General features: G+C 63.4%; 195 protein-coding genes, 3 tRNA genes, 1 other RNA gene and 3 pseudogenes. 102 read left to right on the top strand and 100 right to left on the bottom strand.

All coding sequences use genetic code 11. The features are described from left to right. Positions 1 to 911: 911 nt before the first annotated feature. From rpsT to mutM, 3 genes are all read right to left on the bottom strand, one after another. A complete protein-coding gene (gene rpsT / locus SJ05684_RS17725; RefSeq protein WP_034853715.1) occupies positions 912 to 1,178 on the bottom strand; it encodes a 30S ribosomal protein S20 in 267 nt (88 codons plus the stop codon). Between the two features lie 176 nt (positions 1,179 to 1,354). Then, positions 1,355 to 2,128, bottom strand: coding sequence for an enoyl-CoA hydratase (locus tag SJ05684_RS17720; protein WP_034853714.1), 774 nt, complete (start codon positions 2,126 to 2,128; stop codon positions 1,355 to 1,357). A 32-nt stretch (positions 2,129 to 2,160) separates the two neighbouring features. Then, positions 2,161 to 3,051, bottom strand: a complete 891-nt coding sequence (gene mutM, locus SJ05684_RS17715) for a bifunctional DNA-formamidopyrimidine glycosylase/DNA-(apurinic or apyrimidinic site) lyase (protein ID WP_034853713.1) — start codon at positions 3,049 to 3,051, stop codon at positions 2,161 to 2,163. 170 nt (positions 3,052 to 3,221) lie between these two features. On the opposite strand from mutM, the gene ubiE reads away from it, so the two are divergent. The 4 genes from ubiE (at position 3,222) to coaBC (ending at position 7,559) form a co-directional block, all read left to right on the top strand. Next, a complete protein-coding gene (gene ubiE / locus SJ05684_RS17710) occupies positions 3,222 to 3,998 on the top strand; it encodes a bifunctional demethylmenaquinone methyltransferase/2-methoxy-6-polyprenyl-1,4-benzoquinol methylase UbiE (protein ID WP_034853712.1) in 777 nt (258 codons plus the stop codon). A gap of 4 nt (positions 3,999 to 4,002) precedes the next feature. After that, the gene (ubiB, locus tag SJ05684_RS17705) at positions 4,003 to 5,577 is read left to right on the top strand and encodes a 2-polyprenylphenol 6-hydroxylase (protein ID WP_034853710.1); all 1,575 of its coding nucleotides are present in this window, start codon (positions 4,003 to 4,005) and stop codon (positions 5,575 to 5,577) included. A gap of 359 nt (positions 5,578 to 5,936) precedes the next feature. Further along, entirely contained in the window at positions 5,937 to 6,179 is a 243-nt protein-coding gene (locus SJ05684_RS17700; RefSeq protein ID WP_244426619.1) for a GNAT family N-acetyltransferase, read from the top strand. Between the two features lie 171 nt (positions 6,180 to 6,350). Continuing rightward, positions 6,351 to 7,559 carry a bifunctional phosphopantothenoylcysteine decarboxylase/phosphopantothenate--cysteine ligase CoaBC gene (gene coaBC, locus SJ05684_RS17695; RefSeq protein WP_034853737.1) on the top strand — a complete coding sequence of 403 codons (1,209 nt, stop codon included), beginning with the start codon at positions 6,351 to 6,353 and terminating at the stop codon, positions 7,557 to 7,559. Positions 7,560 to 7,566: 7 nt separating this feature from the next. On the opposite strand, the gene SJ05684_RS17690 is transcribed toward coaBC, so the two are convergent. Beyond that, positions 7,567 to 8,412, bottom strand: coding sequence for a class II glutamine amidotransferase (locus tag SJ05684_RS17690; RefSeq protein WP_034853708.1), 846 nt, complete (start codon positions 8,410 to 8,412; stop codon positions 7,567 to 7,569). Between the two features lie 221 nt (positions 8,413 to 8,633). Between SJ05684_RS17690 and SJ05684_RS17685 the strand changes: the two genes are divergently transcribed. From SJ05684_RS17685 to SJ05684_RS17655, 7 genes are all read left to right on the top strand, one after another. Next, the gene (locus SJ05684_RS17685) at positions 8,634 to 9,764 is read left to right on the top strand and encodes a Gfo/Idh/MocA family protein (protein ID WP_034853706.1); all 1,131 of its coding nucleotides are present in this window, start codon (positions 8,634 to 8,636) and stop codon (positions 9,762 to 9,764) included. Between the two features lie 219 nt (positions 9,765 to 9,983). Continuing rightward, positions 9,984 to 10,844: a MurR/RpiR family transcriptional regulator gene (locus tag SJ05684_RS17680; RefSeq protein ID WP_034853705.1), complete on the top strand. Its 861-nt coding sequence runs from the start codon at positions 9,984 to 9,986 to the stop codon at positions 10,842 to 10,844. Between the two features lie 112 nt (positions 10,845 to 10,956). Further along, positions 10,957 to 12,909: a bifunctional 5-dehydro-2-deoxygluconokinase/5-dehydro-2-deoxyphosphogluconate aldolase gene (locus SJ05684_RS17675; RefSeq protein ID WP_050979966.1), complete on the top strand. Its 1,953-nt coding sequence runs from the start codon at positions 10,957 to 10,959 to the stop codon at positions 12,907 to 12,909. A 122-nt stretch (positions 12,910 to 13,031) separates the two neighbouring features. Beyond that, the gene (iolD, locus tag SJ05684_RS17670) at positions 13,032 to 14,885 is read left to right on the top strand and encodes a 3D-(3,5/4)-trihydroxycyclohexane-1,2-dione acylhydrolase (decyclizing) (protein WP_034853703.1); all 1,854 of its coding nucleotides are present in this window, start codon (positions 13,032 to 13,034) and stop codon (positions 14,883 to 14,885) included. 193 nt (positions 14,886 to 15,078) lie between these two features. Continuing rightward, positions 15,079 to 15,978 carry a myo-inosose-2 dehydratase gene (gene iolE, locus SJ05684_RS17665; RefSeq protein ID WP_034853734.1) on the top strand — a complete coding sequence of 300 codons (900 nt, stop codon included), beginning with the start codon at positions 15,079 to 15,081 and terminating at the stop codon, positions 15,976 to 15,978. Positions 15,979 to 16,198: 220 nt separating this feature from the next. Next, positions 16,199 to 16,999 (top strand): 5-deoxy-glucuronate isomerase, encoded by an 801-nt coding sequence (iolB, locus tag SJ05684_RS17660; RefSeq protein WP_034853701.1) that lies wholly within the window; start codon positions 16,199 to 16,201, stop codon positions 16,997 to 16,999. A 158-nt stretch (positions 17,000 to 17,157) separates the two neighbouring features. Continuing rightward, positions 17,158 to 17,559, top strand: a complete 402-nt coding sequence (locus SJ05684_RS17655; RefSeq protein WP_034853700.1) for a GFA family protein — start codon at positions 17,158 to 17,160, stop codon at positions 17,557 to 17,559. A gap of 46 nt (positions 17,560 to 17,605) precedes the next feature. Here the strand turns inward: SJ05684_RS17655 and SJ05684_RS17650 are convergent, their stop codons facing one another. Together SJ05684_RS17650 and SJ05684_RS17645 are read right to left on the bottom strand one after the other, a co-directional pair. Further along, positions 17,606 to 18,589 (bottom strand): NAD-dependent epimerase/dehydratase family protein, encoded by a 984-nt coding sequence (locus SJ05684_RS17650; RefSeq protein WP_034853698.1) that lies wholly within the window; start codon positions 18,587 to 18,589, stop codon positions 17,606 to 17,608. A 73-nt stretch (positions 18,590 to 18,662) separates the two neighbouring features. Then, complete coding sequence (locus tag SJ05684_RS17645) at positions 18,663 to 19,187, bottom strand: helix-turn-helix domain-containing protein (RefSeq protein ID WP_034853696.1); 525 nt, start codon at positions 19,185 to 19,187, stop codon at positions 18,663 to 18,665. Between the two features lie 118 nt (positions 19,188 to 19,305). Between SJ05684_RS17645 and SJ05684_RS17640 the strand changes: the two genes are divergently transcribed. From SJ05684_RS17640 to SJ05684_RS17630, 3 genes are read left to right on the top strand one after another with little or no spacing between them, the layout of a single operon-like run. Continuing rightward, a complete protein-coding gene (locus SJ05684_RS17640) occupies positions 19,306 to 20,148 on the top strand; it encodes an AraC family transcriptional regulator (protein ID WP_050979967.1) in 843 nt (280 codons plus the stop codon). A gap of 39 nt (positions 20,149 to 20,187) precedes the next feature. Further along, a complete protein-coding gene (locus SJ05684_RS17635; protein WP_034853694.1) occupies positions 20,188 to 21,117 on the top strand; it encodes a DMT family transporter in 930 nt (309 codons plus the stop codon). 11 nt (positions 21,118 to 21,128) lie between these two features. Then, positions 21,129 to 21,821, top strand: a complete 693-nt coding sequence (locus SJ05684_RS17630) for a B3/B4 domain-containing protein (protein ID WP_034853692.1) — start codon at positions 21,129 to 21,131, stop codon at positions 21,819 to 21,821. A 21-nt stretch (positions 21,822 to 21,842) separates the two neighbouring features. Here the strand turns inward: SJ05684_RS17630 and SJ05684_RS17625 are convergent, their stop codons facing one another. Next, positions 21,843 to 23,426 carry a peptide chain release factor 3 gene (locus tag SJ05684_RS17625; protein ID WP_034853691.1) on the bottom strand — a complete coding sequence of 528 codons (1,584 nt, stop codon included), beginning with the start codon at positions 23,424 to 23,426 and terminating at the stop codon, positions 21,843 to 21,845. Between the two features lie 97 nt (positions 23,427 to 23,523). Between SJ05684_RS17625 and dut the strand changes: the two genes are divergently transcribed. Then, entirely contained in the window at positions 23,524 to 23,994 is a 471-nt protein-coding gene (dut, locus tag SJ05684_RS17620) for a dUTP diphosphatase (RefSeq protein ID WP_172901123.1), read from the top strand. Here the strand turns inward: dut and SJ05684_RS17615 are convergent. Beyond that, positions 23,987 to 24,424 carry an Lrp/AsnC family transcriptional regulator gene (locus SJ05684_RS17615; protein WP_034853689.1) on the bottom strand — a complete coding sequence of 146 codons (438 nt, stop codon included), beginning with the start codon at positions 24,422 to 24,424 and terminating at the stop codon, positions 23,987 to 23,989. The genes dut and SJ05684_RS17615 overlap by 8 nt on opposite strands. 137 nt (positions 24,425 to 24,561) lie before the next feature. On the opposite strand from SJ05684_RS17615, the gene SJ05684_RS17610 reads away from it, so the two are divergent. The 3 genes from SJ05684_RS17610 (at position 24,562) to cysK (ending at position 26,907) form a co-directional block, all read left to right on the top strand. After that, positions 24,562 to 25,476, top strand: a complete 915-nt coding sequence (locus SJ05684_RS17610; protein ID WP_034853730.1) for a DMT family transporter — start codon at positions 24,562 to 24,564, stop codon at positions 25,474 to 25,476. After that, entirely contained in the window at positions 25,473 to 25,778 is a 306-nt protein-coding gene (locus SJ05684_RS17605; protein WP_034853687.1) for an NIPSNAP family protein, read from the top strand. The genes SJ05684_RS17610 and SJ05684_RS17605 overlap by 4 nt, the downstream gene beginning before the upstream one ends. Positions 25,779 to 25,938: 160 nt before the next feature. Further along, positions 25,939 to 26,907, top strand: coding sequence for a cysteine synthase A (cysK, locus tag SJ05684_RS17600; RefSeq protein ID WP_034853685.1), 969 nt, complete (start codon positions 25,939 to 25,941; stop codon positions 26,905 to 26,907). A 272-nt stretch (positions 26,908 to 27,179) separates the two neighbouring features. Here the strand turns inward: cysK and SJ05684_RS17595 are convergent, their stop codons facing one another. From SJ05684_RS17595 to rsmI, 5 genes are all read right to left on the bottom strand, one after another. After that, positions 27,180 to 28,712, bottom strand: coding sequence for a YifB family Mg chelatase-like AAA ATPase (locus SJ05684_RS17595; protein ID WP_034853683.1), 1,533 nt, complete (start codon positions 28,710 to 28,712; stop codon positions 27,180 to 27,182). 155 nt (positions 28,713 to 28,867) lie between these two features. Continuing rightward, a complete protein-coding gene (gene gshB, locus SJ05684_RS17590) occupies positions 28,868 to 29,815 on the bottom strand; it encodes a glutathione synthase (protein ID WP_034853681.1) in 948 nt (315 codons plus the stop codon). Between the two features lie 162 nt (positions 29,816 to 29,977). Continuing rightward, positions 29,978 to 31,303, bottom strand: a complete 1,326-nt coding sequence (locus SJ05684_RS17585; RefSeq protein WP_309546784.1) for an endonuclease — start codon at positions 31,301 to 31,303, stop codon at positions 29,978 to 29,980. A gap of 140 nt (positions 31,304 to 31,443) precedes the next feature. After that, the gene (locus SJ05684_RS17575) at positions 31,444 to 31,812 is read right to left on the bottom strand and encodes a YraN family protein (RefSeq protein ID WP_034853673.1); all 369 of its coding nucleotides are present in this window, start codon (positions 31,810 to 31,812) and stop codon (positions 31,444 to 31,446) included. Then, positions 31,802 to 32,764 (bottom strand): 16S rRNA (cytidine(1402)-2'-O)-methyltransferase, encoded by a 963-nt coding sequence (gene rsmI, locus SJ05684_RS17570; RefSeq protein WP_034853671.1) that lies wholly within the window; start codon positions 32,762 to 32,764, stop codon positions 31,802 to 31,804. The genes SJ05684_RS17575 and rsmI overlap by 11 nt, the downstream gene beginning before the upstream one ends. A 234-nt stretch (positions 32,765 to 32,998) precedes the next feature. On the opposite strand from rsmI, the gene dnaN reads away from it, so the two are divergent. From dnaN to SJ05684_RS17540, 6 genes are all read left to right on the top strand, one after another. Then, positions 32,999 to 34,117 carry a DNA polymerase III subunit beta gene (dnaN, locus tag SJ05684_RS17565; RefSeq protein ID WP_034853669.1) on the top strand — a complete coding sequence of 373 codons (1,119 nt, stop codon included), beginning with the start codon at positions 32,999 to 33,001 and terminating at the stop codon, positions 34,115 to 34,117. A gap of 312 nt (positions 34,118 to 34,429) precedes the next feature. Beyond that, positions 34,430 to 35,032: a phospholipid N-methyltransferase PmtA gene (gene pmtA / locus SJ05684_RS17560; protein ID WP_034853667.1), complete on the top strand. Its 603-nt coding sequence runs from the start codon at positions 34,430 to 34,432 to the stop codon at positions 35,030 to 35,032. Positions 35,033 to 35,046: 14 nt separating this feature from the next. After that, positions 35,047 to 35,628, top strand: coding sequence for a histidine phosphatase family protein (locus SJ05684_RS17555; protein WP_034853665.1), 582 nt, complete (start codon positions 35,047 to 35,049; stop codon positions 35,626 to 35,628). Positions 35,629 to 35,635: 7 nt separating this feature from the next. After that, positions 35,636 to 36,340, top strand: coding sequence for an orotidine-5'-phosphate decarboxylase (pyrF, locus tag SJ05684_RS17550; RefSeq protein ID WP_083846103.1), 705 nt, complete (start codon positions 35,636 to 35,638; stop codon positions 36,338 to 36,340). A 198-nt stretch (positions 36,341 to 36,538) separates the two neighbouring features. Then, entirely contained in the window at positions 36,539 to 36,826 is a 288-nt protein-coding gene (locus SJ05684_RS17545; protein WP_034853661.1) for a DUF1330 domain-containing protein, read from the top strand. 131 nt (positions 36,827 to 36,957) lie between these two features. Continuing rightward, the gene (locus SJ05684_RS17540; protein ID WP_034853660.1) at positions 36,958 to 37,938 is read left to right on the top strand and encodes a complex I NDUFA9 subunit family protein; all 981 of its coding nucleotides are present in this window, start codon (positions 36,958 to 36,960) and stop codon (positions 37,936 to 37,938) included. Between the two features lie 115 nt (positions 37,939 to 38,053). Here SJ05684_RS17540 and SJ05684_RS30035 read toward each other — a convergent pair whose 3' ends face one another. Both SJ05684_RS30035 and SJ05684_RS17530 read right to left on the bottom strand, forming a co-directional pair. Beyond that, positions 38,054 to 38,272 (bottom strand): hypothetical protein, encoded by a 219-nt coding sequence (locus tag SJ05684_RS30035; protein WP_162098803.1) that lies wholly within the window; start codon positions 38,270 to 38,272, stop codon positions 38,054 to 38,056. 193 nt (positions 38,273 to 38,465) lie between these two features. Further along, a complete protein-coding gene (locus SJ05684_RS17530; protein ID WP_034853654.1) occupies positions 38,466 to 39,272 on the bottom strand; it encodes an undecaprenyl-diphosphate phosphatase in 807 nt (268 codons plus the stop codon). Positions 39,273 to 39,427: 155 nt separating this feature from the next. Between SJ05684_RS17530 and SJ05684_RS17525 the strand changes: the two genes are divergently transcribed. The 10 genes and pseudogenes from SJ05684_RS17525 to SJ05684_RS17480 all read left to right on the top strand — a co-directional run bounded on the left by SJ05684_RS17525 (position 39,428) and on the right by SJ05684_RS17480 (position 51,088). Further along, on the top strand, positions 39,428 to 40,120 hold the full coding sequence (locus SJ05684_RS17525; protein WP_034853653.1) for a glutathione S-transferase family protein: 693 nt from the start codon (positions 39,428 to 39,430) through the stop codon (positions 40,118 to 40,120). A gap of 10 nt (positions 40,121 to 40,130) precedes the next feature. Beyond that, a complete protein-coding gene (queG, locus tag SJ05684_RS17520; protein WP_034853728.1) occupies positions 40,131 to 41,303 on the top strand; it encodes a tRNA epoxyqueuosine(34) reductase QueG in 1,173 nt (390 codons plus the stop codon). Continuing rightward, a complete protein-coding gene (locus SJ05684_RS17515) occupies positions 41,291 to 42,163 on the top strand; it encodes an SDR family oxidoreductase (protein WP_034853651.1) in 873 nt (290 codons plus the stop codon). The genes queG and SJ05684_RS17515 overlap by 13 nt, the downstream gene beginning before the upstream one ends. 469 nt (positions 42,164 to 42,632) lie before the next feature. Then, positions 42,633 to 43,007 carry a septal ring lytic transglycosylase RlpA family protein gene (locus SJ05684_RS17510; protein ID WP_034853649.1) on the top strand — a complete coding sequence of 125 codons (375 nt, stop codon included), beginning with the start codon at positions 42,633 to 42,635 and terminating at the stop codon, positions 43,005 to 43,007. Positions 43,008 to 43,096: 89 nt separating this feature from the next. Further along, the gene (locus SJ05684_RS17505; protein WP_034853647.1) at positions 43,097 to 44,386 is read left to right on the top strand and encodes an RsmB/NOP family class I SAM-dependent RNA methyltransferase; all 1,290 of its coding nucleotides are present in this window, start codon (positions 43,097 to 43,099) and stop codon (positions 44,384 to 44,386) included. Positions 44,387 to 44,549: 163 nt separating this feature from the next. Then, positions 44,550 to 45,830, top strand: coding sequence for an imelysin family protein (locus tag SJ05684_RS17500; RefSeq protein ID WP_034853645.1), 1,281 nt, complete (start codon positions 44,550 to 44,552; stop codon positions 45,828 to 45,830). A 52-nt stretch (positions 45,831 to 45,882) separates the two neighbouring features. Further along, positions 45,883 to 47,489 (top strand): annotated as a pseudogene (locus SJ05684_RS17495) (di-heme oxidoreductase family protein). Beyond that, entirely contained in the window at positions 47,489 to 48,616 is a 1,128-nt protein-coding gene (locus SJ05684_RS17490; RefSeq protein ID WP_095694294.1) for an imelysin family protein, read from the top strand. The pseudogene SJ05684_RS17495 and the gene SJ05684_RS17490 overlap by 1 nt, the downstream one beginning before the upstream one ends. Positions 48,617 to 48,797: 181 nt before the next feature. Then, the gene (locus tag SJ05684_RS17485; RefSeq protein ID WP_034853638.1) at positions 48,798 to 49,787 is read left to right on the top strand and encodes a magnesium transporter CorA family protein; all 990 of its coding nucleotides are present in this window, start codon (positions 48,798 to 48,800) and stop codon (positions 49,785 to 49,787) included. 260 nt (positions 49,788 to 50,047) lie between these two features. Further along, on the top strand, positions 50,048 to 51,088 hold the full coding sequence (locus tag SJ05684_RS17480) for a DUF1513 domain-containing protein (protein ID WP_050979964.1): 1,041 nt from the start codon (positions 50,048 to 50,050) through the stop codon (positions 51,086 to 51,088). Between the two features lie 207 nt (positions 51,089 to 51,295). On the opposite strand, the gene SJ05684_RS17475 is transcribed toward SJ05684_RS17480, so the two are convergent. Beyond that, positions 51,296 to 51,850 carry a GNAT family N-acetyltransferase gene (locus tag SJ05684_RS17475; protein ID WP_034853634.1) on the bottom strand — a complete coding sequence of 185 codons (555 nt, stop codon included), beginning with the start codon at positions 51,848 to 51,850 and terminating at the stop codon, positions 51,296 to 51,298. A gap of 222 nt (positions 51,851 to 52,072) precedes the next feature. On the opposite strand from SJ05684_RS17475, the gene SJ05684_RS17470 reads away from it, so the two are divergent. The 3 genes from SJ05684_RS17470 to guaA all read left to right on the top strand — a co-directional run bounded on the left by SJ05684_RS17470 (position 52,073) and on the right by guaA (position 54,808). Then, positions 52,073 to 52,459 (top strand): PaaI family thioesterase, encoded by a 387-nt coding sequence (locus SJ05684_RS17470; RefSeq protein ID WP_244426618.1) that lies wholly within the window; start codon positions 52,073 to 52,075, stop codon positions 52,457 to 52,459. Beyond that, positions 52,456 to 53,094 (top strand): 5'-methylthioadenosine/S-adenosylhomocysteine nucleosidase, encoded by a 639-nt coding sequence (locus tag SJ05684_RS17465; protein ID WP_034853612.1) that lies wholly within the window; start codon positions 52,456 to 52,458, stop codon positions 53,092 to 53,094. The genes SJ05684_RS17470 and SJ05684_RS17465 overlap by 4 nt, the downstream gene beginning before the upstream one ends. A gap of 151 nt (positions 53,095 to 53,245) precedes the next feature. After that, positions 53,246 to 54,808, top strand: coding sequence for a glutamine-hydrolyzing GMP synthase (gene guaA / locus SJ05684_RS17460; RefSeq protein WP_034853610.1), 1,563 nt, complete (start codon positions 53,246 to 53,248; stop codon positions 54,806 to 54,808). On the opposite strand, the gene SJ05684_RS17455 is transcribed toward guaA, so the two are convergent. Together SJ05684_RS17455 and SJ05684_RS17450 are read right to left on the bottom strand one after the other, a co-directional pair. Then, positions 54,771 to 56,063: an MFS transporter gene (locus tag SJ05684_RS17455; RefSeq protein ID WP_050979962.1), complete on the bottom strand. Its 1,293-nt coding sequence runs from the start codon at positions 56,061 to 56,063 to the stop codon at positions 54,771 to 54,773. The two genes, guaA and SJ05684_RS17455, sit on opposite strands and share 38 nt — an antisense overlap. Before the next feature lie 260 nt (positions 56,064 to 56,323). Next, the gene (locus SJ05684_RS17450) at positions 56,324 to 56,683 is read right to left on the bottom strand and encodes a nuclear transport factor 2 family protein (protein WP_034853608.1); all 360 of its coding nucleotides are present in this window, start codon (positions 56,681 to 56,683) and stop codon (positions 56,324 to 56,326) included. A gap of 205 nt (positions 56,684 to 56,888) precedes the next feature. Between SJ05684_RS17450 and SJ05684_RS17445 the strand changes: the two genes are divergently transcribed. Further along, positions 56,889 to 57,539, top strand: a complete 651-nt coding sequence (locus tag SJ05684_RS17445; protein ID WP_034853606.1) for a hypothetical protein — start codon at positions 56,889 to 56,891, stop codon at positions 57,537 to 57,539. Here the strand turns inward: SJ05684_RS17445 and SJ05684_RS17440 are convergent. Beyond that, positions 57,529 to 58,488, bottom strand: coding sequence for an aldo/keto reductase (locus tag SJ05684_RS17440; RefSeq protein ID WP_034853630.1), 960 nt, complete (start codon positions 58,486 to 58,488; stop codon positions 57,529 to 57,531). The genes SJ05684_RS17445 and SJ05684_RS17440 overlap by 11 nt on opposite strands. Positions 58,489 to 58,721: 233 nt before the next feature. On the opposite strand from SJ05684_RS17440, the gene SJ05684_RS17435 reads away from it, so the two are divergent. Next, positions 58,722 to 59,708, top strand: a complete 987-nt coding sequence (locus tag SJ05684_RS17435) for a Gfo/Idh/MocA family protein (RefSeq protein WP_034853604.1) — start codon at positions 58,722 to 58,724, stop codon at positions 59,706 to 59,708. Between the two features lie 53 nt (positions 59,709 to 59,761). Here SJ05684_RS17435 and SJ05684_RS17430 read toward each other — a convergent pair whose 3' ends face one another. From SJ05684_RS17430 to SJ05684_RS17420, 3 genes are read right to left on the bottom strand one after another with little or no spacing between them, the layout of a single operon-like run. Then, a complete protein-coding gene (locus SJ05684_RS17430) occupies positions 59,762 to 60,127 on the bottom strand; it encodes a DMT family transporter (protein WP_244426617.1) in 366 nt (121 codons plus the stop codon). 16 nt (positions 60,128 to 60,143) lie between these two features. Then, positions 60,144 to 60,854, bottom strand: a complete 711-nt coding sequence (locus SJ05684_RS17425; RefSeq protein ID WP_034853602.1) for a class I SAM-dependent methyltransferase — start codon at positions 60,852 to 60,854, stop codon at positions 60,144 to 60,146. Between the two features lie 17 nt (positions 60,855 to 60,871). Then, the gene (locus SJ05684_RS17420) at positions 60,872 to 61,870 is read right to left on the bottom strand and encodes a glycosyltransferase (RefSeq protein ID WP_034853599.1); all 999 of its coding nucleotides are present in this window, start codon (positions 61,868 to 61,870) and stop codon (positions 60,872 to 60,874) included. A 247-nt stretch (positions 61,871 to 62,117) separates the two neighbouring features. Here SJ05684_RS17420 and SJ05684_RS17415 point away from each other — a divergent pair, with 247 nt between their 5' ends. Further along, positions 62,118 to 63,938, top strand: coding sequence for a hypothetical protein (locus SJ05684_RS17415; RefSeq protein WP_034853596.1), 1,821 nt, complete (start codon positions 62,118 to 62,120; stop codon positions 63,936 to 63,938). An 82-nt stretch (positions 63,939 to 64,020) separates the two neighbouring features. Beyond that, entirely contained in the window at positions 64,021 to 65,607 is a 1,587-nt protein-coding gene (gene xseA / locus SJ05684_RS17410) for an exodeoxyribonuclease VII large subunit (protein ID WP_034853593.1), read from the top strand. 46 nt (positions 65,608 to 65,653) lie between these two features. Here the strand turns inward: xseA and SJ05684_RS17405 are convergent, their stop codons facing one another. Beyond that, positions 65,654 to 66,136, bottom strand: a complete 483-nt coding sequence (locus tag SJ05684_RS17405) for a MarR family winged helix-turn-helix transcriptional regulator (RefSeq protein ID WP_034853591.1) — start codon at positions 66,134 to 66,136, stop codon at positions 65,654 to 65,656. A 105-nt stretch (positions 66,137 to 66,241) separates the two neighbouring features. Here SJ05684_RS17405 and SJ05684_RS17400 point away from each other — a divergent pair, with 105 nt between their 5' ends. Further along, positions 66,242 to 67,159, top strand: a complete 918-nt coding sequence (locus SJ05684_RS17400) for an EamA family transporter (RefSeq protein ID WP_050979961.1) — start codon at positions 66,242 to 66,244, stop codon at positions 67,157 to 67,159. Positions 67,160 to 67,171: 12 nt separating this feature from the next. On the opposite strand, the gene SJ05684_RS17395 is transcribed toward SJ05684_RS17400, so the two are convergent. Together SJ05684_RS17395 and SJ05684_RS17390 are read right to left on the bottom strand one after the other, a co-directional pair. Beyond that, positions 67,172 to 68,428, bottom strand: coding sequence for an aminopeptidase (locus tag SJ05684_RS17395; RefSeq protein ID WP_034853588.1), 1,257 nt, complete (start codon positions 68,426 to 68,428; stop codon positions 67,172 to 67,174). Between the two features lie 84 nt (positions 68,429 to 68,512). Continuing rightward, positions 68,513 to 69,199: a glutathione S-transferase family protein gene (locus SJ05684_RS17390; RefSeq protein ID WP_034853586.1), complete on the bottom strand. Its 687-nt coding sequence runs from the start codon at positions 69,197 to 69,199 to the stop codon at positions 68,513 to 68,515. An 82-nt stretch (positions 69,200 to 69,281) separates the two neighbouring features. On the opposite strand from SJ05684_RS17390, the gene SJ05684_RS17385 reads away from it, so the two are divergent. Next, entirely contained in the window at positions 69,282 to 69,728 is a 447-nt protein-coding gene (locus SJ05684_RS17385) for a MarR family winged helix-turn-helix transcriptional regulator (RefSeq protein WP_034853584.1), read from the top strand. 6 nt (positions 69,729 to 69,734) lie between these two features. Here the strand turns inward: SJ05684_RS17385 and ybaK are convergent, their stop codons facing one another. The 4 genes from ybaK to tatA form a co-directional block, all read right to left on the bottom strand. After that, on the bottom strand, positions 69,735 to 70,208 hold the full coding sequence (gene ybaK / locus SJ05684_RS17380) for a Cys-tRNA(Pro) deacylase (RefSeq protein WP_034853582.1): 474 nt from the start codon (positions 70,206 to 70,208) through the stop codon (positions 69,735 to 69,737). 72 nt (positions 70,209 to 70,280) lie between these two features. Next, entirely contained in the window at positions 70,281 to 70,631 is a 351-nt protein-coding gene (locus SJ05684_RS17375) for an ArsC family reductase (protein WP_034853623.1), read from the bottom strand. A gap of 149 nt (positions 70,632 to 70,780) precedes the next feature. Continuing rightward, the gene (locus SJ05684_RS17370) at positions 70,781 to 71,416 is read right to left on the bottom strand and encodes a YitT family protein (protein ID WP_034853580.1); all 636 of its coding nucleotides are present in this window, start codon (positions 71,414 to 71,416) and stop codon (positions 70,781 to 70,783) included. 14 nt (positions 71,417 to 71,430) lie between these two features. Then, a complete protein-coding gene (gene tatA, locus SJ05684_RS17365; protein ID WP_034853579.1) occupies positions 71,431 to 72,600 on the bottom strand; it encodes a tyrosine aminotransferase in 1,170 nt (389 codons plus the stop codon). A gap of 218 nt (positions 72,601 to 72,818) precedes the next feature. Here tatA and SJ05684_RS17360 point away from each other — a divergent pair, with 218 nt between their 5' ends. Further along, positions 72,819 to 73,292 (top strand): Lrp/AsnC family transcriptional regulator, encoded by a 474-nt coding sequence (locus SJ05684_RS17360; RefSeq protein WP_034853577.1) that lies wholly within the window; start codon positions 72,819 to 72,821, stop codon positions 73,290 to 73,292. Between the two features lie 78 nt (positions 73,293 to 73,370). Here SJ05684_RS17360 and pheT read toward each other — a convergent pair whose 3' ends face one another. From pheT to infC, 5 genes are all read right to left on the bottom strand, one after another. Next, positions 73,371 to 75,797 (bottom strand): phenylalanine--tRNA ligase subunit beta, encoded by a 2,427-nt coding sequence (pheT, locus tag SJ05684_RS17355; RefSeq protein ID WP_034853574.1) that lies wholly within the window; start codon positions 75,795 to 75,797, stop codon positions 73,371 to 73,373. 138 nt (positions 75,798 to 75,935) lie between these two features. Then, complete coding sequence (pheS, locus tag SJ05684_RS17350) at positions 75,936 to 77,018, bottom strand: phenylalanine--tRNA ligase subunit alpha (RefSeq protein ID WP_034853573.1); 1,083 nt, start codon at positions 77,016 to 77,018, stop codon at positions 75,936 to 75,938. A gap of 163 nt (positions 77,019 to 77,181) precedes the next feature. Beyond that, positions 77,182 to 77,586 carry a 50S ribosomal protein L20 gene (gene rplT / locus SJ05684_RS17345; protein ID WP_034853571.1) on the bottom strand — a complete coding sequence of 135 codons (405 nt, stop codon included), beginning with the start codon at positions 77,584 to 77,586 and terminating at the stop codon, positions 77,182 to 77,184. 36 nt (positions 77,587 to 77,622) lie between these two features. Then, a complete protein-coding gene (rpmI, locus tag SJ05684_RS17340; RefSeq protein ID WP_034853570.1) occupies positions 77,623 to 77,826 on the bottom strand; it encodes a 50S ribosomal protein L35 in 204 nt (67 codons plus the stop codon). Between the two features lie 504 nt (positions 77,827 to 78,330). Beyond that, on the bottom strand, positions 78,331 to 78,867 hold the full coding sequence (gene infC / locus SJ05684_RS17335) for a translation initiation factor IF-3 (RefSeq protein WP_083846102.1): 537 nt from the start codon (positions 78,865 to 78,867) through the stop codon (positions 78,331 to 78,333). 310 nt (positions 78,868 to 79,177) lie between these two features. Here infC and SJ05684_RS17330 point away from each other — a divergent pair, with 310 nt between their 5' ends. Further along, positions 79,178 to 79,984 (top strand): alpha/beta hydrolase, encoded by an 807-nt coding sequence (locus SJ05684_RS17330; RefSeq protein WP_034853566.1) that lies wholly within the window; start codon positions 79,178 to 79,180, stop codon positions 79,982 to 79,984. Between the two features lie 267 nt (positions 79,985 to 80,251). Next, positions 80,252 to 80,872: a transglutaminase-like cysteine peptidase gene (locus tag SJ05684_RS17325; RefSeq protein WP_034853565.1), complete on the top strand. Its 621-nt coding sequence runs from the start codon at positions 80,252 to 80,254 to the stop codon at positions 80,870 to 80,872. Between the two features lie 66 nt (positions 80,873 to 80,938). Here SJ05684_RS17325 and mbfA read toward each other — a convergent pair whose 3' ends face one another. From mbfA to efp, 3 genes are all read right to left on the bottom strand, one after another. Next, entirely contained in the window at positions 80,939 to 81,922 is a 984-nt protein-coding gene (gene mbfA / locus SJ05684_RS17320; RefSeq protein ID WP_034853559.1) for an iron exporter MbfA, read from the bottom strand. Positions 81,923 to 82,001: 79 nt separating this feature from the next. Further along, positions 82,002 to 83,243 carry an SAM-dependent methyltransferase gene (locus tag SJ05684_RS17315; protein WP_034853557.1) on the bottom strand — a complete coding sequence of 414 codons (1,242 nt, stop codon included), beginning with the start codon at positions 83,241 to 83,243 and terminating at the stop codon, positions 82,002 to 82,004. A 306-nt stretch (positions 83,244 to 83,549) separates the two neighbouring features. Then, positions 83,550 to 84,119: an elongation factor P gene (gene efp, locus SJ05684_RS17310; RefSeq protein ID WP_034853555.1), complete on the bottom strand. Its 570-nt coding sequence runs from the start codon at positions 84,117 to 84,119 to the stop codon at positions 83,550 to 83,552. A gap of 155 nt (positions 84,120 to 84,274) precedes the next feature. Between efp and epmA the strand changes: the two genes are divergently transcribed. The 3 genes from epmA (at position 84,275) to SJ05684_RS17295 (ending at position 87,395) form a co-directional block, all read left to right on the top strand. Beyond that, a complete protein-coding gene (gene epmA / locus SJ05684_RS17305) occupies positions 84,275 to 85,327 on the top strand; it encodes an EF-P lysine aminoacylase EpmA (RefSeq protein WP_034853554.1) in 1,053 nt (350 codons plus the stop codon). Then, entirely contained in the window at positions 85,324 to 86,376 is a 1,053-nt protein-coding gene (locus tag SJ05684_RS17300) for a lysine-2,3-aminomutase-like protein (protein WP_034853621.1), read from the top strand. Before epmA ends, SJ05684_RS17300 begins: the two co-directional genes overlap by 4 nt. A gap of 206 nt (positions 86,377 to 86,582) precedes the next feature. Then, positions 86,583 to 87,395 (top strand): class I SAM-dependent methyltransferase, encoded by an 813-nt coding sequence (locus SJ05684_RS17295; RefSeq protein ID WP_034853553.1) that lies wholly within the window; start codon positions 86,583 to 86,585, stop codon positions 87,393 to 87,395. A gap of 159 nt (positions 87,396 to 87,554) precedes the next feature. Here SJ05684_RS17295 and SJ05684_RS17290 read toward each other — a convergent pair whose 3' ends face one another. Continuing rightward, positions 87,555 to 88,220 carry a YiaD family glycine zipper/OmpA-like lipoprotein gene (locus SJ05684_RS17290; protein WP_034853551.1) on the bottom strand — a complete coding sequence of 222 codons (666 nt, stop codon included), beginning with the start codon at positions 88,218 to 88,220 and terminating at the stop codon, positions 87,555 to 87,557. Positions 88,221 to 88,546: 326 nt separating this feature from the next. Here SJ05684_RS17290 and SJ05684_RS17285 point away from each other — a divergent pair, with 326 nt between their 5' ends. After that, positions 88,547 to 89,185, top strand: a complete 639-nt coding sequence (locus tag SJ05684_RS17285) for an exopolysaccharide biosynthesis protein (RefSeq protein WP_034853550.1) — start codon at positions 88,547 to 88,549, stop codon at positions 89,183 to 89,185. Between the two features lie 4 nt (positions 89,186 to 89,189). Here SJ05684_RS17285 and SJ05684_RS17280 read toward each other — a convergent pair whose 3' ends face one another. From SJ05684_RS17280 to SJ05684_RS17265, 4 genes are all read right to left on the bottom strand, one after another. Next, positions 89,190 to 89,540: an antibiotic biosynthesis monooxygenase family protein gene (locus SJ05684_RS17280; protein WP_050979960.1), complete on the bottom strand. Its 351-nt coding sequence runs from the start codon at positions 89,538 to 89,540 to the stop codon at positions 89,190 to 89,192. A 101-nt stretch (positions 89,541 to 89,641) separates the two neighbouring features. Next, complete coding sequence (locus tag SJ05684_RS17275) at positions 89,642 to 90,667, bottom strand: histone deacetylase family protein (RefSeq protein ID WP_034853548.1); 1,026 nt, start codon at positions 90,665 to 90,667, stop codon at positions 89,642 to 89,644. 36 nt (positions 90,668 to 90,703) lie between these two features. Further along, complete coding sequence (locus SJ05684_RS17270) at positions 90,704 to 91,249, bottom strand: GNAT family N-acetyltransferase (RefSeq protein WP_034853546.1); 546 nt, start codon at positions 91,247 to 91,249, stop codon at positions 90,704 to 90,706. 2 nt (positions 91,250 to 91,251) lie between these two features. Then, positions 91,252 to 91,827, bottom strand: coding sequence for a helix-turn-helix domain-containing protein (locus SJ05684_RS17265; RefSeq protein WP_034853544.1), 576 nt, complete (start codon positions 91,825 to 91,827; stop codon positions 91,252 to 91,254). 132 nt (positions 91,828 to 91,959) lie between these two features. On the opposite strand from SJ05684_RS17265, the gene SJ05684_RS17260 reads away from it, so the two are divergent. Both SJ05684_RS17260 and lepA read left to right on the top strand, forming a co-directional pair. Then, on the top strand, positions 91,960 to 93,201 hold the full coding sequence (locus SJ05684_RS17260; protein ID WP_034853542.1) for an MFS transporter: 1,242 nt from the start codon (positions 91,960 to 91,962) through the stop codon (positions 93,199 to 93,201). Positions 93,202 to 93,273: 72 nt separating this feature from the next. After that, entirely contained in the window at positions 93,274 to 95,109 is a 1,836-nt protein-coding gene (gene lepA, locus SJ05684_RS17255; RefSeq protein WP_034853541.1) for a translation elongation factor 4, read from the top strand. A 115-nt stretch (positions 95,110 to 95,224) separates the two neighbouring features. Here lepA and SJ05684_RS17250 read toward each other — a convergent pair whose 3' ends face one another. From SJ05684_RS17250 to SJ05684_RS17240, 3 genes are all read right to left on the bottom strand, one after another. Then, positions 95,225 to 95,731 carry a GNAT family N-acetyltransferase gene (locus SJ05684_RS17250; protein WP_034853539.1) on the bottom strand — a complete coding sequence of 169 codons (507 nt, stop codon included), beginning with the start codon at positions 95,729 to 95,731 and terminating at the stop codon, positions 95,225 to 95,227. Between the two features lie 137 nt (positions 95,732 to 95,868). Further along, positions 95,869 to 96,354, bottom strand: coding sequence for a GFA family protein (locus SJ05684_RS17245; protein ID WP_034853532.1), 486 nt, complete (start codon positions 96,352 to 96,354; stop codon positions 95,869 to 95,871). 108 nt (positions 96,355 to 96,462) lie between these two features. Beyond that, entirely contained in the window at positions 96,463 to 96,918 is a 456-nt protein-coding gene (locus tag SJ05684_RS17240) for a DoxX family protein (protein WP_034853530.1), read from the bottom strand. Positions 96,919 to 97,131: 213 nt separating this feature from the next. Here SJ05684_RS17240 and SJ05684_RS17235 point away from each other — a divergent pair, with 213 nt between their 5' ends. Continuing rightward, positions 97,132 to 97,413, top strand: coding sequence for an Rdx family protein (locus tag SJ05684_RS17235; protein ID WP_034853529.1), 282 nt, complete (start codon positions 97,132 to 97,134; stop codon positions 97,411 to 97,413). 14 nt (positions 97,414 to 97,427) lie between these two features. Continuing rightward, positions 97,428 to 97,841 carry a YqaA family protein gene (locus tag SJ05684_RS17230; RefSeq protein WP_034853528.1) on the top strand — a complete coding sequence of 138 codons (414 nt, stop codon included), beginning with the start codon at positions 97,428 to 97,430 and terminating at the stop codon, positions 97,839 to 97,841. A 12-nt stretch (positions 97,842 to 97,853) separates the two neighbouring features. Here SJ05684_RS17230 and SJ05684_RS17225 read toward each other — a convergent pair whose 3' ends face one another. Next, positions 97,854 to 98,480: a ribonuclease D gene (locus SJ05684_RS17225; RefSeq protein ID WP_034853526.1), complete on the bottom strand. Its 627-nt coding sequence runs from the start codon at positions 98,478 to 98,480 to the stop codon at positions 97,854 to 97,856. Between the two features lie 119 nt (positions 98,481 to 98,599). Between SJ05684_RS17225 and SJ05684_RS17220 the strand changes: the two genes are divergently transcribed. Together SJ05684_RS17220 and SJ05684_RS17215 are read left to right on the top strand one after the other, a co-directional pair. Then, complete coding sequence (locus SJ05684_RS17220) at positions 98,600 to 98,929, top strand: hypothetical protein (protein ID WP_034853524.1); 330 nt, start codon at positions 98,600 to 98,602, stop codon at positions 98,927 to 98,929. A gap of 83 nt (positions 98,930 to 99,012) precedes the next feature. Further along, positions 99,013 to 100,044 (top strand): hydroxyacid dehydrogenase, encoded by a 1,032-nt coding sequence (locus tag SJ05684_RS17215; RefSeq protein ID WP_034853522.1) that lies wholly within the window; start codon positions 99,013 to 99,015, stop codon positions 100,042 to 100,044. A gap of 217 nt (positions 100,045 to 100,261) precedes the next feature. On the opposite strand, the gene SJ05684_RS17210 is transcribed toward SJ05684_RS17215, so the two are convergent. After that, positions 100,262 to 100,346 (bottom strand) — tRNA-Leu (locus SJ05684_RS17210). 303 nt (positions 100,347 to 100,649) lie between these two features. Between SJ05684_RS17210 and SJ05684_RS17205 the strand changes: the two genes are divergently transcribed. Continuing rightward, positions 100,650 to 101,171, top strand: a complete 522-nt coding sequence (locus SJ05684_RS17205) for a BA14K family protein (protein WP_034853520.1) — start codon at positions 100,650 to 100,652, stop codon at positions 101,169 to 101,171. A 150-nt stretch (positions 101,172 to 101,321) separates the two neighbouring features. Here SJ05684_RS17205 and SJ05684_RS17200 read toward each other — a convergent pair whose 3' ends face one another. Continuing rightward, positions 101,322 to 101,654, bottom strand: a complete 333-nt coding sequence (locus SJ05684_RS17200) for a DUF6665 family protein (RefSeq protein ID WP_034853617.1) — start codon at positions 101,652 to 101,654, stop codon at positions 101,322 to 101,324. A 328-nt stretch (positions 101,655 to 101,982) separates the two neighbouring features. On the opposite strand from SJ05684_RS17200, the gene SJ05684_RS17195 reads away from it, so the two are divergent. Continuing rightward, positions 101,983 to 103,554: a hypothetical protein gene (locus SJ05684_RS17195; protein ID WP_034853518.1), complete on the top strand. Its 1,572-nt coding sequence runs from the start codon at positions 101,983 to 101,985 to the stop codon at positions 103,552 to 103,554. 141 nt (positions 103,555 to 103,695) lie between these two features. On the opposite strand, the gene rpsA is transcribed toward SJ05684_RS17195, so the two are convergent. From rpsA to aroA, 3 genes are all read right to left on the bottom strand, one after another. Beyond that, positions 103,696 to 105,402 carry a 30S ribosomal protein S1 gene (rpsA, locus tag SJ05684_RS17190; protein ID WP_034853516.1) on the bottom strand — a complete coding sequence of 569 codons (1,707 nt, stop codon included), beginning with the start codon at positions 105,400 to 105,402 and terminating at the stop codon, positions 103,696 to 103,698. Positions 105,403 to 105,669: 267 nt separating this feature from the next. Next, on the bottom strand, positions 105,670 to 106,308 hold the full coding sequence (gene cmk / locus SJ05684_RS17185; RefSeq protein ID WP_034853515.1) for a (d)CMP kinase: 639 nt from the start codon (positions 106,306 to 106,308) through the stop codon (positions 105,670 to 105,672). Beyond that, entirely contained in the window at positions 106,308 to 107,675 is a 1,368-nt protein-coding gene (gene aroA / locus SJ05684_RS17180) for a 3-phosphoshikimate 1-carboxyvinyltransferase (protein ID WP_034853513.1), read from the bottom strand. The genes cmk and aroA overlap by 1 nt, the downstream gene beginning before the upstream one ends. A 284-nt stretch (positions 107,676 to 107,959) precedes the next feature. On the opposite strand from aroA, the gene SJ05684_RS17175 reads away from it, so the two are divergent. Then, complete coding sequence (locus tag SJ05684_RS17175; RefSeq protein ID WP_034853504.1) at positions 107,960 to 108,352, top strand: TIGR02300 family protein; 393 nt, start codon at positions 107,960 to 107,962, stop codon at positions 108,350 to 108,352. 246 nt (positions 108,353 to 108,598) lie between these two features. Next, positions 108,599 to 108,674, top strand: a tRNA-Ala gene (locus SJ05684_RS17170). 53 nt (positions 108,675 to 108,727) lie between these two features. Here SJ05684_RS17170 and SJ05684_RS17165 read toward each other — a convergent pair. Then, positions 108,728 to 109,156: a cupin domain-containing protein gene (locus SJ05684_RS17165; protein WP_050979959.1), complete on the bottom strand. Its 429-nt coding sequence runs from the start codon at positions 109,154 to 109,156 to the stop codon at positions 108,728 to 108,730. A 143-nt stretch (positions 109,157 to 109,299) separates the two neighbouring features. Between SJ05684_RS17165 and SJ05684_RS17160 the strand changes: the two genes are divergently transcribed. Together SJ05684_RS17160 and SJ05684_RS17155 are read left to right on the top strand one after the other, a co-directional pair. Beyond that, positions 109,300 to 110,091, top strand: coding sequence for a YdcF family protein (locus SJ05684_RS17160; RefSeq protein WP_034853498.1), 792 nt, complete (start codon positions 109,300 to 109,302; stop codon positions 110,089 to 110,091). Positions 110,092 to 110,159: 68 nt separating this feature from the next. Then, positions 110,160 to 110,795 (top strand): trimeric intracellular cation channel family protein, encoded by a 636-nt coding sequence (locus tag SJ05684_RS17155; RefSeq protein WP_034853497.1) that lies wholly within the window; start codon positions 110,160 to 110,162, stop codon positions 110,793 to 110,795. A 189-nt stretch (positions 110,796 to 110,984) separates the two neighbouring features. Here SJ05684_RS17155 and irrA read toward each other — a convergent pair whose 3' ends face one another. After that, on the bottom strand, positions 110,985 to 111,407 hold the full coding sequence (gene irrA / locus SJ05684_RS17150; RefSeq protein ID WP_034853507.1) for an iron response transcriptional regulator IrrA: 423 nt from the start codon (positions 111,405 to 111,407) through the stop codon (positions 110,985 to 110,987). 202 nt (positions 111,408 to 111,609) lie between these two features. Between irrA and SJ05684_RS29710 the strand changes: the two genes are divergently transcribed. The 4 genes from SJ05684_RS29710 to fabI are packed head-to-tail and all read left to right on the top strand — an operon-like array spanning position 111,610 to position 114,377. Then, the gene (locus tag SJ05684_RS29710) at positions 111,610 to 111,756 is read left to right on the top strand and encodes a hypothetical protein (RefSeq protein WP_157211968.1); all 147 of its coding nucleotides are present in this window, start codon (positions 111,610 to 111,612) and stop codon (positions 111,754 to 111,756) included. A 23-nt stretch (positions 111,757 to 111,779) separates the two neighbouring features. After that, positions 111,780 to 112,295, top strand: coding sequence for a 3-hydroxyacyl-[acyl-carrier-protein] dehydratase FabA (fabA, locus tag SJ05684_RS17145; protein ID WP_034853496.1), 516 nt, complete (start codon positions 111,780 to 111,782; stop codon positions 112,293 to 112,295). A 50-nt stretch (positions 112,296 to 112,345) separates the two neighbouring features. After that, on the top strand, positions 112,346 to 113,566 hold the full coding sequence (gene fabB, locus SJ05684_RS17140; protein WP_034853495.1) for a beta-ketoacyl-ACP synthase I: 1,221 nt from the start codon (positions 112,346 to 112,348) through the stop codon (positions 113,564 to 113,566). A gap of 4 nt (positions 113,567 to 113,570) precedes the next feature. Continuing rightward, the gene (gene fabI, locus SJ05684_RS17135) at positions 113,571 to 114,377 is read left to right on the top strand and encodes an enoyl-ACP reductase FabI (protein ID WP_034853494.1); all 807 of its coding nucleotides are present in this window, start codon (positions 113,571 to 113,573) and stop codon (positions 114,375 to 114,377) included. Between the two features lie 153 nt (positions 114,378 to 114,530). Here the strand turns inward: fabI and SJ05684_RS17130 are convergent, their stop codons facing one another. From SJ05684_RS17130 to rimP, 10 genes are all read right to left on the bottom strand, one after another. Further along, positions 114,531 to 115,547: a class I SAM-dependent methyltransferase gene (locus SJ05684_RS17130; RefSeq protein WP_034853492.1), complete on the bottom strand. Its 1,017-nt coding sequence runs from the start codon at positions 115,545 to 115,547 to the stop codon at positions 114,531 to 114,533. Between the two features lie 280 nt (positions 115,548 to 115,827). Further along, positions 115,828 to 117,981, bottom strand: coding sequence for a polyribonucleotide nucleotidyltransferase (pnp, locus tag SJ05684_RS17125; protein WP_034853490.1), 2,154 nt, complete (start codon positions 117,979 to 117,981; stop codon positions 115,828 to 115,830). Positions 117,982 to 118,436: 455 nt separating this feature from the next. Further along, positions 118,437 to 118,706 carry a 30S ribosomal protein S15 gene (gene rpsO, locus SJ05684_RS17120; RefSeq protein ID WP_034853506.1) on the bottom strand — a complete coding sequence of 90 codons (270 nt, stop codon included), beginning with the start codon at positions 118,704 to 118,706 and terminating at the stop codon, positions 118,437 to 118,439. A 224-nt stretch (positions 118,707 to 118,930) separates the two neighbouring features. Continuing rightward, positions 118,931 to 120,649: a sensor histidine kinase gene (locus tag SJ05684_RS17115; RefSeq protein ID WP_034853489.1), complete on the bottom strand. Its 1,719-nt coding sequence runs from the start codon at positions 120,647 to 120,649 to the stop codon at positions 118,931 to 118,933. A gap of 387 nt (positions 120,650 to 121,036) precedes the next feature. Then, positions 121,037 to 121,972, bottom strand: coding sequence for a tRNA pseudouridine(55) synthase TruB (gene truB, locus SJ05684_RS17110; RefSeq protein ID WP_034853488.1), 936 nt, complete (start codon positions 121,970 to 121,972; stop codon positions 121,037 to 121,039). Positions 121,973 to 121,974: 2 nt separating this feature from the next. Beyond that, on the bottom strand, positions 121,975 to 122,382 hold the full coding sequence (rbfA, locus tag SJ05684_RS17105) for a 30S ribosome-binding factor RbfA (RefSeq protein WP_034853487.1): 408 nt from the start codon (positions 122,380 to 122,382) through the stop codon (positions 121,975 to 121,977). A 230-nt stretch (positions 122,383 to 122,612) separates the two neighbouring features. Next, on the bottom strand, positions 122,613 to 125,246 hold the full coding sequence (infB, locus tag SJ05684_RS17100; RefSeq protein WP_095694293.1) for a translation initiation factor IF-2: 2,634 nt from the start codon (positions 125,244 to 125,246) through the stop codon (positions 122,613 to 122,615). Positions 125,247 to 125,351: 105 nt separating this feature from the next. Beyond that, on the bottom strand, positions 125,352 to 126,059 hold the full coding sequence (locus SJ05684_RS17095) for an RNA-binding protein (protein ID WP_034853480.1): 708 nt from the start codon (positions 126,057 to 126,059) through the stop codon (positions 125,352 to 125,354). 5 nt (positions 126,060 to 126,064) lie between these two features. Continuing rightward, the gene (gene nusA / locus SJ05684_RS17090) at positions 126,065 to 127,675 is read right to left on the bottom strand and encodes a transcription termination factor NusA (RefSeq protein ID WP_034853479.1); all 1,611 of its coding nucleotides are present in this window, start codon (positions 127,673 to 127,675) and stop codon (positions 126,065 to 126,067) included. Positions 127,676 to 127,720: 45 nt separating this feature from the next. After that, positions 127,721 to 128,290, bottom strand: coding sequence for a ribosome maturation factor RimP (gene rimP, locus SJ05684_RS17085; RefSeq protein WP_374193092.1), 570 nt, complete (start codon positions 128,288 to 128,290; stop codon positions 127,721 to 127,723). A 307-nt stretch (positions 128,291 to 128,597) separates the two neighbouring features. On the opposite strand from rimP, the gene SJ05684_RS17080 reads away from it, so the two are divergent. Beyond that, the gene (locus SJ05684_RS17080; protein ID WP_095694292.1) at positions 128,598 to 130,226 is read left to right on the top strand and encodes an MFS transporter; all 1,629 of its coding nucleotides are present in this window, start codon (positions 128,598 to 128,600) and stop codon (positions 130,224 to 130,226) included. Between the two features lie 480 nt (positions 130,227 to 130,706). Here the strand turns inward: SJ05684_RS17080 and SJ05684_RS17075 are convergent, their stop codons facing one another. The 5 genes from SJ05684_RS17075 to ffs form a co-directional block, all read right to left on the bottom strand. Further along, positions 130,707 to 131,945, bottom strand: coding sequence for a lytic murein transglycosylase (locus tag SJ05684_RS17075; protein ID WP_034853456.1), 1,239 nt, complete (start codon positions 131,943 to 131,945; stop codon positions 130,707 to 130,709). Positions 131,946 to 131,981: 36 nt separating this feature from the next. After that, positions 131,982 to 132,587 carry a recombination mediator RecR gene (recR, locus tag SJ05684_RS17070; RefSeq protein ID WP_034853454.1) on the bottom strand — a complete coding sequence of 202 codons (606 nt, stop codon included), beginning with the start codon at positions 132,585 to 132,587 and terminating at the stop codon, positions 131,982 to 131,984. 49 nt (positions 132,588 to 132,636) lie between these two features. After that, a complete protein-coding gene (locus SJ05684_RS17065; protein ID WP_034853452.1) occupies positions 132,637 to 132,960 on the bottom strand; it encodes a YbaB/EbfC family nucleoid-associated protein in 324 nt (107 codons plus the stop codon). A 73-nt stretch (positions 132,961 to 133,033) separates the two neighbouring features. Further along, the gene (locus SJ05684_RS17060) at positions 133,034 to 134,920 is read right to left on the bottom strand and encodes a DNA polymerase III subunit gamma/tau (RefSeq protein WP_034853450.1); all 1,887 of its coding nucleotides are present in this window, start codon (positions 134,918 to 134,920) and stop codon (positions 133,034 to 133,036) included. 48 nt (positions 134,921 to 134,968) lie between these two features. After that, positions 134,969 to 135,066: signal recognition particle sRNA small type (gene ffs / locus SJ05684_RS17055), an RNA gene on the bottom strand. A 106-nt stretch (positions 135,067 to 135,172) separates the two neighbouring features. On the opposite strand from ffs, the gene SJ05684_RS17050 reads away from it, so the two are divergent. Both SJ05684_RS17050 and nudC read left to right on the top strand, forming a co-directional pair. Further along, positions 135,173 to 135,577: an HIT domain-containing protein gene (locus SJ05684_RS17050; protein ID WP_034853449.1), complete on the top strand. Its 405-nt coding sequence runs from the start codon at positions 135,173 to 135,175 to the stop codon at positions 135,575 to 135,577. A gap of 2 nt (positions 135,578 to 135,579) precedes the next feature. Continuing rightward, complete coding sequence (nudC, locus tag SJ05684_RS17045) at positions 135,580 to 136,554, top strand: NAD(+) diphosphatase (protein ID WP_034853447.1); 975 nt, start codon at positions 135,580 to 135,582, stop codon at positions 136,552 to 136,554. A 25-nt stretch (positions 136,555 to 136,579) separates the two neighbouring features. On the opposite strand, the gene SJ05684_RS17040 is transcribed toward nudC, so the two are convergent. From SJ05684_RS17040 to SJ05684_RS17025, 4 genes are all read right to left on the bottom strand, one after another. Then, entirely contained in the window at positions 136,580 to 137,533 is a 954-nt protein-coding gene (locus SJ05684_RS17040) for an AraC family transcriptional regulator (RefSeq protein ID WP_050979956.1), read from the bottom strand. Positions 137,534 to 137,839: 306 nt separating this feature from the next. Then, on the bottom strand, positions 137,840 to 137,977 hold the full coding sequence (locus tag SJ05684_RS17035; RefSeq protein ID WP_083846097.1) for a DUF1127 domain-containing protein: 138 nt from the start codon (positions 137,975 to 137,977) through the stop codon (positions 137,840 to 137,842). A gap of 145 nt (positions 137,978 to 138,122) precedes the next feature. Beyond that, positions 138,123 to 138,977, bottom strand: coding sequence for a prephenate dehydratase (locus SJ05684_RS17030; protein WP_034853445.1), 855 nt, complete (start codon positions 138,975 to 138,977; stop codon positions 138,123 to 138,125). A 14-nt stretch (positions 138,978 to 138,991) separates the two neighbouring features. Continuing rightward, positions 138,992 to 139,744 (bottom strand): 3-deoxy-manno-octulosonate cytidylyltransferase, encoded by a 753-nt coding sequence (locus tag SJ05684_RS17025; protein WP_034853443.1) that lies wholly within the window; start codon positions 139,742 to 139,744, stop codon positions 138,992 to 138,994. A gap of 156 nt (positions 139,745 to 139,900) precedes the next feature. Between SJ05684_RS17025 and SJ05684_RS17020 the strand changes: the two genes are divergently transcribed. Together SJ05684_RS17020 and SJ05684_RS17015 are read left to right on the top strand one after the other, a co-directional pair. Continuing rightward, positions 139,901 to 140,629, top strand: a complete 729-nt coding sequence (locus tag SJ05684_RS17020; RefSeq protein WP_034853441.1) for a c-type cytochrome — start codon at positions 139,901 to 139,903, stop codon at positions 140,627 to 140,629. Positions 140,630 to 140,849: 220 nt separating this feature from the next. After that, the gene (locus SJ05684_RS17015; protein WP_034853440.1) at positions 140,850 to 141,947 is read left to right on the top strand and encodes a branched-chain amino acid aminotransferase; all 1,098 of its coding nucleotides are present in this window, start codon (positions 140,850 to 140,852) and stop codon (positions 141,945 to 141,947) included. An 81-nt stretch (positions 141,948 to 142,028) separates the two neighbouring features. On the opposite strand, the gene SJ05684_RS17010 is transcribed toward SJ05684_RS17015, so the two are convergent. From SJ05684_RS17010 to SJ05684_RS16990, 5 genes are all read right to left on the bottom strand, one after another. Then, positions 142,029 to 142,988, bottom strand: coding sequence for a 2-hydroxyacid dehydrogenase (locus SJ05684_RS17010; protein ID WP_034853439.1), 960 nt, complete (start codon positions 142,986 to 142,988; stop codon positions 142,029 to 142,031). 24 nt (positions 142,989 to 143,012) lie between these two features. Further along, the gene (locus tag SJ05684_RS17005) at positions 143,013 to 144,641 is read right to left on the bottom strand and encodes an ABC transporter ATP-binding protein (protein ID WP_034853471.1); all 1,629 of its coding nucleotides are present in this window, start codon (positions 144,639 to 144,641) and stop codon (positions 143,013 to 143,015) included. An 8-nt stretch (positions 144,642 to 144,649) separates the two neighbouring features. Then, the gene (locus SJ05684_RS17000) at positions 144,650 to 145,783 is read right to left on the bottom strand and encodes an ABC transporter permease (RefSeq protein ID WP_034853437.1); all 1,134 of its coding nucleotides are present in this window, start codon (positions 145,781 to 145,783) and stop codon (positions 144,650 to 144,652) included. Further along, positions 145,783 to 146,868: a microcin C ABC transporter permease YejB gene (locus SJ05684_RS16995; protein WP_034853435.1), complete on the bottom strand. Its 1,086-nt coding sequence runs from the start codon at positions 146,866 to 146,868 to the stop codon at positions 145,783 to 145,785. The genes SJ05684_RS17000 and SJ05684_RS16995 overlap by 1 nt, the downstream gene beginning before the upstream one ends. Before the next feature lie 310 nt (positions 146,869 to 147,178). Beyond that, the gene (locus SJ05684_RS16990; RefSeq protein ID WP_034853433.1) at positions 147,179 to 149,032 is read right to left on the bottom strand and encodes an extracellular solute-binding protein; all 1,854 of its coding nucleotides are present in this window, start codon (positions 149,030 to 149,032) and stop codon (positions 147,179 to 147,181) included. A gap of 216 nt (positions 149,033 to 149,248) precedes the next feature. Between SJ05684_RS16990 and mepA the strand changes: the two genes are divergently transcribed. From mepA to SJ05684_RS16960, 6 genes are all read left to right on the top strand, one after another. Next, positions 149,249 to 150,313, top strand: a complete 1,065-nt coding sequence (mepA, locus tag SJ05684_RS16985) for a penicillin-insensitive murein endopeptidase (protein ID WP_034853431.1) — start codon at positions 149,249 to 149,251, stop codon at positions 150,311 to 150,313. A gap of 125 nt (positions 150,314 to 150,438) precedes the next feature. Beyond that, positions 150,439 to 150,819 (top strand): methylglyoxal synthase, encoded by a 381-nt coding sequence (locus tag SJ05684_RS16980; RefSeq protein ID WP_034853430.1) that lies wholly within the window; start codon positions 150,439 to 150,441, stop codon positions 150,817 to 150,819. A 45-nt stretch (positions 150,820 to 150,864) separates the two neighbouring features. Beyond that, positions 150,865 to 151,884, top strand: a complete 1,020-nt coding sequence (locus SJ05684_RS16975; RefSeq protein ID WP_034853428.1) for a glucokinase — start codon at positions 150,865 to 150,867, stop codon at positions 151,882 to 151,884. Positions 151,885 to 151,992: 108 nt separating this feature from the next. Further along, positions 151,993 to 153,798 carry an ABC transporter ATP-binding protein gene (locus SJ05684_RS16970; RefSeq protein WP_034853427.1) on the top strand — a complete coding sequence of 602 codons (1,806 nt, stop codon included), beginning with the start codon at positions 151,993 to 151,995 and terminating at the stop codon, positions 153,796 to 153,798. 17 nt (positions 153,799 to 153,815) lie between these two features. After that, positions 153,816 to 154,634 (top strand): 4-hydroxy-tetrahydrodipicolinate reductase, encoded by an 819-nt coding sequence (gene dapB / locus SJ05684_RS16965; RefSeq protein ID WP_034853426.1) that lies wholly within the window; start codon positions 153,816 to 153,818, stop codon positions 154,632 to 154,634. Positions 154,635 to 154,663: 29 nt separating this feature from the next. Next, the gene (locus tag SJ05684_RS16960; protein WP_034853423.1) at positions 154,664 to 155,299 is read left to right on the top strand and encodes a 2,3-bisphosphoglycerate-dependent phosphoglycerate mutase; all 636 of its coding nucleotides are present in this window, start codon (positions 154,664 to 154,666) and stop codon (positions 155,297 to 155,299) included. Between the two features lie 158 nt (positions 155,300 to 155,457). Here the strand turns inward: SJ05684_RS16960 and SJ05684_RS16955 are convergent, their stop codons facing one another. Together SJ05684_RS16955 and SJ05684_RS16950 are read right to left on the bottom strand one after the other, a co-directional pair. Then, positions 155,458 to 156,330, bottom strand: coding sequence for a methylated-DNA--[protein]-cysteine S-methyltransferase (locus SJ05684_RS16955; protein WP_034853422.1), 873 nt, complete (start codon positions 156,328 to 156,330; stop codon positions 155,458 to 155,460). A 126-nt stretch (positions 156,331 to 156,456) separates the two neighbouring features. Continuing rightward, positions 156,457 to 156,954 (bottom strand): DUF2244 domain-containing protein, encoded by a 498-nt coding sequence (locus SJ05684_RS16950; RefSeq protein ID WP_034853414.1) that lies wholly within the window; start codon positions 156,952 to 156,954, stop codon positions 156,457 to 156,459. A 22-nt stretch (positions 156,955 to 156,976) separates the two neighbouring features. Here SJ05684_RS16950 and nth point away from each other — a divergent pair, with 22 nt between their 5' ends. After that, positions 156,977 to 157,747 (top strand): endonuclease III, encoded by a 771-nt coding sequence (nth, locus tag SJ05684_RS16945; protein ID WP_034853413.1) that lies wholly within the window; start codon positions 156,977 to 156,979, stop codon positions 157,745 to 157,747. A 21-nt stretch (positions 157,748 to 157,768) separates the two neighbouring features. On the opposite strand, the pseudogene SJ05684_RS16940 reads toward nth, so the two are convergent. Next, positions 157,769 to 158,224: pseudogene (locus SJ05684_RS16940) on the bottom strand (TetR/AcrR family transcriptional regulator); the annotation flags it as partial. Here SJ05684_RS16940 and SJ05684_RS16935 point away from each other — a divergent pair. Next, positions 158,220 to 158,561 (top strand): annotated as a pseudogene (locus SJ05684_RS16935) (VOC family protein); the annotation flags it as partial. The pseudogenes SJ05684_RS16940 and SJ05684_RS16935 overlap by 5 nt on opposite strands. An 89-nt stretch (positions 158,562 to 158,650) precedes the next feature. Further along, positions 158,651 to 159,643: an adenosine kinase gene (locus SJ05684_RS16930; RefSeq protein WP_034853412.1), complete on the top strand. Its 993-nt coding sequence runs from the start codon at positions 158,651 to 158,653 to the stop codon at positions 159,641 to 159,643. A 14-nt stretch (positions 159,644 to 159,657) separates the two neighbouring features. Here SJ05684_RS16930 and SJ05684_RS16925 read toward each other — a convergent pair whose 3' ends face one another. Beyond that, positions 159,658 to 160,155, bottom strand: coding sequence for an SH3 domain-containing protein (locus SJ05684_RS16925; RefSeq protein WP_374188701.1), 498 nt, complete (start codon positions 160,153 to 160,155; stop codon positions 159,658 to 159,660). A gap of 282 nt (positions 160,156 to 160,437) precedes the next feature. Here SJ05684_RS16925 and SJ05684_RS16920 point away from each other — a divergent pair, with 282 nt between their 5' ends. Next, a complete protein-coding gene (locus SJ05684_RS16920; protein ID WP_034853409.1) occupies positions 160,438 to 161,442 on the top strand; it encodes a 2-hydroxyacid dehydrogenase in 1,005 nt (334 codons plus the stop codon). Here SJ05684_RS16920 and SJ05684_RS16915 read toward each other — a convergent pair. The 3 genes from SJ05684_RS16915 to recF are packed head-to-tail and all read right to left on the bottom strand — an operon-like array spanning position 161,439 to position 163,851. Continuing rightward, positions 161,439 to 161,918 carry a GNAT family N-acetyltransferase gene (locus SJ05684_RS16915; RefSeq protein WP_034853407.1) on the bottom strand — a complete coding sequence of 160 codons (480 nt, stop codon included), beginning with the start codon at positions 161,916 to 161,918 and terminating at the stop codon, positions 161,439 to 161,441. The genes SJ05684_RS16920 and SJ05684_RS16915 overlap by 4 nt on opposite strands. Further along, positions 161,918 to 162,676, bottom strand: a complete 759-nt coding sequence (locus SJ05684_RS16910) for a molybdopterin-synthase adenylyltransferase MoeB (protein ID WP_034853468.1) — start codon at positions 162,674 to 162,676, stop codon at positions 161,918 to 161,920. Before SJ05684_RS16910 ends, SJ05684_RS16915 begins: the two co-directional genes overlap by 1 nt. A gap of 50 nt (positions 162,677 to 162,726) precedes the next feature. Beyond that, positions 162,727 to 163,851: a DNA replication/repair protein RecF gene (recF, locus tag SJ05684_RS16905; RefSeq protein ID WP_034853405.1), complete on the bottom strand. Its 1,125-nt coding sequence runs from the start codon at positions 163,849 to 163,851 to the stop codon at positions 162,727 to 162,729. Between the two features lie 208 nt (positions 163,852 to 164,059). Here recF and SJ05684_RS16900 point away from each other — a divergent pair, with 208 nt between their 5' ends. Further along, complete coding sequence (locus tag SJ05684_RS16900; RefSeq protein ID WP_034853403.1) at positions 164,060 to 164,695, top strand: DUF1326 domain-containing protein; 636 nt, start codon at positions 164,060 to 164,062, stop codon at positions 164,693 to 164,695. A 4-nt stretch (positions 164,696 to 164,699) separates the two neighbouring features. Continuing rightward, on the top strand, positions 164,700 to 165,572 hold the full coding sequence (locus SJ05684_RS16895; protein WP_034853402.1) for a DUF2182 domain-containing protein: 873 nt from the start codon (positions 164,700 to 164,702) through the stop codon (positions 165,570 to 165,572). 145 nt (positions 165,573 to 165,717) lie between these two features. Here SJ05684_RS16895 and dnaJ read toward each other — a convergent pair whose 3' ends face one another. The 3 genes from dnaJ to SJ05684_RS16880 all read right to left on the bottom strand — a co-directional run bounded on the left by dnaJ (position 165,718) and on the right by SJ05684_RS16880 (position 171,534). Next, positions 165,718 to 166,845 carry a molecular chaperone DnaJ gene (gene dnaJ, locus SJ05684_RS16890; protein ID WP_034853401.1) on the bottom strand — a complete coding sequence of 376 codons (1,128 nt, stop codon included), beginning with the start codon at positions 166,843 to 166,845 and terminating at the stop codon, positions 165,718 to 165,720. A 298-nt stretch (positions 166,846 to 167,143) separates the two neighbouring features. After that, positions 167,144 to 169,069, bottom strand: coding sequence for a molecular chaperone DnaK (dnaK, locus tag SJ05684_RS16885; protein WP_034853400.1), 1,926 nt, complete (start codon positions 169,067 to 169,069; stop codon positions 167,144 to 167,146). Positions 169,070 to 169,320: 251 nt separating this feature from the next. Continuing rightward, positions 169,321 to 171,534, bottom strand: coding sequence for a transglycosylase domain-containing protein (locus tag SJ05684_RS16880; RefSeq protein WP_034853467.1), 2,214 nt, complete (start codon positions 171,532 to 171,534; stop codon positions 169,321 to 169,323). A gap of 664 nt (positions 171,535 to 172,198) precedes the next feature. Between SJ05684_RS16880 and SJ05684_RS16875 the strand changes: the two genes are divergently transcribed. The 3 genes from SJ05684_RS16875 to SJ05684_RS16865 all read left to right on the top strand — a co-directional run bounded on the left by SJ05684_RS16875 (position 172,199) and on the right by SJ05684_RS16865 (position 174,419). Further along, positions 172,199 to 173,086, top strand: coding sequence for a DMT family transporter (locus SJ05684_RS16875; protein ID WP_034853399.1), 888 nt, complete (start codon positions 172,199 to 172,201; stop codon positions 173,084 to 173,086). Positions 173,087 to 173,211: 125 nt separating this feature from the next. Continuing rightward, positions 173,212 to 173,556 (top strand): MarR family transcriptional regulator, encoded by a 345-nt coding sequence (locus SJ05684_RS16870; RefSeq protein WP_034853398.1) that lies wholly within the window; start codon positions 173,212 to 173,214, stop codon positions 173,554 to 173,556. 8 nt (positions 173,557 to 173,564) lie between these two features. Beyond that, a complete protein-coding gene (locus SJ05684_RS16865) occupies positions 173,565 to 174,419 on the top strand; it encodes a C40 family peptidase (protein ID WP_034853396.1) in 855 nt (284 codons plus the stop codon). A gap of 38 nt (positions 174,420 to 174,457) precedes the next feature. Here SJ05684_RS16865 and SJ05684_RS16860 read toward each other — a convergent pair whose 3' ends face one another. Continuing rightward, positions 174,458 to 175,402: an AEC family transporter gene (locus SJ05684_RS16860; protein WP_034853394.1), complete on the bottom strand. Its 945-nt coding sequence runs from the start codon at positions 175,400 to 175,402 to the stop codon at positions 174,458 to 174,460. Between the two features lie 191 nt (positions 175,403 to 175,593). Between SJ05684_RS16860 and SJ05684_RS16855 the strand changes: the two genes are divergently transcribed. Both SJ05684_RS16855 and SJ05684_RS16850 read left to right on the top strand, forming a co-directional pair. Then, positions 175,594 to 175,869, top strand: coding sequence for a BON domain-containing protein (locus tag SJ05684_RS16855; protein ID WP_034853392.1), 276 nt, complete (start codon positions 175,594 to 175,596; stop codon positions 175,867 to 175,869). A gap of 239 nt (positions 175,870 to 176,108) precedes the next feature. After that, positions 176,109 to 176,813 (top strand): SOS response-associated peptidase, encoded by a 705-nt coding sequence (locus SJ05684_RS16850; RefSeq protein ID WP_034853390.1) that lies wholly within the window; start codon positions 176,109 to 176,111, stop codon positions 176,811 to 176,813. A gap of 83 nt (positions 176,814 to 176,896) precedes the next feature. Here SJ05684_RS16850 and SJ05684_RS16845 read toward each other — a convergent pair. Then, positions 176,897 to 176,986 (bottom strand) — tRNA-Ser (locus tag SJ05684_RS16845). 253 nt (positions 176,987 to 177,239) lie between these two features. Here SJ05684_RS16845 and SJ05684_RS16840 point away from each other — a divergent pair. The 3 genes from SJ05684_RS16840 to SJ05684_RS16830 all read left to right on the top strand — a co-directional run bounded on the left by SJ05684_RS16840 (position 177,240) and on the right by SJ05684_RS16830 (position 179,471). Then, positions 177,240 to 177,557, top strand: a complete 318-nt coding sequence (locus SJ05684_RS16840; protein ID WP_034853388.1) for a hypothetical protein — start codon at positions 177,240 to 177,242, stop codon at positions 177,555 to 177,557. A 73-nt stretch (positions 177,558 to 177,630) separates the two neighbouring features. Beyond that, the gene (msrA, locus tag SJ05684_RS16835; protein WP_034853387.1) at positions 177,631 to 178,281 is read left to right on the top strand and encodes a peptide-methionine (S)-S-oxide reductase MsrA; all 651 of its coding nucleotides are present in this window, start codon (positions 177,631 to 177,633) and stop codon (positions 178,279 to 178,281) included. 200 nt (positions 178,282 to 178,481) lie between these two features. Then, positions 178,482 to 179,471, top strand: coding sequence for a BMP family lipoprotein (locus SJ05684_RS16830; RefSeq protein ID WP_034853385.1), 990 nt, complete (start codon positions 178,482 to 178,484; stop codon positions 179,469 to 179,471). Positions 179,472 to 179,571: 100 nt separating this feature from the next. Here SJ05684_RS16830 and SJ05684_RS16825 read toward each other — a convergent pair whose 3' ends face one another. Together SJ05684_RS16825 and SJ05684_RS16820 are read right to left on the bottom strand one after the other, a co-directional pair. Beyond that, positions 179,572 to 179,781, bottom strand: a complete 210-nt coding sequence (locus SJ05684_RS16825) for a SlyX family protein (protein WP_034853383.1) — start codon at positions 179,779 to 179,781, stop codon at positions 179,572 to 179,574. A 64-nt stretch (positions 179,782 to 179,845) separates the two neighbouring features. Continuing rightward, entirely contained in the window at positions 179,846 to 180,589 is a 744-nt protein-coding gene (locus SJ05684_RS16820; RefSeq protein WP_034853376.1) for a sulfate transporter family protein, read from the bottom strand. 208 nt (positions 180,590 to 180,797) lie between these two features. Here SJ05684_RS16820 and SJ05684_RS16815 point away from each other — a divergent pair, with 208 nt between their 5' ends. The 3 genes from SJ05684_RS16815 to SJ05684_RS16805 are packed head-to-tail and all read left to right on the top strand — an operon-like array spanning position 180,798 to position 183,816. Then, positions 180,798 to 182,159 (top strand): amidase, encoded by a 1,362-nt coding sequence (locus SJ05684_RS16815; RefSeq protein WP_034853374.1) that lies wholly within the window; start codon positions 180,798 to 180,800, stop codon positions 182,157 to 182,159. Continuing rightward, positions 182,156 to 183,085, top strand: a complete 930-nt coding sequence (locus tag SJ05684_RS16810; RefSeq protein WP_034853373.1) for an ROK family protein — start codon at positions 182,156 to 182,158, stop codon at positions 183,083 to 183,085. The genes SJ05684_RS16815 and SJ05684_RS16810 overlap by 4 nt, the downstream gene beginning before the upstream one ends. Then, a complete protein-coding gene (locus SJ05684_RS16805; protein WP_034853372.1) occupies positions 183,082 to 183,816 on the top strand; it encodes a copper homeostasis protein CutC in 735 nt (244 codons plus the stop codon). Before SJ05684_RS16810 ends, SJ05684_RS16805 begins: the two co-directional genes overlap by 4 nt. Before the next feature lie 109 nt (positions 183,817 to 183,925). On the opposite strand, the gene nagA is transcribed toward SJ05684_RS16805, so the two are convergent. Genes nagA through SJ05684_RS16780 form a run of 4 tightly spaced genes read right to left on the bottom strand, consistent with a single transcriptional unit; the run spans position 183,926 to position 187,779 of the window. Continuing rightward, a complete protein-coding gene (gene nagA / locus SJ05684_RS16795) occupies positions 183,926 to 185,086 on the bottom strand; it encodes an N-acetylglucosamine-6-phosphate deacetylase (protein ID WP_034853371.1) in 1,161 nt (386 codons plus the stop codon). After that, positions 185,083 to 186,105: an SIS domain-containing protein gene (locus SJ05684_RS16790; RefSeq protein ID WP_034853465.1), complete on the bottom strand. Its 1,023-nt coding sequence runs from the start codon at positions 186,103 to 186,105 to the stop codon at positions 185,083 to 185,085. The genes nagA and SJ05684_RS16790 overlap by 4 nt, the downstream gene beginning before the upstream one ends. 28 nt (positions 186,106 to 186,133) lie before the next feature. After that, the gene (locus SJ05684_RS16785) at positions 186,134 to 186,898 is read right to left on the bottom strand and encodes a GntR family transcriptional regulator (RefSeq protein ID WP_034853369.1); all 765 of its coding nucleotides are present in this window, start codon (positions 186,896 to 186,898) and stop codon (positions 186,134 to 186,136) included. Next, a complete protein-coding gene (locus SJ05684_RS16780) occupies positions 186,895 to 187,779 on the bottom strand; it encodes a glucosamine kinase nucleotide-binding domain-containing protein (RefSeq protein ID WP_034853367.1) in 885 nt (294 codons plus the stop codon). The genes SJ05684_RS16785 and SJ05684_RS16780 overlap by 4 nt, the downstream gene beginning before the upstream one ends. Before the next feature lie 198 nt (positions 187,780 to 187,977). On the opposite strand from SJ05684_RS16780, the gene SJ05684_RS16775 reads away from it, so the two are divergent. The 6 genes from SJ05684_RS16775 (at position 187,978) to SJ05684_RS16750 (ending at position 194,348) form a co-directional block, all read left to right on the top strand. Then, entirely contained in the window at positions 187,978 to 188,877 is a 900-nt protein-coding gene (locus SJ05684_RS16775) for an N-acetylmuramic acid 6-phosphate etherase (RefSeq protein ID WP_034853365.1), read from the top strand. A gap of 53 nt (positions 188,878 to 188,930) precedes the next feature. Next, positions 188,931 to 190,190 carry an ABC transporter substrate-binding protein gene (locus SJ05684_RS16770; protein WP_034853363.1) on the top strand — a complete coding sequence of 420 codons (1,260 nt, stop codon included), beginning with the start codon at positions 188,931 to 188,933 and terminating at the stop codon, positions 190,188 to 190,190. A gap of 246 nt (positions 190,191 to 190,436) precedes the next feature. Continuing rightward, positions 190,437 to 191,384 carry a carbohydrate ABC transporter permease gene (locus SJ05684_RS16765; protein ID WP_034853361.1) on the top strand — a complete coding sequence of 316 codons (948 nt, stop codon included), beginning with the start codon at positions 190,437 to 190,439 and terminating at the stop codon, positions 191,382 to 191,384. A gap of 11 nt (positions 191,385 to 191,395) precedes the next feature. Beyond that, positions 191,396 to 192,235 carry a carbohydrate ABC transporter permease gene (locus SJ05684_RS16760; RefSeq protein WP_034853360.1) on the top strand — a complete coding sequence of 280 codons (840 nt, stop codon included), beginning with the start codon at positions 191,396 to 191,398 and terminating at the stop codon, positions 192,233 to 192,235. Continuing rightward, positions 192,232 to 193,296: a Gfo/Idh/MocA family protein gene (locus SJ05684_RS16755; protein ID WP_034853358.1), complete on the top strand. Its 1,065-nt coding sequence runs from the start codon at positions 192,232 to 192,234 to the stop codon at positions 193,294 to 193,296. The genes SJ05684_RS16760 and SJ05684_RS16755 overlap by 4 nt, the downstream gene beginning before the upstream one ends. A 17-nt stretch (positions 193,297 to 193,313) precedes the next feature. Continuing rightward, complete coding sequence (locus SJ05684_RS16750; RefSeq protein ID WP_034853356.1) at positions 193,314 to 194,348, top strand: ABC transporter ATP-binding protein; 1,035 nt, start codon at positions 193,314 to 193,316, stop codon at positions 194,346 to 194,348. Positions 194,349 to 194,361: 13 nt separating this feature from the next. On the opposite strand, the gene SJ05684_RS16745 is transcribed toward SJ05684_RS16750, so the two are convergent. The 5 genes from SJ05684_RS16745 to SJ05684_RS16725 form a co-directional block, all read right to left on the bottom strand. Beyond that, positions 194,362 to 195,336 (bottom strand): adenosine deaminase, encoded by a 975-nt coding sequence (locus SJ05684_RS16745; protein ID WP_034853355.1) that lies wholly within the window; start codon positions 195,334 to 195,336, stop codon positions 194,362 to 194,364. Further along, on the bottom strand, positions 195,333 to 196,553 hold the full coding sequence (locus SJ05684_RS16740; protein WP_034853354.1) for a phosphopentomutase: 1,221 nt from the start codon (positions 196,551 to 196,553) through the stop codon (positions 195,333 to 195,335). The genes SJ05684_RS16745 and SJ05684_RS16740 overlap by 4 nt, the downstream gene beginning before the upstream one ends. A 112-nt stretch (positions 196,554 to 196,665) precedes the next feature. Continuing rightward, complete coding sequence (locus SJ05684_RS16735; protein WP_083846095.1) at positions 196,666 to 197,280, bottom strand: TadE/TadG family type IV pilus assembly protein; 615 nt, start codon at positions 197,278 to 197,280, stop codon at positions 196,666 to 196,668. A gap of 7 nt (positions 197,281 to 197,287) precedes the next feature. After that, entirely contained in the window at positions 197,288 to 197,908 is a 621-nt protein-coding gene (locus SJ05684_RS16730; RefSeq protein WP_034853353.1) for a TadE/TadG family type IV pilus assembly protein, read from the bottom strand. A 159-nt stretch (positions 197,909 to 198,067) separates the two neighbouring features. After that, complete coding sequence (locus SJ05684_RS16725) at positions 198,068 to 198,493, bottom strand: pilus assembly protein N-terminal domain-containing protein (protein ID WP_050979955.1); 426 nt, start codon at positions 198,491 to 198,493, stop codon at positions 198,068 to 198,070. Between the two features lie 251 nt (positions 198,494 to 198,744). On the opposite strand from SJ05684_RS16725, the gene SJ05684_RS16720 reads away from it, so the two are divergent. Continuing rightward, entirely contained in the window at positions 198,745 to 198,927 is a 183-nt protein-coding gene (locus tag SJ05684_RS16720; RefSeq protein ID WP_034853351.1) for a Flp family type IVb pilin, read from the top strand. Positions 198,928 to 199,061: 134 nt separating this feature from the next. Beyond that, entirely contained in the window at positions 199,062 to 199,574 is a 513-nt protein-coding gene (locus SJ05684_RS16715; protein WP_034853349.1) for an A24 family peptidase, read from the top strand. Positions 199,575 to 199,588: the final 14 nt, after the last annotated feature.

Genomic DNA, 199,588 nt, shown 5'->3' with positions numbered 1-199,588 from the left:
AATCATTCTCCGATGCCGTCATCGCTGCCGGCCTCATCTCGTATGCCCGCCTGCCACGGCCGCCTCCTCGAAGGCCATGCCGCGTCGGACGGACGCCCATCACACCGATCCGGGCTCCTCATAATCCCGTCTCGGTGCGCGTCGCGCTCACCCGCTCGTCATGCCGAGCGAATGTCCCCTTGCGCTTCGCATATCACTGCCCTGCGGCCGCTTTCAGACCGAAGGGCAGACTTTCTACCTCGCGGCTGCGCCACGCCCTCGTATGTGCGGGCAGCCCAGTCGTCTTCCTCCTACGCCCCGACGCAAAACAAATCCGAGGCCACACCCGCTCTGCAACCACAAGTCGAAAAATGCTCGTTCCGACGCGAAGGTTCGCTCGGTTTCTTTATTTCGACTTTTTTGATTGAGCGACGTGGAGTTACCACGCCGCAGGGAACAGAAAGCCCGCAAGCCATTTCTAGGAAATGACTTCGAAGACCTTCTTAACAGATCTAGTCCGTGTCCCCTGTGGAAGCCATTTAGGCAGGATCGGTGGGCAAGATCAATCTGGTTTTTTACCGCTCATTAAGCGCGGCCAGTTGACTCTCGCGCCGGGTTTTGCCTGCGCGTTTCGAGTCTCAAAAGAATCGCTTTTGAATCAAGGGTTTTGATTTTTGGCCTTCTTGTTTAGCTGGCGAAAAAGAAAAAAATAAAAATTCGCTTGACTCATTTTGCAGCCGATACGTGCACCAAAACAGATACCCCGGCGCCGACGACCTCTAGCAAGTCTTTGAAATAGCTCGATAAATTTTGTCATACCAATGACACGAGCATTGGCGGACAAATTAACCATGACAATGGCCGAAATACGAATCGATAAAGCCCGGCGCAAGACGCCGGGCTTTTTGTAAACAGGTTTTTATTTAGCCGGGTTAGACCGAAAGACCCTTCACCCGCTGCGCCAGACGGGAGACCTTGCGCGATGCCGTGTTGGCATGCAGCACGCCCTTGGTGGCAGCACGCATCAGTTCCGGCTGAGCCGCCTTGAGGGCGGCGGCGGCCGCGGCCTGATCACCGGAGGCGATCGCCTCTTCAACCTTGCGGACGAAGCTGCGGACGCGCGAACGACGGGCCTTGTTCACTGCGGTACGGCGTGCGATCTTGCGGGTCGCCTTTTTCGCCGAAGTTGTATTGGCCATTGATGCCTCTCTTCGAAAACTGACATGAACTCCGCCTTCGCCGTGCCGGGTCACTGCGACCTGTCATCCAAGCAATTCGGGAGCATTCTCGGAAAGCCCGCGTGTGGCGTTCCAGACTGAGGGCGGCGTATAGCGGGAAACCGGTCTCGCGTCAACGCGCAATTTGAGAAAACGCTCTAGCGGTGTTTGAACTCCGCCCTGCGCTTTCCGACGAAGGCAGCCATCCCCTCCTTCTGGTCCTCGGTCGCGAACAGCGACTGGAAGAGCCGCCGCTCGAAACGCAGTCCTTCGGCGAGCGTCACTTCGAGCGAGCGGTTGACCGCTTCTTTTGCCATCATCACCGCAGGAAGCGAGAAGGAGGCGATCTTCTCGGCGGCGGCGAGCGCCTCTTCCATAAGCCTCTCGGGGGCAACGACGCGGGCAACCAGCCCTGCCCGCTCGGCTTCCGCCGCATCCATCATTCGGCCGGTGAGAATCAGGTCCATTGCCTTTGCCTTGCCCACGGCGCGCGTCAGGCGCTGCGATCCGCCCATGCCCGGAACGACGCCGAGGGTGATTTCCGGCTGGCCGAATTTGGCAGTCTCGGAAGCAATGATGAAGTCGCACATCATCGCGAGTTCGCAGCCGCCGCCGAGCGCATAGCCGGAGACCGCCGCGACCATCGGCTTGCGGGCGCCTGCGACATGTTCCCAGCCGCCGAGGAAATCGCCGAGATAGCTGTCGACGAAATCGAGCGACTGCATCTCCTTGATGTCGGCACCGGCGGCGAATGCCTTTTCCGATCCCGCAATGACGATCGCCCCGATATCCTTGTCGGCATCGAAAGCCTTCAGGACCGCATCGAGCTCGCGCATGACGGTCGCGTTCAGCGCATTCAGCGCCTGCGGACGGTTGAGGGTGATCAGGCCCACACGCCCGCGCGTTTCGAGCAGCAGGGTCTCGTAGCTCATCGTCGTCTCCTCCTTGAATCGGCGTTTTGAGGCTATTTCTGACAGTTGGGGCAATGGAAGGTCGAGCGCCCCGCCTGACTAATGCGGGCGACGGTACCGCCACAGCCCGGCGTCCGGCAAGCCTCGCCCTCCCGGTCATAGACTGAGAAGGCATGCTGGAAATAGCCGAGGCTGCCATCCGCCTGGATATGGTCCTTGAGCGAGGAACCACCGGCGGCAATGGCGTCGGCAATCACCCCGCGAATCGCCTCCACCAGGCCCGAAAGGGCCGCTTTCGCCCGGCCGCGCCTGTCGACCAGTGTGCCCGCCGGCCGAGTGGGCGAAAGCCCGGCCCTCCACAGGGCCTCGCAGACATAAATATTGCCGAGCCCGGCGATGGTCTTCTGGTCGAGAAGCGTTGTCTTTAGCGGCTGTGCCCTGCCGGAGAAGCGCGTGGCCAGATAGGCGGCATCGAGCGCATTGCCCGTCGGCTCCTCGCCGAGCCCGCGAAAGAAGGCGTGATCGGCGATCGTATCGCGGCTTGCCAGATCCATGAAGCCAAAGCGGCGGGGGTCGTTATAGATCACGCGCGCCGGCCCGGCCTGCGCATCGAGATGGAAGATGACGTGGTCGTGCTTCTCGTCCTTGCCACGCGGGTGGTGGAAAGCGCCGGGGGACGCGGGCGACGCGCCGGTTTCGATGCGGAAGGAGCCGGACATGCCGAGATGCGCAATGATCACGTCGCCGCCCTCCAGATCGATCGTCAGATATTTGGCTCGCCGCGACAGCGAAAGAATGCGGCGGCCGGAAACGGCGGCCGCGAAGTTTTCGGGGAAAGGAAAACGCAGATCCGGCCGGCGCAATTCGGCGCGCAGCAGCAACGCCCCCTCCATGATCGGCGCCAATCCGCGCTTGACCGTTTCCACCTCGGGCAATTCCGGCATCGCCGTGATCCTTTATCCTCTGTTCATTCCGTCCGACTACATGCATTCCCATCACGGGAGCGATGACCTATAGGTGCGCTATGCCGCAGCCGGAACCCCGTCGCTGAGATAGCGCGGAAAAAGCGATTTCGCTATGGTGCCGGCGCGTTTGAATGAAGTGGAGCAGTCGGATGACGGATGAGCGCGTATCGGCGAATGGCGGAATGGAGACCTCCTTCGGTTTCCGCGAAGTCGGCGCGGGCGAAAAGCAGCCGCTCGTCAACGATGTCTTCCACAAGGTCGCGAAGCGCTACGACATCATGAACGACGTAATGTCGGCCGGTCTGCATCGTGTCTGGAAGGATGCGATGATCGCCGCGCTAAACCCGCCGCGCCGGGAGGATTATCGGGTGCTTGATGTCGCTGGCGGCACCGGCGACATCGCTTTCCGCATCGTCGAGGCGTCTGACCGAAAGGCGCATGCGACCGTGCTCGACATTAATGGCTCGATGCTTGCGGTCGGCGCCGAACGCGCGCGAAAGAAGGGGCTCGCCGCCAAACTCCAATTCGTCGAAGCCAATGCCGAGGACCTGCCCTTCGCCGCCAATTCCTTCGATGCCTACACGATCGCCTTCGGCATCCGTAACGTGCCGCGCATCGAGGTGGCGCTGAAGGAGGCCTATCGGGTGCTGAAGCGCGGAGGGCGGCTGCTGGTGCTGGAATTCTCCGAGGTCGAGATTCCGTTGCTCGACAGCTTGTACGATGCCTGGTCGTTCCGTGCGATCCCGAAATTCGGCAAGCTCATCACCGGAGACGACGCGCCCTATCAGTATCTGGTCGAATCGATCCGCAAATTCCCGAACCAGCGCCATTTCGCGGCCATGATCCGCGAGGCGGGCTTTTCGCGCGTCTCTTTCACCAACTACACCGGCGGCATTGCAGCGCTGCATTCGGGCTGGAAAATCTGAACGCATGAGCACGCCTGGAGCATATTTCCGTCTCGTGCGGATCGGCTGGGTGCTTACGCGCGAGGGCGTCTTCGCAGCAATCCCATCCGAGCACCTGCCCCCCTCAGCTCGCTTCGCAAAGAAGGTCGCCGGTCTGCTTGCCCGCCGCAAGGCGCGGCTCGAAGAACGCAGCGGCCGGCTTGCCCGTGCCGTCGAGCGGCTGGGGCCCTCCTATGTAAAGATCGGTCAGTTCCTGGCGACACGCCCGGACGTGGTCGGCGCGGAACTCGCCGCCGATCTCTCGCAACTGCAGGATCGGATGGCAACCTTCCCGCAGAGCGCGGCCAAGGCAGCGATCGAGGGTTCGCTTGGCCGCAGCGTCGAAACGCTCTTCGCGGAGTTCCACCAGCCCATGGCGGCCGCATCGATCGCCCAGGTCCATCCGGCCGTCGTCCTGCGCGAGGGCCGGCCTGAGAAGGTCGCCGTCAAGGTCATCCGCCCCGGCATACGCCAGCGTTTTGCCGCCGACATCGAGGCGATGTACCTGGTCTCACGCATGCAGGAGCGATTCCTGCCCTATACCCGCCGGCTTAAGCCGGTCGAGGTGACACGGACGCTCGAGCAGACCACCAAGGTCGAGATGGACCTACGGCTGGAGGCCGCGGCGCTTTCCGAGCTCGCCGAGAACACGAAAGACGATTCCGGCTTCCGCGTGCCCAAGGTCGACTGGGAGCGCACCGGGCGCGACGTCGTCACCATGGAATGGATCGACGGCATCAAGATGTCGGATATCGAGGGCCTGAAGGCCGCCGGTTATGATCTCAACAGGCTCGCCGAGGCACTGATCCAGTCCTTCCTTCGGCATACCTTACGCGATGGTTTCTTTCATGCCGACATGCACCAGGGCAACCTGTTCGTCGACGCGGCGGGCCACATCGTCGCCGTGGACATGGGCATTGTCGGCCGGCTCGGCAAGAAGGAGCGACGCTTCCTCGCCGAGATCCTCTACGGTTTCATCATGCGCGATTACCAGCGCGTCGCCGACGTCCATTTCGAGGCCGGCTATGTGCCATCGCATCACGACGCCGCGAGCTTCGCCCAGGCGATCCGCGCGATCGGCGAGCCGATCCACGGGCAGCCGGCCGAGACGATCTCGATGGCGAAGCTCCTGACCCTGCTTTTCGAGGTGACCGAGCTCTTCGACATGCAGACGCGCCCCGAACTCGTCATGCTGCAGAAGACGATGGTCGTCGTCGAAGGCGTCGCCCGCACGCTCAACCCGCGCTTCAATATGTGGCGGGCGTCGGAGCCGGTCGTCGGAAGCTGGATCCGCGACAATCTCGGCCCGAAGCGCATCGTCACCGACCTGCGCGACGGCCTGCACGCAGCACTTCGCGTTGCCGAAGCCGTCCCCGAAATCGCCGCCCGCACGGAGCGCTTTTCGAAAGACATCATGGCGATGAGCGAGAAGGGCCTGCGTTTCGATGCGGCGACCGCCGAGGCGATCGGCAAGGCGGAGGCGCGCCATGCACGCTCGGGCCGCATCGCACTCTGGGTTATCGCGGCGGCGCTGGTCTATATCGCCTGGAGGCTCGTTTGAGGAACCCGGGTCCCTCGTCTGGAGCCTGGCCGGCGCTCACACGGCGAAGTTGCCGGAAGTCTCTTTCGAATTCCTGCGCCCCGGGATATCGTTCGCCCATGGACAGTCGTATCTCGCTCGTGATGGTGGTGACCGCGCAGACCTCAGGGTACGCGGGAGAGCTGTTGTCTTAAGCGAACTGTTCTCCAGCCGAACCTGCCGAGGTGAGCAGGGGCGGCTCTGTTTCCTCGGAACCATCGTAGAGGAAATGAAACAATGAGTATCCCCTCGCCTACCATCCATATCCGTGCCGCATCCCTTGCCGACTGGGAGGTGCTCGCCGCCACAAGGGCCGCCGACAGCATGCGGCCGATCTCGGCATGTCGGTCCATGATGATTATCGCCGGCGCGGTATAGGCAGGGCGCTGCTCAACGCCCTGATCGAAGCCGCCGACCGCTGGCATGGCATCTCGCGCCTCGAACTCACGGTTTTCACCGACAATGAGGCGGCTATCCGGCTCTACCGGCAGGCGGGATTCGTCACTGAGGGAGTTCTGAAATCCTATGCCCTGCGCGACGGGATGCTTGCGGACGCCTTTGCCATGGCGTGGCTCCGTACTTGAGGTTTCCATGCCCGTTGCGGTGCCATGCTGCGGTATGCAGGGCCTGTAAGTCGTTGAAAATCTGAGAATCATGCTTTCCGAAAATCGGTTCCGATTCTCGGACCGATGCGCTAGGTTCGCCGACAAGAAACGGGAGCGGCGACAAGCCGAAGCGGAATGACCCCAAACGAAATGACATTGGCGGGCAAGCGCATAGTTCTCATCATCTCCGGCGGTATCGCGGCCTATAAGAGCCTTGATCTTATCCGGCGACTGCGCGAGCGCGGCGCGGAGGTTCGACCGGTGATGACCGCGGGGGCGCAGCAATTCGTGACGCCGCTCGCCGTCGGCGCGCTTTCCGCCTCGCACGTGTTCACCGATCTCTTTTCCCGCGAAGACGAACAGGATGTCGGCCATATCCGGCTCGCCCGCGACTGCGATCTCCTCGTCGTCGCCCCCGCGACGGCGGATCTGATGGCGAAGATGGCCAATGGCCATGCCGACGACCTCGCTTCGACCGTGCTGCTTGCGACGGACCGGCCGGTGCTCGCCGCGCCGGCCATGAACCCGAAGATGTGGATGCACCCGGCGACACGCCGCAACCGTGCGACTCTTGCCGGCGACGGCATCCGTTTCGTCGGCCCGGCCTCAGGCGAAATGGCCGAGAGCGGCGAGGCGGGCGAAGGCCGTATGGCGGAACCCCTCGAGATCGTCGCCGCGATCGAGGGCTTGCTCGTCCAGGAAGAGAAGCCGCTTGCCGGGCGAAAGGCGATCGTCACCTCCGGGCCGACACATGAGCCGATCGACCCGGTGCGCTATATCGCCAACCGCTCCTCCGGCAAGCAGGGCCATGCGATCGCTGCGGCGCTTGCCCGCCTCGGGGCGGAGGTCACCCTGGTGTCGGGGCCGGTGACGGTCCCCGACCCCGTCGGTGTAAGCGTCGTGCGCGTCGAGCGCGCCGAGGAGATGCGCGATGCTGTGCTCGCCGCACTTCCGGCCGATGTGGTTGTGATGGTCGCCGCCGTCGCCGACTGGCGCGTGGCGGCAGCCGCCGGCAACAAGATCAAGAAGCGCTCCGGCGAAGCCCCGCCGCCGCTTCTGCTTACCGAAAACCCGGACATATTGAAGACTATCGGCCACCACGCGTCGCGACCCAAGCTGGTGATCGGATTTGCCGCCGAGACGGAGAACGTCGCCGACAACGGGCGCGCGAAGCTCGAAAGGAAAGGCGCCGATTACATTCTCGCCAACGACGTTTCGCCGTCGACCGGGATCATGGGGGGAGAGCGCAACAGCGTGAAGCTGATCGGCCGCGACGGCACGGAGGACTGGCAGGAGATGAGCAAGGACGAGGTGGCCGAGAAACTCGCGGCGCTGATCGCCGCAAGACTTTCCGCCTGAAATCCTCTCAGTTCAGCTGCAGATTGCCTGCCGCGGCAAGCGGAGCCGGCACGACCGTAAGACGCTCTCGAACGGCAACTTCGGCGGCCCGGAAGAGGCGCACATCGACGCCGTTCTCGCCGACGACCACTGCGGAACCGTCGGGGATCTCGGCCCAGGCATTGTCGTCGTTGAGCGGCTCGGACACGAGGCAGTAGCCGCCATTCTCGCCCATCGGAGCGGCGTAAAGCGTAGGCGCCTTCTGGTCGGATGCATAGCGGACCGCGTAGAGATCATGGCCATTGGAGAATGCGGCAGTGAAGCGGACGAGCACCGGCCGTTCCATCTGCTCTGCAAGCCGCTCGACGAAGCCGAGCGCCTCCGCCATCGCGCCGAGCGGGTCTCGATCGAAGCCGAACTGCAGCGCCAGAAGGAAGAGCAGTTCCGAATCGGTCGTGCCGGTGCGCGCCGCGTAGAGATCGTTGTCGAGCATGCTCTCCATCGGCCGGCGCAGATGCTCGAAATCGCCGATCTGGCCGTTGTGCATGAAGCACCAGCGGCCATGGACGAAGGGATGGCAATTGTCGCGCCGAGTACCGCCACCGGTCGCCGCACGCACATGGGCGAGGAAGAGGCGAGAGCGGATTTGCCGCGCGATGCTCTTGAGATTGCAGTCGGACCAAGCGGGCAGGATGTCGCGATAGCGCCCGGGCTCCGGACGATCGCCATACCAGGCGATGCCGAAGCCGTCGCCATTGGTTGCCGTCTTTGCACGCGTCGCACAATGGGACTGTTCGATCAGCGAGTGCGCCGGAGAGCTGACGAGTTCCTCGAGATAGAGCGGTTCCCCACGATAAGCGGCCCAACGGCACATGCGTCAATCACTCCGGATACATCTGGACGTCTCACCCAATCCACTCGGTCATGGGGCGATTCGTCAACCCTCGTCAGCGGCGATCTTCCCGCGAAACATGGTAAAATTGCGTTAACGAATTCGCCGCCGGCGATGTTTCGAATAAATATTCCATATTGACTTTGGTTGCACAATTCATTTCATTTCTCCGATCACGAGGCCGCTGCCTGGGAGGAGAAGAGATGAGCGACAAACGCAGATTGGGCGTAGGCCTGATCGGTACGGGCTTCATGGGGAAGGCTCATGCACTCGGCTTCACCATCGCGGCGCGGGTCTTCGACTTGCCTTTCGAAATCGACCTGGTTTCAGTGGCGGATGTAACCGCCGAGAGCGCCGAAGCAGCTCGCGCACGCCTCGGCTTCCGCAAGGCGACCCCCGACTGGCGCGACCTCCTGACCGACCCCGTTATCGACATCATCGACATCACCACACCAAACCTGCTGCACAAGGAGATGGCACTTGCGGCGATTGCCCATGGCAAGCATGTCTACTGCGAGAAGCCGCTGGCGCCGACCGTCGCCGATTGCGCCGAAATGGTCGCTGCCGCGGAGAAGGCCGGAGTCGTCACCCAGGTTGGCTTCAACTATCTGAAAAATCCGCTGATCTTCCTTGCCAAGGAGATCATTGAGAATGGCGAGATCGGCGAGATCCGCTCGTTCCGCGGAGTCCACGCGGAAGACTTCATGGCGGACGCCACCGTTCCCTGGGCCTGGCGCCTCGATCCGCGCAGCGGCGGCGGGGCTCTCGCCGATATCGGCAGCCACATGATCGCCTGCATGCGCCACCTCGTAGGGCCGATCAGGTCGGTGCTTGCCGAGACCGTCATCCAGATCCCCGAGCGCCCAGTTTCGGCCGGCGCAACGGAGACCCGTGCCGTCGAGGTCGACGACATCGCCCGCGCCTTCGTCCGCTTTGAGAACGGCGCGAGCGGCAGTTTCGAGGCAAACTGGATCGCCACCGGCCGGAAGATGCAGCATGATTTCGAAATCTACGGTTCTAAAGGCAGCATCGTCTTCACCCAGGAGCGACTGAACGAAATCAGGATTTATTATGCCGGCGACGATCTACGCAGCCGCGGTTTCCGTACCGTCTGCGCGGGGCCCGAGCACCCGCCCTACGGCGCATTCTGTGTGGCGCCCGGCCATCAGATCGGCTTCAACGAGTTGAAGGCGATCGAAGTGAACGAGTTTCTCGACGCGATTGCCAAACGGCGCATGCCGACCACGGATTTCCGCGAAGGCTACGAGGTTCAGAAGGTGCTGTCCGCCACCTATCAGTCCGCTCGCACCAACGAGTGGGTCGCCATCGGCTGAGCCGCGTTTAGCGCATCGGCCCGAAAACCGGACCCGGTTCTCGGAAAGCACGATGCGGAGATTGAAAGAGTTACAGCGTCCTTTGCGCGTCGTGCGGCGCTGTAAGGAGCGGAAAAACCGGTGAAATGGAACGTCCATTCTATCCAGAACGCTCCTAAACGTTTAGGGTGAGGCAAACGCAGCACGAGCGCGAACGCGAGGACCTGGAGACGCTGAACGATGCCCACACCGGAGTCGACTACCGATATCCCCCAGGATTTCGAGGCGCTGAAGGCCGTCATTCTGGAACGTAAGGCGCAATTGCCGAAGCGGCTGAAGCAGGTCGCCGCCTATTCGCTCGATCATCCGGACGAGATCGCCTTCGGCACGGCGGCAAGCATTGCCACGTCCGCCGATGTCCAACCTTCGACGCTGGTGCGCTTTGCCCAGCATTTCGGCTTCGAGGGCTTTTCAAGCCTGCAGCAGATTTTCCGCGCGCGCCTGCGCGAGCGCACGCCCGGTTACGAGGACCGGCTGAAGGCGCTGCGCGGCAACGATCACAGCAAGCTCGAAAGCGGCTCGATTTTCACCGGCTTCGTCGCAGCCGCCCACCGTTCGCTCGACAATGTCGCGACCTCGATCGACCCGCAGGCCTTCGAGCGGGCCGTCGACATCCTGGCGAAGGCGGATACGATTTACCTGATCGCCAAACGCCGCTCCTATCCGATCTCCAGCTACATGGCCTATGCCTTCGGCAAACTTCGGGTGAAATACCAGCACGTGGGCACGGCCGCCGGTATCGACGACGACATGCTGGCAATGGCGACGAAGCAAGATGCGGCCTTCGCCGTCAGCTTCTCGCCCTACGCCTCTGAAAGCGCCACCCAGGCACGTTTCCTCGCCAGTCGCAAGGTTCCGGTCGTCTCGCTGACCGACTCGGCCTTTTCGCCGCTCGCCGAGTCCTCCAAGGTGTGGTTCGAACTCGTGGAGGCCGATCATGCCGGCTTTCGCTCGCTTTCCGCCAGCATGGCCTTCGCTATGGCGCTCACCGTGGCGATCGCCGAGAAGCGACGCCGCCGGACCGAGGACGGCGGGTCGTAGTAGAACGAAAATTCCATATTGACGAAGTGGCGGAATTTATGTTTCATAAGCTCATCGCCCAGTGACATAGGATAACTGCCGGCGCCAATACGGCGCCCGCGGGGAGGAAGCAGTGAGCCAGGTTCCATCGGCCCGAATTCCATCGGAAAAGGGCGCCAAGCCCCTCGACATCATCACCATCGGCAGAGCCTCGGTGGACCTTTACGGCCAACAGATCGGCACTCGCCTGGAAGACGTGGGAAGCTTCGCCAAGTCCGTTGGCGGTTGTCCCTGCAACATCTCGGTCGGCACGGCTAGACTCGGATTGAAATCGGCGCTGTTGACGCGCGTCGGCGACGAGCAGATGGGACGCTTCATCCGCGAGCAGTTGCAACGCGAAGGTGTCGAGACCCGCGGCATCGTCACCGATCCGGAGCGCCTGACGGCGCTGGCGATCCTCGCTGTCGAAAACGAGAAATCGTTCCCGCTGCTCTTCTACCGGGACAATTGCGCCGACAACGCGCTCTCAGAAGACGACATTTCGGAGGATTTCATCCGCTCCGCCCGCGCGATCCTTGTCACCGGCACGCATTTCTCCAAGCCGAATACGGATGCCGCCCAGCGCAAGGCGATGCGGATCGCCAAGGAGAACGGCGCCAGGATCGTCTTCGACATCGATTATCGCCCCAACCTCTGGGGTCTTGCCGGCCATGATGCTGGCGAAAGCCGTTATATCGCCTCCGACCGTGTCTCGGCGCATCTGAAAACCGTCCTCGGCGATTGCGACCTCATCGTCGGTACCGAGGAAGAGGTCCTAATCGCATCCGGCGAGAGCGATCTGCTCCACGCGCTGAAGACCATCCGCTCGCTCTCGCACGCCACGATCGTGCTGAAGCGCGGCCCGATGGGCTGCATCGTCTATGACGGAGCGATTTCGGACGATCTCGAAGACGGCATCGTCGGTAAGGGCTTCCCGATCGAGGTTTATAACGTGCTCGGCGCCGGCGACGCCTTCATGTCCGGCTTCCTGCGCGGCTGGCTCACCGGCGAGCCGCATGCAACCTCCGCCACCTGGGCAAATGCCTGCGGCGCGTTTGCGGTGTCGCGCCTGCTCTGTGCGCCGGAAATCCCGACCTGGATCGAGCTACAATACTTCCTCGAGCACGGCAGCGAGGAAAAGGCGCTGCGCAAGGACGAGGCGATCAACCATGTTCACTGGGCGACGACGCGCCGGCGCGAGATCCCGCTTCTGATGGCGCTCGCGATCGACCACCGTAGCCAGTTGGAGGACATCGCCGAAGGAAATGCGGAGCGCCTGGGGCGCATTCCTGCCTTCAAGGCGCTGGCCGTCAAGGCCGCTACGGAAGTCGCCGGCGGCCGCCCCGGCTTCGGCATGCTGATCGACGATAAATACGGCCGCGACGCACTCTTCGCCGCGGGCGCCTATCGCGACTTCTGGATCGCCAAGCCGATCGAGCTTCCCGGCTCACGTCCGCTGCAGTTCGAATTCAGCCAGGATCTCGGCAGCCGTCTGATTGATTGGCCCGTCGATCATTGCATCAAGGTACTGTCCTTCTTCCATCCGGACGACCCGGCCGAGCTCAAGGCGGCCCAGATCGCCAAACTGCGCTCGGCCTTCGAGGCGGCGCGCAAGGTCGGCCGCGAGATCCTGATCGAAATCATTGCCAGCAAACATGGCCGACTCGACGACCAGACTGTTCCGCGCGCGCTCAACGAGCTTTATGATGCGGGGCTGAAGCCCGATTGGTGGAAGCTCGAGCCGCAGGCGAGCCGCGGCGCCTGGGCTGCCATCGACGCCGTGATCGAGACGCGCGACCCGCTCTGCCGCGGGGTCGTCCTCCTCGGCCTAGAGGCACCCTATGAAGTCCTGAAGGACGGCTTTGCCGCCGCCAGGACATCGAAGACGGTGAAAGGTTTCGCGGTCGGCCGGACGATCTTCGCCGATGCCGCCAAGGCCTGGCTCACCGGTTCGATGACCGATGAACAGGCCGTCGCCGACATGGCCGCGAAATTCAAGGCGCTAGTCGATCTCTGGCTGAAATTGGGTGAGACAAAGGCCGCATAAGGCAGGACGAGGAAAGCGCGCGGCGGATTTCCGCCCGTATCTAACTTTTGAGAGTCGAAGCCTGCGGGCGGCATCAAGCGAAAAGGGCGAAGCCGAGACTTCGCACCAGGAGGAAACAGAAAATGAGTCAGAAAACCGTGCGCCTCACCATGGCACAGGCCGTGGCGCGGTTCCTCACGCGGCAGATGACTGTAATCGACGGCCAACGCGTGCCGATCTTCGGCGGCGTCTTCGCCATCTTCGGCCACGGCAACGTCGCCGGCGTCGGCGAGGCGCTCTATGCGGTGCGCCAAACCCTGCCGACCTACCGCGCCCAGAACGAACAGGGGATGGCCAATGCGGCCATCGCATTCGCGAAGGCGAGCTTCCGTCGCCGCTTCATGGCCTGCACGACCTCCATCGGACCGGGCGCGCTCAACATGGTGACGTCGGCGGCACTTGCCCATGTAAACCGTCTGCCCGTCCTGTTCCTGCCGGGCGACGTCTTCGCCAATCGCCGACCCGATCCGGTGTTGCAGCAGGTCGAAAGCTTCGGCGACGGCACAATTTCAGCCAATGACTGCTTCCGTCCGGTCTCTCGCTATTTCGACCGCATCACCAGGCCCGAACAGATCATCCCGGCGCTTCGTCGCGCCATGCAGGTTCTGACCGACCCGGCCGACTGCGGCCCGGTGACGCTCTCGCTCTGCCAGGACGTCCAGGCGGAAGCCTATGACTATCCGGAATCCTTCTTCGACGAGAAGGTCTGGGTGCCGCGCCGGATCGAGCCCGATCCCGACGAGCTCGCCGCGGCGATCGCGACGCTGAAGAAAGCGAAAAAGCCGATCATCGTCGCCGGCGGCGGCGTGCTCTATTCGGAAGCGAGCGCCGAACTCGCCGCATTCGCGGAGAAGCACGGCATTCCGGTGGTCGAGACGCAGGCCGGCAAGTCGTCGCTGCCGCATTCGCATCCGCTCAACATGGGTTCGGTCGGCGTCACCGGAACCTCCGCGTCCAACAGGCTCGCGGAAGAGACCGATGTTGTACTCGCGGTAGGTTCGCGACTTCAGGATTTCACCACCGGCTCCTGGGCTCTTTTCAAGAACGACGAACTGAAGATCGTCGGCCTGAACGTTCAGCCCTTCGATGCGGGCAAGCACAACGCCCTGCCATTGATCTCCGACGCGCGGATCGGGCTCGCTCGCATCTCGGCCGGGCTCGACGAACACAAGGCCGAGAGCGCCTGGACCGAGGAAGCCAAGGCCGGCAAGACCGAATGGATGGTGACCGCCGACAAGGCGACGGCCACGACCAATACGGCGCTCCCCTCCGATGCCCAGGTGATCGGCGCCGTGCAACGCGCGCGCGGCGGCCGAAAGACGACGCTCGTCTGCGCGGCCGGCGGGCTGCCGGGCGAGCTGCACAAGCTCTGGCAAGCGGAAGAGCCTGGCGGCTATCACATGGAATACGGCTTCTCGACGATGGGTTACGAGGTTGCGGGCGGTCTCGGCGTCGCGCTCGCGAGACCCGAGCGCGACGTGATCGTCATGGTCGGCGACGGCAGCTACATGATGCTGAACTCCGAGATCGCCTCCTCGATCATGCTCGGGGCAAAGTTCACCATCGTTCTCCTGGACAATGCCGGCTACGGCTGCATCAACCGGCTGCAGATGGAAACCGGCGGCGCCAACTTCAACAATCTGCTCATGGACACCCACCACGTGGAACTGCCGCAGATCGACTTCGCCGCGCATGCCGCCGCGATGGGCGCCGTCGCCCGGAAGGTCGGCTCGATACCGGAACTGGAAACGGCGCTGGCGGAAACCGCCAACGAGAAGCGTACGACCGTCATCGTCATCGACACCGACCCGCTGATCACGACGGAGGCCGGCGGCCACTGGTGGGACGTCGCGGTTCCGGAGGTTTCGGAGCGCGAGCAGGTGAAAACGGCGCGCCAAGGCTACGAGAAGGCGCTCCAGTCGCAGCGCTTCGGCTGAGAATTATCACCCTGCCTCTCCCCGTTGGCGGGAGAGGCGACTGGAGAGGGCGCGGCATATCCCTTCTCCCCGCCTGCGGGGAGAAGGGGGCGGCAGCCGGGTGATGGCGCCTTGTCGTGTACACCCTTTCCGCATCACGAGATCACAACAAACCATCCGCTCCTTGTGGACGATGTACCAGAAAGCACAAACCATGATCCGCTACGGAACCAACCCGATTGCCTGGAGCAATGACGACGACCACTCGATCGGTGCGCATCTGACGCTCGAAGATTGCCTCTCCGACTGCCAGAAGATCGGCTTCGACGGCATCGAGAAAGGACACAAGATGCCCTCCGATCCGGAAGCGCTGAAGCAGAAGCTTGCCTCTTACGACCTCGTTTTCGTATCCGGCTGGCACTCCACCAACCTGCTCACCCATGACCTTGAGGCCGAGAAGAAGGCGATTCAGCCGCATCTCGACCTCCTGAAGCACAATGGCTGCAAGGTGGCGATCGTCTGCGAGACCTCGAACGAAATCCATGGCGACGATACAAAGTCCCTCGTCAAGGACAAGCCGGTGCTGCCGGCCGACCAATGGCAGAAGTTCGGCGCCGACCTCGAGGCGCTTGCGCAATATTGCGCCGACCAAGGCATCGATCTCGTCTATCACCACCACATGGGCACGATCGTCCAGACCGGCGAGGAGATCGATCTCCTGATGCAGAACACGGGTCCTGCGACCAAGCTGCTGCTCGACACCGGCCATGCCTGGTTCGGCGGTTCTGATCCGGCGGAAGTGGCGCGCAAATACATGCATCGCGTCCGCCACATCCATTGCAAGAACGTCCGCCCTGCCGTCCGCAAGGTGGTCGAGAGCGAAGGTCTCTCCTTCCTCGAAGGCGTGCGACGCGGCGTCTTCACCGTGCCCGGCGACGCCGAGGGCGGCGTCGACTTCCTGCCGGTTCTGAAAATTGCCGCCGAGCACGGCTATGATGGCTGGCTGGTGATCGAGGCCGAACAGGATTCGGCGGTACGCAATCCGTTCGAATATCAGTCGCTCGGGCTGAGGTCGCTGAAGGCTTTTGCCAAGGAGGTCGGGCTGGACAAGTAAGCCCCCTCAACTGTCGATCGGTTCGCCCGTCATCCGGCTACCGCCACCTTCTCCCCGCTCGCGGGGAGAAGGGATATGCGGGGCCATCCAAGTCCACCTCTCGGCACGAGGAGGAAAAGGGACAGCGCGGCAAGCTCCAGAATCCTCTCTCCCCGCAAGCGGGCGAGCGTTAGGGTGAGGGACAGCCATCAGAGAACTGCAAGATCAGGAGACCCTCGAAATGTCCAAACTGCTCGTCAAACCCCAGGCTGAGACCGGCTTGATGCAGGATATCACGCCCGAGAGCGCCGGCTGGACCTATGTCGGATTCTCGCTCAACCGCCTGAAGCCCGGCGAGACGGCCGGCGGTGAGGCCGGCGAGAAAGAACTCTGCGTCGTACTCGTGAGCGGCAAGGCGAAGATCTCCGTCGACGGCGAGGAGTTCGGCGAGCTCGGCGAGCGCATGACGCCCTTCGAGGGGCAGCCCTACGCCGTTTATGTGCCAAAGAGCAGCCGTTGGCAGGCCGAGGCGACGACCGACCTCGATCTTGCCGTCTGCTCGGCGCCTGGCGGCGAAGGCTTCAAGGCCAAGGTCATCCGCCCGGGCACCCATCCGCAGATGACGCGCGGCAAGGGCACCAACACACGCTACGTCACCAATATCATGCCGGAAGACGACGGCTCGGCGCAGTCGCTGCTCGTCGTCGAAGTGATCACGCCCGGCGGCCACACCTCCTCCTACCCGCCGCACAAGCACGACCAGGACAATCTGCCAGCCGAGAGCTATCTCGAGGAAACCTATTATCATCGCCTCAATCCGCCGCAGGGTTTCGCCATGCAGCGCGTCTATACGGATGACCGCTCGCTCGACGAGACCATGGCCGTGGAAGACGGCGACGTCACGCTGGTGCCGAAAGGGTATCACCCCGTCGCCGCGGTGCACGGCTATGATTCCTACTATCTCAACGTCATGGCGGGGCCGAAACGGATCTGGAAATTCCACAACGCGAAGGAACATGAGTGGCTGTTCACCGGCGTTTGAGCCGGTCGAGGAGAAGAGGCCTTCGAACGACCAATCATATTCGCCCAACAGCGCCGCGCGTCTTTTTCCGAAGCGCGGCGCTATCGCATTTTGATATGCCGCCCATTCCTCCTTGAATAGGATCGATTGAAGATCAGGTAGGAAACGAGGAGCCTCCCATGCATATCGACGGCCAGTGCCATTGCGGGTTCGTGACCTATGAGGCGGAAATCGACCCGGAGGAGGTATCGATCTGCTATTGCACCGATTGCCAGCAGCTGACCGGCTCGGCCTTTCGCGTCACGGCGAGCACGCCGCATCCCTCGTTTCGACTGACCGGAGGCGAGCCAAAGCTCTACATCAAGACCGCTGACAATGGCCGCAAGCGGCTACAATTCTTCTGCCCGGAATGCGGCTCGCCGATCTATACGACGGGAGAAGGCGACGATGCGGAGGAAATCGGCATTCGTGTCGGCACGAGCAATCAGCGTCGCGAGTTGACGCCGCGCTCGCAGATCTGGTGCTCTTCCGCCCTGCCCTGGATCAATATCGGCAAGCTGCCGGGCAATGCGGAGGATTGAGCGAGGACGTCAGGTGATTTCAACCTGCCTGCAAAATGCTCCGGCCTCACGCGATCGGATAGGGCCCGTCGGCGAAGACCGTGTCATGATAGCCCTTCAAGCCGACCGCGCGCGCCAGGGGGCTTTGGAAATCCTTGCCGCGAGCAAGCGAGGAGAGTACGTGGCGAAAGTCGTATTTCGGCTTCCATCCAAGCGCTTCGGTAGCGCGCGTGCTGATATAGACGCGGTCGATCGACGGGAAGAGCTGCCAGCCGCGCTCAGCGTAGAGTGCGTGGCATTCGGGATAGAGGCGGTGGACGACGGAGGGGGCGTCGCGGCGCAGTTCCAAACGATCATCGCGCGCGAACGGCGTCGGCGCCGAGACGATGAAGAGGCCGAACCCGACCGCCTTCGCCCGATCCGCCGCGAGTAAGTGGGCGCTTACCACGTCTTCTATGTCGACGCGGCGATGGAGCAGTTCGTTCGCCTGGGTGTTGGCCGTCTCGAAGCGGCTGCGGATCTCGGCGTCGTCGTCCGCCTCGGGAAAGAAGCGCGAGGTGCGCAGGATGATAACCGGTAGCCCATGTCGCCGGGCGAAGAGCTCACAGAAGCCTTCGGCAGCCACCTTGCTGGTGCCGTAGATATTGCGCGGAATGGACGCGACGTCCTCGGTGATCCAGGCCGCCGGCGCGTCGGGAGGCGGCGTCAGGGCCGAGCCGAAGGCACTCGTGGTGCTGGTGAAGACGAAAGCGTCGACCCCGGCTTTCGCCGCCGCATCGAGCAGGTTGAGCGTTCCGGCGATGTTGGTCTCGACGAAATCGGAATAGCCGTGCGTCGCGACATGCGGCTTGTGCAGCGTCGCCGCATGGATGACGGCACGCACATCCTTCATGGCACACGGGATAAAGGCACGGTCGGCGATCGTGCCGACAATATCGGTGAAATCGGAGGGCTTGATGTCGATGCCGCGCACGTCGCGCCCTGCCTCACGCAGCACCCGCATCAGCGCCTCGCCCAGATGGCCAGCGCTTCCGGTCACCAGAATCGTCATGCGTTACTCCTCGTTTTTCTTGAGGCTAGCCGTGCTCCGGTGGAAGGAACAACGCATAATTTATGCATGGCGGTCACGTCAGCGTAGTCACCAACCGCCCCATCGCACCATCGGCAAGCGGGATGCGCTCCCAAAGCACGCGCCCGGCCACGATCGGCACGTCGTCCCGCCTGTTCGGCCCGGTGTCGACGAGAAGGGAAGCCGTTTGGCCATCGTACCAGCCGAGATCGGTGAGACTGCGTTCCGCTTCCTGAATTTCGTCCGAAGCATAGCGGAGCATCGGGAGGCCCAGCAGTTCCCGCCGCCACTCCGCCCGGCGGGACGGCGAGGCCGCGAGCAGCCGGTGCGAGTAGTCGCAGATCAGATGCACCTTCGCCGTCGACATTTCGACGAGCCGCCTGAGCGCGGCGTCCGCCGACGGCGGCACCTTCTCGAATAGGCATTCGAGCGCCGCCGTCTGATTCTCGGAAGGCGTGAGCAGGCCGGCCTCCCATCGCGAGATGGTCGCTTGTGTGACCTGCAAGAGCTCCGCCACGTGGCTCTGCTTCATGCCGCTCAGGAGCCGAAGGCGCTTCAGCATGCGCCCTGTAAAAACCATGACAACCTCCATCGAGCGTGTGCCTCGATACTGCTTACCGAACCCACCTCTTTGCCGCTAGCCGACGCAAACGCTATACCTGCATGACGGCTCAATGAAGAACAGTGGTGAGCGGAAGGTGACGAGAGGCCAATTCAGACTGCTGCCGCGACGAATCGCCGGCATCGACGTGGTGGAAGCCACGACACGACACAGTTTTGCACGCCACACGCACGAGCAGTTCGGTATCGGCCTCATCCATCAGGGCGCACAGAAGTCGCTGAGCGGCCGCGGGAGGGTCGAGGCGCAAGCGGGAGACGTGATCACCGTCAATCCGGGCGAAGTCCATGACGGAGCGCCAATCGGCGACGCCGACCGCTCGTGGCGGATGCTCTATTTCGAGCCGTCGCTGGTCGATGCCGCCGCCGGCGACATCAGCGAGGGGCGGAGAAGAAGCTGCGAATTCGCAAACCCGGTCATCAGGAATGCCGCGCTTGCTGCCCGGTTTCGCGCGCTCTTCTCGGTTGCGGCGGCAGCCGGCTCCGATGCGAACCTTCGCTGGGAGGAACTGGCGGTCACCGTCTTGGCGGATGCGATGCAGCTTGCCCCGCGGCCGAACGCCCAGACCAAGGTGCCGAAGTCTCTCGCCTCGGCCGTGACACTCGTCGACGACGATCCGCTGGCTCCGCTCACCCTGGCGGACCTCGCGCGCGAAAGCGGCCTCAGCCGTTTCCAGGTCGTGCGCGGCTTTACCAAGGCAACCGGGTTTACGCCGCACGCCTATCTGATCCAGCGGCGGATCGACATCGTGCGGCGGCTGATTGCCGCCGGCACACCACTCGCGGAAGCGGCCGTTGCCAGCGGCTTTGCCGACCAGAGCCACATGACCCGCGTCTTCGTGCGGAAATACGGATTTTCACCCGGTGCCTATGCGCAAGCCGTGAGAGGCCCCGCAATTCCGTTCAAGACCGCCGCGCTCTGATCAGGTTTTATGCCGCCACTGACAAGAAGCGGCGGCAGGATGTCGAATCAACTTCAAGGATATCTCTATCTTTCGCTGGCGATGGTGCTGGTGGGCAGCACGGTCATTGCAAGCAAGATCATAGCCGCCGGCCTGCCGCCGTTCACGGCAACGGCGCTGCGTTTCGTGATCGCTCTCCCGCTTTTTCTGTTTCTGCTGCGGGCAACCGCAACGCCATGGCCGCGGCTGCCGAAGCTCGATTGGCTCATCCTGCTCCTGCAGGCGGGCGCCGGCAGCGTCGGCTACACGACCTTGCTGATTTCCGGTCTCAAGCTGACGCCCGCAGGGGATGCCGGCGTCATCATCGGCACGCTTCCCGTGGTCTCAGCCGCGATCGCCGTCATTATCCTTGGTGAAAGGCCGGGTCGCCTCGTGCTTATGGCCGCTGCCCTTGCCGCCGTGGGCGTTCTAGCGATCGTCCTGCAGCCGGATGCCAGCGGCACGCATTCGCTCACCGGCAGTGCGCTGATCTTCGGCGCCGTCGTCTGCGAAGGTCTGTTCATTCTCCTTGGCAAGCGCTTCAACGCGGAAATCCCACCATTGACCCTATCAACGCTGATGGCGGGCTTTGGCGGCGCGATCGCCGCACCGTTTGCGCTTGCGGAACTTCCCTCGACGCGCGCAGCAACCGCACCCGCCCTCGCTGCCGTGGTCTACTATGCGCTCGTGCCGACTGTCGGGGGTTTCCTGCTCTGGTATGCGGGGCTCGCGAAGGTCAGCGGTACCGAGGCCTCGGTCTTCACCGCTCTGGCGCCCGTGTCCGCCGTTCTCCTCGCCGCTGCCTTGCTCGGCGAACCGATTGCCGCCAATCAGATGATAGGCACCGGCGCAGTGCTCATGGCCGCCTTGGGCCTCAGCCTTCGGGCAGCGAAACTCCCAAGCGTCGGGCACGCAAAGTCTGATGCGGTCGAGCCCTCAACCAACCTGTAAAGAGCAACCTCATGTATTTTCGCCACTCAAACGGCATTTGGAACGATTTCCCCGAACTCGCCGCAGGCGCAATTCAAACGGAGGGCATCCGCAAGGACGTCGCGGTCGAGAAGCATGTCGCGCATTTTGGGGCGATCGCGAGAGCACGGCTTTCGGAGCACACGGAGAGCGAACTCCCGGAGATCCAGGCCTGGCGACGCGGCTTCGCACGCATGGGGCTCAAGCCGACGCAATATCGCTCAGCCTCCGAGGCACTTCTCCGGCGATTCCGGAAGGAGGGAGCGCTGCCAAAAATTCATCCAATGATCGACCTCTGCAACGCCGCTTCGCTTGCATATGCTATTCCGGTCGCTGTCTTCGATCTGGCGAGGATCACCGGCGATCTCGAAGTCCGACCTGCCGTCGGCGATGAAATCTACACGACATTCGCCGGCGACGTGGAGTTGCCCGACCTACAGGAAGTCATCTTCGCCGACGCGAGCGGACGCGCGCATGCGCGGCGCTGGACCAACCGTCAGAGCGGCCACTCGGCGGTGCGAGACGAGACTGCAAGTGTGTTGATCGTCGCGGAAGCTCTGCACGTCGATGCCGAGACCGATGTAAGACAGCTCGTCGACGAGCTCCATGCGGCCATCCGCGCGATCTGGTCCGTCAACCCGCGGAGTGCCGTGCTGAACCGCTCAGCGCCAAGCTTCGGTTGCTGAAGGAAACGGCCTCTGAAAGCCTCACGCCGCCTTGGCGACGTGATACTCCTTGACCGCAACCATCTTGATCGCCGGATAGCGTTCCGCCTCGTAGCGCAGCGAAAAGCCGTCCTGCGCCATGAACACCGGATCGCCATCCAGGTCTCGCGCAATGTCGCCGCGATGGGCAGAGATGAACTTGTCGAGATCGGCGAGACTGTCGGCGGAAATCCAGCGGCAGACGGAAAAGCGCGACATTTCGAAGGAGACGGGCAAGCCATACTCCGCCTGCAGGCGCTCCTTCAAGACGTCGAGCTGCAGTGCGCCGACGACTCCGACGATTGCGGGCGCCCCGTCGTCCGGCGAGAAGAGCTGCACGACGCCCTCTTCCGCCATCTGCTGCAGTGCCTCCTTCAGCTTCTTCGCCTTCATAGCATCCTCGAGCCGGACACGGCGCAGGATTTCCGGCGCGAAGTTAGGCACGCCCTGAAATACCAACGGCTCGCCTTCGGTCAGCGTGTCGCCGATCCTGAGCGTACCGTGGTTCGGGATACCGACGACATCGCCGGCAAAGGCGGTATCGGCGAGCTGGCGCTGGGAGGCGAAGAAGAATTGCGGCGCCGTCAGCCCCATCTGCTTGCCGGTGCGCGAGAGCCGCGCCTTCATACCGCGCTCGAGCTTGCCCGAGCAGACGCGCACGAAGGCGATACGGTCGCGATGGTTCGGGTCCATATTCGCCTGAATCTTGAAGACGAAGGCCGTCATCTTGGCGTCCGTCGCCTCGACGGTGCGGATGTCGGCGACCTGGGCGCGCGGCGGCGGCGCGAATTCACCGAGTGCGTTGATCAGGTCGCGGACGCCGAAATTGCGGAGCGCCGAGCCGAAGAAGACCGGCGTCAGATGACCCTCGAGGAAGGCCTTGCGGTCGAAGGGCTTGCAGGCCTCGATCGCGAGCGTCGTCTCCTCGATAAAGGCATCGCGCTCGTTTTCCGGCAGGCGGTGCGAGGCCGTTTCCGGGTCGTTGACCTTGGTCAGGTGCTCCTGCGTGTCGGCGCCGCGCACTTCGTTCGTTGCGAGATGGTAGGTGCCGCAGAAGGTTTTCGAGCGTCCGATCGGCCAAGTCACCGGCGCGCAATCAAGCGCCAATTTCTGCTCGACCTCGTCCAGGATCTCGAACGGATCGCGGCTTTCGCGGTCCATCTTGTTGACGAAGGTGATGATCGGGATGTCGCGCAGGCGGCAGACCTCGAAGAGTTTCAGCGTGCGCGGCTCGATACCCTTGGCTGCGTCGATGACCATGACCGCCGCATCGACCGCTGTCAGCGTACGGTAGGTGTCGTCCGCGAAGTCCTCGTGACCGGGCGTGTCGAGCAGGTTGAAGACAGTTTCGTCGTATTCGAAGGTCATCACCGAGGTCACGACCGAGATGCCGCGCTCGCGTTCGATCTTCATCCAGTCCGATCGGGTCTGGATGCGATCCTTCTTGGCCTTGACCTCGCCAGCGAGTTGGATGGCGCCGCCAAAGAGCAGCAGCTTTTCCGTGAGCGTGGTTTTACCGGCGTCCGGGTGCGAAATGATCGCAAATGTGCGGCGGCGGGAAACCGCCTCGGCAATGCTTTCGGCCATGATCGAGTATCCTGTGAGTTGCGGCGTCCTTTACAGGCTCGGAGGCCAATATGCAATTGACTGGAGCGGGGCCCATCGCCCTTATGACGGCATGACCATGAGCACGCCCGAAAACCACCCCGCCCTCACCCTCGTTCGACTGTCGCATGCGGCCGGCCTCGACCTGCCGGCATACGAGACGGCGGGCGCGGCCGGCATGGACCTGCGCGCAGCGGTGCCGGCCGAGGCGCCTATGACGATCCCGCCGGGGGGCCGCGACTTGGTCCCGACCGGTTTCATCTTCGAGTTTCCGGCTGGCTATGAGGGACAGGTGCGGCCACGCTCGGGCCTCGCCTTCAAGCATGGCATCACCTGCCTCAATACGCCGGGCACAATCGACAGCGACTATCGCGGCGAGGTGAAGGTGCTCCTCGTCAATCTCGGAGGAAAAGATTTCGTCGTTGAGCGCGGCATGCGCATCGCCCAGATGGTGGTCGCGCCGGTGGTTCAGGCGACCGTGCGCGAAGCGGACGGAGCGAGCGCAACCGCGCGCGGCGCCGGCGGCTTCGGCTCGACCGGCGCTAAATAAGCGGCGGCAGGCGCCGCTTGACCGGCGTCGACTTGACGATCGAAGTATTGGTCTGCGCCTTTTCGGCGATGCGGTCGAGGATCGTATCAAGTTCCCCCATATCGCGCACGAAAAGCTTGGCAACAAAGCAATCGTCGCCGGTGATCTTGTCGCACTCGACGATTTCCGGAGTTTCCTGGATCAGCCTTTCGACGATATGCAGCATGCCCGGCATAGGACGTACCCGCACGACCGCCTGCAAGGGGTAGCCGAGGCGGGCGGGATTCACATTGACGGTGAAGCCATTGATCACGCCCCGCTCCTCGAGCTTGCGCAGCCTCTCGGCCGCGCTTGGCGATGAAAGCCCGGCTTCCTGCGCGATTTCCTTCAGCGAGACGCGGGCATTCGCGGCAAGAATTTCGAGAATGCGGCGATCCAGTTCATCGAGCATGGCTGATACCTGTTAGGTAAATCTCTAAACAAGTCTAACATTGTAAGACATAACAGCGCAATTGCCTCACTCATTCTATATAAAACTTCCCATCAGCTCATTATGCTCTCCCGAAGTTGTGGAAGGGGACCGGTATGATGGACAGGAAGACCAGGCGTGGACGTGCGGAAATGACGGCGGCGATGCTGATCTCGGGAACGATCGGCTGGTTCGTCCTGATGTCCGGTCAGCCGGTGGCTGGCGTCGTCTTCTGGCGTTGTGTTTTCGGGGCCGCGACTCTCGCCGCGCTTGCGGCCATGCTTGGCCTCATTGACCTCCGCCGTCTACGCCTGCGCGTAATCGTCCTCTCCGTTGCCGGTGGTATGGCGATCGTGGTTAACTGGCTGCTGCTCTTTGCGGCCTACCCGCGCGCATCGATCTCGATCGCGACGATGGTCTACAACACCCAGCCCTTCATGCTGCTCGGGCTCGGCGCCCTCTTTCTTGGTGAAAGGATCACCCCGGCCAAACTCTTCTGGCTTTCGGTGTCCTTCGCCGGCATGATCGCGATCGTCTCCGCCAAGCCGGCGGGTGGTTTCGAGCCCGCCAACTATCTCGCCGGCGTCGGGCTCGCCCTCGCAGCCGCCTTCTTCTATGCCATCGCGGCGATCGTCACGAAGCTTCTCCAGGGCACACCACCGCTGCTCATCGCACTGATTCAAGTGATCACTGGTGCCGTGATGCTGGCGCCCTTCGCGCTTGCCAACCCGCTGCCGCAGGACGGGACGCAGTGGATGTTGCTGATCGTCATCGGCGTTGTCCATACCGGTGTCATGTACATCCTGCTATACGGGGCGATCCAGAAGCTGCCGACCCATGTGACCGGTGCGCTCTCCTTCATCTACCCGATCGCTGCGATCGTGGTCGAACGCATTGCCTTCGGTCACGCGCTGCAAGCGGTCCAGATCGCCGGATCGGCCGCGATCCTGCTTGCCGCCGCCGGTACCAATCTCGGCTGGAATCTTCGGTCCATCCCGCTTATCAGACTCGCACGCAAACGGAGCGCATCATGATCACCTGCTATCTGAAATACGTCATCGATCCCTACAAGGTCGAGGAGTTCGAGCATTACGCCAAGCTCTGGATTCCGCTGGTGAACCGCCTCGGCGGCAGTCACCACGGCTACTTCATGCCGCATGAGGGCGCGAACAACATCGCACTCGCGCTCTTCAGCTTTCCCTCGCTTGCGGCCTACGAGGCCTATCGCGAGAAGATGGCGACGGATTCCGAATGCCAGGCGGCCTTCGCCTATGCAGAAGAGACACGCTGCATCGCGAGCTATGAACGCAGCTTCATGCGCCCCGTTTTCGAATGAGTTGCCTCTGGGCCGCGAGCGGAAAAACATTCCCCGACCCGCGGTTTTGGCATCGTTTTTTCCTCCAGTTGCGCCAATCCGGGGCTGTCCCGCTCTGGCCCGAGCCGAGCAACGCCCCTATTCTCGCGGTCAACCGGTCCATACGAAAGGGAGAAACGAAATGCCCGAAGCGCGCAAGCCCGGCCGCGGCCGCATCTATTCCTCGATCACCGAAACGATCGGCGACACGCCGATCATCCGGCTGGACAAGCTTGCCGGGGAGAAGGGCGTCAAGGCGAATCTGCTCGCCAAGCTCGAATTCTTCAACCCGATCGCCTCAGTCAAGGATCGGATCGGCGTCGCCATGGTGGAATCGCTCGAGGCTCAGGGCAGGATTGCCCCGGGGCGCACGACGCTCATCGAGCCGACCTCCGGCAATACCGGCATCGCGCTTGCCTTCGTTGCGGCCGCCAAGGGCTACAAGCTGATCCTCACCATGCCGGAGACGATGTCGGTCGAACGGCGCAAAATGCTGGCGCTGCTTGGTGCGGAACTGGTGCTGACGGAGGGCGCCAAGGGCATGAAGGGGGCCATCGCCAAGGCGCAGGAACTGGTCGAAACGCTACCCGATGCGATCATCCCGCAGCAGTTCGAAAACCCGGCCAACCCAGAAATCCACCGCAGGACGACGGCCGAGGAAATTTGGAACGACACCGAGGGCGCGGTCGATATCCTCGTGTCCGGCATCGGCACCGGCGGCACGATAACCGGTGCCGGCCAGGTGTTGAAGGCACGCAAACCGTCAGTCCAGGTAATCGCGGTGGAGCCCGAAGAATCGCCGGTCCTTTCCGGCGGCGCGCCCGGACCGCACAAGATTCAGGGCATCGGCGCCGGCTTCGCGCCGTCGATCCTCGACACATCGATCTACGACGAGGTGATCACCGTCAACGCGGGCGAAGCGGTAGAGGCCGCGCGCCTGGTCGCGAGACTCGAAGGCGTGCCGGTCGGCATCTCCGCCGGTGCGGCGTTGCAGGCGGCGATCGAAGTCGGGCAGCGCGAAGAGAACGCCGGCAAGACCATCGTCGTCATCATCCCGTCTTTCGCCGAACGCTATCTCTCGACGGTGCTGTTCGAAGGGTTGGGAGCGTAGGTCGAGCCTGCTTTCCGATGACTTACTTCCAATGATTTGCAAGGGCGCCGACGGGCGCCCTTCTTTCGTTATGCCGCAACCATCAACGGCAATCCCGCTGTGCGATGAAGACCGCGAATCTCGCGCGTCAACTTTTACGCACACTTGGGCTGTCGAAGCGCCAAGAGTGGCTGCACCGCTACAGTGCTGCGCGTCTTTTCAGACGCGCAAAGGTCGCTGCTGTATCTCTTGATCTGCGCATCGAACTTTCCAAAAATCTCGATTTCGGGGCGCTAGGCCGCCGCCGGCAGCCGCTCGCCGGCGACGCGGTAGGAGATCGCCTCGGCGAGGTGGATGCGGCCGACCGTCGGCGCGCCGTCGAGGTCGGCAAGCGTGCGAGCGACCTTCAAGACGCGATGGTAGCCGCGGGCAGAAAACTTCATTTTTTCCGCCGCATCTCTGAGGAGTTGCAGGCCCGCCGCATCCGGCTCGGCGATCTTCTCGATCATCGCCGTCGATGAGCGGGCATTACTCGTCAGTTGCGGATGGCCAAGGTCGGTGAAGCGCTCCCTCTGCAGTTCACGGGCGCGGGCAACCCGGCCTGCGACAGTGGCGCTCGCCTCGGCGGTGCCCGGGCGGATCAGGTCGGCGGCGCTGACAGCCGGCACGTCGATGCGGATGTCGATCCGGTCCATCATCGGTCCGGAGACCCGCGCCTGGTAATCGGCCATGCAGCGCGGACCGCGGGCGCAAGTATGGCCCGGCTCTCCGGCCATGCCGCAGCGGCAGGGGTTCATGGCCGCGACGAGTTGGATCGCGGCCGGATAGCTGACGCGGTGATTGGCGCGGGCGATCACGCATTCCGCCGTTTCGAGCGGCTGGCGCAACGCGTCGAGGACCTGCGGCGAGAATTCCGGAAATTCGTCGAGAAACAAAACGCCGTGATGGGCGAGCGACGCCTCGCCGGGCTTTGCCCTGATCCCGCCACCGATCAAGGCTGCCATGGTGGCCGAATGGTGCGGCGCGCGGAACGGCCGCCGATCGGAGAGCTTGCCGCCCGGCAATTGCCCGGCGATCGAATGGATCATCGAGACTTCGAGCAGTTCGGCAGGCGAGAGCGGCGGCAGGATCGAAGGAAGGCGTGCCGCAAGCATCGACTTTCCGGAACCGGGTGGGCCGACCATCAGGAGATTATGATTGCCGGCGGCAGCGACTTCCAGCGCCCGCTTGGCGCTTTCCTGGCCCTTGATGTCGGCGAGATCCGGCAGATTGGCGGCCGTCGCCCGCACGGAGGGTTCCGGACGGGAGATGACCTGCGTGCCGCGGAAATGGTTGGCTATGGCGATCAGGCTTCGCGGTGCGAGGATGTCGATATCCGACCCGGCCCAGGCCGCTTCCGGGCCGCTTTCGGCAGGGCAGATCAGCCCCTTGCCGAGCGCATTGGCGCCGATCGCCGCCGGTAGTGCACCGGCGACGGGCGCGATCGTGCCGTCGAGGTTGAGTTCGCCGATGACAACATAGCCGGAAAGCGCATCAACCGGAATCGCCCCCAGCGCCGCCATCAGGCCGAGCGCGATCGCAAGATCGAAGTGACTGCCCTCCTTCGGCAGGTCCGCCGGCGCCAGATTGACGGTCACCCGCTTGGCTGGCAGCGCCAGGCCGGATGCGTGAAGCGCCGCCTGCACACGCTCGCGACTTTCGGCGACGGCCTTGTCCGGCAGGCCGACGATTTGCATGCCGACCTTTCCCGGTGCGACCATCACCTGAACGTCGACCGGAACGCCCTCGATCCCCTGAAATGCCACCGTGCTGACGCGCGCGACCATGATATCCCCTTGTCCGGCGTGCTCCCACCGCCACAACCGCCGCCGGTACGCGCATCAATCTTGCACGGCACGCGCTCAAAAACAAGAACAATAATAGAACAAACGCAACAATATCCCGGGCGTCGCCAGGGGCGCGACGCGCGCGAGGCAGCCAATCAGCGGCGCTTCCTCTCGATCGCGTCCCAGAGCAGGCTGGCGACATCGGCGCCGCCGAAGCGTTTTACCTCACGGATTCCGGTCGGCGAGGTGACGTTGATCTCGGTCATGTAGTCGCCGATCACGTCGATACCGACGAAGACGAAGCCGCGCTCTTTCAGCGCCGGGCCGATGCGGGCGCAGATTTCCCGCTCGCGGGAGGTCAATTCCGTCGCCTCGGCGCGTCCGCCCACATGCATATTCGAGCGGGCGTCGTGCTCGGCTGGCACGCGGTTGATCGCGCCGACCGGCTCGCCGTCGACGAGCAGGATGCGCTTGTCGCCCTTCCTGACCTGCGGGAGGTATTCCTGGGCGATGAAGGGTTCGCGAAACATCTGACTGAACATTTCGAGTAGCGAGGAGAGATTGCGGTCGTCGCGCGCGGAATGAAAGACGCCGGCGCCGCCATTGCCGTAGAGTGGCTTCAGGATGATGTCGCCCATCTCCTGGCGGAAGCGAGCGATCTCACCCGGGTCGCGGGTGATCAGTGTCTTCGGCATCAGGTCGGGAAACTCGGTGACGAAAATCTTCTCCGGCGAGTTGCGCACCCAGGCCGGATCGTTGACGACGAGCGTCTTCGGATGCAGGCGCTCGAGCAGATGCGTCGAGGTGATATAGGCCATGTCGAAGGGCGGATCCTGGCGAAGCAGGATGACGTCCATGTCCGAAAGATCGATCCGCTCCGGCTCGCCGAGCGTGAAGTGATCGCCCTTCACATCGCGCAGCGTCATCTGCTGCGCCGTCGCATAGACCTTGCCGTCGCGCAGCGACAGCCTGTCGGGCGTATAGTGGAACAGCCGATAGCCGCGGCTTTGCGCCTCGAGGCTCATCGCAAAGGTCGAATCGCCCGCAATGGTGATGCCCGAGACATGGTCCATCTGGACCCCGACATTGACGATTCTTGTCATCTTACCGTTCCTGGTTGGTCCCTGACCGCATCGGCCTTATGCGAGATCGCTGCGGGCGGAATTATACAGCAGTTCAAAGTGCTGCGGCGGCCTTGCTCCCAAGGCGCCACAGAGCCCGCAACATGTAGAACGCGCAAGGCGCCCAGGCAAGGAGACGACAGGTCATTCGAAACCCTCGACGACGCAGGTGATGAGGTCGTGATCGGACAAGGGACGACCGGACGCGTCGAGCGAGGGAATGATGCGGCTTTCACCGATCCTCATGCCGCGCGCGAGAAACCAGTCGAGCTTCATTGCCCGCTTCGGCCAGCGCGTGATCAGGCTGGGCCGCGTCGTCATCTGGTCGATCGGGCCGCCATGGCGGGTGAAGCCGCGCGCGGCGCTCATCGCGAAAAGCCCCTCCGCCTCGAAATCGCCGCCGATATGATTGCCGGTGTTGAGATCGCCGCCGATGAGCATGGGAAGCGCCGGAAAGGCCGCATCCAGGCGCTCCACCAATTCCTTCACCTGCCGCTCGCGATAGGCGGCGGTCGTTGCGCTTTCGAGATGGGTGGAGACGGCGACGAAGGGTCCCGCCTCGGTCTCGATGACGGCGCCGACGGCGATACGCTCGCCAAGCCGCGGCTGGTCGGTATCCGTGAACCACAGGCGCTCGCCCCAGAGCCGTTCAAGGAAAGGCCGGCGGAGGGGAACGGAAGTCAGCAACGCATTGCCGTGGAAGCCCTTTTCGTTGGCGTCGTCCTTGCAGAAATCGCGCTCCGTATCCGATCCCAACCCGAGTTCAAGGAACTCGATCCCATAGGCATATTGCATGCCGAGCATCGTCGCGACGTCGGCCGTCGTGTGGCGCTGGCCCGTCCGGGCCATGCCGTTATCCATTTCGGAAAGCATGACCAGCGATGCGCCGGCCGCACGGAGATGCCCGGCGCTTTCTTGCGGAAAGAGGCAGCGCTCGAGGTTCCAGGCGGCGACAGTAAAGGGAAAGGCCAGCGGTCCGTCCGAAGCAGCGATTCCGCCGACCTCGATCCTGTTCATCGCTGCTACGTCTGCCATGGCCGCGTCATGGGTGGCTATGCTGCGCTCCATGCGGGCCACGTCGTCGCGGCACTGCTGCGAGGGAATGGCGAGCGTCGATACGGTCTCTTCGATCACAATGGGCTCCGGATTGACGGTTTCTCGGCGGGCAGGCGCGGCGCCCGCCGCTTTGCGATCGAGCCGCTTGCCGTTCCGCCGAGAAAAATTCAGTCGTTCGGTGGATATGGTGATCGCGAGCTCGTCTGCAAGCGGCGCCTCCCTCAGTACCTGATCCTCGACCATACCGTGAACAAGGCGCTTCGCTCCCAGTTTCTCGACACAGTCGACGCGGAAGACGAGCGCCTCCTCGCCGATCTCCACAGAGCGCAGGTCCTCTGCCCTGAAGCCGACAGTCACCGGGCCCCGCGCGGACGCCGGATAGCCGAGCTCGATCGCATGGGTGCCGACATGCAATCGACCGCTCTCTTGATCATTTCCCCTGTCCTCTCCACCGTGGTTGCGGTCGGCATTGGACTAGTGGTCTTCGATGACAGCAGGTAATGCTTCCGTGACGGAGCGATTACATTTTTGCCCGATCGGTCAAAAACGCCCCCTCAAAACGCATCGGCCAGATGCCGCGGCCAACGCCAAGGCGAGACGGCGACAATATCGTAGCGTACCGACAGGCGGTGGAAATCGGGCTGGCGCGAAAGCCAGAGATCGCTTGCAGCCCTGATCCGCCTTTGAGAGGAATGGGAGACGGCGAAGACTGCGCCGTCGAACGTGGCCCTCGCCTTCACCTCGACAATGGCGACGAGTTCGCCGCGTCGGGCTATGATGTCGATCTCGCCGAGGCTGGTGCGATAGCGCATGGCCACGATGCGGTAGCCTTTTACCATCAGGCAGAGCGCGGCGCGATATTCGGCAAGGAGCCCGCGCTTCAGTGCCTTCAACTTGCGCGCGTCCGGACGCTCAGCCTTCATTGCTTTCCTTGAGGCTCAGGAGCCGGTCGTAGAGCTCCTTGCGCGGCAGGCCCGTCCGGCGGGCGGCCTCCGTCGCGGCCTTGCCCATCGGCATGACGCGGGAGAGTTCCCGCAAGAGCGCATCGATATCCGCTTCTTGCGGGGCGGGCTTCGCTTCCGGCGGTCCGATGACCAGCACGATCTCGCCCTTCACACTGCCCGTATCGGCGTAGAAGGCCTTGAGTTCGCCGAGCGTGCCGCGGCGGAACTCCTCGAAGGTCTTGGTCAGCTCGCGGCAGACCGCCGCCTTTCTCTCCGCCCCGAGCACCTCGGCAGCCGCGGCGATCGTCGTGGCGATACGGTGTGGCGATTCGAAGACGATGAGCGTCGCCGGTGCGTCTCCAAGTTCAGCTAGCCGCTCGCGGCGGGCCTTGTCCTTTACAGGCAGGAATCCGGCAAAGAGGAAGGTGTCGCTTGGAAGGCCGGAGCCGACGAGCGCGGCGAGAGGTGCGGAGGGTCCCGGGATCGGAACGACGCGGTGACCGGCCTCGATCGCAAGCTGCGCCAGCCGATAGCCGGGATCGGAAACGAGCGGTGTGCCGGCATCGGAGACCAGCGCCACAGACTTGCCCTCAGCGAGCGCCGAAAGAAGCCGCGACCCGGCCTCGGCCGCGTTGTGCTCGTGGTACGGCACCGGCCGGTTGACGATGCCGTAGCGATCGAGGAGCACCCGCGTCACCCGCGTGTCCTCGCAGGCGAGCAGGTCAGCCCCGGCGATCGTCTCCAGCGCCCGAAGCGTGATGTCGGCGAGGTTCCCGATCGGCGTCGCCACCAAATAAAGCGCCGGTTCCAGCGGGCGCACCGGGATAGTCGCGTGCCTCAGGCGAAAACCGCGCTGCCTCTCCCTCTCCGCCGCCTCGCCTGCTTGCTGCTTTTCCAATGGCCGCTTCCCGATCCTGCATGGCCCGATCATTCCCGATCGGCGGTTCGCGCCCTTTATGAGTGAGCGCAACGCACAGGGCAAGGCTGCGCGGTGGCGACGGGCGCATGCGCTGGGGAAACTGCCCGCGAAACCCCTTGCTTTCGCGGTTCTTTTTCTGCCATTTTGCCTCTCCACATCTTTTCCGGCCGGCCGGCCGGGGACACGCAGTTGACGCTGTGGCGGGCGCCTCGTCCGTCCGGCAATGGTTGAAAGCGGTAGCATCCCATGCGCATTACTCTCGAGCGGTCCAATCTTTTGAAATCGCTGAACCATGTCCACCGCGTGGTTGAACGGCGAAACACGATCCCGATTCTCTCGAACGTGCTGTTGCGCTCGGATGGTGCGAGCCTCGAATTGAAGGCCACCGACCTCGACCTTGAAATCACCGAGGCGACGCCGGCCCAGGTGGAACAGCCGGGCGCCACGACGGTTCCGGCCCACCTGCTCTACGATATCGTCCGAAAGCTGCCGGACGGATCGGAGGTGCTCTTGGCGACCAATGCCGAGGGTACGGCGATGACAGTCGCCTCCGGCCGGTCGAAGTTCTCGCTGCAATGCCTGCCGCAATCGGATTTTCCGGATCTGACCGCCGGCAGCTTCTCGCATTCCTTCCGCCTGAAGGCGTCCGACCTCAAGATGCTGATCGACCGGACGCAGTTCGCGATCTCGACGGAGGAGACCCGCTACTATTTGAACGGCATCTTTGTGCACACGGTCGAAAACAAGGGCGAATTGAAGCTGCGCGCGGTCGCCACCGACGGCCATCGCCTCGCCCGCGCCGATGTGGAGGCGCCGTCAGGCTCCGAGGGCATGCCCGGCATCATCATTCCACGCAAGACCGTCAGCGAATTGCAGAAGCTGCTCGACAATCCGGACGTAGTGGTGACGGTCGAAGTCTCCGATGCGAAAATCCGCCTGACGATCGCCTCGATCATCATGACGTCGAAGCTGATCGACGGGACCTTCCCCGACTATCAGCGCGTCATACCGGCGAGCAACGACAAGGAACTGCGCGTCGATTGCCAGTCCTTCGCCCAGGCCGTCGACCGGGTGTCGACGATCTCCTCGGAGCGCGGCCGGGCCGTGAAGCTGGCGCTCAATGATGGCCAGATGACATTGACCGTCAACAATCCGGACTCGGGCAGCGCCACGGAAGAATTGCCGGTCGGCTACGAAGGCGATCCCCTCGAGATCGGCTTCAACGCCAAATATCTGCTCGACATAACCTCGCAGCTCACCGGCAACGACGCGGTTTTCATGCTGGCGGATCCCGGCTCGCCGACGCTGGTGCGCGATCTTGCCGCCGACGACGCGCTCTACGTGTTGATGCCAATGCGCGTGTGAAGAAAGGAAGCTCTCCAATGGAACCCGCCCTGCTGTCGCCCGGCGGGTTTTTTTATGACCACCGCCACGTTCCGCCCGATTCTTCCACATTACGGCGCTGCGCGTCTTTTTAGACGCGCAAAGGTCGCAAGCAGCACTTTGAATCACCGCGTCTTTCATCCCTAAATGGAAAGGACCTGGGGAAACATGCAGTAGGCGCAGACAGACTTGCTTTCGCCGCATATAGGAGCACATTATGAACGAGCACGCACTCAAGCTCGGCGAATCAGCCAGCAGGAGCAGAGCCGACAACGAGGAGGTCGAGGGAATTCTATGAGCTTGCGCTTGAAGGTTAAGGAACGGTTCGGCCGGAAGTTCGACGAGGAAATCCGTTTCTTCAAGGGCTGGATGAGCAATAGCCGCGCCGTCGGCGCAATCCTGCCGACATCCTCATTCACGGCGCGCCGCATGGCGAGTGTCGTCAACCCGCGTTCCGGCCTGCCGGTGCTCGAGCTCGGTCCGGGTACGGGCGTCATCACCAAGGCTATCCTGGAGCGCGGAGTGCCGCCCGAAAAGCTGGTTTCGGTGGAATATTCCACCGACTTCTTCAATCAGTTGAGGGAGCATTTCCCTGACGTCAACTTCATCAACGGCGATGCCTTCGATCTCTCCCACACGCTGGGAGGGTTCAGGGACCAGCAGTTCGACAGCGTCATCTCGGCCGTGCCGCTGCTGAATTTTCCGATGCATCGCCGTGTCACGCTGATCGAGGATCTGCTTTCACGCATCCCCGTGGGCCGGCCGGTGGTGCAGATCTCCTATGGGCCGCTCTCGCCCGTCGTCGCCATGCCCGATCGCTATCGCATCCAGCATTTCGACTTCGTCGTCCGAAACATCCCACCGGCGCAGCTCTGGGTCTATAGCCGCACCCATTGACCCGGCGGCGGCCGATGTTCGGCGTCTATCTCACGCATCCGCAGGTGCGGATCGATCCTGGAGTTCCCGTATCGCGATGGGGTCTTTCCGATCTCGGGCGGGAGCGCACGCGCATGACGGCCGGACAGCCCTGGGTACGGCTGCTCGGCCGCATCATCGCCAGCACGGAAACGAAAGCGCTCGAGACCGCGGCAATATTAGCGGGGGCCGCGGCCATTCCGGTCGAAACGGGCGAGGAGATGGGCGAAAACGACCGCTCCTCGACCGGCTTTCTTCCGCCGGACGAATTCGAAAAGGCGGCGGACCGCTTCTTTGCCCATCCCGAGGATAGCTTCGGAGGCTGGGAGCGGGCAATCGACGCCCAGGCGCGCATCTCGAGAGCCGTCCTTTACATCCTCGAGCGGCACGATCCGGCTGTCCCGATCGCCTTTGTCGGCCATGGCGGCGTCGGCACCCTCTTGAAATGCCAAATGACGGGCACGGCGATCGCGCGCAGCGCCGATCAATTGCCGGGCGGGGGCAATCTCTTTGCATTCCGTCTTGCGGATCGCGCCGTCACGTGCGACTGGACCGCGATGGAATTCTGGCAGGGGTAGTCTCGACATGAGCATGTATGCGCGTGACCGATTGATTGTCGGCCTTGACCTTCCGACCGTGGCGGAATCGGAGAAGATCGTCGCGAAACTCGGCGAGGACGTTGTCTTCTACAAGATCGGCTACCAGCTCGTTTTTGCAGGCGGGCTCGAATTCGCGCGTGATCTCGTGGCCGCCGGCAAGAGGGTCTTCCTCGACATGAAGCTGCTCGACATCGACAATACGGTGGCGAAGGGCGTGGAGAACATCGTCAAGATGGGCATGTCGATGCTGACGCTCCATGCCTATCCGAAAGCGATGAAGGCTGCCGTGGAGGCGGCCAAGGGATCCGATCTCTGCCTTCTCGGGGTCACCGTACTCACCTCGATGGACCAGCAGGATGTGATCGACGCCGGATATGAATACGACCCGCACATGCTCGTCCTGCGCCGTGCCGAACAGGCGCGTGCCGCCGGCATGGGCGGTATCGTCTGTTCGGCGGAAGAGGCCGTCTCCGTCCGCCGGATCATTGGCGCTGACATGGCGCTGGTGACACCCGGCATCCGGCCCGCCGGCACGGAGAAAGGCGACCAGAAGCGCGTGATGACGCCGGGCGACGCCATCCGGGCCGGATCGAGCCATCTCGTCGTCGGACGGCCGATCGTCAAGGCGGCCGATCCGCTCGCCGCGAGCCGCGCAATTCTCGCCGAGATGGCCGACGCGCTTTCCGGTTGAGCCGCATCAAAAAAACAACAGGTCAGCGAAGCGGGCGCTTGACCTTGCCCCCATTTTGCCGAAAGTAACCGCCTCCTGCATGTTTCCTCGGCCGAACCCGGCAAAAAACATGCAGCATTTCAAGGTGCTGCAGCGGCCCCAGCGCGCTTCAAGCGACGCGCGGCGCCGTGCGCGCCGCAGAGGGACGAGGAGGTCGGAATGGCCAAGGGATACTGGATTGCTCGCGTCGATGTGAGAGACGCCGAACGTTACACGGATTACGTAGCAGCAGCGAAACCCGCCTTCGAGAAATACGGCGCGACCTTTCTCGCGCGCGGCGGCCAGTTCCGCCGCCTGGAGGGTGCCGTGCGAAGTCGCAACGTGGTGATCGAGTTTCCTTCCTTTCAGGCTGCCATCGACTGCTACAACTCGTCGGAATACCAGATCGCCGCAGCCATCCGCCAGGAGGTCGCCGACGCGGAAATGGTGGTCGTAGAGGGCGTCTGAGGCGTGGTACTCCGGCCTCGCAAGGGCAGTGAAAATGGACGGGCAGGCCTGTGCGGATTGGCCTTCACCTCGCCCGCCGCTTGCGATATGTAGCAAGCGTCCTTGCCCATGAAATCAGGAGTGCGTTTCCCATGACCTTGTCCAATCTTCCGCCGCTGGTGACGATTTTCGGCGGATCCGGATTTGTCGGCCGTCATGTGGTGCGCGCGCTCGCCCGTCGGGGCTATCGCATTCGCGTCGCAGTTCGCCGGCCGGATCTCGCCGGTCATCTCCAGCCGCTCGGCAATGTCGGCCAGATCGTCTGCGTCCAGGCCAATCTGCGCTACCGCAAGTCAGTGGACCGTGCCGTCGAGGGCGCCGACCACGTGATCAATTGCGTGGGCGTCCTTTACGAAAGCGGGCGCAACAGCTTCGACGCCGTGCAGGAGTTCGGTGCCCGTGCCATCGCCGAAGCGGCCCGTGCTGCCGGCGCGACGCTGACCCACATATCGGCAATCGGCGCCGATCCGAAATCCGAATCCGACTATGCCCGCACCAAGGGCCGCGCCGAACTGGAGGTTCTCGAGACCGTGCCCGACGCGATCATCCTCCGCCCGTCGATCATCTTCGGCCCGGAGGACGGTTTCTTCAACAAATTCGCCGGGATGGCGCGCTTCTCGCCGGTCCTGCCGCTGATCGGCGGCGGTCACACCAAGTTCCAGCCGGTCTATGTGGGCGACGTCGCCGAGGCCGTCGCCCGCGCCGTCGAAGGCAAGCTTGCAGCCGGCACGATCTACGAGCTCGGCGGGCCGCAAGTGCTGTCCTTCCGCGACTGTCTCGAACTGATGCTGAAGACGATCGACCGCAAGCGCCCCTTCCTGTCTCTCCCCTTCGGCGTCGCGTCGGTTCTCGGACGCATCGCCTCGCTGGTGCCCTTCATCGCGCCGCCGATTACCGCCGACCAGGTCGTGTTGCTGAAATCCGACAATGTGGTCTCCGACAAAGCGGAAACCGAGGGGCGCACGCTGGCCGGCATCGGCATCGCACCGACCATGCTCGATGCGATCCTGCCCACCTATCTGGTTCGCTATCGTCCGCAGGGACAGTATACGCGCACCGGCCGTTCCGCCTGATCGAGCCGCAGCAACAGGTGAACGCATCGTTGGCGCCGGAGACCGGCCCGCGGCATTCTGTTGCCGGGCAGCAACACCGTTGCAGTTCTGCCGCACTCGCAAACGCGTATGTCATTTACCCGAGATTCAGCATGTCCTGATATTGATCATGACATGCCCGGCGAATAAACAGCGCTCGCAACACGCGGCTCGGCAAACACAAGCCGGTGCCAATCCACATTCGAAAGGCATACCGTCCCATGGGCAAGTCGATCGCAATCTTTTTTGCGTCTGCGGCAATGATCATTCTGGCTGGCTCATTCATGGCACCGAGCACCGTTGCAAGCAGCAGCAAGGGCTGCACGCCCGCTTACGGCGTCGACCCGTGCACGACGGCGTCGGTTGCTTCTTCCGGCAACTGAGCCGACGGTTGCCCCCGGCCCTGTAGAACAGGGCGGCTGAGGGCAGAGACATTTCTTTTTTGGCGGGGGCCAGGGGCCGCATGCGTTTCGAAAGGGACGCATGCGGCTTTATCTTTACGCGGGCGGTCAGCCAAACACCCAAAGGCCGATCAGCCCAGCGATACCGACGAGAATGCGCCAGACGGCGAAAGGCGTGAAGCCGCGATGCGAGACGAAATCGAGCAGCGAGCGCACGACGAAGACCCCGGCAACGAATGCGGCGACGAAGCCGACAGCAATCATGCCGATATCGTCGAAGGAAAGCGCCTCACGGTTCTTGTAGAGATCGAGGGTGAAGGCGCCGGCCATGGTCGGCATGGCGAGGAAAAAGGAAAACTCGGCGGCTGAGCGCTTGTCCGTTCCCATCAAGAGGGCGCCGGCGATCGTCGCGCCGGAGCGCGAGGTTCCCGGGATCATCGCCAGGCACTGGAACAGGCCGATCTTGAAGGCGAGCGACGGCGGATATTGGAAGACGTCGGTGTAGCGCGGCCTCAGCGGAAGACGGTCGATGACATAGAGGACGATGCCGCCGGCGATCAGCACGACGCAGATCAGCATCGGCGTCTCGAAGAGGACCGACTTGATGAAGCCATGCGCAGCCGCACCGATAACGGCTGCCGGCAGGAAGGCGAGCAGAACCGAGAAGACGAAACGGCGCGCCTGCGCACTTGCAGGCAGGGCAAGCGCGATCGACAGGAGTTTCTGGAAATAGACGAGCAGGATCGCGAGAATTGCGCCGAGCTGGATAAGGACAGCAAACGTATTCCCGGGCGACTTGAAGCCGAGAAAGTGGCCGGCAAGCAGGACATGCGCCGTCGACGAGACGGGAATGAACTCCGTAAGCCCCTCGATGAGCCCGAGGACAAGCGCGCTGATGATCGATTGATCCGCCATATATAAGATATTCCTGATATAGTGGGATTTTGGAGGAGAATTGCGATTCTCTTGTGTTTGCCACCTGAACTACCTATAGCTCGTTACAACGAGCCGTGGCCAGATGCATATGCCGCGATGCTGACATTCCCAAGACAGCGCAAAATCTTTGACCGATGCCGACACTGTATCATCACCCCATGTCTTCCGCCTCGCGGTTCGTACGCCTTATTCTCTCCGAATATGGCTATCAGACGGAACTCTCAGAGGAGCAGCCCTGGGAGAACAGGCGGGACTTCCTGGCGCTCAACCCGGCCGGAACGCTGCCGGTCTATGTCGACGACAGCATGCGCGCGCTTTGCGGCGCGACGATCATTTCGGAATATCTGGACGAAACCAGCGGGATCATGAAGCGGGACCGCCGGCTGCTGGCCGAGGACCCGTTCCAGCGGGCGGAAATCCGCCGGCTCACGGAGTGGTTCCTGCAGAAGATGGAAGCCGACGTGACGCGGCCGCTCGTGCGCGAGCGCATCTACAAGCTGCAGATGAGACCAGACCAGGGTGGCGGCGCACCGGACTCGAAGATCCTGCGGACCTCGCGCAACAATATCCGCCAGCACATGAAGTATCTTTCCTGGCTTGCCGGGTCGCGCCCCTGGCTTGGCGGCGACCGCATCTCCTATGCCGACCTTGCGGCAGCCGCTGCGATATCCGTGCTCGATTATCTCGGCGAAATCGACTGGTCCGATTCGCCGGCCGCCAAGGAATGGTACCAGAGGCTCAAGTCGCGTCCATCCTTCCGGCCGCTGCTCGCCGAAAGGGTGCGCGGTGTCACCCCCGTCTCGCATTATGCGGATCTCGACTTCTAGGGACATGACCATGCCTGGCAACGCTCAACAGGCGGAGAACCAGGACAGAAAGCGACGGACGCTCACCGCCTTCCTGAAGGAGGAAGCTGCGGCCAAGGGCTTCGACATCTGCCGCATCACGCGGTCGGACGCCATACCGCATGCGCCGGAGCGGCTGCAGGCCTTCCTTGCCGCAGGCTGTCACGGCACCATGGGATGGCTGGCCGAGACGGCGGAACGACGGGCCGATCCGCGCGTCCTCTGGGGCGAGGTCCGGTCGATCGCCCTGTTCGGCATGAATTATGGCCCGGACACCGATCCGCGCGACATCCTCGCCATGCGCGACCGCGGCGCCATCTCCGTCTACGCCCAGAACCGCGACTATCACGACGTCGTCAAGGGACGGCTCAAGGAGATCGCGACGCGCTTTGGCGCTCGCGCCGGCGAGGACGTGAAAGTGTTCGTCGATACGGCTCCGGTCATGGAAAAGCCGCTGGCGGAGAAGGCCGGCCTCGGCTGGCAGGGCAAGCATACCAATCTCGTCAGCCGCGACTTCGGCTCCTGGCTCTTCCTCGGCAGCCTGTTCACGACCGCCGATCTCGAGGTCGACGCGCCCGAGCGCGACCATTGCGGTTCCTGCCGCGCCTGCCTCGACGCCTGTCCTACCGGCGCTTTTCCAGCGCCCTACCAGATCGATGCTCGACGCTGCATCTCCTATCTGACGATCGAGCACAAGGGGCCGATCGAGCCGGAACTGCGCCCGCTGATCGGCAACCGCATCTATGGCTGCGACGATTGTCTTGCCGCCTGTCCCTGGAACAAGTTCGCGCGGGAGGCCTCCGAGATGAAGCTCAAGGCGCGCGAAGATTTAAAGCAGCCGGAGCTCGCCTTGCTGCTGACGCTCGATGATGCCGCCTTCCGCGCCTTCTTTTCCGGCTCTCCGGTCAAGCGCATCGGGCGTGACCGCTTCGTCAGAAATTGCTTGATCGCCGCCGGCAATTCCGGTGAAGAAGCCCTGGTCCCCGCCTGCATGGCCCTGACACGCGATCCGTCGCCGCCGGTCAGGGGCATGGCGGTCTGGGCGCTGTCGCGGCTGATGCCGCAAGAGGAACTCATCGCCTTTGCGCGCGAGTGTCCGCCGGAGACGGACGAGGAGGTTGTTTCGGAATGGATAATGGCAGGTGTGAGCCGATGCATGTCCTGATACTTGGCGCCGGCTATTCCGGTACGGCGATCGCCAAGGCCTTTGCACCCCGGGCGCAATCGGTGACCGGGACGACCCGCTCGCCCGACAAGCTGCAGCCGCTGAAGGGCTCCGGCATCGATCCGCTCCTGTTCGACGGAAACGAAATCCGCGCCGAGCTGGCGCAGGCGATGAAAAGAACGACGCATCTCGTCCAGTCCATCGCGCCGGGGCAGGAGGGTGATCCGATGTTCCGCGGCAATACGCCACCGCTTGCCGGGCTCCTGCCGAATCTTCGCTGGGCCGGTTATCTCTCCACCGTCGGGGTCTATGGCGATCATGGCGGCGCCTGGGTCACGGAAGACACGGTGATCAAACCGGTCTCGCAACGTTCGAAGGAGCGCGTCGAGGCGGAGAACGCCTGGCTCGACTTCGGCGCCCGGCAGAAAATTCCCGTCGCCGTGCTCAGGCTTGCCGGCATCTACGGTCCGGGCCGCAACGCTTTCCGCAATCTTGCCGCAGGTACGGCCCACCGCATCATCAAGCCGAACCAGGTCTTCAATCGTATCCGCGTCGAGGATATCGGCGCGGCGGCAACCTTCCTTGCCGGGCGCGGCCTTGGCGGGATCTACAACATCACCGACGACGAACCGGCGCCGCCGCAGGATGTCGTATCGGAGGCCGCCCGGTTGATGGGCGTCGAACCGCCACCGGAAGTTTCCTTCGAAACCGCCGACCTCTCCCCGATGGCGCGCTCTTTTTACGGCGAGAACAAGCGTGTTTCCAACGCGCGGCTGCGAGAGGCCGGCTTCGGGCTCGCCTTCCCCAACTATCGCGTCTCGCTTGCACAGCTATGGGCGTCCGGCACATGGCGGGGATAGGCGTTTTCTCGCTGCCCCGGCACTGCGACAGTATATCCCACCAATCGTGAGCGCACCCTCTCAGATCATCCGATAGTATAGGATTCTACCCCTCGCACTTGGATTGGTTTTGATTGCCAAGTTTCTGCCAATACTTGGGCGGATTCCACAACCTTAGCGATAGTTCGCCGAATACACCCTTCGACAACTGCAGAGTTTCATCGTAATCGAAATTTTAAATTGTCTTTTATCATCGGCATGGCGTCTCACACCGACGCAAGGCCAAAAACGATGTTTAGCTGTTGATTCCAAAGAACTTCTGCAGTTCACCTAAAACAATTCAAATGAACATTTATTTTTAATTTCCGCCGCCTCCCAATGAATCCTAATCGAAAGTTAACGGTTGAAGCACGTTTTTGCCATTTTTTGCCTCAATTAGCTCAATTCGCAAGGGAACACATTTCAGCATTTAAACCGCAGGGGACGTCGCTTGAAGCCAGCGAAGATCAAGGCTGCTGCCGCTGCAGCGCTATTCACCGTCGGGCTGGGACTGGTCTCGACACCCGAAAGTCAGGCGGCAGGAACCGGATGCGGCGGCGCCTCCTGGTATGCCCTCACATCGAAAACGGCCTCCGGCGAGAGGATGAACCCCTCGCGCCTGACGGCCGCCCACCGCAGCCTGAAATTCGGCACGAAAGTGCAGGTCACGAACAAGCGCAACGGCAAATCCGTCGTCGTCAGGATCAATGACCGCGGACCGTTCATTCGCGGCCGCGTGCTCGACCTTTCCAAGGCGGCGGCCTCGCAGATCGGCATGATCCGCTCCGGCACCGCCAGTGTCTGCTATCGCATCATCAATTCCTGAACGGCATTGGCGGCAGCCATATTCTGCCGCTGCCGTCTTGCTCTTCGATGCCTTCGCCGCTACCACGGCGAAAAAGGAGTTGATCGAAGATGCGATTGGGCGGGCGGCTCTCGGGAGCCATTGAAGTTCTTGACGACATAGAGAGGCGCAAGCGCCCTGTCGCCGATGCGCTCAAGGACTGGGGCCTCTCCCATCGTTTCGCCGGCTCCGGCGACCGCGCAGCCATCGGCAACATCGTCTATGATGCGCTTCGGATGAAGCTCTCCCATGCCTATCTCATGGACAGCGACAGCGCCGTCGCACTCGGCCACGCGGTCATGTACCGGCAATGGGGCTTTACCCCAGGGAGCCTCGCGGCGGAACTTGCCGACGACAAGTTCGCACCGGAAGCGCCGTCTTCGGAAATGATGACGGCCTTCGCACAGCGCCGGATCGAAATCGCACCGCTCTATGTGCAGGGCGACATTCCGGAATGGACGCAAGCGTCGTTCGAGGAGAACTTCTCCGACGATTGGCTCGATGAAGCCAGGGCGCTTGCCGGCCGGCCGACCCTCGACCTGCGCGTCAACACGCTCAAGGCGACGCGCGCGAAAGTGCTGAAGGCGCTGGAGCGCAGCGGCGCTGAAGCGGCGGCGATCGCCCGCCATGGCATTCGCATCCCCGCCGGCGAGGGCGCGTCGCGCCTGCCGAACGTGACGGCCGAGATCTCCTTTCAAAAGGGCTGGTTCGAGGTACAGGACGAAGGCTCTCAGATCGTCGCCGATCTCGCCTTTCCGCAGGAGGGCGAGCAGGTGCTTGACTATTGCGCCGGCGGCGGCGGCAAGACGCTTGCCATGTCGGCGGCGATGCACAACAAGGGTCAGGTCCATGCCTACGATACCGACCGTAAAAGGCTGGCGCCGATCATCGAGCGGCTGAAACGGGCGGGCACCCGCAATGTGCAGGTCCATGAAACAGCCGACTCGCTCGCATCGCTTGCCGGGCGCTGCGACCGCGTGCTCGTCGATGCCCCCTGTACCGGCACCGGCACCTGGCGCCGCCGGCCGGACACCAAATGGCGGCTGACGCAGAAGAATCTCGAGGAGAGGCTCGCGCAGCAGGAGGAGGCGCTTGCCAGCGCCTCGCATTTCGTCCGCCCCGGGGGACACCTGATCTATGTCACCTGTTCCGTCCTGCCGGAGGAAAACGAATCGCAGGTCTACGGCTTCTGCGAGGACAATCCGGAATTCGAGATCCTTTCCGCTGCCGATACATGGGCGACGCTCTTCGGGACCGACAAGCCGCAGCCCTGGTCCGCCGACATGAAGACGGTGACGCTGACGCCGGCTTCGACCGGCACCGACGGCTTCTTCTTCTGCCTGATGGGCAGAAAGAGCTGACGGAGCCCCAGAGTCGGAAGATCCTGGCGAATTCCAGTTAAAGTGGCAATCTAAGAGCGCTCTAAACTATACACGACACTAGTTTACTTTTAGTCCAAGACACCCGGACTCACCGGGCTTCCAGCCGTCTTGCGGCCGCCCTGCGACAAGCGAAGGAGAGGTCATGACCACGAATTTCATCCGCAGCGCCGCCCTGGCGCTCCTGACGGCCACGTCCGGCCTGGCGCTGCAGCCGGCCCAGGCAGCGACCGACGCCGCAGCCGTCGTCAAGCATTATGCGACGATCGCCCATGCAAAGTATGAGGACGCGCTCACGACGGCCGAAGCGCTCGAGAATGCGGTCGACGCGCTGATCGCAAATCCGAGCGAGGAGACACTGAAGGCCGCGCGCGAGGCATGGCTGAAGGCGCGCAATCCCTACCAGGAGACGGAGGTCTACCGTTTCGGCAACGCGATCGTTGACGAGTGGGAAGGCAAGGTCAATGCCTGGCCGCTGGACGAGGGCCTGATCGATTATGTCGATGCGAGCTACGGGACAGAAAGCGATGAAAACGCCCTCTTCGTTGCCAATGTGATCGCCAACAAGCCGATCAAGATCGACGGCAAGGACGTCGATGCGACCAACATCACGCCGGAGTTCCTCGCCGGCACGCTGCAGGAGGCCGGCGGCATCGAGGCGAATGTCGCGACCGGCTATCATGCGATCGAATTCCTGCTCTGGGGCCAGGACCTGAACGCCACCGGTCCCGGCGCCGGCAACAGGGCCTACACGGATTTCGACACCAAGGCCTGCACCAACGGCAATTGCGGTCGCCGCGCCGCCTATCTCAAGGCCGCAACGAGCCTGCTCGTCTCCGATCTCAAGGAGATGGTCGCCAACTGGGCACCGGAAGGCGAGGCCGCCAAGGCGGTCGAAGCCGATCCCAAGGCGGGCATCGCCGCGATCCTCACCGGCATGGGCTCGCTCTCCTATGGCGAACTCGCCGGCGAACGCATGAAGCTCGGCTTGCTGCTGCACGATCCGGAGGAGGAACATGATTGCTTCTCCGATAACACCCATAACTCGCATCTGCACGACGCGATCGGCATCCAGTCCGCCTATACCGGTGAATACATCCGGATCGACGGCACGAAGCTCACTGGTCCTTCCGTATCCGAACTCGTCGCCGCCAAGGACTCGGGCCTCGACAAGGAGATGAAGAACAATCTCGCGGCCACGGTCGAGAAGATGCAGGCGATGGCCAAGCGTGCCGAGACCATCGAGGCCTATGACCAGATGATCGGCGAAGGCAATGTCGAGGGTCATGCGACCGTCCAGGCGGCCATCGACGGCCTGGTCGCCCAGGCCAAGACCGTCGAGCGCGTCATTGCGGCCCTCGACCTCGGTCAGATCGAGCTTGAAGGTTCGGACAGCCTGGATAATCCTAACTCCGTCTTCCAATAAGCCAGAAGGCGGGCCGCCTCCGGTCAGGCGGCCCGGTCCTTGTCCGATGAATGTGCCGACGATCCGCTTTCTGGCTCTTTCCGGTGCGCTCCTCGCCGCAACGGCAGCCTTGACGCGCGAGGGCCCCGGCCCGGCCGCGAGCGTGGAAGCCGAGCGAATTGCAATTGCCAAGGCGGATACCCGCCTCTGCCCCGCCGAGCAGGGCAGAGGAAGGTGCCTGCCGGAACGCGACGACCTTTCCGGGCACGATCGCGAGCGCGTGCTCAAGGTGACGCGGCCGGCCACCGACTTCTCCAACGCCGAACAGTTCGAAGCGATGTCAGGCGGCGCGACGACGACCCTCGCGCCGCTCGACGAGAAGGTGTTCTCGCAGTTCTTCGCCAATCTGCCCTTCGAGGCCGAGCAGAGTTTCGAGCTCGGCAAGGCCCTGTTCGAAAAGCTCTGGTCTCCTCCCCTTCCTCCACGCAGGCCTCTGACGGGCTCGGGCCGCTCTACAATGCACGGGCATGCGCCAGCTGCCATCCGCGAGATGGACGCGGTCGTCCGCCCGAGGGATCGGCGGATGCGACGTCGATGTTCTACCGCCTCGCCCGGCCGCCGCGTGACCAGGCCGAGCGGCAGATGATCGTCGCCGACGAAGTGCTCAACTTTCCGGATCCGGTCTATGGCGCACAGATGCAGGACAGCGCCGTGCCGGGCCTCGCAGCCGAGGGCCGCATCGTCATCACCTATGAGGAAGAGCCAGTGACGCTTGCCGGCGGCGAGACGATCACTCTCAGGAAGCCCCATTATGCGGTGGCCGATCTCGGCTATGGCTCCATGGATCCGGCGACGACGCTGTCGCCGCGAGTGGCCCCGGCGATGATCGGTCTAGGCTTGATCGAAGCTATCCATGAGGCGGATATCCTCGCCAATGCCGATCCGGACGACAGGAACGGCGACGGCATCAGCGGCCGGGCGGCGCTCGTTCGTGACCGGAAGAGCGGCACCGTCACCCTTGGACGTTTCGGGTGGAAAGCACAGAACCCGACCATTCTTCAGCAGACGGCCGATGCCTTCGCGACCGATATCGGCATTTCCACCCCTGATCTCGATCGCAGCCACGGCGATTGCACGGCGGCACAATCTGCCTGCCTTCGGCTCCCGACCGGCGTGCAGGCGCGGCTCGGACCGGTGGAAGCTCCCGACCCGGTGCTCGGGCTCGTCACCTTCTATTCGGCCAGCCTCGCCGTGCCCGCCCGGCGCAAGGCGAGCTTTCCCGAGACGCTGAAGGGCAAGCGGCTCTTCTACGAGGCGGGCTGTCCCGCCTGTCACATTCCCAAATATGTGACCCGCCGCGACGCCGCGCACACGGAGGTGGCCTTCCAGCTGGTCTGGCCCTATTCCGACTTCCTGCTGCACGACATGGGCGAGGGCCTCGCCGACGGCCAAGAGGTCGGTCTCGCCAGCGGACGCGAGTGGCGCACGCCGCCGCTCTGGGGGATCGGACTGACAAGGACCGTCAGCGGCCATACGTTCCTGCTCCACGACGGGCGTGCACGCAATTTCACCGAGGCGATTCTCTGGCACGGCGGCGAAGCGGAAATGGCCCGCAGCGCCTTTGCCGCCATGCCGAAGGATGACCGCAATGCCCTCTTGACCTTTCTGGAGTCGCTCTGATGCGCCTGAGCCTGTTCCTGCCCCTCGGCCTCCTGTGTCTCGCGATTGCCGCCGTTCCCGCGGCGGCGCAGGAAAGCGAGGCGCCTTTGCCGCGCGTCCTCGACGAGGCGGCGCTTCCTGGAGTGATGGCAAGGGCCGTGGACGACTTCATTATTCCCGGCTACCGCGATCTGGCGCGGTCGACGGCGGCCCTTGCCGAAACGATCGAAGCCCTTTGCGAGACCCCTTCCGACGCCCCTCTACGTGCGGGACGGTCGGCCTTCACGAATCTCGTCGCGACATGGTCCGCGGTCGAAATCATTCGTGTCGGGCCGGCGATCAAGCAGAACCGCTTCGAACGCTTTCTCTTCTACCCGGACCGTAAAAGTACCGGCTTGAAGCAGGTCCAGGCCATTCTCGCCAAGCGCGACGAGAGCGCGACCGACGTCGAAAGCCTCAGGATGAAAAGCGTTGCGGTCCAGGGCCTCGGCGCGCTCGAATATGTGCTCTATGGCACAGGCTCGGGAGCGCTTGCCGGCAGCGAAGGCGCCTTCCGTTGCCGCTACGGCCGCGCCATTGCAATGAACCTCGAAACGATTGCCGACGAATTGGTTGCCGCCTGGGAAAGGCCCGATGGAATCCAGGCCGCATGGAAAAGGCCGGGGCCTGACAATCCGCTCTTCCGCGACAAGCGCGAAGCCGCGACCGAATTGCTCGGCATTCTCGTCCACAGCGTCGAGATGGTAAAGGACCAGAGGCTGCGTCCCCTCTATGCCGGAACGATCGACCGCAAGCCGGGGAGGAGCAATCCGAAACTCGCCATCTACTGGCGTTCCGGCAATACGATGCCGTCCCTGTCGGCGAATTTCCGCGGGCTGCAGGCGCTCTTCAACCGGGCAGGGATGGAAGACCTGCTTCCCGCCGACAGCCGCTCGATCGCCGGCTCGGTGAATTTTCTCCTGAAGACGCTGGCGAGTGCGGCCGGCCGGGTCGACGGGCCTCTCGACGCGGCGCTTGCAGACGACAAGCGGCGCGCGATGCTCGCTTTCATCGCACTCAACACCGCCGACCTGCTCGACCGCCTCAACCGCGATTTCGGCGGCGCCATCGGACTCGGGGCCGGATTTTCCTTTGCCGACGGCGATTGACAAGCAGCGCTTTTGGGCGCAAATCGCGTTCCATGTCCGGAGCTGCGGGCATGATGTCACCCACAAGGATCAATTCAAATGAACCCCGACAGTCGAAGTCGAGTCTTCGTGCTCGCGGCCGTCCGGACCTGATTGATCAGGGCTCCCGGCGGTCGAACGACTTGGCCTCATGGAGCTCAACATGCTGCGCATCTACAAAAGCCAGAACAGCCATCTCGTGCTCGTCGATCACTCCGCCGGCCTTGCCACCGAAGAGACCGTCACTTGGTTCGACCTCTTCAATCCTTCCGCCGACGAGACGCGGCTCGTGGAGGACTATCTCGGCATCGCGATCCCGACAAGCGACGAGATGCAGGAGATCGAGCTTTCCGACCGGCTTTACCAGGAGGACGGCGCCGAGTTCATGACCATCACGGCGACCGCCAAGCTCGACAGCGATCAGCCGGGCAAGGCGCCGGTGACCTTCATCCTCAAGGGGGCGAGCCTCGTTACCGTGCGCCACGCCGACCCGAAGCCATTCCAGCTCTATGCCAATCGCATCCAGAAGCCGAATGGGGCGGTCTGCGAAACGGGCGAGCTCGTAATGCTCGGCCTGCTCGAGTCCATGATCGACCGTATCGCCGATACGCTGGAGCGCGCCGGCGATGAAGTCGACGCGATCTCGCGCGAGGTCTTCCGCAAGTCCCATGCCAGCGCCACCAAGAAGACGCGCGACCTGCAGTCGCTGATCGAGCAGATCGGGCAGAAGGGCGACCTGCTGACGACCATCCGCGAAAGCCTTGTCAGCATAGGCCGGCTCGTCGCCTATCACGTCGCGACCGAAGGGAGCGGCCCGCGCAAGGCGGGCAAGGAAAGTCGGCAGCGGATCAAGCTGATCCAGCGCGATGCGACCTCGCTCGGCGACCACGCGCTGTTTCTGTCGAACAAGATCAATTTCCTGCTCGATGCGACGCTCGGCCTGATCAATCTCGAGCAGAACCAGATCATCAAGATCTTCTCGGTGGCGGCAGTGGTCTTCCTGCCCCCGACCCTGGTCGCCTCGATCTACGGCATGAATTTCCAGGCGATGCCGGAACTCGCCTGGCGGCTCGGCTATCCCTATGCGCTTGGCATGATGGTGCTTTCGGCGCTGGTGCCGTATCTCTATTTCAAGCGCCGCGGGTGGTTGTGACCATGACGCACTCCCCTCGGCAGTGCCCTAGGCCAACCCTCCCCAATCGCTCCCCAGGGGCTTACGATGCCTCACCGGCATCGCTCAATCTCAACGGTTCCGCACGTTCTGGCGTCAAAGTTGGGGTTCGGCGGGCCGGGGGTGCAAGCCCCTCTCTCCTGTGGGGAGGGGTTGGGGAGAGGTTTGCCACGGAAAAACGCCTCCGCCTCGCAAGTCGTATCACCCCCAAGAACCTCATCGACCGACGCAGCTTCATCGAAATGGCGGGTGCCGCCTGGGTGGCGGCACTTGGTCCCCGCGCCGCCTTCGCGTTCGAAAGAGCGGACGCCGTCTTTGCCTCCGCCTTCATGGCGCCGGATGGCAGCTACGGCATCGCGACACTTACCGAAGCGGGCGAGATCGTCGACCGCACGATACTGCCGGCACGCGCACACGGCCTGGCCTTCTCGCCGGCGAGCCGACAAACGGTCGCCTTCGCTCGCCGGCCAGGCATCTATGCGATGATACTTGCAATGGACCGACAGGGCGAACCGGTCGTGATTACAACTGTGGAAGGCCGTCACTTCTACGGCCACGGCTGTTTTTCCGCGGACGGTCGGCTGCTCTACGCCACGGAAAACGATTTCGCCGCCAATCGCGGCATGGTCGGCGTCTATGACGGCACGGAAGGGTTTACCCGGATCGGCGAATTTCCGACCTACGGCATTGGGCCGCACGACATGGCGCTCTCTTCGGACGGGCGCACGCTGATCATCGCCAATGGCGGCATCGAGACCCATCCGGACTTCGGCCGCACAAAGCTCAATCTCGACCATATGGAGCCGAGCCTCACCCTTGTCGACACGGCGACGGGCGCCCTCGTCGAAAAGCACGCGCTGCCGCCGGCATTGCGGCAGCTTTCTACCCGTCATGTCGATATCGGCGCCGATGGGCGAATCTGGTTCGCCTGCCAGTACGAAGGCCCACGCAACGACCTGCCGCCGCTCGTCGGCCATTTTGGGAAAGGCGAGACGCTGACCTTCGTCGACCTGCCGGAGCGCACCACACTGGCGCTTGCCAATTATGTCGGCGCCATTGCCGTGAACCGCCGCGAGGGGCTGGTCGGCCTGACCTCTCCCAGGGGCAACGCCGCCGTGACGCTCGACGCGAAAACCGGTGCGGTGGTGAGGGAGGAGCGCATAGCGGATGCGGCGGGAGTGGCGGCGGCGGCGCATGGTTTTGCGGTTTCATCCTATGATGGACTCTTCGAGAGGCACCGGAGCGCCGTCGCGTGGGATCAGCACATCGTCCGACTCGGCTAGCAGTGGGTAACGCGAACGACGGTCCCCGGACTTCACCCCTCTCCAACAAGACCCCTCCCCAATCCCACCCCACGAGGGGGAGGGGCTTGGTGCCCGCGGCAATCGGCGTGATTTCTATCACAGAGCGCAGGATGGGCGAGCAGGGCGCGGCCCGGTTGGCCCCCTCCCCCTTGTGGGAGGGGTCTCGTTCACCGGTTGCGAAGAGTCTTATGTCGCGCGCCTCCCAGCACCCGAAAGCGCCGCGAGGTCGTCCCAGCGATAGGCGACTTGAACCAGGCGCTCCCCGCCGACGCCGACACGGCCCTCGCCGACGGCGCGCGCACCCACCCGTTCGTAGAATGCCCTGTTTGGATTGTCCGCCAGGACCCAGGCAAAAAGTGATGAAGCTCCCAATTCCCGGCAATGGGCCGCAACCGTGCGCACGAGCGCCGAGCCGATGCCGGCGCTATGATATTCCGGCAGGATATAGAGCTCGTATAGCTCCCGGTCGAAGGCCGGCGGCATGCCACGCGACCGCCCATAACTGGCGAAGCCGACCACCCGGCCGTCCGAAAGATCGACCGCGACCGTGAGGAAACTCCCCGGAACGCGCATCCGACGCGCATGCGCGATGGCCTGCTTCTCGACCGTCATTGAATCGAGATAGGCATCGGATATGATGCCGCGAAAAGTTGCACGCCAGGTCGCGACCAGAACCGAGGCGATCGCCATGAGATCGTCTGGCTCGGCCGGCCTGATCTCGATACGTTTGATGTTCTTCATTTCAAAGATATATGGACGCGCCGTGCCCGACAAAAGTCTGCGCGTCTCCCATTCGCACGGCCGGTCGGCATCTGGCGAAATGCGCTTGTTCTCCGGCAAAGCGCGTGCAACTGTCGGCCTCAATGAACAGGGATTGCGCGAGGGGCAGTTGCATTGAGGGAAGTTAGCGAACCACATGATTTTCGCGCCCGAATCCGCGAGAGTTTCGAGCGCCAGGCGGCGATGCTCACGATCGGTGCGGAACTGACGCGCGTCGAACAGGGAACGGTTGAAATCGAATTGCCTTTCGATGCCAAGCTGACGCAGCAACACGGCCTGCTGCATGCCGGTGTCATTTCCGCCGCGCTCGATGCGGCCGGCACCTACGCGGCCTATTCGGTGATCGATCCCGACGCATCGCTGCTGACGATCGAGTTCAAGGTCAACCTGCTCGCGCCCGGCCGCGGCGAACGCTTCCTCTTCCGTGGCGTGGTCACGAAGCCGGGGACGACGATTATCGTTTCGGACGGGCGCGCCTATGCGGTGAGGCCGGATGGACCGGCAAAGTTGATCGCCTCGATGACCGGAACGATGATGGTGGTGCGCGGACGCGAGGGGATCGAGGGATGAATTTCGAGCTGAAGGCGGTAGCCGGCAGGAAGATCCTCTATGTGATGGCGCTGGACCCGGAATATGGCCCCTGCCTCAAGGCCCGCATCACGCCGCTGATGACCGGTGTCGGCCCTGTCGAGGCCGCCGTCGCGCTGACGAAGGCGCTGGCCGAGCTTCGTGCCGCCGACAGGCTGCCGGATCTCGTCGTTTCGCTCGGCTCGGCAGGCTCGGCAACGCTCGAGCAGACCGAAGTCTACCAGGCTAGCTCCGTTGGCTACCGGGACATGGATGCCTCTCCGCTCGGCTTCGAGAAGGGCGCCACGCCCTTCCTGGATCTCCCGGCCGTCGTGCCCTTGCCGCTGCGCATCCCGGGAATAAAGGATGCGCGGCTTTCGACCGGTGGCAACATCGTTACCGGAAAAGCCTATGACGGGATAGACGCCGACATGGTCGAGATGGAGACCTTCGCGGCCTTGCGCGCCTCCCAAGCCTTCGGCCTTCCGCTGATCGGACTCCGCGGCATTTCGGACGGCAAGGCGGAACTGAAGCATGTCGACGACTGGAGGGAATATCTGCACGTCGTCGACGAGAAGCTTGCCGAGGCGATCGACAGGCTGGAGGCAGCCATCGAAAGCGGAGAAATCCGGCTCTGAGCTGTTCCAGCGGGCGCTAAATTGTCCGGGTGCAATGTAATCGTTGCGCCCGCGGCGGGCTTTCATTAAAGGCTCGCCATGATCCGGGGTTCGGGCCTATCGAATTCGTCCATTCTGTTCAGGTCCTGACTCACTCGTTCGAAGGCGCGACATGACCCAGACAGCCCATCCCGATACCGTCCTCATCGTCGATTTCGGCAGCCAGGTGACGCAGCTCATCGCCCGGCGCGTGCGTGAAGCCGGCGTCTATTGCGAGATCGTGCCGTTCCAGTCGGCCGAGGAGGGCTTCAGGCGCCTGAGCCCGAAGGCGGTGATCCTGTCGGGCAGCCCGGCATCCACCCTCGACATCGGTTCGCCACGGGCACCCTCCATCATTTTCGAGAGTGGCCTTCCGGTCTTCGGCATCTGCTATGGCCAGCAGACCATGTGCGCCCAGCTCGGCGGCACGGTGGAAAGCGGCCATCATCGCGAATTCGGCCGCGCCTTCCTGGAAGTGGAGAAGGACTGCGATCTCTTCGAAGGCCTGTGGTCGGTCGGCTCCCGCCACCAGGTCTGGATGTCGCATGGCGACCGCGTCACCACGTTGCCGCCGGGCTTCGAGGTCGTCGCCACCTCGCCCAATGCCCCCTTCGCCTTCATTGCCGACGAGAAGCGCAAATATTACGCCGTGCAGTTCCATCCGGAAGTCGTGCACACGCCGGACGGCGCCAAACTGATCGCCAACTTCGTGCACAAGATCGCTAATATCAAGGGCGACTGGACGATGTCGGCCTATCGGGCGAAGGCGGTCGAGTCGATCCGGGAACAGGTGGGCGACAGGAAGGTGATCTGTGCGCTTTCGGGCGGCGTCGATTCCTCCGTCGCGGCGCTCCTCATCCATGAGGCCGTCGGCGACCAGCTCACCTGCATCCTGGTCGACCACGGTCTGATGCGCAAGGACGAGGCGGCCAACGTCGTCGCCATGTTCCGGGAACACTACAATCTCAGCCTTCTCCATATCGATGCCTCCGACCGTTTCATCGGCGAACTCGAGGGCGTCAGCGATCCGGAAACCAAGCGCAAGATCATCGGCCGGCTCTTCATCGAAGTCTTCGAGGAAGAAGCCAAGAAGCTCGGCGGCGCCGATTTCCTCGCGCAGGGCACGCTCTATCCGGACGTGATCGAAAGCGTTTCCTTCACCGGCGGTCCGTCGGTGACGATCAAGTCGCACCACAATGTCGGCGGCCTTCCGGAGCGTATGAACATGCAGCTCGTCGAGCCCCTGCGCGAGCTCTTCAAGGACGAGGTGCGCGTGCTCGGCCGCGAACTCGGCCTGCCGGAAAGCTTCATCGGTCGCCATCCCTTCCCCGGTCCGGGCCTCGCGATCCGCTGCCCCGGCGGCATCACCCGCGAGAAGCTCGAAATCCTGCGTGAGGCGGATGCGATCTATCTCGACGAGATCCGCAAGGCCGGGCTTTACGATGCCATCTGGCAGGCATTCGCCGTGCTCCTGCCTGTGCAGACCGTCGGCGTCATGGGCGACGGGCGCACCTACGAATATGTCTGCGCATTGCGCGCCGTGACCTCGGTCGACGGCATGACCGCCGACTTCTACCACTACGACATGGAATTCCTGGGCCGTGCCGCCACCCGCATCATCAACGAGGTCCGCGGCATCAACCGCGTCGTCTATGACGTCACCTCGAAGCCGCCCGGCACGATCGAGTGGGAGTGATCGGCTCCCGCATGAAGACGGCGACGACCGCGCCCGAGAAAAAGGTCAGCGCGGCGATCGAGAAAATCGCCACGGCGAGGCCAAAGCGATCGGCGATGAGCCCGGCGGAGAGCGCGCCGATTGCATAGCCGAGGTCGCGCCAGAAGCGGTAAACACTCAGCGAACGCGCTCGCCATGAGGGGTGCGAGGCATCGGAGACAGCGGCGATCAGGGCCGGATAGACCATGGCCGTGCCAAGACCGAGGAGCAGGCTGCCGGCAAGCCACCACTCGAATTGGCGCGTTGCCGCCGTTAGCAACAGGCCGGCGGCCTGGATCCACATGCCGGCGACGATCAGGCCTTTGCGGCCCCAGCGGTCGCTCAAGGGGCCGGTAACGATCTGCAGGCTGCCCCAGGTCGCGGGATAGGCGGCCTTGAGGATGCCGATGCGCTCCACACCGAGGCCGAAGGCGGCGAAAAACAGCGGAAAGATGCCCCAGCTCATCCCGTCATTGAGGTTGTTGACAAGACCGGCCTGCGACGCGGCGAACAGATTGCGATCCCGGAACGATGTCAGAGCAAACACCTCCCGAAAGCTGATCGGTGCAGCCTCCTCGGCATTGGAGGAAACTTCTAGCCGGACATGGTCTCGCGTGTCGCGCACCATGAGGACCGACAGCACAGTGCCCAGGCCCGCATAGGCGACTCCGAGATAGATCGGCGCGGGGCGCAGGCCGTAGCGCGAGGCGAGATAGCCGGTGAGGAATGCCGTCGCGCCCACCGCGAGATAACCGGCGAATTCGTTGAGGCCCACGGCAAGGCCGCGCGATTTCGGTCCGACCAGATCGATCTTCATGATCACCGTCATCGACCAGGCCAGCCCCTGATTGATCCCGAGAAGGGCATTGGCGGCGATGATCCATTCCCAACTCGGCGCCCAAATGATCATGAAGGGAACCGGCAGGCCGACCAGCCAGCCAAGGACGAGCACACGCTTGCGTCCCCAGATATCGGCGAGCTGACCGGAGACGAGATTGGCGAAGGCCTTGACCACACCGAAGCTGACGATGAAGGAGACGATCAGCGTCGTCGAGGCGATACCGAACTCTTCCGCGCCGATCAGCGGCACGACAGTCCGCTCACTGCCGACCATGCCGCCCACGAAGGCATTGACGAGGACAAGCAGGGAGAATTGCGGCCAATTCTCCTTGAGCCCCAGTCGCACTGTCGGCACGCTTTGCAACTGAGGGCGCGCATTGGCATCGGGCAGGATCATCGGATTGCCCCTCACGAAGGCTCGCCGGAAACCATCGATTCCTCATGCACGATATGATGAGTGAGGGCCTCGTCAAGAACAGCCCAGTCGCGACGCCTGCCCTCGGCAATATCGAAATGCGAAACCGAGGTCATGGGCCTGGGATGGCCACGCCGATGCGGTTCGCCGGCGGATATGCCGATCTGATTTTAACCAGAGTTGTGGGTCGCGCTGGAGCCGGCGCTCCGATTTTATCGCGAGACGATGGCGCTGCACCGCTGTCATGCGTGCCGATGCCAGACCTTGTTGATGATCAGCCATCGGCCGTCGACCTTCAGCAGGGTCAGATAGTCCGTATAACGCGAGCCCGCGAATTCGTCGACGACCTTCACGCTCGCCGCGTCGCCGGTTATCCCGATCATCTCGACATCCATCAAGGGCTGTCTATCCGGCGGCGCCGGCCCCTCCTCCACTATGGTCGAGATGAATGCGTCGCGCGTCAGCCATTCGACGGAGTCCTCGTAATTGCCGACGATCGAGGCGTTCGGATGGAAGGCCTTGCGCAACGCCGCCTCGTTGGCGAAAGCCATGCCGTCGACGTAGAGGTGAACGACCGCGCTGATGGCCTGCTCTTCGGACATTCCTCAATCCTCCATTTCCGGCGGCGGGAATACCTGACACCATTCGCGCGCCGCTTCATGAGGTGGACGCTATGATAGGTAGGGTATCGCAACGGAATTGCGATACCCATCGCCGGGACCGATTGGCCCTGCGGTAAACGGGTGGTCATAGCCTCCTGCAGATACTAGCCTCTCTCCCAACGCAGGAGAACCTGGTGGAGGAAGGATGAGAAAGCCGGCATCAATGAAGTCGCTGGAGGAGCTTGGCCGCGTCCGCCTATCGGAGAACTTCCTCCTGCGGGACTTTCTGCATTCGGAGATTGCCGAATTCTACGGGATCCCGAACATTCCGGACGACCCGAACCTTACGATCGAGGCGGGCCGGAAACTCTGCGAAGAACTGCTGGAGCCGCTGCAGGCGAGTTTCGGCCGTCTGCACATCCGCTCCGCCTATCGGAACCGCGCCGTCAATGCCTTCGGCAATCGCAACAGGCTCAATTGCTCGACCAACGCGGCGACCGCCGCCGACCACATTTGGGACATGCGGAATGGCGACGGCTTGATGGGCGCGACGGCCTGCATCGTCGTTCCCTGGGTCTGGGACCGGGAGCGGCAAGATGGCGGCTGGCAAAGCCTTGCCTGGTGGATCCATGACCACCTTCCCTATGCCTCGCTCTGCTTCTTCCCGAAGCTTTGGGCCTTCAACATCCAGTGGCACGAGCGGCCATGCCGCACGATCCGCAGCTATGCCGAGCCGCGCGGACTCTTGACCAAGCCGGGCATGGCAAATCACGAGGGCAGCCATGCCGCCTTTTATCCCGGCTATCCCCAACCAGAGACGGCGGCCGCACCGGCACTATACCCTGCTATTCGCTGACGTCGTTCAACCGGCGGATCGCCTCGTCCGAAAGCTCGAGTTCTGCCGCCCTGATCAGGCTTGCCAGCTGCTCGACGCTGGTGGCGCTGGCGATCGGCGCTGTCACGCCCTCTCGAGTCATGATCCAGGCAAGCGCGATTTCGGCTTGTTTGGCGCCGCTTTCCTCCGCAATCTTGTCGAGAACGCCGAGAATGCGCATGCCCCGCCCGTCGAGATATTTTTCCACGCCGTTGCCGCGCGCAGACCCTTCGAGGTCCTTGTGCGAGCGGTACTTGCCGGACAGAAAACCTCGGGCGAGACCGAAATAGGTGATGACGCCGATATCTTCGGCGATGCAGAGATTGCGCAAAGGGCCCTCGAAGGACGCCCGGTCGTAGAGATTATATTCGGGCTGAAGCACCGCATAGCGCGGCAGGTCATTCGCCGCGGAAGCGTCAAGCGCCTCTCGCAACTGTGCGGCGTCGAGGTTTGAGGCACCCACCGCACGGATCTTGCCTTGCGAGAGGAGCCTGTCATAGGCGGCGAGCGTTTCCTCATAAGGCGTATCGGGATCCGGCCAATGCGACAGATAGAGATCGATGTAGTCGGTGCGGAGGCGGGTGAGCGAATCCTCGACCGCCTGCATGATCCACCGCCGCGACAGCCCCTTGCGATCCTGCCCGAGTTCCGAGCCGACCTTGGTGATGATGATCGCGTCGTCACGCGCTCGTCCGGATTGCTTCAGCCAGTTGCCGATAATCGTCTCGGACTCCCCGCCCCTGTTGCCCGGCACCCAGGTGGAATAGGCGTCTGCCGTATCGACGGCGTTGAAGCCCGCACCGAAAAAGGCATCGAGCAGCGCGAACGAGGTCTTCTCATCTGCCGTCCAGCCGAAGACGTTGCCGCCGAAGACGAGTGGGGCGATTGAGAGGCCAGTCCGGCCGAGTACTTTTCCATGGCCTCGCTCCATTTGATTGGATGAAACACGTGCGATCGGGAGGATTGTCGGAAAAACATAGGTCAGCTCCCGCAAGAATGACAACGACTGCCGACGGTTTTTCTCGTCCGGTTGCCGCTTGTCTGGGCACGTACCTCGGCTATAGTCTCGCGGGGTCTGACCACGGGAGATCCCGGTCAATCGCAACAGAGGCGGGAGGGAAACCGCTTCCGATCATTCTTCCCGCTCCAGAAGGAGTCTGCCCCATGCTGCGCTTTGGAATTCTGTCGACGGCCAAGATCGGCCGCGAACTCGTCGTGCCCGCCATTCAGGACGCGGAAAATTGCGTCGTCTCGGCGATCGCCAGCCGCGATCCCGCCAAAGCGAAGGCGATGGCCGACCGCTTTTCCGTGCCGCATGCCTTCGGCTCCTATGAGGAGATGCTCGCCTCCGACACGATCGACGCCGTCTACATACCGCTGCCGACCTCCCAGCATGTCGAGTGGGCGATCAAGGCCGCCGACGCCGGCAAGCATGTGCTCTGTGAAAAGCCATTGGCCTTGGAGGCAGCGGAGATCGACGCGGTGATCGCGGCGCGCGACCGCAACAAGGTGTTGATCTCGGAAGCCTATATGGTGACCTACAGCCCCGTCTGGCGGAAGGTGCGCTCCCTGATCGACGAGGGTGCCATCGGCAGGCTCAGGCACGTGCAGGGCGCCTTCACCTATTTCAACCGCGATCCCGCCAACATGCGCAACATTCCCGCGCTCGGCGGCGGCGGCCTGCCGGATATCGGCGTCTATCCGGCAATCACCACCCGCTTCTCAACCGGCAAGGAGCCGCTGCGGGTGCAGGCCAATACCGAGCGCGATCCGGAATTCGGCACCGACGTCTATTCGAGCGTTCGCGCCGACTTCGGCGACTTCGAACTGAGCTTCTACATCTCCACCCAGCTCGCTGCCCGCCAGGTCATGGTCTTCCATGGCGACCAGGGCTATATCGAGGTGAAATCCCCCTTCAATGCCGACCGCTACGGCCGAGAGGAGCTGGAGCTCACCAACCAGGATCATGGTCAATCGCAGCTTTTCCGTTTCCAGGATGCCCGCCAATACCGGCTCGAGGCGGAGGCTTTCTCAAGAGCGGCGCGCGGCGAGGCCGAGGAGGTGGTGACGCTGGAAAGCTCGCGTTTAAATCAGAAGTTCATCGATGCGATCTATCGCGCCAGCGAAAGGGACGGTTGGGAGCCGGTTTGAAGCCGGCTAACGATATCGCCAGGGGCGGACCTACCTTTTTTGGGTCGCGGATCTCAGGAATTGATGAGGAGCATGCCGCCGATGATGAGCACGGCGCCGGCGGCATAGCGAAGCGTGAGCGCCTCGCCGAGGAACACGGCGGCAAAGACGGGGACGAAGCAGAACGTCAGCGCCATGAACGAGTAGGCGAGCGTCAGCGGCACCGATTTCAAGGTGAAGATCCAGATCACCGTGCCGAGTCCATAAAGCGCCAAGGCTGTCAGGAGCGTCGGATTCGAAACGAGCGACACCAGGTCTTGCAGGTTGAGACCGCCCGTCTTGGCGCTGGTCAGCTTGAACAGGATTTGCCCACTCGAGATCAGGACCGGGGTAAAGATCAATCCGAACCAGACCGCCGGCGAGAGATTGAAGGACATCATCGGCGATCTCCCGGCCTCACGCCCCGTCTTCCCGGTATCTGTCTTCCCGGTAGAAGATGTCGCGCCCGATGTCGATGCATTCATGATGCTCCGGCACCGGGTGCATCGCCCTCAGGAAGGAATGCGTATAGGGGAAGAAATTGAAGTGCGGATTAAAGGTATAGCGGTACTCCCGCTCGCGCGGCACGACGATGATCACACGTCGCCGGGCGATGCGCCGAAGCTCTGCTATGGCGCGGCGATAGTCGAGTATATGCTCGATTACATGGGTGCAGACGACCGTGTCGAACTCCCCGTCGGCAAAGGGCAGTTCCTCGATCTTGGCGGCGACATATTCGATGCCGTCGATGGCCGCGGCGTCGTCGATGGCGAAATCGACGCCGGTCAGCCGGCTGACAGCCGGATTTGTGCTTCCGATCCGCCTGAGCAATGCGCCCGTGCCGCAGCCGACGTCGCATATGCTGGAGCCCCGGATCTCCGTCGCAATCTTGCGGATGCAGGCCTCTGAATTGTCCGTGCCTTCGTGCACCCGCGGATGCTTCCGGTAGAGTTCCTCGTATTCGGCAGCCGACAGGAACGGCGCCCGCTCACGGAAGCGGGCCAGATGCGCGATGTGGTCACCCCATGCAAGGCGGGCGATGCCCTTGAAAAGGCGGGAGTCGCGCAGGATCGGCGGAATGACGTCCTCGATGACGAAGCGGATGCGGTTGGTGGTTTCGCGGTTCATCGGCAATGGTCCATATTTTACGCGGCAGTCTTCCCGATCCGGCGCTTCGCAAGCGGAGCGGCGCTCTCCGCCGGCTCCTTTCTTTCGCGCGGCGCCCGCCGGGCGAGCGTCATGTAGTGCATACGCAACTGCTCCGTTCGCGCCCGTGACACCGAGTCGAGGATGAGGCCGGCGGTGAACAGCAGGATGGAGATGAGCAACAGCACCAGCGAGAAGACCCAGGTCGGCAGGCGTGGGACAAACCCCGTTGCGAAATACTCGATCAGCACGGGCACCATGAACAGGAGGCTTGCCGCGAGGAAACCGGCGCCGATCAGGCTGAAGAAGGTGAAGGGGCGCGTCTCCTTCATCAGCATGGCGAACATCCAGAGGATCTTTGCGCCATCCTTGAAGGTCGAGAGCTTCGAATGCGAGCCCTCGGGGCGCCGGCCGTAATCGAGTTCGATTTCGCTGACCGGCAGCTTCAGCCGCGAGGCGTGCACCGACATCTCCGTTTCGATCTCGAAGCCGTTGGAAAGGGCAGGAAAACTCTTCACGAATCGGCGGGAGAACGCCCGGTAGCCGGAAAAAATATCGCTGAAATCCGTGCCGAAGATCGAACGATAGAGAAGATTGAAGAGGCGGTTGCCGAAGGCGTGGCCCTGCCGCCCGGCCTCGACGTGAATGTCGCGGCGCGTGCCGACGACCATGTCGGCCTGCTCGGTCACGAGCGTGAGGATGAGATCCTCCACATCGGCCGGCGAATAGGTGCCGTCGCCGTCGGCCATGATGTAGATGTCCGCCTCGATGTCGGCAAACATGCGCCGCACGACGTGGCCCTTGCCCTGGCGGCGCTCGCGGACGACGCTTGCACCGGCAAGCATTGCCTTGAGCGCCGTGCCGTCGGTGGAATTGTTGTCGTAGACATAGATGCGGGCGGCGGGCAGCGCAGCCTTGAAATTTCGCACCACCTCGCCGATGGTCGAGGCTTCATTGTAGCAGGGCAGGAGGACGGCAACGTCGAGTTGGTCGGACATGGATCGCGGCTCGGTTTGCGGAAATCGTCCCGATCCTACAAGGGCCGCGGTTAACAAGACGCTAGGGGCGCGGAGCAATGCCACGACGTCGCGGTCCTTTGCCAGTTTTACGCTTTCTTGAGCGGCCCCGAATAGGATCGCGGCAGAGTGGCTACAGAGGCGAAGATGCCTTCTTGCCGCTGCAATCACCCCGCGGTGTGGGCCAGCCCAATCGCGACCATGGAGGCGATAGAGGCTTGGCGATCCGATGACAGATTTGATTGGGGCAAGATCCGCATCGGAGGACCTGAGCGCGCGGGTTCCGCCCTGGACGCGGTTGTCCTGGGCGGTGCTTGGCTACGGCCTTTCCGTCGTCGTTTTCCTTTGCGGCAAGATGATACGCGCCGCCGATTACGTCGGGCGAGACAATGACGACGTGATGCGGCTCGTCCAGGTTCGCGATCTCCTGGCCGGGCAGAGCTGGTTCGACCTGACACAGGTCCGACTCGGTCTCGACGGGGGCACATTGATGCACTGGTCGCGCCTCATCGACCTGCCGATCGCCGCTCTTATCACCCTCTTCAAACCATTCGCGGGGGCCGAAAGCGCCGAGGCGATGGCGCTCGCGGTCTGGCCGATGATATTGGTGCTGCCACTCATGGCGGCCATGGGTCTCGCCGGCAGACGGGCCGGCGGCCCGCAATGCATGCATTTCTGCCTCTTCTTCACGGCCATCTTCGTTGTGACCAGCAATCGTTTCCAGGCGGGTTCGATCGATCACCACAATGTGCAACTCGTCCTCGCCGCGGTGATGATCGCCATGCTCGTTGATCGGCAATACCGGGCAGAGAGTTTCGCAATTGCCGGCGTCGCGGCGGCGCTGGCGATCGCCATCGGCGCCGAGACGACGCCTTTTGTCGCCGTGATATGCCTGCTGGTGGCGGTCCTCTGGGCTTGCGAGGGGCAGCGCTTCGCCGCTGCCGCCACGGCTTTCGGAGCGGCACTTGCCACAACGGTGAGCGCTGCATTCTTCCTGACGGTTCCGCCGCATCTCTATGCTGCGGTGACATGCGATAGCCTCTCCCTCGCGTTTTTCTCGCTCTCGGCGCTCGGCGGTGGATTGCTTGCCGTCTCCGCCCTGGCGGCAAGCCGCCTCGGACGGTTCGGACGTTTGCTTGTCCTCGGCCTCAACGGGGTCATCACCGCCGGCTTCGCCCTCGGCATTGCGCCGCAGTGCCTCAAAAATCCGCTCGACGACCTCGATCCGCTGCTCTGGGAACTCTGGCTCGACAACGTGACCGAGGCCCAGTCATTTCTCGCCCTGGCGAGACAAGGATCGGGTGGTCTCGGCGCCTTTTATTTCTCGGGATTCTTTGCGCTCGCGATCTGCGCATGGCGGATCCGGCGCCGCGACCGCGTTGCCCTGCACCTGATCCTTGGTTCACTGGTGCTTGTTACCTGGTGTATCGCGCTGATGCAGGTTCGCGGTGCCGTCTTTTCCAATCTGATCGCCATCCTGCCGGCCTCGCTCCTGCTCGTCGATTTGCGGACGAACTCGATGCGCGAGCGACGGCGAGCCCTTGCCTCTCTCATCTACGCGGTCGCCGTTCTTGTCTCCGTTCCGGCAGTCTGGGCTCTGGCGGGCGAACTGGCTACCAATGGCGCGGCGGATTTGGCCGGCAATGGCGACAGGCGGCAGGGCTGGGGACTCTGCACTTCGGCGGAGGCCATGACGGATCTTCGACAACTCCCCCCCACGCTGGTCGTCGACCCCTCGAATATGGGCGCCTCCATTCTCCGCTTCACCGAGCACCGCGCCCTGAGCGCACCTTACCATAGAAATCCGGAGGGCATGCTGACGGAGCTCCGCATCGGATTGGCTGCGCCCGAGGAGGCAGCCCATATGCTGAGGCGGCTCGGAAATCCGGTGATCGCCTTTTGCGCCAAGGATCCGCAAACGAGGCTGGTCATCGAGAAAGCACACGACGGCCTCTACAGCCAGCTCAATGCCGGCAAGGTCCCGGATTTCCTCGACGCTTTGCCGGTGACGCCCGGTACCGGCCTTAAGCTCTTCCGGCTGAAACACTAATCGACGGGTGTATTGCCGGAAAAACCGTAGATAGGCGCGTCTTGCTGCTGATCTTCCAGGCATCGTCGGCTACAAAGAGCGCATGAGCTCGTTCTTCGATTCCGATTCTCCCAGCAACGTCGCCGAATATTCGGTGTCGGAACTGTCCGGCTCGATCAAGCGCACGATCGAGCAGACCTTCGAGCATGTGCGGGTCCGGGGCGAGATTTCCGGCTATCGCGGCCCGCATTCCTCGGGCCACGCCTATTTTGCGCTCAAGGACGATCGCGCCCGAATCGATGCGGTGATCTGGAAGAGCGCGTTTGCGCGGCTCAGGTTCCGGCCGGAAGAGGGCATGGAGGTGATTGCGACCGGCCGGGTTACGACCTTCCCCGGCTCGTCGAAATACCAGATCGTCATCGAATCGCTCGAGCCGGCAGGCGCCGGCGCGCTGATGGCGCTCCTCGAGGAGCGCAAGCGAAAATTCACGGCCGAGGGCCTGTTCGACGCCGCTCGCAAGAAGCCGCTTCCCTTTATGCCGAGGGTGATCGGCGTTGTGACCTCGCCGACGGGCGCGGTCATCCGCGACATCCTGCATCGGATCGCCGACCGCTTCCCGGTCCAGGTCGTCGTCTGGCCGGTACGGGTCCAGGGCGACGGAGCAGGCGACGAGATTGCCGCCGCCATACAGGGCTTCAATGCCCTGGAACCCGGCGGCCCCATTCCGCGGCCGGACGTGCTGATCGTCGCCCGCGGTGGCGGCAGCCTCGAGGATCTCTGGTGCTTCAACGACGAGGCCGTGGTGCGCGCGGCGGCCGCCTCGGGCATTCCGCTGATCTCGGCCGTCGGCCACGAGACGGATTGGACCTTGATCGACTATGCGGCCGACCAGCGGGCACCGACGCCGACGGGGGCAGCCGAGATGGCCGTACCGGTGAAGGCGGAACTCGAGGCGCAGATCGCAAGTCTCGCCGCTCGCCTCAAGGGCGCGGTCACGCGACAGATGGACCACCGGCGACACGGGCTGCGCGCACTCGCCCGCGCGCTACCTTCGCTCGATCAGCTGCTGGCGCTGCCGCGGCGTCGCTTCGATGAGGTGTCCGCCGGCCTCGGCCGCGGATTGCAGATGAACACGGCCAACAAGCGACGCAGCTTCGAGCGCTCGGCCGCCCATCTGCGCCCGGAGCTCATCAAAACGCGGATCGGCGATCGCCGGCAGCGCGTTTCCGATCTCGTGAGCCGAGCAGAACGGTGCGTCGAACGCCAGCTCGACCGGCGCCAGTCGCGCGTTTCCGCCGCCGATGCTTCGCTGCGAGCGCTGCCTTCGCGCCTCGTCGGACAGATCCATCGTGCCCGGGACCGCGTTTCGAGCCTTGGTTCGCGGGGCGACGCGGCTATTGGGGCGGAGCTGCGCCGCGTGAAAGGCGCGCTCGCCGCGCAGGACCGGGTGCTGCAGTCCCTCTCCTATCGCAACGTGCTCAGACGCGGCTTTGCACTTGTGCGGGACGCCGAGGATGAGCCGGTAAAACACGCGACGGCCGTAAAGCCGGGCATGACCCTCTCCCTGGAGTTTGCCGATGGCCGCGTATCTGCAGTCGCAAGCGAAGGCGACGCACCGCCTACGCCGCCAGCGCCGAAGAAGCGGCCGGCGCGGCCCGCTGAGCCCTCCAAGCAGGGCAGCCTGTTCTGATCTGATCCTGATGGTGCGCGGCGCATCCGAATAGATGCGACCGGTCTCATTCGAAGGCGGAGAGCAGTTTTTTCAATAGCTGGTCAAGCGCCTGCCTGTCGTCGGCCTCAAGACCTTGCAACAGACGGTGCTGGTTCGCGACGTGGGCGGTCACGGCCGTGTCGACGCGTTTCAGGCCTTCGGCGGTCAATGCGATGATCACGCCCCGCCGGTCTTCCGGGTTATCGAGGCGTTCGACAAGGCCCGCCTTTTCCAGCTGGTCGATCCGGTTGGTCATCGTGCCGGAAGTGACCATGGTCGTTGCCAGAAGATCGCCGGGTGAAAGCTGAAAGGGAGGCCCTGACCGCCTGAGCGCCGCCAGCACATCGAAACTCGCCGAGGTCAGGCCGTGCTCGGCAAAGACCTTATCCACCTCGCGGGCGAGATGGGCACGGAGCCGCGCGAGCCGGCCGAGCAGGCCCATGGCCGATACGTCGAGATCCGGCCGCTCCCGATTCCATTGCGTCAGGATTTTGTCGACGTGATCCATCAACCCACCTTCTTGGCCCGTTCCTAGCCGCGATTTATCTTGACGTCAAGATAAAATGCGTCATGATAGATTTATCTTGACGTAGAGATTCTTGAGGTGAATACAATGGAGACGAGGCGAAGCTTCGATGTCGCGCTCACTTCCGTCGCACCGGCGATCTGGGGAAGCACCTATCTGGTTACGACCGAGTTCCTGCCTGCCGACTACCCGTTGACGGTTGCGATGCTGAGGGCGCTGCCTGCAGGCCTCCTGCTTCTGCTTATCGTGAGAGAGATGCCAAGAGGCGTCTGGTGGGCCCGCAGTTTCCTGCTCGGTGCGCTCAACTTCGCCTTTTTCTGGGCGATGCTGTTCGTCTCCGCCTACCGCCTACCCGGCGGCGTCGCCGCCACTGTCGGCGCCATCCAGCCGCTAATCGTCGTGGGCCTGTCACGACTGGTGCTCGGCTCACCGATCCGGCTCGTGAGCGTGGCGGCAGGTCTTGCCGGGATGGGCGGCGTCGCTCTTCTCGTGCTCACACCGCAGGCGAGCCTCGATCCGATAGGAGTCGTCGCCGGCCTTTCCGGCGCCGTCTCCATGGCCATCGGCACGGTGCTTGCGCGCCATTGGGCGCCGCCAGTTACCGCTCTGACTTTCACAGCGTGGCAACTGGCCGCCGGCGGACTGCTGCTGGTGCCGGTGGCGCTCTTCTTCGAGCCGGCGCTGCCGCCGCTTACGGCCACGAATCTATGGGGCTTTGGCTATCTCGGCCTGATCGGCGCCGCGTTTACCTATCTTCTCTGGTTCCGCGGCCTCGCTCGGCTGGAACCGTCCCAGGTCGCACCGCTCGGCTTCCTGAGCCCCGTCGTTGCAATCCTGCTCGGCTGGAGCGTGCTCGGCCAGGAGCTTACGATCGTGCAATCGCTCGGCATCGTCGTCGTATTCGCGAGCGTCTGGCTGAGCCAACAGACCCAGAGGGTTCCCCGACCCGCCCCGCTTCACGCATCGCCTGCCGCGCCTGGGCACGCCGCGGCCCACAGATCGTGAGGCCTTTAAGGCTTATGCCCACTCGCCCTTGCGCATCACCGGCACACGAGCGCCATCGCTGCGAACGCCGTCGATATCGACTTCGCCGGAGCCGATCATCCAGTCGATATGGATAAGGCTCGAATTGCCGCCCTGGGCGCTGATCTGCTCCTGGCTGAGATTGGCGCCGTCGAGAAAGCACTTCGCATAGCACTGGCCGAGCGCAATGTGGCAGGACGCGTTCTCGTCGAAGAGCGTGTTGTAGAAGAGGATGCCGCTTGCCGAGATCGGCGAGGAATGCGCCACCAGCGCCACTTCGCCGAGCCGGCGGGCGCCTTCGTCGGTGTCGAGCACCCTCTTCAGCACCTCCTCGCCGCGCGTGGCCCTGGCCTCGACGATGCGGCCGCCTTCGAAGCGCACCTCGATATTGTCGATCAGCGTACCCTGGTGCGAAAGCGGCTTGGTGCTCGATACATGCCCTTCGACGCGCAAGGCATGCGGCGTCGTGAAGACTTCCTCGGTCGGGATGTTCGGATTGCAGGTGATGCCGTTCTTGGCGGTGGAGGCACCGCCGTGCCACTCATGGCCGTCCGCCAGCCCGACGACCAGGTCCGTGCCGGGGCCGGTGAAATGCAGGGCCGCAAAACGTTCCTCGTTCAGCCAGGACGAACGTCGGCGGAGATTGCCATTGTGCTCTTCCCAGGCTGCGACCGGGTCGTCCACGTCGACGCGGGAGGCCGCGAAGATGGCGTTCGCGAGCTTCTCGACGGCGACCGCCTCGGGATCGTCAGGGAAGACCTGCCGCGCCCAGGAGGGATTCGGATAGGAGACGATGTTCCAGTTGATGTCGAAGTTCGAAATTTTCTCGAGCGCCGGCTTGTAGGCCGTCGAATTCGCCCTGTTGGCGCGCGCGACCTTCTGGGGGTCCTGCGAGGCGAGGAGCATCGGATTGTCGCCGGCGATTGCAAGCCGCGCCGCGCCATTGGCAAAGGCCCTGGCCATCCCCTCGTAGAGCCAGTCGCTCGCCCGGTCGAAACTCTCGTCCGGCGCATGGGTATAGCGAGCCAGCGTCGCCTCCTCATCCGCATAGAACGTCGTCACCAGCCCGGCGCCGGCCTTGTAGGCGTGCTTAGTGATGAGGCGGGCCAGCGGCAATGCGGCGATCGGTGCCGTCAGCACCAGGTCCTGGCCTCGCTGCAGCTGCAGGCCGACCTTGACGGCGACCTCCGCGAGTTTTTCAAGCTTCAAGGGATCGACAGGGCTTTTGGCGGTTTGAAGGGGGGCGTTCATGGCTGCTCCTGCTCTTCTTAACGGTATCATCGCGGTTTTAGACCGCTTCCACGCAAAACAGAAGCTCTCCCTTCACCCATAACCTCAGGCGGCGATCTTTCGTGCCTTGAGCAAGGCTGCATCGTGCCTTTTCAGGAATGCCAGCAGTCGTTCGGGGTAATCCTCTGTGACCGCCGTTACCACGCTCGGCCGGGCCGACAGCGCTTGGCGCCAGCCGCGAAGGCGCGGCAGACCGTGAAAGACGCCATGGTCCGAGATACGATCGAACACGTCGAAGTAACGGAAAATCGGGGCGAAGACGGCGTCGACCAGGCTGAAACCGACACCGGCAAAATAGGGCCCGTCGCCAAGCTCCGCCTCGACGGTCGCGAATTTGGACCGAAGAGCCTTCTGCTTGGTCTCGAGCGTCTCGGCGTCCTGCGTGGTCTCAAATATCCAGAGATCGGACAGAATGGACGAGCCGAACTCCATCCAGCCCCGATGCCGTGCCCTGTTCAGTGGCTCTGACGGATGCAGTTTCGCTCCCGGGAGGGCTTCTTCCAGATATTCGCAGATCACCGAGCTTTCGAAGAGGATCGCCTCCCCGCCCTCCTGCGGCACGCGCAGCAGCGGCACCTTGTCGAGCGGCGAGATCTTCAGGAACCAGTCGGGTTTGTCGGCAAGATCGATATGGACACGCTCGAATGCAACGCCTTTCTCCGCAAGCGCAATGGCGGCGCGCTGCACATAGGGGCAGAGATGGTGGCTGATCAGGGTCAGATGCGCGTTCATTTGAGGTCTCCTAATATATATGCATCTGCATCTATTGATAAGCCGACTTGCAAAATCCGTCAAGATAAATGTAATTGCATCTATGAAAGAGGAAGAAATCTCAGTGCCGACCATGGCGACGACAGAGGCCTGGATCGGGCTCATGCGAGCGCAGCAGCGCGTCCTCGCGGCGATCGAGAAGGATTTCAAGACGGCGGGGCTGCCGCCGCTCGGCTGGTATGATGTGCTTTGGGAGCTGGCGAAGGCGGAAGACGGCCGGTTGCGTCCCTTCGAGATCGAAGCCCGGACGCTGCTTGCCCAGTACAATCTCTCGCGGCTGATCGACCGGCTGGAGAGAGAGGGGCTGGTGCGTCGCGAAGCTTTCGACGAGGACGGCCGAGGCCAATGGGTCGTGATCACCGAGGCCGGCCGGGCCATGCAGGCGCGCATCTGGCAGACCTACGCGCAGTCAATCGAACGACATGTCGGCGCAAGGCTCAGCGAAGGCGAGGCGCGTGAACTGGCGGCCTTGCTTTCCCGCTTCAAGTAATGTCGATCAAGCGATCAGCGGAGCGGCAATTGCCTGCAGAACCGCCTGCGCATCCTTCGGTGAAAGCCGCACCTGCAGCCCTCTTTGGCCGCCATTGATGTAGACCAGCGCCTCGGCAAACGCCGCTTCCTCGATCGCGGCCGGAACGATCTTCCGCTGGCCGAAGGGGCTGATGCCGCCAACGTGATAGCCGGTGAGGCGCTCGGCATCGGCAGGCTTCATCATGTTGGCCGATTTGCCCCCGAAGGCGGCGGCGAGCTTCTTCATGCTCACCTCCTGGTCCGAAGGCACGATACAGCAGACGGACTTGCCGTCCACCTCCGCCATCAGCGTTTTCAAAACGCGCGACGGATCCTCGCCGAGCGCTTCCGCCGCCTGCAACCCGACCCGCTCGGCCCCGGGATCGTAGTCATAGCTGTGAGTGGTAAAGGCGATACCGGCCTTTGCGAGCGCTTGGGTTGCACGGGTCGTCTTCGACATGACCTGTCCCCTATGCCCTGTTGGAGAGGCGGGATGCGGACGAACAGACGCGCATCCTTCCGCTCATCCCGCTCATGCCCCGAACTGGGCTTCGTAGAGTTCCGGCTTGAAACCGACAAGCAGCTTGCCTTCCACCTCCAGCACCGGGCGCTTGATCATCGACGGCTGCTTCTGCATCAGCGCGATTGCCTTGTCCGCCGTCAGCTCCTGCTTCTCGGCGTCGTCGAGCTTGCGGAAGGTCGTGCCGCCACGGTTCAGCACCGTCTCCCAGCCAAGCTCCGCGCACCAGCGCTCGAGTTGGCTGCGGTCGATTCCCTCGGCCTTGTAGTCATGGAACCGGTAGACGGTCCCGCGGCCATCGAGCCAGCTCCGCGCCTTCTTCATCGTGTCGCAGTTCTTGATGCCGTAGATCGTGACCACCATTGCCATAACCTCTTCATTGCGCTGTACGCCACAGTGCCGCGCGTCCTATCACACGCGCAAAGGCCGCTATAGCACTTTGAGTCGTGGCGTGACTTTGTCCATAAATGAAGCGGTAGCGGTGGGGAAGGCAAGAGAAAAGGGCCGCAAAATCAAGTCACACCGACATAGCGGCCGGGCTTGTGGTTGATCGCCAGCATGAGGTTCACCACCGTTGCACCGACGATGGAGAGGGCAAGGTTTGCCGGCGGCAGGACGAAGGCGGCGGCCGTGAGGATCGCCAGATCGACGCCGAGCTGGAAATAGCCGGCGCGGATACCGCATCTTTCCTGCAAGTAAATCGCGAGGATGTTGATGCCACCAAGGCCGGTGCGGTGTCTGAAGAGGATGAGCAGGCCCATTCCCATCAAGGCGCCGCCGGCGATGGTGGCGTAGACCGGATCGAGCCGGGCGAACTCGACCCACCCGGCCGTCAGGCGGGTGAAGAGCGAGACGAGACTGACGGCGACGAAGGTTCTGAGCGCGAAGAGCCAGCCGAGCCGTTTGATCGCGAGCAGGTAGAAGGGCAGGTTGACGAGCGAGAACATCAGCCAGAAGCTTGAGCCGGTCGCGTATTGCAGAAGCAGCGCCAGCCCGGCGGTGCTGCCGGTCAGCAGCACCGCCTTGCTGTAGATCACCACGCCGAGCGACACGACAAGAGCACCGGTCAGGATAGCGAGCAGGTCCTCGTAAAGCCGGTGGCGGTCCACCGCCACGGCGTCGGCAGCTGTCTTGTCCAGGGTTCCCATGCAGGCGCAACCGCTCAGAGGCTCATGAACTTGCCGACGACATCGTCGACTTCCGCGGTCTTCAACCCGGCAATATTGATGCGGCCGGAGCCAGGCATATAGATGCCGTGTTCCGTCCGCAGACGCATCACCTCCGCTTCCGTCAAGGGCAGCATGGAGAACATGCCCTCCTGGTCGGCGATCGCGCCCAGGTTCTGCCAGCGAGACCTGAGCCCCTCGGCAAGCGCCCGGCGGATGCCGGTCATGCGCTGGCGCATGCCTTCCAGTTCTTCCGCCCAGTCGCGGGCGAGCGCCGGGTCGGAGAGGATCGTACGCACGACCGCGGCGCCGTGATCCGGCGGCATCGAATAGCTGGTACGGGCAAGGCCGGCGAGATTGGAGCGCACCGTGTCGGCGGCCGCCGGCGAGGTGGTTGGCGCGAAGATCGCTCCGGTGCGCTCGCGGTAGAGCCCGAAGGATTTCGAGCAGGAGACGGCGACGAGCGCTTCGGGAACGACGGTCAAAAGGTGCCTGAGACCGGCGACGTCCGGATCGGCGCCGCGACCGAATCCCTGATAGGCAAGATCGAAGAGCGGCAACAGGCCGCGCTCGGCGGCAAGAGCGGCGATCTCCAACCATTGCGGCTGGCTCAGCACGCCGCCGGTCGGGTTGTGGCAGCTCGCATGAAGGAGCACCGCGTCGCCGGCCGCCGCCCCTTCGAACGCCCTGACGACATTGTCGAAGAGGACCGACTGCGAGGGAATGTCGAAAAAGTCATAGGTCGCGATTTCGAGTCCGGCCGCCTTGAAGATCGGCGCATGGTTCGGCCAGCTCGGCAAGCCCAGCCATATCCTCCGACCACCCATGCGATGAATGAGATCCGCCGCCAGCCGAAGCGCTCCCGAGCCGCCGGGCGTCTGCACGCCCGCCACATGGCTCCGCTCGACGGTGTCGCCGCCGACGAGCGCCCAGAGATGATCGAGAAAGACCAGATCGCCTTCCGGACCGACATAGGCCTTCGTATCCTGTGCCTCCAAGAGCCGCTTCTCCGCCGCCTTGACGGCGCGGAAGATCGGCGTGCGCCCGGTTTCGTCCCGATAGACTCCGACGCCGAGGTCCACTTTGCCAGGGCGTTCGTCCTTTCGGAAGAGGCCGATCAGGGCCAGCAACGGATCGTCTGGTTGGCGGGCGAGTGTATCGAACATGCTGGTATTCCCTCCAGAAACTCAAGGACTTGAATAGTCCTCTCGGGGCGGCGCGAAGGCAAGGCCGCATCGGCCGCCTGTCCGCCTCCTCTCTAAATCCGGCCGGACGCAAATTCGACAATGAATTTGTCTTTTCAGCAAATTGGATTTAGTTATTTTTGCCTGCATCTGCATTGTATCTTACTTCCATTTGCTCAAACGAACCGGAGTCGCTTTCGATGGAACGCGGACGAACGGAACTGGATGCCACCGACCGGCGGATCATCGCCCTGCTGGTCGAGGACGCATCGCGGAGCAATAACGAACTGGCGGAGAAGGTGGGGCTTTCACCCGCACCTCTCTCGCGGCGGCTGGCGCGCCTTTATGCGTCCGGCGTGATCCGCCAGACGGTCGTGGTGGACCAAAAGGCGCTCGGGATCGGTTTTCAGGCCTTTGTCGAGGTGACCCTGGAGCGAACAGCCAGCAAGGTCGGGCAACGCTTCATCGAACTCGTCTCCCGCATGCCGGAGGTAGTCGAGTGCCATACGGTCGCGGGCGACTTCGATTTCCTGCTGAAGATCGCCGTGCGGGATGTCGCCGATTACAAACGCCTGCTCTGGAGCAAGTTCGAGGATATGGCGGAGATCAAGACCCTTCGCTCGACCATCCTGCTCGACAGCCCGAAGACAGGCGCCCACGCGCTGCCATGGTAGTCGCCACGAAACGAAAAGACGGCGGAAGGCGGGAGGGGGCGAACACAACAGAGGTCCGCCCCACCTTCAACCAAACTTTCAGGCGCGGAGCACGCCGCCGGTGGATTTGGCGACATTGGCGACGATCCGGGACGTCAGTTCCTCGAAATCCTCGTCCGTCAGCGTCCGTTCGAGCGGCTGGATCGTCACTTCGATCGCCACCGACTTCTTGCCTTCGCCAACCGACGTCCCTTCGAAGACGTCGAAGACGTTGACACCTGTCACTAGCTTGCGGTCGGCCCCGGATGCGGCGCGGATGATCGCGGCCGCTTCGACCGCCTTGTCCACGACAAAGGCGAAGTCTCGCTTGACCGCCTGAAAGGGCGAAAGCTCCAGCGCTGGCTTCGTGCGCGTCGCCTTCCTCTTCGGTTCCGGCATGGCATCGATATAGATCTCGAAGCCGCAAAGCGGGCCCGAGACGTCGAGGGCGTCAAGCGTCTTCGGGTGGAACTCGCCGAAGGCGCCGAGCACAATCTTCGGACCGAGCTTGATCGTGGCCGAACGGCCCGGATGATACCAGGAGGGACCGCCGGCTTCGAACTGGACATTGGCCATAGGCACGCCGCAGGCTTCGAGCACGGCAATGGCGTCGGCCTTGGCATCGAAGACGTCGACCGGCTTGCCGCCGCCCTTCGCCGCATTCGACCAGAGCCGGCCGGCGCCGTTGAGCGAGGCGGTGCCACGGCGGATGCCGCCGGCGACGCGACGTTGCGCCTCGGGCGTATCACCCTCATAGGTGCCGGAGACCTCGAACACCGCGACGTCGCCATAGCCCTTGTCGGCATTGCGCTGCGCGGCGGTCAAAAGCCCCGGCAGCAGCGAGGGTCGCATGTCGGACATGTCCGCGGCGATCGGGTTCGCAAGCTTCAGCGCCGGCTGGCCCCCGCCGAAGTGCTTCGCTTGCTCCTCCGAGATGAAGGACCAGGTGACCGCTTCCAGCATGCCGCGGCTGGCGAGTGCGCGGCGCGCCTGCCGGGTGCGGATCTGCAGCGTCGTCAGGATCTTGCCGTTGACGGCATTGTGGCTCGGCAGCGGCGCGGCAAGGATGTTGTCGACGCCATGGATGCGCATGACTTCTTCAACCAGATCCGCCTTGCCGTCGACGTCCGGCCGCCAGGAGGGAACGGTGACGCTCAAGCGCTCGCCGGAGCCCTCGACGCCGAAGCCCAGCTTCTCGAGGATCGAGACGCTCTCTTCGGAGGAGACCTCGAGACCCGTCAGGCGCTTCACTTCCGAGATCGGGAAGTCGACGCGCTTCGGCTCATGGCCTTCGTAGCCGACGACGTCCAGCTTTGCCGCGGTGCCGCCGCAGAGCTCCAGCACCAGTTCCGTCGCCCTTTCAATGCCCGGCACCATGTATTCCGGGTCGACGCCGCGCTCGAAACGGTAGCGCGCATCGGTGATGATGCCGAGGGTGCGGCCTGTCTTGGCGATGTTCATCGGGTCCCAGAGGGCCGATTCGATCAGTACGTCGGTGGTCGCCTCGTCGCAGCCGGAGTGCTCGCCGCCCATGATGCCGCCGATCGATTCGATGTCGTCCTCGTCGGCGATCACCACATTGGCCGGCGTGAGCGAATATTCGCGGCCGTCGAGCGCGAGCACTTTCTCGCCCTCCTTCGCCCGCCGTACCGTGAGGTTGCCGATGACCTTGGCTGCATCGAAGACGTGCAGCGGGCGGCCCTGGTCGAAGGTCATATAGTTGGTGATGTCGACCAACGCGTTGATAGGCCTGAGGCCAATTGCGGTCAGCCGCTGGCGCATCCAGGCGGGGCTGGAACCGTTCCTGACGCCGCGCACGAGGCGGAGCGCGAAGCCGGGGCAGAGATGTTTGTCTTCGCCGAGGTCGAGTCGCACCTTCACCGGCGTTTCGCCTTCGACCGGGAAGGACGGCGCCGGCCGCGTCTTCAGGGTGCCGAGGCCGGAGGCGGCGAGATCGCGGGCAATGCCGTGGACGCTGGTGCAATCCGGCCGGTTCGGCGTCAGGTTGATCTCGATGACCGGGTCGTCGAGGCCCGCATAGACCGCGTAACTCGTGCCGACCGGCGCGTCTTCGGGCAGGTCTATGATGCCGGTATGGTCCTCGGATATCTCAAGCTCCTTCTCCGAGCACATCATGCCGCGGCTTTCGACACCGCGGATATTGCCCACCGAGAGCGTAACCGCGATGCCGGGCACATAGGTGCCGGGGGCGGCAAAGGCGCCGACGAGGCCGGTACGCGCGTTCGGCGCGCCGCAGACGACCTGCACCGGCTCGCCGGAGCCGGTGTCGACCTTCAGCACCCTCAACTTGTCGGCGTTCGGGTGCTGCTCGGCCGAGATGACCCTGGCGATGACGAAGGGTTTGAAGGCGGCCTTGTCGTCGACATCCTCCACTTCGAGCCCGATCATCGTCAGGCGGGCGCAGATTTCCTCGAGCGAGGCGTCGGTTTCCAGATGGTCCTTCAGCCAGGAAAGCGTGAACTTCATGATTTCACCTGTGTCCTAGAGCATTTTGCAGTCAGGGGGATCACCTGACGTTGCACAAATGCGGTAATACAAATCGATAGGGCGGGCAGTGCGAACGTCTGTGAGCGCATCCCGCCCTAAGAGAACGTGCGCGGGCGATCACGCCGAAAGGCCGCCGAAGAGCGTCGGCATGTCGAGCGGACGGAAGCCGTAATGGGTCATCCAGCGGACATCGGCATTGAAGAAGTCGCGCAGGTCCGGCATGCCATATTTCAGCATGGCAATGCGGTCGAGGCCCATGCCCCAGGCAAAGCCCTGATATTCGTCCGGATCGAGCCCGCCGGCCTTCAGCACGTTCGGATGCACCATGCCGCAGCCGAGAATCTCCATCCAGTCCTTGCCTTCGCCGAACTTGACGATCGGGCCGGAACGGTCGCACTGGATGTCGACCTCGAAGGAAGGCTCGGTAAAGGGGAAGAAGGACGGGCGGAAGCGCATCGTCACCTGGTCTACCTCGAAGAAGGCCTTGCAGAATTCTTCCAGCACCCAGCGCATGTTGGCGACGTTCGCGGTCTTGTCGATCACTAGTCCCTCCACCTGATGGAACATCGGCGAATGGGTGGCATCGGAATCCTGTCGGTAGGTCTTGCCGGGGATGATGATGCGGATCGGCGGCTCCTGCGCCTCCATCGTGCGCACCTGCACCGGCGAGGTGTGGGTGCGCAGCACCTTGCGTTCGCCCTTCTCGTCCGGCTCGAAGAAGAAGGTGTCGTGCATCTCGCGGGCGGGATGGCCTTCCGGGAAGTTCAGGGCGGTGAAATTGTAGTAATCCGTCTCGATGTCCGGCCCTTCGGCGATCGAGAAGCCCATGTCGCCGAAGATGGCGGTGATCTCGTCGACGATCTGGCTGATCGGATGGATGCGGCCGCGCTCGGCCGGCGATGAGCGCACGGGCAGGCTGATGTCGACCGTCTCTCGTGCCAGCCGCTCGGCAATCGCAGCATCCTTCAGAGCCGATTTGCGGGCGGAGATCGCCTCCGTCACAGTGGTCTTCAGCGCATTGATCCGGGCGCCGCGCGTCTGGCGCTCTTCCGGGCTCATCGTGCCGAGCGTCTTCAGGAGTTCGGAAATCGAACCCTTCTTGCCGAGCGCGCCGACGCGCACCGCCTCGATCGCCCCTTCGTCGCCGGCGGCATCGATTTCCGCCAGCAATCTCCGTTCCAATGTTTCCAATTCGCTCATTCTGTCCTGCCTCGATGCGGGAATGGTTCGGTGTATCGGTTCAATTCTCAGCAGTGCGATCGCATCAATCGCGGGCGATGCGCCGAATAAGAAAAACCCGCGCCAGCCCTGCCAGCGCGGGTTTCCCAACAATTTTTAGAAACGGTCTTGGGAAAACGCTGGCTTAACGGACAGCGCTTTCAAACTCGTTTGCCGTGCCGGCTTCCTTGAGATAGGCGAGCGCCTTCTTGGCGGCTTCGACGAGCGCCGTGAATGCAACCGTCTCATGGATCGCCATGTCGGAGAGAACCTTGCGGTCGATCTCGATGCCGGCCTTGTTCAGGCCGTCGATGAAGCGGCCGTATGTCAGCCCGTGCTCGCGCACGGCGGCGTTGATGCGCTGGATCCAGAGCGCACGGAAATTGCGCTTGTTGACCTTGCGGTCGCGGTAGGCGTACTGCTTGGAACGGTCCACCGCAGCCTTGGCGGCGCGGATGGTGTTTTTGCGGCGGCCGTAGAAGCCCTTGGCGGCCTTCAGCGTCTTCTTGTGCTTGGCGTGGGCGGTTACGCCGCGTTTTACACGTGCCATGTCATGATCTCCTTAGTATCCAATATGCCTGACGTCTCAGAGACCGTTGGGCAGGTAGTTCTTGATGACCTTCTTGCCATCTGCTTCGGCGAGAACCATGGTTCCGCGCGCGTCGCGAATGAACTTGTTGGTACGCTTGATCATGCCGTGGCGCTTGCCGGCAGCCTGCGCCTTGACTTTGCCCGAGGCGGTGATCTTGAACCGCTTCTTGGCAGACGATTTCGTCTTCATCTTGGGCATTTTGCTACTCCATTGTTCTTCGTTGTCGAAACGGGCAGACGTGGGCCCGTCTCCAGCGTTAAGAACGGCCACGGCATGCCCTGCCGGACCGTTCGGACGGGGGCTTATACCCGCCCCTCCGGAAAAACGCAACCCGGCTGCAGAAGAAGCCGGGCTACTGCATGTCTCCTTAAAATCGGCCGTGATTTCAAGGACGAGGACATGCCGTAATTTGAGGTGCTGGAGCGACATTTGCGCCCGACAAGAGGCGCGGCGCGGCAGGCACAGATCCCCCGGCCGGAACAAGCGCTCGAAGCGCCGTAAACGCACGCTCCAATCTGTCGGAGCCCATGAAAAAGCCGCCCGGAGGCGGCCTTCATCATCTCGCTCCTGCTCAACTGCATGCCTCGTTAAATCGACCCCCTATTCGAGGCCAAAGACATGCAGCAGTTCGAGGTGCTACCGCGACCTTTGCGCATCCCATCAAGACGCGCGGCGCTGTCGCGCGACAAGCATCGGCGCCGATCACTTCGGCGCCAGCACCATCATCATCTGCCGGCCTTCGAGCTTCGGCTCGGCTTCGACCTTGGCGATCGCCTGGGTGTCGTCCTTGACCTGCATCAGAAGCTTCATGCCGAGTTCCTGGTGGGCCATTTCGCGACCGCGGAACTTCAGCGTCACCTTGACCTTGTCGCCTTCCTCGAAGAAGCGGTTCATGGCCTTCATCTTCACCTCGTAATCATGGGTGTCGATGTTCGGGCGCATCTTGATTTCCTTGATCTCGACGATCTTCTGCTTCTTGCGCGCCTCGGCGGCCTTCTTCTGGTTTGCGTATTTCAGCTTCCCAAGATCGAGAATCTTGCACACCGGCGGATCAGAGTTCGGTGCGATCTCCACCAGATCGAGACCGGCCTCGTCCGCCATTCGGAGCGCCTGGTCGATCGGAACGATGCCATGGTTCTGGCCTTCGGCATCGATGAGCTGGACCCGGGGAACCCGGATTTCCTTGTTTGCGCGAGGCCCTTCTTTTACTGGGGCGTCCGCTTTGAACGGTCTGCGAATGGTCGTACTCTCCTCGAGCTGTTTACGTACTAATGGTGCAAAAACGGTCAGCGCGATTTCAAACGATGCGCTTGAAACAGTCACCGACGGCAATGTGTGAATTGCGGCTCCAGAGTCAATAGCATGGTGCGCAGGGAAAATCACCACCTGTCGAAGCGTTGGCGAATCTGTTTTAGAAGAAAATCCGCTCGAAGCGGATGCGTTCGGGCGAGACGGAGCAAAAGGGAGCGCGATTTTCCGCCTTCTCCCGGCTCCGGTTCGGGCCGGGTCCGATCGACCCGGCGCATCGCGGTCCAAAGGGAGATGTGCCATGTCAGCGACGCCGATCGAACCCGAAATCTCGCGGATGGAGGTGGGCAAGGACGCCTCGTTGCGGGTGATCGCCATGCGCATCTTCCGCGCCGAACCCGCTTCGGCGTTTCCCGCCCTCATCTGGCTCGGCGGCTATCGCTCCGACATGACCGGCACCAAGGCCGTCGAGGTGGAGCGCCACGCCCGCGCCGTCGGAGCCGATTGCATCCGATTCGATTATTCCGGCCACGGCGCCTCCGGCGGCGAGTTCAGGGACGGCACGATTTCGCGCTGGCTGGAGGAAGGCCTCGCAGTCGTCGACCATGCGACGAGCGGACGCGTGATCCTCATCGGCTCGTCCATGGGCGCCTGGGTCGCACTCCGCCTTGTCGAGGAACTCCGGCGCCGCGGCGAGGGCCAGCGGGTTGCCGGCCTCGTGCTGATCGCCCCTGCCCCGGATTTCACCGCCGAGCTGATCGAACCCAACCTCACCGAAGCCGAAAAGGCGTCCCTTGCCGAGCAAGGCTATTTCGAGGAGCCGTCGGAATACAGTCCCGAGCCCAATATCTTCACCCGCGCCCTCATCGAGGACGGCCGAGACAACCGGGTGATGAACGGGCCGATCGAAACCGGCTGCCCGGTGCACATTCTCCAGGGCATGCGCGATCCGGATGTCCCCTACACGCACGCGCTCAGGCTGATGGAGCACATGCCGTCCGACGATGTGGTGATGACCCTGATCCGCGATGGCGACCATCGGTTGTCGCGAGAGGAAGACATTGCCAAACTGAAACAGGCGATCGACTCGCTCATCGCCAAGGCCTGATCGGCCGCCGGACGCCCCGTCAGGAATTTCACCTGCTGCTGAAAACCCCTCCGAAGCGCTGGGGCGCAAAGGCCTTGCGCGCATTTTGGTTGGGGCGCTTAACCATAAAGTACAATCCGCCATTCAGCCGATTGACACCGAGGATCAGACTATATTAACTCTTTGTTAACGATTAGAACAGCGTCAGGGGAAATCCTAAAAAAGCTGTCATCAACTCAGGATTGCGCGACAAGGCGGGAACAGCAGGTCGCGTTGCAGGGGATTTGTATGGCAATTTGGAATGGGGTTAAGACAAGCGTAGCTGGACTCTGCGCAATTTTCCTTTCGGCAAACATGGCAATTCCTGCGCAGGCGGGTGCTTCTCCCTGGATGCAGACCGGTTCGGCGACCTCGCAGCCGATCGGGCATTACGAGTTCTGCCAGAGACACAAGAGCGAATGCAGCGTCCGGTCGCGCACTGGGGTGGCCCCGCGTGTCACCGCCGGCGGCTGGGCCGTCATCCGGCAGGTGAACGCCTCGGTCAATCGCGCGATCGTAGCGATGACCGATCAGGAACTCCATGGCAGGGAGGAAATCTGGTCCTATCCCAATGGACGGGGTGACTGCGAGGATTTCGCCCTCGAGAAGCGCAGACGCTTGATGCAGAAAGGTTTTTCCGCGGGCGACCTGCTGTTGACCGTCGTGCGCAAGCCGGATGGCGAGGGACACGCGGTTTTGACGGTGCGCACCGCCCAGGGCGACTTCATCCTCGACAATCTCTCCAGTGGCGTGAAGCTCTGGACCCAGACTCCCTATCGTTTTCTCAAGCGCCAGGCCACGCGCCATAGCGGCCATTGGGTCACGATTGACAACAGTGCGGAAGTGCTTGTCGGCTCCGTCGGCCAGTAAGGGACGTTACATTGAGGGGATGTCGAAAAAGGGCCGGTCGTCGGCCCTTTTTCATGTCCCGCATCGTCAGGCGTTACCAATAACAACGCCAGCCGCGAGCACCAGGCCGCCGCCGAGCACGACCTGGAAGGCAGCCCGAAGGAACGGCGTCTCCATATAGCGGTTCTGGATGAAGGCGATCGCCCAGAGCTCGAAGAAGACGATGACGATAGCGGTGACCGTCGCCGTCCAGAAATGCGGAATGAGATAGGGCAGCGCATGGCCAAGGCCGCCCAGCGCCGTCATGATGCCAGAAGCCAGGCCGCGCTTGACCGGTGAGCCGCGGCCCGAAAGCCTGCCGTCGTCATGCGCGGCTTCGGTGAAGCCCATGGAAATGCCGGCGCCGACCGAGGCGGAGAGCCCGACCAGGAAGGTCTGCCACGTGTCCTGCGTGGCGAAGGCGGCGGCGAAGATCGGCGCGAGCGTCGAAACAGAGCCGTCCATCAGTCCGGCGACGCCCGGCTGGACATAGGTGAGGATGAATTGCCGGCGGGACACGTGGTCTTCCGCGTCGCGTATGTCCTTGGGCGTATGCTCCTCGCCAAGCCGGCGGGCGAGCGATTCATGCGCCTTCTCGGCGATTGCGAGGTCCCCTAGAAGCTTGCGCGTCGCCGCATCCCGGCTGCGCGCTGCCGCCTCCAGATAGAAGCGATGCGCCGCCGCCTCCATCGCCTCGGCCTCTTCGCGCGCCTTTTCGATCGGCATTTCGGCGATCAGCCAATCGGGCTTGCGCTCCGGAAAATCGCGCACATGCTCGCGGCGGATGAGCGGAATGCGGTCGCCGAAACGGGCGACATGCAGGTCGATCAGGGCTTGGCGATGTCGGCTTTCCTCCTCCGCCATTTCCTGGAAGACACTGGCCGAGTGCGGATATTTTTCGCGAAGCGCATCCGAATAGGCGAGATAGATGCGGCCGTCGTCCTCTTCCGCCGAAATGGCGAGCGCAAGGATTTCCTGTTCGCTCAGGGAGAGGAACGGGCGTTTCGAGCGGGAGAAAAAGCGGGCAAGCATCGAAAGCCTTCTTTAGAATTATTCTAAAGAATTAGGCTCCATCCCCTTGGGCGTCAAGTCGGCTCCCCTGGCGCTCGGCTCAAATCGAGAGATCGAGGGCCTTTTCCTGCTCCAGATAGGCGCGCTGCCGGTCGGTGATGTAGTCGCGGACGATCGGCGCCGCATCACGCGAACGCGACAATTGCATGTGGAACACGAGCTGGCTGCCGGTGCGGAACATCATTTCCGCGCTGATCAGGTAGAATTCCCACATGCGGGCGAAGCGCTCGTCATACATCGCGACCACCTTGTCGCGGTTTTTCTCGAACCGTTCGCACCAGTGGGCGAGCGTGGTCGCATAATGAAGGCGCAGGAACTCGACATCCGTGACCCAGAGGCTGTTCTGCTCGACGACCTCGAAGACTTCCGAGAGGGCCGGCGAATAGGCCCCGGGGAAAATGTACTTACGAAGCCAGGGGCTGGCCATTCCGGGTGGGCTCATATGGCCGATCGAATGCAACACGGCGAGTCCGTCATCCGGCATCAGCGCGTTCAGCTTCTTGAAGAATTCGTCGTAGTGGTGGACGCCGACATGCTCGAACATGCCGACGGAGACGACGCGATCGAAGGGCCCTTCGACATCGCGATAGTCCTTGAGCTCGAACCGCACCCGGTCGGAAAGCCCCGCCGCCAGTGCCCGCTCGGAGGCGAGCGCCTGCTGTTCCTTCGAAAGTGTGACGCCGACAACCTCGACATTTTCCAGCGAAGCCAGATAGAGGGCGAGATCGCCCCAGCCGCAGCCGATATCGAGTACCTTCATGCCGGGCTTCAGGCAGAGCTTGGCGGCGAGCAGCCTCAGCTTGTTGCGCTGCGCCGCCTCCAGCGTCTCGCCGGGTTCGCGGAAATAGGCGCAGGAATAGAGCATGTTCTCATCGAGGAAGAGCCTATAGAAGTCATTGCCGAGATCGTAATGATGGGCGACGTTCTGCTGGGCCTTGCCCTTCGGATTCGCCTGCTGGCGCTTGCGGAAGCGCATCTTGATCGCGCGCAGGAGCTTCTGGATCGGATAGGAGCCGAGCGAAAGGCGATTGATCGAAAAGAGAGTGAGGAAGTCCTTCAGCGTCGACCCCTCCTCAAAGCGCATGGTGCCGTCCATATAGGCCTCGCCGGCGGCAAGCTCCGCGTTGAAGACGAGGGTGCGATAGAGCCGCTTGTCCGTCAGCCGCATCGTCACGCTTGGGCCAGGCTCGCCGGAAAAGACGTGCCTCTTGCCATCGGTGTCGATCACCGTCAGGCGACCCTTGCGGATGAAAGCCTTCATCATATGCGACAGTGGAAACATGCGGCGCCTCGCTCTGGTACCGCTCCAATGGCGGCGGGATGTGACCCTACAGCGCCGCGCGTCTTATCAGACGCGCAAAGGTCGCTGTGGCACTTAGAATTACTGCATGTCTTTGTCCTTAAATCGAGGGCAATTTTAGGAGACATGCAGTAGCACCGACGCGGCAGAATGCACGCCGGATTTTTGCGGCTTGCACCATGCGTTGTGGTTGGGCTCGAGCGCCGAAACGATAATGGGGACGGCAAGCCGTCCCCATTGTCGGAGCTTCCAATGATGCGCGGGCAATGCAGTGCCGACGCGGCAGCGTCAGTCCTTGGCGCGTTCGACGTAGGAGCCGTCTTCCGTCGCGATGACGACGCGGGTCCCGGCCTGGATGTGCGGCGGCACCGAAGTGCGAACGCCATTCGAGAGAATCGCAGGCTTGTAGGAGGAAGAGGCCGTCTGGCCCTTGACCACCGGCTCGGTCTCGGTGATCTCGAGGACAACGTGACGCGGCAGGTCGATGGCGATGGCCAAGCCTTCATGGATCGACAGCATCACCGCCATGCCTTCCTGGAGATAGGCCTTCTGGTCGCCGATATCGTCGGCAGACATGACGAGCTGGTCGTAGGTCTCCGGATTCATGAAGTGGAAGCCTTCGGCATCCTCGTAGAGGAATGTGTGTTCGCGGTCCTCGACGAAGGCGCGCTCGACCTGCTCGGTCGTGCGGTAGCGCTCGGACACCTTCACGCCGTCGGAGATGCGGCGCATATCGACCTGGGTGACCGGCGTGCCCTTGCCCGGATGGAAGTTCTGCGCGGTGAGCACGACATAGAGCTTGCCGTCGACATCGAGGACGTTGCCCTTGCGGACAGAAGAAGCGATGACCTTGACCATTAGTCTTCCTTGTAACAGAGGTACGCGACACGAGCGGGCCCGATGGGTCCATGAGGACGCGAGAATAGAGTTTCGCGCCGCCAGTACCCCAAATCTGCGCGAAAGGCCAGCCTAGCCGGCACCTCGCGCGCAAGAAAGCTTGGATCGGACCGACCATGCCGCATGCCTCTCCCTGGTGGACCCCGGATGTCCATGCCGACCGGCGCCCTTTCCTGATCGGACGCAACCGCATCCAGTCGGCGTTGCGCCGGTTCTTCGAGGAGCGCGATTTCATCGAGGTCGATACTGCGACGCTGCAGGTATCGCCCGGCAACGAGGCGCATCTGCATGCCTTCGCAACAGAGGCGATTGGCCATGACGGCTCGGTCCAACCGCTCTTCCTTCACACCTCGCCGGAATTCGCCTGCAAGAAGCTGCTAGCCGCCGGCGAGAAGCGCATCGCCTGTTTCGCCCATGTCTTCCGCAACCGCGAACGCGGACCGCTGCACCATCCGGAATTCACCATGCTCGAATGGTATCGCGCCGGGGAGAGCTACGAGACGCTGATGCGCGACTGCGCCGAAATACTTGCGCTCGCCGCCGGGACTGTCGGCGCACGGGTCTTCACCTATCAGGGCCGTGCCTGCGACCCCTTGCTGGAGCCGGAGCGGCTGTCACTGGCCGAGGCATTCGAGCGCTTTGCCGGCATCGACCTCATCGCCTCGATCGAAAAGGACGGCTCGACGGATCGGGAGACGCTGGCCGCCGCCCTGCGCGCGGCGGGCCTGCGCGTTGCCCATGACGATAGCTGGGCGGATCTCTTCAGCCGCGTGCTCGTCGAAAAGGTCGAGCCTCATCTCGGCTTCGGCCGACCGACGATCCTCGACCGCTATCCGGTCGCCGAGGCGGCGCTCGCCCGGCCTGCCTCCCACGACCCCCGCGTTGCCGAGCGCTTCGAGCTTTATGCCTGCGGCGTCGAGCTGGCCAATGCCTTCGGCGAACTGACCGACGCCGCCGAACAGCGCCGGCGCTTCGAGCTCGAAATGGCCGAGAAGGCGCGAGTCTATGGCCAAGCCTACCCGCTCGACGAGGACTTCCTGGCGGCGCTTGCCAACATGCCGGAAGCAAGCGGCATCGCGCTTGGCTTCGACCGGTTGGTCATGCTGGCAACCGGAGCCTCTCGCGTCGAGCAGGTTCTATGGGCGCCGGTCGCGGAGGCAAGGGCATGACCGTCGACCGCCCGATCCGAACGGCGCGTGAGCTCGCCGTGGCCGGCCTCATCGATACGACGGCCGAGGAAGCGGTTTCCCGCGTTGCCTCCCGCTATGCCGTGGCAATCACCCCGGCGGTCGCAGACCTCATCGATCGGGACGATCCGAACGATCCGATCGCCCGGCAGTTCGTGCCCGATCCGGCCGAATTGACGTTTTCACCCGAAGAGCGGTCCGATCCCATCGGCGACGGGGAGCACAGCCCGGTCACCGGCATCGTCCATCGGTACCCGGACCGGGTGCTGCTCAAGGCCGTGCATGTTTGCCCGGTCTATTGCCGCTTCTGCTTCCGACGCGAAATGGTGGGACCGCAGGGACTGGGCACCTTGACGGCCGCCGAACTCGACGCGGCGATCGGCTACATAGCGGGGCATCGGCAAATCTGGGAGGTGATCCTCACCGGCGGCGACCCGCTCGTGCTGTCGCCCCGACGGCTCGCGGAGATGCTGGGGCGGCTCCGCGCGATCGAACATGTGAAGGTCGTGCGCTTCCATACGCGCGTACCGGTCGTCGAGGCGGAGCGGATCGACGCGGATCTCATCGCGGCGCTGAAGGCCAGCGGCAAGGCAACGTATGTCGCGCTCCATGCCAATCATCCGCGGGAGCTCTCCGCCGAGGCGCGCGCCGCCGCCGCCCGGCTGATCGATGCCGGCATCGTCATGGTCAGCCAGACGGTGTTGCTGAAGGGCGTCAACGACGATCCGGATGTACTCGCCGAATTGATGCGCGGCTTCGTCGAAACGCGGATAAAGCCCTATTACCTGCATCACCCGGACCTCGCCCCGGGTACCGGTCACTTCCGGCTGTCGATAGAGGAGGGCCAGGCCCTTGCGGAATCTCTTCGCGGGCGCGTCTCTGGGCTCTGCCAGCCGACCTACATCCTCGATATCCCAGGCGGCCACGGAAAGGCGGTGGTCAGCGCCAATGCGATTTCATCCGGTGGCTGCGGCAGCTACACGATCACCGATTTCCGGGGGAACGCGCATAGTTATCCCCCGAAGGGATAAAGTACCACTGCAGGGTGGTCATCATCGGCGCGACAAGCTGATAAAATTCACGCGCACGCCAAGAATCCGCGATACCTGTCCAAGGCTCCAGCAAATTCGAGCACAGGGAAGCATCTTCGAAATCGATCCAAAAAGCTGAAACGCGACCTGCGGGTGAACGACTGCAGCATTCGCTCATCCCGTTTCGTATGGCCCCGGAGCACGCGATGGAACCGGAGATCCGCTTCACGGGAGTGAGGGAAACCCTGCTCATTACACTGCAGGCGAAGGCTGATGAAAGTCGCATGCCGAATTCCTTTCTCAACGATCGCCGCGCCGCCGCGGTGCTCCGGCGGATCGGCCAGGATTTCGAGCGACTGAGGGTCGGTCACGACATGGCCGTCGGCATCGCGATCCGCGCCCACCTGCTCGACCGTTGGACCGCCTCCTTCATCGATCGGAATCCCGATGCGATTGTCGTGCATCTCGGATGCGGGCTCGACAGTCGGGTCTTTCGCGTCGCCCCTCCCCGACAGGTGCGCTGGTTCGACATCGATTTTCCGGACGTCATCGCCCTCAGACGGAAGGTCTATCCCTGCCCTGAAGGCTACATGATGATCGCCGGATCCATCGTCGGGAAGAGATGGATGGAGAAACTCGCTAGCGACGGCCCCGCCATGATCATTGCCGAGGGAGTGCTGCCCTATCTGAAGCCGGATCAGGTGCCGGCATTGTTGCGGCGTCTTGTTGGCCATTTCCCCAGCGGCGAAATTGCCTTCGATGCCTATAGCTCCATTGCGACACGACTACTCTGCTACAATCCCGCCATTCGAGCCACCGGCGCCGTGCTCCGTTGGGCCGTCGACGACCCGGGCGAGCTTGAGCGGAAGGTACCAAGTCTCGCACTGGTCGAGGATCATTGCGAGTGGGATGGAGAGCAACTGGCGCGCCTGTCACCGCCGACCCGCATCGCCTTGCAGTTCCTGCAGCTCGGCTTCGTCCACTGTCGCATGGGCCGGCTCCTGCGCTACCGCTTCTAGCGCTCGGCCCGAAAATCGGACCGATTTTCGGAAAGCACGATACGCAGATTAGAGAGTTACAGCGATTTTTGCGCGTCTGAAATGACGCGCGGCGTTCTTAAGAGAAAGGGCCGCACGGTTTCCCGTCGGCCCCCAATCGTGTGAATGCGGATGTGAGACTCAGCCCTGTTTGATGGGCGCGATCGAGATCTCGACGCGGCGGTTCTGGGCGCGGCCGGCTTCCGTGGCGTTCGAGGCGACCGGGCGCTCCATGCCGTAGCCCATGGTGGAGATGCGCCGCTGATCGATGCCGCGGCTGCCGAGATAGTTGGCGACCGAGGCGGCGCGGCGCTCGGAGAGACCCTGGTTGTAGGAGGCGCTGCCGGTCGAGTCGGTATGGCCGTCGACGTCGATCAGCGTCTTGTTGAACTTGCGCAGCACGATCGCGACCGAATCGAGCGTCGGGTAGAAGTCCGGGATCACCTGGTCGCGGTCGGTCGCGAAGGTGATGTTTGACGGCATGTTGAGGATGATGCGGTCGCCTGCGCGCGTGACCGAGACGCCGGTGCCCTGGAGCTGGGCGCGCAGTTCCGCTTCCTGCTGATCCATGTAATTGCCGACGAGGCCGCCGCCGAGCGCGCCGATGCCGGCGCCGACGAGCGCGGCGTCACGGCGTCCGGCGGCGCTGCCGCCGACCAGGAGACCGGTCGCCGCGCCAAGGCCCGCGCCGATCAGCGCGCCACCGGCCGTGTTCGACATCTTCTGCTCTCCCGTATAGGGATCGGTGGTCGTGCAACCGGAGAGATAGACGGCGGCAACTGCCAGGATGGCGCATTTCTTGATCATCGAATCACTAATCCCCATTGGTGCTGAAGCTGCTTCATACCATGGATTGCGGCAGGAAGATGAAGCGCCGGCCGCTTTCCACAGGGGCGGACCGAGAGACCGCCCGCACGAGGGCCATGGCGGCGCTGCTTTCGCCACATTGCTGTCCAGAGCGCCAGCTAACCGAGCCTCACACACAACCGCCCTTAGGACGCGCAGCTCTGTCAGGCGCGACGAGCGGAGTCGCATTCGGCACCAGGATAGATTACTGAAGGCAAATGAGACGCTGTGCCCCTTGCACGGGCGGATGTTGCAGGCGGACCAGCGCGAATGGAGAAGGGCCAGACATGACGATCGAATTCGGTGATACGGAACGCAGTCTCAGCGATACGCTCACCGGCATGATCGCTTCGATTCGCGGCGACACGATCACGCTGCGCCAGCTGATGGTCGAAATAGGCGAGCAGGGATTCCTGCTTCTTTGCGCGCTGCTGACGCTGCCGTTCCTGATCCCGGTGTCGATCCCCGGGGTGAGCACCGTCTTCGGGGCAGCTATCATTCTCATCTCTCTGGCGATCACGCTGAACCGTCTCCCCTGGTTGCCCCGACGCATTCTCGACCGGCAGATCGAGACCGAAAAGCTGTTGCCGACTCTCCGGAAGGGAGCGATGTTCGTTGCGAAACTCGACCGTTTCGTGCGACCGCGGCTTCACGGGCTTACCCAGGGCGCCGTCATGAACCGCTTCAACGGTCTGATGATCATGGCCGGCGGCGTGCTGCTAATGTTCCCGCTCGGGCTGGTACCGCTGTCGAATACGCTGCCGGCCATCGCCATCCTGCTCCTGTCGCTCGGCATTATCCAGCGGGACGGGCTGACGGTGGCCGCGGGTTATTTCTTTCTCGTCGCGACCACGATCTATTTCACCATGCTCGGCTATGCCGCATTCGCCGCCGGTCAAGGCCTTTCGAACTTCTTCATCTCCTGAGGCGTCAGGCAACAAGCGAGTCCAGGCGCTTGTAGCTGCCGAAATCGGTGCGGATATTGAGCCGCCCCATCATCGCTTCCCGGTCGAGGCGCAGTTCCCGGTCCAGTGCCGCCAGGGCGGCGACGACCCGGGGCGCGACCTCCTCGCTCGCAAACTCGATCATCGTGACGAAATTGAACACGCCCGGACCGGAATTCTGTTCCAGGATCCAATCGCGTACATGACCTTCCTGGCTGCGGATGACGGCAAAGGTCTTCGCCACGAGATCGAGGAACTCGTCTCGCGCTTCCGGCGGCACAGCGAATTTGTTCACACGGTACAGGGGCTGCGACGCGGCCTGCTCAATCACACTCATCGACTTCTCCTTTGAACGCGGCCGCTCAATCGCGGCCTGACAAACGCGATCATTGGTACGACCTCAACCAAAGTTGAGGTCAATAGCCGGACGAAGAAAAATCAGCGGGCGATGCCCTTGAGCACATTGGCAACGTTCAGCCCGATCTCCGGGACGCCATAGCCACCCTCCATACAGAGGACGATCGGCAAGCCTGTCTCCTTCAAGCGTTCGCCCATGCGGAGATAATCCTGCGACATCAGCTTGAAGAAGCTGATCGGATCGCGCTCGAACGTGTCGACGCCCAGCGAGAGAACGAGCGCCTCGGCGCCGAAACCGGCAATGCGCGACAGCGCGTCTTCCATCGCCGCGCTCCAGGTCTTGAAGGTCGTGCCGCGGGGCAAGGGATAGTTCTTCGTCGAGCCGAGGCCGGCGCCTGTCCCTTCCTCGTCAGCGAAACCGAGGAAATGCGGGAAGGCATCGGCGGGGTCGCCGTGCAGCGAGGCGAAAAAGACGTCGGCGCGTTCGTAGAAGATATCCTGTGTGCCGTTGCCGTGATGGAAATCGACGTCGAGGACGGCGACCTTCGTCGCACCGACATCGCGCAGGCGCTGGGCCGCGCAGGCGGCGTTGTTGATGAAGGAATAGCCGCCGAAGAGGTCGATCGCGGCATGATGGCCGGGCGGCCGGCAAAGCGCGAAGGCGGCAGGGTTGCCGGCGGCGACATGGTCCGCCGCCGAGATCGCGCAATCCATCGCCGCGCGTGCGGCAGCGAAGGTGCCCTCGGTGATCGCCGTCTCGGCGGCGAAGGCGTAATAGCCGAGCGCACCGTCGACATCCTTCGGCGGATGCTGGCGCATGCGCCTTGCCGGGAAGCAGGCGGGAATCGCCTCGCCCCGATAGCCGTCCGCAACCCAGCGGTCCCACGCCGTCTCGAGGAATTCCAGATAGTCCGCCGAATGAAGCTTCAGCGCCGTTTCCATGCCGTGACGCTCCGGTGCGACGACATCGAAAAAGCCCGCTTCTTTGACGGAAGCGAGGATCCACTCCGCCCGAAACGGTGCCTCGAAGGGAGGAACGAGCTCGCCGCCATGCAGCTCGGTCTTCGCGTCTCTGAGCTTGTGGTCTTCGGAATAGAATACGCGCATCGAGTGGGTCCTGATTAAAGAGGTTTTCGAGCCAAACTACTCCACGTTTCGGCAGCGTGCGAAGACATGCTTGTAGAAGAAGGTCGTTGCGCAATAGCGGCCGTCCGGCATCAGCGCATAGTCGGGAACGACGCCCGCGCGCTGCCAGCCGAAGCGCTCGTAGATGGCCTCGGCCGGTTCGCCGGTGGCGGTATCGAGCACCAGGACCCGCCTTCCCCTTTTCACCGCTTCGGCCTCCGCTTGCTCCATCAGCCGGCGCGCAAGGCCGAGCCCGCGCGCCTGCCGGTGTACGAGCAGCTTCTTGATGTCGGCACGGTGCGGCTGGTTCGGCATCGTCGCGAGGCCGATCTGCACGGTGCCGAGCGCCCGGCCATCGACCTCGGCGACGATCAGCACGGTTTCGCTCCGCGCAACTGCGGCCGCAACGCCTTCCCAGAAAGGGCGTGCATCCTGCGGGGTAAGGGGCTGCAGAAATCCGACGGATGCGCCGCCCTCGACGCAATCGGAAAGCACCTCGGCAAGCGCCGGCAACGCGTCGCGCGCTTCGTCTTCGGTGAGGACGCGGATGATTGCATCGGGCATGGTTACACCTTGGTGCGGCAGAGGATGACGGCGTAATGCGCCGGTTCGCCATAGGGATTGTGAAAGACATGGGCCTCTTCGAGCCCCATGAAGAGGCAGTCGCCCGCCTCGAGCACCAGCGGACCACTCTCCATCGTCAGCTCCAGCCGCCCGGAGAAGAGCCAGAGGTGCTGGGTGATGCCGCGGTCGGCCGGCTGGCGTTCGAAGACGACGCGCGCGCCCGGCGGAAACTCCACCTCGACGATATCGACGGGCGAACCGAGACCTTCCGGCGAAACCGACCGGCGGAGATAGCCACTTTCCGGATCGCGCCAGAGCCGCTGCTCCGCCCGCCGCGCAATCGGCGAGGCGTTCTTGCTTGCGGAGGCAAAAAGGGCCGACAGCGTCGTACCGAGCGCACTGCAGAGTTTCGCCAGGAGCTGGGCCGTCGGGCTCGCCTCGCCGCGCTCGACGCGCGAGATCATGGCGCGGCTGACGCCGGAGCGCGTGGCCAGTTCATCGAGCGTCAGCGCCCCGGCCGCGCGCAGTTCGCGCACGCGCTCGCCGATCGTCTGTTCCAGAGATGTCAATTCATCCATTATTTGAGAATGTATTTCTCTTATAATAGAGTCAAGCGCCGCAAGAAATAAATTTCGCCGATGCCGCTCGGACGACATCGCGACGGCGGCAGCCGCGCTAGTTTGCCTCCAGGGTTTCGGGAGGAGAGCAGCATGAGCAGGTCCCCTTCGGCGCTCCTGTCGATCGCCAGCATCGTCACGTCGATGACGGCGGTCGCCATCGGCAACGGCATGATGCTCGCTTATGTCCCTTTCGTCCTGACGCGCTCGATGGCGCCGGAATGGGTTCCGGGTGCGGCGGTGACGGCGATCGCCTTTGGCGGGCTCGTCGGCTGCGTGCTGGCGGGTCCGCTGATCCGCCGCGTCGGCCATGCCCGGGCCTTTTCCTGCTCGATGGCGCTTGTCATCCTCGCCGCGGTATTGATCAGCCTGGGCATCAATCCGGCGCTCTGGATCCTTGCCCGCGGCCTTTACGGCGCCGCCGCCAACACCAACTTCATCATTGCCCAGAGCTGGCTGAACCATGCCAGCGACAATCGCTGGCGCGGCAAGGCCATGGCGCTCTTCTACATGGCCTATGTGATCGGACTTGGGACCGGAGCCTGGCTTTTCGGGCAGGTCCCGCTCGAGGGCAATTTCGCACCGATCGCGACCATCTTCTTCACGGCGATCGCCATCCTCCCGATCGGGCTCACGCGCCTGCCGACGCCGCCAGCACCCACGCGGGTGCGCATCGACATCGCCATGGCCTGGCACAGTTCCCCGGTCGCCTTCATCGGCGTGCTCGCCTCCGGCGGCCTCTCGATGCTAGTGCAGGGCTTCACCCCGATCTATGCCGCCGCCAATGCGATGAGCCAGCGCGACGTGGCGACGCTGATGTTCGTGATGCAGTTCGGGCTGCTCCTCATCCAGTATCCGATGGGAGCGCTTTCCGACCGGGTCGACCGCCGAATCGTGCTGATCGCCACCTCGGCGCTCATCACCGGCGCGGGGCTTGCGGCCCTTGTCGTCTCTTTCGACAGGCTCTGGCTGCTGATGCTCGTCTTCGCGATCTTTGCCGGGGCTGTCGAAACGATCTACTCGATCGCCAACGCCCATGCCAACGACCGCACGGATCCGGACGATTTCGTGCCGCTTGCAAGCACGCTGCTCGTCGCCTGGTCGACGGCGGCGACCTTGGTGCCGATGCTGGTGACCGCACTGACACCCGTCTTCGGCGCCCGCGTCTTCATTCACGCGACGATGGCGGTGGCCCTTCTATACGCCGCCTTCGTGCTCCTTCGCCTGCGCTCGCGCGCGCGCGTCCCGCCGCAGCTTCGCGAGGCCTTTGAGTTGAAGAGCGCGCAGGTACCGAATGTCGCTCAGCTGAGCGAGGCGGAGCCGCGTCCTGAATAGCCGTCTCACGGGCGAATTTATAGTGAACGAAGCCTTCATTTCCCGCTTTGCGCCGCCTGATCGCGCTGCTATATGCGGCCCATGAGCACACCGAATTCCAAGACGCCCCTGTCGAACATCCGCAACTTCTCGATCGTGGCCCACATCGACCACGGCAAGTCGACGCTGGCCGACCGGCTGATCCAGCTGACCGGCGGGCTCGCCGAGCGCGAAATGTCCGAGCAGGTGTTGGACAGCATGGACATCGAGCGCGAGCGCGGCATCACCATCAAGGCGCAGACCGTGCGCCTGCACTACAAGGCCAATGACGGCGAGACCTATGTCCTGAACCTCATCGACACGCCCGGGCATGTCGACTTCGCCTACGAGGTCTCGCGCTCGCTCTCAGCCTGCGAAGGCTCGCTGCTCGTCGTCGACGCCAGCCAGGGCGTGGAAGCCCAGACGCTCGCGAACGTCTATCAGGCGATCGACAACAATCACGAGCTCGTCACCGTGCTCAACAAGATAGACCTGCCGGCAGCCGAACCGGAGCGGATCAAGGACCAGATCGAGGAGGTGATCGGAATCGATGCCTCCGACGCGGTGATGATCTCGGCCAAAACCGGTCTCGGCATTCCCGACGTGCTCGAAGCGATCGTCAACCGGCTGCCGGCGCCGAAGAGCCCCGGCGGCGAGAAGGCGCCGCTCAAGGCCCTGCTCGTCGACAGCTGGTACGACACCTATCTGGGCGTCATGGTTCTGGTGCGCATCATCGACGGCGTCTTAACCAAGGGCCAGACCATCCGCATGATGGGCACCGGCGCCAAATACACGGTGGAGCGCGTCGGCGTGCTGACGCCGAAGATGGTTGCGATCGATTCGCTCGGCCCCGGCGAGATCGGCTTCATCACAGCCTCGATCAAGGAAGTGGCCGACACCCGCGTCGGCGATACGATCACGGATGAAAAGCGCCCGACAGCGGCAGCGCTCCCTGGCTTCAAGCCGGCCCAGCCGGTGGTCTTCTGCGGACTCTTCCCGGTCGACGCGGCCGACTTCGAGGAGCTGCGCAGCGCCATGGGCAAGCTGCGCCTGAATGACGCTTCCTTCTCCTTCGAAATGGAATCCTCCGCCGCGCTCGGCTTTGGCTTCCGCTGCGGTTTCCTCGGGCTCCTGCATCTCGAGATCATCCAGGAACGCCTTTCGCGCGAATTCGACCTCGACCTGATCGCGACCGCCCCATCGGTCGTCTATCAGCTGACCATGACCGACGGCACCGAGAAGGAGTTGCACAATCCGGCCGACATGCCGGACGTCGTCAAGATCGCCGAATTCCGCGAGCCCTGGATCCGCGCGACGATCATGACGCCGGACGAATATCTCGGCGGCATCCTGAAGCTCTGCCAGGACCGGCGCGGCATCCAGACCGAACTCACCTATGTCGGCAACCGCGCGATGCTGACTTACGACCTGCCGCTGAACGAAGTGGTTTTCGACTTCTACGACCGGCTGAAGTCGATATCCAAGGGCTACGCCTCCTTCGACTACAACCTCTCCGATTATCGCGAAAGCGACCTGGTCAAGATGTCGATCCTCGTCAATGGCGAGCCGGTCGATGCGCTGTCGATGCTCGTCCACCGCTCGGCGGCGGAAAAGCGCGGCCGCGTCATGTGCGAGAAGCTCAAGGACCTGATCCCGCAGCACATGTTCCAGATCCCGATCCAGGCGGCGATCGGCGGCCGTATCATCGCCCGCGAGACGGTGCGCGCGCTACGCAAGGACGTAACCGCCAAGTGCTACGGCGGTGACGCCACCCGCAAGCGCAAGCTTCTGGAAAAGCAGAAGGAAGGCAAGAAGCGCATGCGCCAGTTCGGCAAGGTGGAGATCCCGCAGGAGGCGTTTATCGCGGCGCTGAAGATGGGCGACGAGTGATATGGCCGCAAATGCGGTACATGAACTCGGCGGCTTGGTCACGGACCTGCCAGATCAGCGCGACGAGATTGTCTCTGCCGCGGACTTTACCTTTCAAAGCTTCTGACACGGCCCGTCATTCCAGCAAATATCGTTTCGAAATCCGGTCGACACGGCGTCCGCCCTTGAGCGGCACGGCCTCGTCGATCTTGTAGTCGATGAAGCCCATCCTGCTGTAATAGGCCAGGCCGCCGACATTATCCGCGCGGATCGTGGCATTGATGGCCGCGAAGCCGGCGTCGCGGGCATGGGCCCTCGTGGCGGCGAAAAGCGCCGAGCCGGCTCCCGGAACTTTCCGATGCGGGCGGGCGAAGGTGCCGATATCCACCCAACGGTCCGGCAGACCATCCGAGCGCTCCAGCGCCTGGAAGGCACAGGGCCGGCCTTCACCGTCCTCCGCGACGAAGCAACTGACGAAACCCGGACCCGCAAGGAAATGCGAGGCGAAGCGTTCATTTGTGAACGGCGTTTCGTGAGCCGTGGTGCCGCCGATCCGGATGATCTCGTTGAGAAAACCGCGGAGCGCCGGCACGTCCGCCGTGCGCGCCGTGCGGACCTTGAACGTTGTCACGGCTTCCGTCATCGAAATCTCCCTCTTTTCCAACTCAACGCAGAACCCGCGCCGGTTGCCCACAACCGTCGTATCTGCCGCCACGTCTCGGTCACGACCGCACCCGGCCGGGCGGAGTCCCGCCGCCATTCTGTCGCGCTCGCTCGCTGTCACGCCCGCGCCTTTGCCTTGGCCCGCGCCGTTTCGAGCCGTTCCAGGCTCTCCTTCGGCCACTCCGCCTTGACGTCGTAATAGGCCTCGAAGGCCCTGGCGCCCGGCGGCAGAGGCAGCCAGTCGAGCTTCGAGCGGGTGTAGATATGCACATCGGGTGTAAATTCGGCTGGCGGGTCGAGCGTAGCCAGCCGCAGGAAGGAGAGCCATTTTCGCCGGCCATAATCGCTCCAAAGCGGCGATTGGCACTCGGCGCAACGGTAGACGTCATGCGGACGGCCGCTATCGGTCGAGAGCGTCACCAGGACGGGTTCGCCCTGGAGAAGCTCGACATTCTCCGTCTCGACAAGGCCATTGATGGCGAAGGCGCTGCCGAGCTGGCGCCGGCAATCCGTACAGTGGCAACAATGGACGAACATCGGCCGGCGCTTCAGCCGGTAGCGGATGCGGCCGCAGAAACAGCCGCCTTCGATCGCTTCATGCATGGTCCACCTCCTTCAACCGAGATGACCACGGGCAACGCCGGCTTGCAAGAGCGGCTTCCAACCGCACCGGCATACGGTCGCAGCGGACCCTGTGCCGGTGCGGGCGATTTAGAATTGCTTGCCGAGCTTGGCGTCGACCGAATGACTGTTGGCACCGCGGATCGCGAAGAAGAAGGTGATCGCCGCCCAGAGGATCGACTTCTCGGCGCCGCCGAGACCCTCGCCCAGGGCGATACCATGGAAATAGACCGTGACGAGCAGCACGATGGTGGCCGCAAAGGCTGCGGGCCGGGTCAGCAAGCCGATGGCGATGAAGATGCCGCCGAAGAATTCGGTGGCGGCGAGCAGCGGCGACCAGAAGACGCCCGGATAGAAGCCGAGGCCTTCCACCATTCCGACCGTCCCGAAGGGATCAAGGATCTTGCCGTAGCCATGGGTGACGAGCAGCGCACCCGCGAGCACGCGCAACAGCGTCTCGGCAAGGCTGTCGAGTGGCAGGTAGATCTTCTCGAGCGCCGGCAGTATCGCGCGCGGCCGGCCGTTCGTATGGGTGGTGTCGGTCATTGGTCCCTCTCTTAGGATTTGCAATGCGAGATCTCTTGCCACGCAGCGCCTGGAAGGCAAGGGGCGCCCGAAAAAATCATGACTGCTTCAGTTGACATTTGTGTGAAGCGTCCGGTCCGATGGTAACTCTTTGAATCTGCGCATTGCCGAAATCGGTTCCGATTTTCGACCGATGCGCTATGGTGCCGCCAGCATCATGAGGGACCTGTTTCGATGAGGGAAAAGCCGCGCGTCACGATTCTCTATTGCACCCAGTGCAACTGGTTGCTCAGGGCCGGTTGGATGGCGCAGGAGTTGCTCTCGACCTTTGCCGACACGCTCGGTGAGGTGGCGCTGATCCCCGGCACCGGCGGCAATTTCGAGATCCGCGTCGATGGCGAGCTCGTCTGGGAGCGCAAGCGCGACGGCGGCTTTCCCGGCCCGAAGGAACTGAAGCAGCGAATCCGCGACGTGATCGAGCCCGAGCGCGATCTCGGCCACGTCGACAGGAGCTGACGCTGGATCCCGGTATGCTGGCGGGCGTCTTCGGCGCCGCCTTTCTCTCCGCAACCCTGTTGTTCGGCCTGTCGGAAGCGGCGGTCGTCGCCGCGGCGCTTACGGCCGAAACGAGCCGGACAGCACTCTTTCTCGCGGCAACGTCCGGCAATGTGCTCGGCGCGCTCGTCAACTTCGCGCTTGGCCGATACTTCGTGCGTTTCGAGGACCGAAAGTGGTTTCCCGTGTCACCGCCCGCCCGGCGGAAGGCCGAGACGCTGTTTACCCGCTACGGACAGCCGGTGCTGCTTTTCTCCTGGCTTCCGATCATCGGCGATCCGCTGACCTTGGCCGCCGGCTTGCTGCGGACGCCGCTCGCCGTCTTTCTCGCCTATGTGACGATCGGCAAGGCGGCGCGCTATGCCGCGCTTCTGTGGCTGACGCCCTGAGCAGCCGCACTCTCAGCTATGGGCAAATATGTCGGTCTCTTCCCAACCGAGCAGGTCGAGCTTGGCACGTGTCGGCAAGAAGGCGAAGCAGGCTTCGGCATGCTCCATGCGGCCGTCGCGCAGAAGGCGCTCGGTCAGCTTGTCACGCAGCGCATGCAGATAGAGCACGTCGGAAGCCGCATATTCGAGCTGCGCCGGCGAGAGGATTTCGGCGGCCCAATCGGACGACTGCTGCTGCTTGGAAATATCGACGTCGAGCAGTTCCTTGAGATTGTCCTTGAGCCCGTGCCGATCCGTATAGGTGCGGGTCAGCCGCGAAGCGATCTTGGTGCAGAAGACCGGCGCCGCCGTGACGCCGAAGGTGTGGAACAGCACTGCGATATCGAAGCGGCCGAAGTGAAAGATCTTCTGGTGGGTGGGATCGGCGAGCATCGCCATGAGGTTCGGCGCTTGCCTCTGGCCGGCGGCGATGCGGATCACGTCGGCGCTACCGTCGCCCGGAGAGAGTTGCACGACGCAAAGGCGGTCGCGGCGGGGGACAAGGCCCAGCGTTTCCGTGTCGATCGCGATCGCACCCGTGTAGCGGGCGGCATCCGCCGCGGAAATATCGCCTTCGTGGAACCTTATTGTATTTGCCATCGAAAATCCCCAAATGCCTTCAACGTCGTTGGCCTATAGCGCAAGTTTGGAGGCCGCGATACCGTTCCTCTCGCGTCGGCGTCGAATCCGCCGGCCCCCTGCCGGAAAAGTCCTCAAGCATGATCAGGTTTCGCTCCGCCTCGGCGCTTCCTCTCACCGCCCTGCTTCTCGGTCTCTCGTCCCAGCCAGGCTGGGCGGACGGGGCGACGCTGCAGCTTGCACAGGCATTTCGCGACCTTCCCGGCGTGCAGCCGCTCAATCCGCTCAGGCAAGGCGACGACGTGGTCTGCGAGCAGGTTTTCGTCGACCGTTACGGGCCGTTCGAGCCATCCAGCGGCCGGCCCCGCTACGAAACCATCTACCGCTGCCGCAAGGGCGACGGCCCGGTCTTCCAGAGCGGTCGGCTGCCGCCGTCGCTCGAGCGGCAGAAACGCGGGCTGAACTATTGAGCCGAAGCCGCCTTGGCAAGGGTCGCCTCCTCCTGCAAAGATGAAGCGGTTTGCCGTTCCCGCAGCCGATCGGGAGGAGAAACATGACGGAGATGCACCGGCCACTCGTCATCAGCGCGCCCGCGCCGCGTACGCTCGATCTGATCTTCACGCCCACGGCCCTTGCCCTGCTCCACCGCCGCTATCGTGTGGTCGAAGCAGATCCTGAGGACATTGCCGGGCTCGGCGACGAGACGCTCGGCGAGGCGCGCTACATCATCGGCCAGCCGCCCTTGGACGAGGACACCCTCCAGCGCCTGCCACGTTTGCGGGCGATCCTCAACGTCGAAAGCAATCTCCTCGACAACATGCCCTATGAGGTGCTTTTCCGCCGCGGCATCCATGTGCTGACGACGGGGCAGGTCTTCGCGGAGCCGGTGGCGGAACTTGGGCTCGCAATGGCGCTCAATCTCGCCCGCGGCATCGTCGATGCCGATCTGGCCTTCCGCGATGGGCGCGAGCTCTGGGGCGGCGAAAGCAACCGCTCGGCGCGGCTCCTTTCCGGTTCGGAGATCGGCATCATCGGCTTCGGTGACCTCGGACGAGCTTTGAACCGTGTGCTCTCCGGATTTCACGCCAGGATCCGCGCTTATGACCCCTGGCTGCCGGCCTCCCTCCTCAAGGACAGCGGCGTCGAGCCGGCTCCGCTGGAAACGGTGCTGACGCAAAGCGATTTCGTCTTCGTGGTCGCCGCCGTGACGAGCGAGAATGAGGGTTTGCTCGGCGCCGATGCCTTCGCGAAGATGCGCCGCGGCGCCGCCTTCATTCTCCTCAGCCGCGCCGGCGTCGTCGACTTCGACGCGCTCGTTGCGGCAGTCGAGCGTGGCCACATCCTGGCGGCGAGCGACGTCTTTCCGGAAGAACCGCTGCCGCTCGACCATGAGGTCCGCCTGCTTCCGGGTTTCCTACGCTCGGCGCATCGCGCGGGCGCGCTCGACGTCGCTTTCAGAAAGATGGGCGACATGGTGCTCGAGGACATGGAGTTGATGGATCGCGACCTGCCGCCGATGCGCTGCAAACGGGCAGAGCGGGAGACGGTCAGGCGGATGCGCTCGCGGCCGGTCACGGTCAACTGAAGGCTCGAAGGCATGAACAAGGACCACGGCACGACGATCCTCGCAAGCGCCGCCGCCAAGGACGCTTGACGTTTAGGAGGCCGTGGCGGCAATGCCGGTGATCGCCCCTCGGGCGGGCACGGTGGCTTGCGTGCGCCGGGGTCCTCAAATGCGAAAAGCCCGGCAAACCGGGCTTTTTCTGCAGTTCATGATCGTGCGAAACAATCTGAAAGGAATTTGGTGCCCAGAAGAGGACTCGAACCTCCACGCCTCGCGGCACAGGTACCTGAAACCTGCGCGTCTACCAATTCCGCCATCTGGGCGACGGACCGGCATGTAAAAGGCCCGGCCTGAAGTGTCAACAGGCATTTTGAAGTTTTCGTGTCGGAAGGCGAAAAAGCCGGGACAAAATCCTGCGGGCGAGTGAAGGCGCTTCGCCGGTGGGGGCCATGCCTGGCGCGATAGATGAAGAAATTCAGTGACATCGCCGCTCAAGGGGCGCATGCTTGATGAACGCTGACCGGCGCGGAAATCCGGCGATGCAGATGCGCCCCCCGGCGTTGGGCATAAACCTGAACAGAGGGGACAGCAACCGGAAAGGACGACTTTCGGAAAGTGAGGACAAGATGACGGGGTTTCGCAATTTCGTTTTGAGCTGCGCATTGGCGGCCACCTCCGTAATCCCTCCTGCAGCGCCTGCCAAGGCCATGCCGCGCCCGGCGCTGGACATAGCGCCCACGGCGGCGGGGGATATTGAGCCCGTGCGCCACCGTGGATCCTATTATGGCTGGGGCCCGCGCTACCATCGCCCGTGGTCGGGCCATTACGGCGGCTGGGGTCGCGGCTATTATCCGAGGCGCTCGGGCATCAGCATCTATTTCGGGACGGGTCCCGGCTACTATCCGGGCCGCCACTATTATGGGAATCGATATTATTTCGGCCCCCGCTACTACGGTCCCGGCTACTATAGCTACCGCTATTTCCGTCCCGATTACGGCTATCGCCATTACCGTCCCGGCTATGTCCGGCGGGGCTATAGCGCGCATGTGAACTGGTGCCTGTCGCGCTATCGCTCCTACAATCCGGCGACCAACCGGTATCTGGCCTATAGCGGTCTCTACAGGGTCTGCTACTCGCCGTATCGTTAGCGCATCGGCCCGAAAATCGGAACCGATCTTCGAAAAGTTCGGTGCCCAGACTCAAGGCGTTACAGCGATCTTCGCGCGTCTGAAAGACGCGCGGCGCCGTATAGCCTGCTGCAGTCCGGAGATCCGTTGCGGGGGACGCTCGGCCCGAGACTATCGTTTTCGGACGATGCCCAGGCGCGCCATGACCTCCTTTGGGATACCATAGCGGCAAACGGCGTCGCGGCTGTCGCGGAAGCCGCAGATCTCGCGCTGGATCAGGAAGGCCCAGACCGCATCGGCGGCTTCGTCGAGCAGCCGCTGGCGCTCCTCCGGCTGCTGCGTTCCCCCGTCGAAGCCGTTCAGCGCCGCGATCGCCTTCTCGACCTTCAGTCCGTGACGGCCGAGCGCGTCGGCGCGCTCCGCCATCAGCTCGTATTCGAAGACGTTGAGGCCGCTGCCGGCGGTCCCGTGACGGCTGAGCGATTGCGGCGGGCGGACTGTCATCGGCGGCTCCATCAAGGCGCGCTTGGATCGGGCTGCATGTCTCGTCGGGCAGAATGGACCGGGACGAGTTCCCGTGCAAGGGCAGCCCCGACCGCCCGCAACAGGGTTAACGCTTCATAAACTTCTTCAGCCTATTTTTGGCGATCATGCCCAAATACAAGCCCGCTTCGTACCCATGCGGGCTACTGCTAGTCCCTTGAAACCGACCTCTATTCAAGGACAAGACATACAGCAACCCAGCGCATGAGGCGCCCCTCCGACGGCCTGAAATCGCGGCGGCGAGCACAGCTCGACTCGAGATCGCCGCGCGCTTGGAGACTAGACGCTGATGCCCATTGTCACGATCAGGAACGCGACCGGCCCGGGCGATGACGCCGCCCAGGGCGTTCGCCGTTCGCTGCCGGCCGTGGGCCAGCGGACAGAGACGGTCCAGAAGATCGTCGATGCGCTCGCCCGTCACCTTTCCGGCGAGCAGGTTCTTTCCCGCGACGCCGTGGCGCGGTTGATCGACGATCTTTCTCGTCTTCTGAAATCAACGCTCCTGCCCCAGGACAAGGGACGCGCCGTCGCTCGGCACCTGATGGCGTTCATCGAGTCCTTGCCCGCACCCGAGCGTCTCTCCGTCGAGAAGGAACTCTCCCGCAATCCGATACAACGTTTGGCCGCGGCAGCACGCGAAGCGGGAACCGTGCCGCCGGCCAAGCCCGGGGCCGCACCGCCGCTTCCCGCCGAGCGGCCTGTGTTTCGCAACCTGCCCCTGTCGGCGTCGGCGCCACTGCAGAACCCCGCTGCGCTGGCACCGACATCGGCCGACGCGGCGATGCTGCAGGCGATGCTAAAAAGGGCCTTCGACGCCGACGGCGAGGCCGCGGCGATCGAACCGGCGATCGATGATCGGCCCGAGGCAAGGCCGGACGCAGCGCGCGCGGACACTCGCAAGGCCGAAAATGTCGGCGAGAGCCGCCAGGCTCCGACCGAAACGCGCAATCCGGCGGCGGCAGAAGCCGCGCCCACCCCGTTCGAAGACGGCACAATCGAAACGGCGCACAGGACATTGCCCGGCGAAGCCGAAGCCGGCGCGCCGCGGGCGTCCGCTCAGAAAAGCGAGCAGGCAGCGGTGCCAGCCGCAGGCGATACATCGGGCTCCGATCCGCCCGCAGAGGGCGAAGCGAATTCGGATCAGGTGCGACGCGGCGGGGCAGAGCGAGCGCCGGAAGAAGGTCCCGACGGGCTGGACTCCGACGGTACCTACGGGCCGCCGCGCGCCAAGGGAGAAGGCGACCGGCAACAGGCGCGGCAGGCCGCCACGCGGAATGAAACCGCAGCCGCCTCGCGCACTCTCGGCGATGCTATCAAGGCGCTTGCGGCCGACGGCCCCGGCGACTTGCACAAGCCGACGATGGGCGTGCGTTCGGAACCGCCGGAGGCCCTCGGCGATGTACGGCTGTCGTCACGGGATCTCTCCGCTCCGGTACAGCCGAGAGATGCGGCTTTTCGGCCGCGAAGCACGATGACAGGCGCCGAACCTTCCGCCGATCCCGCTGCCGCGGACCCGCCGGACGCCCCCGAACCGGGCAGCGTCTCCAACACGCAGCGCCCGCGGCAGGCGGCCGAGGATCCGTCCATGCAGCAGGCGATCGCCCTCCTCGTCGACAGCGGGCTTCCGAAAGAAATCATCCCCTTTGCACTCGTCCCGTACCCGCCAGCCCAGCCGGAGGCGGAAAGCGACGATCGGGAGCAGGAGCCGCAGGACGAGAACAACGAGGATGCCGAAGCCGGAGCGGAGGATGGCGGCGAGGGCGAGGAGGCGCGGCAGCGCGGCGAGGACGATCCGCTGGAAGAGGAGCTGGACGCGGCCGATCCCTATGATCTCTACAGAAAGCTCGGCGGTCTCGGCTAACGGCCTTCAGTTGGGGTCACTCCCCACCGGGCCGATGCGCTCGAAGCGCATCGCAACCGAAATATCCACCGGCCACGTCCCGCGCAGGAAAAAGCCCGCGGAAATCGCTCTCCGCGGGCCCTATTGCTATCAGAGCAATGACTACTCGTTGCTCTGGCGGTTCTTGAGCGCTGCGCCCAGGATGTCGCCGAGCGAAGCGCCGGAGTCGGACGAACCGAACTGAGCGACGGCTTCCTTCTCCTCCGCGATTTCCAGAGCCTTGATCGACAGCTGGATCTTGCGGTCCTTCTTGGAGAAGTTGGTGACGCGGGCGTCGACCGTCTGGCCAACCGAGAAGCGCTCCGGACGCTGCTCGTCGCGGTCACGCGAGAGATCGGCGCGGCGGATGAAGGCGATGATGTCCTCGTGGTTGACGAGCTTCACCTCGATGCCGCCATCGTTGACGCCGATGACCTCGGCCGAAACGACGGCATTCTTGCGCAGTTCGCCGGAAGCGGCAGCTTCACCGACGGAGTCCTTGCCGAGCTGCTTGATACCGAGCGAAATGCGCTCCTTGTCGACGTCCACATCGAGAACGACAGCACGGACGACATCGCCCTTGTTGTATTCCTCGATGACCTGCTCGCCCGGACGGTTCCAGTCGAGGTCGGAAAGGTGCACCATGCCGTCAACATCGCCGTCAAGGCCGATGAACAGGCCGAATTCGGTCTTGTTCTTGACTTCGCCTTCGACTTCGGTGCCGGCCGGATGGCTATGGGCGAATGCCTGCCACGGATTCTCGAGCGTCTGCTTGAGGCCGAGCGAGATGCGGCGCTTGGCCGGATCGACTTCGAGAACGACCACGTCGACTTCCTGGCTGGTGGACAGGATCTTGCCGGGATGGACGTTCTTCTTGGTCCAGGACATTTCGGAGATGTGGATCAGGCCTTCGATGCCCGGCTCCAACTCGACGAACGCACCGTAGTCGGTGATGTTCGTGACCGTACCGGTGATCTTCTTGCCGACCGGATACTTCGCACCGATGCCATCCCACGGATCGGACTCGAGCTGCTTCATGCCGAGCGAGATGCGGTGGGTTTCCTGGTTGATGCGGATGATCTGAACCTTGACCTGCTGGCCGATGCTCAGGATCTCCGACGGATGGTTGACGCGGCGCCATGCCATGTCGGTGACGTGCAGCAGGCCGTCGATGCCGCCGAGGTCGACGAATGCACCGTAATCGGTGATGTTCTTGACGACGCCTTCGACAACCTGGCCTTCCTCGAGGTTCTGAACGATTTCAGAACGCTGCTCGGCGCGGGACTCTTCGAGAACCGTGCGGCGCGAAACGACGATGTTGCCGCGGCGCTTGTCCATCTTCAGGATTTCGAAGGGCTGCGGGTTGTGCATCAGCGGGGTCACGTCGCGGATCGGACGGATGTCGACCTGCGAACGCGGCAGGAAGGCGACGGCGCCGTCGAGATCGACGGTGAAGCCGCCCTTGACCTGGTTGAAGATGATGCCTTCGACGCGCTCGCCGGCTTCGAACTTCACTTCCAGGCGCTGCCAGCTTTCCTCGCGGCGAGCCTTCTCGCGCGAGAGCACGGCTTCGCCGAGCGCGTTTTCGATGCGCTCAACGTAAACTTCGACCTCGTCGCCGACCTTGAGCGAGCCGTCCTTGGCCTTGGCGCCGAATTCCTTCAGCGGCACGCGGCCTTCGACCTTAAGGCCGACGTCGACGATGGCGACGTCCTTTTCGATGGCCGTGATGACGCCCTTGGCGACATAGCCTTCGGCGAGGTCCGTCTTGGCGAAGGACTCTTCCAGAAGCGCTGCGAAATCATCACGGGTGGGGGTGGTTGCAGACATATAATCTCCTGCTGCGTCTCGCTTGAGACGCATATGCGCCGGGGGTTAGCGTTGAACGGCCTGAACCCAGTCCGCCCCTCCAATTAACGGGGCATTCCGGCGCTTGGACGGAATTTCAGGCTTCTTCGGAACGCGCTGACCATTCTGTCGAATTGTCATCACGCTCCAGATTCTTTGATTTCGCATGATCCGTCCCGAAAACCGCTGCACAGTTTCCGGGGCCATGCAGGAAGGCTGTCCGGCCAGGGCCGAGGACAAGGCCTTTCCTCAAATCTTCTCTTTCAAGGCCGCGTCGATCAGCGTCTTCGCCGCCTGGAATGCCGCCTCTATACTCATTTCAGACGTGTCAAGCAAGTGTGCGTCCTCGGCAGGCCTGAGCGGGCTGTCGGCCCGGCCCATGTCGCGCTCGTCGCGCTTCTTCACGTCCTCGAAGATGGCCGCATAGTCGGCACTCCCGCCGCCGGCGACGATCTCGTCGTAGCGCCGCTTTGCCCGGACTTCGGGCGAGGCGGTCACATAGAGCTTCACCGCCGCATCGGGGCAGACGACCGTGCCGATGTCGCGCCCGTCGAGCACCGTCCCCGGCTCCTTCCGCGAAAAGGCGCGCTGCGCCTCGACCAGCGCCCGGCGCACGGCCGGCATGACGGCGATCTTCGAGGCTGCCTCGCCGATCGAATGGGCCGAGAGCACGGAGCGATCCAGGCCGGCAAGCTCCACCTCTCGCGCCGTCTTCTCCGCCACCCTCTCGTCGTCGAGCGGCAGCCCGGCATCGAGAAGCGCCTTGGCCGTGGCACGATAGGTGAGCCCGGTATCGAGATGATGGAAGCCATATTCATCGGCGATGCGGCGCGAGAGCGTTCCCTTGCCGGCTGCTGCGGGCCCGTCGATGGCGATTACGAGAGTCATCACGCGGCCTTTGTTTCGGCCTGCTCGATCTTCGCGCCAAGCCCGGTCATCAGATCCATGAATTCCGGGAAGCTGGTGGCGATCATCGTGGCGTCGTCGACCGTCACCGGATGCTCGGAGGCGAGCCCCATGACGAGGAAGCTCATGGCGATGCGGTGGTCGAGATGGGTTTTCACCTTTTCACCCGAGGCGTTGCCGAGGCCCTTGCCATCGGGGCGCCCCCGCACGACGAGCGAGGCTTCGCCCTCGTCGCAGTCGACACCGTTGAGCTTCAGACCATCGGCGACGGCGGAAAGGCGGTCCGATTCCTTGACGCGCAGCTCGTCGAGCCCGTTCATCACCGTGGCACCCTCGGCAAACGCGGCGGCGACGGCGAGCACCGGATATTCGTCGATCATCGACGGTGCGCGCTCTTCCGGCACGGTGACGCCCTTCAATTCTGAATGGCGCACGCGCAGATCCGCGACGTCCTCGCCGCCGGCAAGGCGCTTGTTCATCACCTCGATGTCGGCGCCCATTTCCTGCAGCGTCAGGATGAGGCCGGTGCGGGTCGGGTTCATCAAGACGTTGAAAATGGTGACGTCGGAACCCGGGACGATGAGTGCGGCGACAAGCGGGAAGGCGGTCGAGGACGGGTCGCCCGGCACGTCGATCACCTGGCCGGTCAGCCTGCCGCGGCCCTCGAGGCGGATGGTACGCACGCCCGTCGCATCGGTTTCGACCGAGAGATTGGCGCCGAAGCCCTGTAGCATCTTTTCCGTATGGTCGCGCGTCATCACCGGCTCGATGACCGTCGTGATGCCGGGCGTATTGAGGCCGGCGAGCAGCACGGCGGACTTCACCTGGGCGGAAGCCATCGGCACTCGATAGGTGATCGGGTTCGGCGTCTTCGGCCCGTGCAACGTCACCGGCAGGCGGTCGCCCTCGGCCGACTGCACCTGCACGCCCATCTTACGCAGCGGATCGAGCACGCGGCCCATCGGCCGCTTCGTAAGCGAGGCGTCGCCGATGAAGGTGGAATCGAAGTCGTAGACGCCGACCAGGCCCATGGTCAGGCGGCAGCCGGTGCCGGCATTGCCGAAATCGAGCGGCGCTTCCGGCGCGAGCAGCGCGCCGTTTCCGACACCGTCGATGATCCAGGTATCGCCCGCCTTGCGGATCTTCGCGCCCATGGCCTGCATGGCCTTTCCGGTGTTGATCACGTCTTCGCCTTCGAGCAGGCCGGTGATGCGCGTCTCGCCCGAGGCAAGGCCGCCGAACATGAAGGAGCGGTGCGAGATCGACTTGTCGCCGGGGATGCGCACCGTACCTTTAAGATCGGAAGACTTGCGGGCGGTGGCGGGCCGTGGGCTCTGGCCGTGGGACATGGTGCTTTTCCTCTGACAATCCGGCGTGGCGGCGGCCGCAAGCGCCTGCTGTTGTGGCAGCAGGTGGAGCCGCTTCGTCTGGCGCGCTCCGTAACACAAAGCTGAAAAAGGGTCATCCTCTCGAGGAGAAGAAATTGCGGCGACGCGACAGCGGAAGTTTGTCTTTGACAGAGGCGGCCAAGACGATTAAGGGGACCGGCTAATCAACCATAAGCTTGATACCTTTCCACCAGCCGGGATTACCGGCACGCGCCGGCTCGCCGGCCATTCAAGAGGCTTTGACAGTGGCAAAACCGGAACTTGGAACAAAGCGTATTGACCCGGAAACGGGGCGCAAATTCTACGATCTGAACCGTGATCCGATCGTCTCCCCCTATACGGGCAAGTCCTATCCGCTGTCCTTCTTCGAGGAAAGCTCCGTCGCCAAGGTGCTCGAGAAGGAGGAAGAGGAAGAGGTCACCGAAGTCGATGCAGAGAACACCGAAGTCGAACTCGTTTCGCTCGAGGATGCCGAAGACGAAGCCGCAGGCGGCGATGACCTGCCGGACCTCGGTGATGACGACGTCGAGATCGACGGCGACGATGACGACGACACCTTCCTCCAGACCGACGACGAAGACGACGATGACGACATGAGCGACATCATCGGCGTTTCCGACGACGACGAAGACGTCTGATCCCGCTTCAGCATGCGGTCGGTCAGCCGCCCGCACCTCCAGCGCTAAGCGCCCTAAAAGACGTACGAAACCGCCCCGCCCGCCGCAACAGCCCGCGGTCGGGGCTCAAAGCCGGGAGAAAAAGAAAATCGCACCGGCCTTCAATTTTCGGCTTGCCATCCGCACAAAGCAGAAGTAATAAGCCGCCACTCGCCGGGCACGATGGCCCGACGATCTTCCCGGACCGGCACAGCCGGACCCTTCGATGGGGCTATAGCTCAGCTGGGAGAGCGCTTGCATGGCATGCAAGAGGTCAGCGGTTCGATCCCGCTTAGCTCCACCAAATTCTCTCCCCCCGAGGCTCCTTATACCAATCTGCACCCGAGCGGCATGCCATCACTCTGTCGCAACCGTTGTCGGCTTCCCTTGTGCGCCGATGAAGACCACGAGGATCTTGCTTGGCATGTCGGACACGTTGAAGGCCTGGTGCTTGCGGTTCTGCGTTTCGATGAACGCCTCCCCCGCCTTGTAACGATGCGGCTCCTTGCCTTCCGTTCTCAATTCCACCTCACCTTCCATGACATAGACGTAGACGGGCACGGGATGTTCGTGCAGGGCGGTCCGTCCGTCTTTTGCAAGCGTACCGATAACGGAGATCACCTCGGGCGTTCCGGTCGGGTAGACAATCGGGTCGTCATCCCGGCTTACACCCGTCTTGATCAGCGGCCGGGTCTCGAAACCCTGCGGCAGCGGATCGTCTTGAGCAACCGCAGCCGTGACGCCCAGCAGAACGAGACATGTCGAAAATGCGCAAACTCGTTTCATCGGTTTTCCTCCCTGTTGTACCACCGCCATTTTACGTCACGCAGGCCGCATTGGGCAGACACCAAGGTTACTGCACGCCGGATCGAAATTCGTTCTCCGGTGATTTTCCGGAATTTTAACCATCCGCCCCGAAAAACAGCCCAATGTTTCTCGCCTCCAAAATCTTCTGGCTCGTCGCTCAGCCGCTCTCCCTCGCCTTCTTCAGCTTGCTTCTCGGCTTGCTGCTGACCTTTGCCCGCCTTCGGCGGACCGGCGGCGCCTTCGGCGCACTCGGGCTTCTCGTGCTGTTCTTGAGCCTTTACACGAGCACGGGCTCCTATTCATTACAGATCCTGGAAGACCGGTTTCCTCGGCCCTCGCCGCCGCAGGAACTCTCCTGCATCATCGTGCTTGGCGGGGCCTTCGAGAACGAGGTGATGGCGGGGCGGGGCGGCGTGGAGTTCAATCAGGCTGGAGATCGCTTCGTCGAGACCGTCAGGCTCGCGAGGACCTATCCCGCGGCGCGTATTTTGGTGTCCGGCGGCGACGGCTCGTTCAGCGGCGCCTATGCGGGCGACGCCCGGGCGTCGGGGACCTTCTTCGCTTCCTCAGGCATCCGGCCGGAACGCCTGATTCGCGAGGAAGAATCGCGCACGACCTTCGAGAATGCGGCGAACACGAAGGACCTGCTCGCCGTGCATGGGCTCGAGAACTGCGCGCTCGTCACCTCCGCCTTCCACATGCCCCGTTCGGTTGGCCTGTTCCGCAGGCTCGGCGTCGACGTCACGCCCTGGCCTACGGACTATCGCACCAACGGCAGGGTTCGGTTCGGCTTCGATTTCACCCAGCCCTCGCTCAATGCCCAATTGACGACCACCGCGGCGCGCGAATGGATCGGCCTGATCGGCTACTATTTGACCGGCCGCACGCCGACGGTCCTGCCGGACTCGGGTTGAAGGCAGCATTGACGGGAGGGGGCGAGCTGCGCCAGCCTGCAGTTCACCCACAAACGCACGGAGCCCCGATGCCGATCCTCGAAATTCTCGATTATGCCGGAGTCGCGGTCTTTGCGGCGACCGGCGCACTGTCGGCTTCGCGCAAGCAACTCGACATCATAGGCTATATCTTCCTCGCTTCGGTGACCGGCATCGGCGGCGGTACGATGCGCGACGTCGTCCTTGGCGCCACCCCCGTGTTCTGGGCGGTCAACCCCGCCTATCTCGTCGTCTGCGCCGTGGTCGGCCTTCTCGTCTTCTTCGGAGCTCACCGTATCGAGTCGCGCTACCGGATGCTCGTCTGGCTCGATGCGATCGGCCTTTCGGCCTATTGCGTCATGGGCGCGGCAAAGGGGCTGGCGGCCACCGGTTCGCCGATCGTCGCGCTCGTGACCGGCATGCTGACGGCAACCTTCGGCGGGATGCTGCGCGATCTCCTCGCCGGTGAGCCTTCGGTGCTGCTCCGGCCGGAGATCTACGTCACCGCGGCGCTCGTCGGTGCCGGCGGCTTCGTGCTGGCGACGATCGCCGGTCTGCCGCTCGCAGCAAGCTCGGCTCTCGGCGTGGCTTCGGCCTTTGCCGTGCGCGGCGGGGCGCTTCGATACGGCTGGACGCTGCCGACCGGCAAGGCGGGGCCGGGACGCGACCCGGATGAGGTGATGTGAGAGGTCATACCAACCTGCACCGATATTGACCGATTGCGTGGGACCGACTGCGGGTGTCCGGCGAGGAGCACACCGCAGAGCGATGCTCATGCATCGGTTGAGGATTGCGACGCGGCCGGCGGCCGACAGACGGACCACCCGAAGGGCCGGCGCAATCGGTCAATATCGGTGCCGGTTGGTATCAGGCGCTCAGCACTCGGACTTGCGGCGCAGGCGGATCACCACATCGACATGGGAGATTTCCATGCCTTCCGGTGCCTCGGGAAGATTGTCGATCTGAATATTGCTCACCGGAATGTCGAGGACCTCGTTCTCGCCCTCGACGAAGAAATGGTGGTGATCCGAGACATTGGTGTCGAAATAGGTCTTCGCACTCTCGACGGCGAGAACGCGGATCATGCCCGCCTCGGTGAACTGGTGCAGGGTGTTGTAGACGGTCGCGAGCGATACCGGGACGCCGGCGGCAACCGCCTCCTCATGCAGTTCCTCCACCGTCAGGTGGCGGTCGCCCTTGGCGAAGATGATATCGGCAAGCGCCACGCGCTGGCGCGTCGGACGCAACCCCGAACTGCGCAGCCTCTCCTGCGAAGAGATCTCCATTGCTTTCGTCATACGGCAGCCGTTCCGATATTCCTGCTGAAGGACCATGGATTATCAGCTTGCGATATAGCTTCTGGCGCCGATGCTTTCAATAGATTCCGGGCCCAAAGAGGCGCGCAAAAGCCTGAAAATTGGGCTAAAGCGGGGGAAGGCCGGCATTTAACTCTGGCCGTGGCCACATTCATACTGTAAGCGACGGCGGAACGATATCGCCATGGCGAGCGAAATGGAGGACAATGCCAAAGCGGGTTTCCAAACCGCCATGTCGCTCTACTTGGAAGAACGTGACAAACTGCAGTCACCGACGGGCTGCGCTTCTATTCAGACGGCGCTTGCTCTAAAGCAGGCGAACAACACTTGAGACACGCGGGGAAACAACCTTTCATGACCACCAGACAATCCAGCTTCAGCTATGAAGAAATTCTGACCTGCGGCCGAGGCGAAATGTTTGGCCCCGGCAATGCACAGCTGCCGCTGCCGCCGATGCTGATGTTCAACCGCATCACCGATATTTCGGAGACCGGCGGTCCGCACGACAAGGGCTATGTGCGTGCCGAATTCGACATCACGCCGGATCTCTGGTTCTTCCCCTGCCACTTCATGGGCGATCCCGTCATGCCGGGCTGCCTCGGCCTCGACGCCATGTGGCAATTGACCGGCTTCTTTCTCGGCTGGCTCGGCGAGCCCGGCAAGGGTCGCGCCATCTCCACCGGTGAGGTGAAGTTCACCGGCATGGTGACGCCGAAGACCAAGCTGGTCGAATACGGCATCGACTTCAAGCGCGTGATGCGCGGCCGGCTGGTGCTCGGCATCGCCGATGGCTGGATGAAGGCCGACGGCGAAGTGATCTACAAGGCTACCGACCTCAGGGTCGGCCTTTTCCAGGAAAAGGCCGACTGAACTGCGGACCCTCACCCGCACGGATCCAATCGAAGAAAAGGTCATCAAGTATGAGACGGGTTGTTGTAACGGGCCTCGGCATCGTTTCCTCGATCGGTAACAATGCAGACGAAGTCACCGCCTCGCTCCGCGAGGCGAAGTCGGGCATCACTTTTTCTCCGGATTTCGCCGAACACGGCTTCAAATGCCAGGTCTGGGGGCGGCCGACGCTCGATCCGGCCGACCTCGTCGACCGGCGCGCCATGCGCTTCCTGTCGCAGGCCGGCGCCTGGAACCATGTGGCTATGAAGCAGGCGATCGCGGATTCCCGCCTGGAAGCCGCCGACATCACCAATGTGCGCACCGGCATCATCATGGGCTCGGGCGGCGCCTCGACGCGCACTATCGTCGAAGCGGCCGAGATCACCCGCAAAAATAACAGCCCCAAGCGCATCGGCCCCTTCGCCGTGCCAAAGGCAATGTCCTCGACAGCTTCCGCGACGCTTGCGACCTGGTTCCAGATCCATGGCGTCAATTACTCGATCTCGTCGGCTTGCTCGACCTCGGCGCATTGCATCGGCAATGCGGCGGAGATGATCCAGTGGGGCAAGCAGGACGTGATGTTCGCCGGCGGCCATGAAGACCTCGACTGGACCATGTCCAACCTCTTCGACGCGATGGGCGCCATGTCCTCAAACTTCAACGACACGCCGGCAAGCGCCTCGCGCGCCTATGACGCCAACCGCGACGGTTTCGTCATTGCCGGCGGGGCCGGGGTGGTGGTGCTCGAGGAGCTGGAACGCGCAAAGGCGCGCGGCGCCAAGATCTATGCCGAACTCGTCGGCTACGGCGCGACCTCCGACGGCTACGACATGGTCGCGCCCTCCGGTGAAGGCGCCGTGCGCTGCATGCGACAGGCACTTGCGACCGTGAAGGGCGATGTCGATTACATCAACACCCATGGTACGTCGACGCCGGTCGGCGATCAGAAGGAAATCGGCGCCATCCGCGAGGTATTCGGCGACAGGATGCCGCATATCCAGTCGACCAAATCGCTCACCGGCCACTCGCTCGGTGCGGCTGGCGTACAGGAATCGATCTACGGTCTCCTGATGATGCAGGCCGGCTTCATCGGCGAAAGCGCGCATATCAGCGAACTGGACCCGGAATTCGAAGGTGTGCCGATCGTGCGCGAGCGGATCGACAATGCCAAGATCGACACGGTTCTTTCGAACTCCTTCGGCTTCGGCGGCACGAACGCAACGCTCGTGTTCCAGCGCTACAACGGATAACAGCATGAACGGACTGATGAACGGAAAGCGCGGCCTCATCATGGGTGTGGCCAACAACCATTCTATTGCCTGGGGAATTGCAAAAACGCTGGCAGCGCAAGGCGCGGAACTGGCCTTCACCTATCAGGGCGAGGCGCTCGGCAAACGCGTGAAACCGCTGGCGGCGGAACTCAACTCCGACTTCCTGCTGCCCTGCGACGTCGAGGACCTCGCCTCGGTCGACGCCGTCATCGCCGCAATCAAGGAGCGCTGGGGCAAGCTCGACTTCATCGTGCATGCCATCGGCTTCTCCGACAAGAATGAGCTCAAGGGGCTCTATGCGGATACGACGCGGGAGAACTTCAGCCGCACCATGGTGATCTCCTGCTTCTCCTTCACCGAGATCGCCAGGCGCGCCGCCGACCTGATGAGCGACGGCGGCACCATGCTGACGCTCACCTATGGCGGCTCGATGCGGGTCATGCCGAACTATAATGTGATGGGTGTCGCCAAGGCCGCACTCGAGGCGTCGGTACGCTATCTCGCCGCCGATTACGGCCGCCGCGGCATCCGCGTCAACGCAATCTCTGCCGGGCCGATCCGCACGCTTGCCGGCGCGGGCATCTCCGACGCGCGCGCCATGCTTTCCTGGCAGCAGAAGAACTCGCCGCTGCGCCGTACAGTCACCATCGATGACGTCGGCAGCTCGGCGCTCTACCTCCTCTCGGATCTCTCCCGGGGCGTGACCGGCGAGATCCATTACGTGGATTCGGGCTACAACATCACCTCGATGCCGACGCTCGATACCCTCCGGATCGCCGACGCGGAGTAACGCGCGGAATCACCCCCTCCCCACATGGGGAGGGGCTTGCCCGCCGTGAGCCGACGCCATCTTCGCGAGATCCGACTTTTCGGGGCCATTGAGATTTGAATTGGGCGGCGCGGCCTAGAGCCTTGTGGGGCTGGGTAGCGCGGCGCCTCGAACTCAGCGCTTCGCCCAGAGCACCTTGAAGCGTGCATTGCGGCAGGTTTCGCCGCTTTCCCTGAAATTTTCCGACAGAACCTGCTCGTAGGGCAAGCCGCGATTAGCGACGAGCAGCAGGCGCCCCCCCTGCTTCAATGACTTGGCCGCGGCCTTGATCATGGCCGCGCCGAGCGCCGGTTCCGCCGCATGACCCTCGTGGAAGGGCGGGTTCATGACGATCAGGTCGTATTTGTCGCGCGTCTCCTCGGCCGTCAGATCGTGCCAATAGAAGCGCGCCGGCGTCGACGGCGCGTTCGCCGTCATGTTGGCCCGCGCGGCCTCCAGCGCCTCGTAATCCGCTTCGAAGAGGTCGATACCCTTGAGACCCGGCGAGGCCTCAGCGAGCTTCACCGAAAGATAGCCCCAACCGGCGCCGAAATCCGCCGCATGTCCGGTGAAATCACGCGGCAAGCGCGTTGCGAGCAGTTCCGAGCCGGCATCGACGCGGTCATGCGAAAACATGCCGGGCGCGGCCTCGAAAAGGCCATCGACGCGCACGGGCACCTTAGCGAGCTTGGAGACCGCCTCTGAGACGTCCTCGGGCCGCGTGAACCAGAAGGCGACGCCATGGTATTTCGGCATGGAATCGCCATCCCAGCCGAACTTCCCGATCTTCTTGCGCAAGGGCTGTATGCCATCTTCCTTGCTGCCGGCAACCACGACGAGTGCGCCGGGGCGAGTGCGCTTCAGCGCCTCGGCGATCCGGTGCTCGTTCTCGCCCTTGTGCTTGCCGCAGAGCACCAGCGCCACGTCGTAACCCTCGCCCGCGGCGACGGGCGCCACCTCGGCGCGCGCGGCCTCGAGAGAGCGATAGAGGGGCTTCAGCGGCTGCACGGCGATGATAGACGCGGCAAAGCCTTCGGGAAGCCTGTAGCCAACCTCGGCACCCAGGAAGAGCACGCGCTCGCCCTCCCCCGGCGGATCGATGACGCCGCTATCGAAGGGGTGAAAGAGGGTTCTCAGGGTATCGCGGCTCATGGGGTGGATTCCGTTCAATTTCAACAGGACAGGGGATAAGACCTTGCCGAACGTCTCTGGAACCCCTCACCAACCCCTCACCGCAAGGGAGAGGGGCTCATCGGCCGCGCCGCTTTCCTGTCCACGAACGCACGGGGGTGCAGATCGCAGGGGGCGGGGCGACGCATGTGAGCCCCTCCCCCTTGTGGGGAGGGGTTGGGAGGGGCCTTGTTTGGCAAAACGAAGCGTGGCTCCGCGCTTGCGCACGGAGCCACACTCGAATGCTTTGGCCGAAGCCGGCTTATTCGGCCGCTTCGCCGCCGTCCTTCTTCTCGGCCTTTTCGGCGACGATCTCCTTGCCGGTCGCCTGGTCGACGACCTTCATCGAGAGACGGACTTTGCCGCGCTCGTCGAAGCCCATCAGCTTGACCCAGACCTTGTCGCCTTCCTTGACGACGTCGGTCGTCTTGGCGACACGCTCGGAGGCGAGCTGCGAGATGTGGACGAGGCCGTCGCGGGCGCCGAAGAAATTGACGAAGGCGCCGAAGTCGGCGGTCTTGACAACCGTGCCCTCGTAGATTTGGCCGACTTCCGGCTCGGCGACGATCGAGTGGATCCACTTGCGGGCGGCCTCGATCTCCTTCGAGGAGGCGGAGGCGATCTTGACCGTGCCGTCGTCGTCGATATTGATCTTGGCGCCGGTCTTCTCGACGATCTCGCGGATGACCTTGCCGCCGGAGCCGATGACTTCGCGGATCTTGTCGACCGGGATATTCATGACCTCGATGCGCGGCGCGAATTCGCCGAGCTGGCCGCGGCTTTCGGAGATCGCATTGGCCATTTCGCCGAGAATGTGAACGCGCCCGGCCTTGGCCTGATCAAGCGCGACCTTCATGATCTCTTCGGTGATGCCGGCGATCTTGATGTCCATCTGCAGCGAGGTGACGCCGAATTCGGTGCCCGCGACCTTGAAGTCCATGTCGCCGAGATGATCCTCGTCGCCCAGAATGTCCGAGAGGACGGCGAAGCGCTCGTCTTCCTTGATCAGGCCCATGGCGATGCCGGCAACGGGCTTTGCGAGCGGCACGCCGGCATCCATCAGCGCCAGCGAGGTGCCGCAGACGGTCGCCATCGAGGACGAGCCGTTCGACTCGGTGATCTCGGACACGACACGCAGCGTGTAGGGGAACTGCTCCGCCGTCGGCAGCATCGGGTGGATGGCGCGCCAAGCGAGCTTGCCGTGGCCGATCTCACGGCGGCCCGGCGAACCGAGGCGGCCCGTTTCGCCGACCGAGAAGGGCGGGAAGTTGTAATGCAGCATGAAGTTTTCCTTGTACATGCCCGTCAAGGAATCGACATACTGCTCGTCTTCGCCGGTACCGAGCGTGGCGACGACGATCGCCTGCGTTTCGCCGCGGGTGAAGAGGGCGGAGCCGTGGGTGCGCGGCAGAAGGCCGACTTCGGCGACGATCGGACGGACAGTGACGAGATCGCGGCCGTCGATGCGGCTCTGCGTGTCGAGGATGTTCCAGCGGACGATCTTGGCCTGCAGGTGCTTGAACACCGCGGCGATCTCTTCCGCGGTATGGCCGGGAATCTCGACGCCTTCCGGCAGGAAGTGTTCCTTGACCTTTGCCTTGACGGCATCGACGGCCGCATAGCGTGCAGCCTTCTCGGTGATTTTGTAGGCGTTGCGCAGCTCGTCCTCGGCAATTTCGAGCATGGCATTTTCCAGGGCGGAATGGTCTTCCGGCTCGAATTCGCGCGGTTCCTTGGCGGCGACTTCGGCGAGCTTGATGATCGCGTCGATCACCGGCTGGAAACCCTTATGGCCGAACATGACGGCGCCGAGCATGATGTCCTCGGGCAGTTCCTTCGCTTCCGACTCGACCATCAGCACGGCATCCTGGGTGCCGGCGACGATGAGGTCGAGGGTGGATTCGTCCATCTCGTCGAGATGCGGATTCAGGACGTAATCGCCATTGATGTAACCGACGCGTGCGCCGCCGACCGGCCCCATGAAGGGAACGCCGGAAAGCGTCAGCGCAGCGGAGGCGGCGACCATCGCGACGACGTCCGGGTTGTTCTCCAGGTCATGCTGCATGACCGTGATGATGACCTGCGTGTCGTTCTTGTAGCCTTCGGGGAAAAGCGGGCGGATCGGACGGTCGATCAGGCGTGAGACGAGCGTCTCGTTCTCGGTCGGACGGCCTTCGCGCTTGAAGTAACCGCCGGGGATCTTGCCGGCGGCATAGGTCTTTTCCTGGTAGTTGACGGTCAGGGGAAAGAAATCCTGGCCGGGCTTCGGCGCCTTGGCCGAAACCACGGTGGCGAGCACGACGGTTTCGCCGTAGGTGGCAAGAACTGCACCGTCAGCCTGGCGTGCGATCTTGCCGGTTTCGAGCTTGAGCGGACGCCCAGCCCATTCGATTTCTACCTTGTGGGTCTCGAACATGTTCTGTCCTTCGTGTGCGGGAGAACGTCCGCGGCCGGTGCGGCGCGGGCGATCTCGATGCCGCTTGGTGGCGCATCACGGGCAAGACAACGGGAGGCTTCTGAATAAGACCGGCCGCTCGCCGCCTGTGCGCACCCCGCATGGAAGCGCCTCGGCAAGCAGGCGCCGAAGCATCCTGCAATCCTGCCCCATGACGGGCCATCGGTTGATCCGCGATACCGGCCCATCCGGTTCGCTGGACGGTCTCCCCTTAATTCAGGCGCCTCCGGCGCCCCTGGAGAGACAGTTTCTGCAGAGTAGCGCGGGCTTTTAAGCCGCGCCAAGGTCCTGCAGCATTTCGATTGACTGCATGTTTTATCCTTAAATCGGATCCGATTTATGGAAATATGCAGCGTGGCGCGCGAGCGCCAAAAGAAAAGCCGGCGGATCGCCAAGCGACCCGCCGGTCAGCTCTACTAGCGACGGATGCCGAGGGCACCGATCAGCTTGCTGTAACGCGCTTCGTCTTTCTTCTTCAGATAGTCGAGGAGCGAACGACGGCTGGAAACCAGCGCGAGAAGACCACGGCGGGAATGATTGTCCTTCTTGTGGTCCTTGAAGTGTTCGGTCAGGTTACTGATCCGTTCCGTCAGGATCGCAACCTGGACTTCCGGGGAGCCGGTATCGCCTTCAGCGGTCGCGAATTCCTTGATGAGCTGAGCCTTGCGCTCTGCAGTGATCGACATCGGATGATCCTTTCGTTTCGAGGATTTCGGGGTCGCCGGCAGCCGGGATGTCGTCCAGCCGCGGCCGTTCACACGAAGAGGCGGCGCCTTTCGCTGGCGTGCCTATAACCGAAACCGATCCAAAAGGAAAGGGTGATACGCCCGTCGGCAAGCGCCCAACCCGGACGGCAGCACGCCGGCCGATCACGGCGGATTCGCCATGTATATGCGGCGGCCTTCTTGCCTCACTCGGCCGCCTCCTCCGTCTCATCCCTTCCGCTGTCGCGCGGGATGCGGATCAGCCACTCGATGCCGTCGGCATGCATCGTTCTCTCCAGTTCGGCGCGCAGCGCCATGCCGAGCATGCGCTCAAGCACAATCGTGCCGAAACCTCTGCGGGGCTTGGCCTTGTTCGACACGCTCATCTTCGCGCCCCGCTCCCGCCAGCGGATTACGAGCGTCCTCTCCTCGACCGCCCACTCCAGCATGATCGTCCCGGCCGGACTGGCGAGCGCACCATGCTTGATGGCGTTGGTCGCCAGCTCGTGGAACACCATGCCGAGCGTCTGCGCCATCTGCGTGTCCAGCCGCAGATCGGGACCGTTGAGCACGACGCGGTTCTGATCATCCGGCATGAAAGGCTGAAGCTGACCCAGCACCAGCTCGCGGAACTCGACGCCGAGCGCTGCGTTGGCAAGCATCAGGTCGGTCGAGCGCGCCAGGCCGGCGAGGCGCCGGCGGAATGCATCGACGAATTCTGGCGTATCCTCGGCGGAAGCAGCGGACTGGGCAAGCATCGACTGGATGACCGTCAGTTGGTTCTTCGAGCGGTGGGCGACTTCGCGCATCAGAAGGCGAATTTCCGCCTCCGCCCGGGTGCGGGCGGCCGCCGCGAGCGCCAGAGCGGCCGACACAGCCTCGACCTCCGTAATCATATAGCGACGCGGCTCGATTGCTTCGCCGGCGCCGAGACGCCGCGCGTCTAGCGCCAAGAGCTTGACGCCTTGCGTCAGCAACCGCGCGATCGTCAGCGAGCCCGCGATGGCGATGCCCGCGAAGAGGACCCCGCCGAGCGACAGCCACAGAAACGACGAGACCATGGGCTGATCGACGATCTCGCGCGGAGCCCAGGCGACGATGCGCCAGCCGGCCACCACAGAGAATTCCGATACAACGCGATATTCCGCGCCGTTCGCCCTGACGTTGCCGACACCGATGCTGATCGCCGGCAGCGCTTTCAGAAAGAACGGCTCGCCCGATCTCACCGCCGGATCCGAGGAGACGATGACCTTGCCTGCGCCATCGACAAGCGCCGCATTCCAGCCGGGTGACAGCGTCTCACGATTGACGGCCTTCGCCATGCTGGAAGCATCCTGGGTCAGTCCCAGCAGAAATTGCTCTCCGTCGGGAGCCATATAGGGCAAGTAGACACTGAAGACCCATCGGCCGCTCGCCTCGGAAAAGAAGACGCCCGAGACGGAAGGCAAATTGCTTGTGAAGGCACGCTCGATCTCGGGATCCGAAGTCTTTCCGAGCGGCGTTCCGAACGGAAAGCGGGTGTTCAGGCGCAGATTATGGCTGCGGTCGATCATGATCATGTCGGAATCCGAATCGGCGAGCGCCACCGAAGCGCGATTGAAGAAGGTGCCCATTCCGCCGAGATCGATTGCTGGCGAGGTCGACAGCACCTTCAGCGTCGTCCGCATGCCGTCAACCTCGCGCTCGACAATACGCGTGACGGATCCCGTCGAGGCCCTGAGCAGCGAGGTAACAACCTGCTCCTGCGCATCCAGGCTGCGCTTCAGGATCACGAGCGAGAAGATGAACGGCGGTATGATCGCGATCAACAGGAGGGAGATGAGGTAGAAGCTGAAGGGACGCCGGAGGTAGTGGCGAATATAGCTGGCTGCCGCCTGCAGGCCGCCGGCAGATATCTCTCGCTCACTTTTGCTCGCTTCAACCATTCCGATCGCCTTTTGCCGTTGGCCGTTACATCGCTGGAGCGGGGATCAGATGTAATATAGCCTCTGCTCCTCATCCGCCCACCGGCACCTCTCCCGGCAGGCAGGGGCGCGGTGGGAGGCAATCCAGCGGCCTCACTTCACTCGCTTAGCGCATCCGCCCGAAAATCGTAATCGATTTTCGGGAAAACTCGATGCGCAGAGTCAAAGAGTCACAGCGACCTTTGCGCGTCTGAAAGACGCACGGCGCTGTAGCGCCAAGGGAGTATACGCGCGCTTGCTTCGACAGGGACGATTTCGGATATCGGCGCTGAATGTCTCCCCGAATCGACCTTACTTCAGAGTGACATGCAGCCAGCGTCCGCTCTGACGCGCGCCGCAGTAGAATGCTCAATGGTCGGCAAATACGCGTTTCGGCCGGAATTCTCCCTCGGCGATCTCCCCAATGGCGACGAGCTTGCCACGCGCCGTGGCATAGGCTTCAGGGGTCGGCAGCGGCGCGTCGCGGCCGCGCAGGATGATCGGATTTCCCATCCTGAGCCGGTGCGCCTGGTCGTCGTTGACCGCGACATGCGGCAGGTCGGAAAGCGCTTCGCCGGTCTCGATCAGGTATTCGTCGAGGGCGGCAAGCCGCTCCGCCTCGTCCTCGATCTTTTCCAGCGCCAGGAGTTCGGTAAGCGGCACCATGTCGTCCTCGCCGAAGGGGGCGACGAAGGTGCGGCGGAGCGAAGCGATGTGGCCGAAGCAGCCGAGATCGCGGCCCATGTCGCGGGCGAGCGAGCGGACATAGGTTCCCTTGCCGCATTCGATCTCGAACTGGGCAAGATGCGGCGTTGAGCCGATCAAAGACAGGCGGAAGACCTCAACTTCCCGCGCCGGAATCTCGACGATCTCGCCGTCGCGCGCAAGATCGTAGGCGCGCTCGCCATCGATCTTGATCGCCGAAAACTGCGGCGGCACCTGGGCGATCACGCCGGTGTACTTCGGCAGCAGGGTACGGATCGCCTCCTCATCCGGCCGTTCACCCGACGAGCGGACGACCTCACCCTCGAGGTCGTCGGTCGAGCGTTCCTCGCCCCAGGCGACTGTGAATTCGTAGATCTTGCGGCCATCCATCACGTAAGGCACGGTCTTCGTCGCGTCGCCGAGCGCGATCGGCAGCATGCCGGACGCCAGCGGATCGAGTGTGCCGGCGTGGCCCGCCTTCTGCGCCTTGAACAGCCATTTGATCTTGGAGACCGCCTCGGTGGAACCGAAGTCGAGCGGCTTATCGAGGATAAGCCAGCCAGAGATCGGGCGGCCCTTGGGTTTGCGCGGTTTGGACATTCTTATTCTTCGTCTTCGGAATCTTGATCGAGATCGCGGCTGACTTCGGGCGAGCGGAGAAGCGCGTCGATCTTCTGATAATTGTCGAAGCTGGTGTCGTCGCGGAAGCGGACGTCCGGCATGTATTTCATCTGCCGAAGCTGCGGTCCGAGCCGGCCGCGGATGAATTTCGCATGCTTGTTCAACGCATCGATGATCGCCGCGTGATCCGCGACGCCAAGCGGTGTCACATAGGCGGTGGCGATCTTCAGGTCCGGCGACATGCGCACTTCCGAAATGGAGATCACCGTCTTCTCGATCAGCGGATCGCGCACTTCGCCGCGTTGCAGCACCTGCGTGATGGCGGCACGCACCTGTTCGCCGACGCGCAGCATGCGCTGGGACGGGGCGGAGGATGTGGATCTGGTCATCGTTCTTACCTTGGACCGCAAAATGCCGAAGCCGTAGCGGTCGCCTTCAATTCGAGAGCCGGCGCGAGGCCAGAAACCCTTGCCTCCGCCCTGCCTGCCTACCGCGCATCACACGCAGCGATTCAAAGCGCTACAGCGATAGCTGCGCCTCTGATTAAGACGCGGCGCTGTAGAAACAATGCGAGCGCCGGATCGCTTCCGGCGCTCGCGCAATCTCCTGCCGGACCAGCCTAGAGCGTCCGCGTGACGTGCTCGACGCGGAAGCACTCGATCGTGTCGCCGGGCCGGATGTCCTCGTAGTTTTCGAAGGCCATGCCGCATTCCTGGCCGGACTGGACTTCCGAGACCTCGTCCTTGAAGCGCTTGAGCGTCTTGAGCTTGCCCTCGTGGATGACGACGTTGTCGCGCACGAGGCGGACGCCGACACCACGCTCGACCTTGCCTTCCGTGACGCGGCAGCCTGCGACCTTGCCGACCTTGGTGATGTTGAACACCTCCAGGATCTCGGCATTGCCGAGGAAGGTCTCGCGCCGCTCGGGCGAGAGCAGACCGGACATCGCCGACTTCACGTCATCCACCAGATCGTAGATGATGTTGTAGTAGCGGATCTCGATACCGGCGCGGTCGGCGGCATCGCGCGCCTGCTTGTTGGCGCGGACGTTGAAGCCGATGATCGCGGCGTTGGAAGCCTCGGCGAGCGAGATATCCGACTCGGTGATGCCGCCCGCGCCCGAATGCACGATGCGCGCACGGACCTCGTCCGTACCGAGCTTTTCCAACGCACCGGCGATCGCCTCGATCGAGCCCTGCACGTCGCCCTTGATAACCAGCGGGAACTCCTTCAGGCCGGAGGTCTGGAGCTGGCTCATCATCTGCTCGAGCGAACCGCGCGAGCCGGACTGGCGGGCAACCGCCTTTTCACGGGCAAGCCGCTGGCGATATTCGGAGATCTCGCGTGCACGGCTTTCGCTTTCGACGACGGCGAACTTGTCGCCGGCAGCCGGCGTGCCGGACAGGCCGAGGACCTCTACCGGGGTCGACGGACCGGCGGCCTTCACATGCTCGCCCTTGTCGTTGACAAGCGCACGCACACGGCCCCACTGGTCGCCGGCGACGATGATCTGGCCGGGGGTGAGGGTTCCCTTCTGGACGAGAACCGTCGCAACCGCACCGCGGCCGCGGTCGAGCTCGGCCTCCACCACGGTACCCTCGGCCGTCCGGTTGGCATTGGCCCTGAGATCGAGGATTTCCGACTGAAGCAGGATCGCCTCGAGCAGCTTGTCCAGATTGGTCTGGTTCTTCGCCGAAACCTCGACGTCGAGCACTTCACCGCCCATGGATTCGACGAAGACCTCGTGCTGCAAGAGCTCGGTGCGGACCTTTTGCGGGTTCGCCGACGGCTTGTCGATCTTGTTGATCGCCACGATGATCGGCACGTTCGCCGCCTTGGCGTGGTTGATCGACTCGATCGTCTGCGGCATCACGCTGTCATCGGCCGCGACGACGAGGATGGCAATGTCCGTCGCCTGGGCACCGCGGGCACGCATCGCCGTAAAGGCGGCGTGACCGGGCGTGTCGATGAAAGTGATCTTCTGACCATTATGCTCGACCTGATAGGCGCCGATATGCTGGGTGATGCCGCCCGCCTCACCGGCCACCACATTGGCATGCCGGATAGCATCGAGCAGCGACGTCTTACCGTGGTCGACGTGGCCCATGATCGTGACGATCGGCGGCCGCGCCTTCTGGTCCTCTTCCGCGTCGGCGATGTTGAAGATGCCTTCCTCGACATCCGACTCAGAGACACGCTTGACCGTGTGGCCGAATTCGGAGGCGATGAGTTCGGCCATGTCGGCGTCGATCAGATCGCCGGGCTTCATCATCTGGCCTTCCTTCATCAGGAACTTGATGACGTCGACCGCGCGTTCCGACATGCGCTGCGACAGTTCCTGGATGGTGATCGTCTCCGGCAGGACAACCTCGCGCGAGATCTTCTCGCGCGTTTCCTGCATCTGGCTGCGCTTGAACTTTTCCTGACGGCGGCGCATCGCCGACAACGAGCGGCTGCGCTGGCCGCCATCTTCGTCGACGGCAGCGGTCAGCGTCAGCTTGCCCTGGCGGCGGCCCTCTTCACCCTTCGGACGGGCGACGGGCTTGGCCGGCTCCGGCCGAACGGGCTTGCCGCGGAGGGCGGCGGCGCCACGCGGGCGCTCGTCTTCTTCCTCCTGGCCGGTACGGCGGCCGCGTACGGCGGCAGGTGCCGGTGCCGATGCCGGCGCCTGTGGCGCAGCGGGAGCGGGGCGCGCCGGCTGCGGACGCGTCTCTGCCCTGCGCTCGGCAACGGCCGGCTGCTCGGCTTCGACCTTCTCGGCCTCGACGGCGGGACGCGCAGCCTCTTCGGCGGCGCGACGTGCGGCTTCTTCCTTCTCGCGAGCGGAGCGCTCTTCTTCCTCGCGCTTGCGGCGGACTTCTTCTTCGGCGCGCCTCTTGGCCTCCTCGGCCTCGCGAATCTGCGCTTCCGCGAGCGCGCGGCGGCGGGCTTCCATTTCGCCTGCCGACAGGTCGTTGAGGACGACGCCGACACGCGGGCGGTTCTGCTCGGCACGCGGCTGTTGCGGCGGCGGCGAGGCAGGCCGCTGCTCGGCCGGCCGCGCGGCAGGCGTGACGGCGACCGGCGTGACCGGGCGCTCATCCTTGTGCTTGGTCAGATGGCCGCGCGTTCTCTTGGTTTCGACTACGACCGCCTTCGTGCGACCGCGGCCCATGTCCTGGCGTACCGTCCCATGCGTCACCCCGGAGGGCTTCAGGGTCAGCGTCTTCTTGCCCGCTACGCTGAGTGTCTTGTCGTCTTTGTTGTCGGTCATTCCGTTCCGTTCCTAGCGATCAGGGCCGGATGCGTATCACCTGACCCCGTCTTTCCAATTGTCTAAAACAGCGCTCGCTATGCCGGCCTTGACCGGTGACGCGTATCATCGCCGTGGCTTGCCAGCGCCGCCTTCGGCCCGGACCGGGACGGATCCTCGGTACTTTTCGAGCATCATTGCGCGCTTCACTACACCTTCACCCGCCTGCCCTGCAAGCGCTGCGGCATGGATAAAAGCATTACTTCCCAAAAGGCCCTCCATTTCCGCCACCGTGAAGGGGCGGAATGCTGGTATTTCCGTTTCGTCCTCGCTGACGAAGCTCATTGCCTTGCGCGCCTGGTCGACCTTGCGGACGCCGTCGGCGGCCGCATCGATCGCGTGGAAGACGCCAAGTGCCGCGAGCCCACGCACGGCCTGTTCCGTCTTCGTCGCGCCGGTGACGAACTGGCCGGCCTTGCGCGCCATGTTCATCATGCCGGCGAGCTGCTCGGCGAGCAGCCTTTCGACTTCGTCCGCCAAGGCCCCATCGGCCTTGACATCGGCCCGAAGGGCCCGGGCGAAGAGCTTCTTCGCCACGGCCTTCTCGACGTGATGCCGCTCCGCCTTGACCCAGCAACCGCGCCCCGGAAGCTGCCGCTTCAAATCCGGGACGACACGACCATCCGGACCGGCGACGAAGCGGATCAGCGCCTCCGGCGAACCGCTCTCGCGCGTGACGATGCAGGTCCGGCTGCTGTCGCTCCGATCCTTCGGCCCACTATCCGAGGGCAGAATGTCCAAGGGCTGAATCTCGGCCTCGGTTGCTGCGGTCATCGGGTTCAGGCATCCTGCTCGGCGCCTTCGGCGACTTCGATCGGCTCGTCCACATCCCTGGCCAGGTCCTCTTCGGTGATCCAGCCGGCCGCCAGACGGGCCTGGACGATCATCGCCTCAGCCTCTTCACGCGTGACATCGAGTTTCGAGAAGATGCCCTCGAAACGCTTGGTCTCGCCGTCCTTGCGCTCCGTCCAGCCGATGAGGTCGTCGGCGGCGCAGCCGGCAAAATCCTCCACCGTCTTGATGTCTTCCTCACCGAGTGCCACCAGCATCTGGCTGGTGAGGCCGTTGATCTGGCGCAGATCATCGGAGACGCCGAGCTCCTTGCGCTTGGCATCCATTTCGGCCTCGATCTTTTCCAGATATTCGCGGGCGCGGGTCTGAATTTCCGTCGCGGTTTCCTCGTCGAAGCCGTCGATCGAGGAAATCTCGTCGAGATCGACATAGGCGAGTTCCTCGACCTCGGCGAAGCCCTCGGAGGCGAGCACCTGGCCGACCATCTCGTCGACGTCGAGCGCATCCATGAAGAGCGCCGTGCGCTCGTTGAATTCCTTCTGGCGGCGCTCGCTCTCCTCCTGCTCGGTGAGGATGTCGATGTCCCAGCCGGTGAGCTGCGAAGCGAGGCGGACATTCTGGCCGCGGCGGCCGATGGCGAGCGAGAGCTGCTCGTCCGGAACCACGACCTCGATGCGCTCTGCGTCCTCGTCTAGGACGACCTTGGTCACTTCCGCCGGCTGCAGGGCATTGACGATGAAGGATGCCGGATCCGGCGACCACGGGATGATGTCGATCTTTTCGCCCTGGAGCTCGCCGACGACCGCCTGGACGCGCGAACCGCGCATACCCACGCAGGCGCCGACCGGATCGATCGACGAATCGTTCGAGACGACGGCGATCTTGGCGCGCGAACCGGGATCGCGGGCAACCGACTTGATCTGGATGATGCCGTCGTAGATTTCCGGCACTTCCATGGTGAACAGCTTGACCATGAACTGCGGATGCGTGCGCGACAGGAAGATCTGCGGGCCACGCTGCTCGCGGCGCACGTCGTAGACGAAGGCGCGCACGCGATCGCCATAGCGCATGGCTTCGCGCGGGATCATCTCGTCGCGGCGGATAATGCCCTCGCCCCGGCCGAGGTCGACGATGACGTTGCCGTATTCGACGCGCTTGACGGTGCCGTTGACGATCTCGCCGACACGGTCCTTGAATTCTTCATACTGGCGATCGCGCTCGGCCTCGCGGACCTTCTGTACGATCACCTGCTTGGCCGACTGCGCAGCGATGCGGCCGAAATCCATGGGCGGCAGCGGATCGGCGATGAAATCACCGAGCTTGGCGTCCGGGTTGCGGTCGCGCGCCAACTCGAGCGGGATCTGGGTTGAATAGTCCTCCGCATGCTCGACCACTTCGAGAAGACGCTGGAGACGAATTTCACCGGTCTTCGGATTGATGTCGGCGCGGATGTTCGATTCCGAGCCGTAGCGCGAGCGCGCCGCCTTCTGGATCGCATCTGCCATCGCGGCCAGAACGATCTCGCGGTCGATCACCTTTTCGCGTGCCACAGCATCTGCGATCTGCAGAAGTTCGAGCCGGTTAGCACTGACTGCCATGTCTTGTCTCCGTCTGGTTGCAGGAGCCTCAAAGAGCGCCCTGCCTCATTCGATAGGTTTGTCTTCGTCTTCGAAATTTTCGTTGGCGGCGCGCGCTGCCTTCGCCTTCTTGTCAGCCGTCAGCGCATCGCGAATGAGTTCGTCGGTCAGGATCAGCCGCGCTTCAGAAAGGGCGGTGAACGGAATTGCGACTGCTGCGTCCTCGCCATAGGCGGGCTGGTCGCGTTCGAGGCGGAAACCCTCCTCGTCCACCGACACGATCTTGCCGCGGAAACGCTTGCGCCCGTCGACCATGACCGAAGTCTCGCACTTCATCAGATGGCCCTGCCAGCGGATAAAGTCGGACTTGCGCACCATCGGCCGGTCGATGCCCGGCGACGACACTTCGAGATGATATGCCTTGTCGATGGGATCCTCCACATCGAGAACCGGCGAGATCGCCTTGGAGACCTCTTCGCAATCCTCGACGGTCATCGTGCCGTCGTTGCGTTCCGTCATGATCTGCAGCGTCAGCCCATTCTGGCCGGAGAGTCGCACGCGCACAAGCCGGAAGCCCATCTGCACCAGTACGGGCTCGATGATATCGGCAACGCGTCGGTCCAGGCCGGTTTCCATGATCAGCCGCGGTTCATTTGCATATTCAGCCGATGCGCTATCGGACAACGATCATCTCCTCATCGGATCGGCTAATAAAAAAGAGCGGGTCCTGACGGAGCCCACTCTTCATCTACCGATCAAGAATTTGAGGCTGATATACGCTTCCTTGCCGGAGATTGCAAGGGTAGCGCCCAAAGCAGCGCCAATTCCGCACACAGCGGCGGTCCGGCCCTGTAGGGCAAGTTTCAGCGGCTGGCGGATCGCGCTTCAGAGCGTATAACGAAGGCGCCTCCCCGGTTCACTATCAAATGGAAGAGATTACGAGGTGACGAACCGCATATCGCCGCTTACGCCCTTCAGGCACGATACGTTCCGCACCATCTGGATCGCCAGCCTCGCCTCCAATCTCGGCGGGCTCATACAGGCGGTCGGCGCTGCCTGGCTGATGACCTCCATCTCCCAATCGGTCAACATGGTGGCGCTAGTGCAGGCATCGACCTCGCTGCCGATCATGCTCTTCTCGCTCCTCTCCGGCGCGCTCGCCGACAATTTCGACCGCCGCCGTATCATGTTGGTCGCCCAGGGCTTCATGCTCGCGGTGTCGGCGGCGCTGACGGCCTCGGCCTATTTCGGCCTCATCACGCCTTGGCTGCTGCTCCTCTTCACCTTCCTGATCGGCTGCGGCACGGCGCTCAACAATCCGTCCTGGCAGGCCTCGATCGGCGACCTGGTCCCGCGGGACGACCTGCCGGCGGCCGTCACCCTGAACAGCGTTGGATTCAACATCACCCGCAGCGTCGGGCCGGCGATCGGCGGCGCCATCGTCGCCGCCGCCGGAGCGGCAGCCGCATTCGCCGCCAATACGCTCAGCTATGTGGCGCTTCTCTTGGCGCTCTTTCGCTGGCGACCGGTCGTCCAGGAGAGCAGGCTGCCGCGGGAGGCACTCGGACGGGCGGTATTCGGCGGCCTTCGTTACGTGGCGATGTCGCCCAATATCGGCAAGGTGCTGCTGCGCGGCTTTGCTTTCGGCCTTTCGGCGAGCGCCCTCCTAGCGCTCCTGCCGCTGGTGGCGCGCGACCTCGTCGACGGCGGACCGCTTACCTTCGGCATCATGCTAGGCGCTTTCGGTCTCGGGGCGATCGGCGGCGCGCTGCTGAGCGCGCGGCTCCGGGAACATTTAACGAGCGAAACCATCGTGCGCTGCGCCTTCGCCGGCTTCGCCTTGAGCGCGATCGTCACCGCGCTGAGCTCCGCCGCCTGGCTGACCTCGCTCGTGCTCACCGTCGCCGGCGCCTGCTGGGTACTGGCACTGTCGCTCTTCAACACGACGGTCCAACTCTCGACGCCGCGCTGGGTGGTCGGCCGGGCGCTCTCGCTCTATCAGACGGCGACTTTCGGTGGCATTGCCGGCGGCAGCTGGCTCTGGGGCGTGGCGGCAGAGGAATACGGCGCCGCCGACGCGCTGATCGGCTCCTGCCTGCTCATGCTCGCGGGCATCGCCATCGGCCTGCGCTTCGCGCTGCCGGAATTCACATCGCTGAACCTCGATCCGCTCAACCGCTTCAACGAGCCGCTGCTCGCGCTCGACCTGAAGCCTCGCAGCGGCCCGATCGTGGTGATGATCGACTACGAGATCGCCGAAGCGGACATTCCCGAATTCCTGAAGACGATGGCGGAGCGGCGCCGCATCCGCATCCGCGACGGCGCCGGTCACTGGGCGCTGATGCGCGACCTCGAAAACCCAACGACCTGGACCGAGACCTACCACGTGCCGACCTGGGTCGAATATGTCCGCCACAACCAGCGCCGCACCCAGGCCGACGCCGCCGTCGGCGACAGGCTAACCGAGCTTCACCGAGGCGAGAAGCCGCCTCGCGTCCACCGCATGATCGAACGCCAGACCATCGTTCCCGAGCACTACGAGCGCTACAAGCGGCCGGTCGAGATGCATTGAGGGCGGACACGAAAGTCTGACGCCTGATAATACGGCGCGAAAACGCGAGCACAAGCCGGCGGACGAGCAGAGGCGCAAGGTCATCAAAGACACGAAAGTCCCGCGAAGAGGCAACGCTCTCGATTTAGCGGAGAAGGTCGAGGCCGCAGTTTTGCTGCAAGGACGGCGCCGGCGGGAACGGATTCGCCCTCCCCGCGTTACCGCCTCAACGCCAACAACATGGAATTAGGCAATGAAAGGTATCATTCTCTGGCTGATGGGTGTTCCCCTGATCGTCATTATCCTGCTTTACATGTTCGTTTTCTGACGCGACTTGCCATGCGAGTGGCTCCTCCCGACCCTCCGCAAACAACCTGGCGCCCAGCTTTCGGCGCTTTTAGCACACGCAGCCACCTGGCAGGCGTCGCGCTCCGGACCCGATGCACGGCGATCGTCAGGTGAGCATTGCACCTTACGAAGCCGCGATGTTTAGTCCCAGGATCACCGCAGCTTCGCCTTCAATGAAGCGTCCGGAAAGCAGGTCGGTGCGATGCCGTTCTTCGCCTGCCAGTCGCCGAGCGAGCGGCGGGTCTTGTAGCCCGGCAGCCCGTCCACCTTGCCGACATCGTAGCCGACTGCGACAAGCGCTTTTTGCATGCCGAGCACGTCGGAGCGCAGCATCTTGCCGACATTGCCCCACTCGGCACGGAAGGCGCCGCTGCCCGAGGCGATCCGGTCGGCGAGGTTGCCGATGAACAGCGCGTAAAGATCAGAATTGTTGTATTCCTTGATGACGTAGAAATTCGGCGTCACCACGAAGCTCGGGCCATGCCTGCCGGCGGGCACCAGCATCATGCCGGAAGCGGAGCGCTCAGCCGCCGGAAAAGGCTTGCCCGAGACGCGGGTGATGCCCATGCCGGCCCAGTCGGCGATCGGACGGGCGAGATCCGGCCCCTCTTGCGCGCAGGATATCCCGGCCGGGATCGAGACTTCGAACCCCCAGTCACGGCCGCTCTCCCAGCCCTTCTCGGCGAGATAGTTGGCGATCGAGGCGAGGCTGTCCGGCACGGAATTCCAGATATCGCGGCGGCCGTCGCCGTCGAAGTCGACGGCGTATTTCAGGAAACTGGACGGCAGGAACTGTGGCTGGCCCATGGCGCCGGCCCAAGAGCCGCGCATGTCCGATTCCTTCACGTCGCCGCTCTCGAGAATATGCAGCGCCGCGATCAGCTCGCGGCGGAAAAGCTCCGGCCGCGTCGACATGAAGGCCTTGGTGGCGAGCACGTCCATGATCGGATGTGGTATTTTCGCCCGGCCGTAGCCGGATTCACGACCCCAGATGGCGAGAACGACCGAGCCGGGGACACCATAGATCCTCTCGACCTTTCTCAGGCTCGCCGCGTGGGCGGAGGCGAGGCTTCGGCCGGTCGCAGCCAGGCCCTGCAGCCGCTTTTCGGAAAAGTAGGATCCGGGCGAGGAGAACTCCGCCTGGCTCTGCTTGCGCTCCTTGGGCTTCGGAAAGCCGGGCGGCATGAGATCCGGCAGGTCCCAATCGAGCTTAACCGCCTGAAATGCAGCCTTGAAGGCGCTGGCGGAAATGCCGGCCCTCTCGGCTTCCGGCCAGAGTTCGTCCTGCAACCAGCGGCGAAACTGGCCTTCCACCTCCGGCTTGGAGGCGGCAAGGCAGGAACCGGTCCAGGCCGCGAGCGAAAGGATCAGAACGGACAGGAATTTCAGCATCGGGCTCCTCACGATCAGACGAGCATTGGCGAAGACTCAGATCGTCGTGCGCGCCCTGAGCGCGGCCGTCAGCGTGCCTTCGTCGAGATAGTCGAGTTCGCCGCCGACCGGCACACCATGGGCAAGACGGGTGATCTTGACCTCGATGCCATCCAACTGGTCGGTGATGTAATGCGCCGTCGTCTGGCCCTCGACGGTGGCATTGACCGCGATGATCAGTTCGCGCACGCCACCCTTGGCGACCCGGTCGACCAGACCCTTGATATTCAGGTCGTCCGGCCCGATCCCGTCCAGCGGCGACAGCGTGCCGCCAAGCACGTGATAGGCGGCGTTCATCGCGCCGGCGCGCTCCAGCGCCCAGAGATCGGCGACATCCTCGACGACGATGATCACCGACTGGTCCCGCCGCTCATCGGTGCAGACGGTGCAGGGATCGATCGTATCGACATTGCCGCAGCAGGAGCAGATGCGCACCTTGCGATGCGCCTCGCCCATCGCCTCGGCGAGCGGCCCGAGCAATTGCTCCTTCTTCTTGACGAGGTGCAGCGCCGCCCGCCGGGCGGACCGGGGGCCAAGCCCCGGCACCTTCGCCAGGAGCTGGATGAGCTTTTCGATTTCGGGACCGGTGACTCGCTTTGCCATGGCAGGCTTCTAGCGCATATCGCCGACGAACGGAATCGTCTCGTTACGATCAGAACGGCAGCTTCATGCCGGGTGGAATCGGCAGGCCTGCGGTCAGTTCCCGGGTCTTTTCAGCCTGCAGGGCCTCGACCTTGTCCTTGGCGTCCTTGTGGGCAGCGACGACCAGATCCTCGAGGATCTCGACATCATCTTCCTTGAAGAGCGAAGGGTCGATCTTCAGGCTCTTTATGTGGCCCTTGCCGTCGAGGCGAACGGTGACGAGGCCCCCGCCCGAGGTGCCGTCGACTTCGAGCGCGGCGATCTCCGCCTGCAGCTTCTCCATCTTCTCCTGCATTTCCTTGACCTTGCCCATCATGCCCATGATGTCGCGCATTGTCGTCTCCTGTTTTCTCGTATTTCCTCTTTGGGTGAAGGCGCGCGAAGCGCCATGCGTCCCTATGCCGTCGCTATTCTATGTCGTCACCCGGCACGATGTCTCCGTCCTCGGACTCGGCCGTCGCCGGCGCAAGGCTTTCCGCCTCCTCCTCGGCCGCGCGTATGCGAACGTCGGTGATGCGGGCGCCGGGAAACCGCGCGAGGATCGCCGCGACATCCGGGTCCTGGCGCGCATCGTTGACGCGCTCCTCCTGGGCGCGCTGCTCGGCTTCGACGAGCGTCGGCTCGCCCGGTTCGCGGCTGTAGCTGACGACCCAGTGGATGCCGGTCCATTCTTTGAGCTTCACCGCAAGTTCGCCGAGCAGCGTCTTCGGGGCGTCGTCGGGAAGGTTGACATCGAGCCGGCCAGGTTCGATGTACACAAGCCTTAAGAAACCGCGCACCAGCGTCTTCAGCTTGATGTCGCGGTTCTTGCCGCAGAGATCGGCGATGTCGCTGATCGAATTGACCGATACCCTGGGCTGCGGCTTGGCGGCCGGTGCCGCCGCAGGGCTCTCCTCGAGGCGCCCGACGCCGATCGGCTGCGGCACTGAATCCGAAACGGCGCGCAGCATGGTGGCGCCACTGCCCGAAGGTCTCTGGACGGGCGCGGGTTCGACGGAACGGGCCTCGACCGACGGGCCGGCCTGCGGCTGGGGTCCGCCGCCACTGCGGGGCGGCACCGGGCGTCCGCCGGCATCGTTGCCCGAAAGCTCGAGCAGCCGCCGCGCCGCCTCCTCCGGCGAGGGCAGATGCGCGGCATGGGCGAGCCGGATCAGCACCATCTCGGCGGCGCCTGCCGGCCGTGCGGAGCTTTCCGCCTCGGGAATGCCTTTGAGAAGCATCTGCCAGATGCGTGAAAGCGTCGTCACCGCGACGCCTCCTGCGAATTCTGCACCGCGCGTGCGCTCGATCTCGCTCAGGGACTGGTCGTTCGCCGCCTCGGGAACGTATTTCATCCGGGTGACGAGGTGGGTGAAGTCGGCAAGATCGGTCAAAACCACGGTCGGATTGGCGCCGGCTTCGTACTGCGCCGAAAATTCGCCGAGCGCCGCCGCCGCATCGCCCTTGATGATGTGCGCGAAGAGGTCGACGATACGCGCCCGGTCGGCGAGCCCCAGCATCGAGCGCACCGTTTCCACCTCGACGGCCCCGCCCCCATGGGCGATCGCCTGGTCCAGCAGCGACAGGCCGTCGCGCGCCGATCCCTCGGCTGCACGCGCCACCATCGCCAGTGCCTCCGGGTCGAAGGGCACGGCCTCCTTGTTGAGAATGGTCGAAAACAGCCCGACGAGGTCGGAGGCGCCGATGCGCCGGAGGTCGAAGCGCTGGCAGCGCGACAGGACCGTGATCGGAACCTTGCGGATCTCCGTGGTCGCGAAGATGAACTTCACGTGCTCCGGCGGCTCTTCCAGCGTCTTCAACAGGCCGTTGAAGGCCTGCGTCGAGAGCATGTGCACTTCGTCGATGATATAGACTTTGTAGCGGGCCGAGACGGGCCGGTAGCGCACCTGCTCGATGATCTCGCGGATGTCGTCGATGCCGGTATGGGAGGCAGCGTCCATCTCGATCACGTCGACATGGCGGCCATCCATGATCGCCTGGCAGTGCTCGCCGGGGACGCGCAGGTCGATGGTCGGCTTGTCGATCTCCGCGGTCTTGTAGTTCAGGGCGCGCGCCAGGATACGCGCAGTCGTGGTCTTGCCGACGCCGCGCACGCCCGTCAGCATGTAGGCCTGGGCGATGCGGCCGGTCTCGAAGGCGTTGGTGAGCGTGCGCACCATCGGTTCCTGGCCGACCATGAGATCGGAGAAATCCTTGGGGCGATACTTGCGTGCCAGGACGCGATAGGCGGCCGGTTTCTCGGCGGGCGAAACGGGAAGTGAAACGGGGGATGAAATAGGCGCTTCGTCGCTCATCGACCCTGCCGCTGCTCGAACTCTTGTCCCGACAGGACGGAGAAGAAGGTGGGAGGCTGGCACGATGACCCGTGCCGGGGCTCGTTAGGGCTGCTTCCTTCCGGACCTGACCCGGTTGGCGAGTGGCTCGTCCACCACCAACCTCCCGGCCTCCATATCGGCAATATCTCAAGCAAATGCAAGCCAAGCCATCAAAAAACTGATATCGGTATGCAAAACAAGGCGAATCCGTTGTAGACCGAGGAGAGTTTCTTGCCTACCTTCACGCTCGATGAGCGCCTTGAGCGCGACGGTATCCCGATCGCCTCGATCGGCCTCTGCCAATTGCGCCTGATGAACGACCGCCGCTGGCCCTGGCTCATCCTCATTCCCCAGCGCGACGGCGTTTCAGAAATCTCCGATTTGTCGCCGCTCGACCAGACGATGCTGACATTCGAAACGAACCTGGTGGCGACGGCGCTGAAAAAGGTGACGGAGGCCGAGAAGATCAATGTCGGCGCACTCGGCAACATCGTCCGACAGCTCCATGTGCATGTCGTCGCGCGCCGCACGGGCGACCCCAACTGGCCTGGCCCGGTCTGGGGCTTTGGCAAGGCCGAACCGTGGCCGGAAACGGACCACAAGGCGTTCGCAGCACGCATACTGGAAAATCTCTGAATATGACGAAAACGATCTTCGATCTTCACAGCCCTCACCCGGAACCGAGCACTTTCGTCGCTTTTGCGGAAAACCACCTCGAGCGCCAATCCGAACATCGAAGCGACGACTGCGTCGAAGTGGCGCTCAAACATCCGGCTGCGCATTTCCTCGCCTTTTCCGGCGCCAAGCTGATCGTCAAGCACGACGAGAAGATCATCGATCCGCTCTTTGCCCCTTACGAGCTTGCCGACCTTGAACCGGCGCTCGAGGAAACGATCCTGCTCGGCTGCCTGCCGAACGGCGAACCACGGCTCGCGGTGCCGTCTGGGCTTACCGATGAGACCGTGCCCGAACCCTTCAAGATCGCCGACGCGCGCACGCTCTATCGCCAGCAGATGCTACCGGAAGAGCTCCTCGGCCAGTTCGCGCAAGGTTCGAGCCTGATCGTCTGGAACGCCAACAATCGCTTCTGTGGCCGCTGCGGCGGGCCAATGGATGGAAGGGCCGGCGGCTACCGGCGCATCTGCACCGCCTGCGGCCATATGGTCTTTCCCCGCACGGATCCGGTTGTCATCATGCTGACCATCGATCTGGAGCGCGATCTCTGCCTTCTCGGCCGCAGCCCGCATTTTGCGCCGGGCATGTATTCCTGCCTTGCCGGCTTCGTGGAGCCGGGCGAGACGATCGAGAACGCCGTGCGCCGGGAGACGCAAGAAGAATCGGGCATTCGCATCGGGCGGGTCCGCTATCACGCCTCGCAGCCCTGGCCCCTGCCGCATTCGCTGATGATCGGCTGCTATGCCGAGGCGAAATCGACCACCATCAAGCGCGACGAGCAGGAGCTCGAGGACGTGCGCTGGTTCACCCGCGCCGAGACCGAAGCCATGCTGGAGCGCACGACCGGCATAGCCGACACCGGCAACGAGCACATCCCGCCGCCGAAAGGGGCGATCGCGCACCAACTCATGCGCGACTGGCTCGCCTGGCCCGAGTGACGCGCTGTCGCCGACGGTCTCCGTGCTATCGGCGCCGCATGTGCGACGGCATTTCGCCGAAAGCCTCGAAAAACTGGCGGCTGAAGCGGCCGACATTCGAAAAACCCCATCGCCGGGCGATCTCGGCGAGCGGCTCGTCGTGATGCTTGAGAAGGTCGTCCTTGGCCCTCTGCAGCCGGACGTCGCGCGTATATTCGAGGATCGTCTTGCCGGTCGCGTCGCGAAAGGCCTGCTGCAGCGTCCTGAGGCTGACGCCGCTTGCCTGAGCCACCTCGACGGTGGAGGGCGCTTCTTGCGCATGCTCATGGATATAGTTGATGGCGGCCTTGACCTGCCGGCGGGACGGCGTGGCCAGCCGCCTCTCGAACAGGTGGCTGTGGTTGTGCGGCCAGAACTCCAGGATCATGTCTTGAACGAGGTGCGAAAACGACCTCGCGGCCGCCATATTGTCGAGCGACGCGAACTCCGGATTTTTCAGCCCCTGCAAAAGCCAGGTCATCGAGGCAAAACGCTTCGCGTCGGATGGCACGACTGTTGCAAATTCTATCGGCTCCCGCACCGGCGTTTCGAAGAGGACCGACAGACGCGTTTGCAGGATCTCGGGTTGAAAGGCGAGATTGGTGTGCTTTCGCTGCCCGGGAAAGCCATAGCGGCGAACGTGTCCGCCATTGCTGGCGACCGCCTCGCTTGAGCCGGTTTCCCAAAGGCCGCTCTCGGTTTCCAGAAGCATTCCCCCCGCTTCGGGGAACGTAAACAGGGCGAACTCGCCCTCAACGGGCACTATGTCGAAGCCGCCGCTGGTGTCTGCGAAATCGTAGCGCAGTTCGCCGATGCGCCCCAGCAGACCCGCAGTCGCAAGCTTTAGCTGCGCCGAATGGGGCTTCAGCTCGATATTGCTATAGTGCCTGCTAAGAAGTTCGACCATGTGGTCCGCAGATAGAGTACCGGCGTCGAATGCCATCGCACCGTTTGAATTCATTTGTTGCCCCTCACTGAATGATCAGGACGATGGCGCGCGGAAAACCGCACCCCCTTGTTGCCCGTTCCTGACAGCCCTCACGGCCGTCATCATCGGCAGAAAGAGCGGCTTGTACAAGGCCGGGGCAATTCTACGGAGGCTAGATTGGAACGATTGGAGGCAAGCCCGGCAGCGGCCAAAATCGTGGCAATTGGCCGGTGTTCGCCTTGGTGCGATCTTTGCAAACGAAACGCCCCGCTCGGGTGACGGCGGGGCGTTCAAAACGACTGCGCCGCGCTGCCAGGAGGCGCGCATGCATATCTCTCATCAGCGGCCGTAGACGGCGGCGTGAATCTGCGAACGGGAAAGGCCGATATCGCTCAGCGCATGATCGTCGAGGGCGTTCAGCTCGCGGATTGCGCGGCGCTTCGTTGCATATTCCATGATCTTCTGGCGGATCTTCATCTTTGAAACTCCATATCTTGACGAGCATCAAATAGGCATTTGCCCAGAATTCATGTAGTGCCATGATTGCAAATTAGGCATGCGCTCAGCGCGTGGCACCCAGCCGCACTTTTGCCGCTTTTTCAGGCAGAGGCGCGATGTGCGGTCAGAGCACGCCGCGCATCGGGTGAGCCGGATAGATGCCAAGGATGCGCACCTTCTCGGAAAAGAAGCGCAGCTCGTCCATTGCGTGCCGGACGGCAACATCGTCAGGATGCCCTTCGATGTCCGCATAGAACTGCGTCGCCACGAACTTGCCGCCGAGTTGGTAGCTCTCGAGCTTGGTCATGTTGATGCCGTTGGTCGCAAAGCCGCCGAGCGCCTTGTAGAGCGCAGCCGGGATGTTGCGCACGTTGAAGACGAAAGTGGTGATGATCACTTCGTCGTCGGACTTGCGCACGATCCGCTGTTCTTCGCGCGAGAGAACGACGAAGCGGGTCACGTTGCTGTCGGTGTCCTCGACATTCTCAGCGATGATCTCCAGACCATAGAGCTCGGCGGCCAGTCTCGGAGCGAGCGCCGCCATCGAACGGTCCCCCGTTTCCATGACGAGCTTGGCTGCGCCGGCCGTGTCGCCGGCTACCACGGGCTTCCAGCCGTTGGCGCGCACGATCTTGCGGCACTGGCCGAGCGCATGGATATGGCTGTGCACCGTGCGGATCTCGTCGCGCTTGACACCCGGCAGCACCATCAGCTGGAAGCGGATCGGCATGAAATATTCGCCGACGATGAAGAGGCGCGATTCGGGCAGCAGGTGGTGGATGTCGGCGACGCGCCCGGCGATTGTGTTCTCGATCGGGATCATCGCCAGATCGGCATCGCCGTTCTCGACCGCTAGAAAGGCATCCTCGAAGGTCTGGCAGGGCAGCGGCTCCATGTCCGCAAACATGTCGCGGCATGCCATGTCCGAATTGGCGCCATGGTCGCCTTGAAAGGAAATCCTGTTGGTCTTGACGGTCACTCTGGTTTCCCTTCTCAGCTTCTGGCGGAAAGAATGCGACGGGCCTTTTCGAGGTCATCCGGCGTATCGACGCCGAGCGGCACGGAATCGACGATCTCGACGTCGATGCGCATGCCGGCTTCAAGCGCCCGTAATTGCTCGAGCGATTCGCGCTTTTCGAGGGTGGAGGGCGTCAACGACACGAAAGTCTCGAGCGCCTTGCGCCGATAGGCGTAAAGACCGATGTGGTGGTATAGCGGGCCGGCGCCATAGGGCGCCGTCGTGCGGGTGAAGTAAAGCGCGCGCAGCCTGCTTTCCGAAAGCGGCGAACCGACGACCTTGACGACATTGGGATTGGTCTTTTCGTGCTCATCGGTGATCGCCACCGTCAATGTGGCGATGTCGGTCGCCGCATTCTCGAGGGGTTTGAGCGCCGCGCGGATCGGCCCGGGCTCGATCGTCGGCAGGTCCCCCTGGACGTTGATGACGATCTCGGCCTCGCCTTCCGGGTCTGCCTTCGTGAGCGCCTCATAGATCCGGTCGGAGCCGGACTGGTGGTCGCCCCGCGTCATGATCGCCTCGAAGCCTGCGTCGCTCACGGCGGCAAACACCTCCGGCTGATCGACGGCTACGACGATTCGCCCGACATCCGCCTCCTGCGCACGCCGGGCGACCTGGACAATCATCGGCAGGCCGCAGATGTCGGCGAGCGGCTTTCCCGGCAGCCTCGTCGAGGCCATGCGCGCCGGAATGAGCACCAAGCTTTTGACGGAATTTTCACGAATCATCGTCTGGCCTTCAAAAACCCCACAGAAAGTGTCAAAAGGTCTCACTTCGGGGGCCATAATCACTGTTGCAACGCAGAGCCAAAAGACATAGGTTCCGCGCGATTTCAAGATGGGCCGGTTTTTTGTTTGCGCCGGTGGCAAAGGGAGCGTTTGCAGATGAATCCATATGTGAACATGGGTATGGGTGCCTTGCTGGGTACGGTCTTCGTGCTGATGACCGTGTCCATTGCCTCGGAGGGCATTTTCCATTCCGAAGCTCCCGAGAAGGAAGGGTTCGCGATCGTCGCCGAGGAGACGACGGCCGAACCCGGAGCTGCCGGCGGCGGGGAAGCCGCTCCCGAACCGATCGGTCCGCTGCTTGCGACCGCCGATGCCGCAGCTGGCGAAGCCGTATTCAAGAAGTGCGCGAGCTGTCACACCATGGAGAAGGGCGGACCCAACAAGGTCGGCCCGAACCTGTGGGACATCGTCAACCGCCCGGTCGCCTCGCATGAGGGCTTCAGCTATTCCGCCGGCATGCAGACCTTCGCCGAAGGGGGCAAGGTCGTCTGGGACTACGACCACCTGAGTTATTTCCTGGAGGCGCCGAAGAAGCACGTGCCGGGAACGGCCATGGGCTTTGCTGGCCTTAAGAAAGCCGACGAGCGCGCCAACCTGATCGCCTGGCTCCGCGAGCACTCGGACAACCCGGCGCCGCTGCCGGCTCCGGAAGCAACGGGAGCAGCGGAAACCGCCCCGGCCGAAGGTCAGGCGGAGGCCGCCCCGGCTGAAGGAACAGCCCCGGCGCAGGGACAGTCGGAAGCCGTTCCGGCCGAGGGAGCCGCTCCGGCCGAGGGCCAGACGGCGCAGGATTCGCAGGCTCCGGCCCCCGCACCGGCAAATTGAGATTCAAGCAATTCTTCGAAGAAGCCCGGCCGATCAGCCGGGCTTTTTCTTGTTCGGGCTTTCGCGTGCTGGCGACGCCAAACTATCGGATTTTGCTTTGGCAATGCTAATATCTGTGCATATGAAGGCATGAATGCCACGAAACACGATCCGATCTGAGCTAAGTCCTGCTCCTATGGCGAGCGGACCAAGCCGCTCGGAACGAAGGAGCGGAGGACAGATGACCGAGAGCGACGCAAAGACCTTCCTGTTCGAGAAAAACCCCTTTCCGACGGCCGTGAGCGACCGAGAGGCGATCCTCCAGAATCCGGGCTTCGGCCGGGTGTTCACCGATCACATGGTGACGGTCCGCTATTCCGAGGGACGCGGCTGGCATGACGGCAGGATCGAAGCGCGCAAGGCGTTCGAACTCGATCCCGCAACCGTGGTGTTCCACTACGCCCAGGAGATTTTCGAGGGCATGAAGGCCTATCGCCTGCCCGACGGCGGCGCCGCGCTGTTTCGTCCGGACGCCAATGCGCGCCGGTTCCGCAACTCCGCCCTTCGGCTGGCTATGGCGCCCCTGCCGGAGCAATTGTTCGTCGAATCCGTCCGCGAACTGGTCCGCGTCGATCGCGACTGGATTCCGACCGCCGACGGTTCCGCGCTTTATCTCAGGCCGTTCATGATCGCCACGGAGGTCCTCCTCGGGGTCAAGCCTTCGGCCGACTACATCTATTGCGTCATCGCCTCGTCGGTCGGCTCTTATTTCAAGGGCGGCGCGCCGGCGGTTACGCTGTGGATATCGGAGAATTACACGCGCGCCGCGCCCGGCGGCACCGGCGAAGCGAAGTGCGGCGGCAATTATGCCGCCAGCCTCGCCGCCCAGGCGGAAGCCACCCGTGAAGGCTGTGAGCAGGTAATCTTCCTCGATGCTGTCGAGCGCCGCTTCGTCGAGGAGCTCGGCGGCATGAACGTCTTCTTCGTCTTCAACGACGGCTCGCTACAGACGCCGCCGCTTACCGGCACGATTCTGCCCGGCATCACCCGCGATTCGCTGATCACGCTCGCCCGCGACATGGGGCTGGCCGTTCGCGAGGAGCCCTATGCCATCGAGCAATGGGAGGTGGATGCGCAGAGCGGCCGGCTCACCGAAGCCTTTGCCTGCGGCACCGCTGCGGTCGTCACCCCGATCGGCAAGGTGAAGGGCCGCAAACACGGCTTCACGATCGGCGATGGCGGCGCCGGTCCGATCGCCGGCAAGCTGAAGGCGGCGCTGCTCAATATCCAGAACGGCCGCGCACCCGACCCGCACGGCTGGGTCGACCGCCTGTTCTGATTGGCGCCCATGCAGCAATCCAAAGCGCTGCAGCGGCCTTCGCACGTCTGGAAGGACGCGCGCGGCCGCGGCTGCGGCTGATCAGTAGCCGGCTACCTTGTCGACCACATGCTGCAGCGGCAGGCCGCTTTCGAAGCGGGCGATCTGTTCTTCGACATGGGCGAAGAGCGCCTTGACATCGGAAGCGGCCGCGACATGCGGCGTCACATAGACATTGGGCATGCCCCAGAACCGGCTTTCCGGGGACAGCGGTTCCCGTTCGAAGACGTCGAGTGAGGCTGCCGCCAGGGTGCCGTCGTCGAGGCACTCAAGGATATCGGCCTCCACCTGGCTGCCGCCGCGGCCGGCATTGATGAAGACGGGTGCGCCGAAGGGCCCCTTGCGGCTGAGCCTCGCAAAGAGGCTGCGGTTGAAAATGCCCTTCGTTTCCGGCGTTAGCGGCAGGAGGCCGACGAGAACATCACTGCGGCCGAGAAAGCCGTCGAGGCCGGCAGCGTCATAGGTCTCTATGCCTTCGACCACGCGCATCGTGCGCGACCAGCCGATCACCTTGAAGCCCATGACGACAAGCTTGCGGGCCGCATCCTGGCCGAGCACGCCCATGCCCATGATGCCGACGGTCACGTCTGCTGCCTCCGGCTGGCTCAGCTCCCGCCATTCGCGCCTTCTTGCCAGCGCCTCATAGGCGCGATGCTGGCGCAGGTGCATGAGGCATTGCATCACCACCCATTCGCTCATGCGGGTCGTCAGCGTGCGGTCGACAAAGCGCACCAGCGGCACGTCTGGCAGGCCCGGAAGCGTCAGCACGTGGTCGACGCCGGCACCGCCGGAAAAGACGACCTTCAAATCCGGCGCGCGGGAGAAGAGATCGGGCGCGGATTTCCAGACCACCGCATAATCGACGCCGGAGAGATCCCGCCCTTCATGGACGGGATCGGCAAGATTGATCACCTCGCGGCCGGGAAAGGCGCCCTGGAGGGCGTCATCGACCTCTTCGGGAATGAATTTCAGGTCGACGATGACGGGGCTTCTGACAGGCATGACGGAGGTTCTACTGACGGAGTTCTACTGGCGGATGGCGGAAATATTGACGGCTTCCAGATTGAAGGCGGCGGCCATCAGCGCCTTGGTATAATCCTCGCTCGGAGCCTCGAAGATGCGGTCGGCCGGCCCCTGCTCCACGACCCGGCCCATACGCATGACGATCACTTCGTTGGCAAGTGCCCGCACGACCTTCAAGTCATGGCTGATGAAGAGATAGGCGAGATTGTGCTTGCGCTGCAGATCGCGCAGCAGATCGACGACCTGCGCCTGAACGCTCATGTCGAGCGCCGAGGTGGGCTCGTCTAGCATGACGAATTGCGGCTTCAGCACCATGGCGCGCGCGATCGCGATGCGCTGGCGCTGTCCGCCGGAGAACTCATGCGGGTAGCGCCAGCGGGTGGCGGGATCGAGCCCCACCTCTTCCAGGGCGGCGGCGACGCGCGCATCGCGCTCCCCATCGGTGAGCGCCTTTTCGTGGATCCTCAACCCTTCGCCGACGATGTCGGCGATGGACATGCGCGGGCTCAGCGAACCGTAGGGGTCCTGGAAGACCACCTGCATGCGGTTGCGCAGCGGCCGCATCTCGCCGAAGCTGTGGGCATCGATGTCCTGGCCGACGAAAGCGATCCGGCCCTTCGACGAAATCAGCCGCGTCAGCGCCAGGCCGAGTGTCGTCTTGCCCGAGCCGGATTCGCCCACGACCCCGAGCGTCTGCCCAGCGCGGAGCGTCAGGTCGATGCCGTCGACGGCCTTCACATGATCGACGACGCGGCGGAGAAACCCAGCCTTGATCGGAAACCAGACCTTCACGTCCTTCGCCTCGATGACGATCGGCTTCGACGCATCCAATGGCGGCGGCTCTCCCTTCGGCTCGGAGGCGAGCAGGTGCCTTGTATATTCATGCTGCGGATTGGCGAAGATTTCCGCCGTCGGACCGGCCTCGACGATCTTGCCCTTGGTCATGACGCAGACCCGGTCGGCGATCTTGCGCACGATGCCGAGGTCGTGGGTGATGAACAGCATGGACATGCCGTGCTCGTCCTTGAGCGACTTCAGAAGCTCCAGGATCTGTGCCTGAACGGTGACGTCGAGGGCCGTCGTCGGCTCGTCGGCGATCAGGAGTTCCGGGCGGTTGGCAAGCGCCATGGCGATCATCACGCGCTGACGCTGTCCGCCGGAAAGCTGATGCGGATAGGCGCCGAGGCGTTTTTCCGCTTCGCGGATGCCGACCTGACTGAGGAGCTCGAGCGTCCGCGCGCGGCCGGCCGAGCCTTTCAGGCCCTGGTGAAGTTCGAGGATTTCGCCGATCTGCTGCTCGATCGTGTGCAGCGGATTAAGCGAGCTCATCGGTTCCTGGAAGATCATGGTGATGTCGTTGCCGCGAACGTGGCGCAACTCCGCATCGCTTGCCTTCAGGAGGTCCTTGCCGTTGAAGAGGACCTCGCCGTTCGGGTGGCTCGCCGCGGGATAGGGCAGCAGCTTCAGGATCGAGTTCGCCGAAACCGACTTGCCTGAGCCCGATTCGCCGACGAGTCCCACCGTCTCGCCGCGGCGTATGTCGAAGGAAATATGGTCGACGGCAATCGAGGTTTCGCCGCCCTGGTGGAAGGCGACGGAGAGATCGCGGATCGAGAGGAGGGCATCTGTCATCGTCGCGCTCACCGGAACGTCTTTCTCGGGTCGAAGGCGTCGCGCGTCGCTTCGCCGACGAAGATCAGCAGCGACAGCATCACCGACAAGGCGAAGAAGGCGGTCAATCCCAGCCACGGCGCCTGCAGGTTCGATTTTCCCTGGGCGATCATCTCACCGAGCGAGGGGGAACCCGGCGGCATGCCGAAGCCCAGGAAGTCCAGCGACGTGAGCGTCGTGATCGAACCGGAAAGGATGAAGGGCAGGAAGGTCAGCGTCGCGACCATCGCATTCGGCAGGAGGTGCCGATACATGATCGTACCGTTGCCGACGCCGAGCGCGCGCGCCGCATTGACATATTCGAAGTTGCGCGCCCGCAGGAACTCCGCGCGCACGACGCCGACGAAGCCGACCCAGGAGAAGAGCAGCATGATGCCGAGCAGGATGAAGAAGCCGGGCGGCAGGATGGCGGCGATGATGAGCAGGATATAAAGCACAGGCATCGACGACCAGATTTCAATGAAGCGCTGGAAGAGAAGGTCGGTCCAGCCGCCGAAATAGCCCTGCACGGCGCCCGCCGAAACCCCGATCACGGCGGAGGCGATCGTCAGCGCCAGCCCGAAGAGGACGGAGATGCGGAAGCCGTAGATCATGCGCGCCATCACGTCGCGCGCCTGGTCGTCGGTACCGAGCCAATTCATGTTGCCGAGCGTGCAGCCGGGGTCGTCGGCGCCCTGCGGATAGGCGGCGCAGCGCTCCTCCTCATCCATCAGCCAGAAGGGCGGTGTCGGCGCCGAATGAGGGATATAGGAGTTGACCGTCTGGTAGGAATAGCGGATCGGCGGCCAGATCATCCAGCCATTCGCCTCGATCTCGTCGCGGATGAATTCGGAGCGGAAGTCGGTTTCGGCGAGGAATCCGCCGAACTTCTCCTCCGGATAGTTGACGAAGACCGGGAATAGGAGTTCGCCCTTGTAGGAGGCGACGATCGGCCGGTCATTGGCGATGAATTCGGCACAGAGGCTGAGGCCGAACAGGACGAGGAAGATCCAGAGCGACCAGTAGCCGCGCCGATTCGCCTTGAAATTCTGCCAGCGCCGCCGGCCGATCGGAGTCAGCCAGCCTTTTTCCGGCACTTGCGCATAGGTCGTGACGGCACTCATCAGACGTCTCTCCGCTCAAAGTCTATGCGGGGGTCGACCCAGGTATAGATCAGGTCGGAGACAAGGCCGACGAAAAGGCCCATCAGCGAGAAGATGTAGAGCGTCGCAAAGACGATCGGATAATCGCGCTTGACGACCGCGTCATAGCCGAGGCGGCCGAGACCATCGAGCGAGAAGATGTATTCGATCAGCAGCGAACCGGTGAAGAAGGCGGAGATGAAAGCGCCTGGGAAGCCGGCGATAATGATCAGCATCGCATTGCGGAAGACATGGCCGTAGAGCACCCGCCGCTCGGTGAGGCCCTTGGCGCGCGCCGTCGTCACATATTGCTTCTTGATCTCGTCGATGAAGGAATTCTTGGTGAGCAAGGTCGTCGTGGCAAAGGCCGAAAGCAGCAGCGTGATCAGCGGCAGCGTCATGTGCCAGAAGTAATCGAGGATCTTCTGCCACCAGGCAAGCTCATGGAAATTGTCGGAGACGAGGCCGCGCAGGGGAAACCAGTCAAAAAAGGAGCCGCCGGCGAACAGCACGATCAGCAGGATGGCAAAGAGGAAGCTCGGCACCGCATAGCCGATGACGATGACACCGGAGGTCCAGACATCGAAGGTCGAGCCGTCGGAGACCGCCTTCTTGATGCCGAGCGGGATCGAAATGAGATAGGAGAAGATCAGGATCCACACGCCGAGCGAGATCGACACCGGCATTTTTTCGATGATGAGGTCGATGACGGAGGTGTTGCGGAAGAAGCTCTCGCCGAAATCGAAGCGGATATAGTCCCACATCATCGTGGCGAAGCGCTCGAGCGGCGGTTTGTCGAAACCGAACTGCTTTTCGAGCTTGGCAATGAAGTCCGGATCGAGTCCCTGCGCACCGCGATAGCTTCCGCCCTCGTCGCCACCGCCGCCCTGAAGGAGATCGCCGCCGGTGCCGGACAGCCTGTCGGACCCCGCGGCACTGGTAAGGTCGGCGATGACCTGCTCCACGGGACCGCCGGGGGCGAATTGCACGACGGCGAAGGAGATGGCCATGATCCCGACGATGGTTGGGATCATCAGGAGCAGGCGGCGCAGGATGTAGGCACCCATCAGGCGGACCTCGGCATTGTCGTACCGCCGGCCGCCGGGACCAGCCTGGCTGTCGTCTGCCGTCTATGTCGTCTCAATTCCTGAACTCCTCGGCCCTGAGCTCCACGGTCCCGAACTCCTTCAGCACCGCACCAAGGTCGCTGTAGCACTTTAAACTGCTGCATGTCTTTTCCTTAGATCGAAGGTCGATTCAAGGAGAGATGCAGTAGACGCATCGGATCGCACCGGCCCCGTCCCCTAGGCTCAGGACCTAGCTTAACTGATTCGATCCCTGCATTTGGAATCGAGTGAAGCCCCGAGAGCAAGTCCTTCATTGGCTGGCGGCGCTCTTGGACCACCACACGTCGGGAAAGCCGAGTCCGTATTTCGGCAGCTCTTGCGGCCGGGCCAGCTTGTCCCAATAGGCGATCTGGGCGGCCAGCTTATAGTAGAGCGGAATGACGTAATTATGGGCGAGCAGCACGCGGTCGAGCGCCTTGGTGGCCGCAACCAGCGTTTCGCGATTCTTCGCGAAGATCACGCGCTGGACCAAGGCGTCGACGCCGGGATCGGAAATGCCGGCATAATTCCTGGAGCCCTGGCGCGTGGCGGCTGCCGATCCCCAGTAATCCGCCTGTTCGTTTCCAGGGCTCAGGGACTGGCCCCAGACTTCCCAGGTCATGTCGTAGTCGAAGGCGCGCTCGCGATTGGTATATTGCGACGGGTCGACCGTGCGCACGCGCGCCTCGATGCCGATCCGCTTCAGGTTCTGCGTATAGGGCAAGGCGACGCGCTCGAGCGCCGGGCTGCTCAACAGAATCTCGAAGGAGAAGGGCTTGCCCGTCGCCGTATCAACCATCCGGTTACCATTGAGCTCGAATCCCGCCTCATTCAGGAGCTCGATCGCCTTGCGCAGGTTTTCGCGCGCCTTTTGCGGCGTGCCTCCGACGGGATTCTCGTAAGGAGTAGTGAACACTTCCGGCGGCACGAGATCCTTGACCTCATTCAGAATCTCTAATTCCTTGCCTTCCGGCAGACCGGAGGAAGCGAGCTCCGTACCGAAAAAGAAGCTGTCGACGCGCTGGTATTGATTGAAGAATACGGTGCGGTTCAACTCTTCGAAGTCTAAAGCATAGTTCAACGCCTCGCGCACCCGCTCGTCATCGAAAGGCTTGCGGCGCATGTTCGGCACCATCGCCTGCATCACGCCCGTCGCCCGGAAGGGATTGGGAATTTCCTCGCGTTTGACGCGGCCGTTCTTCGCAGCCGGAAAATCGTACGCCGTCGCCCAGCGCATCGCCTGGTTCTCACGCCAATAATCGGTGTTGCCGGAGCGGAAGGCTTCGAACTCGACGTCGCGATCGCCAAAGAAGGAGTAGGTGATCGAATCGAAATTGTTCTGCCCGACATTGACGTTGAGCGAGGCCCCCCAGTAATCGGGCCGGCGCTCGTAGCGGATGGTCCCGCCGGGGGAGAACGATGCGATGCGGTAGGGGCCTGACCCCATGACCGGTTCAAGCGTCGTCCGCGAGATGTCGCGCGGCTTGCCGTCCGGCCCGGTGCTCTCCCACCAGTGCTTCGGCACGATCAGGATCTGCCCGAGGATATGCGGCAATTCGTGATTGTTCTTCTCGTCGAAGTGGAACGTCACCTCCCGGTCCCCTGTCTTCTCCGCCTTTACGACATGCCGATAGTAGCTCTGATAGAGCGGGTTCAATTCCTTCGCCTTGTCGAAGCTGAAGACGACGTCTTCCGGCGTCACCGGCTTGCCATCGGCCCATTTCGCCTCCTGCCTCAGACGGAACGTGGCCGAGGAGATATCGTCCGGGAAGGATACGCTTTCCGCCAGGAGCCCGTAGGCCGTCGAAATCTCGTCCTCGGACGGTTTCATGAGCGTGTCGAAGACGAAACCCAGACCGACGGCCGTTTCGCCCTTCACCAGCAGGGGGTTGAAAGTATCGAAGGTGCCCGTCTGCGAAAGCCTGAGGTCTCCGCCCTTCGGCGCTTCGGGATTCACATAGTCGAAATGCGCAAAGCCCGGCGGATACTTGAGTTCGTCGACGAGCGACAGTCCGTGATGCCAGACCGGCTGCTCTTGAGCCTCTGCCGTTGGCACCAGCAGCAAGGACATTGCCAGGAACGCGGTCGCAAACTTCACTCTTCCAATACCGCCAATGTCCAGCATCCCGTCTTTTCTCCTTGTATTTTCGATAACGCTTTAAAAGAAGAATAAGCGAAATCACGGCAATTGACAGGACCTGCCAAAAATCAGGCGGATTTTTTCAGTCACATCCGGGTGAGTCGCAAGGCTGATGCAATCACGGCGAATCAGGATAGGAGTGGCAGGTCGATGTAGCGCCTGGAGGCTGCCTGTTTCGCGCCTTTGCCGATGGGGGATTGAATGGGATTTGATACGCGCGCGGCGCTTGCACGTTGCGGTTCCGTGCTTCTGAGCCTGGTCGTGGCGGCCGGCCTCTTATCTGCGGATGCGGCTGCGGCCGATGGCACGCCCGCCAAGCAGCTTTTTGGCGCAAAGGCGCTGCCGACGCAATCGGCGGCGGCCGCCTACGGTTTCTATTCGAAGGGGTGTCTTGCCGGAGGCATTGCGATCCCGACCGACGGCCCGACATGGCAGGCCATGCGCCTGTCGCGCAACCGCCGCTGGGGGCATCCGCAGATGATCGCGCTGATCGAGCGCCTCTCCTACGACGCGGCCGAGACGTTCGGCTGGCCCGGCTTGCTGCTCGGCGATATCGCGCAGCCGCGCGGCGGCCCGATGCTCTCCGGCCATGCTTCGCACCAGATCGGCCTCGATGCGGATATCTGGCTGACGCCAATGCCGAAAAGGACGCTGAGCTACGACGAACGCGAGACGATTTCAGCCACGTCCATGCTCGACAAGAAGAGGTTCCTGACAATCGACCCGGCCGCGTGGACGCCCGCCCATGGGCGGCTGATCATGCTGGCGGCGAGCTATCCCGAGGTCGAGCGCGTTTTCGTGAACCCCGCCATCAAGAAGAAGCTCTGCGACACCTGGAAGGGCGACCGCTCAGCGCTGGGCAAGGTCCGGCCGATCTATGGCCACGATTACCATTTCCATATCCGGATCAAATGCCCGACGGGTTCGAAGGGCTGCAAGGATCAGGCCGCGGTGCCCGCCGGAGAGGGTTGCGACAAGTCGCTTGCCTGGTGGTTCACCGACGAGCCCTGGGCGAAGCCGACGAAGAGACCGGCCAAGCCGGTCAAGCCGAGATACGCGACGCTTGACGACCTGCCGAAGGCCTGCGCGCTGGTTTTGAACGGGCCGGCTCCGGCCTCCGAACTGCACGCGACCCATGGCACCGCCTATCGCGCAGCGGCCGCCGTTCCTGCCGCTGCGACCAGCATCGAGGCGATCATCGGTGCGGCGGAAGCGGCGCCGCTCGTAAATATCCCGATCCCCTCGCCGCGTCCGGCTCTGCAGTAGCCGCCCAAATGGCGGCAATAGCCTTCCCATCTTCGCCACGCTCATGTATATGGCATTCAAATCGATTTAAAGAACGCGAGCCGCCCCATCTCATCCGGTTCGCCGTGAGCTCCTCGGAGGCCCCCGTGGCAGATCGCAAATGCCTCGCCCTGATCGCCCATGATCAGAAGAAGGACGACCTTGCCGCCTTCGCCAAGGCGAACGAGGCAGTGCTGACCGGCTGGAAGATCGTTGCGACGGGGACGACTGGCGGTCGCGTGCTCGACATCTGCCCCGGTCTCGACGTGTCGCGACTGAAAAGCGGCCCACTCGGCGGCGATCAACAGATCGGAGCGCTGATCGCGACCGGCGACGTCGATTGCCTGATCTTTTTCGTCGATCCGCTGACGCCAATGCCGCACGACGTTGACGTCAAAGCGTTGATGCGGCTGGCGATCGTCTATGATATCCCCATGGCGCTGAACCGCGCGACCGCCGAGCAGTTGATCGACTTCCGGCGCAACTGATACATAACCGTACCTCTCTCCAAGCCGCGACCAGGACGATCCGCCATGCCCGTTGCGAGTGACCAGACCTTTCCCTTTCCCTTACTGATCGGCGATATCGGCGGCACGAATGCCCGTTTCGCCTTGCTTGTCGACGCTTATGCCGAACCACGGCAACTGCCGCCGATCAAGACCGGCGATTTCGAGACGATCGAGGAGGCGATGCAAAAGAGCATTCTCGACAAGACATCGGTGCGGCCGCGCTCGGCGATCCTCGCGGTCGCCGGGCCGATCCAGGGCGACGAAATCCCGCTGACGAACGCCGGCTGGGTCATCCGGCCGAAGGACATGCTCGCAAGCCTCGGGCTCGACGACGTGCTGGTCATCAACGACTTCGAGGCGCAGGCGCTGGCAGTTGCCGCGCCGGCCGACGAGGACATCGTGCAGATCGGCGGCGGCAGCGTCCTTCCGCGCAGTTCCCGCGTCGTGCTCGGCCCCGGCACCGGCCTCGGCGTCGCGGGTCTGGTGTTCGCCCAGAACACCTGGATCCCGGTGCCCGGCGAAGGCGGCCATGTCGATATCGGGCCATCGAGCGAGCGCGACTTCCAGATATGGCCCTTCCTGGAGCCGATCGAGGGGCGCATGGCGCGCGAACAGATTCTTTGCGGCCGCGGCATCATGAATCTTTATCGCGCCGTTTGCGCGGCCGACGGGATCGATCCGGTGCACGCAGATCAGGCGGAGGTGACGACGGCTGCGCTTGCGGGAGCAGATCCGGCAGCGGTCGAGACTCTGTCGCTCTTCTGCACCTATCTTGGACGAGTCGCCGGCGACATGGCGCTGATCTTCATGGCCCGTGGCGGCGTGTTCCTCGCCGGCGGCATTTCGCAGAAGATACTGTCCGCACTGATGCAACCGGAGTTTCGGACCGCATTCGAGGACAAGGCACCGCATTCGGCGCTGATGCGGACGGTTCCGACTTTTGCGGTGATCCATCCCATGGCAGCTCTTTCCGGGCTCGCCGCCTTTGCGCAGAGGCCGGGTGATTTCGGTGTTGCAACAGAGGGACGGCGCTGGAGAAGCTGACGTGACGGTCGTCGCAAAGACTCGCCAACGGGGCCTCAAGCCACTATAGAGCCCCCGACGCGGGCGCCGGCATGCGGCAGCCATTTCGAGCCAGGAAAGACGGGCTTATTGAACGCCAAGGATAGAAAAGAGCGCGCAGTCGATTCCGAGACCATCAGCGGGATTCTGCGGCGCATCGTCGCCGAAAACGGCCGCGACCACGTTCGTGGCTATGCCTTTGCCATTCTATGCCTGGTGGTGGTGGCAGCCACGACAGGCTTCACGGCGTGGATCATGGAAGCCGTGGTCAACGAGGCCTTCGCCAACAGGCGGGCCGATATCGTGCTCCTGATCTGCGGCGCGATCTTCGCCGCCTTCCTGTTGCGCGGGCTTGCCACCTACGGACAGGCGGTCGCGCTCTCAAAAATCGGCAACAACATCGTCGCACGCTATCAGCGGCGCCTTTATGCGCATCTGATGGCGCTCAGCGTCGGTTATTTCCACGAGCATCGCTCGGCGCAGTTTGCCGCAAAGATCAGCCAGAACGTCAGCGGCATCCGTGACGTCCTGAACATGACCGTGACGTCGATCGCGCGCGACCTTCTGACCCTCATCGGTTTGATCGCCGTCATGTTCAGCAAGGACTGGCTGCTCTCGCTGATCGTCTTCCTCGCCGCGCCGCCCCTGCTCTTTGGCCTACGCTACGTTTCCAAGCGCCTGCGTGCGGCAACGCGCGAGTCCGTCGAGGTCAATAGCCGCGTTCTCGGGGCGATGCAGGAGACCATCCAGGGCATCACCATCGTGAAGGCCTTCACGATGGAGAACCAACTGCGCGGCAAGGTCGAGTCGATCATCGACCGCGCCGAAAACCGGGCGAACCGGATCGCGCGGCTGAGCGAGCGAACCGCGCCGATGACGGAAACCTTTGCCGGACTCGCGATCTCCAGCGTGCTTGCCTATGCCGCCTTCCGGACCATCTATCACAACGTCCCGCCGGGCGCCTTCTTCGCCTTCGTCGCCGCGCTGCTGATGGCCTACGATCCGGCCCGGCGTCTGGCGCGCCTGCAGGTGTCGCTCGAGCGCGCCGCCGTCAATGCGCGCATGATCTACGAGGTCCTCGACACGGTTCCCCATCAGCGGGACCGGCCCGATGCGACCGAGCTGAAGCTCGGCGCGGCGACCGTCGAGCTCAACGACGTGCGCTTCGCCTATGGCAATGGCGACGAGATCCTGAAGGGTGTCAGCTTCCGCGCCGAGGGCGGCAAGACGACGGCCCTTGTCGGACCGTCGGGCGCCGGCAAGTCGACGATCATCAGCCTCATCCCGCGCTTCTATGATCCGCAGTCGGGCCAGATCCTGATCGACGGCCAGGATATCGCCAGCGTCACCAAACGGTCGCTGCGCAACGGTATCGCCTATGTTTCGCAGCAGCCCTATCTCTTCGAAGGCTCGATCCGCGACAACATCCGTTATGGCCGTCCGGACGCCACCGACGCTGAGATCGAGGAGGCGGCGCGGCTTGCCTATGCGCATGAATTCATCCTGGCGCAGCCGCAGGGCTACGACACGCCGGTCGGGGAGCACGGCGTGACGCTTTCCGGCGGTCAGCGCCAACGCCTGTCGATTGCCCGCGCGCTGGTGCGCAACGCACCCATTCTTCTTCTCGACGAGGCGACTTCGGCACTCGACACCGAGTCCGAAGCGGCCGTCCAGAAGGCGCTCGACCATGCCATGAGCGGCCGCACCGTCATCGTCATCGCTCACCGGCTCTCCACCATCGTCAACGCCGACAAGATCGTCGTCATGAGCGATGGGCGGGTCGTGGAGGAAGGCACGCATGGCGAGCTTGCGCGGCGTCCGGACGGGCTCTACGCTCGCCTGCACAATCTGCAAGGCCAGGGCCCGGACGCTACCGCCGAGGCCGAAATCCTGTAAGAACGAGGAAAGCGAGGATGAGCGAAACGGAGATGAAGCTCGTGGTGGTCGGCGCGGGCGGTCGAATGGGCCAGACGCTGATCCGGACCGTCCATGGCATGGACGGCGTTCGGCTCCACGCAGCAGTCGAGCGGCCCGGCTCGCCCTTTATCGGCCGCGACGCCGGCGAGCTTGCCGGTCTCGGCGCAGTCGGAATTCCGGTCACGAACGAGCCGCTCGCGGCCTTTCTTCACGCCGACGGCGTGCTTGATTTCACCGCCCCGGCAGGCACGGTCGAGTTCGCGGGCCTTGCCGCCCAGGCGCGCATCGTCCATGTCATCGGCACGACCGGGTGTTCGGCGGATGACGAGGCGAAGATCCGCGCCGCCGCCCGCCATGCCCGCATCGTCAAGTCCGGCAATATGAGCCTCGGCGTCAACCTCATGGGCGTGCTGACGGAAAAGGCGGCGCGCGCGCTTGCCCCCGCCCATTGGGACATCGAGATCCTGGAAATGCACCACAAGCACAAGGTCGACGCGCCGTCGGGCACGGCCCTCCTCCTCGGCGAGGCGGCGGCCAAGGGACGCGGTATCGACCTCAAGGACCATTCCGTGCGGGTGCGCGACGGCCATACGGGCGCCCGGCCGCAGGGGACGATCGGCTTTGCGACGTTGCGCGGCGGATCGGTGATTGGCGAGCACTCCGTCATGCTGGCCGGTGAGGGCGAGATGGTGACGCTCTCGCATAGCGCCACGGACCGCTCGATTTTCGCGCGCGGCGCCGTCACGGCGGCGCTCTGGGCCCGCGACCAGAAACCCGGTTTCTACTGCATGCTCGATGTTCTCGGGCTCAACTGATCCATCAATTTCTTGAAGAGGAAATCGAAATGAGCGGCACACTCGTCCTCGTCCGGCATGGCCAGAGCGACTGGAACCTGCAGAACCTGTTCACCGGCTGGCGCGATCCGGACCTGACGGAGCTCGGCGTCGACGAGGCGAAGGCCGGCGGCAAGGCGCTCGCGGACTACGGCATCAAGTTCGACATCGCCTTTACCTCCGCCCTCGTCCGCGCCCAGCGCACCTGCCAGTTCGTGCTTGACGCCGTCGGCCAATCGTCGCTGGAAACGATCCGCGACCAGGCGCTCAACGAACGCGACTACGGCGATCTCTCCGGCCTCAACAAGGACGATGCCCGTAAGAAATGGGGCGAGGAGCAGGTCCATATCTGGCGCCGCTCCTACGACGTGCCGCCGCCCGGCGGCGAGAGCCTGCGCGACACCGGCGCCCGCGTCTGGCCCTATTACCTCACCGACATCCTGCCGCACGTGCTTTCCGGCGAGAAGGTGCTCGTCGCCGCCCACGGCAACTCGTTGCGCTCGCTCGTCATGGTGCTCGACCGGCTCACGAAGGAAGAAGTTCTGAACCTCAACCTCGCGACCGGCGTGCCGATGGTCTACAAGCTGAAGGCGGATTCCACGGTCGCTTCGAAAGAAGTCCTCGGCGACATGTCGGGCGCGCATTAGGCGAACGATTTTACGAGATATTGCCCCTCAGTCCCTCTCCCCGCACGCGGGGAGAGGGGACTGAGGCATTGCGGTAAGTCCCTTCTCCCCGCTTGCGGGGAGAAGGTCGTGGCAGCGGGATGAGGGGCAAACCGCGCTCCATCATTCCTCACGCACATTCACGCCCTTCCCGCTTCCCATCCAAGAATCGCGCGTTTGCGCGTCAGGCCCCAATGATAGCCGGTGAGTTCGCCACCCTTGCCGAGCGCGCGGTGGCAGGGCACGACGAAGGAGATCGGGTTGCGGCCGACAGCCGCGCCGACGGCCCGCGACGCGGCCGGCTGACCGATCTCGTCTGCGATCCGGGAATAGGTCGTGGCCTTGCCGAAAGGCACCTTCAGAAGTGCCTGCCAGACCCTCACCTGAAAATCCGAACCGATCAGGAAAATTCGGAGCGGCTCTTCGGCGCACCAGCGATCCGGATCGAAGATGCGAGCGGCATAGCGAGCCGTTGCCGCACTGTCTTCGACATAGGCCGCGTTCGGCCATCGGCGGGCCATGTCGTCGAAGCCTGCGCGCTCCTCGCCGGGGTCGGCAAAGGCAAGACCCGCGAGACCGCGATCGGTCACCATCACCAATGCCGTTCCGAAGGGCGACGGATGATAGCCGTGGCGAATGGTCAAGCCGCCGCCGCGCGCCTTCCATTCGCCCGGGGACATCGCCTCATGCGTAACGAAGAGGTCATGAAGCCGTCCCGGTCCGGAGAGGCCGACTTCGATGCTGGCCTCCAGGAGCGGCATGTCCTCATCGCGTAGCAGCCGCTTGGCATGGTCCAGCGTCACGGCCTGAAGGAAAGCCTTGGGAGAAAGGCCCGCCCAGCGGGTAAAGACCTTTTGCAATTGCGTCGGCGACTGCCCGAGCCGCCGTGCAAGCGTCTCGAGCGACGGCTGGTCGCGATAGTCCTCCGTCAGCATTTCGATCACGCACCGGACCGTGTCGTAGTCGGTGCCGTGCGGGGTGATGTCTGTCGGGATGGATGTGGCGACGTTCATGGCTGATCTCCTGTCATGCCGCAGCTAACCATCCAGGGGAGCGGATAACCACCCGATTCCTGTTGGGTGGGAAGCCTACACTGTCCTTTGTGCGTCCTTCTGGACGCGCAAAGGACGCCAGTCTGCTCAGCGCGACCTGGCCGTCGCCAGGGCCCGGGCAAAGGCAAGGGCAAAGCTCTCGCGATCGTCCGGGTTGAGAAATGAGCCGATATCGATCTGCCGGCCACGGCTGCCGATCTTCATCGAAACAATGCCGATCTCCCGATGCCGGTTGATGCTGAAACGAGCCCAGAAGGTGTTGAAGCGGTGCTCGGTTATCCGCCCCGACGGCGCGAACTTTTTCACCGAGACGTCGGTACGCGAAACGCTGACCTCCTCGCGGGCGCGGGCCGTATGATAGTTGAGCCAGAAGGCGCCGAAGAGAAGGAAGAAATCCAGGCCGAAGAAGAAGACGATCGGCCAGGCGCCGATGACCAGGAACACGACGATGTGAACGAGGCTCATCGCGCCGGCGATCATCAGCAGGATCTTGAAGCCTCTAGGGCCGAGGGAGCGGTGGGGCGTAAGCTCAGCCGAAAAGATCGGCTGGTCTTCGATATGTGGCTGAGCGTTGCCTTCGGTCATAACCAATGACTATAGATGCGGTATGAAAAACGTCAAATCAACGTCGCGAGCCTCCAGGTCGAAATCCGTGACGCCGCGCCTTGCGGGCGGCCGCAAACGCAGCGCCTACAGCGCGGGGGAAGTCGAGGAGATCTTTCGCCGCTTTTCGGTGCAGCGGCCGGAGCCCAAGGGCGAACTCGAGCACGTCAACGCCTTCACGCTGCTGGTCGCGGTCGCGCTCTCGGCGCAGGCGACTGACGTGGGCGTCAACAGGGCGACGCGCCCGCTCTTTTCCGTTGCCGACACGCCGGAAAAAATGCTGGCGCTCGGCGAGGAGAGGCTGCGCGACTATATCAAGACGATCGGGCTTTACCGCAACAAGGCGAAGAACGTCATTGCGCTCTCCGAGAAGCTGATCACCGACTTCGACGGCGAAGTGCCCCGTACGCGCGAGGAACTGATCAGCCTGCCGGGCGTCGGGCGCAAAACCGCCAACGTCGTCCTGCAAATGGCCTTCGGCCAGGCGGCGATCGCCGTCGACACGCATATTTTCCGCATCGCCAACCGCATACTTCTTGCGCCCGGCAAGACGCCGGACGAGGTCGAGTCACATCTTTTGCGTGTGGTCCCTGAGAAATATCTCTATCACGCGCACCACTGGCTGATCCTGCATGGCCGCTATGTCTGCAAGGCGCGTCGGCCGGAATGCGAACGCTGCGTCATCGCCGACCTCTGCAGATCGCCCGAGAAGAGCTGCGATATCCCGGCTCCGCTCGTGGAACTGCCGCCGCAGGTCCTTCCCGTCGCTGGCTGACGGACGGCGCGACCGCGGACCTCAATCGGCGATCAGACGATCAATCAGCCGGTCGATGGCATAGGCATAGTCGGCCCGGGCGGCACCGGCATCGATCTCGAGCGCGGCCCGGTCGAAGGCGGCCGAGAGCAGGAAGGCCATCGCCTTGATGGCCTTGTCCCCCAAGCGGCGCGGCGCCAAGGCCGCCGCGAGCCCCTCCTCCAGCGTTCGTCCGCCATGAGCGGCGTCGATCGCTGCCATTTCGGTGACGCCGAGGACTGCCGGTCCGTCGAGTAGCAGAAGGCGCACCCTCCCGGGAACGGCCATGGCCTCGAAATAGGCGGCGGCACCGGCGAGCAGCGCCTCCCGAGCCGAGAGGTCACCGGCCGATGTTTCAATCGTCGCGGCGACCTTGCCGGCCTCCTTCTCGACCACTGCCCGAAACAGCGCCCTCTTGTCCTCGAAATGATGGTAGAGCGCGCCGCGTGTCAGCCAGGCCCTCTTCAAGAGCGATTGGTATGTGCATCTCCAGTCGATCGAGGACGAGCACGTGACGCTCGCCATCCTCGACTATCGCCATGAAACCGTGCCGGAAACGCACAGGGCGCCCGCAAAGGGCCTGCTCCTGAACTTCGAGGTCGAGGATCCCGACCGGCTATATGCGGGGGCGCAGGCAGCCGGCCTTCCGATCCTGAAGCCGATCTGCGACGAGGCTTTCGGCCAGCGTCACTTCATCACCGCCGATCCGAACGGCGTGATGATCGACATAATCAAGCCGATCCCGCCAAGCGACGAATTCGCGGCGCTTTACGAAGCGACGGCATTGCCAAAGTGATTACGTTCCTTTTGCTCGTTTCGGCTTCCAAATGCCCGGAAAACCGGTATTAACGATTACCGGCCATTCAGGAAACCGGACGGGGGCTCATGACAAGATTCGATGTCCTGACGATCGGCAATGCGATCGTCGATATCATTGCGCGCTGCAACGACAACTTTCTCGTGGAGAACGGCATCATCAAGGGCGCGATGAACCTCATCGACGCGGAGCGGGCGGAACTGCTCTACTCGCGCATGGGCCCGGCGGTCGAAGCCTCGGGCGGCAGTGCCGGCAATACGGCGGCGGGCGTCGCAAGCCTCGGAGGGCGCGCCGCCTATTTCGGAAAGATCGCCGACGACCAGCTCGGCCAGATCTTCACTCATGATATCCGCGCCCAGGGCGTGCATTTCCAGACGAAGCCGCTCGATAGCATGCCGCCGACTGCGCGTTCGATGATCTTCGTGACCGAGGACGGCGAACGCTCGATGAACACCTATCTCGGCGCCTGCGTCGAGCTCGGTCCGGAGGATGTCGAGCCCGAAGTCGTCGCCGAATCCAGGCTTACCTATTTCGAAGGGTACCTGTGGGATCCGCCGCGCGCCAAGGATGCGATCCGCGAGGCGGCGCGCATTGCCCATGCGCATGGCCGCGAAACGGCGATGACGCTTTCCGACAGTTTCTGCGTGCACCGCTATCGCGACGAGTTCCTCGATCTGATGCGCTCGGGCACCGTCGATGTCGTCTTCGCCAATCGGCAGGAAGCCCTGGCGCTCTATGAGACGGAGGATTTCGACCTGGCGCTGGCGAAGCTCGCCAAGGACTGCAAGCTCGCCGCCGTGACGCTGAGCGAGGAGGGCTCCGTCGTCATCCGCGGGGACCAGTGCGTGCGGGTGCGGGCAAGTGCGATCGAACATGTGGTCGACACCACCGGCGCCGGCGACCTTTATGCAGCCGGCTTCCTCCACGGCTACACAAGCGGCCGCTCGCTCGAAGACTGCAGCCGCCTCGGCAATCTGGCGGCGGGCATCGTCATTGGGCAGATCGGGCCGCGGCCGATGATGTCGCTTGCCGATGCCGCCAGGAAGGCCGCGCTTCTCTGACGGGAGGCCAATGGCTATTTGAAGGCCTCGCCCGGATAGGCGCCCCAGATCTCGCTCTGGGCGATCCAGCCTTCCACCCCTTGCGTTTCGGCATGGCACCAGTCGCCGTTGCATTCGCCGATGCGCAGCTGCACGCCCGGCTCCATGCGGGCAACGATCGGCGCCGTACCCTGCGGATCGCGCCTTAGATTGACGAAGATGCCCTCGCCCTTGCCGCGCATCCATGGAGCGGCGATGGCGGTGCGGTCGCCGGAAAGCAGCGCCTGGTTGACCCAGCCCTCGGTTCCGTCGGCATCGCGGACACGGCGCCAATTGTCGTATTCCTGGATGATCTCGACCGGAACGCCGGGCTTGAGATAGCGGAACGCGACAGCATAATCGAGGCTGGGGCCGATTCGCAGGTTGACGCTTTTCGCCTTCAGGCTGACGAAGCGGGGGAGCGGCAGTCCGCTCGGCCCCTTGGCCGCCTGGGCATGGGCGACTGACGTCATCGGGGCCGTTCCGAGAAACATGGCCAATACGAGGGCGGAGGCTTTGGAAATGACATGACGCATGACGAAGCTCATCTTCCGTTCGTAAGCGAAGCTTTATCGATCCACGGCCAAAGGACGCGGGCCGTTTCGAACCGATTTGGCCGCAATCTCGCGCGCCGGGCCGGGCACGCGTCGCAAATCCGGTGTCCGGACAGCGACTTTTAATTGTCTTCCCCACCGGGTCTGGTAGAAACTGCGGCTGTAGGGAGAAACTATCGCCCAACTTGGTTAAGGACCCGTCAACGAGGCCCGCTCGCGCGAATGACAAGCAAGAAGAAGCCGACCGTCTACATCACCCGGAAACTGCCGGATGTCGTCGAAACCCGGATGCGCGAATTGTTCGACGCGGAATTGAACATCGACGACTCGCCGCGCAGCCAGCCGGAGCTCGTCTCCGCGGTCAAGCGGGTCGACGTGCTGGTGCCGACGGTGACGGACCGGATCGATGCGGCCCTTATCGAGCAGGCGGGACCGCAGCTCAAGCTGATCGCCGCCTTTTCCAACGGTGTCGACAACATCGATGTCGATGCCGCCGCCCGCAAGGGCATCACCGTCACCAACACGCCCAACGTACTGACGGAGGATACGGCGGACATGACCATGGCGCTCATTCTGGCAGTGCCGCGCCGGCTCGCGGAGGGTGCGCGCATCCTGACCGACCGCAAGGGCGAATGGGCGGGCTGGTCGCCGACCTGGATGCTCGGCCGGCGCATTGCCGGCAAACGCATCGGCATCCTCGGCATGGGGCGGATCGGCACTGCGGTCGCCCGCCGCGCCAGAGCGTTCGGCCTTTCCATCCACTATCACAACCGCCATCGCGTCAGCCCGGAAACCGAGGAAATGCTCGAGGCGACCTATTGGGACAGCCTCGACCAGATGCTTGCCCGCGTCGACATCGTCTCGGTCAACTGCCCCTCGACGCCGGCGACCTATCATCTCCTGTCGGCCCGGCGGCTGGCGCTGATGCGTCCGGACAGCTATATCGTCAACACGGCGCGCGGCGACGTCATCGACGAAGTGGCGCTGATCAAGTGCCTGCGCGAGGGCAAGATCGCCGGCGCCGGCCTCGACGTTTTCGAGAATGAGCCGGCCATTAATCCCAAGCTGATCAAGCTCGCCGGAGAAGGCAAGGTCGTGCTCTTGCCGCATATGAGCTCGGCCACGCTCGAGGGGCGCATCGACATGGGCGAAAAGGTCGTGATCAACATCCGCACCTTCTTCGACGGCCACCGGCCGCCGGACCGCGTACTGCCGGGGCGGGATTAGAGCGTCGGCCCGATCACCTTCCTCATCTCGATCGAGGTCGGGCCCGCGAAACCGGGATGAGCGGAGCGGCCCGCTTCGACGAAGCCCCAGGCCGCGAAGATCTCATGGTTCTCCGTGAGTTCGATGCGGGTCTGAAGCCTCAGCGCCGGGAGTGAAAGGCTGCGGGCCGTTTCCTCCGCAATGGCAATCAGATGTCGGCCGATCCCAGTTCCCTGCGAAGCAGGCGCAACCGCGAGTTTGCCGACATAGAGGCAATTCGGCTCGGGCTTCAGGAAGACGCAGCCGAGCAGCTCGCCGCCCGCGATCGCACCGAACGCGATCTCATCGCTTGTCTTCCGGCGCAGCGAGTCCACCGTCAAGGCGTGGGCAGAGGATGGTGGATCGATCCGTCCATCCATATAGGCGAAGGCGGCGAGAATCAGCGCGAGCAGCTCGTCGTAGCGATCGAAGCCCGGATCAAATCGAACCGTGTCCATCAAACTTTGCCGCGCCGGTAGCGGATCGTACTGAACTCGGCGGCAAGCGCATCGTAGAGCAACAGCCGGCCAACCAGCGGCACGCCGATGCCCGTCACGAGCTTGATGGCTTCCATCGCCTGCAGCGTACCGATGACGCCGGTGAGCGCACCGACGATGCCGGCTTCGGCACAGGCCGGCACGGCACCCGGCGGCGGCTTGGTCGGGAAGAGATCGCGGTAGGACGGGAGGGAGTTTCCGCCAGCATCCGTTTCATAGGGTTTCAACACCGTGACCGAGCCGTCGAAACGGCCGACGGCGCCGGTGACCAGCGGCACGCGGGCCGCTTCCGCCGTGTCGGCCGCCAGATAACGCGTTTCGAAGTTGTCCGAGCCGTCGACGACCAGGTCGTATTGGCGGAAGATCGCTTCGGCATTGTCGGGCTGAAGCCTAAGCGTATGCGGCACGACCCTCACATGCGGGTTGAGGTCCGCGATCCGGTCCGCAGCGCTCTCGACCTTTGGCCGGCCGATATCGCTCGTGCCGTGGATGACCTGCCGCTGCAGGTTCGACAGCGACACCAGATCATCGTCGATGATGCCCAGCGTTCCGACCCCGGCGGCGGCAAGATATTGCAGCACGGGCGCGCCAAGCCCCCCGGCGCCGACGACGAGCACGCGCGCGGCCTTCAGCTTCTGCTGGCCTGCACCCCCGATCTCGGCAAGCACGATATGGCGCGCATAGCGGGCTATTTCGGAAGGATCGAGGGCTGCGGTCATTTCCGTCTCCGTCTGGATTCTTGCCGAAGCGGCCTTCGGCAGAGCCGATGTCACTCCGAAACGCGGCCGTTTGCAACGGTCAGGTAGCGTCCCCGCTCGCCGAGCGCCTCAAACATCGCCCGGTCCGTGCCGGTCATGAAGGCCTGTCCGCCGAGTTCATCGACGCGATCGAAGAGGGCGGCCCGCCGCCCCCGGTCGAGATGGGCGGCAATCTCGTCGAGAAGCAGGATCGGGGCATGGCCGGTCATGTCGCCGACGAGGCGCGCATGGGCAAGCACCAATCCGATCAACAGCGCCTTCTGCTCGCCGGTCGAACAGCGTTCCGCCTCCATGTCCTTTTCGCCGTGGCGGATCAGGAGATCGCTACGGTGCGGGCCTTCGAGCGTCCGGCCCGCGGCGGCGTCACGAAGACGGCCTTCCTGCAGCATGGCGAGATAGCGCTCCTCGAGGTCATAGGCCGGCAGGCCGTGGCAATCGTCGAGGAAGCCGGAAAGCGACAAACGGGCGGACGGGAAGGAACTGTTCCCCTGGCTGCGCTCGACAAGGGCCGCGAGCAGGCCCAGCATTTCCAGCCGGGCGAGCGCCATCGAGACGCCGAGCCCCGCCATTTCGCGCTCGATCGCCGAAACCCAGGCAGGATCCGGTCGGAACTCCGAAAGCAGGCGGTTGCGGCTGCGCATCGCGCGGTCGAACTCGCTCGCCCGCCGCCCGTGTTCGGGATCGAGCGAGAGCACCAGCCGGTCGAGAAACCGGCGGCGATCGCCGGCCGGGCCGGTGAAGAGCCCGTCCATGGCGGGCGTCAGCCAGAGCACACGCAGGTGGTCGGTGAGTTCGTCGACGGTGCGTGCCGGCGTGCCGTTGAGCCTCAGTCGGCGCGCCTGTCCCTCTTCGCCGCCCGCCGTCCCCGTACCGATTTCGACTGGCCCCTCCATGCCGTCGACCACAGCGAAAACCGAAAAGCCGTCCGCGGCCCCGATGCGCGCGACATCCGCGTAAGCCGCGCGACGCAAGCCGCGCCCGGGCGAGAGGAAGGAGATCGCCTCCATGAGATTGGTCTTGCCCGCACCGTTTTCGCCGGTCAGCACCACATGACGCTGGTCGAGATCGAACGCCAGTGCCGCATAATTGCGAAAGTCAGTGAGCTTCAGGCGGGTGATGTAGACCTTGTGAGGCATTGCGGGTCCGGATTCGAGTTCCTGTCAGGTAGGACGAATGGCAAGCCAAGGCAAGACGAAAGGCTGCGCCTTGGGCCGTCTACTCACCGCGCGATCGCTCACCGTTGGCATGACCGCCGTTCGGCGGTATATTTTCCAAGCGTAATAAACGTCTCGCGCATCCAAAGGGAGTTTGGCGAACAAAAGAGCAGAAAGCCGGGAGGAGACGATGGTTGACGTCAAATGGACGATCAAGGGCCGTGAATTCATTCATTGCAATTGCGCCTATGGCTGCCCCTGTCAGTACAATGCCCTGCCAACGCAAGGGAACTGCCGCGCGATCGGCGTGGTGGAGATCGAGGAGGGACACCATGGCGATATCCGGCTCGACGGCTTGAGATGCGGCATAATTGTCGCCTGGCCGGGCGCGATTCATGAGGGTGGCGGCGAGGTCGTGCCGATCGTCGACGAGCGCGCTTCCGAGGAGCAGCGCGAGGCACTCTTGCGGATCATGAGCGGCCAGGACACCGAGCCCGGCGCGACATTCTTCCAGGTATTCTCGACCACTTTCGACAAGGTCCACGATCCGGTCTTCGCACCAATCGAGTTCGAAATGGACGTGGATGGCCGCACGGCCCGCGTCAACGTCCCCGGCTGGATCGAAGCGCGCGGAGAGCCGATCGTCAATCCGGTGACTGGGACGCCGCATCGCGCCCGTCTCACGCTTCCGGACGGCTTTGAATACGACACCTGCGAAGTCGGGCGCGGCTGGGCGACGACCACGGGTCCCGTGACCGTTTCGCTCTCGGACTCGCACGCGCATTTTGCGAAGCTCCACATGACAGAAAGCGGCGTGGTCCACTGACATCATGGCGGACAGCGCCCTTGAATCCCTGTTGCGGCGCGACCGGACGATCGTCGCCGCCTCGCTCGCCACGCTGACGGCGATCTCCTGGATCTACATCCTGTGGCTGGCTGCGACCATGGATATGGGCGGCATGGCCATGCCCGAAACGAATATGGCCATGGGCACGGATATGGACCTGCCGGCGGAAACCGGCAGGTCCATGGGGACGGATCAGGAAGCCGGCGGACTTGCCTCGGTTCTCGGCCTCCAGCCGCGGCCGTGGAGCGCGGTGGAGGCCGGCGTCATGGCGACGATGTGGATCGTGATGATGGTGGGCATGATGCTTCCCTCGGCGACGCCGATGATCCTGCTCTATGCGCATGTGGGGCGGCACAGCCTGCGTCAGGGCAAACCCTTCGCTTCAACAGGCTTTTTTGCGGGCGGCTACCTGCTCACCTGGACCGGCTTCGCGCTCGCCGCAACGCTCGGTCAATGGCTGATCGAGGGAACGTTGCTCACTCCGGCGCTCGCGAGCGCCAGCCGCGTCTTCAGCGGCATCGTGCTCATGGCGGCGGGGCTTTACCAGTGGACGCCGCTCAAGGACGTCTGCCTTAGCCAATGCCAGGCACCGATCGTTTTCATCCAGACCCATGGGGGCTTCCGCCGTGATCCGCGCGGCGCAGTCGCTCTCGGCTTTCGCCATGGTCTTTATTGCGTCGGCTGCTGCTGGGCCTTGATGGCACTTCTTTTCGTCGGCGGCATCATGAATGTGCTGTGGATCGCGGCGATCGCCGCCTTCGTGCTCATCGAGAAGCTGGTGCACGCCGGGCGCGTTCTTCCCCGTGCGACCGGTGCGGTGCTCATTGCGGCGGGCCTCTGGCAATTGATGGCCTAAACAAACTAATGTCCCGCCGTTCGCCGCAGTGCGACGTTGGCTGTCGAACTTGCCCTCGACCGGCCTGCCGGGGCGCGCGCCCGGTTCCCTCTCCCCGCTTTTACGGGGAGACGGTCAGGGTGAGGGGCAAAAATCGAAAGGCCAGCTACTCGCTCAGCGTGTCGAAGAAATCCTTCATGCGGGAGAAGAAGCCCGCCGACTGCGGATTGTTCTCCTTCGAAGAGATCTGCTCGAACTCCTGCAGGAGTTCGCGCTGGCGCTTGGTGAGCTTCTGCGGCGTCTCGATCTGGATCTGGATATAGAGATCGCCCATCTGGTTGGAGCGCAGCACCGGCATGCCTTTGCCCTTGAGGCGGAACTGCTTGCCGGCCTGGGTGCCTTCGGGCACCGTGACTCGGGATTTCGTTCCGTCGAGCGTGGTCACGTCGAACTTGCCGCCGAGCGTCGCCGTCGTCATCGAGATTGGCACGCTGCAATAGAGATCGGCGCCGTCGCGTTGGTAGAACTCATGCGGCCTCACCGAAAGGAAAATATAAAGATCACCCGGCGGGCCGCCGCGAAGGCCGGCTTCGCCCTCGCCGGAAAGGCGGATACGGGTACCATCCTCGATGCCGGCCGGAATATTGACCGAGAGCGTGCGCTCCTCCATGACCCGGCCCTGGCCATGGCACTTGGTGCAGGGATCGGTGATCGTCTGGCCACGGCCACCGCAGCTCGGGCAGGTGCGCTCGATCGAGAAGAAGCCCTGGGCGGCGCGGATACGGCCGCTGCCCTGGCAGGTGGAACAGGTCTTCGGACTGGTGCCGGGCTTGGCGCCCGTTCCGGTGCAAACGTCGCAGGTGACGGAGGTCGGCACGCGGATCTGCGCCGTCTTGCCGATATACGCCTCCTCAAGCGTAATCTCCATGTTGTAGCGGAGATCCGCGCCGCGCTCGCGCCCCCCGGCCGAGCGGCGCTGGCGGCCGCCCATCATCTCGCCGAAGATGTCCTCGAAAATATCGGAGAAGCCGCCGGCACCGCCGCCCGCAAAGCCGTTGCCCATGCCGCCCTGCTCGAAGGCCGCATGGCCGTAGCGGTCGTAGGCCGCCCGCTTCTGCGGGTCCTTCAACATTTCGTAGGCTTCGTTGATTTCTTTGAAGGTCTTTTCCGCTTCCGTGTCGCCGGGATTGCGATCCGGATGGTACTTCATCGCCAGTTTGCGGAAGGCGCTTTTCAGCTCCTTCTCGTCTGCGTTCTTTCCCACGCCAAGCGTTTCGTAAAGATCACGTTTCATGCTTCAAAGATTGTCCTGTTGACAGGGCTTGCCAGCGCGAAGGATCCGACGGCTGCGAATATCTTGCACAGGATTTAGTAAACCTGAAAGCGCCATACCATAGCCAAGTCGGGCGTCCGAGCGGTTTTTGTCGGAAATAACTCACTTTTGCGGCCGCCCTGAAGTCCCCCGCGTTTTTTCCGCCGAGCGAAAGTGGCTCCTACTCCTCGGCCATCGGCGCTCGTCTAGCGGCTTCGGGTACTTCGGGCAAGAGAAAAGCCCGGGATCGCTCCCGGGCTCCGTTTGCGGCAGGACGGAGTTATGCGGACCGCTTGCGGTCGTCCTCGTCCTTGACCTCTTCATAATCGGCGTCGACGACGTCCTCGCCATCGCGCTTGGCGTCGGCTGCCGCGTCGGCATGGGCGGTCTCGGCCTGCTGTGCTTCATAGATCGCCTGGCCGAGCTTCATGGAAACTTCCATGAGCGTGTTGGTCTTGGCCTTGATGTCCTCGGCGTCCGGCTCGGAAATCTCGACGGCGGCCTTCAGCGCCGCAATCGCGTCTTCGATCGCCTTGCGATCCGTTTCCGAGACCTTGTCGCCATATTCCTTCAGCGACTTCTCCGAGGAGTGAATCAGACTCTCGGCCTGGTTCTTGGCCTCGACCGCTTCGCGGCGCTTCTTGTCGGCTTCGGCGTTGGCCTCGGCGTCCTTGACCATCTGATCGATGTCGGCATCGGAAAGACCACCGGAGGCCTGGATGCGGATCTGATGCTCCTTGCCCGTACCCTTATCCTTTGCCGATACCTGGACGATGCCGTTGGCGTCGATGTCGAAGGTCACCTCGATCTGCGGCACGCCGCGCGGCGCCGGCGGAATACCGACGAGGTCGAACTGGCCGAGCAGCTTGTTGTCGGCCGCCATTTCACGCTCGCCCTGCGAGACGCGGATGGTCACGGCGGACTGGTTGTCGTCGGCCGTCGAGAAGACCTGGCTCTTCTTCGTCGGGATCGTCGTGTTGCGCTCGATCAGGCGGGTAAAGACGCCACCGAGCGTTTCGATGCCGAGCGACAGAGGGGTGACGTCGAGCAGCAGCACGTCCTTCACGTCGCCCTGCAGAACGCCGGCCTGGATGGCGGCGCCCATCGCGACGACTTCATCCGGGTTGACGCCCTTGTGCGGCTCTTTGCCGAACAGCTGCTTCACGGTTTCCTGGACCTTCGGCATGCGGGTCATGCCGCCGACGAGAACGACTTCGTCGATTTCGGCAGCCGAGACACCGGCGTCCTTGAGCGCCGCCTTGCAGGGGGCGATCGTCTTCTGGATGAGATCCTCGACGAGGCTTTCGAACTTGGCGCGCGACAGCTTCATCGTCAGGTGCTTCGGACCGCTCGCATCGGCCGTGATGAACGGCAGATTGATTTCCGTCTGCTGCGAGGACGACAGCTCGATCTTCGCCTTTTCGGCGGCCTCTTTCAGGCGCTGCAGCGCGAGCTTGTCGTTCTTGAGATCGACGCCCTGCTCCTTCTTGAACTCGGCCGCAAGGTACTCGACGAGACGCATGTCGAAGTCTTCGCCGCCGAGGAAAGTGTCGCCATTGGTGGACTTCACCTCGAAGACGCCATCGCCGATTTCGAGAACGGAGATATCGAAGGTGCCGCCGCCAAGGTCGTAGACGGCAATCGTCTTGCCCTCCTTCTTGTCGAGGCCATAGGCAAGCGCCGCTGCGGTCGGCTCGTTGATGATGCGCAGCACTTCGAGGCCCGCGATCTTGCCGGCATCCTTGGTTGCCTGGCGCTGCGCGTCGTTGAAGTAGGCCGGAACGGTGATGACGGCCTTCTCGACCTTTTCACCGAGATAGGATTCGGCGGTTTCCTTCATTTTCTGAAGGATCATCGCGGAGATCTGCGACGGCGAATAGGTCTTGCCGTGCGCCTCCACCCAGGCGTCGCCATTGTCCGCCTTGATGATCTTGTAGGGGACCATCCCCTTGTCCTTCTGCGTCGTCGGGTCCGCGAAAGTGCGGCCGATGAGGCGCTTGATCGCAAAGAGGGTGTTTTCCGGATTGGTGACCGCCTGGCGCTTGGCCGGCTGGCCGACGAGCCGTTCGCCGTCGTCCGTAAAGGCCACCATCGAGGGAGTCGTGCGTGCGCCTTCGGCGTTTTCGATCACCTTCGCGTCCTTGCCGTCCATGACGGCAACGCAGGAGTTCGTCGTTCCGAGGTCAATACCAATAACTTTAGCCATGTCGTTCTCTCCTTGCAGCGGACTGTCGGAACCCCGGTCAGGCATTCATAGGACAGCCCCTAACGGGATGGTCTTTGCAATTTGGCGCAGCCGGGCTGCGTCGATGCGGCGTATATAAGGACCGGCGTATCGGACTGCAAGGCATTCTGCGGCGTGAGCAGCGGCAAAAACAAGCCGCTTTTTACACATCTCCAAAGCCCAAATGCCAAAGGGATTCGCCGCCCGCACCGAACGGCAGGGCGCCCTTTCCGTCAGCCGCCGGTCAAAAGCTCGAAGAGGGTCGTGCGGCGGGTCGTGCCGGTCGCCTCGCCGACGCCGGCCGGCGGCACCGGGCCGCTGCCGCCCAGCTCTCCCGCCGGGCGCGTCTGATCGACCGCGAGCGCGCCATCGACGGGCGGAGGCTCCGGGAAAGCCTCAGCGTCGCCACCGGCAAAGCCATCCGGAAGCGCGCCGGCAACAGCGCCGCCCTGGTCGAAAACCGGCTGCACGCCGGCCGTGCCGAAAAGCGGCGAAGGCGACAGGCCCTCATGGGCGGCGACCATGAAATCGTGCCAGGCCTTGGCCGGCAAGCCGCCGCCGGTCACCTTCTTCATCGACTTGCCGTCGTCATTGCCGAACCACACACCTGTCGTCAGGTTGGAGGTGTAGCCGACGAACAACGCATCGCGGAAGGATTGCGTCGTGCCGGTCTTGCCCGCCGCCTCCCAGTCCGGCAGGAGCGCCCTCTTGCCGGTGCCGTTCGTCAGCACACGCACCATCATCTGGTTCATCTCGCTGACGATGGCCGGATCGAGCACGCGCGGCGGATTGTCGTATGTGTTTTCATAAAGCACCGTTCCGTCGGCGGTGGAAATGCGGCGGATGACATGCGGCGTCGCCTTGAAGCCGCCGTTCATGAACGGCGCATAGGCCGAAGTGAGCTCGACGAGGCTGACCTCCGAGGTGCCGAGTGCGATCGAGGCGTTCGCCTGCATCTCGGAATCGATCCCGAGGCGATGCGCAAGCTTCACCACGTTCTGGGGGCCGACCTCCATAACGAGCTGGGCGGCGATCGTATTCAACGAGTTGGCCAGCGCATCGGCGAGCGTCACCTCGCCACGATATTTCAGGTCGTAATTCTCTGGCGTCCAGTTGCCGATCCGGACCGGCGCGTCGTTGCGAACGGAGATCGGCGTGCGACCGATCTCGAGCGCGGCCGCATAGACGAAAGGCTTGAAGGCGGAGCCCGGTTGGCGCTTCGCCTTCGAGGCACGATCGAACTGGCTTTCTGCATAGTCCCTGCCGCCGACGAACGCCCGGATGGCACCGGTGCCGTCGATCGAGACGAGGGCTGCCTGCGAGACGTTGAGCTTGCCGCCCTCCTCTTCGAGCGTAGCGGCGATGACCTCCTCGGCCTTTTTTTCGAGCGTCAGGTCGATTGTCGTGTCGACGATCAGATCCTGCCTTATCTCGCCGATCATGCCGGGAAGCTGATCCATCACCATGTCGGCGACGTAATATTCGGCCCCCGACCAGAAGCTCTTCGCCCGCGGCGGCGTTTGCGACATCGCCGTCTTGATCTCGGCATCCGTGATGTAGCCTTCCTCGCGCATGGCGCCGAGCACCAGCTGCGCGCGCGCTTCCGCGGCTTTAGGGTTGCGCGCCGGCGACAATCGTGACGGCGCCTTCAGGAGGCCGGCGAGCACGGCCGCCTCGCCGAGATTGACGTCGCGCGCCGACTTGTTGAAATAGCGCCGCGCCGCCGCCTCGACGCCATAGGCGTTGGAGCCGAAGAAGACGCGGTTGAGATACATCGTCAGGATCTGGTCCTTCGTGTATTTATGCTCGAGCCAGAGCGCGAGCAGCACCTCCTGCACCTTGCGTTCGAGCGTACGCTCGGGCGAAAGGAACAGGTTCTTGGCCAGCTGCTGGGTCAGCGTCGAGCCGCCCTGGACCATGCGGCCACTCGTCAGATTCGTCAGCATGGCGCGCGCGAGCCCCAGCGGGTCGACGCCGAAATGCCAGTAGAAGCGCCGATCCTCGATGGCGATCACCGCCTGCGGGATGTAGGGCGACATCTCCTCGAGCGCGAGCGCCTCGCCGCCGGTCGCGCCGCGATTGGCGATGTTGTCGCCATTGACCGCGAGGATCTTGACGTTCGGCGGCCGGTCCGGGATCGTCCAGGTCGTAGCGCTCGGCATGCGCGCCCCATAATAGAGGACGAGCCCGCCGACGCCGATCGCACCCCAGATGCCGAGCACGATGCACCAGTAGAAGAGTCGGCGCACAAGGCCGAAGAAGCCCCCGCCGGAGCCGCCCCGGCGGCGCCCGCCGCGGGCCTCGCGCCGCTTCTTCGACGCCGCGCCGGGGCGCTTCGCTATCCGGCCACCGCCGCTCACGCGGTCGCTTGCGTCGACGCGCAGGCCGCCGTCCTCGTCGTCACCGAAGGAAGGTTCGATCCGCTGTCCTGACTTTCTGCTTGCCATGCCGGAAGGATATGTCCCTGGATCACGATGACGGTCAATCAAACGCGATCGCTTCTGATAGGTTGGAGCCGGATATGGGCGGAAAATCCCGCTATTCTTCATCCCTCTCCGACCGCCGGGCCGGCTCACCATTATCCCAGGCGATTGCCGGTTGCGCGCGGGCGCCGCGCCTGCAGTGCTGCCTGTCCTACATCCAATGAGACATGCAGCAGGCTCGGCCCGCGCCGATCCGTTGAACTCTAAATGCGGCAATTTAAGGGGAAGTTAAGAACCGGACCGGGGAAAAGCGCCGCAGGTTCAAGGCGTTGCGCGTTCTCCGAACCTTCCGCTGCAACGCGATCCGCCACACGCCGCCGGCAGAAACGAATCGAATCGGGAACCAGCCGCGCTTGCCGGCGTTGATAGCGCGTTGCCGATGTGCGCCCCGTGCAATGCTGCGATGCAACATTGGCACTGTTAAGTCAGGCGGAATGATTTATATTCCTCCTCATCGAAGCGCTGCTCCTCCTCCCGCGGCGCTCGGTGCCGGTCGGTTCACTCCTCCTCCCAAGAGCCGGCCTAGTTTAAAGACCCCGACGCCACCTCCTCCCGGCTCGGGGTCTTTTTATGTCACTTGGGCCCCAGGCGCTGGCCACGGCCGCGACATGCGTATATCGGCAACGGCATGAAATCCAAGGCAAACGGCTACGTCTTCGCGCTTTCTGCAATCATCATCTTCTCGGTTCAGGACGGCATCTCCAAGCATCTCGGCGCCATCTACCCCCCGGTTTTCGTGGCGATGATCCGCTATTGGGCCTTTGCCGCCTTCGCGGCCTACTTGGCGTCGCGTGCGCCGGGCGGGCTTGCCGTTACGGCGGTGACGAAGAGGCCGGCATTACAATTGCTGCGCGGAATGCTCCTGCCGGCGCAGATCGTCATAATCATCACCTCCTTCACCGTCGTCGGGCTTGCGCTGTCGCAGGCGATCCTGGCAGCCACCCCGATCTTCGTCGCGCTCCTGTCCATGCCCCTGCTCGGCGAGCGCGTCGGTTGGCGGCGCTGGACCGCGATCGGAGCCGGACTCCTCGGCGTGCTTCTGATCCTGAAGCCCGGCGAGGACGCGTTCGATCTGGAGTTTCTGCTGCCGCTGTCGGGGGCGCTGATGTTCGCGATCTACGTGATCGCGACACGGCTCGTCAGCCGCGACGACTCGGCGATGACCAGCTTCTTCTATACGGGCGCCGTCGGCGCTGCTTCGATCAGTCTGGTCGGCCCATTCTTCTGGACGAATCTCGCACCCTTGGACTGGGGCTGGATGCTGTTGCTTTGCATCACCGGCAGTGTCAGCCACTATTTCCTCATTCGCGCCTATGACATGCTGGACGCCGTCGCGGTCCAGCCGCTTACCTATCTGCAGCTCGTCTTCGCCTCGATCATGGGCGTCACGATCTTCGGCGAGACGCTGACCGCGAACATGATCGCCGGCTCGGCTATGGTCGTCGCCGCCGGGATCTTCACCGTTTGGCGCGAGCGCGTCGTCGCCAGGAGCAAGGCCGGCTTGCCGCCGCAGTGAGGGGCGAAGGGCGCTCGCTCTCATCCAGCTGAGAGTAGCCCGACCAGATTCGTATCGGGAAAGAAACGCTTGCGTAACGATCGGGCGGCTAGGGTGCCGATAAGAGGTTTACGCAGGAGTTTCCCTTGCCCGTCGAACTGACCCCCTCCCAAGCGCTGGGGCTCTGGCACGCGGTCTCGCGCGAGCAGGTGCGGATCGACAGCCGCGATCTCACGCTGCGCCAGATGGCGATCCTGCTTGAGATCTATCTGGTTCCGCCGCCGCACACGGTCCGGGGGCTTGCCGCGACCCTCGGGGTGACGAAGCCCGTAATCACGCGGGCTCTCGACACTATGGGCGCGCTTGGTCTCGTCGACCGCGTGCGCGACGAGCGCGACCGGCGCAATGTCATCATCAAACGCACCGTCGAGGGCGCGCTCTACCTTGAAAAACTCGGCGATATGATCATCAATCAGGGACGGAAACTGTGAGCCCAGCCATGCCCGGAACCCTCGATCGCCGACTTAATGCCTATCGCGAGGACCTTGCCGAGGCGCGCCTGCGCGGCCTGATCGACGCGAAGCGCTACGTCGAAGGCAAGCCGGCGACGGTTTCCGTGCCGGTGACGCCGCTCAGGGCAAGGCCGGACCTTGCCTGCGGCATGGATACGGAGCTGCTCTGTGGCGAGACGGCGCGGGTTCTCGACGTCGCCGGCGGATGGGCCTGGGTCAAATCCGAGCTCGACGGTTACGTCGGCTATGTGCCGCACGGCGCGCTGACGGAGGAGGCCCCGCCTCCCACACACATCGTCCGGGTGCCGCGGACCTTCGCCTATCGCGGCGCGGACCTGCGCTTTCCTCAGGCCTTCGCCCTTTCGATGGGAAGCCGGCTCACTGTCGTCGGGGAAACGGAAACGCGCGGCACGCGCTACTTCCTGCTCGACGACGGACTGGCGGTCGTCGCCCATCATTGCGCCCCGGCGGGGCATCCCGTCGCCGAAGATTACGTGTCGGTTGCCGCCCGCATGCTTGAAACGCCCTATCTTTGGGGCGGCCGTTCCGGCTTCGGCATCGACTGCTCCGGCCTCGTGCAGCTTTCCATGCTGATGACGGGTCGCCCGGTTCCGCGCGACACCGACATGCAGGTGGAGGCGATCGGCAGGCCGATCGGGCGCGAAGAGCTCGTTCGCGGCGATCTCGTCTTCTGGAAGGGCCATGTCGCCATCATGGAAGACGATCAGACATTGCTGCATGCGAACGGCCACACGATGACCGTCGCCCGAGAAGGGCTGGACGACGCCATCCGCCGGATCGGCTGGCTCTACGCTCAGCCGACGGGATATCGGCGGCCTTGAGAATATATCGCGTCCGCCTGTTCCGTGAGGGGCGCAAATCACATTAAGAGATAGGCCCAGGCGGAAACGCTGACGACGCCGAGCGCCGTGGTGAGCGTGATCGTCGAAGAGGCGAGCGCATGGCCGACATTGAAATGGTTGGCGATCAGCCAGGCGTTGACGCCGGTCGGCACGGACGAGGTCAGCACAAGGGCGGCGGTCCAGCTCGGGCTCAAGCCCAGAAGGTGGCAGGCGGCAAAGACGGTGCCCGGCAGCACCACGAGCTTCAGCGCGCTGGTGACGCTGGCAAGCCCGGTATTGCCGGCCAGACCGTAGCGGTCGAGCGCCATGCCGATCGAGATGAGCGCGGCGGGTGCGGCTACGGCGGCAAGCTGGTCGACGACGCTTTTCGCCGGCCCTCCGAGTGGCTGACCGAGGAGGTGAAAGAGCGCACCGAGGGCAAGCCCGATCACCAGCGGATTGCGGACAAGATTGCGCGCGACCCCCGCAAGCAGCCGGACGAGTCCTTGACCCGGCTTGCCGCTCGTCTTGCGCTCAGCGCGTTCCATGAACACAGTTCCGGCGATCATCATCACCGGCAGGTGTACCGAGAGCAGGATCGAAAGCGCCACCACGCCCTCCTCTCCCACCACGCGCGAGACCAGCGGTAGACCTATGAAGACCGTGTTGGCGAAGGCCGAGGATACGCCGGCGAGCACGCCCATGCGCTGGTCGCGCCCGAAACAGAACGTGGCGGCTAGATGGCCCAGGGTCCAGGTGACGGCGACACCGGAGAAATAGGCAAGCCAGAGCGGCCAGGGCGAACCCTCCCGGAAATCCGCCTCGGCAATGGTGCGGAACAGCAGGACCGGTACGGCGACGCGGAAGACGAATTCGCCGAGCGCCTCGCCGACGGCCGGTTTTAGATAGCCGAACCGGACCACCAGCCAGCCGGTCAGGATCAGAATGAAGATCGGAAGCACGTTCAGAAAGACTTCGGACATGGGCGGGCCTTGGTCCAGGAGGATGTGAAGGGATCCGGAGGGACGGGTGGAGCGCAGCGCCCGGAAATCGCGCCGAGGTTTTCACGGCAATAGCCCCGATCGAGCGGCGCGAGCAAGAGCGAAGAACAAGCGTCTCGCCCGGGCTCGGAACATTGGGGGCGCGCAAACGTTGGTTTTTATGGGGTTTGGGTATGGTAACGGAGCGTTCAGTTTATTCACGCGGAGACGACGACCCGCATTTGACCGGCGACGCGCTTGCGGAGAAGGTCGGACGCTTCCTTCGCTATGCAACCATGATCGACACGCGCGACATTTCCATCACCGCAATAGGTAACTGGGTCTTGCTTTCCGGCACGGTCGCGACGGAAGCGGACATCGCCTGCGTCGGCGAAGCCGCAGCTTCGGTGATCGGGGTCGCACGCGTCGACAATCAGCTGACGGCGCGCGGGGAAGAGGCGGAGAAGTAAGCAGGCGCCGGAACCGGAGTTCGCATGACGGAGAGCCGGGCCGCCGCATCCCCGGCTATGCGGTCTCGACCGGAACTACCTTCTATTGACGCCGCGCATCGTCGCGGTACCTCACCCCTTACAGCGCCGCGCGTCTTTTCAGACGCGCAAAGGTCACTGTAACTCTTTGGATCTGCGGATCGCGCTTTCCGAAAATCCGGTCCGATATTCGGGCCGATGCGCTAGAGGGAGGACGGCCGATGTGCGGACGCGTCTATATCAAGAGCACGCTCGAAGGATTGCTGCGCGAATTCTCCTTCGCCGAGCGGCAGGCCGTCGAGGGAATGGCGAACCAGCTTCCGCGCTACAACGGCGCGCCGTCGCTCACCTATCCGATCATCATCACCGACGTGGTGCGCGACCCGGATGTGTTCGGTCCGACCTTCGTCAGCGCGCGCTGGGGGCTGATGTCGCGCTGGATGAAGGCGACCGGCCGGCCGCCGGTCAATGCGCGCTGCGAGGGCATCGCGACCAACGGCCTCTTCAAGCACCCCTATCGCAGCCGCCGCTGCCTCATCCCGATCGACGGCTTCTTCGAATGGAAGGACATTTACGGCACCGGGAAGAACAAGCAGCCCTATGCGGTCGCCATGAAGTCCGGCGAACCCTTTGCGCTTGCCGGCCTGTGGAACAGCTGGCGCGATCCGAAGACCGACGAGGATATCCGCACCTTCTGCATCATCACCTGCCCGCCAAACGAAATGATGGCGACGATCCACGGCCGAATGCCGGTGGTCCTGCACCGAGCCGACTACGAGCGCTGGCTCTCGCCGGAGCCGGATCCCTCGGATCTGATGAAACCGTTCCCGGCGGACCTGATGACCATGTGGCCGATCGACCGGAAGGTGGGATCGCCGAAATACGACGCGGCGGACATTCTCGACCCGGTCGACCCAGAGAGTTGAGGTCCTGATTCTTTCGCTAAAGGTTCTGAGGCATCCCGCTTCGTTGGAGAGATTATAGCAATCCTGCGAAGCTCGAATCAGGATGGCGGACAGAGAGGGATTCGAACCCTCGATACGCTTTCACGTATACACGCGTTCCAGGCGTGCGCCTTCAACCACTCGGCCACCTGTCCATCCGTCTGCAGCCGGTGGTCAGTCCGGCTGGCTGGGTGCGCCGGCGAATACCGGCGGACGGGCGCGATATATACCGATGATGCGGACGGGATCAACTGGTTTCTGACAGATTATTGACAGCAGGTGACATGCGTGTGCGCCAGTCGGCCATTGCGCTCATCCGGCGGCCAGCCTATCTCTTGATGCAGATGCCGGATGCCCAGAACTCGCGAAATAGTCTTTCGCCGCGCGCCGGGCATCAAAGGAGGACGGATGCGGTTCTTGCTGCGCCTTTCAAGCTTTCTCGCGCTGACGGTCGCCGTGCTCGCGGGGACGGTCGACTCGATCCAGTCGGTGGCGGCTTCCGCGCCGGTGATGACGCCGCTTGGAGAGGGCATTGCCGTCCTCGGACCGGAGGCGGTCGATTGGGTGCAATCGCTGCAGCGCACCGATGCCGGACCGGCGATCTGGCTTGCCGCCCTGCATTGGCTGTTCATGCAGCCGGCATTTGCCGTGTTTCTCGCCATAGCCCTCCTCTTCTGGATGGCAGGCTACAGGAGGAAGCCGGCGGCGGGGCGCTTTGCCGCCTGAGAGGGCTACCGGCCCGCGCGACCCCCATCCGCATGTTTCCTGAGTGCATTCGGCGCATGAAAGGAGCCCCGAGATGTTTCTTATCGACATGTTCAACAAGAAAACCCTCCTGCCGGACGCCGAGACCGCGCTGCCCGGGCGCGCGCAGGAGATCCCGACCGCCGAGGCGCATTTCGTCTCCGGCCGGCCGCTCAAGGGGCCCTATCCGCAGGGAATGAAGAAGGTGCTCTTCGGCATGGGCTGCTTCTGGGGCGCCGAGCGGCTCTTCTGGAAGATGCATGGCGTCCATGTGACCGCTGTCGGCTATTCCGGCGGGCTGACGCCGAATCCGACCTATCAGGAGACGACGACGGGGCTGACGGGCCATGCCGAAGTGGTGTTGGTCGTCTATGACTCTGAGAAGGTCTCCTTCGCCCGGCTGCTCAAGACCTTCTTCGAGGAGCATGACCCGACCCAGGGCATGCGGCAGGGCAACGACATCGGCACGACCTATCGCTCGGCCGTCTATGTCTATGACGAAGAGCAGCTCGCCGAGGCGAATGCAGCCCGCAATACCTACCGGAAGGCGTTGAAGTCCTCGGACCACGTCCGTGAGATCACCACCGAAATCACGATGGCCGGACCCTTCTATTTTGCCGAAGACTACCACCAGCAGTATCTCGCCAAGAGTCCGGACGGCTATTGCGGATTGCGCGGCACCGGCGTCAGCTGCCCGATCGGTTAAATCGAACATCGTCTTAAGACGCCGGCCCTGCAAACGTCGTCGCAGGGCCGTCGGGTTTTTTACCATCCGAAAAATTTCGAGTGTTTTTTTGCCGAAGCCGTGCAAGGATGCGGCCACCCAAGCCTTACAGAAGAGGGGCGGGTTCCGCGGATGCCGCCGGAAAACCCGAAAACAATCAATTGCGACGACAGGGCTGCAAGATGAAAAAAACCATTCTCGGTCTCCTTGCTTTCTCGATGATGTCCGCGACGGCGCTGGCCGCGGATATCGAGCCGGCGATCATCTACGATCTCGGCGGCAAGTTCGACAAATCCTTCAACGAGGCCGCCTATAACGGCGCCGAAAAGTTCAAGGCCGAAACGGGCATCGAATATCGCGAATTCGAAATCGCCAATGACGCCCAGCGCGAGCAGGCGCTGCGCCGCTTCGCCCGCGATGGCAACAGCCCGATCGTCATGGCCGGCTTCAATTGGGCGGCATCGCTCGAGAAGATCGCGCCGGAATATCCCGACACCAAATTCGCCATCATCGACATGGTGGTCGACAAGCCGAACGTCAAATCGATCGTCTTCAAGGAGCAGGAAGGCTCCTATCTGGTCGGCGTGCTTGCCGGCCTCGCCTCCCAGACGAAGACCGTCGGTTTCGTCGGCGGCATGGACATCCCGCTCATTCACAAATTCGCCTGCGGCTATGTCGGCGGCGCCAAGTCGACGGGTGACGTGACGGTGCTCGAAGCCTATACGGGAACGACACCGGATGCCTGGAACGATCCGGTCAAGGGAGGCGAGATCACCAAGTCGCAGATCGACCAGGGCGCGGACGTGATCTATCACGCCGCCGGCGGCACCGGCGTCGGCGTTCTGCAGGCCGCGGCAGATGCGGGCAAGCTCGGCATCGGCGTCGATTCCAACCAGAACATGCTGCAGCCGGGCAAGGTACTGACCTCGATGCTGAAGCGCGTCGACGTCGCCGTCTACGATGCCTTCACGGCCGCAAAGGACGACAAGTTCGAATTCGGCGTCTCCAATCTCGGCCTGAAGGAAGACGGCGTCGGCTATGCTCTGGACGAGCACAACAAGGCGCTGATCACGCCGGAAATGCTCGAAGCGGTCGAAAAGGTGAAGGCGGACATCATTGCCGGCAATCTCGTGGTGCACGACTACATGACGGACGAGTCCTGCCCCTACTGATCACGGCGCTTTAACGGTCATGAAAGCCGTCGGCTCTCGCGGGCCGGCGGCTTTTTGCTGCGCGACCCATGGTTACCATTGAATTGCAGCACCAGAACTATCAGTAATGCGGCGGCCGTGTTACCGGGATCGCCTCCCGCGCCTGCTCCTCGAGCATCAGGAATCGCTCGGCCAGCCGGTCCAGCTTGGCCCGCGTCTGTTCCACGACCTTCCATTGCTCGGCCAACTGATCCGAAAGCTCCTCGATGGTCTTGGCCTGGTGGGCCACCGTTTCCTCCAATCGGGTGATCCGATCGTCTGCCTCGCTCATGCGGATTCTCCGTCTTCCGTTTCGAAACCGGCGCGGCCCCTCAGGTCGCTCACGGCGTGAAGCATCAGCCGCGCGTCCCGGCCGCGACGCGGCCGGCGACCGCGAAGCCGGGGTCACGGGCCGAGAGCATTTTATGCAGGTGCACCATCATGCCGGCGGCAAATAGCGGCGTCAGCAGGTTCAGCACGGGCACAGCCAGGAAGGCCGCAAGAACAAGGCCCGCGAGGAACACCGTCGCGCGATGCTTTCTGCGGAAGAGCCGCGCCTCGCCGGGCGCGCGGTGCCGCATGGCGGCGAATTCGAAGAATTCCCGCCCGAGCAGATAGCCGTTGACGAGAAAGAAGGCGATAAGATTGATGCCCGGCACCAGCAGGAGGAACAACGCCACCATGTTGCCGAGGATCACGATGCCTAGGAACTTCGCCGAGCTTACGATCGCTTCGGCGAGCGGCAGCGGCGCTCCCGGCGCCTCGCCGGGATAGTCGCGCTTCTCGACCACCTCGGCGACATCGTCGAGGAACAAGCCGGCGATCATCGCCGTCACCGGGGCGAGCAGCAGCGCCAGCCCCAAGGCGAGGCCGAGGCTGGCGAAAATGCCGACGACGAGGGTAAGCCATCCCGCCCATTCGGGTGTTCCGGGCAACAGCGCGTCGATCCACGGCAAGGCAAGCCAGGCGAACAGCTGGCGCAGCGCAAACCACAGCGCGACGAGTGCCAGAAGCGTGAGCCCGATCACCTTCCAGAAGACCGCGCGGGTCTCGGCCGCAAAGAGATTGGCGAAGGCCAGCCGCGCCGCATCCAGAATCATGACAGGTCTCCTCGAGACAAAATGGGTCGAACGCCATGTAGGCAAAGGCGAACGTCGCGACAAGACGCTTCGACAATCTACAGCTTCGACGCGGACAGGCGCTGGCAAACGCAATGGGTGGCGATATGTTAGGGGCAGTGAGACCGGCGCCGCTCGAGCAGGCTTAGGTGCAGCCTGCCACCCGGACGAAGGAGAGTAGGGAGAGACCATGACCAGCAAAAAGACGCTCGCGAGCCTCGCCGTCCTGGTGCAATCCGGCGACGTCGATCCCGTCGCGCTCGCTGAGGAAACGCTCGCCCGGGTCGAAAGCCATAACGACCGAGCCGTCTTCATCGAGATTACGCGCGAGCGGGCGGAACGGGAAGCGAAGGCGGCCTCCGAGCGAATCAGAGCCGGCCGGTCACTCGGCCTGCTCGATGGCCTTCCCGTCGCCTGGAAAGACCTCTTCGACATGGCCGGTAGCGTGACCACCGCGGGATCCGTCGTACTCAAGGACCAGCCGACGGCAACGGCCGATGCGGCGGTCGTGGCGGCATTGAGCGGCGCCGGCATGATCAGTCTCGGTCGCACCAGCATGAACGAATTCGCCTTCTCCGGTCTCGGCGTCAATCCGCATCACGGCACGCCGCGCAACCCCGCATCGACCGACGTCCATCGTATCCCCGGCGGCTCCTCCTCCGGTTCGGCGGCGGCCGTCGCCGCCGGCCTCGTACCGCTCGCCATCGGTACCGACACCGGCGGTTCGGTACGCATTCCGGCAGCGATGACCGGTGTCGTCGGCTACAAGGCGACGCGCGGCCGATACGCGATGAGGGGCGTCTTTCCGCTCGCCGGAAGTCTCGATTCGCTCGGCCCCCTGTGCCTGACCGTTCAGGACGCCGTCTGGGCGGATGCGGCCATGCACAGCCTCACCGCACCGGTGGTCCGCCGCGCCGAGCCTGCCGAGCTTTCGCTCGTCATTCCCGAAACCATCGTTTTCGACGAGGCCGAAGCGGAGGTCGTGACCGCCTTCGAGGGGGCGATCAAGAGACTCGAGGCCGCCGGTGTACGGATCCGCCGCCAGCCCTTCCCGAGCTTCGCCGCGATCTTCGACCTGATGAGGCGTCACGGCGCGCTGGTGAATGCGGAAGCCTATGCGCTCCATCGCGAGCGCCTCGACAGCCCCGACGCCGCCCGGATGGATCCACGCGTCGTCACACGCGTGCGCCTCGGCGAGAAAATCAGCGCCAGCGACTATATCGCCCTCGTCGAGGCACGCGAGCGGCTGATCCACGAAACGGCCGACATCCTGAACGCCGGCGAGCTGATCGCGCATCCGACGCTGCCGCATGTGGCGCCGCCGCTCGCGCCTCTGCTTGCCGACGACGAACTCTTCTTCAGGACCAATGCGCGGACGCTGCGCAACACGCTGATCGGCAATTTCCTCGACTTTTGCGGCATCTCCATCCCCTGCGGAACGGGTGCGGCCGGCATGCCGGTCGGCTTTCTCTTGTCGGCGCCGCATCACCAGGACGATCGCCTGCTTTCCGCCGCGCTTGCGCTCGAGGCGCCGATCCGGGGCGAGGTATGATCATCTGCTTCGACATCGGCGGTTCGGCGATCAAGGGCGCCATCACCTATTCGCCGGAACGCATATTCCCGCTGCCGCGGCGGGAGACGCCGCTCACCGACTTCCACCGTTTCGTCGGGGCCATGGAGGCGGTGATCGACGAAGCCGGTGGCCTGCCGGACCGCCTGGCGATCTCGATCACCGGCGTCATCGACCCGGAGACGCAACGGATCAAATGCGCCAATATCCCCTGCATCGACGGGCGCGAGCTTGCGGCCGAGCTCGAGGCGGCGCTGCATCTGCCCGTGGTGATCGCCAACGATGCCGATTGCTTCACACTTGCCGAGGCCGGCATCGGCGCCGGACGCGGCCACCGCATCGTCTTCGGCGCAATCCTCGGCACCGGTGTCGGCGGAGGGCTGGTGGTCGACGGTAGACTGATCAATGCCGTTGGCGGCTTTGCCGGAGAATGGGGGCATGGGCCGGTTTCCGCCCGCGAAGCCGGCAACCCGCCCGTCGCAATACCGGCCTTCGATTGCGGCTGCGGCCAGCGCGGCTGCATCGACACGATCGGCGGGGCGCGCGGCCTGGAGAGGCTGCATGCGGCCCTTCATTGCAAGGAACGCGCCAGCCAGGAGCTCATCGAGGCTTGGCGGCAAGGTGACGTCGAGGCGGCTCGCACGGTCGATATCTATGTCGATCTCGTCAGTTCACCATTGGCCCTGGTGATCAACATCACCGGCGCGACCATCGTGCCCGTCGGCGGGGGCCTTTCGAATTCCGAGGCGCTAATCGGCGAGATCGACCGGATGGTGCGCAGCCGGATTCTGCGCCGGTTCAGTCGGCCGCTGGTGGTGCGAGGCCAGTGCCGGGTGGAGCCGGGCCTGATCGGCGCCGCTCTGCTCGGTTTCGATCGGGACCATCTGGACGGGGGACCAAGAGCATGAAGGACATCCTGCTCGAGGTCTGCGTCGACGACGCGGAGGGATTGAAGGCCGCGGTCGAGGGCGGTGCCGACCGCATCGAGCTCTGTTCAGCACTTGCCGTCGGCGGCCTGACGCCGAGCGCTGGGCTGATGGCCTGCGCAAAGCCGCCGCCGGTGCCGGTCTATGCGATGATCCGCCCGCGCCCCGGCGATTTCACCTTCAGCCCAGCCGAGCTCGACATCATGCGCGGCGATATCGATGCGGCGCGCAGGGCGGGGCTTGCGGGCGTCGTGCTCGGCGCGTCGCGCCCGGACGGTCGGTTGGACGAGCGCATGCTGGTAAAACTCACCGGCCACGCCGCCGGTCTCGGCCTCACCCTGCACCGGGCTTTCGATCTTGTACCGGATTTTGCCGAAGCGATCGGGATCGCCGCCGAACTCGGCTTCGAACGCATCCTGACGTCGGGCGGCGCGAAAAGCGCACCGGAAGCGGTCGACACACTCGCCCTGCTCGTCGAACTCGCGGCCGGCCGGCTCTCGATCATGCCCGGCGCCGGCATCAATCCCGATACGCTCGACGCAATCCTGCCGCAGCTCGAGGTCAACGAGGTACATTCATCCTGCTCTGTTAGTGAGCTGGCTAACGAAAGGCGCGTCGTCGACATGGGCTTCGGACCGCCGGAGCGCCGCCGTACGGATGCTGCAATGGTCAGGGCGATGAGGGAGCGGCTCAGTGTGCTAGCCCGGCTATAGCGCGGGATGAGGAAAAGTGTACGCGGTTTTCCGCCCGCATCCCGCGCTAACGTCTTAGAATCGATCACGTCTATGATTTTGGGTCGCTCCGACCTGAAATCATCGTGATCTAGGCGGAATAGACGCACTCCCCGCCGATCCAGGTGGATTTCAGTTGAAGATCCGGGGCCAGCAGCACGAAATCGGCGTCGGCTCCCGGCAGGAGGCGGCCCTTGTGCGAGGCGATGCCCATGGCATCGGCGGGATAGGCGGAGGCCATGCGGAGGGCTTCCTCAACCGGCAGGCCGAGCCTTTCATGCACGAAACGGACGGAGGAGAGCATGTCGATATCGGCGCCGGCGAGCGTGCCGTCGGCGAGCGTCAGCCGTCCGTCCTTGCGCAAAATCTCGCGCCCGTTCAGGAGGAAGCGCGTCACGTCGGAGCCGATCGTCGACATCGCATCGGTCACCAGGAAGATCTGCCCCGGCCCTTGCTTGCCGCGAATTGCAATGCCCATCGTCGCCGGATCGACATGGAAGCCGTCGGCGATCATCCCCGCATGGAGTCTCCCCGTCGCCAGCGCCGCACCGACCACCCCTGGCTCTCGGTGACCAAGGCCGCTCATGGCATTGAAGAGATGCGTCACGGTGCGCGCCCCGGCCTTCGCATAGGCGCAGGCCGCCTCGAAGCCGACATCCGTATGGCCAAGGCTGACGACGACGCCGGCATCGGCAAGTGCCTTCACCTGCTCCTTGGTCGCATTTTCCGGGGCAAGCGTCACCATCAGGCAGCCGAGCGACTTCATACAGGCGAGCATTTCGTCCAGGTCCGGCTTTTCCATGGGGCGGATCAGCGATGGATCATGAGCACCCTTGCGGACGAGGGAAAGGTGCGGGCCTTCGAGATGCAGCCCGAGGAAGCCCGGCACGCCGGAGGCCTTGGCCTCGATGCCGGCCTTTATCGCTTCTGTCCTCACCGCGCGCGTGTCGGTGATCAGGGTCGGCAGCAATGCCGTCGTGCCGAACCGCGCATGGGCGGCACAGATTTGCCGGATGCCCGCAAGCGTCGGCTGCTCGTTGAAGAGGGCGCCGCCACCGCCATTGACCTGCAGGTCGATGAAGCCCGGGACGAGCAGGAGGCCGCGCGCGTCGATCGTCTCCATCTCGTCGGCGGCAGCCCCTGCAGGGACGATGGTCTTCACATGCCCCGCCTCGATCAGAAGCGCGGCGCCGTCGTGACAGTCGATGCCGTCGAAAATCCGCGCACCGGTGATTTTCTTCTTCGCAGTCATCGGGTCTCCGTTACTTTCTTGAGGCTCGCCGGGGCATCGGGATCGAGCCCGCGCGAGCGCGACCAGGCTTCGACGAAGCCGTAGAACGGCAGGATCAGCGCCAGCGCGTCGGTGATCGGGTGGCCGGTCCCGACGAAGGGCAGGCGGTTTGCCTTTGCTGCTCGCGCCGACGTGACACGCACGACGGCGCCCTTCTCGCTGAGACCGTCGGCGATCTCGGCGACCGAGGCTTCGGCGGCATCCCGGGCGGCGAGCGCCAGCACCGGGAAGCGGGCGCCGACGAGCGCGACCGGACCGTGCAACACTTCCGCCGCCGAATAGGCCTCGGCATGCATGCCTGACGTCTCCTTGAACTTCAGCGCCGCTTCGCTGGCGATCGCCAGCGCCGGTCCTCGGCCGAGCACATAGAGCGATTCCGCCTCCTCAAGTTCGGCGGCGAAATCCTGCCAGTCGAGCTTCACCGCTTCGGCAAAGCGATTCGGGAGTTCGGCCACGGCCCGCTTCAGGCCGAGGTCGCCCGTCCATTCGCCGAGCACGGCAAGGCCCGCGACAATGGAGTTAACATAAGACTTGGTCGCCGCGACGGCAATTTCGGGCCCGGCAAGAATATCGAGCGGGTGGCTGCAAGCGTCGGCGATCGGGGACGGCAGCGTGTTGGTAAGCGCGATCGAAACGGCGCCGGCACGGGTTGCGGCCTCGGCCATGGCGACGATATCCGGGCTTTTTCCCGATTGCGAGATGGCAATCGCCGCCGCTCCGCCGAGCTTCAATTCGGCGCCATAAATGGAGGCGAGCGAAGGCCCGAGCGAGGCTACGGGGCGACCGGCCGTGAGCTCGATCGCATATTTCAGGAAGAGGGCCGCGTGGTCGGAAGATCCGCGGGCAATCGTCACCAGAAAGGCCGGATCCTTGGCGCGAAGCGCCGCACCCGCCGCGGTGAGCGCTTTCGCCGAGCTATCGAGCAATCGTGCGGCAGCCTCGGGAATCTCGTCGATTTCTCGCCGCATGTTGGTCTGCATGATCAAAAGTCCTTTTCTTGCGCGCGGCTCAGCTTTCCGGGATCGTCAGTTCCGCGACAAAATCATAGGCGTCGCCCCGATAGAGCGACCGGGTGAATTCCACGACCCGTCCTGAAGAGAGATAGGAGACGCGCTCGATGGAAAGCCCGGCCGACCCGACGGCAACGCCGAGCATCGAGGCATCCGGGTCCTTGATGTTGCAGGCGGAGATGCGCTGCACGGCGCGCACCGGCCTCGCATTGACCTTTTCGAGCACGGCATAAAGCGAAGAGGCGACGGAGAGCGGATCGGGCACAAACTCCACCGAAACGCAGGCACGCTCGATCGCAAGCGGCATGTCGTCGGCGATGCGCAGCCGGCCGAGCCGCGCGACCAGGGCGTCGGCCGGAAGGCCGAGCGTCATCATCTCGTCGGGTGAAGGATGGAAGAGGCCCCGCTCCAGCCACTCCGCCCGCGTATTCAGGCCGCGACGCGCCATGTCCTCGGTAAAGGAGGTGAGGCGCGAGAGCGACTGCTCGACACGCGAGACCGGTCGGACGACAAAGGTGCCGGAGCCGTGGCGGCGCACCAGCAGGCCGTCGCGCACGAGGTCGTCGACGGCCTTGCGGACGGTCACGCGACTGACATTGGCATAGTCGGCGAGATCCCTTTCGGGCGGCAATGCATCGCCGTGATTGAGCTTGCCGGACAGGATCGCCTCTTCCAGCGACTGCCGGAGCTTGAGATAGAGCGGGCCGGCGCCCCCCGATTGCAGGCCTTCGACCGGCAGGATGGAGGCAAGCGAATGGCTCATGCGACAACCTCCGGCCGGGCTCCGAAGCGCTTGGCCGCAAGCGCGACCGCGCCGGTCAGCGCGTCGGCCTCGGCCTCGGAGAAGAGCGGCCGGTGCCGCTCGGCGAGCCAGGGCCGATAGAGGGAGGCAAGACCGCCTAGCAGACAAATCGTCTGAGCCCCCCGCGCGATCACCGCGTCGAGCGCCTCGTCCACCGTCGTCGCCGCCGCCTTCAACAGGCGCAGCGCGACCGGGTCGCCGCGCCCGGCGAAATCGAAGACGCGCGGCGCATAGCGACCGAACTCGCCGGGTTTTGCGAGCCGCGCGAAATCGACCACATCGCGGGGATCATTGTTGAATTCGGCGAGCACTGAATCCGTGAGCGGCGAGGCCGAATGGATGCCGTCATAGGCAAGCAGGCTCTCCTGCAGGAGCGCGTGACCGATCCGCGCGCCGCTGCCGTGGTCGCCGATCGTGAAGCCCCAGCCGCCGATATAGCTGACCGATTTGCCCCGGCGCGCGATGTAGATCGTGCCGGTCCCGAGGATCGCGACGGCACCGTCCTTGTCGCCCAGCGCGCCCTGCAGCGCAATCAGCCCATCGGATTCGATGTCGGCCTCCGCGAAGGGCAGCCGCCGCTTCACGTAGTGAACGGCGTCGCCGACATTATGTCCGGCGACCCCCACGATCGCGCAGGCCGCGGCGATGTCTTCGGGATCAAGGTCTGCGTCCACGAAAGCCGCGCGCGCCGCATCGGCAATATTCTGCAGCGCCGTTTCCGGATCGGTGAGAATATTGGCGGCACCGGATTTTCCGCGGCCGAGTAAACGGCCGTCCGGGCCTGCAACCGCCGCCCGGCAGCTTGTTCCGCCGCCGTCGATTCCGATGAGATAGGGTGTCATGGATACCTCCGAGCCTCAAGATACCAAAAAAATACCATTAACCAAGCCCGATTTCGAGCCGAGGTTTATATCGTGGATGAACACCTTGATTATATTTTACTTTTTTCTTCACGCCGCGCCCCGTTGGGCCAAAAGTTAAATTTCCGCTAGACAATTGGTATTTTTTTGGCATTAATTCAGGAAGAGGAGAACGAAACGATGCCGGTATCGAAGACCGAAGAGCGCCACGCCGGGGCCAAGGACCTGGATCTGATGCATCCGGCGCGTACCCTTCGCCTGCTCGCCGCCGGGCAACAGGCGGCGGCGAAGTCCGTCGATGGCGCTCTCGAGCCCATCACAGCCGCGGCTGTCCTCGCTGCCGATACACTTTCCACCGGCGGGCGGCTCGCCTATGCGGGTGCGGGAAGTTCTGGCCTGATGGCCATGGCCGACGCGCTGGAACTCCCAGGCACCTATGGCATACCCCAAGAACAGATCGTCATCCTCCTTGCCGGCGGCACAGCCAGCCTCGGCGATCTCGCCGGCGGCTATGAGGACGACACGGAGCTGGCGCGCGGCGACGTCCGTGCGGCCGGCATTACGGCCGGCGACTGCCTGATTTCCGTTTCCGCCAGCGGATCGACCCCCTATGCACTCGCCGCGGCGGACGAGGCGCGCAAGCGCGGCGCGAAAGTCGTTGCGGTCGCCAATAATAGCGGCGCGCCCCTGTTCGAAGCCGCCGATGTCTCCATCCTGTTGCAGACCCCGCCGGAGGTCGTCTCCGGCTCGACGCGCATGGGCGCGGGCACCGCACAGAAGATTGCTCTCAACATGTTTTCGACGCTTGTCGGCATCCGCCTCGGCCACGTGCTCAACGGCCACATGGTGAATCTGCGTGCCGACAACATCAAACTGCGCGGCCGCGCCGTCCGGATCGTCTCCGACGTCACCGGCGTGACCGCCGATGTGGCGGAACGGCTGGTCGACGCCGCCTCCGGCTCGGTTAAGCTTGCGATCCTGCTTGCCTCCGGGGCGAAGGACATGGGGCAAGCCGAAGCGGCACTCGCAAAGGCCGATCAGAATTTGCGCGAGGCGATCGCGATCGTCTCGCAGACGTGAAACTGGGACCCAGAACCGCGCCCGCGACGGCGCCTATAAGAGGGAGAATCTAAATGACCCGCACGACAATCAAAGGCCTGCTGCTCGCATCGAGCATTCTCGGCTCCGCCGGGCTTGCGCAGGCGCAGGACGCAACGCTGACGATCGAGAGCTGGCGCAATGACGACCTGGCGATCTGGCAGGAGAAGCTGATTCCGGCCTTCGAAGCCAAGCACCCGGGCATCAAGGTCGTCTTCTCGCCGTCCGCCCCGACCGAATACAACGCGGCGCTCAATGCCAAGCTCGACGCCGGATCGGCCGGTGATCTCATTACCTGCCGCCCCTTCGACGCCTCGCTCGAGCTCTACAACAAGAAGCACCTCGCCGACCTGACCGGCCTTGCCGGCATGGAGAACTTCTCCGACGTCGCCAAGTCCGCCTGGACGACCGACGACGGCACGACGACCTTCTGCGTGCCGATGGCTTCGGTCATCCACGGCTTCATTTACAACAAGGACGCCTTCGACCAGCTCGGCCTCTCCGTGCCGACGACCGAAGCGGAATTCTTCGCCGTGCTCGACAAGCTCAAGGAGGACGGCACCCACATCCCGATGGCGATGGGTACCAAGGATCTCTGGGAAGCCGCGACCATGGGCTACCAGAATATCGGCCCCAACTACTGGAAGGGCGAGGAAGGCCGGCTGGCGCTGATCAAGGGCGAACAGAAGCTGACCGACGAGCCCTGGGTCGAACCCTATCGCGTGCTCGCCAAGTGGAAGGATTATCTCGGCGACGGCTTCGAGGCGCAGACCTATCCGGACAGCCAGAACCTCTTCACGCTCGGCCGCGCCGCGATCTATCCGGCCGGCTCCTGGGAAATCGCCGGCTTCAACGCGCAGGCCGAGTTCGAGATGGGCGCCTTCCCGCCGCCGGTGAAGAATGCCGGCGACACCTGCTACATCTCCGACCACAACGACATCGGCATCGGTTTGAATGCCAAGAGCCCGAATGCGGAGGCCGCCAAGACCTTCCTCACCTGGGTCGCCTCGCCGGAATTCGCGGATATCTATGCCAACGCCCTACCGGGCTTCTTCAGCCTGAACTCGACTGCGGTGAAGATGACCGATCCGCTCGCCCAGGAATTCGTCTCCTGGCGCGAAAAGTGCAAGTCGACGATCCGCTCCACCTACCAGATCCTCTCGCGCGGCACTCCCAACCTCGAAAACGAGACCTGGGTGGCGTCGGCAAACGTCATCAACGGCACCGAGACGCCGGAAGAGGCGGCCAAGAAGCTGCAGGAAGGGCTTGAAAGCTGGTATAAGCCGGCAAAGTAACTCCGGAAGGGGCGCCTTCGCGCCCCTCTTTCGCTCCCGCGCGAGGACGGATTTTCGCGCGGTGAACGACGCCGCCATCAGTGTTGAGATGTCCTGCCGAGCCGGCTTGAGCGGACAGGAGATGCGGCATAGCCCTCATTTCCACTGCCGCGGCGGCGCTTTGGACGAGGCGCGGATGAACGCACCCATTTCGAGCGACATCGAGGCTGCGCCACGCGCGAGCCGGTTAGAACGGGCCAGACGCCGATGAACCAACGCGAGATTATGATGGATGTCGGTGAGCTCAAGCGCCCGCGGCGCTGGCACATCCTCGTCTTCCTTACGCCGGCGCTTCTCATCTACACGGCGGTGATGATCCTGCCGCTGATCGAGACGCTGCGCCAATCCTTCTTCAACACGGTCGACGGCGAATATACCTTCGTGGGCCTCCACAATTTCGGCGTGCTCTTCGGCGATCCGCGCTGGGCCGCGGATTTCTGGAACGCACTCGGGAACAACATCGTCTTCTTCCTGATCCACATGGCGGTGCAGAACCCGATCGGCATCGCACTCGCCGCCATGCTGTCGGTGCCCAAGCTGCGCTTCAGCGCCTTCTACCGCACGGCGATCTTCCTGCCGACGCTTTTGTCCTTCGTCATTGTCGGCTTCATCTGGAAGCTCATCCTTTCGCCGATCTGGGGCGTGGCGCCCTATCTCATGGATCTCGTCGGACTGAAATGGCTCTTCGCCCCCTGGCTCGGCCGGCCCGATTCGGCGCTGATCGCCGTGTCGCTGATCTCGGTCTGGCAATATATCGGCATACCGATGATGCTGATCTACGCGGCGCTGCTCAACATCCCGGACGAGGTGATCGAGGCGGCGGAGCTCGACGGCGTCACCGGCTGGAGCCAGTTCTGGAAGATCAAGCTGCCCCTGATCCTGCCCGCAATCGGCATTGTCTCGATCCTCACCTTCGTCGGCAACTTCAACGCCTTCGACCTGATCTACACGGTGCAGGGAGCGCTCGCCGGACCGGACGGCTCGACCGACATTCTCGGCACGCTGCTCTACCGCACCTTCTTCGGTTTCCAGCTCCAGCTCGGCGACCGTTCGATGGGCGCGACGATCGCAACGGTGATGTTCCTGATCATCCTCGCCGGCGTCTCGCTCTACCTCTTCGTCATCCAGCGCCGCATGCGCCGTTATCAGTTCTGAGGAGGAGCAAGATGTCGAAAGCACGTACCTCCCTCGCCCGCACCGGCGCCGTCCATTTCGCGCTGATCGCCTATACGCTGGTCGCGCTGTTTCCGGTGTTCCTGACGATCTCCAATTCCTTCAAGAGCCGCAATGCCATCTTCCGCGAGCCCTTGGCGGTCCCGACGCCCGAAACTTTCAGCCTGATCGGCTATGAGACGGTGCTGAAACAGGGCGACTTCATCGGCTACTTCCAGAACAGCGTCGTCGTCACGGTCGTCTCGATCGCGCTGGTGCTCATCTTCGGCGCCATGGCCGCCTTCGCGCTTTCCGAATACCGCTTCCGCGGCAATACGCTGATGGGCCTCTATCTGGCGCTCGGCATCATGATCCCGATCCGGCTCGGCACGGTGGCGATTCTGCAGGGCATGGTGGCGACCAACCTCGTCAACACGCTGACGGCGCTGATCCTCGTCTATACGGCGCAGGGCCTTCCGCTCGCGGTCTTCATCCTGTCCGAATTCATGCGCACGGTTTCCGACGACCTGAAGAATGCAGGGCGCATAGACGGGCTTTCCGAGTATGCGATCTTCTTCCGGCTGGTGCTGCCGCTGATACGGCCGGCCATGGCGACGGTCGCCGTCTTCACCATGATCCCGATCTGGAACGACCTCTGGTTCCCGCTGATCCTCGCGCCGGCCGAGTCAACGAAGACGATCACGCTCGGCTCGCAGATCTTCATCGGCCAGTTCGTCACCAACTGGAACGCCGTGCTCTCGGCACTGTCGCTGGCGATCTTCCCGGTGCTCGTCCTCTACGTCATCTTCTCGCGGCAATTGATCCGCGGCATCACGGCAGGAGCAGTCAAATGACCCCTTCCGCAAACCCGGTCCGCGTCCTCGTCGCCGGCCTCGGCAATATGGGCCGCAGCCATGCGCTCGCCTATCACGCCAATCCCGACTTCGCGATTACCGGCCTCGTCAACCGCTCGAAGGTCGAGCTGCCGGAAGCCTTGATCGGCTACGAGAGCCGGCCGTCCTTTCCGGAGGCGCTTCTCGAATTCAGACCGGAACTCTGCTCGATCAACACCTATTCGGACAGCCATGCGGCCTATGCGGTGACCGCCATGGAGGCCGGCTGCCACGTCTTCGTCGAGAAGCCGCTGGCAACCACCGTCGCCGATGCCGAACGCGTGGTCGCCTGCGCCCGCGCCAATGGCCGCAAGCTGATCATCGGCTATATCCTCCGGCACCATCCCTCCTGGATGCGGCTGATCGCCGAGGCGCGCAAGCTCGGGCCGCCCTATGTGTTCCGCATGAACCTGAACCAGCAGTCGAGCGGCGCGACCTGGCTAACGCACAAATCGCTGATGCAGACCACGCCGCCCATCGTCGACTGCGGCGTCCACTACGTCGATGTCATGTGCCAGATCACCGACGCGAAACCCGTCGAGGTCCGCGGTATGGGCTTGAGGCTTTCGGACGAGATCGCCGCCGATATGTACAATTACGGCCACCTGCAGGTCATCTTCGACGACGGTTCGGTCGGCTGGTACGAGGCCGGCTGGGGCCCTATGATCTCCGAGACCGCCTTCTTCGTGAAGGACGTGATCTCTCCGAACGGTTCGGTGTCGATCGTCATGGACCAGAACGCGAAGTCCGACGACATCGACACGCATACGAAGACCGCCGTCATTCGCCTGCACAGTGCCGCGACCGGTCCGGACGGCCGTTTCCTACGACCCGACGAGGACCTGAGGATGAAAGGCGAGCCGGGGCACCAGGAACTCTGCGATCGCGAGCAGGCCTTCGTGCTCAGGGCCATTCGCGAAGACATCAATCTCGACCGGCACATGGACGATGCGGTGCAGTCGCTGAAGATCTGCCTGGCGGCGGACGAAAGCGTGCGCACCGGCGGGCCGGTCAAGCTCTAAACGAAGAGGCGCGACACGTGGGATCATTGCAACTGAAATCCATCCGCAAGGCCTTCGGCGGCCATGAGGTGCTGAAAGGCATCGACCTCGAGGTGAAGGACGGCGAATTCGTCATCTTCGTCGGCCCCTCGGGCTGCGGAAAATCGACCCTCTTGCGGACCATTGCGGGCCTTGAGGACGCGACCTCCGGCAGCGTCCGGATCGACGGCGACGAGGTCGGCCATGTCGCGCCCGCCAAGCGCGGCATCGCCATGGTCTTCCAGTCCTATGCGCTCTATCCGCATCTGACGGTCAAAGACAATATGGGCCTCGGGCTGAAGCAGGCCGGCGTACCGAGAGCCGAGATCGACGAGAAGATCGCCAAAGCCGCCGGCATGCTGTCGCTTGAGCCCTATCTTGCCCGGCGCCCGGCCGAGCTTTCCGGCGGGCAGCGCCAGCGCGTGGCGATCGGCCGCGCGATCGTGCGCGAGCCGAAGCTGTTCCTTTTCGACGAGCCCCTTTCGAACCTCGACGCGGCGCTGCGCGTCAATACACGGCTCGAGATCGCTCGACTGCACCGCAGCCTCAAGGCGACGATGATCTATGTCACCCACGACCAGGTCGAGGCGATGACGCTTGCCGACAAGATCGTCGTTCTGAGCGCCGGCCGCATCGAGCAGGTCGGTTCGCCGATGGAGCTCTACAATCGCCCCGCCAATCTCTTCGTCGCCGGTTTCATCGGCTCACCGCAGATGAACTTCATCGAGGGCGAGCGTTTCGGCGACTCATCGGCGAAGACGGTCGGCATCCGCCCGGAACATATCGGCCTCTCGCGCGAGGGCGGCGACTGGACGGGCAAGGTCGTCCATGTCGAACATCTCGGTGCCGACACCATCGTCTATCTCGAAACCGAAAAGGTCGGACCGCTCACCGTGCGCCTCTTCGGCGAGCACCGCTATGATCCCGACGAAATCGTCCACGCTACCCCGGTGATCGGGGCCATGCACCGCTTCGATGCCGACGGCCGGGTGCTCGGCTCCGGCAGCAGGGGAGGACTTCCTGCCGACGCTTGACTCCGGGGATTGTTTAGACGTGCAAGGCGGCGAGCAATCGCTCCCTTGTCGGCTCGTCGACGAAGGCCGCCTCGATGGCCGTCCTCGTCATCCGGTCGATCTCGCTGTCGTCGAAACCCATCACATGGGCGGCGATCTCGTATTCCTGGGCGAGAGAGGTGTGGAAGAAGGGCGGGTCGTCGGAATTGAGCGTCACGCGAACGCCGGCCTCGAAAAGCGAGCGCAAGGGGTGCGAGGCAAAATCGGGGAAGACGTTAAGGGAGATGTTGGAGCCGGGGCAGACCTCCAGCACCACGCCCTCGTCGGCCAGGCGTTTGACAAGGTCGCCCTCCTCGATCGCTCTGACACCGTGGCTGATGCGCGACGGGCGCACATGGTCGAGCGCATCACGCACGCTGAAGGCGCCGGAAAGTTCGCCGGCGTGAATGGTGAGCCCGAGACCGGCATCGCGCACGATGTCGAAGGCGCGGGCGAATTCGGCGACGCTGTGCATGCGTTCTTCGCCCGCGAGATTAAAGCCCGTGACCAGTGGGTGGCGGCGCATCGCTGCATACTCCGCGGTTCTCACCACCGATTCCGGTCCGAGATGGCGAATGCCGGTGATCAACATGCGCGACTCGATCCCGGTTTTTTCCCGGGCGGCTTCCATGCCGGCCGCCAGCCCCTCGATATAGGCATCGGCACCCAATCCGATCGTGTTGCCGTGATCGGGCGAGACGATGATCTCGCTATAGATCGTCCCGGCTTCGGCAAGTTCCGTCAGGTAGGTCTCGGCGAGAAGCGCATAGTCGCCCTCGGTGCGGAACAGCGAGGCGACGGCGTCGTAGCAGTACACGAAATTGGTGAAATCGTCCCAGACATAGGCCTTTTCGCGAATGATGTCGCCGGTTTCGATCCCGTATTTCCGTGCCTGCCGCAATGCGAGTTCCGGCGGCGTGGCGCCTTCGATATGGCAATGCAGCTCGGCCTTCTTCAGATGTGCAGTCAAATAAGGCTTCTCCCATGTGCGCCCGGCGCGATGCCGAGATGTCTGGCGACGGTTTCGCCGATATGGGCGAAACTGTTGGCGATGCCGAAAGAGCGACTCCTGAGCGACGGCCCGAACATCAGCACGGGCACGCGCTCGCGAGTGTGGTCGGTGCCGCGCCAGGTCGGATCGCAGCCGTGGTCGGCGGTGAGGATCACCATGTCGCCCGGCTTCAGGCGACGATCGAGGTCGGGCAGGCGCGCGTCAAAGGCCTCCAGCGCCGCGGCATAGCCGGGCACATCGCGACGATGGCCGTAGAGCATGTCGAAATCGACGAAATTGGTGAAGACGAGGTCGCCGTCTGCCGCCTCTTCGATCGCCGCGAGGCTCGCATCGAATAGCGCCATATTGCCATTGGCCTTGGTGAGCCTGGTCACACCCTGATGCGCGAAGATATCGCCGATCTTGCCGATCGCATGCACCGTCCGACCGGCCTCCATCAGCCGATCCAGGATCGTCGGTTCCGGCGGCAGCACAGAATAGTCGCGGCGGTTGCCGGTACGGGTGAAATTTCCGGCGTTGTCGCCGACGAAGGGGCGGGCAATCACCCGGCCGATATTGTAGGCGTCGACGAGCCGGCGAACGACCTGGCAGAGCCCGAGGAGCCGCCCTAGACCGAAACTCTGTTCGTGGGCCGCGATCTGGAAGACCGAGTCCGAGGATGTGTAGCAGATCGGCTTGCCCGTCAGCATGTGCTCTTCGCCATGGCGGGCGATGATGTCCGTTCCGGAGGCGTGGCCGTTGCCGAGAATGCCCGCAATATCGCCCTCGCGGCAGATTGCTTCGACGAGTTCGGGGGGGAAGGCATCGCCTTCCGCCGGGAAATAGCCCCAATCGAACTTCACCGGCGTGCCGGCAATCTCCCAGTGGCCGGAGGGGGTATCCTTGCCACGCGAGACCTCGCTTGCCGCGCCATAGACGCCATAGACCCGTTCCGGCACCGGCACGCCGGCCGGAAGCCGCCCGGTCGCGAGCCTGGCGGCATGGACCAGGCCGAGCGCCGACATATTGGGAAGATGCAACGGACCTTCCCGGAGGCCCGCGCGATCGCCGGCGCCGGCAGCGCAGAATTCCGCGATGTGCCCAAACGTGTCGGCACCGAGATCGCCGAAGGCTTCCGCATCCGGCGCACCGCCAATGCCAAAAGAGTCGAGAACAAAGAGAAAAGCACGCGCCATGAGACACCTGGGAGAACGAGCGCGACGACAAACCGCGCCGGCAGAGATAGCGTGCCGGCTCGGCCAATGCAATTGAGCCCGATGGGGGATGCGATGGCTGCGTGGCGTCGGATCAGCAATCCGTGCAGGCTATCGTCGTGCCAAAGCGCTGGCGGTAATAGGCCGTCTTGGAAAGGTCGATCGTGCTTACGGTGCTGTCGAGGTTAGGCGCAAAGAGCAGAAGCTTGTGGGGAAGGACGAGCTCGGTACGCACGACGAAGGCGTTTACGGCATCCATTTCCGCCGGGACGGCGGCCGTGGAATTCGCCGCATAGGGCGTTCCGCCGGCCTGGTCGCGCGACCATACGACCTTTCCGGTCGTCGTTCCGGTGACCTGAATGCCGGTGATCTTCAGCGTGTAGTTCGAGCTTTCATAGGGGGCGAGGATGCTTTCGACAATATTCTTCATGTCGTCGAGAAAGGCTTTGTTCACATCCTGTTCCTGGGAGACGATATCGGCGACGGCGCTCGAGGCGCGCGCGACCTTACGCAGCACGGTGAAGCCGAGCGAGAGCTCGAAGGCGCCGATATAGGTCATGATCAGGAGCGGCGCGACGATCGCGAATTCGACCCCGCCGACGCCGCGCCGGTCGCGAAAGAACCGGGTCAGAGCCTCAAATGAAACGCCGCGGAACGGCAGGGCTCCGAATAGGCGCCGGCTGAACGAAGATCTATCAGACCGTCTCATGGCGTCCTCAATAGTTCTCGTTTCGGAAAGTCGCGGTGGCGACCATCAGGAAATCCCGCGGCATGCTTGTGCCGGCGGGGCGCAGATTGGTGACATAGGGCCGGACGAGATCGGTGATGACCTCCCAGCGATAATAGGCGCGCAACATGGTGAAGCTTGCCGCATCGCCCGGTGCGAACTTAAAGCCGCTGGTGTCGAGATCGGAGGACGAGGAAGAACCGACCCGCGGCACCGCCGCCGGGATCGTTGTCAGGTGCGTGATCTCGCGGACATCGAGGAAGAGCTTCTGCGGCTGGCTGACCTCGGTCGAAGAACAGGTCATCAGGATGGAGATTTCGTCGCAAAAGGCCTGGCGGAACTCCGCCTCGGTCATGTCCGTCGACTTGCCCTGATTGAAGGTGATTTCGCCGGTGCGGATTTTGCGTGCGAGCGTATCGGTCGCGTTCGCCAGCAATTGCTCGCCGGCAAAGGCGACGAATGTCTCGATCGACGCGAAGACGATGAGGAAGAAGGGCAAGGCGAGAATGGCGAATTCGATCGCCGTCGCACCCTTCCTGTCGCCGATGAGTCGAGGAAAGAGACCGCGCCGTGCGCGCTTACGCATGCATGCTTTCGTTTCTGTCGACATTCCGCCGTTCCATCATGTCGCGTGCGTACCGGGGCGGTGGAAAACGCATCTGCATCCGCCGGCATCCTGCGCCTGTGCAATCGATCCGCGCAAGATTAAGCCGCGACTGTTGAAAATTCGTTTGCGGCGACCCGAAGAATTTTAGTGGTTTTGGATTCCTCAATCACTGGTCGAGGCCGCTGCCTCGCGCTCGACGTGGCGCTCGCAATTGGGCGAGCAGGAATAGACGGTGCGCGCGGTCTGCTTGTAGACGCGGAGCGTATTGCCTTCGTCGATCGACACGAGAATGCGCTCGTCGACGATGGCGTTGCCGTCCTGGTCGAGGATGACGAGATTCGTCGTGCCGAAATTGCGCCCCGTCAGCACGATCGTCTTCGCGTCCGCAACGGTCGCATCCGCGACATCGGAATTGCCGATGATCACCTTGCTCACCGGGCGATCCAGTTTCAGAACGCGCGCGTGATCCATATAGACGCGCATCATCTCTTCGGCCGCCTGCGCGCCCGCTGGTGCGGAAACCGCAAGAAATCCGGCGATTGTCAGTGCGAGCGTGGCGGCCTGCCCGGCCGCAAGTGACGTTTTCATGGCGCTTCCCGATGGCGAATGATGGCCCGCATCTTGGCGCCTTTTGGTGAATGAATGGTTACGTTTGCACGGCGCAGTTTACCGCATTCCTTTCCCGGTCATTTACCTAACGAAAAACGGGCATGCGTTAACTGGACGCTAACCGGATTCCTTAAGCCGATGGCAATTGGGCCCTTCTAAATTCAGGGGCATCCGATCAACGGCAACAGTTGGCGGAAGTGCTGACAACAAGTGAAGTTAGGAGAACTCCCATGAAGACCATTTTCGCTCGCCTGCTGAAAGACGAATCCGGTGCAACCGCAATCGAATACGGCCTGATCGCAGCTCTCATCTCCGTCGCTCTGATCGCCGGCGCCACGACGGTCGGCGACAGCCTTGAGAACGTATTCAACGCCATTGGCGGCGAACTGACCGCAGCCGAAACCGCGCTCTAAGTCGTTCGCTCTCGGCTGAGTGAGGGGGTCGATTCAGTCTCTGAAGCGGCCCCTTTTCTCGTCTCGAACTACCATAGCACTGTTGCGCCGCCCGCCCGATTACTTTGGGCGGAAAGCGGCTTCGGAGCGTTGAAATGGCCATTGCTGCTGCTTTCGTTGTATTTCCGTTTTGTCTAGCTCTTGCGGCCGTCACGGACCTCTTGACAATGACAATTCCCAATCGGGTGTCTGCTGTCCTTTTAGGTGCATTTGTCCTTTTAGCGCCCTTGGCCGGCTTCGGAATAGTGCAGATCGGATTTCACATCGCTGCAGCGGTCTTGGTCTTTGCCGTTTGTTTCGCCCTATTCGCTGCGAATGTTATGGGCGGTGGCGACGCCAAGCTTCTTACCGCTAGCGCCGTCTGGTTCGGGCTGAATGCTTCGCTCGTTACATTCCTTATTTACGTCGCGCTCTTTGGGGGTCTGTTGACGCTCTTCATTCTCCTCCTTCGCAGGCAGGAGAACACGATCCTGGCAAGCGGTATCCAGTTTCCTCAGCTGTTGCTGACCGCGAAAAAGATACCCTACGGCGTTGCGATCGCTCTCGGCGGCTTTGCTTCCTACCCGTCGTCGCCGCTGATGCAGGCGGCCTTTGCGCAGCTATCGTAGTTCGCCCGGAAAGA

Origin of the sequence: Sinorhizobium sojae CCBAU 05684 (assembly GCF_002288525.1) — a bacterium.
GTDB lineage: Bacteria > Pseudomonadota > Alphaproteobacteria > Rhizobiales > Rhizobiaceae > Sinorhizobium > Sinorhizobium sojae.
The sequence above is the reverse complement of the archived record's forward strand: the minus strand, read 5'-3'. Positions and strand labels throughout refer to the sequence as shown.

Bases quoted from the DNA above. Each gene is read 5' to 3' on its own strand.
- dut (WP_172901123.1), top strand. From the start codon at position 23,524: ATGAGCACGCCCGAAAACCACCCCGCCCTCACCCTCGTTCGACTGTCG.
- pheT (WP_034853574.1), bottom strand. From the start codon at position 75,797: ATGAAGTTCACGCTTTCCTGGCTGAAGGACCATCTGGAAACCGACGCC.
- SJ05684_RS16755 (WP_034853358.1), top strand. From the start codon at position 192,232: ATGACCCCTTCCGCAAACCCGGTCCGCGTCCTCGTCGCCGGCCTCGGC.
- SJ05684_RS17625 (WP_034853691.1), bottom strand. From the start codon at position 23,426: ATGGCCGAAAGCATTGCCGAGGCGGTTTCCCGCCGCCGCACATTTGCG.
- queG (WP_034853728.1), top strand. From the start codon at position 40,131: ATGCCTGGCAACGCTCAACAGGCGGAGAACCAGGACAGAAAGCGACGG.
- SJ05684_RS16775 (WP_034853365.1), top strand. From the start codon at position 187,978: ATGCCGGTATCGAAGACCGAAGAGCGCCACGCCGGGGCCAAGGACCTG.
- SJ05684_RS16780 (WP_034853367.1), bottom strand. From the start codon at position 187,779: ATGACACCCTATCTCATCGGAATCGACGGCGGCGGAACAAGCTGCCGG.
- SJ05684_RS16920 (WP_034853409.1), top strand. From the start codon at position 160,438: ATGACAAGCAAGAAGAAGCCGACCGTCTACATCACCCGGAAACTGCCG.
- recF (WP_034853405.1), bottom strand. From the start codon at position 163,851: ATGCCTCACAAGGTCTACATCACCCGCCTGAAGCTCACTGACTTTCGC.
- SJ05684_RS16960 (WP_034853423.1), top strand. From the start codon at position 154,664: ATGAGCGGCACACTCGTCCTCGTCCGGCATGGCCAGAGCGACTGGAAC.
- SJ05684_RS17095 (WP_034853480.1), bottom strand. From the start codon at position 126,059: ATGACCGCAGCAACCGAGGCCGAGATTCAGCCCTTGGACATTCTGCCC.
- SJ05684_RS17165 (WP_050979959.1), bottom strand. From the start codon at position 109,156: ATGAAACGAGTTTGCGCATTTTCGACATGTCTCGTTCTGCTGGGCGTC.
- pmtA (WP_034853667.1), top strand. From the start codon at position 34,430: ATGAGCTTGCGCTTGAAGGTTAAGGAACGGTTCGGCCGGAAGTTCGAC.
- SJ05684_RS17455 (WP_050979962.1), bottom strand. From the start codon at position 56,063: ATGATCCTGCCCGATGCCAATGCGCGCCCTCAGTTGCAAAGCGTGCCG.
- SJ05684_RS17300 (WP_034853621.1), top strand. From the start codon at position 85,324: ATGACCGTCGACCGCCCGATCCGAACGGCGCGTGAGCTCGCCGTGGCC.
- SJ05684_RS29710 (WP_157211968.1), top strand. From the start codon at position 111,610: ATGGCGAGCGAAATGGAGGACAATGCCAAAGCGGGTTTCCAAACCGCC.
- SJ05684_RS17280 (WP_050979960.1), bottom strand. From the start codon at position 89,540: ATGAGTGTGATTGAGCAGGCCGCGTCGCAGCCCCTGTACCGTGTGAAC.
- SJ05684_RS17610 (WP_034853730.1), top strand. From the start codon at position 24,562: ATGGACAGGAAGACCAGGCGTGGACGTGCGGAAATGACGGCGGCGATG.
- lepA (WP_034853541.1), top strand. From the start codon at position 93,274: ATGCGGCCCATGAGCACACCGAATTCCAAGACGCCCCTGTCGAACATC.
- SJ05684_RS17155 (WP_034853497.1), top strand. From the start codon at position 110,160: ATGCCGATCCTCGAAATTCTCGATTATGCCGGAGTCGCGGTCTTTGCG.
- SJ05684_RS16875 (WP_034853399.1), top strand. From the start codon at position 172,199: ATGAAATCCAAGGCAAACGGCTACGTCTTCGCGCTTTCTGCAATCATC.
- SJ05684_RS16930 (WP_034853412.1), top strand. From the start codon at position 158,651: ATGACAAGATTCGATGTCCTGACGATCGGCAATGCGATCGTCGATATC.
- SJ05684_RS16720 (WP_034853351.1), top strand. From the start codon at position 198,745: ATGAAGACCATTTTCGCTCGCCTGCTGAAAGACGAATCCGGTGCAACC.
- SJ05684_RS17295 (WP_034853553.1), top strand. From the start codon at position 86,583: ATGGAACCGGAGATCCGCTTCACGGGAGTGAGGGAAACCCTGCTCATT.
- SJ05684_RS17260 (WP_034853542.1), top strand. From the start codon at position 91,960: ATGAGCAGGTCCCCTTCGGCGCTCCTGTCGATCGCCAGCATCGTCACG.
- SJ05684_RS17650 (WP_034853698.1), bottom strand. From the start codon at position 18,589: ATGACGATTCTGGTGACCGGAAGCGCTGGCCATCTGGGCGAGGCGCTG.
- nth (WP_034853413.1), top strand. From the start codon at position 156,977: ATGAAAAACGTCAAATCAACGTCGCGAGCCTCCAGGTCGAAATCCGTG.
- SJ05684_RS16910 (WP_034853468.1), bottom strand. From the start codon at position 162,676: ATGACCGCAGCCCTCGATCCTTCCGAAATAGCCCGCTATGCGCGCCAT.
- SJ05684_RS16840 (WP_034853388.1), top strand. From the start codon at position 177,240: ATGCGGTTCTTGCTGCGCCTTTCAAGCTTTCTCGCGCTGACGGTCGCC.
- SJ05684_RS16820 (WP_034853376.1), bottom strand. From the start codon at position 180,589: ATGATTCTGGATGCGGCGCGGCTGGCCTTCGCCAATCTCTTTGCGGCC.
- SJ05684_RS16815 (WP_034853374.1), top strand. From the start codon at position 180,798: ATGACCAGCAAAAAGACGCTCGCGAGCCTCGCCGTCCTGGTGCAATCC.
- recR (WP_034853454.1), bottom strand. From the start codon at position 132,587: ATGGCAAAGCGAGTCACCGGTCCCGAAATCGAAAAGCTCATCCAGCTC.
- SJ05684_RS17435 (WP_034853604.1), top strand. From the start codon at position 58,722: ATGCTGCGCTTTGGAATTCTGTCGACGGCCAAGATCGGCCGCGAACTC.
- ubiB (WP_034853710.1), top strand. From the start codon at position 4,003: ATGAGCACGCCTGGAGCATATTTCCGTCTCGTGCGGATCGGCTGGGTG.
- SJ05684_RS17440 (WP_034853630.1), bottom strand. From the start codon at position 58,488: ATGGAGCGAGGCCATGGAAAAGTACTCGGCCGGACTGGCCTCTCAATC.
- SJ05684_RS17470 (WP_244426618.1), top strand. From the start codon at position 52,073: ATGCTCACGATCGGTGCGGAACTGACGCGCGTCGAACAGGGAACGGTT.
- rplT (WP_034853571.1), bottom strand. From the start codon at position 77,586: ATGGCACGTGTAAAACGCGGCGTAACCGCCCACGCCAAGCACAAGAAG.
- SJ05684_RS16760 (WP_034853360.1), top strand. From the start codon at position 191,396: ATGTCGAAAGCACGTACCTCCCTCGCCCGCACCGGCGCCGTCCATTTC.
- rbfA (WP_034853487.1), bottom strand. From the start codon at position 122,382: ATGACCAGATCCACATCCTCCGCCCCGTCCCAGCGCATGCTGCGCGTC.
- SJ05684_RS17465 (WP_034853612.1), top strand. From the start codon at position 52,456: ATGAATTTCGAGCTGAAGGCGGTAGCCGGCAGGAAGATCCTCTATGTG.
- SJ05684_RS17505 (WP_034853647.1), top strand. From the start codon at position 43,097: ATGCGATTGGGCGGGCGGCTCTCGGGAGCCATTGAAGTTCTTGACGAC.
- SJ05684_RS17450 (WP_034853608.1), bottom strand. From the start codon at position 56,683: ATGTCCGAAGAGCAGGCCATCAGCGCGGTCGTTCACCTCTACGTCGAC.
- SJ05684_RS17630 (WP_034853692.1), top strand. From the start codon at position 21,129: ATGTATTTTCGCCACTCAAACGGCATTTGGAACGATTTCCCCGAACTC.
- SJ05684_RS17035 (WP_083846097.1), bottom strand. From the start codon at position 137,977: ATGAAGATCCGCCAGAAGATCATGGAATATGCAACGAAGCGCCGCGCA.
- SJ05684_RS17540 (WP_034853660.1), top strand. From the start codon at position 36,958: ATGACCTTGTCCAATCTTCCGCCGCTGGTGACGATTTTCGGCGGATCC.
- fabI (WP_034853494.1), top strand. From the start codon at position 113,571: ATGAACGGACTGATGAACGGAAAGCGCGGCCTCATCATGGGTGTGGCC.
- SJ05684_RS17275 (WP_034853548.1), bottom strand. From the start codon at position 90,667: ATGCGCGTATTCTATTCCGAAGACCACAAGCTCAGAGACGCGAAGACC.
- SJ05684_RS17575 (WP_034853673.1), bottom strand. From the start codon at position 31,812: ATGAAGGCTGAGCGTCCGGACGCGCGCAAGTTGAAGGCACTGAAGCGC.
- SJ05684_RS16955 (WP_034853422.1), bottom strand. From the start codon at position 156,330: ATGAACGTCGCCACATCCATCCCGACAGACATCACCCCGCACGGCACC.
- pheS (WP_034853573.1), bottom strand. From the start codon at position 77,018: ATGAGCGAATTGGAAACATTGGAACGGAGATTGCTGGCGGAAATCGAT.
- SJ05684_RS17250 (WP_034853539.1), bottom strand. From the start codon at position 95,731: ATGACGGAAGCCGTGACAACGTTCAAGGTCCGCACGGCGCGCACGGCG.
- SJ05684_RS16730 (WP_034853353.1), bottom strand. From the start codon at position 197,908: ATGTCGACAGAAACGAAAGCATGCATGCGTAAGCGCGCACGGCGCGGT.
- SJ05684_RS16975 (WP_034853428.1), top strand. From the start codon at position 150,865: ATGCCCGTTGCGAGTGACCAGACCTTTCCCTTTCCCTTACTGATCGGC.
- SJ05684_RS16725 (WP_050979955.1), bottom strand. From the start codon at position 198,493: ATGAAAACGTCACTTGCGGCCGGGCAGGCCGCCACGCTCGCACTGACA.
- SJ05684_RS17655 (WP_034853700.1), top strand. From the start codon at position 17,158: ATGCATATCGACGGCCAGTGCCATTGCGGGTTCGTGACCTATGAGGCG.
- infB (WP_095694293.1), bottom strand. From the start codon at position 125,246: ATGACCGACAACAAAGACGACAAGACACTCAGCGTAGCGGGCAAGAAG.
- iolB (WP_034853701.1), top strand. From the start codon at position 16,199: ATGTCCAAACTGCTCGTCAAACCCCAGGCTGAGACCGGCTTGATGCAG.
- SJ05684_RS17530 (WP_034853654.1), bottom strand. From the start codon at position 39,272: ATGGCGGATCAATCGATCATCAGCGCGCTTGTCCTCGGGCTCATCGAG.
- pyrF (WP_083846103.1), top strand. From the start codon at position 35,636: ATGAGCATGTATGCGCGTGACCGATTGATTGTCGGCCTTGACCTTCCG.
- SJ05684_RS16805 (WP_034853372.1), top strand. From the start codon at position 183,082: ATGAAGGACATCCTGCTCGAGGTCTGCGTCGACGACGCGGAGGGATTG.
- gshB (WP_034853681.1), bottom strand. From the start codon at position 29,815: ATGACAAGAATCGTCAATGTCGGGGTCCAGATGGACCATGTCTCGGGC.
- SJ05684_RS16770 (WP_034853363.1), top strand. From the start codon at position 188,931: ATGACCCGCACGACAATCAAAGGCCTGCTGCTCGCATCGAGCATTCTC.
- SJ05684_RS16900 (WP_034853403.1), top strand. From the start codon at position 164,060: ATGGTTGACGTCAAATGGACGATCAAGGGCCGTGAATTCATTCATTGC.
- SJ05684_RS17515 (WP_034853651.1), top strand. From the start codon at position 41,291: ATGCATGTCCTGATACTTGGCGCCGGCTATTCCGGTACGGCGATCGCC.
- SJ05684_RS17425 (WP_034853602.1), bottom strand. From the start codon at position 60,854: ATGAACCGCGAAACCACCAACCGCATCCGCTTCGTCATCGAGGACGTC.
- fabA (WP_034853496.1), top strand. From the start codon at position 111,780: ATGACCACCAGACAATCCAGCTTCAGCTATGAAGAAATTCTGACCTGC.
- SJ05684_RS17525 (WP_034853653.1), top strand. From the start codon at position 39,428: ATGCCGACACTGTATCATCACCCCATGTCTTCCGCCTCGCGGTTCGTA.
- SJ05684_RS17500 (WP_034853645.1), top strand. From the start codon at position 44,550: ATGACCACGAATTTCATCCGCAGCGCCGCCCTGGCGCTCCTGACGGCC.
- irrA (WP_034853507.1), bottom strand. From the start codon at position 111,407: ATGACGAAAGCAATGGAGATCTCTTCGCAGGAGAGGCTGCGCAGTTCG.
- SJ05684_RS16850 (WP_034853390.1), top strand. From the start codon at position 176,109: ATGTGCGGACGCGTCTATATCAAGAGCACGCTCGAAGGATTGCTGCGC.
- SJ05684_RS17005 (WP_034853471.1), bottom strand. From the start codon at position 144,641: ATGACAGATGCCCTCCTCTCGATCCGCGATCTCTCCGTCGCCTTCCAC.
- truB (WP_034853488.1), bottom strand. From the start codon at position 121,972: ATGTCCAAACCGCGCAAACCCAAGGGCCGCCCGATCTCTGGCTGGCTT.
- rsmI (WP_034853671.1), bottom strand. From the start codon at position 32,764: ATGATCGGGCCATGCAGGATCGGGAAGCGGCCATTGGAAAAGCAGCAA.
- SJ05684_RS17490 (WP_095694294.1), top strand. From the start codon at position 47,489: ATGCGCCTGAGCCTGTTCCTGCCCCTCGGCCTCCTGTGTCTCGCGATT.
- SJ05684_RS17615 (WP_034853689.1), bottom strand. From the start codon at position 24,424: ATGCTCGATGAACTGGATCGCCGCATTCTCGAAATTCTTGCCGCGAAT.
- SJ05684_RS17130 (WP_034853492.1), bottom strand. From the start codon at position 115,547: ATGAGCCGCGATACCCTGAGAACCCTCTTTCACCCCTTCGATAGCGGC.
- SJ05684_RS17645 (WP_034853696.1), bottom strand. From the start codon at position 19,187: ATGGTTTTTACAGGGCGCATGCTGAAGCGCCTTCGGCTCCTGAGCGGC.
- SJ05684_RS17360 (WP_034853577.1), top strand. From the start codon at position 72,819: ATGGAACGCGGACGAACGGAACTGGATGCCACCGACCGGCGGATCATC.
- SJ05684_RS17200 (WP_034853617.1), bottom strand. From the start codon at position 101,654: ATGACAGTCCGCCCGCCGCAATCGCTCAGCCGTCACGGGACCGCCGGC.
- SJ05684_RS17475 (WP_034853634.1), bottom strand. From the start codon at position 51,850: ATGAAGAACATCAAACGTATCGAGATCAGGCCGGCCGAGCCAGACGAT.
- tatA (WP_034853579.1), bottom strand. From the start codon at position 72,600: ATGTTCGATACACTCGCCCGCCAACCAGACGATCCGTTGCTGGCCCTG.
- SJ05684_RS17235 (WP_034853529.1), top strand. From the start codon at position 97,132: ATGAGGGAAAAGCCGCGCGTCACGATTCTCTATTGCACCCAGTGCAAC.
- SJ05684_RS17415 (WP_034853596.1), top strand. From the start codon at position 62,118: ATGACAGATTTGATTGGGGCAAGATCCGCATCGGAGGACCTGAGCGCG.
- SJ05684_RS17215 (WP_034853522.1), top strand. From the start codon at position 99,013: ATGACGGAGATGCACCGGCCACTCGTCATCAGCGCGCCCGCGCCGCGT.
- SJ05684_RS17010 (WP_034853439.1), bottom strand. From the start codon at position 142,988: ATGCCTGTCAGAAGCCCCGTCATCGTCGACCTGAAATTCATTCCCGAA.
- SJ05684_RS17270 (WP_034853546.1), bottom strand. From the start codon at position 91,249: ATGCCCGATGCAATCATCCGCGTCCTCACCGAAGACGAAGCGCGCGAC.
- SJ05684_RS16740 (WP_034853354.1), bottom strand. From the start codon at position 196,553: ATGGCGCGTGCTTTTCTCTTTGTTCTCGACTCTTTTGGCATTGGCGGT.
- SJ05684_RS17265 (WP_034853544.1), bottom strand. From the start codon at position 91,827: ATGGATGAATTGACATCTCTGGAACAGACGATCGGCGAGCGCGTGCGC.
- ubiE (WP_034853712.1), top strand. From the start codon at position 3,222: ATGACGGATGAGCGCGTATCGGCGAATGGCGGAATGGAGACCTCCTTC.
- guaA (WP_034853610.1), top strand. From the start codon at position 53,246: ATGACCCAGACAGCCCATCCCGATACCGTCCTCATCGTCGATTTCGGC.
- SJ05684_RS17375 (WP_034853623.1), bottom strand. From the start codon at position 70,631: ATGGTGGTCACGATCTACGGCATCAAGAACTGCGACACGATGAAGAAG.
- iolD (WP_034853703.1), top strand. From the start codon at position 13,032: ATGAGTCAGAAAACCGTGCGCCTCACCATGGCACAGGCCGTGGCGCGG.
- aroA (WP_034853513.1), bottom strand. From the start codon at position 107,675: ATGTCCCACGGCCAGAGCCCACGGCCCGCCACCGCCCGCAAGTCTTCC.
- rimP (WP_374193092.1), bottom strand. From the start codon at position 128,290: ATGGAAACCGGCCTGGACCGACGCGTTGCCGATATCATCGAGCCCGTA.
- rpmI (WP_034853570.1), bottom strand. From the start codon at position 77,826: ATGCCCAAGATGAAGACGAAATCGTCTGCCAAGAAGCGGTTCAAGATC.
- xseA (WP_034853593.1), top strand. From the start codon at position 64,021: ATGAGCTCGTTCTTCGATTCCGATTCTCCCAGCAACGTCGCCGAATAT.
- SJ05684_RS17205 (WP_034853520.1), top strand. From the start codon at position 100,650: ATGACGGGGTTTCGCAATTTCGTTTTGAGCTGCGCATTGGCGGCCACC.
- SJ05684_RS16830 (WP_034853385.1), top strand. From the start codon at position 178,482: ATGAAAAAAACCATTCTCGGTCTCCTTGCTTTCTCGATGATGTCCGCG.
- SJ05684_RS16785 (WP_034853369.1), bottom strand. From the start codon at position 186,898: ATGAGCCATTCGCTTGCCTCCATCCTGCCGGTCGAAGGCCTGCAATCG.
- SJ05684_RS16925 (WP_374188701.1), bottom strand. From the start codon at position 160,155: ATGTTTCTCGGAACGGCCCCGATGACGTCAGTCGCCCATGCCCAGGCG.
- SJ05684_RS16790 (WP_034853465.1), bottom strand. From the start codon at position 186,105: ATGCAGACCAACATGCGGCGAGAAATCGACGAGATTCCCGAGGCTGCC.
- dnaN (WP_034853669.1), top strand. From the start codon at position 32,999: ATGCGCATTACTCTCGAGCGGTCCAATCTTTTGAAATCGCTGAACCAT.
- SJ05684_RS17635 (WP_034853694.1), top strand. From the start codon at position 20,188: ATGTCGAATCAACTTCAAGGATATCTCTATCTTTCGCTGGCGATGGTG.
- SJ05684_RS17595 (WP_034853683.1), bottom strand. From the start codon at position 28,712: ATGGTCGCGCGCGTCAGCACGGTGGCATTTCAGGGGATCGAGGGCGTT.
- SJ05684_RS17405 (WP_034853591.1), bottom strand. From the start codon at position 66,136: ATGGATCACGTCGACAAAATCCTGACGCAATGGAATCGGGAGCGGCCG.
- SJ05684_RS17720 (WP_034853714.1), bottom strand. From the start codon at position 2,128: ATGAGCTACGAGACCCTGCTGCTCGAAACGCGCGGGCGTGTGGGCCTG.
- rpsT (WP_034853715.1), bottom strand. From the start codon at position 1,178: ATGGCCAATACAACTTCGGCGAAAAAGGCGACCCGCAAGATCGCACGC.
- nusA (WP_034853479.1), bottom strand. From the start codon at position 127,675: ATGGCAGTCAGTGCTAACCGGCTCGAACTTCTGCAGATCGCAGATGCT.
- dnaK (WP_034853400.1), bottom strand. From the start codon at position 169,069: ATGGCTAAAGTTATTGGTATTGACCTCGGAACGACGAACTCCTGCGTT.
- coaBC (WP_034853737.1), top strand. From the start codon at position 6,351: ATGACATTGGCGGGCAAGCGCATAGTTCTCATCATCTCCGGCGGTATC.
- SJ05684_RS16735 (WP_083846095.1), bottom strand. From the start codon at position 197,280: ATGAGACGGTCTGATAGATCTTCGTTCAGCCGGCGCCTATTCGGAGCC.
- mbfA (WP_034853559.1), bottom strand. From the start codon at position 81,922: ATGCTTGCCCGCTTTTTCTCCCGCTCGAAACGCCCGTTCCTCTCCCTG.
- SJ05684_RS17065 (WP_034853452.1), bottom strand. From the start codon at position 132,960: ATGCGCGACATCATGGGCATGATGGGCAAGGTCAAGGAAATGCAGGAG.
- pnp (WP_034853490.1), bottom strand. From the start codon at position 117,981: ATGTTCGAGACCCACAAGGTAGAAATCGAATGGGCTGGGCGTCCGCTC.
- SJ05684_RS17400 (WP_050979961.1), top strand. From the start codon at position 66,242: ATGGAGACGAGGCGAAGCTTCGATGTCGCGCTCACTTCCGTCGCACCG.
- SJ05684_RS17390 (WP_034853586.1), bottom strand. From the start codon at position 69,199: ATGAACGCGCATCTGACCCTGATCAGCCACCATCTCTGCCCCTATGTG.
- SJ05684_RS17685 (WP_034853706.1), top strand. From the start codon at position 8,634: ATGAGCGACAAACGCAGATTGGGCGTAGGCCTGATCGGTACGGGCTTC.
- SJ05684_RS16880 (WP_034853467.1), bottom strand. From the start codon at position 171,534: ATGGCAAGCAGAAAGTCAGGACAGCGGATCGAACCTTCCTTCGGTGAC.
- SJ05684_RS17385 (WP_034853584.1), top strand. From the start codon at position 69,282: ATGAAAGAGGAAGAAATCTCAGTGCCGACCATGGCGACGACAGAGGCC.
- SJ05684_RS17075 (WP_034853456.1), bottom strand. From the start codon at position 131,945: ATGCTGAAATTCCTGTCCGTTCTGATCCTTTCGCTCGCGGCCTGGACC.
- SJ05684_RS17485 (WP_034853638.1), top strand. From the start codon at position 48,798: ATGCTGCGCATCTACAAAAGCCAGAACAGCCATCTCGTGCTCGTCGAT.
- SJ05684_RS17220 (WP_034853524.1), top strand. From the start codon at position 98,600: ATGATCAGGTTTCGCTCCGCCTCGGCGCTTCCTCTCACCGCCCTGCTT.
- nagA (WP_034853371.1), bottom strand. From the start codon at position 185,086: ATGACTGCGAAGAAGAAAATCACCGGTGCGCGGATTTTCGACGGCATC.
- efp (WP_034853555.1), bottom strand. From the start codon at position 84,119: ATGGTCAAGGTCATCGCTTCTTCTGTCCGCAAGGGCAACGTCCTCGAT.
- SJ05684_RS17230 (WP_034853528.1), top strand. From the start codon at position 97,428: ATGCTGGCGGGCGTCTTCGGCGCCGCCTTTCTCTCCGCAACCCTGTTG.
- epmA (WP_034853554.1), top strand. From the start codon at position 84,275: ATGCCGCATGCCTCTCCCTGGTGGACCCCGGATGTCCATGCCGACCGG.
- SJ05684_RS16825 (WP_034853383.1), bottom strand. From the start codon at position 179,781: ATGAGCGAGGCAGACGATCGGATCACCCGATTGGAGGAAACGGTGGCC.
- SJ05684_RS17370 (WP_034853580.1), bottom strand. From the start codon at position 71,416: ATGGGAACCCTGGACAAGACAGCTGCCGACGCCGTGGCGGTGGACCGC.
- mutM (WP_034853713.1), bottom strand. From the start codon at position 3,051: ATGCCGGAATTGCCCGAGGTGGAAACGGTCAAGCGCGGATTGGCGCCG.
- SJ05684_RS17315 (WP_034853557.1), bottom strand. From the start codon at position 83,243: ATGTTTCCACTGTCGCATATGATGAAGGCTTTCATCCGCAAGGGTCGC.
- SJ05684_RS17545 (WP_034853661.1), top strand. From the start codon at position 36,539: ATGGCCAAGGGATACTGGATTGCTCGCGTCGATGTGAGAGACGCCGAA.
- fabB (WP_034853495.1), top strand. From the start codon at position 112,346: ATGAGACGGGTTGTTGTAACGGGCCTCGGCATCGTTTCCTCGATCGGT.
- SJ05684_RS17430 (WP_244426617.1), bottom strand. From the start codon at position 60,127: ATGATGTCCTTCAATCTCTCGCCGGCGGTCTGGTTCGGATTGATCTTT.
- SJ05684_RS16865 (WP_034853396.1), top strand. From the start codon at position 173,565: ATGCCCGGAACCCTCGATCGCCGACTTAATGCCTATCGCGAGGACCTT.
- SJ05684_RS16915 (WP_034853407.1), bottom strand. From the start codon at position 161,918: ATGGACACGGTTCGATTTGATCCGGGCTTCGATCGCTACGACGAGCTG.
- SJ05684_RS16950 (WP_034853414.1), bottom strand. From the start codon at position 156,954: ATGACCGAAGGCAACGCTCAGCCACATATCGAAGACCAGCCGATCTTT.
- SJ05684_RS17395 (WP_034853588.1), bottom strand. From the start codon at position 68,428: ATGAACGCCCCCCTTCAAACCGCCAAAAGCCCTGTCGATCCCTTGAAG.
- SJ05684_RS16990 (WP_034853433.1), bottom strand. From the start codon at position 149,032: ATGCTGGACATTGGCGGTATTGGAAGAGTGAAGTTTGCGACCGCGTTC.
- SJ05684_RS17285 (WP_034853550.1), top strand. From the start codon at position 88,547: ATGACGATCGAATTCGGTGATACGGAACGCAGTCTCAGCGATACGCTC.
- SJ05684_RS17290 (WP_034853551.1), bottom strand. From the start codon at position 88,220: ATGATCAAGAAATGCGCCATCCTGGCAGTTGCCGCCGTCTATCTCTCC.
- SJ05684_RS16810 (WP_034853373.1), top strand. From the start codon at position 182,156: ATGATCATCTGCTTCGACATCGGCGGTTCGGCGATCAAGGGCGCCATC.
- SJ05684_RS17420 (WP_034853599.1), bottom strand. From the start codon at position 61,870: ATGTCCGACCAACTCGACGTTGCCGTCCTCCTGCCCTGCTACAATGAA.
- SJ05684_RS16765 (WP_034853361.1), top strand. From the start codon at position 190,437: ATGAACCAACGCGAGATTATGATGGATGTCGGTGAGCTCAAGCGCCCG.
- cmk (WP_034853515.1), bottom strand. From the start codon at position 106,308: ATGACTCTCGTAATCGCCATCGACGGGCCCGCAGCAGCCGGCAAGGGA.
- SJ05684_RS17060 (WP_034853450.1), bottom strand. From the start codon at position 134,920: ATGAGCGACGAAGCGCCTATTTCATCCCCCGTTTCACTTCCCGTTTCG.
- dapB (WP_034853426.1), top strand. From the start codon at position 153,816: ATGAGCGAAACGGAGATGAAGCTCGTGGTGGTCGGCGCGGGCGGTCGA.
- SJ05684_RS17325 (WP_034853565.1), top strand. From the start codon at position 80,252: ATGGCAATTTGGAATGGGGTTAAGACAAGCGTAGCTGGACTCTGCGCA.
- dnaJ (WP_034853401.1), bottom strand. From the start codon at position 166,845: ATGAAACGTGATCTTTACGAAACGCTTGGCGTGGGAAAGAACGCAGAC.
- SJ05684_RS17160 (WP_034853498.1), top strand. From the start codon at position 109,300: ATGTTTCTCGCCTCCAAAATCTTCTGGCTCGTCGCTCAGCCGCTCTCC.
- SJ05684_RS16895 (WP_034853402.1), top strand. From the start codon at position 164,700: ATGGCGGACAGCGCCCTTGAATCCCTGTTGCGGCGCGACCGGACGATC.
- cysK (WP_034853685.1), top strand. From the start codon at position 25,939: ATGCCCGAAGCGCGCAAGCCCGGCCGCGGCCGCATCTATTCCTCGATC.
- SJ05684_RS17555 (WP_034853665.1), top strand. From the start codon at position 35,047: ATGTTCGGCGTCTATCTCACGCATCCGCAGGTGCGGATCGATCCTGGA.
- SJ05684_RS17040 (WP_050979956.1), bottom strand. From the start codon at position 137,533: ATGAATTCAAACGGTGCGATGGCATTCGACGCCGGTACTCTATCTGCG.
- mepA (WP_034853431.1), top strand. From the start codon at position 149,249: ATGGGATTTGATACGCGCGCGGCGCTTGCACGTTGCGGTTCCGTGCTT.
- SJ05684_RS17020 (WP_034853441.1), top strand. From the start codon at position 139,901: ATGAATCCATATGTGAACATGGGTATGGGTGCCTTGCTGGGTACGGTC.
- SJ05684_RS17700 (WP_244426619.1), top strand. From the start codon at position 5,937: ATGTCGGTCCATGATGATTATCGCCGGCGCGGTATAGGCAGGGCGCTG.
- rpsO (WP_034853506.1), bottom strand. From the start codon at position 118,706: ATGTCGATCACTGCAGAGCGCAAGGCTCAGCTCATCAAGGAATTCGCG.
- SJ05684_RS17245 (WP_034853532.1), bottom strand. From the start codon at position 96,354: ATGCATGAAGCGATCGAAGGCGGCTGTTTCTGCGGCCGCATCCGCTAC.
- SJ05684_RS17480 (WP_050979964.1), top strand. From the start codon at position 50,048: ATGGCGGGTGCCGCCTGGGTGGCGGCACTTGGTCCCCGCGCCGCCTTC.
- rpsA (WP_034853516.1), bottom strand. From the start codon at position 105,402: ATGTCTGCAACCACCCCCACCCGTGATGATTTCGCAGCGCTTCTGGAA.
- SJ05684_RS17025 (WP_034853443.1), bottom strand. From the start codon at position 139,744: ATGATTCGTGAAAATTCCGTCAAAAGCTTGGTGCTCATTCCGGCGCGC.
- SJ05684_RS16860 (WP_034853394.1), bottom strand. From the start codon at position 175,402: ATGTCCGAAGTCTTTCTGAACGTGCTTCCGATCTTCATTCTGATCCTG.
- SJ05684_RS17115 (WP_034853489.1), bottom strand. From the start codon at position 120,649: ATGGTTGAAGCGAGCAAAAGTGAGCGAGAGATATCTGCCGGCGGCCTG.
- SJ05684_RS17225 (WP_034853526.1), bottom strand. From the start codon at position 98,480: ATGGCAAATACAATAAGGTTCCACGAAGGCGATATTTCCGCGGCGGAT.
- SJ05684_RS17680 (WP_034853705.1), top strand. From the start codon at position 9,984: ATGCCCACACCGGAGTCGACTACCGATATCCCCCAGGATTTCGAGGCG.
- nudC (WP_034853447.1), top strand. From the start codon at position 135,580: ATGACGAAAACGATCTTCGATCTTCACAGCCCTCACCCGGAACCGAGC.
- SJ05684_RS17015 (WP_034853440.1), top strand. From the start codon at position 140,850: ATGACCGAGAGCGACGCAAAGACCTTCCTGTTCGAGAAAAACCCCTTT.
- SJ05684_RS17000 (WP_034853437.1), bottom strand. From the start codon at position 145,783: ATGAGTGCCGTCACGACCTATGCGCAAGTGCCGGAAAAAGGCTGGCTG.
- SJ05684_RS17690 (WP_034853708.1), bottom strand. From the start codon at position 8,412: ATGTGCCGTTGGGCCGCTTATCGTGGGGAACCGCTCTATCTCGAGGAA.
- SJ05684_RS16855 (WP_034853392.1), top strand. From the start codon at position 175,594: ATGGTAACGGAGCGTTCAGTTTATTCACGCGGAGACGACGACCCGCAT.
- ybaK (WP_034853582.1), bottom strand. From the start codon at position 70,208: ATGTCGAAGACGACCCGTGCAACCCAAGCGCTCGCAAAGGCCGGTATC.
- SJ05684_RS17445 (WP_034853606.1), top strand. From the start codon at position 56,889: ATGAGAAAGCCGGCATCAATGAAGTCGCTGGAGGAGCTTGGCCGCGTC.
- SJ05684_RS16995 (WP_034853435.1), bottom strand. From the start codon at position 146,868: ATGGGTGCCTACATCCTGCGCCGCCTGCTCCTGATGATCCCAACCATC.
- iolE (WP_034853734.1), top strand. From the start codon at position 15,079: ATGATCCGCTACGGAACCAACCCGATTGCCTGGAGCAATGACGACGAC.
- msrA (WP_034853387.1), top strand. From the start codon at position 177,631: ATGTTTCTTATCGACATGTTCAACAAGAAAACCCTCCTGCCGGACGCC.
- SJ05684_RS17330 (WP_034853566.1), top strand. From the start codon at position 79,178: ATGTCAGCGACGCCGATCGAACCCGAAATCTCGCGGATGGAGGTGGGC.
- SJ05684_RS17240 (WP_034853530.1), bottom strand. From the start codon at position 96,918: ATGACCGACACCACCCATACGAACGGCCGGCCGCGCGCGATACTGCCG.
- SJ05684_RS17605 (WP_034853687.1), top strand. From the start codon at position 25,473: ATGATCACCTGCTATCTGAAATACGTCATCGATCCCTACAAGGTCGAG.
- SJ05684_RS16715 (WP_034853349.1), top strand. From the start codon at position 199,062: ATGGCCATTGCTGCTGCTTTCGTTGTATTTCCGTTTTGTCTAGCTCTT.
- SJ05684_RS17195 (WP_034853518.1), top strand. From the start codon at position 101,983: ATGCCCATTGTCACGATCAGGAACGCGACCGGCCCGGGCGATGACGCC.